General features: G+C 68.2%; 177 protein-coding genes, 3 tRNA genes, 1 pseudogene and 3 riboswitches (1 of these 184 running past the window's edge). Of the genes and pseudogenes, 120 read left to right on the forward strand and 61 right to left on the reverse strand.

The features are described from left to right. Positions 1 to 46: the 5' portion of a CBASS oligonucleotide cyclase gene (locus NQV17_RS16940; RefSeq protein ID WP_257773130.1), read on the reverse strand. The gene continues 905 nt to the left of window position 1, outside the view; the window shows 46 of its 951 coding nt (coding positions 1-46); it begins with the start codon at positions 44 to 46; its stop codon lies beyond the left edge, outside the window. A 193-nt stretch (positions 47 to 239) separates the two neighbouring features. Between NQV17_RS16940 and NQV17_RS16945 the strand changes: the two genes are divergently transcribed. Both NQV17_RS16945 and NQV17_RS16950 read left to right on the forward strand, forming a co-directional pair. Next, positions 240 to 560, forward strand: coding sequence for a helix-turn-helix domain-containing protein (locus NQV17_RS16945; RefSeq protein ID WP_124674379.1), 321 nt, complete (start codon positions 240 to 242; stop codon positions 558 to 560). 2 nt (positions 561 to 562) lie between these two features. Continuing rightward, positions 563 to 1429 carry an ImmA/IrrE family metallo-endopeptidase gene (locus NQV17_RS16950; protein ID WP_257773131.1) on the forward strand — a complete coding sequence of 289 codons (867 nt, stop codon included), beginning with the start codon at positions 563 to 565 and terminating at the stop codon, positions 1427 to 1429. 45 nt (positions 1430 to 1474) lie between these two features. Here the strand turns inward: NQV17_RS16950 and NQV17_RS16955 are convergent, their stop codons facing one another. The 5 genes from NQV17_RS16955 to NQV17_RS16975 all read right to left on the reverse strand — a co-directional run bounded on the left by NQV17_RS16955 (position 1475) and on the right by NQV17_RS16975 (position 9364). Next, entirely contained in the window at positions 1475 to 3265 is a 1791-nt protein-coding gene (locus tag NQV17_RS16955) for a phospholipase D-like domain-containing protein (protein ID WP_257773132.1), read from the reverse strand. Next, positions 3262 to 6828 carry an AAA domain-containing protein gene (locus tag NQV17_RS16960; protein ID WP_257773133.1) on the reverse strand — a complete coding sequence of 1189 codons (3567 nt, stop codon included), beginning with the start codon at positions 6826 to 6828 and terminating at the stop codon, positions 3262 to 3264. The genes NQV17_RS16955 and NQV17_RS16960 overlap by 4 nt, the downstream gene beginning before the upstream one ends. A 255-nt stretch (positions 6829 to 7083) precedes the next feature. Continuing rightward, positions 7084 to 7602, reverse strand: coding sequence for a hypothetical protein (locus NQV17_RS16965; protein ID WP_257773134.1), 519 nt, complete (start codon positions 7600 to 7602; stop codon positions 7084 to 7086). Between the two features lie 224 nt (positions 7603 to 7826). Continuing rightward, a complete protein-coding gene (locus tag NQV17_RS16970; RefSeq protein WP_257773135.1) occupies positions 7827 to 9113 on the reverse strand; it encodes an integrase arm-type DNA-binding domain-containing protein in 1287 nt (428 codons plus the stop codon). Positions 9114 to 9277: 164 nt separating this feature from the next. Next, positions 9278 to 9364: transfer RNA gene (locus tag NQV17_RS16975), tRNA-Leu, on the reverse strand. Between the two features lie 249 nt (positions 9365 to 9613). Here NQV17_RS16975 and rnr point away from each other — a divergent pair. The 6 genes from rnr to NQV17_RS17005 all read left to right on the forward strand — a co-directional run bounded on the left by rnr (position 9614) and on the right by NQV17_RS17005 (position 16844). Continuing rightward, the gene (gene rnr / locus NQV17_RS16980; RefSeq protein ID WP_044845082.1) at positions 9614 to 12076 is read left to right on the forward strand and encodes a ribonuclease R; all 2463 of its coding nucleotides are present in this window, start codon (positions 9614 to 9616) and stop codon (positions 12074 to 12076) included. A 150-nt stretch (positions 12077 to 12226) separates the two neighbouring features. Then, complete coding sequence (gene rlmB / locus NQV17_RS16985; protein WP_257773136.1) at positions 12227 to 12970, forward strand: 23S rRNA (guanosine(2251)-2'-O)-methyltransferase RlmB; 744 nt, start codon at positions 12227 to 12229, stop codon at positions 12968 to 12970. A gap of 104 nt (positions 12971 to 13074) precedes the next feature. Then, the gene (locus NQV17_RS16990) at positions 13075 to 13947 is read left to right on the forward strand and encodes an N-acetylmuramoyl-L-alanine amidase (protein WP_044845080.1); all 873 of its coding nucleotides are present in this window, start codon (positions 13075 to 13077) and stop codon (positions 13945 to 13947) included. A 115-nt stretch (positions 13948 to 14062) separates the two neighbouring features. Beyond that, complete coding sequence (gene rpiA, locus NQV17_RS16995; RefSeq protein ID WP_044845079.1) at positions 14063 to 14755, forward strand: ribose-5-phosphate isomerase RpiA; 693 nt, start codon at positions 14063 to 14065, stop codon at positions 14753 to 14755. 284 nt (positions 14756 to 15039) lie between these two features. Then, positions 15040 to 15756: a FadR/GntR family transcriptional regulator gene (locus tag NQV17_RS17000; protein WP_044845078.1), complete on the forward strand. Its 717-nt coding sequence runs from the start codon at positions 15040 to 15042 to the stop codon at positions 15754 to 15756. A gap of 101 nt (positions 15757 to 15857) precedes the next feature. Further along, positions 15858 to 16844 (forward strand): Gfo/Idh/MocA family protein, encoded by a 987-nt coding sequence (locus tag NQV17_RS17005; protein WP_257773137.1) that lies wholly within the window; start codon positions 15858 to 15860, stop codon positions 16842 to 16844. 63 nt (positions 16845 to 16907) lie between these two features. On the opposite strand, the gene NQV17_RS17010 is transcribed toward NQV17_RS17005, so the two are convergent. The 7 genes from NQV17_RS17010 to NQV17_RS17040 all read right to left on the reverse strand — a co-directional run bounded on the left by NQV17_RS17010 (position 16908) and on the right by NQV17_RS17040 (position 22272). Then, positions 16908 to 17600, reverse strand: coding sequence for an amino acid ABC transporter permease (locus tag NQV17_RS17010; RefSeq protein ID WP_044845076.1), 693 nt, complete (start codon positions 17598 to 17600; stop codon positions 16908 to 16910). 122 nt (positions 17601 to 17722) lie between these two features. Continuing rightward, positions 17723 to 18517, reverse strand: a complete 795-nt coding sequence (locus tag NQV17_RS17015; protein WP_257773138.1) for a cystine ABC transporter substrate-binding protein — start codon at positions 18515 to 18517, stop codon at positions 17723 to 17725. 102 nt (positions 18518 to 18619) lie between these two features. After that, a complete protein-coding gene (locus NQV17_RS17020) occupies positions 18620 to 19657 on the reverse strand; it encodes a quinone-dependent dihydroorotate dehydrogenase (RefSeq protein WP_044845074.1) in 1038 nt (345 codons plus the stop codon). A gap of 180 nt (positions 19658 to 19837) precedes the next feature. After that, positions 19838 to 20668, reverse strand: a complete 831-nt coding sequence (locus NQV17_RS17025) for an arginyltransferase (RefSeq protein WP_124522241.1) — start codon at positions 20666 to 20668, stop codon at positions 19838 to 19840. A gap of 33 nt (positions 20669 to 20701) precedes the next feature. After that, positions 20702 to 21466, reverse strand: coding sequence for a leucyl/phenylalanyl-tRNA--protein transferase (gene aat, locus NQV17_RS17030; RefSeq protein ID WP_044845072.1), 765 nt, complete (start codon positions 21464 to 21466; stop codon positions 20702 to 20704). 11 nt (positions 21467 to 21477) lie between these two features. Further along, positions 21478 to 22023 carry an NUDIX hydrolase gene (locus NQV17_RS17035; RefSeq protein ID WP_040144100.1) on the reverse strand — a complete coding sequence of 182 codons (546 nt, stop codon included), beginning with the start codon at positions 22021 to 22023 and terminating at the stop codon, positions 21478 to 21480. 172 nt (positions 22024 to 22195) lie between these two features. Further along, positions 22196 to 22272 (reverse strand) — tRNA-Met (locus tag NQV17_RS17040). A 214-nt stretch (positions 22273 to 22486) separates the two neighbouring features. On the opposite strand from NQV17_RS17040, the gene NQV17_RS17045 reads away from it, so the two are divergent. The 3 genes from NQV17_RS17045 to NQV17_RS17055 are packed head-to-tail and all read left to right on the forward strand — an operon-like array spanning position 22487 to position 24506. Next, the gene (locus NQV17_RS17045) at positions 22487 to 22984 is read left to right on the forward strand and encodes a heme-degrading domain-containing protein (protein WP_257773140.1); all 498 of its coding nucleotides are present in this window, start codon (positions 22487 to 22489) and stop codon (positions 22982 to 22984) included. Positions 22985 to 22987: 3 nt separating this feature from the next. Next, complete coding sequence (locus NQV17_RS17050; RefSeq protein ID WP_044845070.1) at positions 22988 to 23326, forward strand: multidrug efflux SMR transporter; 339 nt, start codon at positions 22988 to 22990, stop codon at positions 23324 to 23326. Between the two features lie 31 nt (positions 23327 to 23357). Continuing rightward, positions 23358 to 24506, forward strand: a complete 1149-nt coding sequence (locus NQV17_RS17055; RefSeq protein ID WP_257773141.1) for an enoyl-CoA hydratase/isomerase family protein — start codon at positions 23358 to 23360, stop codon at positions 24504 to 24506. 123 nt (positions 24507 to 24629) lie between these two features. On the opposite strand, the gene NQV17_RS17060 is transcribed toward NQV17_RS17055, so the two are convergent. Then, positions 24630 to 25058 (reverse strand): hypothetical protein, encoded by a 429-nt coding sequence (locus tag NQV17_RS17060; RefSeq protein WP_044845068.1) that lies wholly within the window; start codon positions 25056 to 25058, stop codon positions 24630 to 24632. 341 nt (positions 25059 to 25399) lie between these two features. Here NQV17_RS17060 and ssuD point away from each other — a divergent pair, with 341 nt between their 5' ends. From ssuD to NQV17_RS17105, 9 genes are all read left to right on the forward strand, one after another. Beyond that, positions 25400 to 26557, forward strand: coding sequence for an FMNH2-dependent alkanesulfonate monooxygenase (ssuD, locus tag NQV17_RS17065; protein WP_257773142.1), 1158 nt, complete (start codon positions 25400 to 25402; stop codon positions 26555 to 26557). A gap of 16 nt (positions 26558 to 26573) precedes the next feature. Continuing rightward, positions 26574 to 27386 (forward strand): aliphatic sulfonate ABC transporter permease SsuC, encoded by an 813-nt coding sequence (gene ssuC, locus NQV17_RS17070; protein WP_044845066.1) that lies wholly within the window; start codon positions 26574 to 26576, stop codon positions 27384 to 27386. Further along, positions 27383 to 28342, forward strand: coding sequence for an ATP-binding cassette domain-containing protein (locus tag NQV17_RS17075; protein ID WP_257773143.1), 960 nt, complete (start codon positions 27383 to 27385; stop codon positions 28340 to 28342). The genes ssuC and NQV17_RS17075 overlap by 4 nt, the downstream gene beginning before the upstream one ends. Positions 28343 to 28399: 57 nt before the next feature. After that, the gene (locus tag NQV17_RS17080; protein ID WP_006400187.1) at positions 28400 to 28615 is read left to right on the forward strand and encodes a molybdopterin-binding protein; all 216 of its coding nucleotides are present in this window, start codon (positions 28400 to 28402) and stop codon (positions 28613 to 28615) included. Between the two features lie 141 nt (positions 28616 to 28756). Then, the gene (locus NQV17_RS17085) at positions 28757 to 28954 is read left to right on the forward strand and encodes a hypothetical protein (RefSeq protein WP_257773144.1); all 198 of its coding nucleotides are present in this window, start codon (positions 28757 to 28759) and stop codon (positions 28952 to 28954) included. A gap of 55 nt (positions 28955 to 29009) precedes the next feature. Continuing rightward, positions 29010 to 29264, forward strand: coding sequence for a hypothetical protein (locus NQV17_RS17090; RefSeq protein ID WP_257773145.1), 255 nt, complete (start codon positions 29010 to 29012; stop codon positions 29262 to 29264). Between the two features lie 126 nt (positions 29265 to 29390). Next, positions 29391 to 30377, forward strand: coding sequence for a tRNA dihydrouridine(20/20a) synthase DusA (gene dusA, locus NQV17_RS17095; protein WP_257773146.1), 987 nt, complete (start codon positions 29391 to 29393; stop codon positions 30375 to 30377). Positions 30378 to 30436: 59 nt separating this feature from the next. Beyond that, positions 30437 to 30512, forward strand: a tRNA-His gene (locus NQV17_RS17100). A 567-nt stretch (positions 30513 to 31079) separates the two neighbouring features. Further along, on the forward strand, positions 31080 to 31640 hold the full coding sequence (locus NQV17_RS17105) for a GNAT family N-acetyltransferase (protein ID WP_257773147.1): 561 nt from the start codon (positions 31080 to 31082) through the stop codon (positions 31638 to 31640). A gap of 19 nt (positions 31641 to 31659) precedes the next feature. On the opposite strand, the gene NQV17_RS17110 is transcribed toward NQV17_RS17105, so the two are convergent. After that, positions 31660 to 32124 (reverse strand): hypothetical protein, encoded by a 465-nt coding sequence (locus tag NQV17_RS17110; RefSeq protein ID WP_044845051.1) that lies wholly within the window; start codon positions 32122 to 32124, stop codon positions 31660 to 31662. Between the two features lie 263 nt (positions 32125 to 32387). Between NQV17_RS17110 and NQV17_RS17115 the strand changes: the two genes are divergently transcribed. Next, complete coding sequence (locus NQV17_RS17115) at positions 32388 to 32867, forward strand: hypothetical protein (protein WP_257773148.1); 480 nt, start codon at positions 32388 to 32390, stop codon at positions 32865 to 32867. A 191-nt stretch (positions 32868 to 33058) separates the two neighbouring features. Continuing rightward, entirely contained in the window at positions 33059 to 33235 is a 177-nt protein-coding gene (locus NQV17_RS17120; protein ID WP_257773149.1) for a hypothetical protein, read from the forward strand. A 361-nt stretch (positions 33236 to 33596) separates the two neighbouring features. Here NQV17_RS17120 and NQV17_RS17125 read toward each other — a convergent pair whose 3' ends face one another. After that, a complete protein-coding gene (locus NQV17_RS17125) occupies positions 33597 to 34340 on the reverse strand; it encodes a DUF695 domain-containing protein (RefSeq protein ID WP_257773150.1) in 744 nt (247 codons plus the stop codon). Positions 34341 to 34541: 201 nt separating this feature from the next. Here NQV17_RS17125 and NQV17_RS17130 point away from each other — a divergent pair, with 201 nt between their 5' ends. The 3 genes from NQV17_RS17130 to NQV17_RS17140 all read left to right on the forward strand — a co-directional run bounded on the left by NQV17_RS17130 (position 34542) and on the right by NQV17_RS17140 (position 36238). Next, positions 34542 to 34850 carry a hypothetical protein gene (locus NQV17_RS17130; protein ID WP_044845154.1) on the forward strand — a complete coding sequence of 103 codons (309 nt, stop codon included), beginning with the start codon at positions 34542 to 34544 and terminating at the stop codon, positions 34848 to 34850. Positions 34851 to 35111: 261 nt separating this feature from the next. Further along, positions 35112 to 35585 (forward strand): VOC family protein, encoded by a 474-nt coding sequence (locus NQV17_RS17135; RefSeq protein WP_124485551.1) that lies wholly within the window; start codon positions 35112 to 35114, stop codon positions 35583 to 35585. 434 nt (positions 35586 to 36019) lie between these two features. Then, on the forward strand, positions 36020 to 36238 hold the full coding sequence (locus NQV17_RS17140; protein WP_257773151.1) for a hypothetical protein: 219 nt from the start codon (positions 36020 to 36022) through the stop codon (positions 36236 to 36238). 177 nt (positions 36239 to 36415) lie between these two features. Here the strand turns inward: NQV17_RS17140 and NQV17_RS17145 are convergent, their stop codons facing one another. After that, entirely contained in the window at positions 36416 to 37039 is a 624-nt protein-coding gene (locus NQV17_RS17145) for a phospholipase D family protein (protein ID WP_257773152.1), read from the reverse strand. A 417-nt stretch (positions 37040 to 37456) separates the two neighbouring features. Then, positions 37457 to 37939, reverse strand: a complete 483-nt coding sequence (locus NQV17_RS17150) for a helix-turn-helix domain-containing protein (RefSeq protein ID WP_257773153.1) — start codon at positions 37937 to 37939, stop codon at positions 37457 to 37459. Between the two features lie 169 nt (positions 37940 to 38108). Between NQV17_RS17150 and NQV17_RS17155 the strand changes: the two genes are divergently transcribed. Together NQV17_RS17155 and NQV17_RS17160 are read left to right on the forward strand one after the other, a co-directional pair. After that, positions 38109 to 38546 (forward strand): PaaI family thioesterase, encoded by a 438-nt coding sequence (locus NQV17_RS17155; protein ID WP_044845043.1) that lies wholly within the window; start codon positions 38109 to 38111, stop codon positions 38544 to 38546. 196 nt (positions 38547 to 38742) lie between these two features. Next, on the forward strand, positions 38743 to 39795 hold the full coding sequence (locus NQV17_RS17160; RefSeq protein WP_257773154.1) for an NADP(H)-dependent aldo-keto reductase: 1053 nt from the start codon (positions 38743 to 38745) through the stop codon (positions 39793 to 39795). A 98-nt stretch (positions 39796 to 39893) separates the two neighbouring features. Here the strand turns inward: NQV17_RS17160 and NQV17_RS17165 are convergent, their stop codons facing one another. Beyond that, entirely contained in the window at positions 39894 to 41180 is a 1287-nt protein-coding gene (locus NQV17_RS17165) for an MFS transporter (RefSeq protein WP_257773155.1), read from the reverse strand. Between the two features lie 35 nt (positions 41181 to 41215). Next, a complete protein-coding gene (locus NQV17_RS17170; RefSeq protein WP_257773156.1) occupies positions 41216 to 42637 on the reverse strand; it encodes a M20 family metallopeptidase in 1422 nt (473 codons plus the stop codon). A gap of 164 nt (positions 42638 to 42801) precedes the next feature. Between NQV17_RS17170 and NQV17_RS17175 the strand changes: the two genes are divergently transcribed. The 4 genes from NQV17_RS17175 to NQV17_RS17190 all read left to right on the forward strand — a co-directional run bounded on the left by NQV17_RS17175 (position 42802) and on the right by NQV17_RS17190 (position 46656). Next, a complete protein-coding gene (locus NQV17_RS17175; protein ID WP_257773157.1) occupies positions 42802 to 43755 on the forward strand; it encodes a LysR family transcriptional regulator in 954 nt (317 codons plus the stop codon). A 64-nt stretch (positions 43756 to 43819) separates the two neighbouring features. Next, complete coding sequence (gene mnmH / locus NQV17_RS17180) at positions 43820 to 44947, forward strand: tRNA 2-selenouridine(34) synthase MnmH (RefSeq protein WP_124485543.1); 1128 nt, start codon at positions 43820 to 43822, stop codon at positions 44945 to 44947. After that, positions 44944 to 46002 carry a permease gene (locus NQV17_RS17185; protein WP_044843616.1) on the forward strand — a complete coding sequence of 353 codons (1059 nt, stop codon included), beginning with the start codon at positions 44944 to 44946 and terminating at the stop codon, positions 46000 to 46002. The genes mnmH and NQV17_RS17185 overlap by 4 nt, the downstream gene beginning before the upstream one ends. Before the next feature lie 231 nt (positions 46003 to 46233). After that, entirely contained in the window at positions 46234 to 46656 is a 423-nt protein-coding gene (locus tag NQV17_RS17190; RefSeq protein WP_044843615.1) for a hypothetical protein, read from the forward strand. 59 nt (positions 46657 to 46715) lie between these two features. On the opposite strand, the gene NQV17_RS17195 is transcribed toward NQV17_RS17190, so the two are convergent. Together NQV17_RS17195 and nodI are read right to left on the reverse strand one after the other, a co-directional pair. Continuing rightward, positions 46716 to 47549 carry an ABC transporter permease gene (locus tag NQV17_RS17195; protein ID WP_044843614.1) on the reverse strand — a complete coding sequence of 278 codons (834 nt, stop codon included), beginning with the start codon at positions 47547 to 47549 and terminating at the stop codon, positions 46716 to 46718. Positions 47550 to 47555: 6 nt separating this feature from the next. After that, positions 47556 to 48470, reverse strand: coding sequence for a nodulation factor ABC transporter ATP-binding protein NodI (gene nodI, locus NQV17_RS17200; RefSeq protein ID WP_257773158.1), 915 nt, complete (start codon positions 48468 to 48470; stop codon positions 47556 to 47558). A gap of 321 nt (positions 48471 to 48791) precedes the next feature. Here nodI and NQV17_RS17205 point away from each other — a divergent pair, with 321 nt between their 5' ends. Further along, entirely contained in the window at positions 48792 to 49289 is a 498-nt protein-coding gene (locus NQV17_RS17205) for a universal stress protein (RefSeq protein ID WP_044843612.1), read from the forward strand. 92 nt (positions 49290 to 49381) lie between these two features. Here the strand turns inward: NQV17_RS17205 and NQV17_RS17210 are convergent, their stop codons facing one another. From NQV17_RS17210 to lexA, 3 genes are read right to left on the reverse strand one after another with little or no spacing between them, the layout of a single operon-like run. Continuing rightward, entirely contained in the window at positions 49382 to 50074 is a 693-nt protein-coding gene (locus NQV17_RS17210; protein WP_257773159.1) for a DUF2939 domain-containing protein, read from the reverse strand. Between the two features lie 29 nt (positions 50075 to 50103). After that, entirely contained in the window at positions 50104 to 50442 is a 339-nt protein-coding gene (locus NQV17_RS17215; protein WP_044843610.1) for a hypothetical protein, read from the reverse strand. 26 nt (positions 50443 to 50468) lie between these two features. Beyond that, complete coding sequence (gene lexA / locus NQV17_RS17220) at positions 50469 to 51116, reverse strand: transcriptional repressor LexA (RefSeq protein WP_006754655.1); 648 nt, start codon at positions 51114 to 51116, stop codon at positions 50469 to 50471. 264 nt (positions 51117 to 51380) lie between these two features. Here lexA and NQV17_RS17225 point away from each other — a divergent pair, with 264 nt between their 5' ends. The 18 genes from NQV17_RS17225 to NQV17_RS17310 all read left to right on the forward strand — a co-directional run bounded on the left by NQV17_RS17225 (position 51381) and on the right by NQV17_RS17310 (position 74642). Beyond that, positions 51381 to 52418, forward strand: coding sequence for a sulfate ABC transporter substrate-binding protein (locus NQV17_RS17225; protein WP_257773160.1), 1038 nt, complete (start codon positions 51381 to 51383; stop codon positions 52416 to 52418). Positions 52419 to 52552: 134 nt separating this feature from the next. Next, positions 52553 to 53452 carry a sulfate ABC transporter permease subunit CysT gene (cysT, locus tag NQV17_RS17230; protein WP_044843608.1) on the forward strand — a complete coding sequence of 300 codons (900 nt, stop codon included), beginning with the start codon at positions 52553 to 52555 and terminating at the stop codon, positions 53450 to 53452. Next, positions 53449 to 54396, forward strand: coding sequence for a sulfate ABC transporter permease subunit CysW (gene cysW, locus NQV17_RS17235; protein WP_257773161.1), 948 nt, complete (start codon positions 53449 to 53451; stop codon positions 54394 to 54396). Before cysT ends, cysW begins: the two co-directional genes overlap by 4 nt. Before the next feature lie 13 nt (positions 54397 to 54409). Beyond that, positions 54410 to 55468 carry a sulfate/molybdate ABC transporter ATP-binding protein gene (locus NQV17_RS17240; RefSeq protein ID WP_257773162.1) on the forward strand — a complete coding sequence of 353 codons (1059 nt, stop codon included), beginning with the start codon at positions 54410 to 54412 and terminating at the stop codon, positions 55466 to 55468. 80 nt (positions 55469 to 55548) lie between these two features. Beyond that, complete coding sequence (locus tag NQV17_RS17245; RefSeq protein WP_044843605.1) at positions 55549 to 56475, forward strand: CysB family HTH-type transcriptional regulator; 927 nt, start codon at positions 55549 to 55551, stop codon at positions 56473 to 56475. A 520-nt stretch (positions 56476 to 56995) separates the two neighbouring features. Continuing rightward, entirely contained in the window at positions 56996 to 57946 is a 951-nt protein-coding gene (locus NQV17_RS17250) for a sugar ABC transporter substrate-binding protein (protein ID WP_044843604.1), read from the forward strand. A gap of 145 nt (positions 57947 to 58091) precedes the next feature. Beyond that, positions 58092 to 59705, forward strand: a complete 1614-nt coding sequence (locus tag NQV17_RS17255; RefSeq protein WP_257773163.1) for a sugar ABC transporter ATP-binding protein — start codon at positions 58092 to 58094, stop codon at positions 59703 to 59705. After that, positions 59702 to 60721, forward strand: a complete 1020-nt coding sequence (locus NQV17_RS17260) for an ABC transporter permease (RefSeq protein WP_257773164.1) — start codon at positions 59702 to 59704, stop codon at positions 60719 to 60721. Before NQV17_RS17255 ends, NQV17_RS17260 begins: the two co-directional genes overlap by 4 nt. Positions 60722 to 60756: 35 nt before the next feature. Next, positions 60757 to 61788 carry a LacI family DNA-binding transcriptional regulator gene (locus NQV17_RS17265; RefSeq protein WP_044843601.1) on the forward strand — a complete coding sequence of 344 codons (1032 nt, stop codon included), beginning with the start codon at positions 60757 to 60759 and terminating at the stop codon, positions 61786 to 61788. Then, a complete protein-coding gene (gene rbsK, locus NQV17_RS17270; protein ID WP_257773165.1) occupies positions 61785 to 62714 on the forward strand; it encodes a ribokinase in 930 nt (309 codons plus the stop codon). Before NQV17_RS17265 ends, rbsK begins: the two co-directional genes overlap by 4 nt. A gap of 278 nt (positions 62715 to 62992) precedes the next feature. Beyond that, a complete protein-coding gene (locus tag NQV17_RS17275) occupies positions 62993 to 64744 on the forward strand; it encodes a methyl-accepting chemotaxis protein (protein ID WP_257773250.1) in 1752 nt (583 codons plus the stop codon). 543 nt (positions 64745 to 65287) lie between these two features. Further along, the gene (locus NQV17_RS17280) at positions 65288 to 67210 is read left to right on the forward strand and encodes a PrkA family serine protein kinase (RefSeq protein ID WP_044843599.1); all 1923 of its coding nucleotides are present in this window, start codon (positions 65288 to 65290) and stop codon (positions 67208 to 67210) included. Positions 67211 to 67335: 125 nt separating this feature from the next. Next, entirely contained in the window at positions 67336 to 68604 is a 1269-nt protein-coding gene (locus NQV17_RS17285; protein WP_044843598.1) for a YeaH/YhbH family protein, read from the forward strand. Next, positions 68601 to 70280 carry a SpoVR family protein gene (locus tag NQV17_RS17290; RefSeq protein ID WP_257773166.1) on the forward strand — a complete coding sequence of 560 codons (1680 nt, stop codon included), beginning with the start codon at positions 68601 to 68603 and terminating at the stop codon, positions 70278 to 70280. Before NQV17_RS17285 ends, NQV17_RS17290 begins: the two co-directional genes overlap by 4 nt. Before the next feature lie 235 nt (positions 70281 to 70515). Next, a complete protein-coding gene (locus NQV17_RS17295) occupies positions 70516 to 71820 on the forward strand; it encodes an MFS family transporter (protein ID WP_063549337.1) in 1305 nt (434 codons plus the stop codon). A 452-nt stretch (positions 71821 to 72272) separates the two neighbouring features. Further along, complete coding sequence (locus NQV17_RS17300; protein WP_257773167.1) at positions 72273 to 73088, forward strand: ABC transporter substrate-binding protein; 816 nt, start codon at positions 72273 to 72275, stop codon at positions 73086 to 73088. Positions 73089 to 73191: 103 nt separating this feature from the next. Continuing rightward, positions 73192 to 73914 carry an amino acid ABC transporter permease gene (locus NQV17_RS17305; RefSeq protein ID WP_257773168.1) on the forward strand — a complete coding sequence of 241 codons (723 nt, stop codon included), beginning with the start codon at positions 73192 to 73194 and terminating at the stop codon, positions 73912 to 73914. A gap of 2 nt (positions 73915 to 73916) precedes the next feature. Beyond that, positions 73917 to 74642, forward strand: a complete 726-nt coding sequence (locus tag NQV17_RS17310; protein ID WP_257773169.1) for an amino acid ABC transporter permease — start codon at positions 73917 to 73919, stop codon at positions 74640 to 74642. Between the two features lie 163 nt (positions 74643 to 74805). Here NQV17_RS17310 and NQV17_RS17315 read toward each other — a convergent pair whose 3' ends face one another. Next, positions 74806 to 76083 carry a M23 family metallopeptidase gene (locus NQV17_RS17315; RefSeq protein WP_257773170.1) on the reverse strand — a complete coding sequence of 426 codons (1278 nt, stop codon included), beginning with the start codon at positions 76081 to 76083 and terminating at the stop codon, positions 74806 to 74808. Positions 76084 to 76413: 330 nt separating this feature from the next. Continuing rightward, the gene (locus NQV17_RS17320; protein WP_124485531.1) at positions 76414 to 77061 is read right to left on the reverse strand and encodes a TetR family transcriptional regulator; all 648 of its coding nucleotides are present in this window, start codon (positions 77059 to 77061) and stop codon (positions 76414 to 76416) included. Positions 77062 to 77212: 151 nt separating this feature from the next. On the opposite strand from NQV17_RS17320, the gene NQV17_RS17325 reads away from it, so the two are divergent. The 14 genes from NQV17_RS17325 to NQV17_RS17390 all read left to right on the forward strand — a co-directional run bounded on the left by NQV17_RS17325 (position 77213) and on the right by NQV17_RS17390 (position 95907). Next, a complete protein-coding gene (locus NQV17_RS17325; RefSeq protein ID WP_257773171.1) occupies positions 77213 to 78400 on the forward strand; it encodes a MexX/AxyX family multidrug efflux RND transporter periplasmic adaptor subunit in 1188 nt (395 codons plus the stop codon). A gap of 15 nt (positions 78401 to 78415) precedes the next feature. Next, positions 78416 to 81553, forward strand: a complete 3138-nt coding sequence (locus tag NQV17_RS17330; RefSeq protein WP_257773172.1) for a multidrug efflux RND transporter permease subunit — start codon at positions 78416 to 78418, stop codon at positions 81551 to 81553. Beyond that, complete coding sequence (locus NQV17_RS17335; protein WP_257773173.1) at positions 81550 to 83016, forward strand: efflux transporter outer membrane subunit; 1467 nt, start codon at positions 81550 to 81552, stop codon at positions 83014 to 83016. The genes NQV17_RS17330 and NQV17_RS17335 overlap by 4 nt, the downstream gene beginning before the upstream one ends. A gap of 858 nt (positions 83017 to 83874) precedes the next feature. Beyond that, positions 83875 to 84387: a fimbrial protein gene (locus tag NQV17_RS17340; RefSeq protein WP_044843588.1), complete on the forward strand. Its 513-nt coding sequence runs from the start codon at positions 83875 to 83877 to the stop codon at positions 84385 to 84387. A gap of 118 nt (positions 84388 to 84505) precedes the next feature. After that, the gene (locus NQV17_RS17345; protein WP_257773251.1) at positions 84506 to 86959 is read left to right on the forward strand and encodes a fimbria/pilus outer membrane usher protein; all 2454 of its coding nucleotides are present in this window, start codon (positions 84506 to 84508) and stop codon (positions 86957 to 86959) included. A 16-nt stretch (positions 86960 to 86975) separates the two neighbouring features. Continuing rightward, positions 86976 to 87722, forward strand: coding sequence for a molecular chaperone (locus tag NQV17_RS17350; RefSeq protein WP_257773174.1), 747 nt, complete (start codon positions 86976 to 86978; stop codon positions 87720 to 87722). Then, complete coding sequence (locus NQV17_RS17355) at positions 87719 to 88741, forward strand: fimbrial protein (RefSeq protein WP_257773252.1); 1023 nt, start codon at positions 87719 to 87721, stop codon at positions 88739 to 88741. Before NQV17_RS17350 ends, NQV17_RS17355 begins: the two co-directional genes overlap by 4 nt. A gap of 300 nt (positions 88742 to 89041) precedes the next feature. Beyond that, entirely contained in the window at positions 89042 to 89710 is a 669-nt protein-coding gene (locus tag NQV17_RS17360) for an RNA polymerase factor sigma-70 (protein WP_044843584.1), read from the forward strand. A 110-nt stretch (positions 89711 to 89820) separates the two neighbouring features. Further along, entirely contained in the window at positions 89821 to 90063 is a 243-nt protein-coding gene (locus tag NQV17_RS17365; RefSeq protein ID WP_044843583.1) for an MbtH family NRPS accessory protein, read from the forward strand. A 44-nt stretch (positions 90064 to 90107) separates the two neighbouring features. Further along, positions 90108 to 91127 (forward strand): TauD/TfdA family dioxygenase, encoded by a 1020-nt coding sequence (locus NQV17_RS17370; protein WP_257773175.1) that lies wholly within the window; start codon positions 90108 to 90110, stop codon positions 91125 to 91127. Continuing rightward, entirely contained in the window at positions 91117 to 91968 is an 852-nt protein-coding gene (locus tag NQV17_RS17375) for an ABC transporter ATP-binding protein (protein ID WP_257773176.1), read from the forward strand. Before NQV17_RS17370 ends, NQV17_RS17375 begins: the two co-directional genes overlap by 11 nt. Next, on the forward strand, positions 91965 to 94067 hold the full coding sequence (gene fhuB / locus NQV17_RS17380; protein WP_257773177.1) for a Fe(3+)-hydroxamate ABC transporter permease FhuB: 2103 nt from the start codon (positions 91965 to 91967) through the stop codon (positions 94065 to 94067). The genes NQV17_RS17375 and fhuB overlap by 4 nt, the downstream gene beginning before the upstream one ends. After that, complete coding sequence (gene fhuF, locus NQV17_RS17385; RefSeq protein WP_257773178.1) at positions 94064 to 94867, forward strand: siderophore-iron reductase FhuF; 804 nt, start codon at positions 94064 to 94066, stop codon at positions 94865 to 94867. Before fhuB ends, fhuF begins: the two co-directional genes overlap by 4 nt. Next, positions 94867 to 95907: an ABC transporter substrate-binding protein gene (locus NQV17_RS17390; RefSeq protein ID WP_257773179.1), complete on the forward strand. Its 1041-nt coding sequence runs from the start codon at positions 94867 to 94869 to the stop codon at positions 95905 to 95907. The genes fhuF and NQV17_RS17390 overlap by 1 nt, the downstream gene beginning before the upstream one ends. A gap of 222 nt (positions 95908 to 96129) precedes the next feature. On the opposite strand, the gene NQV17_RS17395 is transcribed toward NQV17_RS17390, so the two are convergent. After that, entirely contained in the window at positions 96130 to 97866 is a 1737-nt protein-coding gene (locus tag NQV17_RS17395; RefSeq protein ID WP_257773180.1) for a cyclic peptide export ABC transporter, read from the reverse strand. Positions 97867 to 98138: 272 nt separating this feature from the next. On the opposite strand from NQV17_RS17395, the gene NQV17_RS17400 reads away from it, so the two are divergent. The 9 genes from NQV17_RS17400 (at position 98139) to NQV17_RS17440 (ending at position 120509) form a co-directional block, all read left to right on the forward strand. Further along, entirely contained in the window at positions 98139 to 107825 is a 9687-nt protein-coding gene (locus tag NQV17_RS17400; RefSeq protein WP_257773253.1) for a non-ribosomal peptide synthetase, read from the forward strand. A 9-nt stretch (positions 107826 to 107834) separates the two neighbouring features. After that, positions 107835 to 112859 (forward strand): non-ribosomal peptide synthetase, encoded by a 5025-nt coding sequence (locus NQV17_RS17405; RefSeq protein WP_257773181.1) that lies wholly within the window; start codon positions 107835 to 107837, stop codon positions 112857 to 112859. After that, positions 112849 to 113874, forward strand: coding sequence for a GNAT family N-acetyltransferase (locus NQV17_RS17410; protein ID WP_257773182.1), 1026 nt, complete (start codon positions 112849 to 112851; stop codon positions 113872 to 113874). The genes NQV17_RS17405 and NQV17_RS17410 overlap by 11 nt, the downstream gene beginning before the upstream one ends. Before the next feature lie 34 nt (positions 113875 to 113908). Continuing rightward, positions 113909 to 115285, forward strand: coding sequence for a lysine N(6)-hydroxylase/L-ornithine N(5)-oxygenase family protein (locus tag NQV17_RS17415; RefSeq protein ID WP_257773183.1), 1377 nt, complete (start codon positions 113909 to 113911; stop codon positions 115283 to 115285). A gap of 46 nt (positions 115286 to 115331) precedes the next feature. Beyond that, positions 115332 to 117596: a TonB-dependent siderophore receptor gene (locus tag NQV17_RS17420; RefSeq protein ID WP_257773184.1), complete on the forward strand. Its 2265-nt coding sequence runs from the start codon at positions 115332 to 115334 to the stop codon at positions 117594 to 117596. Between the two features lie 86 nt (positions 117597 to 117682). After that, entirely contained in the window at positions 117683 to 118522 is an 840-nt protein-coding gene (locus NQV17_RS17425; RefSeq protein WP_257773185.1) for a formyltransferase family protein, read from the forward strand. Next, positions 118522 to 119538, forward strand: coding sequence for a GNAT family N-acetyltransferase (locus NQV17_RS17430; protein WP_257773186.1), 1017 nt, complete (start codon positions 118522 to 118524; stop codon positions 119536 to 119538). The genes NQV17_RS17425 and NQV17_RS17430 overlap by 1 nt, the downstream gene beginning before the upstream one ends. Positions 119539 to 119823: 285 nt before the next feature. Then, positions 119824 to 120090: a type II toxin-antitoxin system VapB family antitoxin gene (gene vapB / locus NQV17_RS17435; protein WP_044843570.1), complete on the forward strand. Its 267-nt coding sequence runs from the start codon at positions 119824 to 119826 to the stop codon at positions 120088 to 120090. Further along, positions 120087 to 120509: a PIN domain-containing protein gene (locus NQV17_RS17440; RefSeq protein WP_257773187.1), complete on the forward strand. Its 423-nt coding sequence runs from the start codon at positions 120087 to 120089 to the stop codon at positions 120507 to 120509. Before vapB ends, NQV17_RS17440 begins: the two co-directional genes overlap by 4 nt. A gap of 42 nt (positions 120510 to 120551) precedes the next feature. On the opposite strand, the gene NQV17_RS17445 is transcribed toward NQV17_RS17440, so the two are convergent. Together NQV17_RS17445 and NQV17_RS17450 are read right to left on the reverse strand one after the other, a co-directional pair. After that, a complete protein-coding gene (locus tag NQV17_RS17445; protein ID WP_257773188.1) occupies positions 120552 to 121457 on the reverse strand; it encodes a nucleotidyl transferase AbiEii/AbiGii toxin family protein in 906 nt (301 codons plus the stop codon). Beyond that, on the reverse strand, positions 121426 to 122496 hold the full coding sequence (locus NQV17_RS17450; protein WP_257773254.1) for a type IV toxin-antitoxin system AbiEi family antitoxin: 1071 nt from the start codon (positions 122494 to 122496) through the stop codon (positions 121426 to 121428). Before NQV17_RS17450 ends, NQV17_RS17445 begins: the two co-directional genes overlap by 32 nt. Positions 122497 to 122850: 354 nt before the next feature. Here NQV17_RS17450 and NQV17_RS17455 point away from each other — a divergent pair, with 354 nt between their 5' ends. Beyond that, positions 122851 to 124014 carry a M20 aminoacylase family protein gene (locus NQV17_RS17455; protein ID WP_124485510.1) on the forward strand — a complete coding sequence of 388 codons (1164 nt, stop codon included), beginning with the start codon at positions 122851 to 122853 and terminating at the stop codon, positions 124012 to 124014. A gap of 167 nt (positions 124015 to 124181) precedes the next feature. Next, positions 124182 to 124721 carry an outer membrane protein assembly factor BamE gene (bamE, locus tag NQV17_RS17460; RefSeq protein ID WP_124521791.1) on the forward strand — a complete coding sequence of 180 codons (540 nt, stop codon included), beginning with the start codon at positions 124182 to 124184 and terminating at the stop codon, positions 124719 to 124721. A 35-nt stretch (positions 124722 to 124756) separates the two neighbouring features. Here bamE and NQV17_RS17465 read toward each other — a convergent pair whose 3' ends face one another. Genes NQV17_RS17465 through cobA form a run of 4 tightly spaced genes read right to left on the reverse strand, consistent with a single transcriptional unit; the run spans position 124757 to position 127825 of the window. Beyond that, complete coding sequence (locus NQV17_RS17465; RefSeq protein WP_257773189.1) at positions 124757 to 126061, reverse strand: cobyrinate a,c-diamide synthase; 1305 nt, start codon at positions 126059 to 126061, stop codon at positions 124757 to 124759. A gap of 3 nt (positions 126062 to 126064) precedes the next feature. After that, positions 126065 to 126667 (reverse strand): cob(I)yrinic acid a,c-diamide adenosyltransferase, encoded by a 603-nt coding sequence (gene cobO, locus NQV17_RS17470; protein ID WP_257773190.1) that lies wholly within the window; start codon positions 126665 to 126667, stop codon positions 126065 to 126067. A gap of 34 nt (positions 126668 to 126701) precedes the next feature. Continuing rightward, positions 126702 to 127079, reverse strand: a complete 378-nt coding sequence (locus tag NQV17_RS17475; protein WP_257773191.1) for a cobalamin biosynthesis protein — start codon at positions 127077 to 127079, stop codon at positions 126702 to 126704. After that, complete coding sequence (gene cobA, locus NQV17_RS17480; RefSeq protein WP_044843563.1) at positions 127076 to 127825, reverse strand: uroporphyrinogen-III C-methyltransferase; 750 nt, start codon at positions 127823 to 127825, stop codon at positions 127076 to 127078. Before cobA ends, NQV17_RS17475 begins: the two co-directional genes overlap by 4 nt. Positions 127826 to 127993: 168 nt before the next feature. Further along, a riboswitch (cobalamin riboswitch) is annotated at positions 127994 to 128230 on the reverse strand. Positions 128231 to 128355: 125 nt separating this feature from the next. After that, a riboswitch (cobalamin riboswitch) is annotated at positions 128356 to 128619 on the forward strand. Positions 128620 to 128803: 184 nt separating this feature from the next. Between cobA and NQV17_RS17485 the strand changes: the two genes are divergently transcribed. The 8 genes from NQV17_RS17485 to NQV17_RS17520 all read left to right on the forward strand — a co-directional run bounded on the left by NQV17_RS17485 (position 128804) and on the right by NQV17_RS17520 (position 138163). Further along, positions 128804 to 129862 (forward strand): HoxN/HupN/NixA family nickel/cobalt transporter, encoded by a 1059-nt coding sequence (locus NQV17_RS17485; RefSeq protein WP_257773192.1) that lies wholly within the window; start codon positions 128804 to 128806, stop codon positions 129860 to 129862. A 25-nt stretch (positions 129863 to 129887) separates the two neighbouring features. Continuing rightward, entirely contained in the window at positions 129888 to 130976 is a 1089-nt protein-coding gene (gene cobW, locus NQV17_RS17490) for a cobalamin biosynthesis protein CobW (RefSeq protein WP_257773193.1), read from the forward strand. Between the two features lie 6 nt (positions 130977 to 130982). Then, entirely contained in the window at positions 130983 to 134795 is a 3813-nt protein-coding gene (cobN, locus tag NQV17_RS17495) for a cobaltochelatase subunit CobN (protein ID WP_257773194.1), read from the forward strand. Then, positions 134792 to 135880, forward strand: coding sequence for an ATP-binding protein (locus NQV17_RS17500; protein ID WP_257773195.1), 1089 nt, complete (start codon positions 134792 to 134794; stop codon positions 135878 to 135880). Before cobN ends, NQV17_RS17500 begins: the two co-directional genes overlap by 4 nt. A gap of 68 nt (positions 135881 to 135948) precedes the next feature. Then, positions 135949 to 136557: a VWA domain-containing protein gene (locus NQV17_RS17505; protein WP_257773196.1), complete on the forward strand. Its 609-nt coding sequence runs from the start codon at positions 135949 to 135951 to the stop codon at positions 136555 to 136557. Between the two features lie 89 nt (positions 136558 to 136646). Beyond that, positions 136647 to 137099, forward strand: coding sequence for a YaiI/YqxD family protein (locus NQV17_RS17510; RefSeq protein WP_044843557.1), 453 nt, complete (start codon positions 136647 to 136649; stop codon positions 137097 to 137099). A gap of 128 nt (positions 137100 to 137227) precedes the next feature. Beyond that, positions 137228 to 137800, forward strand: a complete 573-nt coding sequence (locus NQV17_RS17515; protein WP_257773197.1) for a DUF1993 family protein — start codon at positions 137228 to 137230, stop codon at positions 137798 to 137800. Positions 137801 to 137836: 36 nt separating this feature from the next. After that, a complete protein-coding gene (locus tag NQV17_RS17520; RefSeq protein WP_257773198.1) occupies positions 137837 to 138163 on the forward strand; it encodes a low molecular weight protein tyrosine phosphatase family protein in 327 nt (108 codons plus the stop codon). Between the two features lie 15 nt (positions 138164 to 138178). Here the strand turns inward: NQV17_RS17520 and NQV17_RS17525 are convergent, their stop codons facing one another. Together NQV17_RS17525 and NQV17_RS17530 are read right to left on the reverse strand one after the other, a co-directional pair. Beyond that, entirely contained in the window at positions 138179 to 138607 is a 429-nt protein-coding gene (locus tag NQV17_RS17525; RefSeq protein ID WP_124520781.1) for an NUDIX hydrolase, read from the reverse strand. 145 nt (positions 138608 to 138752) lie between these two features. Continuing rightward, entirely contained in the window at positions 138753 to 138995 is a 243-nt protein-coding gene (locus NQV17_RS17530; RefSeq protein ID WP_257773199.1) for a hypothetical protein, read from the reverse strand. 271 nt (positions 138996 to 139266) lie between these two features. Between NQV17_RS17530 and NQV17_RS17535 the strand changes: the two genes are divergently transcribed. From NQV17_RS17535 to NQV17_RS17550, 4 genes are all read left to right on the forward strand, one after another. Continuing rightward, positions 139267 to 140463: a CaiB/BaiF CoA-transferase family protein gene (locus NQV17_RS17535; RefSeq protein ID WP_257773200.1), complete on the forward strand. Its 1197-nt coding sequence runs from the start codon at positions 139267 to 139269 to the stop codon at positions 140461 to 140463. A 119-nt stretch (positions 140464 to 140582) separates the two neighbouring features. Beyond that, a complete protein-coding gene (locus tag NQV17_RS17540; protein ID WP_257773201.1) occupies positions 140583 to 141884 on the forward strand; it encodes a CitMHS family transporter in 1302 nt (433 codons plus the stop codon). A 106-nt stretch (positions 141885 to 141990) separates the two neighbouring features. Beyond that, positions 141991 to 143157, forward strand: a complete 1167-nt coding sequence (locus NQV17_RS17545) for an acyl-CoA dehydrogenase family protein (protein ID WP_257773202.1) — start codon at positions 141991 to 141993, stop codon at positions 143155 to 143157. 52 nt (positions 143158 to 143209) lie between these two features. Further along, entirely contained in the window at positions 143210 to 143953 is a 744-nt protein-coding gene (locus NQV17_RS17550; RefSeq protein ID WP_257773203.1) for an IclR family transcriptional regulator, read from the forward strand. Between the two features lie 234 nt (positions 143954 to 144187). Here the strand turns inward: NQV17_RS17550 and cobJ are convergent, their stop codons facing one another. The 4 genes from cobJ to cobG are packed head-to-tail and all read right to left on the reverse strand — an operon-like array spanning position 144188 to position 148653. Then, positions 144188 to 145945, reverse strand: a complete 1758-nt coding sequence (gene cobJ / locus NQV17_RS17555) for a precorrin-3B C(17)-methyltransferase (protein WP_257773204.1) — start codon at positions 145943 to 145945, stop codon at positions 144188 to 144190. Further along, the gene (locus NQV17_RS17560) at positions 145942 to 146676 is read right to left on the reverse strand and encodes a precorrin-2 C(20)-methyltransferase (protein WP_044843548.1); all 735 of its coding nucleotides are present in this window, start codon (positions 146674 to 146676) and stop codon (positions 145942 to 145944) included. The genes cobJ and NQV17_RS17560 overlap by 4 nt, the downstream gene beginning before the upstream one ends. Then, positions 146673 to 147299, reverse strand: a complete 627-nt coding sequence (locus NQV17_RS17565; RefSeq protein WP_124570491.1) for a precorrin-8X methylmutase — start codon at positions 147297 to 147299, stop codon at positions 146673 to 146675. The genes NQV17_RS17560 and NQV17_RS17565 overlap by 4 nt, the downstream gene beginning before the upstream one ends. Next, a complete protein-coding gene (gene cobG / locus NQV17_RS17570; protein ID WP_308236589.1) occupies positions 147292 to 148653 on the reverse strand; it encodes a precorrin-3B synthase in 1362 nt (453 codons plus the stop codon). The genes NQV17_RS17565 and cobG overlap by 8 nt, the downstream gene beginning before the upstream one ends. Positions 148654 to 148759: 106 nt before the next feature. Continuing rightward, positions 148760 to 148952, reverse strand: a riboswitch (cobalamin riboswitch). A gap of 226 nt (positions 148953 to 149178) precedes the next feature. Here cobG and cbiE point away from each other — a divergent pair. From cbiE to cobM, 4 genes are read left to right on the forward strand one after another with little or no spacing between them, the layout of a single operon-like run. Further along, the gene (gene cbiE / locus NQV17_RS17575) at positions 149179 to 150414 is read left to right on the forward strand and encodes a precorrin-6y C5,15-methyltransferase (decarboxylating) subunit CbiE (protein ID WP_257773255.1); all 1236 of its coding nucleotides are present in this window, start codon (positions 149179 to 149181) and stop codon (positions 150412 to 150414) included. Further along, positions 150414 to 151502: a cobalt-precorrin-5B (C(1))-methyltransferase gene (locus tag NQV17_RS17580; protein ID WP_257773206.1), complete on the forward strand. Its 1089-nt coding sequence runs from the start codon at positions 150414 to 150416 to the stop codon at positions 151500 to 151502. Before cbiE ends, NQV17_RS17580 begins: the two co-directional genes overlap by 1 nt. Further along, positions 151499 to 152230: a cobalt-precorrin-6A reductase gene (locus tag NQV17_RS17585; RefSeq protein WP_257773207.1), complete on the forward strand. Its 732-nt coding sequence runs from the start codon at positions 151499 to 151501 to the stop codon at positions 152228 to 152230. Before NQV17_RS17580 ends, NQV17_RS17585 begins: the two co-directional genes overlap by 4 nt. A gap of 43 nt (positions 152231 to 152273) precedes the next feature. Then, on the forward strand, positions 152274 to 153002 hold the full coding sequence (gene cobM / locus NQV17_RS17590) for a precorrin-4 C(11)-methyltransferase (protein WP_124485487.1): 729 nt from the start codon (positions 152274 to 152276) through the stop codon (positions 153000 to 153002). A 50-nt stretch (positions 153003 to 153052) separates the two neighbouring features. Here the strand turns inward: cobM and NQV17_RS17595 are convergent, their stop codons facing one another. Continuing rightward, positions 153053 to 154237 carry an MFS transporter gene (locus NQV17_RS17595; protein WP_257773208.1) on the reverse strand — a complete coding sequence of 395 codons (1185 nt, stop codon included), beginning with the start codon at positions 154235 to 154237 and terminating at the stop codon, positions 153053 to 153055. Positions 154238 to 154372: 135 nt separating this feature from the next. On the opposite strand from NQV17_RS17595, the gene NQV17_RS17600 reads away from it, so the two are divergent. Beyond that, complete coding sequence (locus NQV17_RS17600) at positions 154373 to 154885, forward strand: MarR family winged helix-turn-helix transcriptional regulator (protein WP_257773209.1); 513 nt, start codon at positions 154373 to 154375, stop codon at positions 154883 to 154885. A gap of 156 nt (positions 154886 to 155041) precedes the next feature. Here the strand turns inward: NQV17_RS17600 and NQV17_RS17605 are convergent, their stop codons facing one another. The 3 genes from NQV17_RS17605 to NQV17_RS17615 all read right to left on the reverse strand — a co-directional run bounded on the left by NQV17_RS17605 (position 155042) and on the right by NQV17_RS17615 (position 160173). Next, complete coding sequence (locus NQV17_RS17605) at positions 155042 to 155746, reverse strand: glutathione S-transferase N-terminal domain-containing protein (protein ID WP_044843541.1); 705 nt, start codon at positions 155744 to 155746, stop codon at positions 155042 to 155044. Between the two features lie 322 nt (positions 155747 to 156068). Beyond that, positions 156069 to 157193: a porin gene (locus NQV17_RS17610; protein ID WP_044843540.1), complete on the reverse strand. Its 1125-nt coding sequence runs from the start codon at positions 157191 to 157193 to the stop codon at positions 156069 to 156071. Positions 157194 to 157479: 286 nt separating this feature from the next. Further along, positions 157480 to 160173, reverse strand: a complete 2694-nt coding sequence (locus NQV17_RS17615) for a LuxR C-terminal-related transcriptional regulator (protein ID WP_257773210.1) — start codon at positions 160171 to 160173, stop codon at positions 157480 to 157482. Between the two features lie 254 nt (positions 160174 to 160427). Here NQV17_RS17615 and NQV17_RS17620 point away from each other — a divergent pair, with 254 nt between their 5' ends. From NQV17_RS17620 to NQV17_RS17675, 12 genes are all read left to right on the forward strand, one after another. Continuing rightward, complete coding sequence (locus NQV17_RS17620) at positions 160428 to 161411, forward strand: universal stress protein (protein WP_257773211.1); 984 nt, start codon at positions 160428 to 160430, stop codon at positions 161409 to 161411. Between the two features lie 33 nt (positions 161412 to 161444). Then, on the forward strand, positions 161445 to 162425 hold the full coding sequence (locus tag NQV17_RS17625) for a quinone oxidoreductase (protein WP_257773212.1): 981 nt from the start codon (positions 161445 to 161447) through the stop codon (positions 162423 to 162425). A 10-nt stretch (positions 162426 to 162435) separates the two neighbouring features. Beyond that, complete coding sequence (locus NQV17_RS17630; protein ID WP_124570502.1) at positions 162436 to 163284, forward strand: TauD/TfdA family dioxygenase; 849 nt, start codon at positions 162436 to 162438, stop codon at positions 163282 to 163284. Between the two features lie 120 nt (positions 163285 to 163404). Beyond that, on the forward strand, positions 163405 to 164460 hold the full coding sequence (locus NQV17_RS17635; protein ID WP_257773213.1) for a 3-keto-5-aminohexanoate cleavage protein: 1056 nt from the start codon (positions 163405 to 163407) through the stop codon (positions 164458 to 164460). A 164-nt stretch (positions 164461 to 164624) separates the two neighbouring features. Continuing rightward, positions 164625 to 165953, forward strand: coding sequence for an MFS transporter (locus NQV17_RS17640; protein ID WP_257773214.1), 1329 nt, complete (start codon positions 164625 to 164627; stop codon positions 165951 to 165953). A gap of 22 nt (positions 165954 to 165975) precedes the next feature. Beyond that, positions 165976 to 166551 carry an alpha/beta hydrolase gene (locus NQV17_RS17645; protein ID WP_257773215.1) on the forward strand — a complete coding sequence of 192 codons (576 nt, stop codon included), beginning with the start codon at positions 165976 to 165978 and terminating at the stop codon, positions 166549 to 166551. 280 nt (positions 166552 to 166831) lie between these two features. Next, positions 166832 to 167998: an ABC transporter substrate-binding protein gene (locus NQV17_RS17650; RefSeq protein ID WP_257773216.1), complete on the forward strand. Its 1167-nt coding sequence runs from the start codon at positions 166832 to 166834 to the stop codon at positions 167996 to 167998. 49 nt (positions 167999 to 168047) lie between these two features. Further along, a complete protein-coding gene (locus NQV17_RS17655) occupies positions 168048 to 169127 on the forward strand; it encodes an ABC transporter ATP-binding protein (RefSeq protein WP_257773217.1) in 1080 nt (359 codons plus the stop codon). A gap of 145 nt (positions 169128 to 169272) precedes the next feature. Next, on the forward strand, positions 169273 to 170145 hold the full coding sequence (locus NQV17_RS17660) for an ABC transporter permease (RefSeq protein ID WP_257773218.1): 873 nt from the start codon (positions 169273 to 169275) through the stop codon (positions 170143 to 170145). Further along, on the forward strand, positions 170145 to 171068 hold the full coding sequence (locus NQV17_RS17665; protein ID WP_257773219.1) for an ABC transporter permease: 924 nt from the start codon (positions 170145 to 170147) through the stop codon (positions 171066 to 171068). Before NQV17_RS17660 ends, NQV17_RS17665 begins: the two co-directional genes overlap by 1 nt. A gap of 220 nt (positions 171069 to 171288) precedes the next feature. Further along, positions 171289 to 171726, forward strand: coding sequence for a hypothetical protein (locus NQV17_RS17670; protein ID WP_257773220.1), 438 nt, complete (start codon positions 171289 to 171291; stop codon positions 171724 to 171726). A 286-nt stretch (positions 171727 to 172012) separates the two neighbouring features. Continuing rightward, a complete protein-coding gene (locus NQV17_RS17675; protein ID WP_044843526.1) occupies positions 172013 to 172225 on the forward strand; it encodes a hypothetical protein in 213 nt (70 codons plus the stop codon). A 357-nt stretch (positions 172226 to 172582) separates the two neighbouring features. Here the strand turns inward: NQV17_RS17675 and NQV17_RS17680 are convergent, their stop codons facing one another. After that, a complete protein-coding gene (locus NQV17_RS17680) occupies positions 172583 to 173548 on the reverse strand; it encodes a D-2-hydroxyacid dehydrogenase (RefSeq protein ID WP_257773221.1) in 966 nt (321 codons plus the stop codon). 396 nt (positions 173549 to 173944) lie between these two features. On the opposite strand from NQV17_RS17680, the gene NQV17_RS17685 reads away from it, so the two are divergent. The 5 genes from NQV17_RS17685 (at position 173945) to NQV17_RS17705 (ending at position 178667) form a co-directional block, all read left to right on the forward strand. Further along, entirely contained in the window at positions 173945 to 175135 is a 1191-nt protein-coding gene (locus NQV17_RS17685) for a CaiB/BaiF CoA-transferase family protein (protein ID WP_257773222.1), read from the forward strand. A 29-nt stretch (positions 175136 to 175164) separates the two neighbouring features. Next, entirely contained in the window at positions 175165 to 176130 is a 966-nt protein-coding gene (locus NQV17_RS17690; RefSeq protein WP_257773223.1) for a hydroxymethylglutaryl-CoA lyase, read from the forward strand. 19 nt (positions 176131 to 176149) lie between these two features. Next, complete coding sequence (locus NQV17_RS17695; RefSeq protein WP_257773224.1) at positions 176150 to 176533, forward strand: VOC family protein; 384 nt, start codon at positions 176150 to 176152, stop codon at positions 176531 to 176533. A gap of 295 nt (positions 176534 to 176828) precedes the next feature. Next, positions 176829 to 177656, forward strand: coding sequence for an alpha/beta hydrolase (locus NQV17_RS17700; RefSeq protein ID WP_257773225.1), 828 nt, complete (start codon positions 176829 to 176831; stop codon positions 177654 to 177656). Positions 177657 to 177773: 117 nt separating this feature from the next. After that, positions 177774 to 178667: a LysR family transcriptional regulator gene (locus NQV17_RS17705; RefSeq protein WP_257773226.1), complete on the forward strand. Its 894-nt coding sequence runs from the start codon at positions 177774 to 177776 to the stop codon at positions 178665 to 178667. Between the two features lie 80 nt (positions 178668 to 178747). Here NQV17_RS17705 and NQV17_RS17710 read toward each other — a convergent pair whose 3' ends face one another. Continuing rightward, positions 178748 to 180205 carry an MFS transporter gene (locus tag NQV17_RS17710; RefSeq protein ID WP_257773227.1) on the reverse strand — a complete coding sequence of 486 codons (1458 nt, stop codon included), beginning with the start codon at positions 180203 to 180205 and terminating at the stop codon, positions 178748 to 178750. Between the two features lie 486 nt (positions 180206 to 180691). Continuing rightward, the gene (locus NQV17_RS17715) at positions 180692 to 181876 is read right to left on the reverse strand and encodes a hypothetical protein (protein WP_257773228.1); all 1185 of its coding nucleotides are present in this window, start codon (positions 181874 to 181876) and stop codon (positions 180692 to 180694) included. A gap of 143 nt (positions 181877 to 182019) precedes the next feature. Between NQV17_RS17715 and NQV17_RS17720 the strand changes: the two genes are divergently transcribed. The 7 genes from NQV17_RS17720 (at position 182020) to NQV17_RS17750 (ending at position 188170) form a co-directional block, all read left to right on the forward strand. Next, positions 182020 to 182946 carry a LysR family transcriptional regulator gene (locus tag NQV17_RS17720; protein WP_257773229.1) on the forward strand — a complete coding sequence of 309 codons (927 nt, stop codon included), beginning with the start codon at positions 182020 to 182022 and terminating at the stop codon, positions 182944 to 182946. A 117-nt stretch (positions 182947 to 183063) separates the two neighbouring features. After that, positions 183064 to 184266 (forward strand): MFS transporter, encoded by a 1203-nt coding sequence (locus tag NQV17_RS17725; RefSeq protein ID WP_257773230.1) that lies wholly within the window; start codon positions 183064 to 183066, stop codon positions 184264 to 184266. After that, positions 184263 to 185522 carry an MFS transporter gene (locus NQV17_RS17730; protein ID WP_257773231.1) on the forward strand — a complete coding sequence of 420 codons (1260 nt, stop codon included), beginning with the start codon at positions 184263 to 184265 and terminating at the stop codon, positions 185520 to 185522. The genes NQV17_RS17725 and NQV17_RS17730 overlap by 4 nt, the downstream gene beginning before the upstream one ends. Positions 185523 to 185807: 285 nt before the next feature. Further along, positions 185808 to 186908 carry a nitronate monooxygenase family protein gene (locus tag NQV17_RS17735; RefSeq protein ID WP_257773232.1) on the forward strand — a complete coding sequence of 367 codons (1101 nt, stop codon included), beginning with the start codon at positions 185808 to 185810 and terminating at the stop codon, positions 186906 to 186908. A 168-nt stretch (positions 186909 to 187076) separates the two neighbouring features. Next, entirely contained in the window at positions 187077 to 187448 is a 372-nt protein-coding gene (locus NQV17_RS17740; protein WP_044843515.1) for a GFA family protein, read from the forward strand. Then, the gene (locus NQV17_RS17745; protein WP_185500367.1) at positions 187445 to 187588 is read left to right on the forward strand and encodes a hypothetical protein; all 144 of its coding nucleotides are present in this window, start codon (positions 187445 to 187447) and stop codon (positions 187586 to 187588) included. Before NQV17_RS17740 ends, NQV17_RS17745 begins: the two co-directional genes overlap by 4 nt. A gap of 126 nt (positions 187589 to 187714) precedes the next feature. Further along, the gene (locus tag NQV17_RS17750) at positions 187715 to 188170 is read left to right on the forward strand and encodes a MarR family winged helix-turn-helix transcriptional regulator (RefSeq protein ID WP_257773233.1); all 456 of its coding nucleotides are present in this window, start codon (positions 187715 to 187717) and stop codon (positions 188168 to 188170) included. Positions 188171 to 188294: 124 nt separating this feature from the next. Here the strand turns inward: NQV17_RS17750 and NQV17_RS17755 are convergent, their stop codons facing one another. From NQV17_RS17755 to NQV17_RS17780, 6 genes are all read right to left on the reverse strand, one after another. Next, positions 188295 to 189038: a GNAT family N-acetyltransferase gene (locus tag NQV17_RS17755; RefSeq protein WP_257773234.1), complete on the reverse strand. Its 744-nt coding sequence runs from the start codon at positions 189036 to 189038 to the stop codon at positions 188295 to 188297. A gap of 141 nt (positions 189039 to 189179) precedes the next feature. Next, positions 189180 to 189509, reverse strand: a complete 330-nt coding sequence (locus tag NQV17_RS17760) for a DUF4148 domain-containing protein (RefSeq protein WP_257773235.1) — start codon at positions 189507 to 189509, stop codon at positions 189180 to 189182. Between the two features lie 72 nt (positions 189510 to 189581). Further along, positions 189582 to 189908, reverse strand: a complete 327-nt coding sequence (locus NQV17_RS17765) for a DUF4148 domain-containing protein (protein ID WP_257773256.1) — start codon at positions 189906 to 189908, stop codon at positions 189582 to 189584. A 90-nt stretch (positions 189909 to 189998) separates the two neighbouring features. Beyond that, positions 189999 to 190325, reverse strand: coding sequence for a DUF4148 domain-containing protein (locus NQV17_RS17770; RefSeq protein ID WP_257773257.1), 327 nt, complete (start codon positions 190323 to 190325; stop codon positions 189999 to 190001). A gap of 66 nt (positions 190326 to 190391) precedes the next feature. Beyond that, positions 190392 to 190811, reverse strand: a complete 420-nt coding sequence (locus NQV17_RS17775; protein WP_124485459.1) for an organic hydroperoxide resistance protein — start codon at positions 190809 to 190811, stop codon at positions 190392 to 190394. 271 nt (positions 190812 to 191082) lie between these two features. Further along, the gene (locus tag NQV17_RS17780; RefSeq protein ID WP_257773236.1) at positions 191083 to 191547 is read right to left on the reverse strand and encodes a RidA family protein; all 465 of its coding nucleotides are present in this window, start codon (positions 191545 to 191547) and stop codon (positions 191083 to 191085) included. A gap of 336 nt (positions 191548 to 191883) precedes the next feature. Here NQV17_RS17780 and NQV17_RS17785 point away from each other — a divergent pair, with 336 nt between their 5' ends. After that, a complete protein-coding gene (locus NQV17_RS17785; protein ID WP_257773237.1) occupies positions 191884 to 192816 on the forward strand; it encodes a LysR family transcriptional regulator in 933 nt (310 codons plus the stop codon). Between the two features lie 124 nt (positions 192817 to 192940). Here the strand turns inward: NQV17_RS17785 and NQV17_RS17790 are convergent, their stop codons facing one another. From NQV17_RS17790 to NQV17_RS17820, 7 genes are all read right to left on the reverse strand, one after another. Further along, positions 192941 to 193648, reverse strand: a complete 708-nt coding sequence (locus tag NQV17_RS17790; protein ID WP_044843508.1) for an SDR family NAD(P)-dependent oxidoreductase — start codon at positions 193646 to 193648, stop codon at positions 192941 to 192943. Positions 193649 to 194195: 547 nt separating this feature from the next. Then, positions 194196 to 194732: a DUF3331 domain-containing protein gene (locus tag NQV17_RS17795; RefSeq protein ID WP_257773238.1), complete on the reverse strand. Its 537-nt coding sequence runs from the start codon at positions 194730 to 194732 to the stop codon at positions 194196 to 194198. A 318-nt stretch (positions 194733 to 195050) separates the two neighbouring features. After that, complete coding sequence (locus tag NQV17_RS17800; protein ID WP_257773258.1) at positions 195051 to 195797, reverse strand: glucose 1-dehydrogenase; 747 nt, start codon at positions 195795 to 195797, stop codon at positions 195051 to 195053. 159 nt (positions 195798 to 195956) lie between these two features. Then, positions 195957 to 196598 (reverse strand): HD domain-containing protein, encoded by a 642-nt coding sequence (locus tag NQV17_RS17805; RefSeq protein WP_257773259.1) that lies wholly within the window; start codon positions 196596 to 196598, stop codon positions 195957 to 195959. 66 nt (positions 196599 to 196664) lie between these two features. Continuing rightward, on the reverse strand, positions 196665 to 198134 hold the full coding sequence (locus NQV17_RS17810; protein ID WP_257773239.1) for a catalase: 1470 nt from the start codon (positions 198132 to 198134) through the stop codon (positions 196665 to 196667). Positions 198135 to 198507: 373 nt separating this feature from the next. After that, the gene (locus NQV17_RS17815; protein ID WP_257773240.1) at positions 198508 to 199440 is read right to left on the reverse strand and encodes an AraC family transcriptional regulator; all 933 of its coding nucleotides are present in this window, start codon (positions 199438 to 199440) and stop codon (positions 198508 to 198510) included. Positions 199441 to 199676: 236 nt separating this feature from the next. Continuing rightward, the gene (locus tag NQV17_RS17820; RefSeq protein ID WP_257773241.1) at positions 199677 to 201143 is read right to left on the reverse strand and encodes an efflux transporter outer membrane subunit; all 1467 of its coding nucleotides are present in this window, start codon (positions 201141 to 201143) and stop codon (positions 199677 to 199679) included. Positions 201144 to 201241: 98 nt separating this feature from the next. On the opposite strand from NQV17_RS17820, the gene NQV17_RS17825 reads away from it, so the two are divergent. The 3 genes from NQV17_RS17825 (at position 201242) to NQV17_RS17835 (ending at position 206158) form a co-directional block, all read left to right on the forward strand. Beyond that, positions 201242 to 201859: a TetR/AcrR family transcriptional regulator gene (locus NQV17_RS17825; protein ID WP_044843507.1), complete on the forward strand. Its 618-nt coding sequence runs from the start codon at positions 201242 to 201244 to the stop codon at positions 201857 to 201859. 76 nt (positions 201860 to 201935) lie between these two features. Further along, entirely contained in the window at positions 201936 to 203063 is a 1128-nt protein-coding gene (locus tag NQV17_RS17830; protein WP_257773242.1) for an efflux RND transporter periplasmic adaptor subunit, read from the forward strand. After that, on the forward strand, positions 203060 to 206158 hold the full coding sequence (locus tag NQV17_RS17835; RefSeq protein ID WP_257773243.1) for an efflux RND transporter permease subunit: 3099 nt from the start codon (positions 203060 to 203062) through the stop codon (positions 206156 to 206158). The genes NQV17_RS17830 and NQV17_RS17835 overlap by 4 nt, the downstream gene beginning before the upstream one ends. Positions 206159 to 206241: 83 nt before the next feature. Here NQV17_RS17835 and NQV17_RS17840 read toward each other — a convergent pair. Beyond that, positions 206242 to 206556, reverse strand: a pseudogene (locus NQV17_RS17840) (helix-turn-helix domain-containing protein); the annotation flags it as partial. Positions 206557 to 206664: the final 108 nt, after the last annotated feature.

Below are 206664 nucleotides of genomic sequence, written 5' to 3' on the forward strand. Positions count from 1 at the left end.
ATACGGTGCTGTCGTAGTATCGGATCTCGGTATTGCTCAGTGGCATATGGTCTCCGCGGCAGTGCGAGGTTGAGCCGGATCCGGATCGACGCCGTGCCTGCCGGCGTATCGGGAAGTCCAGATCCAAAGTTCGGAGTAGCGAACTTTTGTGATCTTACATCACATATTTCGATTGTCAAACGAAAAGTTCGGTACCGTGGTATATTAAGTTGACACCTAATCTGTTGGGAGACGCGATGATGGCGACACGTCTCGGTGAGAAATTGCGGGAGCTTCGAAAGGAGCGGCAACTGACGCTGGAGAAGCTGGCCGAACTGGCAGGGATGAGCAAGAGCTATCTCTGGGAACTCGAAAACCGTGAGTCGCAAAGGCCGTCGGCCGAAAAACTGACTGCACTGGCCGATGTACTTGGGGTGGCCACGTCGTACTTCATTGAGGAGGACGTGCGCGCGCCTGAAGAGCGCCATCTCGATGAGGCATTCTTCCGCGGCTACCAGAAGCTCGATCCGGAGGCGAAGGAACAGCTTCGCAGGATACTCAACACATTCAAGAAGAATTAGTGATGGCCGAACCCTGGACGCCGCCGCGCGCCGCGACCCGCCTCGTGCGCGTCACGGAAGCCTTTGCGCTCGCCCATGGCGTCGGCCGGTTCCCGGTTGACGTGCCAACGCTGGCACTGGAAGCCGCGCGCATATTCGGATGGAGCGACCCGATTACCCAGGTGGAACCGGCCGATATCCGGGGATTCGAGGGGGCGCTTTTGCCAGATGAGGAGCGCCGGCGCTGGCTGCTTCTCTACAACGAAACGGTCTCGTCGCCCGGTCGAATACGGTTCACCCAGGCACATGAATTGGGGCACTACATTCTGCACCGGCTGAGCAGGGAATCGTTCCAGTGCAGCGACGCCGACATGCTGAACTGGTCGCAAGACGATCGTGATATCGAGGCACAGGCCGACCTGTTCGCTTCCTATCTGCTGATGCCGCTCGACGATTTTCGCGCGCAGCTTTCCTCGGGCGTTGATCTCGACGCGTTGAGCCATTGCGCAGATCGGTATGGCGTGTCACTCACGGCCGCAGTGCTGAAGTGGCTGCAGTACACGGAAGAAAAAGCCGTCCTGGTGATGTCCAACGATGGCTTCATCAACTGGGCATGGTCGAGCGAGCCGGCCTTCCGGGCGGGCGCGTTCTTCAGGACGCGCGGCAACGTCATTCCCGTGCCTGAACAGTCCCTCGCGGCCAACCCGGAAATCAGACATGACCGACGGGGCGCAGAGATTCGCGCCTCGGTCTGGTTTGAGCATGCCGATCCTCACATGTCTCTGCGGGAAATGAAGCTTCACGCCGGGCAGTACGATGCCACACTAAGTCTGCTTTGGTTGCCTCGCGGTGCGGACGTATGGCCTCCGCGGCACCGGGACGAAGCCTAGGCGGCAGCAGGCAGTCGCATCCGCAACGGGCTGCCTGCGATGGCTTTACTGCCTGGCAACGGGCCCGGCGTCCTGCGCCAGTTCAGGGAATATTTCCTCGAGATGGGTCAGCGCGTGGGCGGCAATGCCCGGCGCGCAGATGTGCACGCCGACTTCGCCGCAGGGGAAGTCGGGGTCTGCCGATGCAGATGCCCAGTTCAGGCTCGTGATGACCAGATTGTCGTCATCCCAGGCGACGAACTTCCCGTGCAAGGGGATTTTCCCGGCTTTCGCCAGAATCACGCCGTTGAGTCCTGCTTCTTCAGCGAGCGCCCTGGCGTGCCGGTTCTTCAGCGGGCCTGTCGTGCGCGTATAGAAAACGACGGTGCGCACGCCGGGGCGTTGAGCCGCCTTCTCCCCTTGCATTAACGCCCCCGGTCTTGCTGTCGAGCCCAGCCGGTGACTGCCCACGACAAACCGCGTCACCGCCGCACTGCTGGCGGCCCGTATCAGGCGGTCATGCGCGTCACCCACAACGAGGGCAATACGACCACTGCCGTCCATTGGCGGCATACGCCGCAGGTCACGGGCGAGCGTCGACATCTCGGTGGCAATATCATCGGACAGGCCACGGCGTCCCACCAGTCGCTGGATGGCCACGGCGACGTCTGCCACGGACTGTTGATCCCGAAGCACAACAGACATCTCGACAGCCTCGAAAGGGGACGATAGCCAGTTGCATGAACCGACGCCTGCGATCCAGCCGTCGTGCGCGGTATCCAGCAGGATCAGCTTGGCGTGGGATCCTGTGGTCCTCATATGGACGCGCACGCGGCCCTTCAAAACCTCGTCTTCCCGCACGAGCCGCGCGATCGCGATCGCTGCGGCAGCATGTTTTCGTTCCGTCTCATCATCCAGCTCAGCGCCCCAGAGCAGGTCAAACGTCACGCCACGCACACATGCGGTCCGTATCGCGTCCGTCAGATCCCTGAAGCGCTCGGGATCGAGGAACGTGGAATGGATGATGACGCGCCTGTGAGCGCTGGCGAGGAGCGACACAAGACATCGCCTGTGCGCCGATCCACCAATGATGAGATCGGACGGCTCGAACGGGCAGGCATGACTCGTGAGCGTGGTGTCAGGCGCGTCCGGTTCGCCCGCGTATTTCACGGTGAGGTGTTTCGTGCCAGGTGGCAACGCCGCAGCCTGGGCGACGAGATCGCGAAGCTTCACGCCTGCCGATTCAGGCAGACCCTTGGGGATTCCATCGATGACACGTAATACCAGAAACTCGTCTTCGCGCAAGGTGGCGGTCTTGCCGTCTATCGTCGCGACCTGTTCGTCCCATCCCCGGACGGCGATATCGGACAGACGGCCTATATTGGCCTCGTGTGACATCGAAGGAGCGCCACCTTCGACGTGGACACTCCGGACTTCGTATCCAGCCTGACGCTCCCGGTCGAGCCGGTGTCCCGGTATGATGCGCACCTCACGCGTCGGGAAAAAATCACCCGTCGCGGCATCAATGACAAAGCTGACGCGTCGTGAAACGCGTTTGGGCAAAAATGGCAGGGTCTCGCCGCTGGCCACGGTTCGGAATCCGTATTCGCTTGCGCGAAAGGCGACACTGTCGCCGCTCAGCGTGACCTCGACAAGGCGAAAGCGCATCAGGCGCGCGATGGATGCAATGATGACCTGGTGTGGCAGGTCAGCTTCGCGGGCGAGCATGGCGATCGACCTGGGCTCGCGCACGATCGCCCACAACACGAGTTCGTCAATGACACTCCATGACCGTCCGCGATCGATTCCGACCCTGCAACTGACCCGGAATACCGGGACTGCGATCAATACGCTCATACGTGCTCCTTTAGCGCATCAGGGCCGATCGAGCGGGCGAGTGCGACGTCATTTCGCTTCTGGCTTTCAAGCTTGCGGATCGCCTCGGCCATCAGGGCAAGAAAAGAGAGGTCGTGATCTTCCGCGTCCGGGTTGACTGCCCGGACCGCCTCGGCGAGGAAATCGAGGCTGCCGACGATGATCAGCTGGGTTTTGGCGCGACTGAGCGCGACATTCATGCGCCGTCGGTCGCGCAGGAAGCCCAGGGCATTGCGCGGATTGTTTCGTACGAGCGAGAGAATGACGACATCGGCCTCGCTACCCTGAAAAGAGTCGACCGTTCCGACCAATGCGCCGTCGCTTCGCACGGGTTTGAAATGCTTCAGGTGCTGCAGGTCGCCAGATCTCCGTGATGAGAGCCGCTCCTGGATCTTGTCGACCTGCGCCTTATAGGGCGAGAGGATGGCGAGCGTTGGCGGCTTCGCGGTTTCGCGGGCCCGCAGATGCCGCAATACGTTCATGACCGCCTCGACCTCGGCGGGGTTGTGCCAGCGAGGCTTTCCGCGTTCGATTTCTGTTGCGCGGCCGGTCGAGCTCACATGCGGGAAATTGACGACGACGATGGGGGAACACGGGAGCGCGCCAAGCTGAACGACGCGGGACGCCTGCGTCCCGGCGGCTTGCGCCCGGCTGGCAGCCGTCTGGAGTTGTCCGTCGTAAAACGCGTGGGACACGACCTCTGCGATGGCCGGATCCATCCGTCTCTGCTCGGTGAGCGTTTCCGAGATCGGCCGATGCGTCGGGTTGCCGTGGCGACGCCGTTCGTCGTTCTCGACGAAGGTGCGAAACGGTTCGAGCAGCCTCAGGGCCATGTCTGCCGATGCTTTCAGGGTGGCGGCATCCGAGGCGATCAGTTCGAGTTCGTCGAGTTCACCATCGTGCAACAGGGAGCCGACGTATTGCCCGGCGATCTGCAGGGCCTCGCTCACGAGACTCTGGTCGCGCAGAATGCGCACCAGCCGTTCCGACTCAAACGGCGGCAACTGCCGGTGGTCGCCAATCAGGAGGCGGCGGCCTGAAAGCATGAGCGGGCCAACCAGTTCAGGTCCGGTCGCCTTGGCTGCCTCTTCGACGATGACCCAGTCGAACTGCTGCCGGGCCTCGACGAGGCTTTCGATGTCGGATGAATTGGCGGTCGAGATGACGATGTTCGCCGCATCGAGTATCAGATGTGAGATCGCGCCGAGCCCGGATCGCTGCTCCCGGGTGATGGTGTCCTTCGCGCGCTCCATGCGACCGGCGGCGTCGCGCAGTTCCGCAATACGCGCGCGCAGCGGTTCCGGTGCCGTTCTCGCGAGCGCGCTTTGCGAAAGGCGCTCCAGATAGTCCAAACCCGTCCGATGGACTTCCTCACCGCTCGTCGGCCGACGTTCGGAGGTGGTCGACCGGACGAGCAGAACGTCATCCTGTCCTGCCTCGGCGAGCGTCTCCCTGATCTTTTTCTGAAGATTGTCGAGCGCGTCATGGCCCTGCGCGGTGATCAGCATGCGCGTTGAGCTATCGTCAGCAAACCGGCGTCTGACCACTTCGGTTGCCAGCCTGGTTTTGCCAACGCCAGGCGGCCCCACGACGAAAAACGACGGAAGCGTGGACCAGAGGCCGATCAGGGCTTTCTGCTTGGGCGGGTCCAGATCCAGAAAGGCTTCGTCCCGGCGTGCCTCGTCGCTGAATTCTTCGCGGCTGGATCTGCGTACGCGCCATGGATCGGCCAGCATGTCGACGAGGTCTGCACGCGTGTCGAGTGCCTTGATGTTACGCAGGCGCCGCGAAATGGCCTGCTCCGTTCCGGCATCGCGTTCCGTTCGAAGAAAGTAGGGGCCCTGGTTTTCAAGGTCTTCGTCGATCTCAAAGCGGTATGCCTGAATGCCGCGATGCTCGAGTGCTTCGACAAAGCTGGCGACCACGTCGCTGGTTCGTGTGGATCCCAGGCCGGCGGCACGACAGAGTTGCCATTTCGCTTCGGCATCGCGCCGGTCGTCCTCGAACAGCCATTTGAGTGCAACGGCGCTTTCGGTCAGGCCGATCCGTTTTGCGATACGGTCGCGCTCGTTGCCGGGCTCGGCACGCAGGAGCACAGAACGACGGCCCTTGTGTATCTCGGTAGCCAGAACCTGCACAGGATAGACCTCCAGCGCCTTGACAACCGCTTCCACGGTTTGCACGAGCAGCAGTGCATTGCGCACGGTGTCACCCTCGTCGGGCCCGATAGCGTCACGTGCCGGGCTGGCGAAGGTGCTCCAGTCGAGCGTGTCGGAGCCAAGCCGGCCACGCGTCTCGCGAGCCTCACGCGCGTTCGGCACGATTGTCACGGTCTGGAGCAGGGCATGTTCCTCGCTCTCGCCAAGACTGAAAGTGCGGTCCCTCACCTCCGCCTTTCTGCAGACCGCGATGTCCCACAGGGCGGCGCCCTCGTCACGGAAGGCAGTAAGCCTGTAGACCATGGTCGATGTCACCAGCCGGATCGTATCGGTTGCCGGATCGAAGGATCGAGGCACCAGCAGTGTTGCGCCGCCGTCGAGGTCGGCGCGGATCCAGTCGAGCTGACGCCGGTGTTCATCGACCGGAATTTCCCCGGCAGTTGCCGTGTAAACGGCATCGCTGACGTTCGGGTTCGATGGAACGCAGAGGATGAATGTCCCGGCGCGCGTCGAGGCGGACTGTGCAACGCTCGCGAGCAGATCATCAATTGCACGTCCGATGGACACGGCGTCGAGCTGATCCATTCTCGCCGGCCTCACGAGGCGCAGCAACAGCAGACGTTCGGCCGTGTTGAGCTCAATGGCGGGGTTATGTCGCCCGGCCGGCATGACATCGCCCGATTCCCTGACGGTGCAGTCCAGACAGTCTGCGATCATCAGTCCCATCGACTGCCAGTCCTGGGCGAACGAATAGCGTTCCGATCTGCGTTCAGCGGCGGCCGATCCGACCTTCGCATGTGACCGGTCCGTTGCGTCGGGAGTCAACCACAGGCTCCACTCGAAGCCCCCCAGCCGGAAATCCGCCTCGTCCGCGCCTTCCGTCATCACCGCGTCGGGGCCAACGGCACCATGCACGAGACCTTGCGCGTGGACAATCCCAAGCGCTGTGACAAGCCGCCTGACATTGCGCCAGAAGAGGATCCGGGCACGGGGCGAACGGAGATTGTTCAGCCAGTGCTGGCGTGAAGCGCGTCTGTGCGTGTCGGCAAGTGGTCGTCCTGTCCGTTCAAGGACCACACCGAAATCGGACTCGTCTTCCACGAACTCCAGAACGTCGACGATTACCTCGCGGGCACCCTCGTACGACATGACACGCTGCACCTGCCGCATCTCGTGCAGCCAGAGCTGTCGGAGATCATCATCAAGCGCCGTACCTGTCTTGCGCCAGAGCTTCAAATTGCGCTCTGCGCCGGATGCCTTTTCCTCGACCTCGAAGACAGCCGGCCGAAGGGCGGCCCGGTCTCCCGGCGCGATGGCGTCTTCGACGAACTCGAACCTGTGATCAAGTGATGCCTTGTTGCGTTTTACATTTTTTTCGCTTGGCATTCTTTCCCCGGAGCCGGATTAACACGGTAGGCATTGTTGGTTATCTTATCGCAGCCTGTCGTAGGTGCCGGTGCCTGCTTACACGGGAACCCGAGCGGCACCGATAGATTGCCGGCCCTGGCTGGACATCATCGACGCCTAGAAGGAGCATTGCACCCGGATTTATGACGTTTGAACGGGCCGCGGTGTACCGGCGGATCTTAGGGCGATGGATACATCTGCATAGGATCGAGTAAGCTGGGTAAATGTTTGACGCTACCCTAGCCGGCCATGGCGTTCAAGCATTCGCATCAGGACTCCGTTCGCCTGCATGAAATTCTCCCGCTGATCGCGAAGCTGGTAAGCCCATTTGGCACCATGAAATAGATTGTTGCGCAGCCTCCAAATGATCAGCAGCAGGCACAGAACCTTGTCGCGTGGGTCGTCATTCGCGCCCTCAAGCACAGCCTGAACGAGGTCGGGATGGTCTGAGGGGCGAAGGTTCAGGTAAGGGAAGTGATAGGTCAGGGCGCCATCGGCGAAGTAACGGTTCCGAAAGTAGGCAAGCTCCGCGTCGTAGAGACCAGCTTCAAGCGTACCGTCCGTCGCCCAGGCGTTGACTCGTTCACGGATGCGGTCGGCACGGGCGAAATTGTCCATGACCTGTGCTTCGAACAGGGTCCAAAGAAAGGCGAACTCGAAGATGGCGCGGCGATCAGGGTCGGGAAGATCCCGAAAGCCGGGCGCGCACGCTTCCAGCCACAGCTCGCTTGTGCTCTGTTCTTTGTCGTTCATGGCTCAGTCGTGTCCCATTCTGCGTTTAGCAATCAATCTTCGAGAAGTCGCCCAGCGTGTCACGGTTGAAGTGTGCTACGCGGCAGACATCTGTCTGCTGCACACTGTCCCGCATTACTGGGCGCACGGATCGCCGACAAACGGCAGCCCTTGCATTCTGTAGAAGCTCCCGTCGTTGTCATCGGATCGGGTGGATAACGTTGAAGCAACGAATCGCGGCTTCATCAGGCTGCGATTTCGTCGTTGTCGAGTGATTGCGAAGGTGTAGATGTCGATTGCACGGGTATCCGGTTGACCCGTTGGGCAAATGACTGTCGCTGGGCGGGTTGCATGCCGGTCTTCAGCACATCAAGGTAGTCGGCGTACCACTGGATCATCGCACGACGTTGCACCAGATACCTGGCGTGGTTGTAGTCGCCGGCAATGCCTTCCTCAAGATGGGCCAGCTGGGTTTCGACGTGATCTTTTACCCAACCGTGCTCGCGAAGGAGGGTACTCGCCGTATGGCGTGTTCCGTGACCGACCATGCGGCCCTTGTAGCCGATCTTCGAAAACACGAGGTTGATGGTGTTCTCGCTGATCACCTCGTGTTTCGTGCCGATGCCGGGGAAGACGTACTGGTGGCGGCCTGTCAGCTTTTTGAGTTCCCTGAGTGCCTTGACCAGTTGCGACGGGAGCGGCGTGACGTGGCTCCGCCGCATCTTCATCTTCTCGGCCGAGATCGTCCAGAGCGCTTCGTCGAGATTGACCTCGGTCCACTCGGCGTAGCGGACCATACCGGGACGGCTCGCCGTCCAGATCGTCATCCACGCAGCGACGTAGGCGATGAGACGACTCGTTGATTTCTCGAGCGCACGCAGGAAATCGGGCAGTTCCGGCTCAAGAAGGTGTGGATAGGGCTTTGCCTTCGGGGCGGGTTTTGCAATGACCTTGAGCTCTGATGCGGGATTGAATTCGCATTTGCCGCGTGCGATGGCCTGACTGAAAATCTCGCGCAGCCAGCCGCGGGCTTTCTTCGAGACGTTGAGGGCGCCGCGCTTTTCGAAGCGCTCCTGGACACGGGCGCAGTCTGCGCGCGTGATATTTACCAGCTTGATCGAACCGAGCTCGGGCAGGATGTCCTTGTCGAGGTACGTCCGGATCTTGTCCAGCGTCGAGGCGGACCGACCTGCATCCTGTTTGCTCTTGTACCAGAGTTCAGCTGCAGCCCTGAAGGTCCCGTCGTCGCTGATATCCGCCCGCTGCCGGTCGATCCGGCGTTTTGCGCGCGGATCGGCACCATCGGCGACGAGCGTGCGGTATGCCGCTGCCTGCTGCCTTGCCTTCTGGAGCGTAACGTCAGGGAAGCGTCCCAGCGAGATACGCGGTTGCTTTCCGTGCAGGCGATAGCGGAAATGCCAGAACTTGTTGCCTTCCGGGGTCACCCAGAGAACCAGACCGTCGCCGTCGGCGACACCGTAGGGCTTCGGCCGGGGGCGGGCTGCTTCGACTTCGCGAACGGTGAGAGGCATGGTGAGTACATTGCGTGATCTCGAACTTTCAATGTACTCAAAAACGTACTCGTCTGCACGTGGCTTGCCGTGTTCCGACTTGGACGGCAATAAACAAAAAACCCCGCAAATTCAATGATTTACGGGGTCTTCTGGACTTCTCTGTACTACGCTAAACAGCCTTATGGTGCCCAGGAGAGGACTCGAACCTCCACGATGTTGCCACCGCTAGGACCTGAACCTAGTGCGTCTACCAATTCCGCCACCTGGGCACGTTTTGCAGTAGCTGCTTGCTGCAAAGAAGCGAAATTATAGCGCCCCAATTAATCGTGTCAACACTTTTTTGCGATGCACCGCAAACCGGTCGCCGCGGCGCCTGCACGCGGCATTCGCGTCATTTGGCGACACAGGCGGGTGATAGAATGATCCGCCGCCGTCACTATAGAACTGTCTGACGGACACTTCTATGTTGATGCCGTGCACCATCAGTCAACGCAACGAGAACAATCATCGACAAACCCTTGAGCAAATATCCGTACCCCATTCCGAGCCGTGAAGAAATTCTCGGCGTGCTGCGTACGAGCGACGCGCCGCTGGCAGCCAACGACATTGCCGAAGCGCTGTCGATCAAGCGTCAGGAGCGCGAGGGGTTCTTCCGGCGTGTCGCCGCGATGGAGCGCGACGGCCAGATCCGCCTCGACAAGCGCGGCCACTACCAGCTCACCCATCCGTCGAACTTCGTTGCCGGCCGCGTGCAGGGCCATCGCGACGGCTACGGGTTCGTGATCCGCGACGACGGCCAGGACGACCTGTTCTTGCCGAACGGCGAAATGCAGAAGGTCATGCACAACGACCGCGTGCTCGCGCGGATCGTCGGCTACGATCGCCGCGGCCGGCCGGAAGGGCACGTCGTCGAAGTCACCGAGCGCGCGAACAAGCGCGTGATCGGCCGCCTGCTCAACGAGAACGGCGCGCTGATCGTCGCCCCCGAAGACAAGCGCATCGGCCACGACATCCTGATCACGCAGAACGTGAAGAAGGCGAAGGTCGGGCAGGTCGTCGTCGTCGAACTGACCGACTTCCCGAGCCGTCATTCGCAACCGCTCGGCCGCGTCGTCGAAGTGCTCGGCGACATCGACGATCCGGGCATGGAAATCGAGATCGCCGTGCGCAAGTACGGCGTGCCGCACGAATTCAGCCAGCCGGCGCTCGACGAAGCCGCCGCGCTGCCGGACAAGGTGCGGCCGACCGACCTGCGCTTCCGCGTCGACTTGCGCGACGTGCCGCTCGTGACGATCGACGGCGAGGATGCCCGCGACTTCGACGATGCCGTCTACTGCGAGCCGACCAAGGTCGGCCGCGGCGACGGCTTCCGCCTGATCGTCGCGATCGCCGACGTGTCGCACTACGTGCAGCCGGGCAGCGGGCTCGATGCCGACGCGCTCGAGCGCAGCACGTCGGTCTACTTCCCGCGCCGCGTGATCCCGATGCTGCCGGAGAAGCTGTCGAACGGCCTCTGTTCGCTGAACCCGCAGGTCGATCGCTGCGTGCTCGCATGCGACATGGTGATTACCGCGCGCGGCGAGATCAAGGCGTACCAGTTCTATCCGGCCGTGATCCATTCGGCCGCGCGCCTCACGTACACCGAAGTCGCGGCCGTGCTGTCGAACACGAAGGGGCCGGAGGCCGCGCGCCGCGCGGACCTGCTGCCGCACCTGCAGGATCTGTACGGCGTCTACAAGGCGCTGTTCGCCGCACGCCAGAAGCGCGGCGCGATCGACTTCGACACGACCGAGACCTACATCGTCTGCAACTCGCAAGGCAAGATCGAGCAGATCGTCCCGCGTCAGCGCAACGATGCGCACAAGCTGATCGAGGAATGCATGCTGGCCGCGAACGTGTGCGCGGCCGATTTCCTGAAGCGCCACAAGCACCCGGGCCTGTACCGCGTGCACGCGGGGCCGACGCCGGAGAAGCTCGAGAACCTGCGCGCGTTCCTGCGCGGGATGGGCCTCTCGCTCGGCGGCGGCGACAAGCCGCATGCGAGCGACTACGCGGCGCTGATGGCGCAGATCCGCGACCGGCCCGACGCGCAGATGCTGCAGCCGATGCTGCTGCGCTCGATGCAGCAGGCCGTCTACAGCCCGGACAACATCGGTCACTTCGGTCTCGCATACGAGGCGTACGCGCACTTCACGAGCCCGATCCGCCGCTATCCCGACCTGCTCACGCACCGCGCGATCTACGCGATCCTGTCCGGCAAGAAGTATGTGCCGAAGGCGCCGGACGGCTTCGAGCTGAACACAGCGCTGTCGCCGCGCGCCCGCGCGATGCAGCAGGCCGACGACGAAGCGCGCGGCCGTTCGCGCTCGAACACGGCGATCTGGGAAGAACTCGGCCTGCACTGCTCGGCGAACGAGCGCCGTGCCGACGAAGCGTCGCGCGACGTCGAGGCCTGGCTCAAGTGCTACTTCATGCGCGACAAGCTCGGCGAGGAGTACGGCGGGATGGTGAACGGCGTCACGTCGTTCGGCATCTTCGTGCAGCTCGATACGCTGTTCATCGAGGGGCTCGTGCACGTCACGGAACTCGGCTCGGACTACTTCCAGTACGACGAGATCAAGAACGAGCTGCGCGGCGAGCGCACGGGCATCCGTTATCGCCTGTCGGATCGCGTGCGCGTGCAGGTGAGCCGCGTCGATCTCGACGCGCGCAAGATCGACTTCCGCCTCGTGCGCGACACGCCGGTGAAGGCGCCGCGTCCGGCACCGGCGCCGGCTGTTGCCGGCAACGGTAACGATCGCGGCGGCCCGCGCGTGCGCGCGTTGCCGCCGGTGGAGGATGCCGCGCCGCGCCGCAAGAAGGCGGCCAGCGCACCGACCGTTGCAGTGAAGGAGGCGCGCGCCGCACGGGCTGCGAAGAAGAAGGGCGGTGCGGCGGCGAAGACGGCCGCGAAGAAGGTGCACGCCCGCAAGAAGTATTGAGCGTTCGGGGCGCGCACGCGCACGCCCTTGCAGTATCGAGAGACGCCGCGCTTGACCGGTCACCGGCCGGCAACGCGGCGCTTTCCTTTTCCATGGATCGCGGCTGCGCACGTCGCGCGGCCGCACGTTTGATCGAAGGTTGTTCCAGTCATGTCTCGTCTGAAGGTTCTTTACGGTTTTCATGCGGTGACCGCACGTTTGCGGCACGATGCGTCGACGGTTGCGGAGGTGCTGTACGACCAGACGCGCCGCGACCGCCGCATGCAGGACTTCCTGCACACCGCGAAGGAAGCGGGCGTGCGGCTGATTGCGGCCGATGAAACCCGCCTGTGGGGCCTCGCGCATACCGAGCGCCACCAGGGCGTCGTGGCGCGCGTCGAGGACGTCGCGCTCGCACAGAACCTGTCCGAGCTGCTCGACGGCATCCAGGGCCCGGCGCTGCTGCTGGTGCTCGACGGCGTCACCGATCCGCACAACCTCGGCGCATGCCTGCGTGTCGCCGATTCGGCCGGCGCGCATGCGGTGATCGCGCCGCGCGACCGCGCGGTCGGCCTGAACGCGACCGCGGCGAAGGTCGCGAGCGGCGCGGCCGACACGGTGCCGTACATCACGGTCACGAACCTCGCCCGCGCGCTGCGCGAGCTGAAGGACGCGGGCGTGTGGATCATCGGTACATCGGACGAGGCGTCGGGCACGCTGTACGACACGAAGCTCGACGGCCCCGTCGCCATCGTGATGGGTGCGGAAGGCGAAGGCATGCGCCGGCTCACGCGCGACACCTGCGACGAAGTGATGAGCATCCCGATGGCCGGCAGCGTGGAAAGCCTGAACGTGTCGGTCGCGAGCGGCGTGTGCCTGTATGAAGCGGTGCGGCAGCGGCGCGTGAAGGGCTGATACACGGGCTGACGCGCGCGGTCTAGCGCGCTGCGCGGGTCGTCACGACCCGCACGACGCGTGCCGCGACTGCGCGCGGCACGCGCCTCCCGGAACTCGCGAACATGACCCTGTTTCGCCTCGGCGCATCGTGCGCCATCCTCGGCCTGCTGGCCGCCTGCACGTCGCCGTCACTGGTCGGGCGCGGCACCTACTACGCCGACACGAGCCTGCACGCACGCGGCGCCGATTCGCGGATCCGCTTTCTCGTGATGCATTACACCGAAAGCGACGAAGCGAAATCGCTGCGCACGCTGACGGGCGATTCCGTCAGCGCGCACTACGTCGTGCCGCCGCAACCGCGCATCGAACGCGGGATGCCGGTGGTCTACCAACTCGTGCCCGAATCGGAACGCGCATGGCAGGCGGGCATCAGCGAATGGCAGGGCACGACCGAGCTCAACGCAGCGTCGATCGGCATCGAGAACGTGAATCGCGGCCCGCTCGATCCGCAAAACCGCACGTGGCAGCCGTATCCGCCCGAACAGGTCGATGCGCTGATCCGTCTGTCGAAAGATGTCGTCGCGCGCTACCGGATTCCGCCGACGCGAGTGGTCGGGCACAGCGACATCGCGCCGCAACGCAAGATCGATCCGGGGCCGCTGTTCCCGTGGCATGCGCTCGCGCAAGCCGGTGTCGGCGCGTGGCCGGACGATGCGACCGTGGCCGCCCGGCTCGGCGGCCGCGATCCGCACGCGCTCGTCGACGTGCGCGAACTGCAGCTGAAGCTCGCGCGGTACGGCTACGACGTGCCGGCCGACGGCGTGCTCGACACCCGCACGCGACGCGTATTCGCGGCGTTCCAGATGCATTTCCGGCCGGCCGACTATGCGGGCGATCCGGACGCCGAAACCGATGCGATCGCACAGGCGCTGCTCGACAAGTATTTCTCCGCCACGCCGCCGGCGGGCGACGCATCCGCCACCGGCGCGCCGTGATCGCCGGCGTGCCCGGCGCTGATCGCAGCGCCGGCACCCCACCGAAAATGCCCGGGTCGTCTCCCGAGTCCGGTAAACTGGCGGTTTTCCGCAATCCCGCTGTATTCCCACCCCCATGACTCAAGACGAACTCAAACGCCTGGTCGGCCAGGCGGCCGCCGATTATGTGATCCAGAACGTGCCGGAAGGCGCCGTGATCGGCGTCGGCACCGGCTCGACCGCCAACTGCTTCATCGACGCGCTCGCGGCCGTCAAGTCGCGCTATCGCGGCGCCGTGTCGAGCTCCATCGCGACCACCGAACGCCTGAAATCGCACGGCATCAAGGTGTTCGACCTGAACGAGGTCGAATCGCTGCAGGTGTACGTCGACGGCGCCGACGAGATCGACGCAAGCGGTGCAATGATCAAGGGCGGCGGCGGCGCATTGACGCGCGAAAAGATCGTCGCGTCGGTGGCCGATACGTTCGTCTGCATCGCGGACGGCAGCAAGCGCGTGCCGGTGCTCGGTGCATTCCCGCTGCCGATCGAGGTCGTGCCGATGGCACGCACGGCGATCGGCCGGCGCGTGACCGCGCTGGGCGGCGTGCCGGTGCTGCGCGTGACGAAGGACGGCGCGCCGTACATCACCGACAACGGCAACGAGATCATCGACGTCAAGGGGTTGCAAATCACCGATCCGCGCGGTTTCGAGGCGCAGGTCAACGCATGGCCGGGCGTCGTGACGGTCGGCCTGTTCGCCGCGCGCGGCGCGAATCTGTGCCTGCTCGGCACGGCAAACGGCGTTGAAACGATCGTTTATCCCGATTAATCGAAACTGAATGAGAAGCAGTCCGTAATGGCATCCGGATGCCGTAATGGATTGCATGTTCAAAGTTCGTGGAAAGCCCGGCCCGGCAAGCGCAGCGCGCTTTCCGGGCTTTTTTTGAAGCCTTATAAATCAACCGCATCAAAAAGAGGGATAACCCTGTCAGGTGTTTACCAGATAGCGAAATATCCCCGAACTCATCAACTTATAGATCATAAGAACAGTCGTAACCAGGGCCGGCGGAACTGCGGAGCAGGTGTTCGCAAATCGACGCACGGGGAGGTGTCATGGAGCAGGGCAAAGACCGGTCACTGGTCGCCAAAGTGATGGATGGGCTTGTCGCAGGTATCGTCGAGGACAAGTACGGCGGCATTCTGCCGCCGCAGGATGTGCTGTCGAAAGAGTTCGACGTGAGTCGCACGGTGATGCGCGAAGCATTGTCGATGTTGCTCGCGCGCGACATGCTCGACGTGCGTCCGAAAGTCGGTACGCGCGTTCGGCCGATGCGCGACTGGCGCATGATCGATGAAGACGTGGTGAGCTGGCGGTTTCGTGCGAAGCCGGATCCGCAGTTCATGCGCGACGTCATCGAATTCCGGATGCTGATCGAACCGCGCGCGACCGCGCAGGCGGCGGTCCGTGCGACGGCGGCCGACATCGCGGGCATCCGCGAGGCGTTCGAAGCGTTCAAGGTGTTGCAACCGGGCGACCCCGGTTACGACACGGCGGACGAACTGCTGCACACGCGAATCGTCCAGGCGAGCGGCAACCAGTTCTTCCAGCAGATGGCGGCGATCGTGCGCGGCGCAGTGCGGCTCGTGAATCCGCGCGTCGCGCAGAAGGACGGTGCGCACGACATTGCGGTGAAGGCGCATGCGCGCGTCGTCGATGCGATCGAACGCCGCGATCCGCGCGAAGCCGAGGCGGCGTCGCTCGCCCTGATCGATTTCAGCGCCGACGAGATCTCGCGCGATTTCTCCGTCGACGTGCCGGTGCGCGCCTGAATCGGCGCGCGTCGCTTATCCCTGTGCCGGCGAGCCGTTTATCATGACGGCCGGCCGGCAGCGTGCCGGCCACCGTCATACGACCGACACGGAAGATCCGGATGAACGAATTCGACAACCGCCCGGTGCGCTTCGGCATCGTCGGCGCAGGCAGCATCGCACGCCGTTTCGCGCAAAGCCTCGCGCACGTGCCGGGTGCCACGCTCGCCGGCGTGTGGGCGCGCCGCGCCGATGCGGCAACCGCTTTCTGCGACAACTGCGGCGGCACGCCTGCCGCCAGCCTCGACGCGCTCCTCGCGAGCGACATCGACGCGATCTATATCGCGACCCTCCACGACAGTCACGCGCACTACGCGCAAGCGGCGCTCGCCGCCGGCAAGGCCGTGCTGTGCGAAAAACCCGCGACGCTGAACGCGACGCAGCTCGATGCCGTGCTGGATGCGGCACGCACGGCCGGCCGGCTCTTCATGGAAGCGATGAAGCCGCCGTTCTTTCCGTTGTATCGTCGGTTGCGCGCGCATCTGCATGACGATCCGATCGGCGAGATCAGGCTCGTGCGCGCGGGCTGCGCGTCGTCGTCGGTGCCGGACGATCATTCCGTCTATCGGCTCGACCGCGCCGGCGGCGCGCTGCTCGACATCGGGATCTACGAAGCGTTTCTCGCGGTCGACTGGCTCGGCGCGGCAGTCGACGTGCAGACGCTCGGCCGCATCGGCGCGACGGGTGTCGACGTGTTCGCGAGCCTGAACAGCCGTCACGCGAACGGCGGCATTGCGCAGCTCTTTTGCGGGCTCGACGTGATGGGCCGCGGCGATGCGCTGATCGCAGCAGCGGGCGGGCACGTGACGATTCACGAGAAGTGGTGGAACCCCGCGCGGGCGACGATCCGCTATGCGGACGGGCGCACGGTCGAACTCGACGCGCCGGTCGACGGCGGCGGCCTGAACTACGAGACCGCGCATTTCTGCGACCTGCTGCGCGCGGGCGAACTCGAGAGCCCGATCATGACGCACGACCATTCGCGGCGCATGATCGCGATGACCGATGCGGCACGCGCGGCGCTCGGCGTGCGCTATTCGGGCGAGTAGGCGGGAAGGAAGGGAAGGCGGGGCCGGGCGCGCATCCGCGGCCCGGCGGGAGAGGCGACGTGCTCAGTGCCGCGCGGGCAGCGACAGGCGCTTTTCGTACCAGCGCTGGACCCATTCGAGGATCTGGCACAGCACCCAGTAGATCGCGGCGGCGGCCAGGTACAGCGGCAACGGCTGGTAGGTCGCCGCGATCACTTCCTGCGCGCTGCGCAGCAGTTCGGTCACGGTGATGACGGACACGAGGGACGTGTCCTTGATCAGGCTGATCAGGCTGTTCGACAGGCTCGGCACCGCGATGCGCAGCGCCTGCGGGCCGATCACGTAGCGCAGCGTCTGCCCCCACGACAGCCCGAGGCTGTAGGCGGCCAGCCATTGGCCGCGCGCGATCCCGTTGATCGCGCCGCGCATGCTTTCGGACATGTAAGCGGCGACGTTCGCGGAGAGCGCGATCACGCCGGCCGGTGTCGGGTCGAGCGAGATGCCGAGGCTCGGCAGTCCGTAATAGATGACGAAGATCTGCACGAGCAGCGGCGTGCCGCGCATCAGGCTCACGTAGGCGCGCGCGAGCCCAGCGAGCGCGTTGACCCAGATGCGTTCGAAGCCGTCGAGCGGTTCGCTTTGCCGGATGCCCATCATCGCGAGCACGACGGCGCCGAGCAGGCCGAACACCATCGACAGCACGGCGAACTTGACGGTCAGTACGGCACCCTGGGCGAGCACCGGCAGCGATTGGACGAGCAGGGACGTTGTCGACATGGAATACGAATCGAATGCGTGCGCGAAAGCGCAATCATAAACCGGACCGATAAAACAAAGGGCGGCATCGCTTCGGATGCCGCCCTTTCCGGCCCGCCGTCAGGCGGGAAGCAGAGGCGTGCTTACTTGACCGGCTTCGTCACGTCGATGCCGAACCACTTGTCCGAGATCTTCGTGAACGTGCCGTCGGCCTCGAGTTGCGCCATCGCATCGTCGATCGCCTTCTGGAACTTCGGGTTGCCCTTCTTGAACGGGATGCCCGACGGATTCGCCGAGCCGACGTTCGCGCCCGGGCGCAGCGGCAGTTGCGAGTTCTTCGTCAGGTACGCGAGCATCAGGCGGTCGTTGAGTGCCGCGTCGAGACGGCCGGCCGCGAGGTCGCGCAGGTACTCGGGCGCGCCCGGGTAGGTCTTCACGTCGATGCCGGGCACCGACTTCGCCATGTCCATGTAGTTCGTGCCGAGCGCGACGCCGAGCTTCTTGCCCTTGAGGTCGTCGAGCGACTTGAACTGGCGCGTGTCGTCCTTGCGCTGGATCAGCTGGGCGGACGAATAGGTGTACGCGGGCGAGAAGTCGAGCGTTTCCTTGCGCTTGTCGGTGATGCCGACCTGGTTGGCGATCACGTCGAACTTGCCGGCCTGCAGGCCCGCGATGATGCCGCTCCATTCGGTCGTGACGAACTCGGCCTTCACGCCGAGCTTCGCGGCGATGGCATTCGCGATGTCGACGTCGAAGCCGACGAGTTCGCCTTGCGGGTTCTTCGAGTTGAACGGCGGGAACGTGCCTTCGAGGCCGACGCGCAGCGTGCCGCGTTGTTTCACCTGGTCGAGGAGGTCGGCCGCCTGCGCGGTGGCGGCGGCGAACGACGTGCCGATCAGGCCGGCGACCAGCAGCTTCTTCAGCAGCGAAATTTTCATCGTGTGAGCTTCCTTGCCCCAGCGGGGCGCTTGATTCTGACTGTGGGGTCGATCATAGCAAAAATACAATCGACCATTAAATATTGTTTGTTTGTGGCTATATTACGCGGCGCGTTCGCGCGCGATCGCCTTCACGCACTCGGCGACGAGCGCGGGGCCGCGATAGATGAAGCCCGTGTACAGCTGGACGAGCGACGCGCCGGCCGCGAGCTTCGCGCGCGCGTCCTCGCCCGAGAAGATGCCGCCGACGCCGATGATCGGCACCGCGCTGCCGACTTCGGCATGCAGCTTGCGGATCACTTCGTTGGACGCATCGAACACCGGGCGGCCCGACAGGCCGCCGGCTTCGTCCGCGTGCGGCAGGCCCTGCACGGCCGCACGCGACAGCGTCGTGTTGGTGGCGATGACCGCCTCGATCTTGTGGCGCAGCAGCGTGTCGGCGATTTCCTTGACCTGTTCGTCGTCGAGATCGGGCGCGATCTTCAGCGCGAGCGGCACGAGCTTGCCGTGCAGGTCGGCGAGGCGTTGCTGCTTGTCCTTCAGCGCGGCGAGTAGCGCGTCGAGTTCGCCCGCGCCCTGCAGCTGGCGCAGGTTCTTCGTGTTCGGCGACGAAATGTTGATCGTCACGTAGCTTGCGAACGGATACACGCGCTCGAGGCAGTAGAGATAGTCTTCCGCGGCGCGTTCGATCGGCGTGTCGGCGTTCTTGCCGATGTTCAGGCCGAGGATGCCGCGATAGCGGGCCGCCTGGACGTTCTTCACGAACTGATCGACGCCGTGGTTGTTGAAGCCCATCCGGTTGATCAGCGCTTCCGCCTGCGGCAGGCGGAACATCCGCGGGCGCGGATTGCCCGGCTGCGGGCGCGGCGTGACCGTGCCGACCTCGATGAAGCCGAAGCCGAGCGCCGCGAGGCCGTCGATGGCCGCGCCGTCCTTGTCGAGGCCGGCGGCGAGGCCGACCGGGTTGCGGAACGTGAGCCCCATCACGGTGCGCGGCGCATCGGGCACGCGGGCCGACAGCGCGCAGGCGAGGCCCGTGCGGCCGGCCGCGCCGAGCGCGCGCAGCGTGAGGTGGTGAGCGTCTTCCGCATCCATCTTGAACAGGGATGCGCGGGCCAGCGGATAGAGGGAACTGAACACGGGAATTGGGCGGACGGCCGGAATGAATGACAACCTGCTATTTTACCGGGAGTTGCGCGGCAAGGGCGGCCTTCGCTTCGCATGCGCCGGCGGGTGTCGCTTCTCGTGCCGTGCGGCAGCGCGTGCACGGGCCCGCAAGGCGCCCCATGCAGGCGCACTGCCGCGCCGCGGGATGGCCTGTCAGCCCGACCCGGAATGTCCGCCCGGCAGCGGCGCGCGGGCGAGTGCCGCGTCGACCGGCGGCAGGTCGACGCGATCCGGATCGAGTATTTTCCAGCGGCCGTCGAGCAACCCTTCGAGCGGATGGAAGTTGGCCTTGTAGGCCATCTTCGGGCTTTCGCGGATCCAGTAGCCGAGATACACGTACGGCAGGCCGAGGCTCTTCGCCTGCTCGATCTGCCACAGGATGTTGTATGTGCCGTAGCTCGTGTGCTGCTCGTCCGGCTCGAAGAACGTATAGACCGACGACAGTCCGTCGCCGAGGATGTCGATCATGCTGACCATGCGCAGCTTGCCGGGCTCGCCGCCCGGCGCGTCGAGGTCGCGGAATTCGACGAGGCGCGAATTGATCCGGCTCTGCAGCAGGAACTGCTCGTACTGGTCGCGGCTGTCGCGATCCATGCCGCCGCCCGCGTGGCGCGCCGACTGGTAGCGCATGTAGAGCGCGTAGTGCTCCTCGTCGTAGTGCAGCGGCGAGACCGTCGCGACGAGCGCGCGGTGCCGCTTCCACATCCGGCGCTGGGTGCGCGACGGCGTGAACGCGCCGACCGGCACGCGCACCGGCACGCAGGCACGGCAGCCGTCGCAGTACGGGCGATAGGTGAACACGCCCGAGCGCCGGAAGCCGGCCTTCACGAGCTCGGTATAGATGTCGGAATTGATCAGGTGGCTCGGCGTCGCGACTTGCGAGCGCGCGACGCGGCCGTCCAGATAGCTGCACGGATAAGGCGCCGTTGCATAGAATTGCAGCGCCGAAAGCGGTGAAAGCGGCAGCTCAGTCGGGTGAGTCATGGGCAGCTCTCGATGCAGGGAGGGAGTGCCGCGCTAGCGCTCGATCCCGGAGGGGGCGGCCGGTTCGGCAGGGCTCGTCAGCATGGCGAGCACACGCTTGTCGAACTGCCACGGAATCGGCGGTTCGGCTACCGCGCGGCGCACGTGAGCGACAAAGGCCTTGCGTGCGATCTCGCGGCCGCCGAGCGACGCTAGATGCGACGTATTCTGCTGGCAGTCTATCATCTCCAGCCCCTGCTCGCGAAGGTGGGCGACGAGCGTCGCCAGCGCGATCTTCGACGCATCGGTGACATCCGCGTACATCGATTCGCCGAAAAACATCCGCCCGAACGCGACGCCGTATAGGCCGCCCACGCGTCGCCCGTCGTGCCACGCCTCGATGCTGTGCGCGTTGCCGGAACGGTAGAGCGACGAATATGCGTCGATGATCTCGGCCGTGATCCAGGTGCCGCGCTGCCCGCGGCGCGGCGCTTGCGCACATGCGCGCATCACGCCCGGAAAATCATGGTCGACGCGCACTTCCCACGCGGGGTCGCGCAGCACGCGCTTGAGCGTCTTGCGCAGCGACGGGGACACCTTGAATTCGGCCGGCGCGAGAATCATCCGCGGGTCGGGGCTCCACCACAGCACGGGCTGGCCGTCCGAATACCACGGGAAGATGCCGCGCAGGTAGGCCTCGATCAGGCGGGACGGCAGCAGGTCGGCGCTCGCGGCAAGCAGCCCCGGCGCGCCGGTCGCGGGGCCGAGCGCGCGTTCGACGGGCGGGAACGGATCGTCCGGGCCGAGCCAGGGGACCATGGGGCGCGGGCTCAGCCGTTGCGCAGCGAGCGGAAGATATCGCCGGTATGGACGCCGTAGTCGCCGGCGGCGCGATCGGCGAAGAAGAAGCGCAGCGTCTGGCTGACGGTCGGGAACGCGATCTCGTCCCACGGGATGTCGGCTTCGTCGAACAGCTTGACCTCGAGGCTTTCCTCGCCGGCCTCGTAAGCCGGATCGACGAGCCGCGCCAGATAGAACAAATGGACCTGGTGCACGTGCGGCACGTTGAGCAGCGTGAACAGGTTCTGAACCTCGACGCGTGCGCCGGCTTCCTCGAGCGTTTCGCGCGCGGCGGCCTCGGCCGTCGTCTCGCCCATTTCCATGAAGCCTGCCGGCAGCGTCCAGAAACCGTAGCGCGGTTCGATCGCGCGGCGGCACAGCAGCACCTGATCGCCCCAGACCGGCACCGTGCCGACCACGTTACGCGGATTCTGGTAATGGATCGTGCCGCAGTGATCGCAAATGAAGCGCTCGCGGTTGTCGCCCGGAGGAATGCGCGCGATGACTTCGTGACCGCAGACGGAGCAGAATTTCATGTCGAGTGGAAGGGACGAGGTGATGCGAGTGTATCACCGGGGCGGGGCATTCTCGAACGCGAGCGCATGTGCGCGGCGTGGGGCGCGAAGCACAACGTGCGAGGCGCGCAATCGCGCGCCGAAAAACAAAAAGCCCGGCGCGGAGCCGGGCTTTTTGCATGAATCGGGACGTTGGTTGCGGGGGTAGGATTTGAACCTACGACCTTCGGGTTATGAGCCCGACGAGCTGCCAGACTGCTCCACCCCGCGTCCGTCGAAGAATTGAATTATATGGACTAACCCGAATGCTTGCAAGCATTTTCTGACGATCGCGCTTCAATCGCCGGCGGGACGCCGGCAGGGCCGGTACGGCAGGCGCGTGCGCTAGAATCGAGCGGTTTGCTTGTGTCGTTCACGCCTGCAGCGGCGTCGCGCGCGATCGCGTCGGTGCCGTTGCAACACTCACTACTGCATCGACGGATTCATGGACATCGCTCACGATCTGCAATCGATCGGCGCGCAGGAACAGGCGCTCGTGTTTCCCCATTTCGACCCGGCTCGCGCCTGGGCACTCGGCAACCGGATGCATGCGCTCGCGACGTCGCGCGGCCATGCGATCGCGATCGACATCGTCACGTTCGGCCAGCCGCTGTTCTATGCGGCGCTCGCCGGCGCGACGCCCGACAACGCCGACTGGGTACGCCGCAAGCGCAACGTCGTCGCGCACTTCCGCCGCAGTTCGTATGCGATCGGCCTGCGCATGCAGCAGGCCGGCGCCACGCTCGCCGACAAGCACGGGCTTGCGATCTCCGACTATTCGCCGCACGGCGGCGCGTTTCCGCTGACCGTCGCGGGGGCTGGCGTGATCGGCTCGATCACCGCATCGGGGCTGCCGCAGCGCGCGGATCACGAGTTCGTCGTCGAAGTCCTGTGCGCCGAGCTCGGGCAGGACTATGCCGTGCTGGCACTTGCAAGGAGCTGAGCGATGCAGATTCCGGGTTACGCATGGCTCGCGATCGCGATCGTCGCGGAAGTGGTCGGCACGTCCGCGCTGCGCGCTGCGGACGGCTTCACGCGCTTCTGGCCGTCGGCGCTCGTCGTGGCCGGTTACGGCATCGCGTTCTACTGTCTGTCGCTCACGCTGCGCACGATGCCCGTCGGCATCATCTATGCGGTGTGGTCGGGGGCCGGCATCGTGCTGATCACGCTCGTCGCGATGCTGCTCTATCGCCAGGTGCCGGACCTGCCGGCCGTGATCGGCCTCGGGCTGATCGTCTCGGGCGTCGTGGTGCTGAACCTGTTCTCGAAGATGCAGGCGCACTGAGCGTGCGCTCGCGATACGCCGGATGGCTCACATGACCGATTCCACTGCCGCTTCCGCCGAAGCCGCCCAGCCCGACGTGCGCGCGTATGTCGCGAACCGCATCGGCTATCTCGAACTGAACCGGCCGAAGGCGCTGAATGCGCTGTCGGTGGGGATGATCCGACTGATGCAGCAGGCGCTCGATGCATGGCGCGACGACACGGAGGTGGCGGCCGTCGTCGTGCACAGCCCGCATCCGCGCGCGTTCTGCGCGGGCGGCGACGTGCGTTTCTTCCACGCTGCGTGGCAGCGCGGCGACCGCGATGCGGTCGACACGTTCTTCATCGAGGAATACACGCTCAACCATACGATCTTCACCTATCCGAAACCGTACATCGCGTTGATGCACGGCGTCGTGATGGGCGGCGGCATGGGCATTTCGCAGGCGGCGCGACATACGGGCGGCCTGCGTGTGGTCACCGATTCGACGAAGATGGCGATGCCCGAAACGCGCATCGGCCTGTTCCCGGACGTCGGGATGAGCTGGTTCCTCGCGCGCACGCCGGGCGCGCTCGGCCGCTATCTCGCGGTGACCGGCGCGACGCTCGACGCGGCCGGCGCACTGTATGCGCAACTCGCCGACGTGTACCTGCCCGACGCCGCGCTGCCGTCGCTGCTCGATACGCTGCACAGCGCGCGGATCGACAGCGGCGCGCAGGCCGTCGCGTGCGTGGCCGACGCGGCTGCCGCGCACAAGGTCGTGCCGACGCCCGACACGTCGGCGCTGGCCGACGCGCGCGCCGGGATCGACCGGCATTTCGCGCAGCCCGATATCGGCGCGATCCTCGCGTCGCTCGACGCCGAGCAGGATTGCGCCGCAGTCGACGGATGGGTCGAGAAGGCGACCCACGCGATGCGCAGCCAGCTGTCGCCGCTGTCGATGGCCGTGTCGCTCGAAACCGTCGAACGGGCGCGCGGTGCGACGATGGCCGATTGCCTGCGGCGCGATCTCGACCTCACGCGTTCGACGTTCGCGCACGGCGACGTGATCGAAGGCGTGCGCGCGCTGATCGTCGACAAGGATCAACAGCCGGTCTGGCGTTTCAAGTCGACGGCCGATATCAACCGGGCCGACGTGCTCGCGATGTTCGACAGCCCGTGGACGCCCGACACGCATCCGCTGCGCAACCTGAAGGACTGACGCGCGCGGTATCGAAGCGAAAAGCAAAAAGGCCGCTTGCATGTGCAGGCGGCCTTTGCGTTTGCGTTTGAGGATGCCGATCCGGCTCGGCGGCAGGGCCGGGATCTCGCCGCAAGCCGTGCGTTATTCGTCGCCGGCGTCGTCCGACATGAACGCGCGCATGAACACCAGCGCACCGAAACCCCACACCGCGTTTGCCGCGAAACCGGCGGCGAGCACCGGCATCATGTTGCCCGACGGCCAGATCCCGCGCAGCGGATCGATCGCGAACACGCGGGCGGCCGTCAGCACGATGCCGCCGAACACCAGCGCGCCGATCCACGGCGCTTCGCGCTCCGGCGACACGCGCAGCAGCCACGCCATCGGGATCGCGCAGCACGCGCTGATCAGCGCGTTCGCGACAAATTCAGGAATGCCGAGCGGCGCGAACGGTTGCGTGGAGAACCCGGCTGCGGCGATCAGGTCGGCCGTATGCAAGAGCGCGAGCGTCGCTTCGCGAAAGAAGAGGGCGGCCAGGAAGCCGGACAGGAACGGCAGGATGACTTTCTGCATCGATGAGCGTATTGCAGGCGCGGCCGGCCGGGGCCGTCCGCGCGAAGTTGTTCGGATAGGTGCGTCATTATAGGGCCCGGCCGATGCGATATTCGCTGGAGCGTCGTGCTAATCACGAAAGCGGAAAACCTAAGCTCAAAAAAATCGTTCCAAAGCCCTGCACCGATCCATAGACTGATTTCCCAGAAACAGCCGTGCAATCGCGTACTCGTCCGCGGCACGGCCTGACCGGCGAGCCATCCCGATTCGAATGCACACCATGCATGCGTCGCTGATTTGCGACGCGAGCAGGGCCCCGTTTTATCCAGATTCCGGCAAGGACAGTCAAGCAGGAGCAGCAGATGAATGTTTTCTGGTTTATTCCCACGCACGGCGACAGCCGTTATCTCGGCACCGCCGAAGGCGCGCGCGCCGCGGATTACGATTATTTCAAACAGATCGCCGTCGCGGCCGACACGCTCGGCTACGAAGGCGTGCTGCTGCCGACCGGCCGTTCCTGCGAGGACGCGTGGGTTGTTGCGTCGAGCCTGATTCCGGCGACGCAGCGTCTGAAGTTCCTGGTCGCCGTGCGTCCCGGCATCGCATCGCCCGGTCTCGCGGCGCGGATGGCCGCGACGTTCGACCGCCTGTCGGGCGGCCGCCTGCTGATCAACGTCGTGACGGGCGGCGACGCCGCCGAGCTCGAAGGCGACGGGTTTTTCGCGGATCACGATACGCGCTACGAAATCACCGACGACTTCCTGAACATCTGGCGCGGACTGCTGTCCGCCTCGCACGATAACGGCGGCTTCGACTACATCGGCAAGCACCTTCAGTCGAAGGGCGGCAAGGCGCTGTATCCGCCCGTGCAGCGCCCGCATCCGCCGCTGTGGTTCGGCGGATCGTCGCCGGCCGCGCACGCGATCGCCGCGGATCACATCGACACCTACCTGACCTGGGGCGAGCCGCCCGAGGCCGTCGCGAAGAAGATCGCCGACATCCGTGCCCGCGCCGAGGCGCGCGGCCGCAAGATCAAGTTCGGCATCCGCCTGCACGTGATCGTGCGCGAGACCGAGGACGAGGCGTGGCGCGATGCCGAGCGCCTGATCAGCCGTCTCGACGACGAGACGATCGCCCGCGCCCAGCAGGCATTCGCGAACATGGATTCGGAAGGCCAGCGCCGGATGGCCGCGCTGCACGGGGGCAAGCGCGGCGGCCGCGAGGCGCTCGAGGTGTATCCGAACCTGTGGGCCGGTGTCGGTCTCGTGCGCGGCGGCGCGGGTACCGCGCTCGTCGGCAACCCCGAGCAGGTCGCGGAACGCATGCGCGAATACGCGGATCTCGGCATCGAGACGTTCATCCTGTCCGGCTATCCGCACCTCGAGGAGTCGTACCGCTTCGCCGAGCTCGTGTTCCCGCTGATCAAGGGCAAGGGCGCGGCGCGTCCGTCCGGCCCGCTGTCGGGGCCGTTCGGCGAGATCGTCGGCAACAACTACCTGCCGAAGGCGAGCCAGAGCTGAACGAAGGAGGCCTGCGATGACAACGAAAACGTCGACGACGGGCGCCGCCGTGGCCGCCCGCGCCTGGCGCGGCATCGCGCCGTGGCTCGTGCCGCTCGCGCTGCTGGCCGCATGGGAGGTCGGCGCGCGCGTCGGCTGGCTGTCGACCCGTGTGCTGCCCGAGCCGCTGGCGGTCGTGCGTGCCGCGTGGTCGCTCGTGACGTCGGGCGAGATGTGGGCGAACGTGAAGGTCAGTACCTGGCGCGCGCTGTTCGGCTTCGCGATCGGCGGCGGCGTGGGCCTTGCGCTGGGGCTCGCGACCGGCCTGTCGAAAGCGGCGGAGGTCGCGCTCGATTCGACGATCCAGATGATCCGCAACATCCCCGCGCTCGCGATGATTCCGCTCGTGATCCTGTGGTTCGGCATCGACGAGAAGGCGAAGCTGTTCCTCGTTTCGCTCGGCGTGTTCTTCCCGGTTTACATCAACACGTATCACGGGATCCGCTCGGTCGACGCGAACCTGATCGAGATGGCGAAGAGCTATGGGGTGCGCGGCTTCGCGCTGTATCGCGACGTGATTCTGCCCGGCGCATTGCCGTCGATTCTCGTCGGCGTGCGCTTCGCGCTCGGGCTGATGTGGGTGATGCTGATCGTCGCGGAAACGATCTCCGCGCAATCGGGCATCGGCTACATGACGATGAACGCGCGTGAATTCCTGCAAACCGATGTGGTGGTGGTCGGCATCCTGCTGTATGCGGTGCTCGGCAAGCTGGCCGACGTGCTGGCGAAATGGATCGAGCGTGTGACGCTGCGCTGGCACCCCGCTTATCAATCAGGAGCAAAGGCATGAATGCGACGACTTCGGCGGCCGCCTACGGTCCGCTCGCCGGCGCAGACCTCGAGGCCGAACTGGTGCAGGCACGCGTCGCGGACGACGACGCACGCGATGCGGCGATTCTCGATCGTGACGGCGGCGCCTCGGTCGTGCCGCTCGCGCGGCGGCGTACGGGCAGCCCGGCAGTCGACGACGCGGTGACGCTGTCGGGCGTCAGCAAGCGCTTCGGCACGCGCACCGTGCTCGACAACGTCGAACTCGGCATCGCGCGCGGCAGCTTCGTCGCGATCGTCGGCCGCAGCGGCTGCGGAAAATCCACGCTGCTGCGTCTCGTCGCGGGGCTCGAGGCGCCGAGCAGCGGTGCGCTCGTGACGCGCGGCCAGGGTGGCGGCACGCTCGACACCCGGATCATGTACCAGGATGCGCGACTGCTGCCGTGGAAGACCGTGCTGCAGAACGTGATGCTGGGCCTGGGCCGCGGGGCACGCGACCAGGCGCGCGCGGTGCTCGACGAAGTCGGGCTGCTCGAGCGCGCGAATGACTGGCCCGCCCAGCTGTCGGGCGGCCAGCGGCAGCGCGTCGCGCTCGCCCGCGCGCTCGTGCACCGGCCGCAATTGCTGCTGCTCGACGAGCCGCTCGGTGCGCTCGACGCGCTGACCCGCATCGAGATGCATGCGCTGATCGAGCGCTTGTGGCGCGAGCACCGGTTCACCGCGCTGCTCGTCACGCACGACGTGCAGGAAGCCGTCGCGCTCGGCGACCGGATCCTGCTGATCGAGCAAGGGCGCGTCGCCCTCGATCAGTCCGTTCCACTCGACCGGCCGCGTGCGCGCGCGTCGGCCGCATTCGCGGCGCTGGAGGACCGTGTGCTGCAACGCGTCCTCGCCGGCGGGCCGGGCGGGGGCGAGCAGGGTGCGGTGCCTGAGGTGGAGCACGTACGACCGGTCGGGCAGATTCGCTGGGCCGTTTAAATCCGGGCGGCACCGGCCGCCCGTTCTCAGACTTTTTTCTTCGGAGCGATCAACCCGATGAGCATCACTGCAATCAACGTGCGTAACCAGTTCAAAGGCAAGGTGAAGGAGATCATTCGCGGGCCCGTGGTGTCCGAGGTCGACGTCGAGACGCCGTTCGGCATCGTCACGTCGGTGATCACGACGCGCTCGGTCGACGAACTCGAACTGAAGGTCGGCGCGGAAGTCGTCGCGCTCGTGAAATCCACCGAGGTGTCGATCGCGCGCCTTTGAGCGCGTTTCCGGTGCAGGGCGCCGCGGTCGGGCCGTCTGGCCGTCTACGGCGCCCTTGGTTCATGGTCGAGCGTTTGCCTCGGTATTCGGCGTCAGGACGAAGTGCTAGGATGGAACGACACCGACGCCGGAGGCCAACGCATGACCCCCATCCTTTCTCCCGAAGCCATCGTGGCGCTGAAGTGGATCGACCAGTTCGGCGACAGCCGGCCGGTCCCTGCCGCGTTCGACGACGTCGTCTATGCGTTGCTGAACGAAGGGCTGATCTACCAGGCGGCGGCCGGCCGTGTCGACCTGACCGCCGATGGCAAATCCGTTTTGTCCAACGAATACGATTGAGCGCACGGCGCCGGCCGCCGCGGCGGCCTGGCGCCGTGTCGCCACGGAGCGAGCGATGGAACCGAGAGGCAGCGATCTCGGCGATTTCAGCGAGCCGTACCGCGGCTACGAGATCGAGGTGAAGACCGAGCAGGTGTGGGACGGCGAGCATGCGCACTACCGCGTGCTGCAGGGCTCGGCCGTGCGGATCGACTGGCGGCTCGTGAAGGTCGACGGGATGCTGCTGACCGAACGGCGCGTGATCGAGCGCGTGCTCGACGAGGCGCGGCGGGCCGTCGACGCCGAACTGGGCGAGGGCGGGCCGGTCTAGTCAGGCTGCCGGGCCGGCCTGGTCGCGTTGCGGTAAAATGTCAGGTTGTTTCCCGCGCCGCTTGCTGCCCCGAATTCCATGTCCGTACCGTCCTCGCTTCCTCCCCGCCGCGTTTCCGTGGCGCCCATGCTCGACTGGACCGACCGTCATTGCCGGTCGTTCCATCGCACGCTGACGCGCGACACGTGGCTGTATACGGAAATGATCACGACGGGCGCGCTGCTGTTCGGCGACGCCCAGCGGCATCTCGCGTTCACGCCGAACGAATCGCCGGTCGCGCTGCAACTGGGCGGCAGCGAACGGGACGATCTCGCGCGCGCCGCGAAACTCGGCGAGCAGTGGGGCTACGACGAGATCAACCTGAATTGCGGCTGTCCGTCCGAGCGCGTGCAGCGCGGTGCGTTCGGCGCGTGCCTGATGAACGAGCCGCAACTCGTTGCCGACTGCGTGAAGGCGATGCGCGATGCGGTGTCGGTGCCGGTCACGGTCAAGCACCGGATCGGCGTCGACGCGGTCGAGGATTATGCGTTCGTGCGGGACTTCGTCGGCACGGTGGCTGAGGCGGGCTGCGAAACGTTCGTGGTGCACGCGCGCAATGCGATCCTGAAGGGGCTGTCGCCGAAGGAGAACCGCGAGATCCCGCCGCTCAAGTACGACTATGCGTATCAGCTGAAGCGCGATTTCCCGTCGCTGGAGATCGTGATCAACGGCGGGATCAAGACGCTCGACGAAGTCGCGCAGCATCTCGAGCACGTGGACGGCGTGATGCTCGGCCGCGAGGCTTATCACAACCCGTATGTGCTCGCGGGTATCGATGCGCGCTTCTACGGGTCGACTGCGGCGGTGCCGACGCGCGAGGAGGCCGAGGCGAAACTGATCGAATACTGCGCGGCGGAACTGAAGCGCGGCACGTATCTCGGCGCGATTGTGCGGCATGCTCTCGGGCTCTATCGTGGCGTCGCGGGTGCGCGCGGCTGGCGTCGTGTGCTGTCCGACAACAAGAAGCTCGCGCGCGGCGATCTGGCCGTGTTCGACGAGGCGCGCACGCATCTGAACGACGCCGAAGAAATTTTTGAAAAAAATGCTTTGCAAGACGGAAAAGTCTTCGTATAATCTTGTTCTTCGCTGCTGAACACGAAACGAAACAGCGAAGAAACAAAGCAGTATCAGTGGTGGCTGTAGCTCAGTTGGTAGAGTCCAGGATTGTGATTCCTGTTGTCGTGGGTTCGAGTCCCATCAGCCACCCCAAAATTCTCAAACAAAACAGGCGCTTCGGCGCCTGTTTTGTTTTGTGCGGAAAATTCGATGCGAGCGCATCGATTCGAGCCGCGCCATTTCCAGAGCGTTCTGCTCGCCATTCATCCATTTCGCGTCAGCCGACGAAAGCCGTTTCGATATTGAGACTGCGCGCCGAGTCACGTCACTCGCGCGTGGCCGATCCATCGAGCGGCCGCTGAGCCCGCGAAGCGAAGCGGCGACCGGCTTCGCTCATCGTCTCGCAGATTGGCGGATTAAACCAATGACTTGGCACGAGCCGCCAATGCTTAATAGTCTTACATTCATGTAATGTATCGATTCCTCGTGCCCTTAGCTTTGCAGGGCCGTTCGGTCCCGACGCCCCGGAAGGCGTCGGGACATTTTTTTGGCGGCGCTGCTGTCGAGGAATTGGAGAAAGCGGCAGGCGTCACGGTGAACTACGCGATTACCACGGCATGACGCGCACTGCCGCCCGCGATTCCCTATGCAACCCGCCGCTGAAACGTCGCGATTGCTACACTTTCCCTGTCTCCATCGCACAACGAGAGCGACCCTCGCATGCCGGAAAACCGCACCGTCACGCTGCGCAACGCGACACCACACGACGCGGAACACATCGCTCGCTTGCACACGCTGAGCTGGCAGAACGCCTATAGCCATATCCTGCCGGCGGCCTATCTCGCCGATGAGGTGCCGACGGAGCACGCGACGCGGTGGCGAAACTATTTCGACCGCGCCGAAGCGGAGTGGGGCCTCGTGCTGATCGCCGAGTCCGACGGGGCGCCGGTCGGTTTCGTCAGCGCCGAAAGACCGGTCGATCCGGCGCGCGGCGTCCTGCTCGATTGCCTTCATGTGCATCCCGCGCATCACGGAAGCGGTACCGGCAAGCGCATGATCGAAGCCGTTCGCGCATGGGCCCGCCATATCGGCGAGGACAAGGTTCATCTTTCGGTACTCGACGGCAACGTCCGCGCGATCGGCTTCTACGAGCACAACGGCTGGCGGTTGGCAGGCGTCGAAACCAGCTTCATCGGCCGCACGGAGGTCGCCGACCGGATCTACGTGATCGATGCCGGCACCGAACCCCAAGGCTGCACGCTGCACGACCGATGCCGCTGAAGATGAAGCGGCGCGTCCGCTACTCGCCGCAATACCGCACGAGCAAATCTGCCTCCGTTTCATGCACCTCGACAGGCAGGCTCGTTGCCCCTGCAAACGCCAGATAGCGCGCGCGATGCTGACCGTTCCGGAACGACGCGATGCCGACTTTCGACAGGCCCGGAAGGCCAAGCAGCGTCCGCGTTCTCGTCTCGCGAAACGTGATGAAGGGCATGTCGGGAATCCGGGCTTCGGCCGGATCGAGGAAATCGCGGATGCCGGCGGCCTTGCCGGGCGCCCAGTATTGAACCGACGGCAGCACATAGTCGGTCGTGTCGCGATCGGCGCACGCGAGCAGCTTCGCCAGGTCGACCGTCACGACGCGATGCCGCGAGTCGTCGGACGCGAACACGCGCTTGAGGTGCGTATAGGCATAGGCGGGGTGTCCCGGAAGCTGGATGATCCAGACATCGACGCCGTCATGTTGTGCCCGAGCGACTGTCATTGTTTCCTTGGGTGGGGCAAGCGTTTTTTGTGGCCGGAGTGTAGCAGCGCGGCTGCCGCCGCGGAGCAGGCGGATACCCGGAATCGACCCGGCGGAATCATGCGCGAAAGAACGCGGCGCGGAATCGATCACGCAACGGGTATCGGGTACTGGACGGGGGCGGCCATGCATTTTCAGTCGAGGTCGACAGCTTGCGAGAATATCGCGATACTGCCTGTCGGCATGCCATGCGGTCCGGAATTCACACAAGATTCACGCGGCGCGTGAAACCGGACTGGCGTGGCACATCAATAAGAACCGAGAGGGCGGATTGGCCGCAGAAAATCATGTCGCCTGAACTTGAGATCGAATATCTCGATTACCGCTTCACAGCGACGCTCGAAACCCGGGAAACGGGGCGGGTCGCCGTGGTCGAGTGGCAACTGGATTCCGTTTCCCGAAGCAAGACGCTCGCGTGGGTCGTGTTCGATCGTTTTCTGAAGCGCAACGACTTCGCCGACGAGGACGACGCGCGTGCCAGTATCGTCGACTGGCTGGAGCAGCTGGTCAGCCCGCAGGGCGCGCCGCTCGTCGAAATCCCAGCTGCGAAGGCGGTCGCAGCCGGTGCTGCCGCGGGTACCGCCAGTGCGGTCGCCAGCGATTCTTCAGTCGAAGAAACCATCAGCGACGTCGTCGTCGAAATCGCCAGCGATCTCGACTGGATCGACATGATTGCAGGATGGTTCACGGACGGCCCGGCATAGCGTCGGGTTCGCACCGTTCCATCCAGAAAGAGTGGATTAGATCGTGAAACGTCGTTTCACGAAAATCCGGAAAGAAAAGCGCGGATTCACGGAAAGCGGCATCACGCCGCTTCGACAATGCATGCGCGATACCGGAGACTGGCGCGATTTAAAAATCGCCGATATAAATCAAAAAAATCCGGACTCGAAACATGAAAAGAAGAACGCTGCTGACTGCCGGCGCGCTCGTCGCTGCCGCCAGTCTGGCAGGATGTACCGCAACGCTGTTCGAAAACGGCCGATATGAAGAGACGGTCGATCGATTCATCGTCAGCGAGGACGGCAAGAAATTCGTCGTGCTCGGCCGGGCTTTCCGGTTGAAAGGGTGAGTTGCCGCACAGACGGTTGCACGGGCCACGATGACAATCTGGCCGGTTGACCGTTCTACCCCGGCCCGGTCAACCGTTACCCCGCTCGCTCGCGCAGGAGCGGGGGCTTTTTGGCCGCACGACGCATGCAAGCCGCGTCGGCGGAACCGGACAGGCGTTCGGCAAGCGACGTTTCGCGTCCCGGCATCCGTTCGCCTGATCCGTATGAATCGCATTCCTCGTGGCCGAGCGATCGCTTGGGCCGATCGGCGGTTGCGGCCGGCGATGCCCGGGTCCCGACGGTACGCGGTCGCGCCGCCGGGATGCTTTCGGTCCCGAACCCGTCACGGTCCGATCGCGCGTCACGCGCGTGTCAGCGCAATCAGCCTGCCTGTTCGACGCTGGTTTCCCAGCCGTCGTATTCGCCGCCGAGCGAGCGCACCTCGCGATTGATCTCGAGTGTATGGTGCGTGATGTCGGCCAGCGCCGTCGTGCCTTCGTGCGCGAACCGCACGGCCGATTTGCCATCCTCGGTGGGCGCGACCGATTCGACCAGATAGCCTTTCGACTCGGCCCAGTCGGCGAACTGGTGCGCGTCGCTGGGTTCCGGGAAGTAGGCCCAGTGCATCACGCGCCGGCTCACGTCGCTCACGTCGCCTTTCTGCCGCAGCGCCTCGAGCACGCGCATGTCGCGCATCAGCTGCCAGTCGTCGTCGGTCGGGTAGAGCGTGCGCCAGTACGTTTCCTTGTCCGGATCGTCCTGATAGGCGTACTGAAGTGCGTAGGTCGTCTGTTCGGCCAGCGAGTCGACGATCTCGCCCGCGGCTGCTTGGTCGAACGGCACGTAGAACAGGAAATCCTGGTTGCCGTCGACCGTGATGCGGCCGACCTGCACGCCGTTTTTCGCGGTCACCGCGGCGTCCAGCAGATCCTCGATCTTCGTGAGATCGGCGAATTCGTCACCGCTCGGCAGGCCGTCGGGCGTCGGATGCGCAAGGGTGACGCGCACGCTGAGCAGCGACGTGCGCGGGTCGCTTTCGGCGATTTCCGCAAAGCCGTGATTGAAGCTGATGAAGGCCTGATGGTCGCCCATTCTGGCAGGGAAGGTTCCCCAGGCGTCGGTCATGTGTTTCTCCCGTGCACGATTGTCTGTTGACGGTTGCAAAGCGTCCCAATGTATCATCGAAAATCGCGTTGGCCGAAGCTGCGTGCCTCGGTGATCGCGCGTCCGGCGGGTCCGGTGGCGATCGAACGCGTGCTGTCGCGCCATCGCCGGTTTCCATCGTCGGGCGTTCGCCCGGCCGCAACCGTTTCGAAGGAGATTCCGATGTCGATGTTCGCGGTGAATGGTGTCCGAATCGATGTGCGCAGTGCGCGTGTGACGCACGTGCGCTGGGCGGCCGTCAATCCGGCGGACCGGTCGTGGGCGGCGACGCCGAGCGAGGCGTCGGTGGCGGAAGTGGCACGCGCGCTTGCCGCCGGCAACGACGTTCGCGCCGTATTTGACGAAGCGGACGGCACAGCGGTGGGGCCGCGGCTGAAACGCGTGCTGTATCGCGACGCGTCGGAGGGGATCGAACTCGACATCGATGCGACGAGCGAGTCGCGCACGTTGCGCGACCTTCCGCAGATCTGAGCGGCGATCGGCGCGTGTTCCCACGAGCCGTGCCATCGCGCACGAGGCCATGCCCGGATGTGCGATCGCCCCATTGGACGTCGCACGCTGCCTGATGCTCGCGCGTTGTCAGGCCGAACCTGCTCCGGCGCCTGTCGCGAATAAAAAAATGTCGTCCGGCGTGTCGATTTTCGTCGAGCCCGTCCGTCGTAGCATCGGAGGCGTGCGCATCGTGCGTCCGTCCCGATTTCCGACACGACACCGACTGAAGGAGCGACACCCATGACCACATCCGTCAATCCGATCCCGGAAGGGATGCGCACGCTGACGCCGCATCTGATCTGCGCCGGCGCCGCCGCAGCCATCGACTTCTACAAGCGCGCGTTCAACGCGACCGAACGGTTCCGCCTGCCGACCCCGGACGGCCGGCTCGCGCACGCATGCCTCGCCATCGGCGATTCGACGCTGATGCTTGTGGATGAAATGCCGGAGCACGGCGCACTCGGGCCGAAGACGCTGAAAGGCACGCCGGTCTGCCTGCACCTGTTCGTGCCGGACACCGATGCGGCGATCGCGCAGGCCGTCGCGGCCGGCGCGACAGTCACGATGCCGGCCGCCGACATGTTCTGGGGCGATCGCTATGGGCAAGTGGAGGATCCGTTCGGCCATCGCTGGTCGATCGCGACCCACCAGCGCGACCTGACGCCCGAGCAGATCGCGGAAGCGATGGCGAGCGCGCCGCCGTGCGGAGCCTGACCGGGCCGGGCGAATCCGGTTGAACGCGACTGAACGTGGCTCATGGCCGCGCGTATCGGCGCGCGGCTCGTCCGCGTTCAGGTGCCGGCGGCGTTGCTTCGCCGCTTGTCCGCGGATTCGTACCTGTGCCGATCGGCCGATCCGAGCCGGTCGGCGACCGCGCGATGCCGCGCGAGATCGTATGTCGTTCGGCGCTCGCGCAAGCCGGGCGGCGTGCTTCGCTTCTGTCGATACCGCAACGCTCGACGAGCGCCCGTCGAGCAGCATCACGCATTCTCCATCGTGCTGCCACCACGCGTTGTAGCCATGTCGATGCAATACGGACGCTTCACGCGTCGTGCGTTGCCGCCGGCCGTGCAATTCGATGCCCGGTGCTCAAGCTGTCCGACGTGATGCCGTAAACAGGGCAAGATCAATCGTTCGTCTATCGCACCATGGTTCGAATTCTGTACGCCGGATATCTCGCGTTGGCGCTGTATCTGCTCTATCCGATGGTCCAGAACACGTTGACCTTCAGTGCGGATTGCGTACTCGACGCGTTGCCTGACGGTACGCGCGATCGGCCGAAGCCTTCGGCAAGCGAAGCGCGTGCGCATGCCGGCCGGTGCGTCGCGGCCACGCAGGTCGCCGGGCGATCGCCCGACATCCACTGATTTCAACCGATTCCAGCGATCGCGGCGCCGTCACGCCCGGTGTGCAGGCCATTCGGCCAGGTTGATCGCCATGCGATGCGCACCGATCATTGATGACATCACGCGCGGATGTGCGACGACGACGCGCGTCGGCCGCGCTGCGCACGAAGGGCGCCTGCGATCGCGTGCGGCGAAGCGTCAGTACGACGAGCGGTACGGCGTGCCCTGGTCGAAGCGGCTTTGCCAATGCGCGAGGTAGCGCGACGCGAGTTGCGGATTGTTCCAGACCACGACGACGTTTTCGGAATTGCGGCTGGCTGCCGAAGCGCTGTAGTTGAACGAGCCCGTCTCGACATGTTCGGCATCGATCACGAGGTACTTGTCGTGGTGGATCGCATAGGCGTCGATCGTGCGCGTCGGAATGCCCGCGTTGACGAGCAGGTTCAGCGCCTGCTTGCTGCTCTTCGCGCGATTGCCCTTGTCGTCCACGACGACCGCGACATTCACGCCGCGTCGCTTCGCGGCGAGCAGCGCGCGCGTGACGGGCGGCGACGTGAACGAGTAGGCGGCCACGCGAATCGAGGTGCGCGCGGCACCGATTGCCTTCAGCACGAGCGCCTCCGCACCGCCATCGGGCGAGAACGCCGATTCGACGGACTGCGTGGCGGGCGCTTCATGGGTCGGAGTCGGCAGCAGTTGCGCGATGAAGTCGAACGCCTGCTGCAGCAGCGATTCATTGTGCGTCTTGCCGAAGGCGGCGAAGGGTGTGGCGACGAGGGAAGCAGCGAGGCAGGCGGCGGCGAGGCGTTTGCGCGACAACATCTTGGACAGCGAATCTTTTTTGAGACAGCGGGCCGTGAGTGTAACGCAGACACGGCGGCGCGGTCACGCCCGAATGCGAATGGAAGACGCTGGATGGCTGCCTGCAGCGCTCGACGCGGTGATGTTCATCATGCCGCGCGGCGCCTGCATCGGCTCGGCGGTCGTGCCGGGTGACGGAAGTCGATGCGGTGCGCGTGTGTGCGCAGACGGCACGGTCCCTGCGGGACGAACGGCTCGCACGTGCGGGCGCAGGGACAATGCGGCGTGCGATCGACGAGACGGGAACGGCAGACAGGGCGCGGCAACACGAACGATGCGCGTCGGGCGAAGACGCACGCAACACGCGCACGCATGATGGCCGCGCCGCGCTGTCATGGGCGTACCCATGTGCGTACAGCCGGCGCTCGGCGCGACGCGTCAGGCATCGCGCGTTCCGGCCACCTCGTGTGCGACCCAGCCGGGCCCGGGTTCCGGCTGCACGTGGCGCGGGTCGAGCGGCTCGCCGCACGCCGAGCACACCGCGACCGCATGCATCAGCTGGCCGCAGGTGCGATGGCGCAATTGCACCGGCGGCCCCTGGCCGTCGTCCTTCCAGCGGTCGCCCCAAGTCATCAGCGCGAGCAGGGCCGGGTACAGGTCGAGGCCTTTTTCGGTCAACCGGTATTCGAAGCGCGGCGGGCGTTCCTGATACGCGCGCCTGACCAGTACGCCTTCGTCGACGAGGCGCGCGAGCCGCTCGGCCAGTACGTGACGCGTGAGGCCCAGTTGCGTCTGGAATGCATCGAAGCGGCGACAGCCGAGAAAGGCGTTGCGCAGGATCAGCATGGTCCAGCGATCGCCGAGCACGGCAAGCGTGCGCGCGACCGAGCAGTTCAGCGTACCGATGTCATCCCATTTCATGATCGAGTCTCGTGCGACGGTTCAGCGAAGGAGCGGGTTCGATTATAGAACTGACCTTCGGTTGCACCGGGCGCCGGCTGCATTGACAAGCTCGGCGCGGTTATCAATAATCAGTTCCAATTTAGAACTTACTCGCGCGGCGACGCGCATTCAATCAGGAGACAACCCGATGAATCCGCTTTCCCTGTCCGGTCTCGAACTGCTGCGCGCGGCGGCGGCGGGCGACGTGCCGCTCGCGTCGATCTCGGAGACGATCCCGATGCGGCCGCTGGGCGTCGAGCTCGGTTACGTGAAGTTTTCCGCGCGGGCGGACGGCCGGCACCTGAATCCGCTCGGCGGCGTGCACGGCGGATTCGCCGCGACGGTGCTCGACTCGGTCACGGGCTGCGCGGTGCATTCGATGCTCGACGCGGGCGTCGGCTACGGCACGGTCGACCTGCACGTGAAGATGCTGCGTCCGGTGCCGCGCGACGTCGACCTGATCGCCGAAGGGCGCGTGATTCACCTGTCGCGTTCGCTGGGCGTCGCCGAAGGCACGCTGAAAACGCCGGACGACAAGATCGTCGCGCATGCATCGGCGACCTGCTTCATTCAGCGGCCGCAGTAATGTCGCAAATGGCGTCATGACGTCGGTTCGCGTCCGAACGACGCGCAGATGGCGGCGACGGTGCCACGCAATCCGCATTGGCGATGCGTCGCGCACGCACCGCAGAAGGCCGCCTGTAAGCGTCTGCATCGGCCATCTGAAGCATTCGCTTCAGTGTGATAGCGTTTCTGCTTTCCACTGACGCGACAGGAACAGCATGGAATACCGCACACTCGGCGATTCGGGCATCGAGGTGAGCCTGATCGGTCTCGGCACGATGACGTGGGGCGAGCAGAATTCGGAGCGCGACGCGCACGAGCAGATCGATTACGCGCTCGGGCAGGGCGTCACGCTGATCGATGCCGCGGAAATGTACCCGGTCCCACCGAAGCCCGATACCCAGGGCCGCACCGAGCAGTACATCGGCACCTGGCTCGCGCAGCATCGTGCGCAGCGCGACCGGATCGTGCTCGCGACGAAGATCGCGGGCCCGGCGCGGCAGCCGCACAATCCGCGCCATATTCGCGGCGAAGGCAACCAGTTCGACCGCAAGAACCTGACCGAGGCGCTCGACGGCAGCCTCAAGCGCCTGCAGACCGATTATGTCGACCTGTACCAGCTGCATTGGCCCGATCGCAGCACGACGACGTTCGGCCGCCCCGCGTATCCGTGGGTCGACGATGCGTATACGGTGCCGATCGAGGAAACGCTCGGCGTGCTCGCGGAATTCGTGAAGGCCGGCAAGATCCGCGCGATCGGCGTGTCGAACGAAACGCCGTGGGGCGTCGCGCAGTTCCTGCGCGCGGCCGAGAAGCTCGGGCTGCCGCGCATCGCGAGCATCCAGAATCCGTACAGCCTGCTGAACCGCACGTTCGAGAACGGCCTGTCCGAATTCACGCATCGCGACGGCGTCGGCCTGCTCGCGTATTCGCCGCTCGCGTTCGGCTGGCTGTCCGGCAAGTACGAGAACGGCGCACGTCCGGCCGGCGCGCGCATCACGCTGTTCGAGCGCTTCCAGCGTTACAGCAAGCCGCAGGCGGTCGAAGCGACATCGCGCTACGTCGCGCTCGCGCAGCGCCACGGGCTGTCGCCCGCGCAGCTCGCGCTCGCGTTCGTCAACAGCCGGCCGTTCGTGCGTAGCAACCTGGTCGGGGCGACGTCGCTCGCGCAACTGAAGGAGAACATCGGCAGCATCGGCGTGAAGCTGTCCGACGAAATCCTCGCCGAGATCGACGCGCTGCACGAGCTGCAGCCGAATCCGGCGCCGTAAACGTCACGGTAAATGGCGCGCGGCCCGTGCGGCACGGATGCCGCGACGGGCCGCGTCACGCGCGCATTGCCGCGCCGTCGTTTTGTTCGCGAGCGCGGTCAGCGCATCCCGAGCCGCGTGCGCGCGACCAGCAGGGCGATAAGACTCAACACAGCGCAACCGATCAGGTACAGCGCCGGCGACAGCCGGTTGCCGGTCGCGCTGATCAGCCACGTGATCACGAACGGCGCGAAGCCGCCGAACAGCGTGACGCCCGTGTTGTAGCTGACGGCGAGACCGGTCGCACGGGTCTGCGACGGAAACAGCTCGGCCATCAGCGCCGGCAGCGCGCCGCAGTATGTCGCCTTCAGCAGGCCGATCCAGATCAGCGCGGCGAGCATCGTCGCGAACGACGCGTGATGCGTGAGCCACGCGAACGTCGGCCAGACGGTGACGAGCATCAGCACGGCGGCTGCCGCCATCACGCGGATCCGTCCGGTGCGATCGGACAGGTGGCCGACGAGCGGCGTGACGAGCGTCAGCACGAAACCGGTCGCGAGCGTCGCCGCGAAGCCCGTCGATGCCGGCAGCCCGAGCTGCTTGATCGCATACGTCGGCATGTACAGCACCATGTAGTTGATCGCGGTCGAGATCACGAGCACGCCGATCGACAGCAGCACGCGCATCTTCTGGTCCGCGAACAGTTCGCGTACGGGCGCGGCGGAGCGCGCCTGCGTCTTGAACTCGATGCCTTCGTCGACGTAGCGGCGGATGTAGAGCCCGACCGGGCCGATCGCGAGGCCGAACAGGAACGGCACGCGCCAGCCCCAGCTTTCGAGTTGCGCGGTGCTCAGCGTCGACGTCAGCAGTGCACCGAAGCCCGATGCGAGCAGCGTCGCGAGACCCTGGCTCGCGAACTGCCAGCTCGACATGAAGCCGCGCCGCTGCGGCGCGTGTTCGACGAGGAACGCGGTCGAGCTCGCGAATTCGCCGCCGGCGGAAAAGCCCTGCATCAGCCGCGACAGCATGATCCCGAGCGGCGCGAGGATGCCGATCGACGCATAGGTCGGCATCAGCGCGATCAGCAGCGTGCCGGCCATCATCATCGCGATCGACAGCAGCAGCGACGCCTTGCGGCCCGCGCGGTCCGCGTAGGCGCCGAGCACGAAGCCGCCGATCGGCCGGATCAGGTAGGACAGCCCGAACGTGCCGAGCGTGAGCAGCAGCGAGGTCGCCTCGCTCGTCGCGGGGAAGAACAGCTTGGCGATCGTCACCGCGAAAAAGCCGTAGACGATCAGGTCGAACCATTCGAGCGCATTGCCGATCGACGCGGCGAAGATGATGCGGCGGATCTTCGCGGTGCTGGGGCGCGCGGCGTCCTGCGACGTCAGGGTGGTCGTATTCATCGTGTGAGCAGTCCCGAGAAAGGGGGCGAAGCGCGTTACAGGGCGGCGCCGGCCGCGGCGGGTGCCGCGCGGCGAACGGGCGGCGCGGCGTCGCCGAGATCCCAGAAGAGGCCGGCCATCATCTGCAGTCCTTCCCGCACGACGCTCGCGAGCAGGTGCTCGTCGGGCGCGTGCTGCGAGCACGCCGGATACGAGTGCGGCACCCACAGCGTCGGCAGCCCGAGCGTGTCGGCGAACACTTCGTTCGGCAGCGTGCCGCCAAGGTTCGGCAGGATCGCGGGCTTCTTGCCGGTCGTGCGCGCGAGCGACGCCACGGCCCAGCGGACCCACGGATCGTCCGGCGGCAGGCGCGTCGCCGGCGCGCCGCGTTCGACGTCGATCTCGACGTCGGCGAAGCCGTGCGCATCCAGATGCGCGCGCAGGTGCGCATGCAGCGCCTCCCAGTCGGTGCCGACCACGAAACGCAACTGGCAGTGCGCATACGCGACGGGTGGAATCGCATTGACCGGATGGTCGGGATTGCCGGCCTTGAACGCGAGGATCTCGAACGTATTCCAGCCGAACACGCGCTCGGCGGCGGAGAGGCCCGGCTCGCCCCAGTCGGCGTCGAGCGCCGGATCGCCGGGGCCGCCGCCGACGGACAGGTCGGCGAGCGCGGCGCGCACGGCCGCCGGGATCGGCGGCGGGCGCAGCCCCGCGACGCGGATCGCGCCGCGCGCGTCGACGAGGCTCGCGAGCGCGTTCGCGAGCACGGTCGCCGGGTTGCGCAGCAGGCCGCCCCAGTTGCCCGAGTGATGGCCGCCGTCGCGGGCGCGCAGGCTGAGCTTGAAGTTGACGGAGCCGCGCGAGCCGAGGAACACGGTGGGGCGTTCGGCGGTGACGCGTGGCCCGTCGGACGCGATCAGCACGTCGGCCGCGAGCGTGTCGCGCTCCTGGCGGCACAGTGCGTCGAGGCCCGGTGACCCGGTTTCCTCGCCCATCTCGATCAGCAGTTTCGCGTTGAAGCCGAGCCGGCCGCCGCGCGCGGCGAGCACGCTCGCCAGCGCGGCCAGGTTGATCGTGTGCTGCCCCTTGTTGTCGGCACTGCCGCGGCCGTACCAGCGATCGCCGTCGACGGTCAGCGTCCACGGCGACAGCGGCGCCCGCCATTGCGCGTCGTAGCCGCGCACGACGTCGCCGTGGCCGTAGATCAGCACGGTCGGCAGCGCGTCGTCCTCGTGGCGCGAGGCCAGCAGGAACGGGCCGCCGCCGTCGGCAGGGTTCTCGACGATCCGCGACGTGAAGCCGAGGCGCGCGGCCTCCGGTGCGATCTCGTCGGTCAGGTAGGCGCGCAGCGCGGCGCCCGAGGCGCTGTCCTGGCTTTCGGTGCGCAGGCCGACGCGGCGGCTCAGGGTCGTGAAGAATGCGCCCGATTCGAACTGGTTCAGCGCGTGCTGGATGGCGGCGGTACGGCTCAAGACGGGTCTCCTGTATCGGTTTTCAGGCGGGCGCGGCGCGCACGGCCGGGAGTGCGATCGATTCTAGGAAGCCCTTTTTTTTGTCACAATGATCGAATTTCGAACATTTCTTTGCCGAAAAGGCAAAGCGGAGCGGCCTGGGCGACGGGCCCGGGGACAGAACGATGGCGGCTTTCCTGCATGGTCTTGCGCTGCGGTATTTCGTCGAAGTGGCGCGCACCGGGTCGATCAGCGACGCATCGGCGCGGCTGCACGTGGCCGTCTCGGCGATCAGCCGGCAGATCGCGAAGCTCGAAAGCGAGCTCGGCGCGCCGCTGTTCGAGCGCCGGCCCCGCGGGATGGCGCTGTCGGAGGCCGGCGAGCGGTTGCTGGGCTTCGCGCAGCGCAGCCTGCTGGAGGCCGAGCACGTGATGAAGGAAATCGGCGGGCTGGAGGCGCTGCACGGCAGCCTGCTGAAGGTTGCCTGCTCGGAAGGGTTCGCGATCGATTTCCTGCCGGGTGCGCTCGCGGGCTTCAAGGCGCGCCACCCGGGCGTCGATTTCTCGGTGTGGGTCGTGTCGCCGGCGGAGGCGACGCGGCGCGTGCGCGACGGCGATGCCGACATCGGGCTGACGTTCAGCCTGGCGCCGGAGCAGGGCGTACGCGTCGAACACACGGAGCGCGCGCCGGTCTTCGCGCTCGTGCGGCGCGACCATCCGCTCGCGGCGCGCGACTCGGTGTCGCTCGCCGATGTCGCCCGGCACCCGCATGTGCTGCCCGAGGCCGGCACGACGGTGCGCCAGCTGATCGACATCGCGTGCGTGCTCGACGGGCTCATGCTCGAGCCGGAACTGACCAGCAACAACACCGCGGTGATGTACCGCTACGCGCAGCGTACCGGCGCGGTCATGTTCACCGGGCTGCTGTCGGTACGCGACCGCTTCGCCGCGGACGGCTTTGTCGTCGTGCCCGTCACGAACCCCCAGCTGCGCGAGCGCAGCATCCAGGTGCAGACCATGGCGGGGCGCGATCTGCCCGCGTCGGTGCGCGCGTTTCGCGACCATCTGATCGACGTGATGAGCGCCGCGTCGCCGCCCCCGGTTGCCGCGCGCGGCCCGGGACGCCCGAGCGTGAGATAATCGCGAATCCGCCTTCCGTGCCCGTGCGGCTCGCCGAGCCGCATCGCCCCTGTTCGACGCCAAATTGAAGAACCTGATTGTCACCCTCGATCGCGCCGGCGAGTTCGACGAGATCATCGACGTGCGTACGCCGCTCGAATTCGCCGAGGATCACATCCCCGGCGCGCTGAACGCGCCCGTGCTCAGCAACGAGGAGCGCGTGATCGTCGGCACGATGTACCGTCAGGTGTCGCCGTATGAAGCGACGCGCGTCGGCGCGGCGATGGTCGCACGCAACATCGCGCGCCATCTCGACACCACGTTTGCCGACCGTCCGCGCAACTGGCGGCCGCTGATCTACTGCTGGCGCGGCGGCAAGCGCTCGGGTTCGATGACGACCTGGTTCAACCTGATCGGCTGGCAGGCGCGCCAACTCGACGGCGGCTACAAGGCGTACCGCCACTCCGTGTGCGCGACGCTCGACACGCTGCCGACACGGTTTCGCTACATCGCGCTCGTCGGTCATACCGGCTGCGGCAAGACGCGGCTGCTGAACGCGCTGCGCGACGAAGGGGCGCAGACGCTCGATCTCGAAGCGCTCGCGCGCCATCGCGGCTCGCTGCTCGGCGCGCTGCCGGGCAAGCCGCAGCCGTCGCAGAAGGGCTTCGATTCGGGGCTCGTCGAGACACTCGGGCGTTTCGACCCCGAATGGCCGGTGTTCGTCGAATCGGAAAGCCGCAGAATCGGGCTCGTGCACCTGCCGATCGCGTTGATCGACGCGTTTCACGCCGGGCCGTGGGTGCAGGTCGAGGCGGCGCACGACGAACGCATCGCGTTTCTCCTTGACGACTATGCCCACCTGTTCGACGAGCCGGCCGCGTTCAAGGCGCAGCTCAATCGGCTGATCGGCCTGCACAGCCGTGACGAGGTGGCGCACTGGCATGCGCTGATCGATGCCGACGCGCGGGCCGAGCTGTTCACCGAACTGATCGACAAGCATTACGATCCCGCCTATGCGCGCACCTACCGCGCCACGTACAACAAGCCGAACCGCGCACTGACGTTCACTTTCCGGCCGAATGCGGCCGACGGGCGCGAGCAGGCGCGCGCGCTGCTCGACGCGCTCGCGCAGGCCGGGCTGCCGGCCTCGCCCGCGGCCGGCGGGGCGGCGCGAGCGGCCACCGACCACAACCCTACGACCACCGCACGATGACGACCACACGCACCCAACCCAGTCCGGCGCTCGGCTGGCTGACCTTCCTGCTGATCGCGGTCGCGGGACTGTTCTACGTGAAATGGTTCCCGTACTACAACAAGGCGTTCGTCGCCGCCGAGCATCATTCGATCGGCCAGTCGATCCTGATGGGCACGTCGGCGAGCGCGCCCGAGCCGTCGCTGAAGGCGGCGCTCGACTACGCATGGGCGTATGGCAAGGCGATCTGGCAGGCCATGGTGCTCGGCCTGCTGCTCGGTTCGGCCGTGCAGGCGCTGCTGCCCGCGCACTGGGTCGCGCGCGTGCTCGGCCGCACGGGCTTCGGCAGTGTCGCCGCGGGCGGCCTGCTGTCGCTGCCGGGCATGATGTGCACGTGCTGCGCGGCGCCGGTCGTCGCGGGCCTGCGTGCGCGGCACGCGTCGCCGGGCGGCGCGGTCGCGTTCTGGCTCGGCAACACGGTGCTGAATCCGGCCGCGCTGGTGTTCATGGGCTTCGTGCTCGGCTGGCACTGGAGCGCGTTGCGGCTCGTGCTCGGCATCGCGATGGTATTCGGGATCGGCTATCTGCTGAACCGCATCGCGCGTCCGGAGGACCGCAGTATCGACGACGCGCAACTCGCCGCGCTGGTGGCCGAACAGGCCGCCGCGGGCAATCCGTTCGTCCGCTGGATGAAGCTGCTCGCACGCATGGCCGTGCGGCTCGTGCCCGAATACATCGTGCTCGTGCTGCTGCTCGGCGCGGCGCGCGCGTGGCTGTTCCCGCACATCGGCCCGGACATCGGCAACCATCTCGGCTGGATCATCGCGTTCGCGGTCGCGGGGACGTTGTTCGTGATCCCGACGGCCGGTGAAGTGCCGATCATCCAGGCGATGCTGTCGCTCGGCATGGGCGTCGGCCCGGCCGCCGCGCTGCTGATGACGCTGCCGCCGATCAGCGTGCCGTCGCTCGCGATGCTCGCGCGGTCGTTCAAGCCTTACATGCTGGCGATCGTCACGGGCCTCGTCGTCGTGTTCGGGATCGTGAGCGGGCTGCTCGCGATCGCATTCGGGTTCTGACGGACTCGCGGACGGGACGGCGAGCGGGCGCGACGGCCGGACAAGTCCGGCTCGCGTGGCCGGTCGAGGCGCGAGGCACGACATGCCCGGCTGCCGGCGACCGGACCTGCGTTGGTGGCCGCTGCGGGCTGCGGCCCGCGCCGACCGGTCCCGTCGCATGACCGTCGTATTCATCCGGCGCCGCCGCCTCACGCGCGCGGTGCCCTTTACAAGAAGCAAACAGGAAAACGCATGACCCAACCGAAGATTCATCCTCGACTCGAAAAGGCGCTGACGCGTGGCGATCTCGCGATCCGCCAGGCCAATTCCGCGCGGGCGACTGCCGTGCTGAACGCGCTCGGCACGATGATCATCGAAGCCTCCGCCACGATTGGCGTTGAGGCCAGCATCGAGATTCCGCAAGGCGACCGCATCTACGATCCGGTGAACGGCCTGTGGCCGCAAAAGATGCTGGTGTCGTTCGACGGTCCGGTCGACGAAGCCGACGCCGAAGAATTGCGCGCGGTCTATCTGGTTGCCGACGATCCGGGTACGCAGTTCCGCGTCGAATGGCATCGCGCGGACGGCAAGCTCGGCCGCCACGAAGGCGGCCCGCTGGCGACCGTCGCATTCCTGACCGACGTCGAGATTCCGTGGAGCGACGACGACGAGTAACGCCGCCGCCGCTTCGTCGCCGCTTCGTCGCAGCGAGCCGGTGCCGTGCGCGCCGGCCGTCAGCGCATCATGCGCCGCCGGAACAGCCACGCGGAGACGATGAATCCGCCGACCGCATAACCCGCGAGCACCGCGAGATGCAGGCCGGCGTCCGTCGCCGGCCGGCCGAGCATCGCGGGCCGGATCAGTTCGACCGCGTTGGCGAGCGGCAGCACGTGCGCGGCATGCTGCGCGATCGGCGGCAACTGCGTGATCGGGAAGAACACGCCCGACAGCAGCAGCATCGGCGTCAGCACGAGCGTCTGATAGAACATGAAGAAGTCGTAGGACGGCGCGAGCGCGGTGACGATCATCGCGGTGCTCGCGAACGCGAGGCCGGCGAGCACGATCACGGGTAGCGCCGCGAGCATCGACGGAAAGCGCGCATAGCCGAGCAGGCCCGCGACGAGCATGATCGCGACGCCCGACAACAGCGCCTTGCTCGCCGCCCAGACGATCTCCCCGAGCACGATGTCGCCCAGCGCGAGCGGCGTGTGCATGATCGCTTCCCAGGTGCGCTGCACGTGCATCCGCGAGAAGCCCGAATACATCGACTCGAAGCTCGCGGACATCATCACGCTCGAACCGACCGTGCCGGCCGCGAGGAACGCGATATACGACACGCCGTCGACGTGGCCGAGCATCAGGCCGAGCCCGAATCCCAGCCCGAACAGGTAGATCATCGGATCGGCGAGATTGCCGAACAGCGACGCGAGCGCGAGCTTGCGCCACACGAGGTAGTTGCGCCGCCACACGGCGATCCAGTTGGTGGCATTCGCGGGCAGCGCGACTGCGAAGCGTGATTCGCGTGGCGGTGCGGACGGCGCGGCGGCGGAATAGTTGCGTGCGTCCATGATCGATCAGTCCTGCATTTCGCGGCCCGTGAGCCGCAGGAACACGTCTTCCAGATTGGCCGGACGATGCAGATAGCGCAATCCCGTGCGACCCTTGAGCCGGGCGCTGAGCGGCTCGGGATCGCTCACGTAGCAGAACAGCGTCTCGCCGCTGATCTCGGTGCGTGTCGCGAACGGCGTCAGCTCGTCGCGCAGCGCGACCGGGTCCGGCCCGTAGATCTCGATCACGTCGCAGCCGATCTCCGATTCGATCAGCGCGTGCGGCGCGCCTTCGGCAATCTTGCGGCCTTCCTCGATCACGCACAGCCGGTCGCACAGGCGCTCGGCTTCCTCCATGAAATGCGTGGTGATCAGGATCGTCTTGCCGCGCGCGAGCAGCGAACGCAAGCGCTCCCACATCAGGTGCCGCGCCTGCGGATCGAGCCCCGTCGTCGGCTCGTCGAGCACCAGCACGTCCGGATCGTTGACGAGTGCGCGCGCAAGCGTCAGACGGCGCTTCATCCCGCCCGACAGCTCGCCGACCTTCGCATCGGCCTTGTTTTCCAGCTTCGCGAATTCGAGCAGCGGCTGCACCAGCGCGCGTGAAGCCTGTGCCGACATCCCGAAATAGCGGCTGAACACGAGCAGGTTTTCTCGGACCGTGAAGTCGGGGTCGAGGTTGTCGAACTGCGGGACGACGCCGACGCGCTGGCGTGCATGCCGCGCGCGCGACGGAACCGGTTCGCCGCACAGTGAAATGGTGCCGGCGTCGGGATACACGAGGCCGAGCAGCATCTTCAGCGTCGTGGTCTTGCCGGCGCCGTTCGGCCCGAGCAGGCCGTAGCATTCGCCGGCCTGCACGTGGAAGGACAGGTCGTTGACGACGAGCTTGTCGCCATAGCGCTTTTCGACGTTCCGGAAATCGATCGGTGCAACGGACATGGGCAGGTTGTCGTTCTAAGCGGATGCGTTCCGCGGCCGGCCGGATGGGCATGCCGGTCGGCGAACGGATCGGGCGAATGCGTGTCACATGGGCATGACCGGGGCGAACGCACGTCGAGGACACGAACGGGCCATTCTAGTGCATCGGCTGCGTCTCTTCAGGGCGTGCACGCGCGGCGCGGTGCATGCGCGCACGGATCGTGCACCGCATCATCGCCGACGCGCCCCGCGTGGCGAATCAGCGTTTTCCATCCCTTGCGTCCGCAATTGCGGCGCACCATGATGAGTGCATAGGGCACGTTGTCGCGATAGGGAGGTCTCATGGCTAGCTACAACAAGATTCTGCTGTGCTACGACGGCACGCTCGAAGGGCGCAAGGCCTTGCGGTGCGGTGCGAATCTCGCGCTGGACCTGAAGGCGGAAACGCATTTGCTGTCGGTCGTCGACATGCGCTCGAGCATCGCGCAAAGCGCGGGGCTGCTGACCGACGTCGCCTGCGGCCGCTTCGAGGAAACCGCGCGCGAGATCCTGCAGGAAGGCGTGAACTGGCTGCGCGAGCGCGGCGTCCAGGCGGAAGGCCATTTTGCGTTCGGCTATCCGATCGACGAAATCGCGAATCTCGCGACCGAGTTGAAGGCTGACCTCGTCGTTGTCGGCCATCGCTGCCGCAGCGGATTGTCGAGATGGTGGATGGGGTCGGGCAATACGCAACTGCTCGATCGCGTGAACTGCAGCATTCTGGTCGCGTGTTCGTCGGCGGAAGAGCAAAAGGCCGAGATCGCGCGCGAACGCGAAGCGGCCACCGCGAGCGGCAAGTGACACAGTGATCGTGTGACCGGCCGGGTTGTCCTGCGACTCGCGCCGGTCGCTCGCCATGCCGCCGCAGCGGCATCGATCCCGATCGCGACCGCTCACGCGTGCAGGTCGATCGCGGACAGCTTCCAAGAAAACAGGCCGAAGCGGTGGAAGATCGCCGCATAGCGCGTGCCGTCGGCACTGCGCTGGTAGGTCACGACAAATTCATCGATATTCCGGTAGCCGGCGCTCGTTTGCTGCGGATGGCGCGTGTCGCCCGGGCCGGCTGGCGCGGATGCGGGGGCCGGCGCGGACGCGACCGAGGCATTGCTGCCCGGTACGGGGGTGCTCGCCGGATTGGCCGGCGGTGCGGCCGATGCGTTGCCAGACGCACCACTCGACGGTGGGCCCGACCATTCGGGTGGCCGCTCGCCCGGATTACCGCGCGGGGGAATGCCGCTCATCAGCGCAGCGACGCCTTCCGGTGTCGCATACGCATCGACGAGCGGGCCGATCAATGCAGAGCCGATCAGCGCGCCAATCACCGCGAACGGGTTGTCCTTCTTCACCGCGTCGATCCGGTGCATCAACTCTTCCGTGACCTGCTGCTTCAGACTGACGCGCAGCGATGGAAAATCGACATATTCGCTGACCGATTGCGCATCGCGCGCATCGATCGCCGATTTCAGGCGACCGAGCGCGACATACGGCGATGCGTACGCATAGCCGATCGCTACCAAAACGGCGACGGCCAGCACGACGATCAGCAGGGGCTTGAGCCGCCACGCGCGGCCCGAAGATCCAGTCACGATGCCTCCGGTGCGGACAGGTTCCGCAATCAGAGACCGCCGTGCGTGGCCGATCGTTCCTCGTCGATGCAGCGATCGATCATCCGGCACACGGCATCGATCGTCCCGACCATGATCAGGCGCGACCGGCCGTGATACACGCGCACGGGCGCACGGCGCGCCGGTTCCGCGTGATGCAGGCCGGCGTTCAGCGAGACCCGTGCGAAGGCGGGAAGCGCTGAGGGCAGCAGCGACGCCTGCCGTTCAACTGCGACTTCTTGGCTCACCACGGGCGCCGCGGCGGACAGCGGCGCGCAGGGCGTGCGGCCGCGCAGGTGACGCAGGCGACCGAATTGACGGAAAGGCAGCAAACGGGAAAGGCGTTCCATGATGTTCTCCTCAGCGAGACCGATTGTCAGAGTTCGCCCGAGCGGATCAGCCCGACGGCGATGCCTTCCAGCGCGAATTCCGCGCTGCCGGCCTTGACGAAGATGTTTTCGTAATCCGGGTTCTCCGCGATCAGCTCGAGGCCGCCTGGCCGGCGCATCAGGCGCTTGACCGTGACGTCGTCGCCAAGCCGCGCGACGATGATCTGGCCGTCCTTCGCTTCCGTGCGCTTCTGCACGGCGAGGAGGTCGCCGTCGAGAATGCCGGCGTCGCGCATCGACAGGCCGCGCACCTTCAGCAGGTAGTCGGGCTTGCTGGTAAACAGCGCGGGATCGCACGCGTAATGCTGCGAGATGTGCTCCTGCGCGAGGATCGGGCTACCGGCCGCCACCCGGCCGACGAGCGGCAGCGACAGTTGCATCAGGCCGGCATGCGGCAGCGTGAACTGATGGGGGGCGTCGTCGATGCCGAGCAGGCGGATGCCGCGCGACGCGCCGGCGGCCAGCTCGATCACCCCTTTGCGCGCCAGCGCCCGGAGGTGTTCCTCGGCCGCATTCGGCGAGCTGAAGCCCAGCTCTGCCGCGATCTCGGCGCGCGTGGGCGGGAAACCGGAGCGTTCGATCGCGCGGCGGATCAAGTCGAACACTTGCTGCTGACGGGCGGTGAGTTTGGTCATGGCTGAACTGTATGGATAGACAGTGAGCTGTATTTTTATACAGTACTTCGCGAATTTCAAGTGTTACTTGAGGTTCGACGCGATCGCGCCGGTTCCGACGTGATTTCGTGACGCCCGGACGCCGGTTCATCTGCCTCAACCGTCCATCCCGTCTGCGTTAGCACTTTTGAGTATTAAAAAATAAGGAACGATTATTTTTAATCATGTAACCCGTTCGCTAGACTGGCCCGACATCGCAATACCGACAACACTGGAGAACCAAGGATGGCGAAGCGCAATACGGGGCTGGTGGGCGGAGTGGGCCGCCTGATCGCAACACTCGCGCTGGGCGCGGCGGCGGCGCTGGGCGTCGCGACGCATGCCCAGGCCGATACGACGTTCCTGAACGTGTCCTACGACCCGACGCGCGAGCTGTACCAGGACTTCAACCAGGCGTTCGGCAAGGCGTGGAAGGCGCAGACGGGCGAGACGGTCAACTTCAAGCAGTCGCATGGCGGCTCGGGCGCGCAGGCGCGCTCGGTGCTCGACGGCCTCCAGGCCGACGTCGTGACGCTGGCGCTCGCCTACGACATCGACGCGATCGCCAACAAGGGGCTCGTCAACAAGGACTGGCAGAAGCGCCTGCCCGACAACGCATCGCCGTACACGTCGACGATCGTGTTCCTGGTGCGCAAGGGCAACCCGAAAGGGATCAAGGACTGGGACGACCTGACCAAGCCGGGCATCTCGATCGTCACACCGAACCCGAAGACGTCGGGCGGGGCGCGCTGGAACTACCTGGCCGCATGGGCATACGCGGTCCACAAGCCGGGCGGCAACGAGCAGAGCGCGAAGGAATTCGTGACGAAGCTCTACAAGAATGCGGGCGTGCTCGACTCGGGCGCGCGCGGTGCGACGACGAGCTTCGTGCAGCGCGGGATCGGCGACGTGCTGATCGCCTGGGAGAACGAGGCGTTCCTGTCGATCAAGGAATTCGGCACCGACAAGTTCGAGATCGTCGTGCCGTCGGTGAGCATCCTGGCCGAGCCGCCCGTTGCCGTGGTCGACAAGGTGGTCGACAAGAAGGGCACGCGCAAGCTGGCCGAGGCCTACCTGAATTTCCTGTACAGCCCGCAGGGCCAGGAAATCGCGGCACGCAACTACTACCGTCCGCGTTCGAAGAATGTGCCGGCGGAGCTGACGAAGCAGTTTCCGAAGCTGAAGCTGTACACGGTCGACGACACGTTCGGCGGCTGGACGAATGCGCAGAAGACGCATTTCGCGGACGGCGGCGTGTTCGACTCGATCTACAAGCCGCAGTAACGCCAGGCAGCAAACCATAACGACAGCGGCGCGCCACGACAGCGCGCCGCATCCCCGACGGCCCGCCGGCGCGACTCCCCGCGCCGGCGTTTGCGTCGGACCCGTGAGCAGCAACGACCCAGCAAGAGCATCCGATGACGACGTACACCTTTCGCAAGCCGAGCGCGCTGCCCGGTTTCGGCGTGACGCTCGGCATCACGGTGGCCTATTTGAGCCTCGTGGTGCTGATTCCGCTCGCCGCCACGTTCCTGAAGACCGCGACGCTGTCGTGGGACCAGTTCGTCACCGCCGTCGCGTCGCCGCGCGTACTCGCGTCGTACCGGCTGACGTTTGCCTCCGCGCTCGGCGGCGCGGTGATCAATGCCGTGTTCGGCTTTCTCGTCGCGTGGGTGCTGGTGCGCTACACGTTCCCGTTCAAGCGGCTCGTCGACGCGATCGTCGACCTGCCGTTCGCGCTGCCGACGTCGGTCGCCGGCATCTCGCTTGCCGCCGTCTACGCGACCAACGGCTGGGTCGGCCAGTATCTCGCGCCGTTCGGCATCAAGATCGCGTTCACGCCGGTCGGCGTGCTGGTGGCGCTGACCTTCATCGGGCTCCCGTTCGTCGTGCGCACCGTGCAGCCCGTGCTCGAGGATTTCGAGCGCGAGCAGGAAGAGGCCGCCGCGTGCCTCGGCGCAACGCGCTGGCTGACGTTCCGCCGCGTCGTGCTGCCGGCCGTGCTGCCCGCGCTGCTCACCGGCTTCGCGCTGGCGTTCGCGCGCGCGCTCGGCGAGTACGGGTCGGTGATCTTCATCGCCGGCAACGTGCCGATGAAATCCGAGATCACGTCGCTGCTGATCATCACGAAGCTCGAGCAGTACGACTACGCGGGCGCGACCGCGCTGGCGGTCGTGATGCTGGTCGTGTCATTCCTGATGCTGCTGCTCATCAACACGCTGCAGTGGTATCTGCAGCGCCGCACGAGCAAGGGCGCGAGCGGCCCCGCGCCCGCGACCGTCACCGTTGCCGCGACTGCCGCCGGAGGCCAGCAATGAGCCAGGAGTCCACCGCCGTGCTGAACCACCCGTCCGCCGCGCGCGCGCGCGCCGCGAAACAACCGGATCCCGTCAACGAGCCGCGCGCCGTGCGCTGGCTGCTGATCGGCGTCGCGCTGGCGTTCCTGGCGTTCTTCCTCGTCGTGCCGCTCGCCGCGGTGTTCTTCGAGGCGCTGCGCAAGGGCGTCGGCTTCTATCTCGAATCGCTCGCCGATCCCGACGCATGGTCGGCAATCAAGCTGACGCTGACCGTCGCCGTGATCGCGGTGCCGCTGAACCTCGTGTTCGGCGTGTGCGCATCGTGGGCGATCGCGAAGTTCGAATTCCGCGGCAAGGCGTTGCTGACGACGCTGATCGACCTGCCGTTCTCCGTGTCGCCGGTGATCTCGGGCCTCGTCTACGTGCTGCTGTTCGGTGCGCAGGGCTGGCTCGGGCCGTGGCTGCAGGGCCACGACGTGCAGATCATCTTCGCGGTGCCGGGCATCGTGCTCGCGACGATCTTCGTCACGTTCCCGTTCGTCGCGCGCGAACTGATCCCGCTGATGCAGGCGCAGGGCACCGACGAGGAAGAGGCCGCGCGCGTGCTGGGCGCGTCGGGCTGGCAGATCTTCCGGCGCGTGACGCTGCCGAACGTGAAGTGGGGCCTGCTGTACGGCGTGATCCTGTGCAATGCGCGCGCGATGGGCGAGTTCGGCGCGGTGTCGGTCGTGTCCGGCCACATCCGCGGCGTGACCGACACGATGCCGCTGCACGTCGAGATCCTGTACAACGAATACAACTTCGCGGCGGCGTTCGCGGTGGCGTCGGTGCTGGCGCTGCTCGCGCTCGTCACGCTCGCGCTGAAGCTGCTCGCCGAGCGTCACCTCGCCGCCGAACTGGCCGGCGCACGCGATGACGTTCCCGCTCATGCCGGCCCCGCCGCCGCCATTTCGTCGAAATCGTAAAGAGGCAACCAGAATGGGTATCACCGTCCGTCACCTTCAGAAGCGCTTCGGCGATTTCACCGCGCTCGACAACGTGTCGCTCGACTTTCCGCCGGGCGAGCTCGTCGCCCTGCTCGGGCCGTCCGGCTGCGGCAAGACCACGCTGCTGCGCGTGATCGCGGGCCTCGAGCACGCGGACGCCGGGCAGGTCGTGCTGCAGGGGCTCGACGTCGCGTCGGTCGGCGCGCGCGAGCGCCAGGTCGGTTTCGTGTTCCAGCATTACGCGCTGTTCCGCCACATGACCGTGTTCGAGAACGTCGCGTTCGGGCTGCGCGTGAAGCCGCGCCGCGAGCGGCCGTCGGAAGCCGTGATCCGCGAGAAAGTGCACGAACTGCTGAAGCTCGTGCAGCTCGACTGGCTCGCGCAGCGCTACCCGTCCGAGCTGTCGGGCGGCCAGCGTCAGCGGATCGCGCTGGCCCGCGCGCTCGCGGTCGAGCCGAAGGTGCTGCTGCTCGACGAGCCGTTCGGCGCGCTCGACGCGAAGGTGCGCAAGGAACTGCGCGGCTGGCTGCGGCGCCTGCACGACGACCTGCACATCTCGACGATCTTCGTCACGCATGACCAGGAGGAGGCGCTGGAAGTGGCCGACCGGATCGTCGTGCTGAACCGCGGTCATGTGGAGCAGGTCGGCAGCCCGCAGGACGTCTACGATCATCCGCAAAGCGCGTTCGTCTACGAATTCCTCGGTGCGGCGAACCGGCTGCCGGGCACGGTCGCCGGGCGCGGCTTCGTGGCCGAGGGGGCGGCCGCGCCGATCGCGGTCGACGCCGATTTCGCGGGCCCCGCGAACGCATACGTGCGGCCGCACGACCTGCAGCTGTGGCCGGCCGGCGACGGCCATCGCGACGGCATCGCGGTCGACGTGCGCCGCGTGATCCCGCTCGGCGGCTCGGTGCGGGTCGAACTCGAGGCGCGCACGGGCGGCGCACTCGAAGCGGAACTCGATCGCGACGCGTGGCGTGCGCTCGCGCTGCAGGTCGGCGACGGCGCGACGGCCGTGCCGCGCGCGGTCCGCGTATTTCCCGCGCACTGAGGCCCGGCCGCGGTAAAGAGAAGAGGGCGGATACCGCTCCGAATCGACATTCGAACAACGACAGCCTAAGAGGCATACCCATGAATTTTCAGCAATTGCGTTTCGTGCGCGAGGCCGTGCGCCAGAACATGAACCTGACGGAAGTCGCGAACGTGCTGTACACGTCGCAGTCGGGCGTGTCGAAGCAGATCAAGGATCTCGAGGATGAACTGGGCGTCGATATCTTCATCCGGCGCGGCAAGCGGCTCACGGGGCTCACGGAGCCCGGCAAGGCCGTGCACCAGCTGATCGAGCGGATGCTGCTGGATGCGGAAAACCTGCGCCGTGTCGCGCGCCAGTTCGCGGACCAGGACAGCGGCCACCTCGTCGTCGCGACGACCCACACGCAGGCGCGCTACGCGCTGCCGAAGGTGATCCGCCAGTTCACCGAGGTGTTTCCGAAGGTGCATCTCGCGCTGCGCCAGGGCAGCCCGCAGCAGATCGCGCAGATGATCCTGAACGGCGAAGCCGATCTCGGCATCTCGACCGAGGCGCTCGATCGCTATCCGGACATCGTCACGTTCCCGTGCTATTCGTGGCACCACACGGTCGTCGTGCCGAAGGGGCATCCGCTCGTCGGCCGCGAGAACCTGACGCTCGACGAAATCGCCGAGTACCCGATCATCACGTATGACCAGGACTTCACGGGCCGCTCGCACATCGACCAGGCATTCGCACAGGCCGGCGCCGTGCCCGACGTCGTGCTGACTGCAATCGACGCGGACGTGATCAAGACCTACGTCGAGCTCGGGATGGGGATCGGCGTCGTCGCGGCGATGGCGTTCGATCCGCAGCGCGACACCGGGCTCGTCGCGCTCGACACGCAGCACCTGTTCGAGGCGAGCACGACGCGGGTCGGGTTGCGCAAGGGCGCATTCCTGCGCGCGTATGCGTACCGGTTGATCGAGATGTTCGCGCCGCACCTGAACGAAGCGGAAATCGCGGGGCTGCTGCGCGAAGCGGTCTGACGGCGGGACGATGTTCCGGGGGCGCGGCTGGCGCCCTTCGGACGCGTTGCATCGGGCGCCGATGTTGCATCCGCCATTTCATCGCGTGCTGGCGCGTCGAACCTTCGATCGAAGCCGTCGCTGACAAGCCGGGTTGCCTTGAGCGGCGACCGTCATCTGATCGCCGACCAATAGAAAAACAAGACGGCGCATGCGCGTGCCTCGCTTCGATCATGTAACGCGCCGCAATCGGCACGTGCAACCGCGCGCTCCGAATAAACCCTTAAATATTGATCAGACGGGTTGCGCGTCGAACCGAAACGGTACAGCATAGCTTCCACTCCGCCGGGGTCCCGCCGGCGGTGGCGCGTCGACGACAGCACGCGCCAGGCAGTCGGCCGTCTGCCTCGCTTCCATTCCGTGGTACCGACAAGCAGCAACGATGGCCAATGCCCGGGAAGTGTAGCGCAAACGTTTGCTCACATTAAAACAACAGTCAAACAATAATCTGGCCCGTCGGGCCAGTCGCCAGGAGATGTGTATGAATGTCCTCTTTCGCCGTCGCTTCCTGACCGCCGCGCTTGCCGCTGTCGCGGTCGCTGCCGCACCGGCCGTCCATGCGCAGGCTGCGGCCAAGCCGAAGGTCGCGCTCGTGATGAAGTCGCTCGCCAACGAGTTCTTCCTGACGATGGAAAACGGCGCGAAGGAATACCAGAAGCACAACGCCGGCCAGTTCGACCTGATCACGAACGGCATCAAGGACGAGACCGACACCGCGAACCAGATTCGCATCGTCGAGCAGATGATCGTGTCGAAGGTCGATGCGATCGTGCTCGCGCCGGCCGATTCGAAGGCGCTCGTGCCGGTCGTGAAGAAGGCGGTCGACGCGGGCATCACCGTCGTGAACATCGACAACCGGCTCGACCCGGACGTGCTGAAGTCGAAGAACCTGAACGTGCCGTTCGTCGGCCCCGACAACCGCAAGGGCGCGCGCAAGATCGGCGACTACCTCGCGAAGCGGCTGAAGGCGGGCGACCAGGTCGGCATCCTCGAAGGCGTGTCGACGACGACCAACGCGCAGCAGCGCACGGCCGGCTTCGAGGATGCGATGAAGGCGGGCGGGATGAAGGTCGTGTCGGTGCAGTCGGGCGAATGGGAGATCGACAAGGGCAATGCGGTCGCGTCCGCGATGCTCAACGAATACCCGAACCTGCGTGCGTTGCTGTGCGGCAACGACAACATGGCGATCGGCGCCGTGTCGGCCGTGCGCGCGGCGGGCAAGCAGGGCAAGGTGTTCGTGGTCGGCTACGACAACATCAACGCGATCAGGCCGATGCTGAAGGACGGCCGCGTGCTCGCGACCGCCGACCAGTACGCGGCGAAGCAGGCCGTGTTCGGCATCGACACGGCGCTCAAGGCGATCGCCGAGCATCGCAAGCAGGCCGACATGTCCGGCGTGGTCGAGACGCCGGTCGATCTCGTGACGAAGTAACGCCGCCCCGTCGCGGCCGCCGGCCTCAAGAATCGGGGCCGGCGGCCGTTATACGGGGTGAGCGCGATCACGGCCACTGCATGCACATGCACTTGTGAGCGTCACACCCGCGCGCCGCGTGCGCGCGGCCGCAACCAGGATCGCGATGGAACCGACCTTCCAACCCTCCCGTTCAGCCGTTCCCGTGCTGTCCGTTTCCGGTGTGGGCAAGACCTACGCCGAACCGGTGCTCGCCGACGTCACGTTGACGCTCGTGCCGGGTGAAGCGCTCGCGCTGACGGGCGAGAACGGCGCCGGCAAGAGCACGCTGTCGAAGATCATCGGCGGGCTCGTCGACCCGACCGCCGGCACGATGCAACTCGGCGGCCGGGCCTACGCGCCGGCGAGCCGCACACAGGCCGAGGCGCTCGGCGTGCGCATGGTGATGCAGGAGCTGAACCTGCTGCCGACGCTGACGGTCGCCGAGAACCTGTTCCTGAACCGACTGCCGCGGCGCTTCGGCATCATCGATCGCGCGCGGCTGCGCGACGATGCGCGTGCCGCGATGGCGCAGGTCGGGCTCGACGCGGTCGACCCCGATACGCCGGTCGGTGCGCTCGGCATCGGCCACCAGCAGATGGTCGAGATCGCTCGCAACCTGATCGGCGATTGCCGTGTGCTGATCCTCGACGAACCGACCGCGATGCTGACCGCGCGCGAGGTCGAACTGCTGTTCGAGCAGATCGACCGGCTGAAGGCGCGCGGCGTGGCGATCGTCTACATCTCGCACCGGCTGGAGGAACTCGCGCGGGTCGCCGAGCGTGTCGCGGTGCTGCGCGACGGCCGGCTCGTGCACGTCGGCGACATGGCCGCGACGACGTCCGACGGGCTCGTCACGCTGATGGTCGGGCGCGAGGTCGGCGAGCACATCGATCTCGGCGCGCGCCGCATCGGCGCGCCTCGCCTCGTCGTGTCGGGCATGACGCGCGGCACGGCCGTGCAGGACGTGTCGCTCGAAGTGCGCTCGGGCGAAATCTTCGGCATCTCGGGGCTGATCGGTGCCGGGCGCACCGAATTGCTGCGGCTGATCTACGGCGCGGACACGCCGGACGCCGGGATGATCGCGGTCGGCGATCCGCTGAAGCCGGCGCGCATCGGCTCGCCCGTCGACGCGGTGAAGCACGGCATCGCGCTGATCACCGAGGACCGCAAGGGCGAAGGGCTGCTGCTGTCGCAGTCGGTCACGTCGAACGTGTCGCTCGGCCAGCTCGACCGGCTCGCGCGCGGCGGCATCGTCGATACGGCGCGCGAGACGGCGCTCGCCGAGCAGCAGATCGACGCGCTGCGGATCCGCACCCACGGCGCCGCGCAGGCGGTCGGCGAACTGTCGGGCGGCAACCAGCAGAAGGTCGTGATCGGCCGCTGGCTCGCGCGCGACATGGGCGTGCTGCTGTTCGACGAGCCGACCCGCGGGATCGACGTCGGCGCCAAATTCGAGATCTACACGCTGATGGGCGCGCTCGCGCGCGAGGGCCGGGCGCTGGTGGTCGTCTCGAGCGACCTGCGCGAGCTGATGCTGATCTGCGACCGGATCGGTGTGATGTCGGCCGGCCGCATGACCGCCGTGTTCGAACGCGGCAACTGGACCCAGGATGCGCTGCTGGCCGCGGCGTTCGCCGGCTTCGGCCGCGCAGCGCTGCCCGGCGGCGCACGCCATCCGGATGCGGAAAGCGCGCCGCGCGCGGCTTCCGCCTCTTCGACGACAGGACGACAGCAATGACCCAGCCTCCCGTATCCCCGAGCGACGCCGGCGCGCAGCAGGACGTGACCGGGCGCCGCGCGCGCACGCTGTCCGGCACGCGGCTCGGCGTGTCGAACTATCTCGGGCTCGCCGGCGCGCTCGCCGCGATGATCGCGCTGTTCTCGGCGCTGAGCTCGCATTTCCTGACCTACGATACGTTCAGCACGATCGCGAACCAGATCCCCGATCTCGTCGTGATGTCGGTCGGGATGACGTTCGTGCTGATCATCGCCGGCATCGACCTGTCGGTCGGCTCGGTGCTCGCGCTGGCCGCGTCGATGGTCAGCGTGGCCGCGCTGAAATGGCATTGGGGGCCGCTGCCCGCCGCGCTGATCGGGATCGCGGTCGCGACCGTGACCGGCTCGCTGACGGGCGCGATCACGGTGGGCTGGCGGATTCCGTCGTTCATCGTGTCGCTCGGCGTGCTCGAGGCCGCGCGCGGTGTCGCGTACCAGCTGACGAATTCGCGCACGGCCTACATCGGCGACGCGTTCGATTTCCTGTCGAACCCGATCGCGCTCGGCATCTCGCCGGCGTTCCTGATCGCGGTCGCGGTAATGATCGCGGCGCAGTTCGTGCTCACGCGCACCGTGTTCGGGCGCTATCTTGTCGGTATCGGCACGAATGAAGAAGCCGTCCGGCTTGCCGGGGTTAACCCGCGGCCGTATAAAATCCTCGTATTCGCACTGATGGGCGCGCTCGCGGGGCTCGCGTCGCTGTTCCAGATTTCGCGGCTCGAGGCCGCCGACCCGAACGCGGGCGTGGGCCTCGAACTGCAGGTGATCGCAGCCGTCGTGATCGGCGGCACGAGCCTGATGGGCGGGCGCGGCTCGGTGATCAGCACGTTCTTCGGCGTGTTGATCATCTCCGTGCTGGCCGCGGGGCTGGCGCAGATCGGCGCGAACGAGCCGACCAAACGGATCATCACCGGGGCGGTGATCGTGGTGGCGGTCGTGCTCGATACGTATCGCAGCCGGCGCGCGCGCGCCCGGTAGAACTACACAGAAAGCAGACCAGAGAGAAACGGGAAATGGCGACGATCAAGGATGTGGCGGCCATGGCGGGCGTGTCGTTTACGACCGTCTCGCACGTGGTGAACAATTCGCGGCCGGTGTCCGCGGATGTGCGTGCGAAGGTCGAAGGCGCGATCCGCGAGCTGAACTACGTGCCGTCGGCCGTGGCGCGCTCGCTGAAGGCGCGCTCGACGGCGACCATCGGCCTCGTCGTGCCGAACAGCACGAATCCGTACTTCGCGGAGCTTGCGCGCGGCATCGAGGACCAGTGCGCGGCCAACGGCTATTGCGTGTTCTTCTGCAACTCGGACGACGATCCCGTGAAGCAGCGCAACTACCTGCGCGTGCTGCAGGAAAAGCGCATCGACGGGCTGATCGTCGCGTCGGCCGGCGAGGACGCGGTGCTCGCGCAGACGCTCGCCGACGCGCATGCGCCCCTCGTCGTCGTCGACCGCAACATCGAGGGGCTCGCGGCCGACCTCGTGCAGATCGACCACGAACGCGGCGCCTATCTGGCGACGCGCCACCTGCTCGAACTCGGGCACGCGAAGATCGGCTGCATCACCGGGCCGACCGACACGGCCGTCAGCGCGATGCGCGTGCACGGCTTCATCCGCGCGATGGCCGAGCGCGGGATCGACATCGTGCCGGGCGCGATCGCGGAAAGCGACTTTTCGTGCCTGGGCGGCTATCACGCGGCATCGCGGCTGTTCGAGTCGGTGCACCCGAGCGCGATTTTCGCGGGCAACGACCTGATGGGCGTCGGCGCGCTGCGCGCGGCGGCCGAGCGCGGCATGCGCGTGCCGGACGACTGCTCGATCATCGGCTTCGACGACATCGAATTCTCCCGTTATACCTATCCGGCGCTGTCGACGGTCGGCCAGTCGGTGCGCGCCCTCGGCGAAATGGCCGCGCAGACGCTGATCGAGCGGATAGGCGGCGGCTCGACGGCCGCGCCGAGCCGTCGGCGCGTCGTGTCGCCGCGGCTCGTGCTGCGCGAATCGACGGCGGTTTACCGCGAGCCGGCCGCGCCCGGTGCTCGCCCATGACGGCGCGTGCGGCAGGTGCCGGCCGCGTGACGGTGGTCGGCAGCCTCAACATGGATCTCGTTGTACGGGCGTCGCGGCTGCCGTTGCCGGGTGAAACGCTCGCCGGTCACGCGTATGCGCAGGCCGCGGGGGGCAAGGGCGGCAACCAGGCCGTCGCGGCCGCGCGGCTCGGCGCGCAGGTCGCGATGATCGGCTGCGTCGGCGCGGATGCGCACGGCACCGCGCTGCGGGCCGGCCTCGAGACCGAAGGCATCGACTGCTCGCGGCTCGCGACGAGCAAGACGGCGTCGACCGGCGTCGCATTGATCGTCGTCGACGACGCCAGCCAGAACACGATCGTGATCGTCGCGGGCGGCAACGGCGAAGTCACGACGGATACGGTGGCGCGGCACGAGGCGGCGCTGGCCGCGACCGACGTGCTGATCTGCCAGCTCGAAACGCCGCCGGACGCCGTGTTCGCTGCGCTGTCGGCCGGGCGGCGGCTCGGCCGCACCGTGGTGCTCAATCCGGCGCCTGCCGTCGCGCCGCTGCCGGACGGCTGGCTGCCGCTGGTCGATTACCTGATTCCGAACGAAGTCGAGGCGGCCGCGCTGACCGGGCTGCCGGTGCGCAATCCGGCCGAGGCGGAAGCCGCGGCGCGTGCGTTGCGGACAACCGGCGCGCGCAACGTGCTGATCACGCTCGGCGCGCGCGGCGTGTTCGCGCTGACGGCCGACGGCGCGGCACGCCACTATCCGGCCCCCGTCGTCAAGGCGGTCGACACGACCGCGGCGGGCGACACCTTCATCGGCGGTTTCGCCGCACGGCTCGCGGCCGGCGCGGACGTCGACGCCGCCATCCGCTTCGCGCAACGCGCGGCGGCGCTGTCGGTCACGCGCGCAGGCGCGCAGCCGTCGATTCCCACGCTCGCCGAACTGGCCGAATAGGGCTGGATCGCGCATCCGGGCCGGCGCGTGCGACAGCACGCGGCCGGCCATCTTTCCCCACTTGCCTGACCTCGGATTGCTTGCCACGCGCTTTCGCGAAGGGCCGGCGATGCTTCGCCCCTATTATTCGGAAATCCGTAATGAACGGAGGAATTGCTGAAAAAATTGGCGTGAATACCATCAAGCTGCGCTACATCCGGTCGTAAATACATCAGGACGAAACACTGTTTCGAAAAACGGGCCTTGCCCGTTCACGACGACGCAATACAGGAAGAATGATGGTGATCGGAAACCTGACGATACGTGCGCGCATCGGTTTGACGATGGCGTTTCTCGCAGTACTGCTGGGCCTGCTCGGCGTGCTCGGCGTGTACGGGATGACGCGCTCGAACGACGCGACGCGCGAGATTTTCACGAACCAGATGCCGAGCGCGGTCGACGTGGCCGTCGCCGAAATGTACGCGGCGCGCGAGCGCCTGGCGCTCGATCGCGCCGCGCTGCTGGTGGGCACGCCCGACTCGGCTGCCGCCGTGGAACGCAGCCGCGCGATGCGCACGCAGTCCGACGCGTGGTGGCAAAAATACCTTGCACTGCCGCGCGGCCCGGAGGAAGACCGTCTCGCGCAGGACGTCGCCGCGAAGCGGCTGGCGCTGCAGCGCAGTTGCGACGCGTTCGGAGGCCTGGTCGCGGCGGGCGACCATGACCGGATCGGCGAGGGCGCCAAACAGCTCCAGGCGCTTTACAACGAGCTCGCGACCGCAGGCGAAGCGCTGCGCAATTTCCAGTTCAGTGCCGGGCAGACGGACTTCGACCGCGCGGAAGCGATGTACGACACGCTGCGCGTGCTGTCGATCGTCCTGCTGGCGGCCGGCCTGGTTGCCGCTGCGCTTTCCTGGCTGACGCTCAGCCGTGCGATCGGCCGTCCGCTCGCGGACGCGCTCGCGCATTTCGACGCGATCGCCGCGGGCGACCTGCGCCGCGCGATCGTCGTGCATCGGCGCGACGAAATGGGCCAGCTCCTGGACGGTCTCGCGAGGATGCAGCGCGGCCTTGTCGACACGGTGCGCACCGTGCGCGGCGGCAGCGAGTCGATCGCGACCGCGGCGCGCCAGATCGCCGCCGGCAACATCGACCTGTCGTCGCGCACGGAAGAGCAGGCGTCGGCGCTGCAGGAAACCGCATCGAGCATGGAACAGCTGACCGGTACCGTGAAGCAGAACGCCGACAATGCGCGGCAGGCAAGCTCGCTGGCCGCGAACGCGTCGGAGATTGCAAACAAGGGCAATACGGTGGTCGTCCAGGTGGTCGGCACGATGGGCGAGATCAACGACAGCTCCGCGAAGATCGCGGACATCATCGCGATCATCGAGGGAATCGCGTTCCAGACCAACATCCTGGCGCTGAACGCGGCGGTCGAAGCCGCGCGCGCCGGCGAGGAAGGCCGCGGCTTCGCGGTCGTCGCGGGCGAGGTGCGCAGTCTCGCGCAGCGTTCGTCGAGCGCGGCCAAGGAGATCAAGATGCTGATCGACGCGTCGGTGGAGCGCATCCGGACCGGCTCGGCGCTGGTCGACGAAGCCGGCCGCACGATGAGCGACGTGATCGGCGCGGTGCAGCGCGTGACCGACATCATGGGCGAGATCGCGGCGGCGTCCGAGGAACAGAGCGGCGGCATCGACCAGGTCGCGCGCGCGGTCGCGCAGATGGACGAAGTCACCCAGCAGAACGCCGCGCTTGTCGAGGAAGCGGCGGCCGCCGCGCAATCGCTCGACGAACAGGCCGCGCGCCTGCGCGAGACGGCGTCGGTGTTCCGGATCGACGACGACGCGGCGCAGCCGGCGACCGCTGCCGCCGCACGTCAGGCGCCGCGCGCGGTGCCCGCAGCGGCTGCGGTGCCGGTTGCGCCGTCCGCGCCGGCCGTGGCGCGCGACGATCGTGATGCGGCGCCGAAGCGCGTCGCGCCGGCGCGCAAGCCGGCGGCCGCTGCACCCGCGCCGGTGGCTGCCGGCGCCGACGACTGGGAAACGTTCTGATTCGCGCGTGACGCGCATCTTTTCGCGGTAACGCTCCCCGGTATCTTTCCCCGTATCTCTCCCCATTTGGCAGCACACGACGCCCGCGACATGCGGGCGTCGTCGTTTCGACCGATGGAATGTGACAACGCACGTGAACGTTCGTGCGTCACCGCGCGCTGCGTGTTCGCATCCGCACTACGGGTATCTCCGGACGATGCGAAAAAAATTTGTAACGGCGCGCGCGGCGTGTCGTCGTAAACGTCCGCTCGAACGTCTAGGGATGAAGGGGGAGTGAAGGGTGCCGCGACGACGACGGAGGTGTCCAACGCACGAGACGTTCCGATGCTCGACGAGAGGTGGCGGATGCCGTTTCCGCGACACGGGAGATCGATTGTAAAGCGTCGAAATGCGTTGTCCAAGCGGTGTTGTCGAGAATGACGAACTTCATACGAAGAGTTCGTGAAAAAAAATAAGAAAGGGTTTAGGATGAATTCGAACGCGCTTGCTTCTGCGCAGTCATAGAAGGCAGGCACGTCTTCAGACTCAGGCGAGGGAGGTAGCATGGATATTTACAGCAGCTTCGCGAACCGCTTCGAAAAAACGCGAGAGGAAGAGTTCTCGCTGGAGGAGTACCTCGCGCTCTGCAAGAACGATCCGTCAGCGTACGCCACGGCTGGCGAACGCATGCTGGCTGCAATCGGGGAACCCGAACAAATCGATACCCGCATCGACCCGCGCCTGTCGCGGATCTTCGCGAACAAGGTTATCAAGGTCTATCCCGCGTTCCGTGAATTCTACGGAATGGAGGAAGTGATCGAGCAGGTGGTCGCGTACTTCCGCCACGCTGCGCAAGGGCTCGAAGAGAAGAAGCAGATTCTCTACCTGCTCGGCCCGGTGGGCGGCGGCAAGTCGTCGATCGCCGAGCGGCTGAAGCAGCTGATGGAGCGTGTGCCGTTCTATGCGCTGAAGGGTTCGCCCGTCAACGAATCGCCGCTCGGGCTGTTCGACTACGACGAAGACGGCCCGATCCTCGAAGAGCAGTACGGCATTCCGCGCCGCTACCTGAAGAGCATCCTGAGTCCGTGGGCCGTCAAGCGCCTGCACGAATACAACGGCGACATCCGCCAGTTCCGCGTGGTACGCCGCTTTCCGTCGATCCTGCGGCAGATCGGCATCGCGAAGACGGAACCTGGCGACGAGAACAACCAGGACATCTCGTCGCTCGTCGGCAAGGTCGACATCCGCAAGCTCGAACAGTACGCGCAGGACGATGCCGATGCATACAGCTACTCGGGCGGCCTGTGCCTGGCGAACCAGGGCCTGCTCGAATTCGTCGAAATGTTCAAGGCGCCGATCAAGGTGCTGCACCCGTTGCTGACCGCGACGCAGGAAGGCAACTTCAAGGGCACCGAAGGATTCGGCGCGATTCCGTTCGACGGCGTGATCCTCGCGCACTCGAACGAGTCGGAGTGGAAGGCCTTCCGCAACAACCGCAACAACGAGGCACTGCTCGACCGGATCTTCGTCGTGAAGGTGCCGTACTGCCTGCGCGTGTCGGAAGAGATCAAGATCTACGAGAAGCTGATCCGCAACTCGTCGCTGGCCGAGGCCGTGTGCGCGCCGGGCACGCTGAAGATGATGTCGCAGTTCTCGGTGCTGTCGCGCCTGCACGAGCCGGAGAATTCCAGTCTGTTCTCGAAGATGCAGGTGTACGACGGCGAAAACCTGAAGGACACCGATCCGAAAGCGAAGTCGTACCAGGAGTATCGCGACTACGCGGGCGTGGACGAAGGGATGACCGGCGTGTCGACGCGCTTCGCGTTCAAGATCCTGTCGCGCGTGTTCAACTTCGACTCGAGCGAGGTCGCGGCCAACCCCGTGCACCTGATGTACGTGCTCGAACAGCAGATCGAACGCGAGCAGTTCCCGCCGGAGACCGAGCAGAAGTACCTGTCGTTCGTGAAGGACGTGCTCGCGTCGCGCTACGCGGAGTTCATCGGCAAGGAGATCCAGACGGCTTACCTCGAGTCGTATTCGGAGTACGGGCAGAACATCTTCGACCGCTACGTCACGTATGCGGACTTCTGGATCCAGGACCAGGAATTCCGCGATCACGACACGGGCGAGAGCTTCGACCGCGCCGCGCTGAATGCGGAACTGGAGAAGATCGAGAAGCCGGCCGGGATCAGCAATCCGAAGGATTTCCGCAACGAGATCGTGAACTTCGTGTTGCGTGCACGGGCGGCGAACGCCGGCAAGAACCCCGTGTGGACGAGCTACGAGAAGTTGCGCGTCGTGATCGAGAAGAAGATGTTCTCGAATACCGAGGAACTGTTGCCGGTCATTTCGTTCAATGCGAAGGGCTCGGCGGAGGAGCAACGCAAGCATGAGGACTTTGTGAACCGGATGGTCGCGAAGGGCTATACGCCGAAGCAGGTGAGGCTGCTTTGCGACTGGTACCTGCGCGTGCGCAAGTCGTCATGACGCGCGCGGTACCGCGCCCGTGCGGCGAGTCCGTACGGGCGCTTTCAGAGGCGCCGCCCGCATGACGGCAGACGGCATGCGCGGCGAGTGCCCCGGCAGATCGACTTTCGAGCGGGAGACCGGGAGTGCTTCATCAAATCATCGACCGCAGGCTGGCCGGCAAGAACAAGAGCATCGCCAACCGCGAACGCTTTCTGCGTCGCGTCAAGAACTACATTCGTCGTGCCGTGTCCGACGCGGTGCGCGACCGTAGCATCAAGGATATCCAGAGCACGCAAAGCATCACGATTCCGCGCAAGGACATCGCCGAGCCGAATTTCCGGCACGCGCCGGGCGGGCGTCGCGAATACGTGCACCCGGGCAACGAGGACTACGTGCGCGGCGACAAGATTCCGCGTCCGCAGGGCGGCTCGGGCGGCGGCGGCAGTCAGGCGAGCAACGAAGGCGAAGGGCAGGACGACTTCGTGTTCGAGCTGTCCCGCGACGAATTCATGCAGTATTTCTTCGACGATCTCGAACTGCCGCGCCTCGTGAAGACGCACCTGCTGACGGTGCCGAGCTGGAAGAACGTGCGCGCGGGCTGGTCGGCGGAAGGCACGCCGAACAACATCGACGTCGTGCGCTCGCTGCGCAGCGCGCTCGGGCGACGCATCGCGCTCGGTTCGCCGCTCGTCAACGAGCTGCGCGAGCTCGAAGCGCGGCTCGAGGTGATGAAGCTCGATCCGGAAGACCGTCGCGAGGATATCGCGACGCTCGAGGCCGAGATCCATCACCTGAAGGGGCGCATCTGGCGGATCCCGTTCATCGATCCGTTCGACCTGCGCTACATCAACCGCGTGAAGCAGCCGCAACCGTCGAGCCAGGCCGTGATGTTCTGCCTGATGGACGTGTCGGGCTCGATGGACGAGCAGCGCAAGGATCTCGCGAAACGCTTCTTCATCCTGCTGTACCTGTTCCTGAAGCGCAACTACGAGCGCATCGAGGTCGTGTTCATCCGTCACCACACGCGCGCCGAGGAGGTCGACGAGGACACCTTCTTCCATTCGACCGAAAGCGGCGGCACCGTCGTGTCGAGCGCGCTCGAGCTGATGCGCAAGGTGATGAACGAGCGCTACTCGCCGACCGAGTGGAACATCTACGGCGCACAGGCGTCCGACGGCGACAACTGGACTGACGATTCGCCGAAGTGTCGCAAAATCCTGGAAGAGGATATCCTCACCAAGACGCGTTACTTCGCGTATATCCAGGTCGCCCCGGAAGAGCAGAACCTGTGGCTGGAGTACGCACAGCTGGCGCTGTCGCAACCGCACCTCGCGATGAAGAAAGTCGAATCGGCTGCCGACATTTACCCGGTATTTCGCGAATTGTTCGAAAAGCAGGTGGAAATGTCATGACGACCCGCCATCTGCACAACGAGTCGCGCGGCTATGCGCCGCGCCCTTCCGGCGACGACACGACCGGGCCTGCCGCATCGCAGCAAAGCGGCCGGACCGAACCGGCGGCGCCGGCCGCCGACTTGCCCGGTGCCGGGCAGAAGGAAGCGCGTATGAACGTTGCCGAACGCAAGCCGCTGCCGTGCCCGTCCGACTGGACGTTCGAGCTGCTCGAGGAATACGACACGCACATCTCGCAGGTCGCCGAGCAGTACGAGCTCGACATCTATCCGATCCAGCTCGAGCTGATCAGCGCCGAGCAGATGATGGATGCGTATGCGTCGGTCGGGATGCCGGTCAACTATCGCCACTGGTCGTTCGGCAAGCACTTCCTCGCGACCGAGAAAAGCTATCGCCGCGGCCAGATGGGCCTCGCGTACGAAATCGTCATCAACTCGAATCCCTGCATCGCGTATCTGATGGAAGAGAACACGATGACGATGCAGGCGCTCGTCATCGCGCACGCGGCGTACGGGCACAACTCCTTCTTCAAGGGCAACTACCTGTTCCGGTTGTGGACCGACGCGCACGCGATCATCGACTATCTGGTGTACGCGAAGAACTACGTCGCCGAATGCGAGGAGCGCTACGGCCTCGATCGCGTCGAGGAACTGCTCGATTCGTGCCATGCGCTGATGAACTACGGCGTCGACCGCTACAAGCGGCCGCAGAAGCCGTCGTTGTCGAAGGAGGCCGCGCTGCGGCGCGAGCGCGAGGCGTATCTGCAGTCGCAGGTCAACGAGCTGTGGCGCACGCTGCCGGGCAAGAAGCCCGAGCAGATGGAGGAGCAGGAAGGACGCTATCCGCCTGAGCCGCAGGAGAACCTGCTGTATTTCGCGGAGAAGAACGCGCCGCTGCTCGAGCCGTGGGAGCGGGAAGTGATCCGCATCGTGCGCAAGATCGGCCAGTATTTCTATCCGCAGCGGCAGACGCAGGTGATGAACGAAGGCTGGGCGACGTTCTGGCACTACACGCTGCTGAATACGCTGTACAACCAGGGCAAGCTGGAAGACGGCTTCATGATGGAGTTCCTGCACTCGCACAGCAACGTGGTCTACCAGCCGCCCGTCACGAAGCCGTACTACAGCGGGATCAATCCGTATGCGCTCGGCTTCTCGATGATGAGCGACATCCGCCGGATCTGCGAGGCGCCGACGGAAGAGGACTACAAGTGGTTTCCGGAGATCGCGGGCACCCCGTGGCTGCCGGCGATGCACTACGCGATGCGCAACTTCAAGGACGAGAGCTTCATCGCGCAGTACCTGTCGCCGAACCTGATCCGCGAGATGCGGCTGTTCTCGGTGCTCGACGACGACATGCGCGATTCGCTCGAGGTGTCGGCAATCCACGACGAGTCCGGCTACCAGTACGTGCGGCAGGCGTTGTCGCGGCAGTACGACATCCATCACCGCGAGCCGAACATCCAGGTGTGGGCCGTGAACACGCGCGGCGACCGCAGCCTCACGCTGCGCCATTTCATGACCGACAACCGCCATCTGTCGAACGACAGCGAGGAAGTGCTCAAGCACATGGCGCGGCTCTGGCAGTTCGACGTGTTCCTGGAAAGCGTCGACGAGGCCGGGACCGTGCGCAAGCGCTACGAGTGCCGCTACGTGCCGCCGGAGGTGCGCGTCTGACGATCGCCCGAGAACAGTTTGCACCGGACGCCAGCCTGAGGGCTGGCGTTTTCATATGACGAACGCGTACCGGGAGAAAAAATTTCTACATCCGGACGAACCCGGAAAGCCCGTTACTTTACATTTCGCTAAAATCCCGTAGCGCCGTGCCGCCGGAACCGGTGCCACGTGCGACCGTACGCGGCGGCCCGCGAGCCGTCTCGCCCAGAAAGCACTAAAAGGAACAGACCAACCCATGGACGTCCAGACCGACCAAGCTGCGCTGTCCGCGCATGACACCCGGCGGCGCGTGTTCGCCATCGTCGGCGCCTCGTCGGGCAACCTCGTCGAGTGGTTCGACTTCTACATCTACTCGTTCTGCGCGCTGTACTTCGCACCGGCGTTCTTCCCGAGCGGCAACACGACCACGCAGCTGCTGAACACGGCCGGCGTGTTCGCGGCCGGCTTCCTGATGCGTCCGATCGGCGGCTGGCTGTTCGGCCGCATCGCCGACCGTCACGGCCGTCGCACGGCGATGATGATCTCGGTGTTGATGATGTGCGGCGGCTCGCTCGTGATCGCGGTGCTGCCGACCTATGCGCAGATCGGCGCGCTGGCGCCGGCGCTGCTGCTGGTCGCGCGCCTGTTCCAGGGGCTGTCGGTGGGCGGCGAATACGGGACGAGCGCAACCTACATGAGCGAGGTCGCGCTGAAGGGGCGGCGCGGCTTCTTCGCGTCGTTCCAGTACGTGACGCTGATCGGCGGCCAGCTGTGCGCGCTGCTGGTGCTCGTGATCCTGCAGCAGGCGCTGTCGAACGACGAATTGAAGGCGTGGGGCTGGCGCATTCCGTTCGTCTGCGGGGCGGCGGCCGCGCTGATCTCGCTGTACCTGCGCAAATCGCTCGACGAGACGTCGACGAGCGCATCGCGTGACAAGAAGGACGCGGGCACGATCCGCGGCGTGTGGCAGCACAAGGGCGCCTTCTTCACGGTGGTCGGCTTCACGGCCGGCGGCTCGCTGATCTTCTACACCTTCACGACGTACATGCAGAAGTACCTCGTGAACACGGCCGGCATGCATGCGAAGACGGCCAGCAACGTGATGACCGTCGCGCTGCTCGTCTACATGCTGATCCAGCCGGTGTTCGGCGCGCTGTCCGACAAGATCGGCCGCCGCACGTCGATGATCCTGTTCGGCACGTTCGCGGTGATCGGCACGGTGCCGCTGATGCACGCGCTGAAGACCGTCACGAGCCCGACGGCCGCGTTCGCGCTGATCACGATCGCGCTGGCGATCGTCAGCTTCTACACGTCGATCAGCGGCCTCATCAAGGCCGAGATGTTCCCGCCCGAAGTGCGCGCGATGGGCGTCGGCCTGTCGTATGCGGTCGCGAACGCGATCTTCGGCGGCTCGGCCGAGTACGTCGCGCTGTGGTTCAAGTCGATCGGCAGCGAGGAAACCTTCTACTGGTACGTGACGGCGCTGTGCGCGATCTCGCTGATCGTGTCGTGGCGGATGCGCGATCCGAGCAAGGAAGGGTACCTGCGTCACGAACCGTGATCGGCAGGGCAGCCCGCCGGGCTGCCCGCATCGACCGGCAACGTGCAACGGGACGGCGCTCCGCCATGCAGGCGGCGCGCCGTTTTTTATGCGCGGCGTTTTCCCATGGTCGCGTGCAAGCTCATCGCGGGGCGCACGATATCGATATCGGAATCGCTTCGTTGTCCGCAGCGGACGATGCGCTTATTCTGAACGCGTAGTTCGTGTGACACCTCCTTGACTGGGATTCGCGCCCGCTGCGTGCAGCGGGCGTTTTTTTGTGCGCATGCGCCGCATGCAGCCGCTGCAAGCCTCATCACGAAACCCGCAGAGCAAAGCACCATTTGTTGGTTCGGAATCGCCGCACGCGCTGATACGTTAGCGGCTTCGCGACGACACACAGCGTCGCGATGTTCCTCGAACCGGCCGCCGCGCGATCCGTGGCGGCCTTCATAACAAATCAGGTCGTGCTCATGAAATTCCACACTCTCGCTACGTGGCTCGTCGGGGCCGCACTCGTCACGGCCGGCACGGTCGCGCACGCGGACCGCCTCGACGACATCAGGAAGGCCGGCGTGCTGCGCGTCGCGACCTTCGACAGCAATCCGCCGTTCGGCTATGTCGACGGCAAGAGCAATCACATCGTCGGCCTCGACGTCGACTATGCGAAGGCGCTGGCCGACAAGCTCGGCGTGAAGCTGCAGCTGCAGCCGACCAATCCCGCGAACCGCATTCCGTTCCTGACCGCCGGCAAGGTCGACCTGGTGCTCGCGAATTTCACGATCACCGACGAGCGCGCGAAGCAGGTCGACTTCAGCATCCCGTATTTCTCGTCGGGCCAGCAGTTTCTCGCGAAGAAGGGCGTGCTGAAATCGGCCGACCAGCTGAACAGCTTGCGCGTCGGCGCGGACAAGGGCACGACGAACGAGATCACGCTGCGCGAGAAATTCCCGAAGGCGACGATCGTCGCGTACGACGACACGCCGTTCGCATTCGCCGCGCTGCGCGCCGGCAACGTGCAGGCGATCACGCAGGACGGGCCGAAGCTGATCGGCCTGCTCGCGAACGCGCCCGACAAGCAGAACTACGAGATCCCGGCGTTTACGATCTCGAACGACTACATGGGCGTCGGCGTGCCGAAGGGCGAGACGCGCCTGCTCGGCTTCGTGAACGACACGCTGAAGGGACTCGAGGCGAACGGCCGCGCGGGCCAGATCTACGACGCGTGGTTCGGTCCGACGACGAAGACGCCGCTCACGCGCATCTTCCGCATCGGCGACAAGACCTGAGTCGCATGCAGGACGCGCCGCGTTCCGCCATCGGTCGTGCCGGTGCGCGGGGATCGCGGCGTTTTCCGTTTCTCTCGATCGCTTGCTTCGCGCCCGCACCACGATGCTCGGCTTGGCTCCCAAATATCTGTCCTGGCTCTGGCAGGGCTTCCTGCTGACGCTCGGCCTCGCGGCCGCGTCGGCGCTCGCCGCGACCGTCGGCGGACTGCTGCTCGCCGTCATGCGGCATGCGCGCGGCACGGCGCCGCGCACGCTCGCGGCCGGCTATGTCGTCGCGTTCCGCAACACGCCCTTGCTCGTGCAGTTGCTGTTCTGGTATTTCGGCGTCGCGTCGTTGCTGCCCGACACATGGGTCGCGTGGCTGAACGCGCGCCATCAGCTGAGCGCGGGCCCGTTCACGCTCGCATGGCCGTCGTTCGAGTTCGTCGCGGGCTGGTTCGGGTTGAGCGCGTACACGGCCGCGTTCGTCGCCGAGGAATGCGAAGCCGGGCTGCGCGGCGTGCGCCGTGCGCAGCATGATGCGGCCGCGGCGCTCGGCCTCACGCCGATGCAGTCGCTGCGCTACGTCGTGCTGCCGCAGGCCGTGCGCATCGCGCTGCCGCCGTTGTTCGGCCAATACATGAATCTCGTGAAGAACTCGTCGCTCGCGATGGCGATCGGTGTCGCCGAGCTGTCGTACGCGTCGCGGCAGGTCGAGACGGAGACGTTCAAGACCTTTGCCGCCTTCGGTGTCGCGACCGTGCTGTACATCGCCGCGATGGCCGCGATCGAGGCCGGTGCCTATGCGGCCACGCAATGGCGCGACCGGCTCGGGGCGGGGCGTTGACGATGGATCTCTCGCTGCTGCTCGACAACCTGCCGTACCTGCTCGTCGGCGCATTCCCGGATGGTCCGCTCGGCGGCGCCGCGCTGTCGCTCGTGCTGGCGATCGCGTCGGCCATCGCATCGGCGGTGCTGGGCGTGGCGCTCGGCGTCGCGATGGCGCTCGCGCGCGGCCCGCTGCGCGTGCTGCTGCTCGCGTTCATCGGCTTTTTTCGCGCGATCCCGGTGCTGATGCTGATCTTCTGGACGTACTTCCTGATGCCGATGCTGCTGCACATGGACGTGCCGGGACTCGCGACGGTCGTGTGCGCGCTGGCGCTGATCGGCGGCGCGTATCTCGCGCATGCGGTGCATGCGGGCATCGTCGCGGCCGGCGACGGACAGTGGCAGGCGGGGCTGTCGCTCGGGCTCACGCGCTGGCAGACGGTGCGCTACGTGCTGCTGCCGCAGGCAATCCGGATCATGACGCCGTCGTTCGTCAACCAGTGGGTCGCGCTCGTGAAGGACACGTCGCTCGCGTATATCGTCGGCGTGCCGGAACTGTCGTTCGTCGCGACGCAGGTGAACAACCGGCTGATGGTGTATCCGGCGCCGATCTTCCTGTTCGTCGCGGCGATCTATCTGGTGCTGTGCACGTCGCTCGACGGTGCGGCGCGCTGGTTGTTGTCACGCCGCCCGCGTGCGGCGCGCATCGCGCAGGCCGAGGCTGAACGCACGGAACCCGCGCGGTGACGGCGCGCGCCGCGTGCGATGCATGCGGCGCGTTTCCGGTGATGAAGGTGAGAGCGTGCGGCTATCCGCAGCGGGCCGGGTCGTCGCCGAGCGAGCGGCGACGGGCGTGCAGGTGCTTCAGGACTTCGGTGCTTGAGAACTTCAGCGCGTTAGCGCGTCAGCGTCAGGACGCGCTGTAGTGCGTATCGAATACCGAACGCAGCGTCGACGGACCGGTCGCGAAGTCGCCCCACAGCGGGCCGTCGCTCTGCGCGAATGCGAACGGCGTCGTACTGATCGACGCGAGGCGGAAGCGCCATTGCGCCGCTTCCTGGCGAAACGCGGTGAGCTGCATGTCGGACAGCCCCGTCTGCGCGCTCGCGAGCGTGACGAGCGGATCGACCGGGTCGTTCGCGACGCGCACTTCGAAATGCAGGTGCGGACCGGTGGCCGCGCCGGTCATTCCGACCGAGCCGATGCGCTGGCCCTGCCTGACGGATTCGCCGGTCTTCAGCCCGCGCGCGAACGCGGACAAATGCGCGTAGTAGGTCGAATAACCGTCCGCGTGATCGACGATCACGTAGTGGCCGTAGCCGCCCGGATCGTTGCCGACGAACGACACGACGCCATCGGCCGCCGCGTTGACGGGCGTGCCGGACGGTGCGGCGAGGTCGACGCCGGTGTGGAATGCCATCTCCTGCGACAGCGGGTGCACGCGTTCGCCGAAGAACGAGCTGATGCGCGTCCACTTGACCGGCATCGTGAACGCGGCCGCTTCGAGCGGCGTGCCGTCGAGCGTGTAGTACGCGCCGTGGTCGGCACCCGGCGCGCGGAACCAGATCGCACCGAACGTGCGGCCCGCGACGCGCAGCTCGAGCGCGGTGAGGTGCGGCGTGCCGTTGTTGGTGTCGTACGCGATGCGGTAGTAGTCGCCGCGCTGCGCACCGGCGCGCAGCGCGACCTTGCCGGTGACGAGATCGCCGAGCTGGATGCGCACTTCGGGCGGCACGTCGAGACGGTTCAGCGTATCGGACAGCGTGAGTTCGATGTCGCCCGCACGCATTCCGTGCTGCTGCTCGGGCGGCGCGAGCTGGAACAGGCTCGTATAGCCGAGCATGTCGTTGCGGTGCGCGCTGAGCGGCGCGAACAGGCCCGGCTGCAGGTTGCGGTCGGTGCGTTCATCGCGTTCGTTGCGCTCGCCGATCGTGCGCGCGAGCTCGCTCGTCACGAAATGTTGCGCGGTGGGAAACGGCGTGTCGGACAGCACGCGCTGCGGCAGCGCGGCCGTGCCCGAATCGACGGCGCCCGGCAGTTGCGAGACGGCCGGCAGCGCGGCGGCGAGACCGAAGGCGGCGAGGGCGCCGAGCACGGCGGCCGGCACGAGCGCGCGCACGAGGCGCTGCGCGCGCCCGGGCGCGAAAGCATCAGGAGTTGCGGCAGGCTTGACCAAAGGTGTCCACATCCAGGAAAAGCGGTTCAAAGAGGTGTGGGCGGGAACCATCGGCGGCAGATCCGTCGGGTGACGACGGGGCGGGCGACGGGCGTGCAACAAAACAGGCCCCGCCAGGGGCCTGTGTCGTTTCCGTTCGACCCAACTCGCGGGCAGGCCCGCTTCGAACGGCGGCGTGACCTTTCCGGGTCGAACCCGGTTTATCACGAAGACGCTAAAGAAAGATGACAGCGTCAGTCTACCGATGTTCCGCGAAGCGTTAAAAATTTTAAAGAGGGTCGGCTCATTCGTTTCGCACTGCGGTAAATCGGGTTAAATCAGCATTTATTGCGCGGCTTTTCGTCAGACAGGAAATTTTTGCGCGCGCACGCGCAGCGCGGCGGATGTCCTGACCGCGTCAAAGCCGGCGTCGAGCATCGCTTCCGCGTCGTTCCACAGATTGCCGCGCAAGCGGTTGGTCCAGATCATCGATGCGAACACGCCTTCGAGCAGCGACACGAGATGGACGGCCGCGAGATGCACGTCGAGATCGGCGGCCAGTTCGCCGGCCGCAATCGCGCGGCGCAGCAGCGCCTTGGTGATGCGCAGCATCTGCAGTTCGAGCAGCATGCGGCGGCGCTGCAGCGCGCCGTTCTCCTCGCTCTGCTCGCATTTCGTATAGAGGATCACGAGCACGCGCTGCATCGCGCCCGGCTCGCCGCATTGCCGCAGGTAATGCGACGCCGCGCGGCGCAGCGTGGCGAACGCGGGCAGGCTGTCGACCGCGTCGAACCCTTCCGACGTACGCGCGAATGCGCGGTCGCACATCGCGAGACACACTTCCATCTTGTTGCGGTAATGGCCGTACACGGCGCCCCGCGACATTCCGGCGGCCTCGGCGAGGTCCGCCATCGCGGTTTGCGCGACGCCTTTTTCGAGCAGCACGAGCTCGGCGGCGTCGAGGATCCGGTGCTTGATGGCGAGCGATTCTTCCCGGGTCTTGCGGGCCATGTCGTGAATTTCCTTACAGTTCGCTGTCGTTTTATTGAGACAGTATGGCGGCCGGATGACGACCGCCTGTATTTAATCAGTCGTGACTGATTATAATCGGCCACCCTGAGCCGCCGCATTGTATCGGCGGCGAACGATCCGAGGTCAGCACATGAATAACAAACGCTCCCTGGGGCGCCGCCTGCGGCTGGCGTCGTACGCGCTCGCGGCCGCGCTGGCCGCGACCGGCTGCGGAAAGGGCGAACGGGACAAGGCGCCGGAGGCCATTCAGGACGCGACGGTCGTGACGGTGCGTCCGACGGCCGTACCGATGACCGTCGAATTGCCGGGCCGGCTCGACGCCTATCGGCAGGCGGAAGTGCGCGCGCGGGTCGCGGGCATCGTCACCGCGCGGACTTACGAGGAAGGCCAGGAAGTGAAGCAGGGCGCGGTGCTGTTCCGCATCGACCCCGCGCCGCTGAAGGCCGCGCGCGACGCCGCGCGAGGGGCGCTCGCGAAGGCGCAGGCCGCCGCGCTCGCGGCGAGCGACAAGCGCCGCCGTTACGACGACCTGGTGCGCGACCGCGCGGTCAGCGAGCGCGATCACACCGAGGCCGTCGCGGGCGACACGCAGGCGAAGGCCGACGTCGCGTCCGCGCAGGCCGAGCTCGCCCGCGCGCAACTGCAGCTCGACTATGCGACCGTCACCGCGCCGATTTCGGGCCGCGCCCGGCGCGCGCTCGTGACCGAAGGCGCACTCGTCGGCCAGGACCAGGCGACGCCGCTCACGACCGTCGAGCAGCTCGACCCGATCTACGTGAATTTCTCGCAGCCGGCGGCCGACGTCGACGCACTGCGCCGCGCGGTGAAGAGCGGGCGCGCGACGGGCATCGCGCAGCACGACGTCACGGTGACGCTGCTGCGCGCCGACGGCACCGCGTATCCGCTGAAGGGCAAGCTGCTGTTCAGCGATCTCGCGGTCGATCCGACCACCGATACCGTCGCGATGCGCGCGCTGTTCCCGAATCCCGAGCGCGAACTGCTGCCGGGCGCGTACGTGCGGATCGCGCTCGACGCGGCCGTCGACCAGCGCGCGATCCTCGTGCCGCGCGATGCATTGCTGCGCACGGCCGATCGCACGTCGGTGCGCGTGGTCGGCGCGAACGGCAAGGTGAAGGACGTCGAGGTCGCCGCCGACCGGATGAGCGGCCGCGACTGGCGCATCACGCGCGGCCTCGCGGGCGGCGAGCGCGTGATCGTCGACAACGCCGCGCAGTTCGCGCCGGATACCGCCGTCAAGCCCGTCGAGCAGGCCTCGCCGACGAAGGCCGCGTCACCGGCGGCCGCCCGTCAAACCTGATCGGTTCAACTAAACATGGCACGTTTCTTCATCGATCGCCCCGTCTTCGCGTGGGTGATCGCACTCTTCATCATGCTCGGCGGCGTGTTCGCGATTCGCGCGCTGCCCGTCGCGCAGTATCCGGACATCGCGCCGCCCGTCGTCAGCATCTATGCGACGTATCCGGGTGCGTCCGCGCAGGTCGTCGAGGAATCGGTGACCGCGCTGATCGAGCGCGAGATGAACGGCGCGCCAGGGCTGCTGTATACGTCCGCGACGAGCAGCGCCGGGATGGCGTCGCTCTATCTGACGTTCAAGCAGGGCGTCAATGCCGATCTCGCGGCCGTCGAAGTGCAGAACCGGCTGAAGACGGTCGAGGCGCGGCTGCCCGAACCCGTGCGGCGCGACGGCATCCAGGTCGAGAAGGCCGCGGACAACATCCAGCTCGTCGTGTCGCTGACCTCCGACGACGGCCGGATGAGCGACGTGCAGCTTGGTGAATACGCGTCGGCGAACGTCGTGCAGGCGCTGCGCCGCGTCGACGGCGTCGGCCGGGTGCAGTTCTGGGGCGCCGAATATGCGATGCGGATCTGGCCCGACCCGGTGAAGCTGGCCGGGCACGGCCTCACCGCGTCGGACATCGCGTCGGCCGTGCGCGCGCACAACGCGCGCGTGACGGTCGGCGACATCGGCCGCAGCGCGGTGCCGGACAGCGCGCCGATCGCGGCGACGGTGTTCGCCGACGCGCCGCTGAAGACGCCGGCCGACTTCGGCGCGATCGCGCTGCGCACGCAGCCGGACGGCGCCGCGCTCTACCTGCGCGACGTCGCGCGCATCGAGTTCGGCGGCAACGACTACAACTATCCGTCGTACGTGAACGGCAAGGTCGCCACGGGCATGGGCATCAAGCTCGCGCCGGGCTCGAACGCGGTGGCCACCGAGCAGCGCGTGCGCGCGGCGATGGACGCGCTGTCCGCCTACTTCCCGCCGGGCGTGAAATACCAGATCCCGTACGAGACGTCGTCGTTCGTGCGCGTGTCGATGAACAAGGTCGTCACGACGCTCGTCGAGGCCGGCGTGCTGGTGTTCCTCGTGATGTTCCTGTTCATGCAGAACCTGCGCGCGACGCTGATCCCCACGCTCGTCGTGCCGGTCGCGCTCGCGGGCACGTTCGGCGTGATGCATGCGGCCGGCTTCTCGATCAACGTGCTGACGATGTTCGGGATGGTGCTCGCGATCGGCATCCTCGTCGACGATGCGATCGTCGTCGTCGAGAACGTCGAGCGGCTGATGGTCGAGGAAGGGCTCGGCCCCTACGACGCGACCGTCAAGGCGATGCAGCAGATCAGCGGCGCGATCGTCGGCATCACGGTCGTGCTGACGTCGGTGTTCGTGCCGATGGCGTTCTTCGGCGGCGCGGTGGGCAACATCTACCGGCAGTTCGCGCTGGCGCTCGCGGTCTCGATCGGCTTCTCGGCGTTTCTCGCGCTGTCGCTGACGCCCGCGTTGTGCGCGACGCTGCTCAAGCCGGTGTCCGGCGACCATCACGAGAAGCGCGGTTTCTTCGGCGGCTTCAACCGCTTCGTCGCGCGCTCGACGCAGCGCTATGCGACGCGCGTCGGCGCGATGCTGAACAAGCCGCTGCGCTGGCTGGTCGTGTACGGTGCGCTGACCGCGGCGGCCGCGCTGATGCTCACGCAACTGCCGAGCGCGTTCCTGCCCGACGAGGACCAGGGCAACTTCATGGTGATGGTGATCCGCCCGCAAGGCACGCCGCTCGCGGAAACGATGCAGAGCGTGCGCGAGGTCGAGTCGTACATTCGTCGCGACGAGCCGGCCGCGTACACGTTCGCGCTCGGCGGCTTCAACCTGTACGGCGAGGGGCCGAACGGCGGGATGATCTTCGTCACGCTGAAGAACTGGCAGGAACGCAAGGCCGGGCGCGATCACGTGCAGGCGATCGTCGCGCGCATCAACGCGCGCTTCGCGGGCACGGCGAACACCACGGTGTTCGCGATGAACTCGCCGGCGCTGCCCGATCTCGGTTCGACGGGCGGCTTCGACTTCCGGCTGCAGAACCGCGGCGGGCTCGACCATGCGGCGTTCAGCGCCGCGCGCGAGCAGCTGCTCGCGGCGGGCGGCAAGGATCCGGCGCTCACCGACCTGATGTTCGCCGGCACGCAGGACGCGCCGCAGCTCAAGCTCGACATCGACCGCGCGAAGGCGTCGGCGCTCGGCGTGTCGATGGACGAGATCAACACGACGCTCGCGGTGATGTTCGGCTCCGACTATATCGGCGACTTCATGCACGGCACGCAGGTGCGCCGCGTGATCGTGCAGGCCGACGGGCGGCACCGGCTCGATCCGGACGACGTGCAGAAGCTGCGCGTGCGCAACGCGCGCGGCGAGATGGTGCCGCTCGCGGCGTTCGCGACGCTGCACTGGACGCTCGGGCCGCCGCAGCTCACGCGCTACAACGGCTATCCGTCGTTCACGATCAACGGCTCGGCCGCGCCGGGGCACAGCAGCGGCGAAGCGATGGCCGCGATCGAGCGGCTCTCCGCGAAACTGCCGGCAGGCATCGGCTACGCGTGGTCGGGGCAGTCGTTCGAGGAGCGGCTGTCGGGTGCACAGGCGCCGATGCTGTTCGCGCTGTCGGTGCTCGTCGTGTTTCTCGCGCTCGCGGCGCTGTACGAGAGCTGGTCGATCCCGTTCGCGGTGATGCTGGTCGTGCCGCTCGGCGTGATCGGCGCGGTGCTCGGCGTCACGCTGCGCGCGATGCCGAACGACATCTACTTCAAGGTGGGGCTGATCGCGACGATCGGGTTGTCCGCGAAGAACGCGATCCTGATCGTCGAAGTCGCGAAGGACCTGGTCGCGCAGCGCATGTCGCTCGTCGACGCGGCGCTCGAGGCCGCGCGCCTGCGGCTGCGGCCGATCGTGATGACGTCGCTCGCATTCGGCGTCGGCGTGCTGCCGCTCGCGTTCGCATCGGGCGCCGCGTCCGGCGCGCAGATGGCGATCGGCACCGGCGTGCTCGGCGGCGTGATCACGGCGACGGTGCTCGCGGTATTCCTCGTCCCGCTGTTTTTCGTGATCGTCGGCCGCCTGTTCGACGTCGGCCCGCGCCGGCGCGGCGGGTCGCGGCCGGCGACGATGGAGGGTGCGCAATGACGTTTCACCTGAATGCGCGCGCGACGTCGCGGGCCCCGGTCGCGCTGGCCGCTGCACTCGCGTTCGCGCTCGCCGGCTGCTCGCTCGCGCCGCGCTACGAGCGGCCGGCGGCGCCGGTGCCGGCCAGCTATGTGCCGGTCGACGGCGGCACGCAGCCGGCGGTCGAGGCGACTGCGTCCGTCGATGCCGCGCTGCTCGACGACTGGCGCGCGTATTTCACCGACCCGGCGCTGCAGGCCTGGATCGACGCGGCGCTCGCGAACAATCGCGACCTGCGGATCGCGGCCGGACGGCTCGACGAAGCGCGCGCGCTGTACGGCGTGCAGCGCGCGGACCTGATGCCGTCGCTCGACGCGAACCTCGGCTACGAGCGCACGCGCCAGTACGACCCGGTCGTGCGCGAGAGCGCGGTGAGCGGGCTGTATCGCGCAGGCGTGGGTATCAGCGCGTACGAGCTCGACCTGTTCGGCCGCGTGCGCAACCTGTCCGATGCGGCGCTCGCCGAGTATTTCGCGACGGCCGACGCGCAGCGCACGGTGCGCATCGGCGTGATTGCCGAAGTCGCCGGCGCGTACGTTTCCGAACGGTCGTTGCACGCGCAACTGGCGCTGGCGCAGCACACCCTCGACGCGCGCGAGCGCATTGCCGCGCTCACGCAGCGCCGCTATGCGGCCGGCACGAGCGATGCGATCGAGCTGCGCTCGGCCGAGATGCTGGTCGCGTCCGCACGTGCGTCGCAGGCCGCGCTGCAGCGCGAACACGCGCAGTCGGTGCGCGCGCTGCAATTGCTTGCCGGCGATTTCGCGCGCACGGTGCCGGCCGACGGCACCGCGCTCGACGCGCTCGCGATCGCGCCGGTGGCACCCGGCGCGCCGAGCGCGCTGCTCGAGCGGCGGCCGGACATCCGGCAGGCCGAGTCGCGGCTCAAGGCCGCGAACGCGCAGATCGGCGCCGCGCGCGCCGCATTCTTCCCGCGCATCGCGCTGACGACCGACTACGGCTCGGTCAGCGACGCGTTCTCGAGCCTGTTCGCGGGCGGCACGAGCGTGTGGACGTTCGCGCCGCGCATCACGCTGCCGATCTTCGCGGGCGGCCGCAATCGCGCGAATCTCGACGTCGCGACCGCGCGCAAGCACATCGCGGTCGCCGAATACGAGAAAACCGTGCAGACCGCGTTTCGCGAAGTGGCCGACGCGTTCGCCGCGCGCGACTGGATCGATCGCCAGCTTGCCGCGCAGCAGGATGTGTACGCGGCCGACGGCGCGCGGCTGAAGCTCGCCGAGCGTCGTTATGCGGGCGGCGTCGCGACGTATCTCGAACTGCTCGACGCGCAGCGCAGCACGTACGAGTCGGGACAGGAACTGATCCGGCTCAAGGAACTGAGGCTCGCGAATGCGATTGCGCTGTATCGCGCACTGGGCGGTGGGTGGGCGCCGGCGTCAGTCGGGGAGGCCGCCGCGTGATTCGCTAGCCGTGCGGGTGGCGATCGCTCATGTGTCGTCGCCACCCCGGCCGGTGTGGCTTCCATCGGGCCCTCGGCACGGATCGACGATGAACGCATCCGCGCGTCGTCGTCATCCACGTTGTTTCTCCCCGCGGTCGAGCTGAGGCGCGCCTTCAACCCGTCACGCATCCTGGCGACCGATCGCGTCGTCACACGGCCCCGAGCGTGCCGGACTTCCTCCTTTTTCGATTCCATCCAGGGCGCCGAAACGTCGCGTGCGCGTCGTCGCGCGGGTACGCCGGATGTCGTGACGGCGCACGGCATTACATGCGGCTTTTAATCCCGGGTTGACGATTCAATTGATTCTTGTATCGAGAATAATGACGGGTGACGAAATGTCGCGGTAAAACGTTTGTGCGGATTGCGCAATCGTTTGCGCGAGAAATCCGCAGCACCGAAAATCGACCGTTAATTTCCTCTCAGTTGAAAATCGATGAATGCATTCGTTGCGGTCGGGCAACGATGGCAGGATCGGACAGAATTTTGGCATTTTTGATTGGTAATCAGGGGAGGCCATATCCAGCAAGGAAGGGCGAGGAATAAGCGATCCATAAAATGAAATGTCTTTAATTTTCAGTCGGTTCTAGAAAATCAAAAAGGACTGCGGATGAAAATATCGGGATTGAGAATTTCAAGGAAATAGTTAGTTTGAAAGTACGCAAGGCGAAGATTGTCATTTGCGATTTAACAATGCTTTACAGAATTCTTTCATTCATATCTCGATAATGCCGCCTCGTGACGGACGGGAGCCAACCACACGCTGCCTTTTGTATCCGCCACGTCGTCCATTCCCTTTGCAATTCTCACGGAAAACGTCATGAAAAAATCCCTCCTGGCCGCTGTCGCACTCGCAGCCCTGTCCACCTCGGCCTTCGCAGCCGGCACCGGCACGATCAACTTCACGGGCGAGATCGTCGCGGGCGCGTGCGGTATCGATTCGGGTTCGGTCAACCAGACCGTGAACCTCGGCAAGGTGCCGACCCACACGTTCAAGAAGGCCGGCGACAAGTCCGAGCCGGTCAAGTTCGACATCGTCCTGACCGACTGCGACACCAGCATCTCGAAGAACGCATTCTTCACGTTCACGGGTACGTCGAATGCGGCCCAGCCGAAGCTGCTCGCCACGATCGGCTCGGCAACCAACGTCGGCATCCGCGTACAGGGCGCAACGGGCGAAGACCTCGACAACGGCGTCGAGCAGGCCGCTGCAACCCTGCTGCAGAACGGCAACAACACGGTGCGCTTCGCCGCACGCTACGAAGCGACGGCAGCCGACGTGACGCCGGGTACGGCCGACGGTGTCGCAAACTTCACGGTTCGCTACCAGTAAGCGGCCGTCACGGAGGAGGGGTGCGCGCACCCTTTCTCCGGCTTGTCTTCCTGCCCAGTTTTTCTCGGACTTCCGGTAGCGCCGCGTGCGAATCAGACATTCCTTCCTTTGCGTCTCCGTGCTGGTGGTCGGCAGCCAGAGCCATGCGACGGAATTCAATTCGTCGTTCCTCGACATCGACGGCTCGAACAACGTCGACCTGTCGCAGTTCGCGCAGGCCGACTTCACGCTGCCGGGCGAATACATGCTCGACGTGCAGGTCAACGACCTGTTCTACGGGCTGCAGGCGATCCAGTTCATCGCGCTCGACCCGTCCGGCGCGGGCAAGCCGTGCCTGCCTCCGGAACTCGTCGCGCAGTTCGGGCTGAAGCCGTCGCTCGCGAAGGACCTGCCGCGCTTCCAGGGCGGTCGCTGCGTCGATCTCGGCGCGATCGAGGGCGCCACCGTGCGTTACCTGAAGAGCGACGGTCGGCTCAAGATCACGATTCCGCAGGCCGCGCTCGAATTCACCGATTCGAACTACCTGCCGCCGGCGCGCTGGTCCGAAGGGATTCCGGGCGCGATGCTCGACTATCGCGTGATCGCGAACACGAACCGCAACTTCGGTTCGGGCGGCGAGCAGACGAATTCGATCCAGGCCTACGGAACGATCGGGGCGAACTGGGACGCGTGGCGCTTTCGCGGCGACTACCAGGCGCAGTCGAACGCGGGCAGCAGCGCGTACGCGGATCGCACGTTCCGCTTCAGCCGGCTTTACGCATTTCGTGCGCTGCCGTCGATCCAGTCGACGGTGACGTTCGGCGACGACTACCTGAGTTCGGACATTTTCGACACGTTCGCGCTGACCGGCGCGTCGATCCGCAGCGACGACCGCATGCTGCCGCCTTCGCTGCGCGGCTATGCGCCGCTGATCGCGGGCGTCGCGCGCACCAATGCGACCGTGACCGTCTCGCAGGCGGGCCGCGTGCTGTACGTGACGCGCGTGTCGCCGGGCGCATTCGCGCTGCAGAACATCAACACGAGCGTGCAGGGCACGCTCGACGTCGCAGTCGAGGAAGAGGACGGCAGCGTGCAGCGCTTCCAGGTGACGACGGCGGCCGTGCCGTTTCTCGCGCGCACCGGGCAGCTGCGCTACAAGGCGGCGGTCGGCAAGCCGCGGCAGTTCGGTGGTGCCGGCATCACGCCGTTCTTCGGTTTCGGCGAAGCGGCGTACGGCCTGCCGCTGGATTTCACCGTGTACGGCGGCTTCATCGCCGCGTCGGGCTATACGTCGATCGCGCTCGGTGTCGGCCGCGATTTCGGCACGTTCGGCGCAGTCTCGGCCGACGTCACGCATGCGCGTGCGCGCCTGTGGTGGAACGGCGCGACGCGCAACGGCAACTCGTACCGGATCAACTATTCGAAGCATTTCGACACGCTCGATGCCGACGTGCGCTTTTTCGGCTACCGCTTTTCCGAGCGCGAATACACGAACTTCGCGCAGTTCTCGGGCGACCCGACCGCATACGGCCTCGCCAATAGCAAGCAGCGCTATTCGGCGACGCTGTCGAAGCGCTTCGGCGACACGTCGACCTATTTTTCGTACGACCAGACGACTTACTGGGCACGGTCGTCCGAGCAGCGCATCGGCCTCACGCTGACGCGTGCGTTCTCGATCGGTGCGCTGCGCAACCTGAACGTCAGCCTGTCGGCGTTCCGGACGCAAAGCGCGGGCACGAGCGGCAACCAGTTCTCGGTGACCGCGACGCTGCCGATCGGCGGCCGTCACACCGTCACGTCGAACCTGACGACAGGCAACGGCAGCACGAGCGCGAACGCAGGCTATATCTACGACGATCCGGACGGCCGCACCTACCAGGTCAACGCGGGCGCGACCGACGGCCGTGCATCGGCGAACGCGAGTTTCCGCCAGCGCACGTCGACCTACCAGTTGACTGCACAGGCGTCGACGGTCGCGAACGCGTATGCGGCCGCGTCGCTCGAGGTCGACGGCTCGCTCGTCGCGACGCAGTACGGGCTGGCCGCGCACGCGAACGGCAACGCGGGCGATACGCGCCTCCTGGTCTCGACCGACGGCGTGCGCGACGTGCCGCTGTCCGGCACGCTCACGCACACCGACTCGCGCGGCTATGCGGTGCTCGACGGGATCTCGCCGTACAACGTGTACGACGCGACCGTCAACGTCGAGAAGCTGCCGCTCGAGGTGCAGGTGTCGAACCCGATCCAGCGCATGGTGCTGACCGACGGCGCGATCGGCTTCGTCAGGTTTTCGGCGGCACGCGGCAGCAACCTGTACCTGACGCTGACCGACGCGGCCGGCAAGCCGCTGCCGTTCGGCGCATCGGTGCAGGACGCGGCGAACGGCAAGGAGCTCGGCATCGTCGGCGAGGGCGGCGCCGCGTTCCTGACCCAGGTTCAGCCGAAATCGGCGCTCGCGGTGCGCGCGGGCGAACGCACGCTGTGCACGGTGGACGTGCTGCCGAACCAGCTTCAACTCGAAGGCACGCCGATTCCGGTGACGTGCCAGGCATCCGGCGAGTCGCACGCAGCGGCCGCACGGGTCGAACGATGATTTCACGGATCCAGCGATGAACCACGTTTTCTCCCTTTCCTTCCTGCGACGCGCGTCGTGCATGCTGAGCGCGGCGAGCGCGCTGCTCGCCGGTGTCGCGCACGCGGCGATCGTCCCGGACCGCACCCGCGTGATCTTCAACGAAGGCGAACAGGCCGCGATCGTCACGATCACGAACAAGAGCACGACGTATCCGTATCTCGTGCAGTCGTGGCTCGAGGACGCGAAGGGCAACAAGATCGCGTCGCCGCTGATGGTCGTGCCGCCGCTGCAGCGCATCGAGGCGAACGAGCGCAACGTGCTGCGGATCGCGAAGCTGCCCGGTGCCGCGCTGCCGGCCGATCGCGAATCGGTGTTCTACCTGAACATCCGCGAAGTGCCGCCGAAGTCCGATATACCGAACACGCTGCAGATCGCGCTGCATACGCAGATGAAGCTGTTCTACCGGCCGAAGGCCGTGCAGCCCGCGCGCGACGAGGACTGGACGCTGCCGATGACGCTGCGGGTGGACCCGGCCGCGCACACGCTCGTGTTCGACAACCCGACGCCGTACCACGTGACGGTGGTCGAGGTGACGGCAGGCGCGCAGAAGACGCCGGTGCCGATCGAGCCGGTGATGGTGAGCCCGATGAGCACGGCCGGCGTGCCGTTCAAGGCCGCGATGCCGTCGACGCTGTTCGTCACGCATATCGACGATTACGGCGGCCAGGTGGCGGTCGAATACGCGTGCGATGCCGGTGCGTGCAAGAGCGTGAAGCGATGAGCGGCGGGATGCGCGAACGGCAACGGCCGGCAGCATGGCTGCGCTGGCTCGTGCTTGCGTTGCTGGTCGCCGCGGCGCAGCCGGCGTGGGCGCTGCGATGCCTGACGAACAGCGGCGCGACCTCGCTGACCGAGCCGATCGGCGGCGTGGCGTCGTATCCGACCGACGCGCCGGACGGCTACGTGATCTGGGTGTCGCCGGTCCGCACGACGTCGGGGTATTGCTACAAGGACCTCGGCGATGCCGACAGCCTGAAAGTCGTCGACAACATTTACTTCTACGCGAATCCGAACCGCACGAACCCGGCGGCGTGGGGGCTGGAGATCGGTATCCGCTACAAGGGCGTCGACTACTTCGACAAGACGAGCAATCGCGGCGGCGGCGTGTTTACCGGCTATGCGGTGCCGCCGTGCAGCAGGGAAGACTTCGATCGCAGGCGTTGCGAGCAGACCCGCATCAGCATCGACTACCAGGTCGTCGTGCGCAAGAAGGGCAACTGGGTCCAGCCGCCGAGCGATATCTATACGGTGTTCCAGTTCGACGGCGAGTTCGGGCTGAATGCATTCGGCACGAGCTTCCAGTACCGCCTGAGCGGCCTGCGCAACCTCAAGCCGACGCCGTGCTTCGTCGACGTGCTCGTGACGCCCGAACCCGGCATCGTCAACTTCGGTCAGGTGCAGGCGGTGGGTAACGGCTTCCTGCCCGCGGTGCCGCGCAAGCCGTTCTCGTTGTCGTTGTCCAAGAAGTGCAACGTCGCGGTGCGCGTCGACGGCTATTTCGAAACGAGCTATCCGCTGCAGAACGGCCTGCTGGTGCCGGCGAAGGACAGCAATTTCGGGATCGGCATCGAGGACGGCAAGGGCAACGCGATTCCGTTCAACCAGCAGTTCACGCTCGCGCAGTTTCCGTCGAACGTGATGAATCAAAGCGTGCGGATGGACGCGGTGCTGAAGTCGTTCGGGCCGCCGAAGATCGGGCGGTTCGATGCGACCGCAACGATCCGGCTGTTCATCTACTGACGCGCGCTGTGTGCGCCATGAAAAAGCGCCGGCATGCCGGCGCGTCTTTGCGGCGCTCCCGACGCCGTGCCACACTCACCAGGCGCCGCAGGCCGTTTGCGGTGGCATGCCAATTCCTTTCGCGCGGAAAGCTTTCCCCACGCCACCGCTCCGCGACAGCCATCCCGTCCGACAAAAACTCGGATCCCGTCAATTAATCAGACAAATCCTGACGATCTGAAGGGGCATTTCGTAATCGTATTGAGAATGATTTGCGTTTACGTTAAATTGCGCTATCTCGAAATCTGACGGAGCAGATCGATGGCAATGGCGGAAGTGCTCGAACGGCCGGCAGCCGCAGCGGCGAACCCGTTCCTCGGCAGTTGTCCGGACCTCCCGTCACGTCCCGCACCGCGTGCGCATCGCGGCGCGCAGCCGCGTGCGCAGGGCGCGCTGCTCGACGTGCTGATTGCCCATCGCGCGATGCTCGTCAACGTCGCGCGCGGCTTCGTCGGTTGTGCGAGCCGGGCCGAGGACGTCGTGCACGACGTGTTCGTGAAGCTCGTCGAATTCCCGAACCAGGACGCCGTGCGCCAGCCGGTCGCGTACGTGACGCGGATGGTGCGCAACGCGTCGATCGACGCGTGCCGCCGGCAAAGCCTCGAGAACGTCTATCACACGGAAGAGGACGACGGCTTCGACGTGCCGTCGCCGGAACCGACGCCCGAGGCCGCGCTGCTGACGCGCGATACGCTGCGTCGCGTATGGGCCGCGCTCGACGACCTGCCGGCGCGCAGCCGTGCGGCGTTCGAGATGGTGCGGCTGCGCGAGGAGACGCTGCAGACCGCGGCGCGCGCGCTGAACGTGTCGCAAACCCTCGTGCATTTCATGGTGCGCGACGCGGAGCGGCACTGCGCGGAATGCCTCGACGCATGCCATCGCGGCGTCGCGTGCCCGGTGTTTCTCGGCGGCCGCGCGCGGCGACGGTAAAAAAACGCGCCGGCCAATCGTCTTCAAGACAGGAGCGGCCGATTCAACGAACCGACGTTCCGGTCACTTGCCGCTTCGCATCCTTCAACCGCTTCCCGTTTTTTTCGATCATGACGCAAGCCACGACGCCTTCCGCCGATACCGACGACCTCGTCTACACGGTCGTCATCAACGACGAAGAACAGTATTCGATCTGGCCGACGTTCCGGCCCGTGCCGGCCGGCTGGCGCGAGGTCGGCGTGCGCGGCCCGAAAGCCGACTGCCTCGCGCACATCGAGACCGTCTGGACCGACATGCGCCCCGCGAGCCTGCGCCGCGCGATGGACGGCGAGCGCGCGACGCGCACGTCGTGACCCGCCGCGCCGCGATCCGGCGCGTCACCTGAAGAGGACGTTGCATGACCCTGCTTTCGTTGCCGACGCTCGACGACCTGCGTATCGAGCCGGGGCTGCCCACCGTCGTGTCGCCGCGCAGCGCCGACGGCATTTCGATCGACGAGATCGCGCCGCTCGCGCATGCGATCGCGGCCGACACGCTCGAACGGGCGGGCGGTGTGCTGTTCACGGGCTTTCACGTGCCGTCGATCGATGCGTTCCAGCGGTTCGCGGCATCGTTCGGCGATCCGCTGATCGGCTATGAATACGCGTCGACGCCGCGCAGCCAGGTCGAGGGCGCCGTCTACACGTCGACCGAATACCCGCCGCACCGCGCGATTCCGCTGCACAACGAGCAGTCGTACACGCGCGAGTGGCCGCTGCGGATCTGGTTTCATTGCGCGCTCGCGGCGCCGAAGGGCGGGGCGACGCCGATCGCGGACAGCCGCGCCGTCTATCGCGCGCTCGATCCGGCGCTCATCGCGCGCTTCGAGCAGCGCGAGCTGCTGTACGTGCGCAATTTCGGCCAGGGGCTCGACCTGCCGTGGCAGCAATCGTTCGGCACCGAGGAGCCGGCCGAGGTCGAGCGGATGTGCGCGGCGCGCGGGATCGAATGCGCATGGCGCACCGACGACGACGGCGAACTGCTGTTGCGCACGCGCGAACGCTGCCAGGCCGTCGCGCGCCATCCGCGCACGGGCGAGCGCGTGTGGTTCAACCAGGCGAACCTGTTTCACCTGTCCGCGCTCGACGACGACATGCAGGAAGCGCTCGTCGACGCGGTCGGGCTCGAGAACGTGCCGCGCAACGTGTACTACGGCGACGGCGCGCCGCTGGAAGCCGACGCGCTCGCGGAGATCCGCGGCGTGCTCGACCGCCAGCGCATCGTGTTCCCGTGGCGGACGGGCGACGTGCTGATGCTCGACAACATGCTGACCGCGCACGCACGTGACCCGTTCGAGGGGCCGCGCAAGGTGGTCGTCGCGATGGCGCAGAGTTACACGGTCCCGCGCGCGACCGAACGGAGGACCGATGACGCGTAGTACCGCCGCGCTGGCCGCGCGCGGGCTGAGCGTGGGTTATCGCGACCATGTCGTGATCGACGGGCTGGACCTGTCGATCGCGGCCGGCCGCGTCACTGCGCTGTGCGGCCCGAACGGCTGCGGCAAGAGCACGCTGCTGCGCACGCTCGCGGGCCTGCAGCCCGCGCGTGCGGGCCAGGTCGACGTGAACGGCAAGCCGCTCGCGTCGTTTCGCCGCCGCGCGCTCGCGCGCGAGCTCACGATGCTCGCGCAGTTCAACCAGATTCCGTCGGGCCTGACGGTGCGCGAACTCGTCGCGTACGGGCGCTACGCGTACGGCGGTTTCCTGCGCGGGCTGTCGCGCGCCGATCATGCGGCGATCGACGAGGCGCTCGACACGAGCGGCCTCGCCGGCGACGCCGGGCGCGACGTCGGCGCGCTGTCGGGCGGCGAGCGGCAGCGCGCGTGGATCGCGATGGCGCTCGCGCAGCAGGCGCCGATCGTCCTGCTCGACGAGCCGACGACCTATCTCGACATCCATCACCAGCTCGACATCCTCGACGCGCTGCGCGCGCTGAACCGCGCGCGCGGGCTGACGATCGTGTGGGTCCTGCACGACCTGAACCAGGCGGCGGCGTACAGCGACGACATCGTGCTGATGCGTGCCGGCCGCCTCGTCGCGCAGGGCTCGCCCGACGCGATGCTGGAGCCGGCGCGGCTGCGCGCGGCGTTCGGCGTCGACATGCTGAAGCTCGCGCATCCGCAGACGGGCGCACCGATGTGCGTGCCGGCCTACGGGCCGCCGGCATCCGGCACGATGGACGCGTTCGATCGCGCAGTCCAGCGGGACATCGCCGTATGACGACGTTCGCGATGCGCAAGCGCCTCGCTGCGAGCGGGCAGGGCGGCCACGGTGCGGTAGCCGGCCGCCGCGCCGGCGCGCTCGCGCTCGGCCTCGTCGCGCTGATCGCCGTGCTCGCGGCGCTGCGCGTCGCACCCGACCTGCGCGTGTGGTGGAACGCCGTGCCGGGCAGCGACGCGGCCGCGCTCGCGGGCGTGTTCCTGTTCGATCTCAACCTGCCGCGCGTCGCGGCCGCGCTCGTCGCGGGCGGCTGCCTCGGCATCGCGGGCGCGCTGTTCCAGTCGCTCACGCGCAACCCGCTCGCGTCGCCCGACCTGCTCGGCGTGACGGGCGGCGCCCAGCTCGGCCTGCTCGCGGCGATGCTGGTGCCGGCGCTCGCCGGGGTCGCATCGGTGCCGCTGCTGTTCGTCTGCGGTCTGGTCGCCGCCGCGTGCGCGATCGTCGCGGCCGGCGGCTGGCGCGCGACGCCGCTGCGGCTCGTGCTCGCGGGCAGCGTCTGCATGCTGCTGTTCGCGGCGCTGTCGACGCTCGTGCTCGCGTTCTTCGAGCAGAACATCGCGGGCGCCGCGCTGTGGACCAACGGCAGTCTCTATCAGCCGGGCGCGACCGGGCTCGCGCTCGCCGCACGCTGGCTCATCGTGCCGCTGCTGGCGCTGCCGTTCGTGATCCGGCCGCTGAATCCGCTCGCGCTCGGTGACGAGGCGGCGGCCGCGGCCGGCGTGCGTGTCGACGCGACGCGGCTCGCGGCGACGATCGTCGCCGTCGCGTTCACGAGCGTGGCCGTCAGCATCGCGGGCCCGCTATCGTATGTCGGGCTGGTCGCGCCGAACCTGCTGCGCCAGGTGCGCGGCGCACGCGCGGCGCGGCTCGGCGTGCTGGTGCCGCTGTCGGCGCTCGCGGGCGGTGCGCTCGTGCTCGTCACCGACAGTGCGGTGCTCGCGTCGGGCCTCGACGCGACGCTGTCGACCGGCGTCGCGATCGCGCTCGTCGGCACGCCGCTGATGCTCGCGATGATCCGGCGCGGCGCCGCGTGGTCGGGCGTGTTGCACGCACAAACCGAACGCGCGGCCGGCGGCGGGGCGACGCGCATGGTCGGCTGGCTCGAACGGCTCGGCTGGCCGCTGCGCACCGCGCTGTTCGTCGTGGCCGGCGCGCTCGTCGTGTTCGTCGGCGTGTCGGCCGGCCCCGAATGGCTGTCGCCGGCACGCTGGTCGGCCGCGCTGTCGGGTCACGATGCCGTCGCGCGGATGCTGATCGACCTGCGCATGCCGCGGCTGCTGTGCGCGCTCCTCGCGGGTGCATTGCTGGCGGTGAGCGGGGTCGCGATGCAAAGCGTCGTGCGCAACCCGCTCGCCGGCCCCGAAGTGCTCGGCGTCACGCAGGGCGCGGGGCTCGTCACGCTGTTCGCGTTGTCGACGTGGCCGCTGATGGGGCACGTGACGCTCGCGGCGGCCGCGTTGAGCGGCGGTGCGGCGTCGCTCGCGATCACGCTCGTGCTGAATCACCGGCATCGTTACGCACCGCTCGCGGTCGCGCTGACCGGCATCGTGATCGGCGCGCTGTGGACGACGCTCGCGCAATGGCTGATCACGCAGGAAAGCGTGCAGCCCGCGCGCTTCGTCGTCTGGCTCGTCGGCGGCACCTACGGCCGCAGCTGGGGCGAGGTGTCGATGCTGCTGCCGTGGTGCGTGCTCGCGCTGCCGGTATTCGCATGGCTCGCGCGGCCGCTCGACATGCTCGCGCTCGGCGACGACCAGGCGGCCGCGCTCGGCCTGCCGGTCGCCGCGCTGCGGCCGCTCGCGCTGACGATCGCGACGCTCGCGGCCTGCGCGGCCGTCGCGGCGGTCGGGCCGGTCGGCTTCATCGGGCTGATGGCGCCGCACGTCGCGACGATGCTCGGCGCGCGCCGGCATCGCACGCGGCTGTGGCTCGCGGCCGCATGCGGCGCGCTGATCCTCGGCCTCGCCGATCTGGCCGCCCGCACGGTCGTCGCGCCGCGCGAAGTGCCGGCCGGCGTGCTGACCGCGCTGATCGGCGCGCCTTACCTGCTCGGGTTGCTGATCCTCGAGGGGCGCCGCGCCCGGCGCGCGGGGCGATGACGCCGGCGCTCGACGGCGCACGCGCCACGCGATTCTCCGCGTTCGCGCCCGAGCCGTTCGCCGCGCATCTCGACGCCGTGTGGCTCGGGATGCCCGACGACACGCACGCGCCGGGCCGGATCGTCGTGCCGGTCAGCGCGCTGCCCGAGCATCGCGATGCGGTGCTCGACGCGATGGTCCGCCACTACGGCGGCGATCCGGCGCTGCATGCGCGCGCGCTGGTGTCGCAATGGAGCAAGTACTACTTCGGCCGCGCGGCGCCCGCCGGCGTGGTCGCCGCGCTGACGCTCGGCCGGCCGCTCGACATGGCGCCGGAGCGCACCTTCGTCGCGCTCGACGACGGGATGCCGGCCGCGCTGTATGTCGCGCCGGACGCGCTCGGCGCGCCGTGCGACGAACCTGCGCCGCGCTATGCGGGGCTCGTCGCGCATCTCGGCGCGGTGATCGACCTGCTCGCGGCGATGGGCCGCGTCACGCCGCGCGTGCTGTGGAGCAATGCCGGCAACCTGCTCGACTATCTGCTCGACACGTACCGCGCGCTGCCGTGCGCGGCCGATCCCGTTCGCGATGCCGACTGGCTGTTCGGCGCGTGCTGCGTCGACGGCGAGCCGAACCCGCTGCGGCTACCGGTGCGCGACGCCGTACCGCGCTCGCCGCTGCTGCTGCCGACGCCGTTTCGCGCGCGCCGCGTGTGCTGCCTGCGCTATGAAATTCCAGGAGAAACGCAACTGTGTGGAAGCTGCCCGCTGCTATTGACGATGGACGACGCGGCGCTGGCCGGGCAGGATGCGATCCGGTGATGCCGGTACCGCATGCCGGCCGCCGCCATGCGCTCGGCGCACTGGCTGCGCTCGGCGCCACGTGCTGCGGCGCGCTGGCCGCGCCGGCCGCCGCGATCGCGGACGGCGCGCGCGGCGGGCAGGGCGGCATGCCGTCGCAACCGGGCCGCTCGCTCGCCGGCAACCCTGCCGTGTCGCAGGCGAGCGCGACGATGCCGGTGCGGCCGCAGCGCGTGGTCGCGCTCGACTTCATGTTCGCGGAAAGCGTGATCGCGCTCGACCTCGTGCCGGTCGGCATGGCCGACACCGCGTTCTATCCGGGCTGGCTCGGCTACCAGAGCGAGCGGCTCGCGCACGTGACCGACATCGGTTCGCGGCAGGAGCCGGGGCTCGAGGCGATTGCCGCGGTGAAGCCCGACCTGATCATCGGCGTCGGCTTCCGGCATGCGCCGATCTTCGCCGCGCTCGACCGGATCGCACCGACGATCCTGTTCCAGTTCAGCCCGAACGTGTCGGAAGACGGCGTGCCCGTCACGCAGCTCGACTGGATGCGCCAGATCTTCCGGACGATCGGTCGCGTGACCGGGCGCGAGGCGCGCGCGCAGGCGGTCGAAGCGCAACTCGACGCAGGGATCGCGCGCAATGCGGCGCGGCTCGCGGCCGCGGGCCGCGGCGGCGAACGCATCGCGCTGCTGCAGGATCTCGGGCTGCCCGACCGCTACTGGGCCTATACGGGCAACAGCACGTCGGCCGGCCTCGCGCGCGCGCTCGGGCTCGACCCGTGGCCGCAGAAGCCGACGCGGGAAGGCACGCTTTACGTGACGTCCGCCGATCTGCTTCGGCAACGCGATCTCGCCGTGCTGTTCGTCACCGCGACGGGGATGGACGTGCCGCTCGCGTCGAAACTCGATTCGCCGGTGTGGCGTTTCGTGCCCGCGCTGCGCGAGCGCAGGATCGCGCTCGTCGAGCGCAACATCTGGGGGTTCGGCGGGCCGATGTCGGCGCTGAAGCTGGCCGACGTGATGACCGATACGATGCTGAAGCTGCCGGCCGTGCGCTGAACGCGCGGCGGGTCGTGCGCGGGTGAGGCGGCGTGGTCGCGAATTGCATTGTCTCGCGCGTGTTGCGCGAATGCCTATTCCGCCGCATTCCGTCGGTGTCGCAAACATCTACGTACACCGAACGATACATTTCCGGTGCTTCCCGACGCTCACCATTCTTCTAACCTGAAACCGCCTGCGTGCAGCATCCGCTGCGCGCAGGCGGCAGGTGTTTGACGATACTTACGCGCTCAGCGCATCCGCACCATCGCGTGCGCGTGACCGCGCGGGCGTCGTATCACTGACGATCTGCCCGTTGTCGAGCTTCAGCAGGCGATCGGCGAGACCGAAATAGCGGTCGTCGTGCGTGATCACGATCACGGCCTTGCCGCGCGCGCGCAGCTCGGGCAGCAACTGTTCGTAGAACACCGCCTTGAACGACGGATCCTGGTCGGCCGCCCATTCGTCGAACAGGTAGAACGGCCGGTCCTCCAGGTACGCGACGACGAGCGCGAGCCGCTTGCGTTGCCCGGTCGACAGCGCGCGGTTCGAGAACGCGCCGTCGATGACCTTCACCTTGTGATCGAGCGCGAGCTTCGCGACCAGCGCGTTCGCGCGCGCATCGGCCTGCGCCCGCGCCGGATCGTCGGGATCGACGATGCCGAGCAGAGCATCGAACAGGTGGAAGTCGTTGAACACCGCGCTGAAACGCTGCCGGTACGCGGCGCGCTCGCGCCAGCCGATCGGGCGGCCATCGACCTCGATCGTGCCTTCCTCCGGCTCGTAGAGCCCCGTCAGCACCTTCGCGAGCGTCGTCTTGCCGCTGCCGTTGCCGCCGACGATGAACACGAGCTCGCCCGGCCGGATCGTCAGGTCGATCGGCCCGATGCGGAACATCCGTTCGTCGCGCTCGTGGAAATACGCGTGCGTGACGCCGCGCAGCGTGACGGCGCTTGCCGGCGGCACGTCGGGTGCGTCGCTCGCAGGCGGCACCGTCCGCAGCGCGCCGAATTCGGCCATCACGCCTTCGATGCGCCCGAGCGATACGCGCGCCGCGTTGACGGTCGGCAGGTTGTTCAGCAGACCGTCGAGCGGCACCAGCATGAACAGGAACACGACGACATAGCCGGCCGCCGTGCCCGCATCGGCATGCACGCCGAGCTGCGGCCAGAACGCGGCCGCGCCGAGGAACACGTAGAACAGGAAGATGATCCAGCCGACGCCGACCGCATACGCGCTGAACGCGCGGCGGCGGTGGTCGCGCACCTCGCCGATCGCGGCGCCGAGCTGGCCGTCGACGAACTGGCGCGCGCGCGCGTCGTGCAGCTTCAGTTCCTTCGCGCCGGAGAACAGCGAGCCGAGATAGCCGAACAGGCGGTCCTGCGCGTGGCCGGCCGCCTCGAGCGACGCGATCGCGCGGCGATCGCCGGTGTGGTAGCCGAGCGAGCCGGCGACGATCGCGGTCAGCGCGAGCACGCACACGGGCCACGACAGCCACGCGAGATAGCCGAGGCAGCCGAACACGATCGAGCCGTGCATCACCAGGTTCGGCAGCGCGAAGAACAGCATCGACACGTTGGTCGCGTCGTCGGTCAGCACCGACTGCACGGGCGCCGCGCCGATCCGCTCGATGTCGCGCAGCTCGGCCGCGCCGACGCGCCGCGCGAGATGCACGCGCAGCCGCGCCATCGTGTCCTGCGACAGCCGGGCGAACAGCGTGCCCGACACGATCCGCGTGACGAGCGCGATCACCGCGCACAGCGCGAAGCGCCACGCGAGCGCCGCGCCGGGCGTCGCGAGCGCGCGGTTCAGCGTCGCGACGAGCAGTACGCTCGCGACGCCGTTGAGCACGCAGGCGACGAGCGCCAGCGCGAGCGACGCGCGGCTTTCGCGCAGCAATGCGAGGATCAGGCGGGCCGCGGGGCGGCCGGGGGAGGCGTCGAGGGACGGCGGGGAAGAAGGCTCGTGGGCAGCGGTCATCGGCAACGTCGGTAAATGAAGGGCAGGCAAACCCTGCGGAAACGGCAAGACTGATGCGAAAGCGGCGCGCGGGGCGGGCCCGCTTGCGACTTTCCTCCCAGATAGACGAACGGGCCGCGCAAATATTTAGCCGTGGCTTCAAAAAATGCATCCGTGCCGGTTTTGCGCGCGAAACGGTAAAAAATCGGCCGCGCCGTTCGTCACACCAGTGAAGCCGCCCCATGCGGCCCCGAGACTTGGCCGAAGCGGCCGGACCGAAGGACTTCACGCACATGACGAGTTTCCCGACTGCGTTGCATCATCGAATCCGCGAACTGGCGCGCCGCGCGCCCGACGCGCCTGCGCTCGCCGCGCCTTTCCAGAACGACCTGCGCCTGTCGCGCGGCGCGCTCGACGCGCGTGCGTCGCACCTTGCCCGCCAACTGCGCACGGCCGGTGTCGGCGCGGAAGTGCGGGTGGGCGTCTGTGTCGAGCGCTCGTGCGAGCTGTTCGTCGCGCTGCTCGCCGTGCTGAAGGCGGGCGGCGTATTCGTGCCGCTCGATCCGCGCCATCCGGCCGCGCGCCTCGACTGGATCGTCCGCGATGCGCAACTGCGGCACGGCGTCGTCGATGCGGCCGGCCGCGCGGCGCTCGGCGCGTCGTTCGAACACGCGTTCGACGCAAGCTCCGCGGAGGCTGCTGCCTGCGTCGACGACGAAGACGTGCCCGTTCATCCGCGCTCGGCCGCCTACATGATCTATACGTCGGGCTCGACCGGCACGCCGAAGGCGGTGGTCGTCGAGCACGGCCCGCTCGCCGCGCATTGCGATGCGCTCGCGGACGCGCTGCCGATCGCGGGCGGCGACCGCCTGCTGCATTTCGCGTCGGTCAATTTCGATGCCGCGCACGAGTGCTGGCTCGCGCCGCTCGCGGTTGGCGCGAGCGTGACGATCGCGCCACCGCAACCGTTCGCGCCGGACGCCGCGCATGCGCTGATGGTGCGCGAAGCGGTCAGCGTCGCCGCATTTCCGCCGGCCTACCTGCGCGAATTCGCGGCCGTCGCCGCGCGCGACGGCGTGCCGCCGGCCTTGCGCGTGCTCGCGTTCGGCGGCGAAGCGCTGCCGCAACAGGCATTCGAATTCGTGCGCCGCACGTTCCCGTCGGTGCGCCTGATCAACGGCTACGGGCCGACCGAGGCCGTGATCTCGCCGATGCTGTGGCCGGTCGAGCCGGGTGAAATGCCCGCGCTGGCGGCGGACGATGCGTATGCGTCGCTGCCGATCGGTCGCGCGATCGGCCCGCGTGTCGCGCGCATCGACGGCGACGCGGCCGGCGAGCCGAATGAAGCCGGCGAGGGCGGCGAGCTGCTGCTCGGCGGCGTGTGTCTCGCGCGCGGCTATCACGGCCGCCCGGCGCTGACGGCCGAACGCTTCATTCCCGATGCGCACGGCGAGCCCGGTGCCCGCGTCTATCGCACCGGCGATCTTGCACGCCTGCGCGCCGACGGTGCGTTCGATTATCTCGGCCGCCTCGACGATCAGGTCCAGGTGCGCGGCGTGCGTGTGGAGCCCGCGGAAATCGCCGCGTGCCTGCGCACGCATCCGGCAGTGGCCGACGCGGCCGTGATCGCCGAAACCGACAACGGGCCGACGCGGCTGATCGCGTGCGTCGCGCTGCGCGCGGCCGTCGACGATGCGGCGCTGAAGGCGCACGTGGGCGCGCAATTGCCCGCCGCGTGGCAGCCGCACCGCTTCGTGCGCTGCGATGCGCTGCCGTACACGCTGAACGGCAAGCTCGACCGTGCCGCGCTGCGCGAGCGCAGCGCTGCCGCACGCGACGCCGAAGCACCCGCCGGCGCCGCGCCGCGCACGCCGACCGAAGCGCAGATCGCCGGCTTCTGGCAGACGCTGCTCGGCCTCGACGCGACGCCGTCGCGCGACGACCGCTTCTTCGCGCTGGGCGCCGATTCGCTCGCCGCGATGCAGCTGCAGGCCGCGATCCGCGCCGCGTGGCGAGTGAACCTGCGGCTCGACACGCTGTTCGCCGATCCGGCACTGGCCGAGCTGGCCGCGCACGTCGATCGCGCGGAGCGCGAAACGGGCGAGCCGCTGGCCGCGATTGCCGCACGCCATGCACCGGCCGAAGCCGCCGCATCGGGTGCCCCGCATGTCGATCGTGCCGCATCGCTCGCACAGCAACGCTTCTGGGTGCTCGCGCAAACGCGCGATGCCAGCGCCGCGTACCACATCGCCGCGCACTGGACGATCGACGGCGCGCTCGACCGCGCTGCGCTGCAGCGTGCGCTCGATCACGTGATCGGGCGGCACGACGCGTGGCGCACGACGCTCGTCGACAACGACGACGGCATCGTGATGCAGCGCATCCATGCCCGTCTGCCGGTTCCGATCGCGACGCTCGACTTGCGCGACCAGCCGCCGGCCGCTCGCGACGCGCAAGCCGCGCGTATCGCCGAGCGCGACGCGGGCGCACCGTTCGATCTGTCGAACGGGCCGCTGCTGCGCGCGACGCTCGTCGTGCTCGCCGACGATCGCCACCGGCTGCTGCTGACCGCGCACCACGCGATCACCGACGGCTGGAGCTCGCGCTGCGCATTCGACGAATTGTCGGCCGCGTACCGTGCGTATGCGGAAGGCCGCGAACCGTCGTTGCCGCCACTGCCGATCCAGTACGCGGACTATGCGGACTGGCAGCGCGACATGCTCGCCGGCGGCGAAGGCGAGCGCCAGCTCGATTACTGGCGCGACGCCTTGCGCGACGTGCCGGGCCCGCTCGCGCTACCGGTCGATCGGAAGCCAGGTGCGACGCGTACGCTGCAGGGCGCACGCGTGTCGGTTCGCCTGCCCGACACGGTTGCGGCGGACGTCCGGCGTCTCGCGCGCGACGCACAGGCCACGGTCTTCACGGTACTGCTGGCCGCGCTCGACGCATGGCTGTCGCGCCTGACCGGCGAGACCGACGTGGTCGTCGCGGTGCCGGTCGCGCATCGCCAGCGCCCGGAAACCCGCGCGCTGCTCGGCCTGTTCCTGAACACGGTCGCGTTGCGCGTGCGCGTGGCGCCGACGCTGCCGTTCCGCGCGCTGGTCGACGCGGCGCGTACGGCGGCACTCGACGCGGTCGCGCACCAGGACGTGCCGTTCGAGCGCGTCGTCGATGCGGTGAAGCCGCCCGTCAGGCGCGGCGACGAATGGCTGCGCGTGAAATTCGCGCAGCAGTTCGATGCGCGGCACGACTGCGTGCTGCCGGGCGCGACCGCCGTTGCGACGCCGGGGCCCGATCTCGCCGCGCGCTTCGACTTCGCACTGGATTTCACCGACGACGCGCACGGGATCGAACTGGTCGCCGCCTATGCGACCGACTGCATCGATGCCGACACCGCGCGCGCATGGCTCGACAGCTATGCGGCGCTCGTCGCGTCAGCCGCACATGAACCGCACTGCGCGACGGCCGCGCTGCCGTGCGATGCGTCGCCGGCATCGCGCCAGCCGCGCGACGGTCGTGTGTTGCAGCTCGAACACGCCGACATCGTCGCCGCGTTCGCGCGGCAGGCCGCCGCGTATCCGCATCGCGTCGCACTCGCCGATGCATCGGCGTCGCTGACGTTCGCCGAACTCGACGATGCGTCGAACCGTATCGCACATGCGCTGAAACTGCGCGGCGCGACGGCCGAAGCACCCGTCATCGTCTGCATCGAGCGCTCGGCCCGCTTCGTCGTCGGCCTGCTCGGCGCATTGAAGGCCGGCGCGCTGGCCGTGCTGCTCGACCCGGCCCAGCCGGCCGCGCGCCTCGTGGCCGCGGCCGCCGATTGCGGCGCACGCTGGGCGCTCGTCGCGCCGCAGCCGGACGGGGCCGCGTGGCCGGCCGGCAGCGCCGCACAGCCGCTCGACGTCGACACGCTCGCGCAGGACGCGACGCTCGCGCATGCGGCCGGCATCCGCGTCGCGCCGCATCCGGAACAGGGCGCATACCTGATCTATACGTCGGGTTCGACCGGCACGCCGAAGGGTGTCGTCGTGTCGCACGGCGCACTAGCCGACTACGTGCAGGGGATGCTCGACGAACTCGCGTTCGCACCGGACGCGTCGTTCGCGATGGTGTCGACGGTTGCCGCCGACCTCGGCCACACGACGCTGTTCGGCGCGCTGTGCGCGGGCCGCGCGCTGCACCTGCTGCCGGCCGCGTGCGCGTTCGATCCGGACCTGTTCGCCGACGAGATGCGCCGCCGCGACGTCGGCGTGCTGAAGATCGTGCCGAGCCACCTGCAGGCGCTGCTCGACGCGCGCGTGCCGGCCGACGTGCTGCCGCGCCATGCACTCGTGACCGGCGGCGAAACGCTGACGTGGGCGCTGGTCGCGCGAATCGCCACGCTCGCGCCGGCCTGCCGCGTGATCAACCATTACGGGCCGACCGAGGCGACCGTCGGCGCGATCGCGTGCGACACCGCGTCGAGCGCCGCCGATGCGCGCGACCCCGCGAGCGGCGTGCCGCTCGGCGGCCCGCTGCCGAATGCGCGCGCGCTGGTGCTCGACGCGTTCGGCGCGTGCGTGCCGGCCGGCGCGGCGGGCGAGCTGTATCTGGGCGGGCCGGGCGTGGCGCGCGGTTACCTGAACCGGCCCGCGCAGACCGCCGAGCGCTTCGTGCCCGATCCGTTCGCGGCCGGTGCGCGCCTGTATCGAACCGGCGACCGCGTGCGCCTGCGCGCGGACGGCCGTCTCGCGTTCCTCGGCCGCATCGACGACCAGGTGAAGATTCGCGGCTATCGCGTCGAGCCGGGCGAGGTGAGCGCGGCGGTACGCGCGGCCGGCCCGATCGCGCAGGCCGAGACGCTCGCGATCGAGCACGACGCCCGCCTGCGGCTCGCCACCTTCGTCGTGATGCGCGACGGCGCGGCATTCGACGAAGCGGCCGTGCGCACGGCGCTCGGCGCGACGTTGCCCGACTATATGGTGCCCGCGCAGTTCGTCGCGCTCGCGAGCCTGCCGGTGACCGCGAACGGCAAGCTCGATCGCGCGGCGCTGCGCGAACTGGCCGCATCGCCGGTGGCGGTGGCCGCCGGCGATGTGCCGCAGGGGCCCGTCGAAACGGCGCTCGCCGAAGTCTGGCAAGCGGTGCTGAAGACGCCGCACGTCGGCCGCGACGACAATTTCTTCGAACTCGGCGGCGATTCGATTCTGGTGCTGCAGGTGATCGCGCGCGCCCGCAAGCGCGGCGTGCGCTTCACGCCGAAGCAGCTGTTCGACGGCCCGACGGTCGCCGAACTCGCGCGCATCGCGAAGATCGAGGACGTTGCCGCCGCAACGACATCGACATCGACCGCGCCGGCTTGGTCCGCAACGGTTTCCGCAGCGGTCCTGACGCCTGCACAGCAGCGCTTCTTCGCGCTCGACGTGCCGCATCCGGGCCACTGGAACCAGTCGGTCGCGTTCGACGTGCGCGGTCCGTTCGACGCCGACGCATTCGCGCGTGCATTCGACGCGTTGCTCACCCATCACGACGCATTCCGCCAGCGCTTCGCGCGTGGCGCGGACGGCAAGTGGCACGCGAGCGATGCGCCGAAACCGTACGACGCGCTGCCGTTCGTCGAAGTCGCCGCGCGCGACGAAGCCGACGCACTGGCGCGCTTCGATGCGTTGCAGCGTCGCCTCGACCTCGGCCGCGGGCCGCTCGCGTGCGCATGCGCGGCGCGGCTGCCGGACGGCGCGGCGCGGCTGTATCTGGCGATTCACCACGCGATCGTCGACGGCGTGTCGTGGCGCATCCTGCTCGACGACCTCGACGCCGCGTATCGCGCCGCATGCGAGCGCACGCCCGTTCGCCTGTCGCAGCCGGGCCTGCGCGCGGATGCGTGGGCCGCGCGCCTCGCGCGTGCCGCGACGGAGCCGGCATCGCCGTTCGCGGCTGAAGCGGCTTACTGGGCCGGCATGGCACAGGGCGACGACCTGGTGCCGGATCATCCCGACGCACCGGCGACGAACGCTGACGCGGCCGTCGTCGTGCAGACCATCGACGCGGCATTGACCCGCGCCGCGCTGACCGACGCGCACGCCGCGTATCGCACGCAGACGATCGAACTGCTGGGCGCGGCGCTCGCGCTGGCGCTGGCCGGTGCCGACGGCGCCGCGTCGTGCCGCGTCGAACTCGAAGGGCATGGCCGCGAGGCGCTGTTCGACGATGCGGACGCGAGCCGCACGATCGGCTGGCTGACGAGCCACTATCCGGTCACGCTGCCGGTCGAAGCCACCGCGCGCGACACGCTGTGCGCGGTCAAGGACACGCTGCGCGCGGTGCCGCACAAGGGGCTCGGCTTCGGCGTGCTCGCGCATTACGGCGACGCGGCGACGCGGGCGGCGCTGGCCGCCGTGCCGCGTCCGCGCGTCACGTTCAACTATCTCGGCCAGTTCGACGCACCGCGCGACGCAGCGCTCGTGCCGCGCTTCGGCGGCACCGGCATCGAGCGCGATCCGCAAGGGCCGCTCGGTAATACGCTCGCGATCCATGCATACCTCGATACCGACCGCGACGGCGCACGTACGCTGAAGGTTCACTGGGTATATGGCGCGCCGCAGTTCGAGCGCGCGACGATCGATGCGCTCGCGGAACGCTATGCGGCCGCACTGCGCGCACTCGCCGACGCATGCGCATCGCGTGTCGCGCATCGCGGCGGCGGCGCGACGCCAGGCGACTTCCCGCTCGCGCAGGCCGCCGGCCTCACGCAGGCCGCGATCGAGCGCGCGCCGCTCGACTGGCGCACGATCGACGACGTGTATCCGTTGTCGCCGATGCAGCAGGGGATCCTGTTCCATGCGCTGTTCGCGCCCGGTCATGCGAGCTACGTGAACCAGCTCGTCGCGACCGCGACGGCGCTCGATGCCGACCGGCTCGCGGCCGCGTTCGCCGCATCGGTCGCACGTCACGACATCCTGCGCACCAGCGTGATGCCCGACGAGGCCGCACCGCTGCAATGCGTGCATCGCCATGCGCGGATGCCGGTCGAGCAACTCGACTGGCGTACGCGCGGCGACACGCTCGACGCCGACTTCGACGCGTGGCTCGCGGCCGACCGTGCACGCGGCTTCGACTGGCGCGAGCCGCCGCTGATGCGGCTCACGCTGATCCGCGTGACGGACGACGCGTGGCGCGTCGTGTGGACGCGCCACCATGTGCTGCTCGACGGCTGGAGCACCGCGCGGCTGCTCGCGGACGTGCTGCGCGACTATCGCGACCCCGACGCGGTGTCGCCGTTCGCGAGCCGCCCGGCGCTGCGCTATCGCGACTTCATCGCGTGGCTCGGCACGCGCGACCGCGACGCCGACGAACGCTTCTGGACCGGGCGGCTCGCGCGTCTCGACGCGCCGACGCTGATCGCCGAGCGTGTGGCCGACCGCGCGGACGCCGAGATGGTCACGTGGCGCGCGACGATCGACGCGGCCGCGACGACGCGTATCGCGCACACGGCGCGCGCGCTGAAGCTGACCGTCAACACGCTGGTGCAGGGTGCGTGGGCGCTCGCGCTGCAGCGCATGACGCACCAGCCGGCCGTCGCGTTCGGCGCGACCGTCGCGGGCCGTCCCGATGCGCTCGCGGACGTCGACACGGTGCTCGGCCTCTTCATCAACACGCTGCCGGTGATCACGGCACCCGCGCCGCAACAACGCGCGGCCGACTGGCTGCAAGGTCTGCAGCGCGAGAACGCGGCCGCCGCCGAGCATGCGCATACGCCGCTCGCCGACATCCAGCGCTGGGCGCGCGGCGCCGGCGGCGCACTGTTCGACACGCTGGTCGTGTTCGAGAACTATCCCGTCGACGACACGGCGCGCGATGCCGATCCGCGTGCGCTCGCGCTGAGCGGCGTGCGCAGCATCGAGTCGACCGATTTCGCGCTGACGCTCGTGATCGAAAGCGGCGCCGAGCTGACGATCGACTACGGCTACGACACCGCGCGCGTCGATGCGCACCAGGTCGAGACCTGGCACCGCGCGTTCGCGTGCGCGCTCGATGCGCTGGCCCGCACGCCCCACGCGCTGCTCGGCACGCTGTCGATCGCCGACGACGCGACGCGCGACGCGATGGCCCGCGCGCAGGACACCGCACGGAGCTGGCCGGACGCGCAACGGCAACCGCTGCATCTGCAATTCGCGGACGCTGCACGCGCAACGCCCGATGCGATCGCACTCGAATATGCGGATGCCCAGGGCCACGTGCAACGCGCGACCTATCGCGAACTCGACGGGAACACGACGCGTGTCGCCGCCGCCTTGCGCCGGCGCGGCGTGCAGCCCGACACGCCGGTCGCGCTGTGCGTCGAGCGTTCGTTCGACATGGTGACGGCGCTCGTCGGCGTGCTGAAGGCCGGCGCCGCGTACCTGCCGGTCGACCCCGACTATCCGGCCGAGCGCATCGCGTACCTGCTGCGCGACGCGCGGCCCGCGGTCGCGATCACGCAGGCCCATCTGCGCGCGCGAGTCGAGGCCGCGCTCGGCGACGATGCGACGACGCAGTTGCTGACGGTCGCCGATCTGCTCGCCGATGAAGCGAACGATGGCGGCGAAGCGGGCGATGCCGCCGCCGACATCGACGCCGCCCAGCTCGCATACCTGATCTACACGTCCGGCTCGACCGGCAAGCCGAAGGGCGCCGGCAACTCGCACGGCGCGCTCGCGAACCGGATCGCGTGGATGCAGCACGCGTACCGGCTGACGCGCGACGACGTCGTGCTGCACAAGACGCCGTTCGGCTTCGACGTGTCGGTGTGGGAATTCGTGTGGCCGCTCGCGAGCGGCGCGAAGCTCGCGATCGCCGCGCCCGGCGACCACCGCGATCCGGGCCGCCTCGCGGCCGCGATCCATGCGCACGGCGTGACGGTGCTGCACTTCGTGCCGTCGATGCTGGCCGCGTTCGCCGCGTATCTCGACGATTTCCAGGCCGCCGCGCAATGCGACAGCGTGCGCCTGATCGTCGCGAGCGGCGAGGCGCTCGCGCCGGAACTCGTCGCGAAGGTCGCGCGGCTGTTGCCGAACGCGACGCTCGTGAACCTGTACGGGCCGACGGAAGCCGCGATCGACGTGTCGCACTGGACCTGCGGCCCTGACGACGCCAACGCATTCGCGGTGCCGATCGGCCATCCGATCGCGAACCTGCAGCTGCACGTGCTCGACGCGGCCTGGCAGCCGGTGCCGGCTGGCGCGACCGGCGAGCTGTATCTGGCCGGCGCGGGGCTCGCGCGCGGCTATCTCGGCCGCCCGGGGCTGACCGCCGAGCGTTTCGTGCCCGACCCGTTCGTGCCGGGCGCGCGCATGTATCGCACCGGCGACCTCGCTCGACGTCGCGCCGATGGCGCGCTCGACTACCTCGGCCGCGTCGACACGCAGGTGAAGCTGCGCGGCCAGCGGATCGAGCCGAGCGAAATCGAGGCGCTGCTGCGCGCAGCGCCCGGCGTGCACGACGCGGTCGTAATCGTGCGCGACGAGCAGCTGATCGGTTATGTCGCACGCGGCGACGCGGGGCCGCTCGACCGTGCGGCCCTGCTGGATTCGCTGCGCGCGCAGTTGCCGGCCTACATGGTGCCGTCGCAGCTGATCGAACTCGACGCGCTGCCGGTCACGCCGAACGGCAAGTGCGACCGCCATGCGTTGCCCGCACCGGTGCGCGCGGCGGCCGCGGCCAGCGAACTCGCGACCGACACGGAGCGCGCGCTCGCGGCGATCTGGCAACGCGTGCTGCATGTCGACGCGATCGGCCGCGACGACGATTTCTTCCAGCTCGGCGGCCATTCGCTGCTCGCGACGCAAGCCCATGCGCAGGCGAACCTGCACTGGGGCCTCGCGCTGCCGCTGCGCACGCTGTTCGACACCCGCACGCTCGCACGCTGCGCGGACGCGATCGATGCGGCCTGCGCGGCGCGCGGCGCGACCGACGCGGCGAGCGCGATCGACGCGCTGCTCGGCGAACTGGAAACCCAATAAGGACGACGGATGACGAAGCTGCAACCCGACTGGCTCGCGCTCGCGACGCGTTTCGCGCAACTGCCCGACGCGCAGCGCGCGGTGTTCATCGACAAGCTCGGCGCGGCCGGCATCGACTTTCGCATGCTGCCGATCCCGCCGCGCACGCCGCGCGGCGACCGCGTGCCGGCATCGTTCGCGCAGACGCGACTGTGGCTGCACGCGCGGCTGATCGACGCGCCGGACGCGTATCACATCACCGAGCGGCTCGCGCTGACCGGCCCGCTCGACGCGCACGCGCTGCGGCTCGCGTGCGATGCGCTGATCGCGCGCCATGAAGCGCTGCGCACGAGCTTCGACGAAGCGGAGGACGGCGTCGCGCAGACGATCCATCCGCCGCTGCGCTGCCCGTGGCGCGAGACCGGTCTCGAAGCGCTGCCCGACGCGCAGCGCATGGCACGCGCCGAAAGCATCGCGACCGCCGACGAAGCCGCCGCGTTCGATCTCGGCGCGGCGCCGCTCATGCGCGCACACCTGATCCGTCTCGACGCGACGCATCACTGGCTCGCGCTGACCGTTCACCACATCGTGTCGGACGGCTGGTCGTCGGACGTGATGCTGTTCGAACTCGCGGCGTTCTATCGCGCGTATGCGTCGGGCGCGCCGGTGCCGCTCGCGCCGCTGCCGATCCAGTACGCGGACTATGCGCTGTGGCAACGCCGCTGGCTCGATGCCGGCGAGCGCGATCGGCAGCTGGCGTTCTGGCGCGAGCGCCTCGACCCGCAACGCGGCGTGCTGACGCTGCCCGGCGCGACCGCACGGCCCGCGCGTCGCAGCGCACGCGGCGCACGTCACGTGTTTTCCCTCGACACACACACCGGTGCGCGGCTGCGCGCGTTCGCGGCCGCGTCGGGCGCGACGCCGTTCGCGGTGCTGCTCGCGGCGCTCGACGCGCTGCTCGCGCGCGCGACCGGCGATGCGCGAATCTGCGTCGGCGTGCCGGCCGCGAACCGCGAGCGCGCGGAAACGGCCGGCCTGATCGGCTTTTTCGTCAACACGCTCGCGATCGATGTCGACGTGCCCGCGCACGGCGATTTCTCGTCGCTGGTCGCGCGCACGCAACGCGCGCTCGTCGATGCGCAGATGCACCAGGACGTGCCGTTCGAGCAGGTCGTCGACGCGCTCGGCGTGCCGCGCAGCGCCAGCCACCATCCGCTGTTCCAGGTGATGGCCGCGTACGGCGAGCGCCGCGCGCTGCCGGCGCTGGGCTCGGCATCGGCAACCTTGCTGCCGTCCGGCACGCCTTCCGCGAAATTCGACCTGACGCTTGCCGTCGAGGCGACGCCCGACGGCACGTTCGACGCCGCATTCATCTATGCGCTCGACCTGTTCGACGGCGACGCGATCGCGCGGCTGGCCGCGCGCTTCGTCACGCTGCTCGGCGATGCGCTCGCGCGCCCCGACATGCCGATCGGCGATCTCGACTGGCTGCCGGCCGACGAGCTCGCACAACTCTTCGCGTGGAATGCGCCGGCAGGCGCGGCCGAAGCCGAACCGTTCGTGCCGGTGCATGCACGGATCGCCGCGCACGCGCACGCACGGCCCGACGCACGCGGCGTCGCCGACATCGATCGCGCGCTGACGCGCGGCGAGGTCGACGCGCGCGCGGCCCGCATCGCACGCAATCTTGTCGCGGCCGGCGTGCGGCCCGAGATGCGCGTCGGCGTCGCGCTGCAGCGTTCGGTCGACCTGCTGGTCGCGCTGATCGCGGTGCTGAAGTCGGGCGCCGCGTTCGTGCCGCTCGATCCGGCGCATCCGCGCGAACGGCTCGCGCAGATCGTCGGCGACGCGGGCATCGCGCACGTGCTGACCGACGCCGCGAGCGCCGCCTCGCTGCCCGAGCTACCGGCGCTGCGCGTCTGGCGCGCGGACGAAGTCGACGCGCTCGACGAAGCGGCCGACGTCGCGCTGCCTGACGTGCTGCCCGGCCATGCGGCGTACGCGATCTACACGTCCGGCTCCACCGGCAAGCCGAAGGGCGTGGTCGTCGATCACGCGGCGTTCGCGCGGCATTGCGTGGCGATCGCCGAGCGCTACGGCGCGGGCGAGCACGACGTGTTCCTGCTGTTCCAGTCGGTCAACTTCGACGGCGCGCACGAAGGCTGGTTTTCGCAGTACCTGTCGGGTGCCGCCGTGTCGGTGACGGCCGACGTGCTGTGGCCGCCCGCGCAGACCTGCGCGATGATGGTCCGCGACGGCGTGACGATGACCTACGTGCCGCCCGGCTGCGCCGCGCAGCTCGCCGAATGGGCGCTCGTGCACGGCGCGCCGCCGACGCTGCGCTCGCTGACCGTCGGCGGCGAGGCGACGTCGCGCGAAGCGTTCGCGATGTTGCGCCGCGCGATGCCGAACGTGCGCGTGGTCAACGGCTACGGCCCGACCGAGACCGTGATCACGCCGACGCTGTGGATGTTCCGTCCCGGCGACGATCTCGCGACGCTCGGCGACGCCGCGTACCTGCCGATCGGCACGCTGGTCGGCGCGCGCACCGCGCACGTGCTCGACGCGCGGCTGCATCCGCTGCCGGTCGGCGTGACCGGCGAGCTGTACCTCGGCGGCGAGGGGATCGGCGTCGCGCGCGGCTATCTCGACCGTCCCGCGCTGACGGCCGAGCGCTTCGTGCCCGATCCGTACGGCGCGCCGGGCGCACGCCTGTATCGCACGGGCGACCTCGTGCGGCGGCGCGCGGACGGCGTATTCGACTTCATCGGCCGCGTCGATCACCAGGTGAAGCTGCGCGGGCTGCGCATCGAACTCGGCGAGATCGAGGCCCAGCTGGCCGCGCACGATGCGGTGCGCGAAGCGTGCGCGGTCGTGCACGGGCAGGGCGCGCAGGCGCAGCTCGTCGCCTACGTCGAACTGACCGCCGACGCGCAGGCGGCCGCGCAACCGGTGGAGGCCGCGACGCTCGACGCACATCTGCGCCGCACGCTGCCCGACTACATGGTGCCCGCGCAGCTGATCGTGCTCGACGCGCTGCCGCGCAACGCGAACAGCAAGGTCGATCGGGCGCGGCTGCCGGCGCCGGTGCGCGTCGAACGCGCTTACGAGGCGCCGCACGACGGCGACGAAACCGCGCTCGCGGCGATCTGGCGCGACGTGCTGAACGTCGAGCGCGTCGGCCGCGGCGATCACTTCTTCGAACTCGGCGGCCATTCGCTGGCGGCGGTGCGCGTCGCGACGCGCGTTGCCGAGCGGCTCGGCCGCGACGTGCCGGTGCGCGCGCTGTTCGAAGCGCCGGTGCTCGCGCAATACGCGCGCCAGGTGGCCGATGCGCCGCGCACCGCGCACGCCGGCGCCGCGGCGCCGGGCGTCGCGATGGTCAAACCGGATGCGCACGGCGTGTGGCCGCTGTCGCCTGCACAGCTCGGCCTGTGGTTCCTGTGGCGCGCGCAGCCGGACAGCGCCGCATACAACATTCCGGTCGCGCTGCGCGTGCGCGGCCCGCTCGACGTCGATGCGCTGCGCGCGGCATTCTCGGCGGCGGAGGCCGCGCACCCGGCGCTGCGCGCACGGCTCGTCGCGCGCGACGGCATGCTGCCGGGCCAGCGGATCGACGCCGCAGTGAGCGTCGCGCTGCCGGTCGTCGACCTGTCCGCGCAGCCCGACGCGCTCGCGCGCGCGGCGGCGCTGACCGGCGCCGATGCGCTCGCGCCGTTCGATCTCGCGGCCGACGCGCCGCTGTGGCGCGCCCGCGTGCTGCGGCTCGGCGCGGACGATCACGTGCTGTCGGTGACGATCCATCACATCGTGTCGGACGGCGAATCGATCGAGCTGTGGCTCGACGCGGTGCGCGCGCGCTATGTCGCGCTCGTGCGCGGCGAAGCGGCCCCGGGCTCTTCGGCGTCGACGACGACGACAACGACAACGACAACGACGCCAGAAAACACGCCGCTCGTGCTACCCGCGCCGTGCCATCCGGCCCGCGTCGCGTACTGGCGCGACGCGCTGGCCGACCTGCCGCCGCCCATGCTGCCGCAGCGCGCCGACGCGCCGGCCGTGCCGCAATGGCGTGCGGCGCGCATCGCGTTCGAGTTCGACGCGTCGCTGATCCGTGCCGCGCGCGATGCCGCGTCGGCGTCGCACGCGACGTTGCCGATGCTGCTGCATGCGGCGCTCAATACCGCGCTGTTCCGCGTGACCGGCGCGGCCGACCAGCCGGTCGGCGTGCTGGCATCGACGCGCGAGCTGACGGGCGACGCGGCGCGCGATGCGCTCGGTCTCTTCATCAATTCGGTGGTCGTACGCACGCGGCTCGATTCCACGGCCTGCCGCGCGGACGTGCTCGCACAGGTGCGCGACACGGCGCTCGCCGCGTACGCGCATGCCGACGTGCCGTTCGCCGACGTCGTCGCGGCGCTGCGCGCGCCGCGTGCCGCGCGGGCCAATCCGCTGTTCCAGGTGATGTTCAACTACCTGCGCCCGACCGGCGCGGCCGAACGCGACTGGGCCGGCCTGACGCTCGCCGGCTTCGACGACGTGCGTCATCGCGTCGTGTTCACGCTGGAGCTGGACGTCGTCGAGCATCCGGACGGCCGCGTGAGCGCCGCGTTCTCCTATGCGGACGAACTGCTCGACGGCCGCTTCGTCGATGCGCTCGTCGAGCTTTACCACGACGAAGTCGCGCGTTTTGCCGGTGCGGCGCAAGCGGCACTCGGCGTGCCCGATGCGCTGTTTGCCGCGCCGGCAGCGGTCGCGGTCGCACCGGCCGGTAACGCGACCCATGCCGCGGCGTCATCGCGCGCGCCGAACACGGCTGCCGCGCTCGCCGCGCTGTGGTCGGACACGTTCGCGACGGCCGCGCCCGCGGCCGATGCCGATCTGTTCGAGGCTGGCGCGACGTCGTTCGACGTCGTGCGTTTCGTCGATGCGGCGAGTCGCGCCGGTCACGCGCTGACGGTGGCCGACGTGTTCGCGTCGCCGACGCTCGCGGCGCTCGGCACGCATCTCGACGCAGTGGCGCACACGCGACTGGAGGTGCGCGATGCTGGCTGAAGTGCGCCCGGACGGATTCACGATGCTCGATACGTACCGCCTCGCGTTCGCGGGCGGCCTGTTCGCGGTGCGCGACGGCACGGAGATCCGTGTCGCACAGGGCGACGGCATCGGCGCGCAGTTGCTGCGTGCACAACTCGGCGACGACGGCGCGCTGCGCCTCGTCGCCTACAACCATCGCGCGGCGCCGGCCGACCAGCGCCGCGCGCTGCTGGCCGCGCTCGCCGCGGCGTTTTCGGACAGCGCGCGCCACGCGGCGATCCGGCTCGACCCGGCCGCGTGGCCGGCGGTCGCGCTCGATGCGCTGCGCGCGAGCGGCGTGCTGGCCGACGGCGGCCGGTGCATGCGCGAGGGCTGGGCCCAGCAGGCCGATCTGTGGCGCGTCGGCGCGCATCTGCCGTGCGCGACGCTGCCGATGCTGACCGACGGCCGGCGTCATCCGCGCCGGCCGCCCGCGCCGCGCGGCGACGTGTATGCACGCGACCTGCCGGCGCTCGGCGTGCGCTTCACGCTGCGCGGCTGGCAGCCGGGCGAGGATGCCGCGCGCCTTGCGCACTGGTTCGACGAGCCGCGCGTGCGCGACGGCTGGCCGGGCACGCAGCCCGGCGCGCACGGCACGGCGCCCGATGCCGATCCGCACGTGAGCCCGCTCGTCGGCTGCTTCGACGGCGAACCGTTCGCGTACGTCGAGGCGTACTGGCTGAAGGAAGACCCGCTCGCGCCGCACGTCGGCGCGAGCGACTACGACCGCGGGCTGCGGATGCTGGTCGGCGCATCACGCTGGCGCGGCCCGCATTGCGTGGCGGGCTGGCTGCCGTCCGTCGTGCATTACCTGTTTCTCGACGACCCGCGCACCGAAGCGGTCGGCTGCGCGGTCCCGGCCGGCCGCGCGCGGGTCGTCGATACCCTCGCGCGGCATGGCTTCGCGCGGCAGCGCCGCCTGGCGCTCGCCGACGGGCAGCCGCTGTGGATGCGCACGCTGCGCGAGACCTTCTTCTCCGGCCGTCACGTCTGACGGGCCGGTTTCACCGACAAGGGAGCTGAGAGACATGCAGAGAGAAACGGTATTCGACCTGATCGGCGTCGGCTTCGGGCCGTCGAACCTGGCGCTGGCCGTGCGCCTCGCGGAACGCCGCGGCACGCGTCCGTTCGCGCATTGCTTCGTCGAACGCCAGCCGGAATTCGGCTGGCACCGCGGCATGCTGCTCGACGACTGCCGGATGCAGATCTCGTTTCTGAAGGATCTCGTCACGATGCGCGATCCGAAGAGCCGCTACACGTTCATCAACTATCTGTTCGAACGCGGCCGGCTGAACGAATTCGTCAACCTGAAGAACTTCTATCCGACCCGCGTCGAATTCCACGACTACCTGAGCTGGGTCGCCGACGCGTTCGACGAGCACGTCCACTACAGCGAAACCGTCACGGCGATCGAGCCCGTGCGCGGCGACGGCGCGTGCGTCGACGCGCTGCGCGTGCTGTCGCGCGATGCGGCCGGCCACGAACGCCAGCGCGTGACGCGTGCGCTGTCGGTCGGCGTCGGCGGCACGCCGGCGGTGCCGGACGCATTCGCCGCGCTCGGCCGCGATCGCGTGATCCATTCGTCGTCCTACCTGACCGACATCGACCGGCTGGTCGCGTCGCCGGACGGCGAGCGCCGCCGCGTCGCGGTGATCGGCGCCGGGCAGAGCGCGGCCGAGGTGTTCATCGACCTCGCGCGCCGCTTCCCGCACGTCGACGCGAGCCTCGTGATGCGCGCGGGCGCACTGAAACCGGCCGACGACAGCCCGTTCGTCAACGAGATCTTCAGCCCGGCGTTCACCGACGTCGTCTACGCGCAGCCGCACGATGCGCGCCGCGCGCTGCTCGAGCGCTATCGCGACACCAACTACGCGGTGGTCGACCGGCCGCTGATCGAGCAGATCTACGAAATGCTGTACCTGCAGCGCATCGACGGCACGCCGCGTCACGCGCTGCGCGCGAACAGCGCGATCGAGGCCGCGGTGCGCACCGCCGACGGCCGCATCGAGCTGACGCTGCGCGACCGGATGAGCGGCGCGACGCACGTCGAACGCTTCGACGCGCTGGTGCTGGCGACCGGCTACCGGCGCGACACGCATTCGGCGCTGCTCGAAGGACTCGCGCCGGACCTGGGCGATGCGCTCACGCGCGGCGACGTCACGCGCGACTACCTGCTCGCGACGCCCGGGCACTTCGCGCCGCGCATCTACCTGCAAGGCTGCTGCGAAGACAGCCACGGCCTGTCCGACACGCTGCTGTCGGTCCTCGCTCGTCGTGCGGACGAGATCTGCGCGTCGCTCGAAGAAGGGATCGCGCCCGGCCATGACGACGGGGCGGTCCGGGCGCTGCATGAACAACGACACCAAAACGGGGCGAGCGCGGGCCGCATGGCTTTCGCTCTTTGACAAAGGCGCGGTCGGAGACCGCATCAAGAAAGTGGAGCAGAGAAAGATGGAGTGGGCAACAGGCACGCGTGTGCGTGCGATCGCAGCCGCGGCGAGCGTGGCGTTCGGGATGGCGGCAGGGCATGCATACGCCCAGACGGCGCCGGCCGTGAACGCAGGTGCCGCGGTGTCGGCCGGCAGTGCGCAGAATGGTGCGGCGGCCAGTGCGGCGGCAAGCACGTCGACCAGTGCGCAGAATGGCTCGACGTCCGGCACGCTGCCGGCGATCAACGTCAACGCGGGCTCGGAAGGCGACGGCACGGTCGGGCTCGTCGCGAAGCGCAGCCGGACCGGCACCAAGACCGATACGTCGATCAATGAAATCCCGCAGACGATCAACATCGTCACCGCGCAGCAGATCGAGATGACCGGCGCGACCGACGTGAACGCGGCGCTGCGCTACGTGCCGGGTTTCTCGTCGTACGGCTCGGACAACCGTTCCGACTGGTACGCGGCGCTGCGCGGCTTCACGCCGACTGCGTATGTGAACGGCCTGCAGGTGCCGAACACGCTGAACCTGTCGAGCTGGCGCGTCGATCCGTACATGATCGACAGCATCACCGTGCTGCGCGGGCCGACGTCGGTGCTGTACGGCGCCGGCGACCCGGGCGCGATCATCGACGTGCAGACCAAGACGGCCGACGGCGAGCGCGTGCGCGAAGCCGGCGTGCAGTTCGGCAACTATGCGCGCAAGCAGTTCATGATCGACGTCGGCGACAAGCTCGACGCGGACGGCAAGTATGCGTACCGGTTCGTCGGCGTCGCGCGCGACGGCAACGCGCTGACCGGCCCGAACAACGACCAGCGCGTCGCGCTCGCGCCGTCGTTCCGCTGGCGCCCGGACGCGGACACGTCGCTGACGCTGTCCGCCACCTACCTGCAGGACTGGGGCGACATCTCGTCGAACTTCCTGCCGGCGCAAGGCACGGTGTTGCCGAACCCGAACGGGCAGCTCAGCAAGGACGTCTACGGCGGCGATCCGGATTTCAACTACTACCGCAAGAAGCAGTGGTCGCTCGGCTACCAGTTCGAGCGGAATCTGAATTCGATGTGGACGTTCCGCCAGAACGTGCGCTGGATGCACCTGTCGCTCGACAACGGCTCGGTGTTCGGCGCGGGCTTCGCGGACGGCAGCCTGACCGACATCAACCGCTGGGCCGGCGTGTTCCAGACGAACTACAGCCGCTTCGACATCGACAACAACCTGCAGGGCCGCTTCGGCACGGGGCCGCTCGAACACACGCTGCTGCTCGGCTTCCAGTACAACCGGCAGACCGCGACCGACAGCGAATGGCTGGCCGCCGCGCCGACGCTGAACATCTACAACCCGGTCTACACGCCCGTCACGCTGTCCGTGTTCTCGCCGCCGAACACCACGTACCGCACCAACACGTACACGACGATGAACACGTTCGGGCTGTACGTGCAGGACCAGGTCAAGTGGAACCGCTGGACGCTGACGCTCGGCGGCCGCGAGGACTGGGTCAACCAGCGGATGGACGACCGCGAGGGCGGCACGCAGTCGAAGGCCGACATCAGTGCGTTCACCGGCCGCGTGGGCCTCACCTACCAGGGCGACTACGGGCTGTCGCCGTACGTCAGCTACGCGACGTCGTTCAACCCGCTGATCGGCGTGAACCTGTACGGCGGCGGCCTGCCGCAGCCGACCCGCGGCAAGCAGATCGAGGCCGGCCTGCGCTGGCAGCCGCCCGGCAAGAACCTGATGCTGAGCGCGGCGATCTACCAGATCAACCAGACCAACGTGCTCACGTCGACGCCGCTCAATCTCGATCCGTCCGGCACGACGTCGGTCCAGACGGGCGAAGTGCGCTCGCGCGGGATCGAGCTGAACGCGACCGGCAAGCTCACGCGGAACCTGTCGCTGATCGCGTCCTACGTCTACCAGGACGTGAAGAACGTGAAGGCGAACGACGCATCGCTGAACAACTGGCCGGTCGACATTCCGCGCCCGCGCCAGATGGCGTCGCTGTGGGCCGACTGGACGTGGCACACGGGGCCGCTCACGGGCTTCGGCCTGGGCGGCGGCGTGCGTTACCAGAGCGCGTCGGCCGGTGCGGCCGACAACTCGCTGACGGTCGCGAGCTACACGCTGTTCGACGCGGGCGTGCACTACGACACGCGCAACTGGCGCTTCGCCGTGAACGGGACGAACCTGTTCAACCGCCACTACATCAGCGGTTGCCAGTCGACCAGCGTCTGCATTTTCGGGACCGACCGCACGGTGCTCGCCACCGCGAAATACAACTGGTGACGCCGCGCGCCGCGGCGCGCCGACCGGCCTTCGGGCCGGCGCGGGCGGGCCGCGGCGCCGTCGTCCGTTTTTTCCACGACGCCTCCATGCCGAAGAAAAATCTCGTCTACATCCAGTCGCTGCGCAACGGCGCGGCCGATCGCGCCGGCCAGCCGGTCGCCTACCGGGGCGGCACGCGCTACATGAAAGCGCCGCTCGAATTCCTCGTCGAGCGCCTGAACGACTCGCCGCTCGGCGAACGCTATGCGCTCAAGGGCGTGATCGTCGACGACGACGCAGGCTCGCCGGCCGACCGCGCGAAGGTCGCCGACTACGGCTTCGCGCGCACGCCGGGCCGCCCGTGGATCCTGCCCGACGGGCTGACGGTGCAGGGCCGGCCGGTCGACGAACTGTTCTGCACGATTGCATCGACGTACCGCCGGCTGCCGCGCGACGCGCGCGAGCGCGTGACGGGCAAGCACGCGTTCGAGCGCCGCCTGCTCGAACGCCTGCTCGAACTCGACGCCGACGTGGTCGTGCTCGACGGGCTGCTCGTGATCCTCGACGAGCTCGTGCGTCCCGGCGCACGCTTTCACCGCCGCATCGCGAACATCCATCCCGGCATTACGGCCGACGCTTCGCCGTACCAGCGGCGCGGTGCGTGGGCGACGCTCGACGCGCTGCACGGCGCGCGCGGCGAACGGGTCGACTGGGCGAGCGGCACGACCTCGCGCGTCGAACCGGTGACGATGACGGGCGCATCGTTCCACTACGTCGACAACGGCATCGATTCCGGCGAGGTGATTTGCGACGTGCTCGACACGCCGATCGCGCCGGGCGACACGATTCTCGAACTGCGCTGGAACAACTTCCAGCGCAGCCTGTTTCCGGCGCTCGAGCGGGGGCTGCACATCCTCGCCGACCGCCACGACGCGGGAGCACTGTGATGGAAGACACGCTGACGAAGCCGGCCAACGCGGCAGACGCGGTCGAAGGCGAGGTGGCCGCGGCACTCGACGGCGCCGCGCACGGGCAGGAACCGCCCGCCGTCGAGCGCACGCTCGACGCGTGGCGGCCCGGCGATCCGCCGGCGGCGCTGCTCGCGGAATTCGTCGCGCTGTTCAACACGGACACGCGGCACGACGCGGCGACGGTGTCGGTGCCGCTCGGCGGCGCCGATCCGGCGGCCGTCGCGTCGTACGTCGCGCGCGCGGTGCGCGAAGGCGTGATCGACGGCGCGCGGATCGCCGGCGACCGGCTGCGCGTCACCGCATCGCGCGCGACGTTCTGGCAGAACCCGCAGCCGTGGCTGAAGGCCCCCGCGTCGGGCGGGATGCCGCTGCGCTATACGATCACGAACGGCCACCGGCACCCGGTGCGGCCGCCGTCGCCGGCCGGCGAGATCTATGCGCGCTACATGCCGCAGGTCGGGATGACGTTCAGCCTGCGCACCGTCGACATCGCTGCGCATGCGCAGCTGTTCAGCGACTGGATGAACCTCGATCGCGTCGCGCATTTCTGGGATCAGCGCGGCACGCTCGACGAGCACGCCGCGTATCTCGCGGAGCGGCTCGCCGATCCGCACATGCATCCGATGATCGGCTATTTCGACGACACGCCGTTCGGCTATTTCGAGTTCTACTGGGCGAAGGAGGACCGCCTCGCGCCGTTCTACGACGCGCACGACTACGATCGCGGGCTGCACCTGCTGATCGGCGACTCGCGCTTCCAGAGCGCGGGCAAGCTGCATGCATGGTGGAGCGGGGTGCTGCACTACATGTTCGTCGACGAACCGCGCACGCAGCGGCTCGTCGGCGAGCCGCGCGTCGATCACGTGCGGCATATCGCGTACATGCACCGGCTCGGGTTCCATACGTTGAAGGAGTTCGATTTCCCGCACAAGCGCGCGGCGCTTACCGTGATGGAGCGCGAAACATTCTTCGACACTTTCCGGTTGCCGTGACGGGGACGGGGGCGCGAAGTGTCGAGGCGTCGATTCGTCGAAACGTCGATTCGCAAGCGTCGACGTTTCGCGCGGCTTGCAGGGGGCGCGCATCGGCCGTTCGGGATATGGATCGGGTGGGCGGCATGAGGAAGAATGGTCGCTCCCTCATCGCAGACAGGTCGTGACGACATGGCAAGCACACCCGCGACAGCATCAGGCGCGATCCCGCATCCGCGCCGCCCGATATTGACATATGCCAGCATATGCCTAGAATGGACGCATCGTACTCCCTTGGAGTGGCTCATGCGCACCGTTTCCATTTTCAAGAACGCCCGTAACCAGGCAATCCGCATCCCGAAGGACATGGAATTCGAGGGGGTGACGGAACTCGAGATCCGCCGCGAGGGCGACACGCTGCTGCTGCGGCCGGTGCGGCCGACGTGGCTGTCGCTCGCGAGTGAACCGCTGGCCGATGCCGACTTCCTCGTCGAGCGCCCGGCCGTCGTCGAATCCGGCCGTTTCGACTTGTCCGGCGCCGATGACGCCGCACCGACGGAGTCGGGCCGGTGACCACGCTCTACATGCTCGATACGAACATCTGTTCGTTCATCATGCGCGAGCGCCCACCGGTGGTGTTGTCCCGACTGCAGTCGTGCGTCAATGCGCAGCACCGGATCGTCGTGTCGGCGATTACCTATGCCGAAATGCGGTTCGGCGCGGTCGGCAGAAAGGCATCGCCGAAGCATGCGGAACTCGTGACGGCCTTTGTCGCTCGGCTGGACGGCGTGCTGTCGTGGGATACCGCGGCGGTCGATGCAACGGCGGCGATTCGCGCCGACCTCGCCGCGCGCGGCACACCGATCGGCGCAAACGATGCGTCGATTGCCGGTCACGCGATCGCGGCCGGTGCCGTGCTCGTCACGAACAATCGTCGCGAGTTCGGCCGCGTCGCGGGGTTGTCGCTCGAAGACTGGGCGGCCTCGGCCTGAGCTTGTGAATGCGCGACGGCGTTGCGCTCGCGCGGTCGCACGTCATGCGCGAGGAACAGGCGGATCCGCGAGGAAGGCGCTGCGGAACGCGTCGAGATACCGATCGGCGTCCGCGCTGAATTCCCCCGGCAGCAGCGCGAACGCGCGGGCCTGCAGATCCTGCCCGAGCGTCGCGTAGATTGCTTCGTCGGACAACAGCGCGCGGATCGCATCGTATGTCTGCGGCGAAGCGATCCGCTGCGCATCGCGCGCCAGCAGCGCAGCCGCCGCCACCTCAGGCTGGAAACCGTGCTGCTCGAGCAGGTCGGGCGCCACGTCCCAGATGCGTTCGCGATTGCCTGCGTCGTGGAAATGCGTGAGCAGGAACAACAGGTCGTACGCGTCGCTGTTCTGGCGCGCGCGCCGGTCCTTCCACGCGAGCAACTTCAACAGCGCAAGGGCCGGCAGGCTCGCCACCGGCACCGCGACGTCGGCCGCGATCGACACGACCAGCGCCGTATCGATCGCCTCCTGAAAGCCCAGCACATTCAACACGAAATCGCCGCCAGGCGGCCACGCGATTTCGCCGGGCGGCGTTTCGAGCGGCCCGAACGGCACGAGATCGAGTTCCGTGCGAAAGCCTTGCGTCCCGCTGTCGAACAGCAGTTTCTGCTGATGCTTCGGCGCACGCGCGAATCGCCCGGTCGCGACGAGCGCATCGACGAGCCGTTCGTGAAACGGCCAGCTCACCGCGCACACCGCGACGTCGACGTCCCGCGTCGCCCGCACCGGGCGGATGCCGTGGACATGCCACATCAGGATGTCGCGCGCGGTCGCACCGGCGACGACGAATGCCGCGTCGAGCTGCGCGCAGGCCGCGCGGACCGCCTGCAGCAGCGCAACCGCCGTCGGCTCGAGCGGCCGGCGCGCGTCGACTTCAAGCGGGCGGGCGGGCGAGGTATCGGTCATGGATGTGTTCGGCGGCGGCGAGATTGCGGCTGTCCTCGGACGAGACGAGATCCGCGTAGATCAGCAGCGGCGGCACGAGCGGCACGTCCTGCTCGCGCCAGTCGAGCGCCGGCGACGGCGGCCAGAAGGCTTCGAGCAACTCGACGTCGCCGCGCTCGTCCGGGCGCAGGCGCGCCTGGAGCAGCAGGCGGTTCGACACGGCGCCATGCGTATAGACGGTGATCGCGGCTGGCTTCAGGTCGTGCGTCAGCAAGTCGGCCGCGGGTTCGCCGCCCAGCCGCGCGTCGAATGCCGCGAAATCGAAGCCGCGCCACCAGTCGGGCGCGAGCGCGGCAAACCGCCGGGCCGGCAGTTTCGCGCGCAGGCGGCTCGGATACAGCGCGACCCATTCCTGCATGAAGCGCGGCCAGTCGGGCATCAGCCGTTCGCCGTTGCGCCGCTGCGCGACAAGGCCGCGCGCGAGCAGGTCGTCCATCGCGAGATTGACCGTGCCGAGCGCGACGCCCGACGCGGCAGCGATCGCCCGGTACGGTTGCGCGACGAGGCCCGGCTGCGTCGCGAGCGCGAACATCACGGCCAGCCCCTTGGGCGTCGTCGCGCGCGATGCCCGCCGGCGCGGCGTGCGGGCGGGTTTCGGCCGGCCGGAAATCATCACGGTCGCTTCCGGCTGGATCAGGCACGCATTGCCGGCCGTATCGAGAAACGGGATGCCTTGATCGGTCAGGCGGGCGGCCAGCTCGACCGATACGTACGGCGCAACCAGCAGCAGCGGCCGCTCGCCGGGCAGCGGGGCGCCGCCGCGCCGGCGCAGCGCCGCGCGTGCGTCCTGCACCGACTCGACCCCGACGCTCACCGCCGCCGGCATCTCGAAGGCCTGCCCGGCAATGGCGAAACGGATCATCGCGTCGGCATGCGCGTCATAGGCGGCCGGCACGCGCACGGGCCGCGCACGGAAGCGCCGGGTCGCGCGTTCGAACGCGGCGCAGGCTTCGTCGAGCACGTGCTGTTCCGCTATCGGCAGGGTGGCGTTCTCGGGCATCGGGGTGGATCGCTTGTTCACTTTTCTGCCAGCGTACACAAAAAATGTACAACCGTCAAAAAATGAACAAGAACGCTCAACCCTTTGATGTGACGGGATTATTCCGGAATGGAGAACGGAACTCAACGTGCACTCCCACCTGAGAAATCAAGACGAACTCGCAGTCTCGCGCATCACGATCGTGGCGGGCAGTCGCCCGAATGGCCGGTTTCCTCCCGCCGTGCGATTCGTCGTGTGCCGGAGGACAGGACGGCAACTCCAGGTTGTCGCCACGACGACTTTCTGGCTGCCCGGTTGCCGCTCAACCGACTATCCTTGCCTGCACATTCCCCACGGAACCCAGGAGACGACACCGTGACGCACAGCGTGATCCCCGCAGGCCTCGCCGACGAAATGATCGAGATCCGGCACCGCATTCATGCCCACCCCGAACTGGGCTTCGAGGAATTCGCGACGAGCGATCTCGTCGCCGGGCAGTTGCAGGCGTGGGGCTACACGGTGCAGCGCGGGCTCGGCGGCACGGGCGTCGTCGCGCAGCTGAAGGTGGGCAATGGCACGCAGCGCCTCGGCCTGCGTGCCGACATGGACGCGCTGCCGATCCACGAGTCGACCGGCCTGCCGTACCAGAGCACGATCCCCGGCAAGATGCACGCGTGCGGTCACGACGGCCACACGGCAATGCTGCTCGCGGCCGCGAAGCACCTGGCGCGCGAGCGCCGCTTTTCCGGCACGCTGAACCTGATTTTCCAGCCGGCCGAGGAAGGGCTTGGCGGCGCGAAGAAAATGCTCGACGACGGGCTGTTCGAGCAGTTCCCGTGCGACGCGATCTTCGCGATGCACAACATGCCGGGCTTCCCGACCGGCAAGTTCGGCTTCCTGCCGGGGCCGTTCATGGCGTCGTCCGATACCGTGACCATCGACGTGCAGGGGCGCGGCGGCCACGGCGCGGTGCCGCACAAGGCGATCGACCCGGTCGTCGTGTGCGCGCAGATCGTCATCGCGCTGCAGACGATCGTCTCGCGCAACGTATCGCCGCTCGACATGGCGATCGTCACGGTCGGTGCGATCCACGCGGGCGAGGCGCCGAACGTGATTCCCGACCGTGCGCAGATGCGCCTGTCCGTGCGCGCGCTGAAGCCCGAAGTGCGCGACCTGCTCGAGACACGCATCAAGGAAGTCGTTCATGCGCAGGCGGCCGTGTTCGGCGCGACCGCGACGATCGACTACCAGCGTCGCTATCCGGTGCTCGTCAACGATGCGGAGATGACCGCGTTCGCACGCGGCGTCGCGCGCGGGTGGGTCGGCGAAGCGAACCTGATCGACGGGATGGTGCCGCTCACCGGCAGCGAGGATTTCGCGTTCCTGCTCGAGAAGCGGCCGGGCTGCTACCTGATCATCGGCAACGGCGACGGGGAGGGCGGCTGCATGGTGCACAACCCCGGCTACGACTTCAACGACGCGGCGCTGCCGATCGGCGCATCGTACTGGGTCAAGCTGGCGGAGACCTTCCTGGTGTGACGCCGCGTCGCATCGACGTGGGCACCGCCGCCCGCTGCGCGCCTGCGCGACCGTGAAGCCGCGGCGCGGGCTACGCGAATTTGACGCTCCTTGACATCGACGGTACGGGCCGCGTGCTACGCTGCGCGCGACGCCGGATCGGCTCGATGAATACAGGTGTGGAAGACATGCGAAAACAGTTTCTGACCGTGCTGACGGCTTGCGCGGTCGGCGTTCTGGCGGCCGGATGTGACGACCAGAAGGTGGCTGACGCGGTGAATGCGATCAAGCCCGATCCGATGGCGTTCGGCAATCTGCAGCCGGGCGTCTCGACGACCGAGGACGTGCTGCGCCAGGCGGGCAAGCCCGAGATGGTCCGGCAGGGCGACGACGGCTCGCAGCGCTTCGAGTATCCGCGCGGCCCGTACGGCACGCGCACGTACATGCTCGATTTCGGGCCCGACGGCCGGCTCGTGTCGATCACGCAGGCGCTGACGGCGGCGAACATCGCGAAGGTCGTGCCGGGGATGTCGAAGGACGACGTACGGCAACTGCTCGGCAAGCCGACCGAGGTCGCGCAATACGCGTTGAGCCATGAGGAAGTGTGGAGCTGGCACTGGGCCGAGGGCGGCGTATCGGGCGACGCGATGTTCAACGCGCATTTCTCCCCCGACGGCACCGTGATCCGGACTTCGCGCTCGGAAGCGCCGGGCCGCGAAAAACCCTGACCGCGCAGCCGCGCGGTGTCCCGGGGTATTTTTCGTCAGAATGCCGTGCCGCCGAACAGCGCGGCCGCTATCTCCGGATTCGACGGCCAGTACATGTGCATGTAGGTCGCGACGATCGGGCCCGCGCGATACACGGCTTCGCCGCTTCCGGGCGCGCCGTCGGGCCGCGCCGCCGTCGCCGCCGGCGCCAGCGGCGTATCGAGCCGCGAATAATGAAACGTATGACCGCGCATCGGCCCGGTGCGCGTGTCCAGCTGCTGCATCCCGAGCGCCGCGAACCGGCGCTGCATCGTCGCATGGCCTGACAACAGTCCGAGCATCGGCGTCGTCGCGCCGTCCACGTCGGTCAGCGATTCGCACAGATACACCATCCCTCCGCATTCCGCGACGATCGGCAGGCCGGCCGCCGCATGCGCGCGAATCGTCCGCGCGGTCACGGCATTCGCCGCGAGCGTCGCCGCGTGCAGTTCCGGATAGCCGCCCGGCAGGAACAGCGCATCGCAATCGTCGGGAACGGGTTCGTCCGCAAGCGGCGAAAAGAACCGCAGCTGCGCACCGAGCGCCTCGAGCAGCGCGAGATTGGACGGATAGATGAACGAGAACGCGGCATCGCGCGCGATCGCGATCCGCTTGCCGGCGAGCGCGCGCGGCAGCGCGGCGGCGGCGTCCGGTTCCGCGAACGCGACGGCAGGCGGCAATTCGGCGAGCGCCGTCTGCGCGAGCACGTCGGCCGCACGCTCGAGCCGCGCGTCGAGATCGTCGATGTCGGCCGGCTGGTGCAGGCCGAGATGCCGTTCCGGCAGCGCGATGCCCGCATCGGCCGGCACGTGCCCGAGCCAGCGCAGGTCGTCCGGCAGCGCCTGCCGCAGCAGTTCCGCGTGTCGCGGCGACCCGACACGATTGCCCAGCACGCCGTGAAACGGCACCTCCGGCCGGAACCGCGCGAGCCCGAACGCGATCGCCGCGAACGTCTGCGCCATCGACTTCGCGGCAATCACCGCGACGACCGGCACGCCGAACGCGACCGCGAGATCGGCGCTGCTCGGCGTGCCGTCGAACAACCCCATCACGCCTTCGATCAGGATCAGGTCCGCGTCGCGCGCCGCATCGGCGAGCAGCGCGCGGCAGCCGGCTTCGCCGACCATGCCGAGGTCGAGCGCATGCACGGGCGCGCCGCTCGCGCGTTCGAGCAGCATCGGATCGAGAAAATCCGGCCCGGTCTTGAACACGCGCACGCGCCGGCCGAGCCGCCGGTGCAGCCGCGCGAGGCCGGCCGTCACCGACGTCTTGCCCTGGCCGGACGCGGGCGCGCTGACGAACAGCGCGGGGCAGGCCGGCATCGCTCAGAACTCCACGCCGGGCTGCGCCTTCACGCCTTGGTCCTTGTACGGATGCTTGACGAGCCGCATTTCGGTGACGAGGTCGGCCGCATCGATCAGCGCATCGGGCGCATGCCGCCCGGTGACGACGACGTGCACCGATTCCGGGCGCGCGACGAGCGTCGCGAGCACTTCGTCGAGCGGCAGGTATTCGTACTTCAGCACGGTGTTCAGCTCGTCGAGGATCACCATCCGGTACTCGCCGCTTTCGATCATCCGGCGCGCCTCGTCCCAGCCCTTGCGGGCGGTTGCGATGTCGGCGTCGCGGTTCTGCGTGTTCCACGTATAGCCGTCGCCCATCGTCACGAAGTCGCATTGCGCGACCGCGGCGAGGAAGTCGCGCTCGGACGTGTGCAGCGCGCCCTTGATGAACTGCACGACGCCGAGCCGCATGCCATGGCCGAGCACGCGCACGGCCATGCCGAACGCGGCCGTGCTCTTGCCCTTGCCGTTGCCGGTATTGACGATCAGCAGGCCCTTTTCCTGGGTAGCGGCAGCCTGCTTCTTTTCATGGCCGGCGCGGCGGCGTTCGGTCATCCGCTGATGGGATTCGGCATCGGTCTTCATCGGGAATCGTCCTGTCGAAAGCGAAACAAAAGGTTCAGAGCGGGCCGGCGAGCGCGACCGTCACGCCGCCCAGGATGGATTTGGGGCCGAGCAGCCGGCCGTCGGGCGCCGCGAGCCGCGCGCACGGCTCGGCCACGCCCGCGACGCCGAAACGCGCGAGCGCCGCAGCCGACGGGCCGCTCAAGGCCGGTTCGGGGCACCGCGCGAGCTGCGCCGCGTCGAATGCGACGAGCGGCCAGCCGCGGCGTGCGCACAGCGTGCGCAGCGGCCGGGCACGCGCCTTGTCGGCGAGCGTCGCGACGACGGCCGGTTCGGCGCCCGGGTAGCGCGCCAGCGCCGCGCGGATCGCGGCATCGAGTTGCGCGGCCGTCACGCCCGCGCGGAAACCGACGCCGAGCGCGACGCGCATCATGCGCGGCCGCCGAGCGCCGCGCGCACCGCCGGATCGTCGGCGAGCGCCGCGACGCGGCCGATCACGACGATCGCGGGCGAGCCGATACCGGCGGCGCCGATGCGTTCGACGACCGTGTCGAGCGTCGCGAGCGCGTGCCGCTGCCCGTCGCGCGTCGCGTTCTCGATCGCCGCGCACGGCATGTCGCCGGGCACGCCGCCGTCACGCAGCGCGGCCACGATCGTGTCGAGCCGGCGTATGCCCATGTAGATCACGATCGTCATCCGCGTCGCGGCCAGCGCGCGCCAGTCGGGCTCGTCGGCGCCCGCGCCGTGGCCCGTGACGAAGATCACGCCCTGCGCGTCGCCGCGATGCGTGACCGGAATGCCGAGTGCGGCCGGGGCCGCGATACCGGCCGTGATGCCGTTTACGACCTCGACCGGGAAACCCGCCGCGCCGAGCGCGAGCAGCTCCTCGCCGCCGCGGCCGAACACGAACGGATCGCCGCCCTTGAGCCGCGCGACGCTGCGGCCCGCGCGCAGGTGCGCGAGCATCGCGGCGACGATCGTTTCCTGCGGCGTCGACGCGTGGCCGCCGCGCTTGCCGACGTGCTCGATGCGCGCGTCGGCGCGCGCGTGGCGCAATACATCGGGGTTCACGAGATCGTCGACGAGCAGCACGTCGGCCGCGGCGATCGCGCGCACGGCCTTCAGCGTCAGCAGATCGGCGTCGCCGGGGCCGGCGCCGACGAGCCAGGCGCGGCTCATCGGACGCGGCACGGCGCACACCGTGTCGTGGCAGTGGAAAGGGGACAGCGAGCGGCACATCGGCGGCCGGCGGACAGGCAAGGCATGACGGATCGGGCGAAGCCCGCGCGAACGCGGGCGGAAAGCGCACCCCATCCGTCCCCCGCGGATCGGGCGTTCGGCGAGCAGCGGCTCGCCCCTTGCGTCGGCCGGTATCCGGGCTGGCCGCTTGCCAGGCCGCAGCCTTCCCGCCCGCTGAAGGGCAGTGGCATCGCGGGCGGCCTGGGCGCGTGCGGGGGGAACCGCGGCGCGCGGGCGGCGTACCGTTGCGGGGACAGCACAGGCCGGGCGGACTTCCGCCTCCTGTTTCCCGTTTAACTGCGTGCGCGGAATGCGCATGCGAGCACCGAACGCGGCGCATACGATAGCACAGCGGTCGGCCCGCGCGAACCCGCCGCGCGGGCGCCGCAAGCGCCCCCGGCGCGCTGCCGCCACCACGCCGGACGCGCCGCGGCGGGCCGTTCCGCCTTGACGCTCCCTGCACCGCCGCCTACACTCGCACGCGTTTCGGTGCTCGCGCGCGCTCCTCCGGCGCGCGCAGTTAAACGGGAAACAGGGAGCCTGCCTGCGCCGCAGTCGGGCCAACCTGTGCTGCCCCCGCAACGGTAAGCGAACGCGTCGCGCCCAGCGCGATGCAGCGCCGCTTCGCCGCATGCCTGCCGCATGCGGACGACCGCCACTGGATGCCGCGCATCCGGGAAGGCGAAGCGGCGTGTTCGTCAGCCCGGATACCGGCCGAGACGTTGGGGTTCAGCGCCGCGGGGAGGCGGCGCATCGTCCACGGCCGCAGTTCGCCGGACGCCCGGGCGTTGCCCTTCCTTCGCCGATCCGTCAGCCGCTGCACGCGTGCGGGCCGGGGCGAAGAACGGCCAGCGCCGCGGGCAGGCCGACGACGGCCGTGTTGGCATACATCATGTCGACCGTTCGCAAAGGAGCATCATGCTCGACTCGTTCTTCCGCCTGTTCAACGACAGCCCGTCCGGGCTGCGCGGCAAAATCGTCGCGATCTATTCATTGCTCGTCGCATTCAACGTCGGCGCGTGGATCTGGGCCTTCATCGCGTTTCGCGACCAGCCCGTGCTGCTGGGTACCGCGCTGCTCGCCTACGTGTTCGGGCTGCGCCACGCGGTCGACGCCGATCATATCGCCGCGATCGACAACGTCACGCGCAAGCTGATGCAGGAGGGCCGCAGCCCGCTCGGCGCGGGCCTGTTCTTCTCGCTCGGCCATTCGACGGTGGTGATCGTGATGTCGGTCGCGGTCGCGCTGACCGCGGCGTCGCTCGCGCGCTTCGAGAGCATGAGGACCTGGGGCGGCGTGATCAGCACGAGCGTGTCGGCGTTCTTCCTGCTGGTGCTCGCGGCCGCGAACCTGCTGATCCTGATCTCCGTGTACCGGACGTTTCGCGCGGCCCGCCGCGGCGAGCCGATCGTCGACGCCGACCTCGACATGCTGATGAACCAGCGCGGCGTGCTGGCCCGCCTGTTCCGGCCGTTGTTCCGCCTCGTGTCGCGCAGCTGGCACCTGTATCCGGTCGGCTTCCTGTTCGGCTTCGGCTTCGATACCGCGACCGAGATCGCGCTGTTCGGCATTTCGGCCACGCAGGTGCAGGGCGGCCTGTCGTTCTGGTCGGTGATGGTGCTGCCGGTGCTGTTCACCGCGGGCATGACGCTCGTCGACACGACCGACGGCATCCTGATGATGGGCGCGTACCGCTGGGCGTACGTGCGGCCGATCCGCAAGATTTACTACAACATGACGATCACGTTCGTGTCGGTGCTGGTTGCCGCGCTGATCGGCGGCATCGAGGTGCTCGCGCTGCTCGCGGACAAACTCTCGCTGCAGGGCCCGGTATGGGATTTCGCGACGATGGTCGCATCGCATTTCGGCATGCTCGGCTACGTCGTGATCGGCCTGTTCGTCGCATGCTGGATCGTATCGGCCGCGATCTACCGCCTCAAACGCTACGACGAGATCGACGTGACGCTCTCGGCCTGACTCCCTTTTAGACACAGGACCCACCATGACCCTACGCAAGCTTCCCGTCACGATCGTCACGGGCTTTCTCGGCAGCGGCAAGACCACGCTGATGCGCCACATCCTGCAGCATGCAGAAGGCCGCCGCATCGCGGTGATCGTCAACGAATTCGGCGAGCTCGGCATCGACGGCGAAATCCTCAAGGGCTGCGGGATCGGCTGCGAGGATGCCGAGGGCGCCCGCAGCGAAGCGTCGGGCCAGCTGTACGAACTCGCGAACGGCTGCCTGTGCTGCACCGTGCAGGAGGAGTTCTATCCGGTGATGGAAGCGCTCGTCGAGCGCCGCGCCGACATCGATCACGTGCTGATCGAGACGTCGGGCCTCGCGCTGCCGAAGCCGCTCGTGCAGGCCTTCAACTGGCCGACGATCCGCAACAGCTTCACGGTCGACGCGGTCGTGACTGTCGTCGACGGGCCGGCCGCCGCGAGCGGCCAGTTCGCCGAGAACCCGCAGGCCGTCGACGCGCAGCGCCGCGCCGATCCGAACCTCGACCACGAATCGCCGCTGCATGAACTGTTCGCCGACCAGCTGTCGTCCGCCGATCTCGTGATCGTGAACAAGGCCGACCTCGTCGCCGACGCGCAGTTCGCCGCGGTCGAAGCCGCGATTCGCGAGGAGATCCCGCCGCAGGTGAAGATCGTGCGCGCGACGCGCGGCGAGCTCGACCTCGCGATGCTGCTCGGCCTCGAATCGGCATCGGAGGAAACGATCCACCTGCGGCACGACCATCACGGCTCGGCCGACGACGGCGATCACGACCATCACCACGACGAATTCGATTCGGTGGTGGTGTCGGGCGACGCGGGCTCGCGCGAGGCGACGATCGCCGCGCTGCAGCGTGTCGTCGAGACGCACACGATCTACCGCGCGAAAGGCTTCGCGGCGCTGCCCGATGCGCCGATGCGGCTCGTGATCCAGGGCGTCGGCCGCCGCTTCGACAGCTATTTCGACCGTCGCTGGCAGGACGGCGAACCGCGTGCGAGCCGCTTCGTGCTGATCGGCGAGGATCTCGACGCGGCCGCGCTGCAGCGCGCGTTCGAGGTCGCGTGCGCGGCCGAGCCGCAACAGGCGTAACGCACGATGCATCTGCTGCGCACCACGCCGGGCGGCTTCGTCGACGATACGCAGGGTGTCGTTCGGATCGACCAGCAGCCGGCCGACATCGTGATCCTGAGCTCGGCCGACACGACGCTGTCGCTGCTGGCCAGCGTCGTGCCGAAGCTGCCGGCCGGCTTTCCGAGCGTGCGGCTCGCGAACGTCACGTTCCTGCGGCAGCCGGCGTCGGTCGATTTCTATGTCGACGACGTGCTGCGTCACGCGAAGACGGTCGTGATCGATCATCTGGGCGGCGAAGCGTACTGGCCGTACGGGATCGAACAGGCCGTGTCGCTCGCGTCGAAACGCAGGCAGCAGCTCGCGATGTTCTCGGGCGACCTGCAGGAAGATCCGAACCTCGTCGCGAAGAGCACAGTCGCGCCGGACCTGTGCCGGTTGTGGTGGCGCTATCTGCGCGAAGGCGGGATGCACAACGCCGAAGCGTTGCTGCGCAGCATCGCGTTCCATACGCTCGGGGTCGGCGACGAACCCGAGCTGCCGCGCCCGCTGCCGGCCGCCGCGCTGTATCACCCGGCGCGCGACCCGGCGAGCGTCGACGACTGGCGTCCGCGCTGGACGCCCGGCGCGCCCGTCGTCGCGATCCTGTTCTATCGCGCGCACTGGCAGGCCGCGAACACCGCCGTGTTCGACGCGCTGGCCGATGCGCTCGTGCGCGAAGGGCTCAATCCGCTGCCGATCGCCGTCACGTCATTGAAGGATGCCGTGAGCCGCGAGGTCATCACGCGGCTGTGCGACACGCACGGTGTCGCGCTCGTGCTGAACACCACGGCCTTCGCGGCCGGCGCGATCGACAGCCCCGAGCCCGACGTGCTCGCCGGCGACGCGCCGGTGCTGCAGGTGATCCTGTCCGGCGGCAACCGCGACGCGTGGGTGGCCGACAACCAGGGCCTGCATGCGCGCGACATCGCGATGCACATCGCGTTGCCCGAGGTCGACGGGCGCATCGTCACCCGCGCGGTGAGCTTCAAGGGGCTGGCATATCGTTGTCCGCACACCGAAGTCGACGTCGTGCGCTACCAGCCGGACGCCGAACGGATCGCGTTCGTCGCGGCGCTCGCGCGCGGCTGGTGCCGGCTGCGCACGCTCGACCCTGCCGACAAGCGCATCGCGCTGATCCTCGCGAACTATCCGCAAAGCGAAGGGCGGATCGGCAACGGCGTCGGGCTCGACACGCCGGCGTCCGCGCTGCGCGTGCTGGCGGCGCTGCGCGATGCGGGCTATAGCGTGGCCGACCTGCCGGCCGACGGCGACGCGCTGATCGCGCGGCTCACCGAAGGCGTGACCAACGACCCGGCCGTGCGCGCATTGCGCCCGGCGTTCCAGAGTTTCGCGCTGGCCGATTACATTGCGCGTTTCGCGCGGCTGCCGGCCGCCGTGCGCGACGCGCTGAACGCACGCTGGGGCCCGCCCGAAGCCGATCCGACGCTGCGGCAGGGACGGCTCACGATCGCCGGCTGGCGCGCGGGCAACGTGTTCGTCGGCATCCAGCCGTCGCGTTCGCGCGGCGAGAACGACTATGCGAGCTACCACGATGCGGATCTCGTGCCGCCGCACGCGTACCTCGCGTTCTATTTCTGGCTGCGCGATGCGTTCGGCATCGACGCGGTCATCCACCTCGGCAAGCACGGCAACCTCGAATGGCTGCCGGGCAAGAGCGTCGCGCTGTCCGACGCGTGCTGGCCCGACCTGACGCTCGGGCCGCTGCCGCACCTGTATCCGTTCATCGTCAACGATCCGGGCGAGGGCAGCCAGGCGAAGCGCCGCGCGCAGGCGGTGATCATCGATCACCTGATGCCGCCGCTCACGCGCGCGGAAAACTACGGCCCGCTGCAGGATCTCGAACGGCAGGTCGACGAATACTACGAGGCGCTGATGGTCGATGCGCGGCGCGCGAAGCTGCTGCGCAAGACGATCCTCGCGACGATCGCCGAACACCGGCTGCACGACGAACTGAGCGTGTCGCCGCCGCGCGATGCGGGCGACGAAGATGCGCTGCTGACGCGCGTCGACGCGTGGCTGTGCGAATTGAAGGAAGCGCAGATTCGCGACGGGCTGCATGTGTTCGGCGCGTCGCCGGCCGACCGTCAGCGCCGCGACACGCTGCTCGCGCTCGCGCGCTTTCCGGTCGGCGACGGCAAGGGCGAACGTGCGGGGCTGATCGGCGCGCTCGCGCGCGATCTCGCGCTCGGCGACGATTTCGATCCGCTCGCGGCCGACTGGGCCGCGCCGTGGACGGGCCCGCGGCCGGCCGTGCTGCAGGCGCTCGACACATCGCCGTGGCGCCATGCGGGCGACACGCGCGAGCGGCTCGAACGGCTCGCGCAGCAGTGGCTCGACGGCGTGTGCGCGGCCGGCAGGTCCGGCGCTTCCGGGATCGGCACGACGCCGCCCGGCGACTGGCCGCACACGCTCGCCGTCATCGAACGCGTGCGCGCGACGCTGACGCCCGCGCTCGACGCGTGCGGCGGCGAGGAAATGCGCCAGCTGCTGCGCGGGCTCGACGGCCGCTTCGTGCCGCCGGGGCCGAGCGGCTCGCCGTCGCGCGGCCGCCCCGACGTGCTGCCGACGGGCCGCAACTTCTATTCGGTCGATACGCGCGCGGTGCCGACGCAGGCCGCGTGGTCGCTCGGGCTGAAATCCGCGCAGCAGCTGATCGAACGCCATCTGCAGGATCACGGCGACTATCCGCGCGCGATCGGGCTGTCGGTCTGGGGGACGGCCACGATGCGCACCGGCGGCGACGACATCGCGCAGGCGTTCGCGCTCATCGGCGTGCGGCCGAAATGGGCGCACGGCAGCCATCGCGTGACCGACTTCGAGATCCTGCCGATCGAGATCTTCGACCGGCCGCGCATCGACGTGACGCTGCGCGTGTCCGGCTTCTTCCGCGACGCGTTCCCGAACCTGATGCACCTGTTCGACGCAGCCGTGCAGGCCGTCGCCGCGCTCGACGAGCCGGAGGCTCTGAACCCGATCCGCGCGCGCGTCGAGCGCGAACGCGCAACGTGGATCGAGCGGGGCGTGGCGCCGGACGAAGCGCGGCGCCGTGCCGGCTGGCGCGTGTTCGGCGCGCGGCCGGGCAGCTACGGCGCCGGCCTGCAGGACCTGATCGACCAGCGCCGCTGGCAGAGCGATGCCGATCTCGCCGATGCGTACCGCCAGTGGGGCGGCCACGCATACGCGCAGAACAGCGCGGGCGAGCCCGCGCCCGACGTGTTCGGCGAGCGGCTCGCGACGATCGACGTGGTCGTGCAGAACCAGGACAGCCGCGAACACGACATCCTCGATTCGAACGACTACTACCAGTTCCAGGGCGGGATGACGGCGGCCGTGCGGCACCTGTCCGGGCAGCAGCCGAGCATCTATCACGGCGACCATGCGAACCCGGCCGCGCCGAAGATGCGCACGCTGCGCGAGGAAATCGCGCGCGTGATCCGCTCGCGCGTCGTCAATCCGAAATGGCTCGACGGCGTGAAGCGCCACGGCTACAAGGGCGCGGCCGAGATGGCCGCGACCGTCGACTACCTGTACGGCTACGACGCGACCGCGCGCGTGCTGTCGGACCACCAGTACGCGCTCGTCGCCGACGCGTACCTGTTCGACGACGACACGCGCGCATTCCTCGAACGCCACAACCCGAAGGCGCTGCACGGCATCTGCGAACGCTTCGTCGAAGCGATGCAGCGCGGGCTGTGGCAGCAGCCGGGCGACTATCGCGAGCGGATCGAAGCGGTCTGGCTCGACAGCGAACAACTTCAGGAAGGAGGACGGCGATGACCGATCCGACGACGCAGCACGCACGCGCGGTGTTCCCGTTCGCGGCGCTGGTCGCGCAGCAACCGCTGCAGCAGGCGCTGCTGCTCGCGGCGATCGACCCGTCGCTCGGCGGCGTGCTCGTCAGCGGGCCGCGCGGCACCGCGAAATCGACCGCCGCACGCGCGCTCGCCGAACTGCTGCCCGAAGGGGCATTCGTCACGCTGCCGTTGTCGGCGAGCGACGAGCAGGTCACGGGCACGCTCGATCTCGCGCATGCGCTCGCCGAAAACGGCGTGCGCTTCCGGCCGGGCCTGCTCGCGCGCGCGCATCGCGGCGTGCTGTACGTCGACGAGGTGAACCTGCTCGCCGACGGGCTCGTCGATACGCTGCTCGACGTCGCCGCGAGCGGCGTGAACGTGGTCGAGCGCGATGGCGTGTCGCATGCGCACGACGCGCGCTTCGTGCTGGTCGGCACGATGAACCCCGAGGAAGGCGAACTGCGCCCGCAATTGCTCGACCGCTTCGGGCTGATGGTCGAACTCGCGAACTGCTTCGACGCCGCGCAGCGCGAGCAGATCGTGAAGGCGCGCCTCGCGTTCGATCTCGATCCGGATGCGTTTCGTGCACGTCACGCGGCCGCGCAACGCGAACTCGGCGACCGGATCCACGCGGCGCGGGCAAAATTGTCGACGCTGGATTTCGACGATGCGGTTCACGCGCGCGTCAGCGCGCTGTGCATCGACGCGGCCGTCGACGGCCTGCGCGCCGACCTCGTGATGCTGCGCGCCGCGCGCGCGCTCGCGGCGCTGGAACAGGCCGACGCGGTGACGGTGTCACATGTCGAACGCGTGGCCGACGCGGTGCTGCGGCATCGGCGTCATGCGGGTGCGCCGCCGTCGTCGGGCGCGTCTCGCACGAATGCAGAGGGCAGCGGCGACCGTGACGACCCTGCGCCGCCGGACCTGCGCCGGCAGCCCGATCATCGACCGGGCGCGGCACGAAACGATGCAACGGCGTCGCAAGGCGACTGGGGCTACCTGCCGCCCGAGCCCGCCGGACTGCGCGACGTGAAAGGCGTGGTGCCGCTGCCGCTAAAAAAACGCTGAGCCATCGAGCCGACGCCGCCGCGAACACCGTTCGCGGTCCTCGATGGCAGCCAGGCGCTGCCGCGCGCGTGCCGGGTACGGTGCGTGCCGGCACGGCCGTTGCATGGCCGGCGACGCTCGCCGCGAAGCGCGGCGACCCGCTGCACGCCGACCACTTGCGTTTTCGCAAGCAGGCTGGCACGCCGCGCGCACTCCATTGCTTCGTGCTCGACTGTTCGGCGTCGATGCTGTCGCACGAACGGCTCGCGCTCGCGAAAGGGCTGATCGTCGCGTACTTCGACCGGGCCGCGCGCGACCGCGTGGCAACCGCGCTGATCTGCTTCGGCGGCAACGGCGCCGCGCGGCGCTTCGGCCCGGCCGTGCCGCGCTGGTGGAATGCGCGCTGGCTCGAGCCGGTGGACGGCGGCGGCGGCACGCCGCTTGCGGACGGCATCGCGGCCGCCGCGCACTTGCTCGCCCGCGCCGCGCGGCGCACGCCGGACCAGCAGCGCTGGCTGTGGGTGCTATCCGACGGGCGCACGCGCGAGACGCCGCCGAAACCGGCGGCCGCCGATCACGTCGTGTTCGTCGATTTCGACGATGCAGCCGTGCGGATCGGGCAGGGCAGGCGGCTCGCCGATGCATGGGGGGCGCAATGGATGACGGCCGCGTCGCTGTGCCCAGGGCTGGCCGGCTGATCCGGTGATCTGATCTGGCGCGCGGGCCGGGCCGGCCGATCGCCGGCGCTGCGCTATGATCGCCGTTTCTACTCACCGGAATGCCTGCCATGCAAGTACTCGTCGATGCCGACGCGTGTCCCGCCGTCATCAAGGACATGCTGTTTCGCGCCGCGCGTCGTGCCGAGATCTGCGTGACGCTGGTCGCGAACCAGTTCCTGCGCACGCCGCCGTCGCCGTTCATCAAGGCGCTGCAGGTGCCGGCCGGCTTCGACGTGGCCGATGCGCGGATCGTCGAGCTCGCGGCAGCCGGCGATCTCGTGATCACCGCCGACATCCCGCTGGCCGCCGCCGTCCTCGACAAGGGCGCGCATGCGCTCGACCCGCGCGGCAACTGGTTCAGCCGCGAGAACATCGAGGAGCGCCTGTCGACGCGCGCGATGATGGATCAGCTGCGCAGCGCGGGCATCGACACGGGCGGGCCGGCTCCGTTCAGCGCACGCGACGGCAAGGCGTTCGCGTCGCAGCTCGACCGGTTCCTGGCACGCCACGGCAAGCCGTGACCCGTCAGGCCCCGCGCATCGGTCGTGCGATACGTCACCGGTTTCGCGTCGAACCGTCCGCTGCGGCAGAATACGGATGCTGCCCCGGCATCGATGTCGTGGCGCGAACGACCCACCGGAGGGCATGGATGTCACCGACTCAACTTCTCGTTCCAACGTTCACCCAGATGCTGCGCGCGCAATCCGCGTGGCTCGACAAGGCCGTGGCGCACCGGCAGGCCGCCGGCGACGCGCCCGATGCGGTGCTGACGCTGAAGCTCGCACCCGACATGTATCCGCTTGCGGCGCAGGTGCGGTTCTCGTGTTTCCAGGCGATGGAACCCGTCTACCGGCTGCGCGGCGAACCGCTGCCGGACGCGCTGCTGGCGTTGCGGGAAGCCGGCTGGCATGCCGATGCGCAGCCCGGCACGCTGGACGACGCGCAGGGCATCCTCGCCGGCACGATCGCGTTCCTCGGCGAACTCGCGCCCGATGCACTCGACGGCGGCGCCACGCTGCCGGTCGCGCTCGCACTGCCGAACGGCATCGCGTTCGACATGACGGGCGAGCAGTACGTGCGCGACTGGGCGCTGCCGCAGTTCTATTTTCATTCGATCGCTGCGTACGCGATCCTGCGCCATCACGGCGTCGAGCTCGGCAAGGCCGACTACGTGCCGCACATGCTGGCCTACGTGCGGCCCGGCACGATTCCGCAGGGTTGAACGGTCGAGCGGACGATCCCGCCGCCGCGCACCGGCATGACACGCGCCCTGTTCATCTGCAGCCGCAATCGGCTGCGCAGCCCGACGGCCGAGGCGGTGTTCGCCGCGTGGCCGGGCGTCGAAACCGACTCCGCGGGCCTCGCGCCCGACGCGGAAACGCGTCTGTCCGCGGAACAGCTCGAGTGGGCCGAAATCGTGTTCGTGATGGAACGCGCGCACCAGGCGAAGCTGTCCGCCCGATTCGGCGGCCGGCTGAAGCACAAGAAGATCGTCTGTCTCGACATCCCCGACCGCTACGCATACATGCAGCCGGAACTGGTCGCGCTGCTCGAGCGCAAGGCCGGGCCATTGCTGCGCGCGTGAGCCGCGCGGGCCGGTTCAGCGCGAGCGAAGCGGCCCGTCCGCGAGCGCGGAAAAGCGGTCGAGGTGCAGCAGCTCGATGATCTTGCGGGTCGGCACGCTCGCACGCAGCGTCTCCAGCCGCTCGACGTCGAACCACTTGCAGCGCGCGATCTCGTTGCTCGCGCGCGGCGTCAGGTGTTTCGGCACGTCGGCCACGAACACGTGATGGAGCTTCGTGAGGCCGCCGAACTGCACCGCGTAGTCGAGCGCGAGCCCCTCCAGCCGCGTTTCCTCCGCCAGTTCCCGCTGCGCGGCCTCCAGCGGCGTCTCGCCGCGCCGGATCGTGCCGCCCGGCAGCGACCAGCGCGCCGCGGTACGGGCGACCAGCAGCACGCTGCTGCGCTGGCGGCACACGATCGTGGCGCGTTCCTTGATGCTGACGACGGTATCCGGCCCGGTATTCATGTTCGGCAAAACAAAACTGGTGCTCAATCGTGAAGGGAAATGCACGTCGGCCGATCGCCGGGCACGACGGCATGCAAGCCGCCGCGCCGATCATACCGGCCGTTCGTGACAGTTCCGTGCGTTGCCGCGCGCAACGCGGATCACCTCACGCGTGCGTGTCGATCCCCGGGCGCGGCGGCTTTCCGGACCGCCCGAGGCGCGGCTTGTGGACGGTACGCCGGTGGCGATGCGGCGGCGTCACATGCGGGCGCACCGGCGCGGGTCGTGCCACCGGCGCGGCGGCCCGCGGCTGTAATTGTCCCTCGCCAAAATGGAAGGTCTGGGTTTGCGCGCGCGCGACGCCCAGCGTCGACGCCAGCAGGATGGCCGCGAGCAGCATGCGTTTCATGAAATCTCCGTCTTTCTTCAGTTGAGCACCGTCCGCCAGCTTAGCGAATCGCGTCCCGGCGCGGCAACCGGCCGGCGTTCGGTGTCGCCCCACTTGCGGCCGGCCGCGTTCTCGGCGCGGCCGCCGGGGCATCTCCGGCTTGACAACGAAATTCGTGAGTGTGAATATAAATTCACGCACAAGAATTATTCTTCGAGTCCGGACAACCGTGCCGCTGCTGTCGGCACGGCGGAACCGGCGGTCCGATCAACCGGAAGCAGGAGCGAGACGCATGGCGGAACTGAAGCAGCAGGGCGCGTTGGCGGGGTTGCGCATCATCGATCTGTCGCGGGTGCTGGGCGGCCCGTACGCGACGCAGATCCTCGCTGACCACGGCGCGGAGGTGATCAAGGTCGAACCGCCGTCGGGCGACGAGACGCGCACCTGGGGGCCGCCGTTCGACGGCGACACCGCGTCGTATTTCCTCGGCGTGAACCGCAACAAGCTCGGCATCGCGCTCGACCTGACGCAGCCGGCGGATCGCGAGCGGCTGCTCGGCCTGCTCGAGCACGCCGATGCGCTGGTCGAGAACTTCAAGATCGGCACGATGGAGCGCTGGGGCCTCGGCTTCGACACGCTGCACGCGCGCTTTCCGCGCCTCGTCCATTGCCGCGTGTCGGGCTTCGGCGCGGACGGCCCGCTCGGCGGACTGCCCGGCTACGACGCGGCCGTGCAGGCGCTGGCCGGGCTGATGAGCGTGAACGGCGAGGCGGGCGGCGCGCCGCTGCGCGTCGGCGTGCCGATCGTCGATCTCGTCACCGGGCTGAACGCGGCGCTCGGCGTGCTGATGGCGCTGCGCGAACGCGATGCGAGCGGGCGCGGCCAGTTCGTCGAAGCGACGCTGTTCGACTGCGCGCTGTCGATCCTGCATCCTCATACGCCGAATTTCTTCCATTCCGGGAAGGCGCCGGCGCGCACCGGCAACGCGCATCCGAACATCACGCCGTACGACAGCTTTCCGACCGCGAGCGTCGACATCTTTCTCGCGGTCGGCAACAACGGGCAGTTCGCCGCGCTGTGCGACGTGCTCGGCACGCGCGACTGGCCCGCCGATCCGCGCTTCGCCGACAACCGCGCGCGCAGCGCGAACCGCGCCGCGTTGCGCGCGCTGCTCGAAACGGCGCTGGCCGCGCACGACGGCGCGGCACTCGCCGAGCAGCTGATGCGCCGCGGCGTGCCGTGCGCGCCCGTGCTCGGGCTCGATGCGGCGCTCGACCATCCGCATGTCGCGCATCGGCAGATGAAGGTCGAACTGGGCCGGCATCGCGGCATCGCGTCGCCGATCAAGCTCGGCCGCACACCGGCCACGTACCGGCGGCCGCCGCCGGCGCTGAACGAACACGCGGCTCAGGTGTTTGCCGAGGATGCATGCGACGCCGGCCACGGCAACGACGCCAACGACAACGCCGGCCGCACGCGCCGCAACTGACACGCCTGGCGGCCGGCGGCCGTGCGAAGGCGCCCCCGACGCCGCCGCACGCCCGCACGCCGCTTCGGACATCGCGCCGCACCGCGCCCGACGCGCGCCGGCGCAACAGGAGACACATCATGCTCGCATGGATCGGCGCGATCGCGATCGTCGCGCTGTTCGGCCTGATCATCACGAAGCGGCTGTCGCCGCTCGTCGCACTGATCGTCGTGCCGGTGGCCGCGTCGCTCGCGGCCGGCTTTGGACTCTCGACCGGCACGTTCATCGTGCGCGGCGTGCAGAACATCGGCCCGATCGCCGGGATGTTCGTTTTTGCGATTCTATTTTTCGGAATCCTCACCGATGCGGGGATGCTCGACCCGATCATCGCGGGCGTGCTGCGCGTGATCGGCTGCCATCCGCCGCGCATCGTGACGGGCTCGGCGCTGCTCGCGCTGCTGATCCACCTGGACGGCTCGGGCGCCGTCACGTTTCTCGTCACGCTGCCCGCGATGATGCCGCTCTATACGCGGCTCGGCATGGACCGGCGGATTCTCGCGTGCGTCGCGTCGATGGCGGCCGGAGTCAACTTCCTGCCGTGGGTCGGGCCGATGCTGCGTGCGTCGGCGGCCTTGCACATTCCCGGCTCGGCGATCTTCATGCCGATGATCCCGGTGCAGATCGTCGGGCTCGCGTTCGTGTTCGGCACCGCCTACGTGCTCGGCGTGCGCGAGGCCAAGCGGCTCGGGCTCGATCGCGCCGGCGCGGCGTCGCTCGCGGTCGCGCCGCGCGAGCTGACCGACGCCGAGCGCGCGTTGCGCCGGCCCGGCCGCTTCCGGATCAACCTGGCGCTGACGCTCGTCGTGCTCGGCACGCTGGTGTCGGGCATCGTCGACCCGATGGTGATGTTCATGCTCGGCACGGTCGCCGCGCTCGTCATCAACTATCCGGACGTGCAGGCGCAGCGCGAGCGGATCGACGCGCACGCGAAGGCCGCGCTGATGATGGCGAGCGTGCTGCTCGCGGCCGGCGCGTTCACCGGGATCATGTCCGGCACCGGGATGCTGAAGGCGATGGCCGAGGTCGTCGTCGCGCACGTGCCGGTCGAGCATGCGCGCCACATGCCGTTCGTGCTCGGCCTGCTGTCGATGCCGCTCAGCCTGCTGTTCGATCCCGACTCGTTCTACTTCGGCGTGCTGCCGGTGCTCGCGGAAAGCGCGAAGCTGCTCGGCGTACCGCCGATCCAGATGGCGCAGGCCGCGCTGCTCGGCCAGATGACCACCGGGTTCCCGGTCAGTCCGCTCACGCCCGCGACGTTCCTGATCGTCGGCCTGACCGGTGTCGAGCTGGCCGAGCACCAGAAGTTCACGATCCCGTTCCTGTTCGCCGCCACCGTGCTGATGGTCTTCGCCGCGGTCGTGGCGGGCGTGTTTCCGTTGTGAGCGTCCGCCTGCCTGTCGCGCCGCGCCGGCCGCGACCGACACCCCTCGAAGGCCGACATCGTCTTGAGCGCGGCGCGGCCGTTCACGTTTTCCTGGAGAGCAATCCATGCAGTTCGACCTGACCGACGACCAGCGCGCGATCGAAAGCGCGATCGAGAAAATCTGCGCACGCTTCGGCGACGACTACTGGCTCGAGCGCGATCGCGCGGGCGGATTTCCGTCCGACTTTCACGCGGCGCTCGCCGAGGCCGGCTGGCTCGGCATCGCGATGGATCCGGCCCATGGCGGCGCCGGGCTCGGGATGACCGAGGCCGCGCTGATGATGCGCGCGATCAGCGCGTCGGGCGCCGGCCTGTCGGGTGCCTCGGCCGTCCACATGAACATCTTCGGGCTGAACCCGGTGCAGGTGTTCGGCAACGACGCGCAGAAGGCGCGCTTCCTGCCGCCGCTGATCGCCGGGCGCGACAAGGCCTGCTTCGCGGTGACCGAGCCCGACGCCGGCCTCGACACGACGCACCTGAGCACGCAGGCGCGCCGCGACGGCGACCACTACGTACTGAGCGGACGCAAGATCTGGATCTCGACCGCGCAGGTCGCGAACAAGATGCTGATCATCGCGCGCACGACGCCGCTCGACCAGGTCGCGAAGCCGACCGACGGCTTGAGCCTGTTCTACACCGACCTCGACCGTTCGCGCGTCGAGGTGCGCGAGATCGAGAAAATGGGCCGCAAGGCCGTCGATTCGAACATGCTGTTCATCGACAACCTGCGCGTGCCGCGCGACGATCTGATCGGCAACGAAGGCGACGGCTTCCGCTACCTGCTGCACGGGCTGAACCCCGAGCGGATCCTGATCGCCGCCGAGGCGATCGGCCTCGGTCAGGCCGCGCTGCGACGCGCGACGCAGTATGCGTGCGAGCGCGTCGTGTTCGGCCGGCCGATCGGGCAGAACCAGTCGATCCAGCATCCGCTCGCGCAGGCGTGGATGCAGCTCGAGGCCGCGTGGCTGATGGTGATGAAGGCCGCGACGCGCTACGACGCGGGGCAGCCGTGCGGCGCGGAGGCGAACGCCGCGAAGTACCTCGGCGCGGAAGCCGCGTTCCAGGCGTGCCAGACGGCGATCGCGACGCACGGCGGGATGGGCTATGCGAAGGAATACCATGTCGAGCGCTACCTGCGCGAGTGTATGATTCCGAGGCTCGCGCCCGTGAGTCCGCAACTGATCCTGTGCTACATCGCGGAGAAGGTGCTCGGGCTGCCGAGGTCGTACTGACACGCGGCGGCTCGCCCGGCGCGCGTTTCCCGTTCCGAATCAAGCGCTCGTCATGGACGTCAAACTCGTTGCCCGCACGCTCGATCTCTTCGAGCTGTTCGCCGCCGAACGGCGGCCGCTGCCGCTCACCGAACTCGCGCGCCTGCTCAACGTGCCGGCGTCGAGCTGCCTGGCGATGGCGCGCACGCTCGTGAGCCGCGGCTATCTGTACGAGGTGCGCAAGCGCGGCGGCTACTATCCGACGCGGCGCCTGCAGACGATCGCCGCCGCGATCGACGCGACCGATCCCGTCGTCGACATCGTGCATCCGCATCTCGTCGCGCTGCGCGACGCGAGCCGCGAGACGGCCGTGCTCGGCAAGATCCAGGGCGCATCGGTCACGTATCTCGACGTCGTCGAGTCGGAGCAGGCGATCCGCTATACGCGCCAGCCGGGCGAGTTGCGCCCGCTGCATGCGAACTCGATCGGCAAGGCGATCTTCGCGGAACTCGCGAGCGATGCGCAGCAGGCGCTCGGCGCGCAGTTGTCGTTCGAGCGCTTCACCGATGCGACGGTGGCCGACCTGCCGACGCTCGTCGCGCAAACCGCGCGGTTTCGCGAACTCGGCTGGGCCGAGAACTTCGGCGAGAGCGCGCCCGAGCTGTCGGCGATCGCGGTCGCGCTGACGCTCGACGGCGACTGGTACGGGCTGTCGGTCGTCGGGCCGACCGAGCGGATCCGCCAGCATCGCGACACGCATGCAGCGCTGCTGGTCGATGCGAAGGCGCGGCTGCTGGCCGAGCAGGGGCGCGGCTAGCAAAGGCCGCGAAGCGGGGCGGGGCGCCTGCTTCGCTTCGCGTCCGTTCGCCGCGATGGCGGATGCCGGATAGCGACCGGGAAAGGCCACATCGCATCACGTGCCGGTACGCCACTTCCCGACGGTCGCTGCGAACGCGTACGGCTGCTGCGCGATATCCGAGCGGCTCGGCGCCCGAACCACGCCATCGCCCCGGCCAGCAACGCGGGACTGTCGCCCCATCCGCATGAGCGTTCAGCGATACCAGCGCGGCGTATACACCCACTCACGCCCGTCGCCGATCGCGAAACGCCGTGTCGTCGACGAACCGACGATCACCATCGTGCGCATGTCGACCTGATCGCTGCGCAGCGCGCCGAGCGTCGTCGTCGCGAGCGTCGCGCCGGGCCGGCCGATGTCGCGGCCGAGCACGACGACCGTGTCGGCCGCGCGGTGCGCGCGCACCGCATCGAGCGCACGATCGAGCTGCCACGGCCGAGCACGCGAGATCGGGTTGTAGAACGCCATCACGAGATCGGCTTGCGCCGCGTGCCGCAGGCGCATCTCGATCACGTCCCACGGCTTCAGGTTGTCCGACAGCGAGATCGCGCAGAAATCGTGGCCGAGCGGCGCGCCGGCCTGCGCGGCGGTCGCGAGCGATGCCGATACGCCGGGTTCGATGCGCAGTTCGACCGCGGCCCAGCGCGGATCGCGCGCTTCGTCGAGTGCTTCGAGCACGGCCGCGGCCATCGCGAACACGCCCGGATCGCCCGACGACACGACCGCGACGCGCCGGCCCTCGGCCGCCAGTTCGAACGCATGGCGCGCACGCTGCATTTCCTCGCGATTGTCGGTGCCGTGCACGCGCTGCTCCGCGCGGAACGGGCCGGCCATCGTCACGTAAGTCGTATAGCCGAGGATATCGGTGGCGTCCGCGAGCGCGCTGCGCGCCGCGGGCGTGAGCCATGCAGCGTCGCCCGGGCCGAGGCCGAGCACCGTCAGGCGGCCGCGTGCACGGCCGAGCGAGGCGGGGTCGACGGGCTCGGCAGCGACCGCGCACGCGAGGCCATCGGTCGCTGCGCGCAGCGTATGCGCAACGCGCAACGTGCGGGCGAGCAGGGCGGCGGCAGCGGTGTTGCCAACGCGGGCCTTATCGCCATCGACATCGCCTTCGCTATCACCATCGCCTTCGACATCGGCAAAGCGCAGCGGCACGTCCAGCGCCCGTGCGGCCGCTTCGACCCGTGCATCGCCGAGCAACGTCGCCGGTGCGACGAGCGCGGCAAGCGCCAGCCGCGCGAGGCCGTGCGTGTCGAGCAGCGCGTCGATGCGTTCGGCAAGCGACGGCGCCGCATCGGCCCGCACGCCGCGCGCATCGACGCCGACCACCACGCTGCGCGGATGGATCACGAGTTCGTCGCGCGCGCCGCGCCACGCATCGGGCGTCACGCGGATCGCATGCGCGGCCGCGTCGTCGCGCGGCAGCGCGACGTCGTCGAGCCACGGCGCCGCGCCGTCGACGCGCGTGGTCGCGCCCGCGAGCAGGTCGGACACGAAGCGCTTGCCTTGCTGGAGATCGGCGAGCGCATAGCCGTCGGGCGGATTGAGCACGCACGCGCCGAAGCGCAGCTCGCCGCTCGTGGTGATCGCCGCCGCCACGCCGAGGCATGCGGCGATTTCGCGCGCGATCACGTTGACGCCCGTCAGCCCGCCGAGCAGCGGCACGACGGCCGACCCGTCTTCCGCGACCGCGAGCACCGGCGGCTCGACACCCTTGTCGGCGAGTGCCGGCGCGACGCAACGGATCACGATGCCGGCCGCGCAGAGCGCGACGATCGGCACGCCGCGCGCGTAGAGTTCACGCAGGTGCGCGCCGAGTTCGTCGAACGGCACGTCGGCCTCGACGCGCGACGCGAGCCCGTGCACGGCGGCGCCCGGATAACGCGCCTGGATGCGCCGCGCGGTATCGAGCGCGCCCGCGCCGAGAATCACGATCGCGGGCGGAGTCGTCATCCTTGCCATTTTTCCCCCGGGACGACGAGCAGCGAGAAATACGGCGACGCCATCGGATCGACTTCGTCGAGCGGCACGATGCGCTGCGCCGCCATCGTCGCGCGCTCGACGTACAGCGCGCGCTTCGCGAGCCCCAGTTCGTCGAGCACGCGCCGCACCTTGTCGAAGTTGCGGCCGAGCTTCATCACGACGGCCGCGTCGGCCTGCGCGAGCCGCGCGCGCAATTCGTCCTCGGGCAGCACGCCGGACAGCACCGACAGGCTCTGGTTGCGATAGACGAGCGGCTGGCCGAGCACGGCCGTGCCGCCGAGCATCGCGCACACGCCCGGGATCACTTCGGTGTCGTAGCGCGGCGCGAGGCGATCGTGCAGGTACATGTACGACCCGTAGAAGAACGGGTCGCCTTCGCAGATCACCGCGACGTCGCGCCCGGCATCGAGATGCGACGCGACGATCTCGGCCGCCGTGTCGTAGAAGTCGGCGATCACGGTCTCGTAGCAAAGCGGCGGCGCCAGCGCCTCGGTCGTCACCGGATAGACGAGCGGCAATTGCGTCTGCGCGTCGCGCAGGTGCGCCTCGACGATTCCGTACGCATTGCCCTTCTTGCCCTTCGCGACGAAATACGCGACCACCGGCGCGGCCTGCAGCACGCGCAGCGCCTTGATCGTCATCAGTTCAGGATCGCCGGGGCCGACGCCGACCCCGAACAGGCGTCCGCGCGGGGCCGTCATTCGGCCTCCGTCGCGAGTGCGTTGACCGCGGCGGCCGCCATCGCGCTGCCGCCGCGCCGGCCGAGCAGCGCGACGTACGGCACGCCGCGGCTGTCGGCGTCGAGCGCCGCCTTCGATTCGGCCGCGCCGATGAAGCCGACCGGAAAGCCGAGGATCAGCGCGGGGCGCGGCGCACCGGCGTCGATCATGTCGAGCAGGTGGAACAGCGCGGTCGGCGCATTGCCGATCACGACGACGCTGCCGGCCAGATGCGGGCGCCACAGTTCGAGCGCCGCGGCCGAGCGTGTGTTGCCGAGATGCCGCGCGAGGTCGGGCACTTCCGGTTCGCCGAGCGTGCAGATCACGCGATTGCCGGCCGGCAGCCGCGCGCGCGTGATGCCTTCGGCAACCATCTTCGCGTCGCACAGGATCGGCGCGCCGGCCGCGAGCGCCGTACGGCCCGCCGTGCCGGCGCCGGCCGAGAAGCGCAGGTCGTAGGTGACATCGACCATCCCGCACGCGTGGATCACGCGCACCGCGAGTTTCTCGAGATCGGGCGGAACCTGCGACAGGTCGGCCTCGGCGCGGATCGTCGCGAACGACTGGCGGTAGATTTCCTGCCCGTCGCGAATGTAGTCAAGCATCGGTGGTGTCCTGGCTGTGGCGCGCGCCCGTCAGTCGGGCCGCGGCCTGGTCAATCGTCAGATGGCGCGCGAGCGGGGCGCCGAGGCCCGCGGCGGCGTCGCGCCGGTAAAGGTCGTAGCGCGCGGGCGCGACCGCGACCAGCGTATGCGTCGCGGGGTGCGGCAGCGCACAGTGGCGCTCGCAGCCTGTCAGGTGCACGTCGACCGGATGGCCGACGCGCGCGGCCAGCGCGAGCGCATCGCGTTTCGTATCGGCGCGCGACTTCGCGCAGCCCGCGCTGCCGGTGCAGGCGACCAGCGCCGCCAGGGGGTCGGATGTCGTGCACACGAGCCCGAGCGACGCGAGCGCGTCGAGCACGGCCGGCGCACGTTCGTGCCGCACGCCGTGCACGAACACGCCTTGCCACGGCGTCATCGACAGCGTGCCGTCGCCGTCGGCGTCGGCCAGTGCCGCGAGCCGTTCCAGTTGCGACGCGTCGAGCCGGCCGAGCACGAACTGCGCGCCGACGCTGCAGCGATCCGCGTCGCGCGACGGCCGTGCACCGAAACGCAGCGCGGCATCCGCTTGCGTGCGCCGCCAGCCGGCCAGTGCCGGATCGGCTTCGAGCGGGAACGGTACGTAATGCTGCGCACGCTCGCGCAACGCGCGTGCGCCGCCGGTCGCGAGCCACGCACGCATCCGCGTGACGTCGGCCGGCGCGAGATCGAGAAAGGCCAGCAGCAACGCGCGCACGAGCGCGACGGCCTGGTCGGGCGCCACGTCGAACGCAGCGGGCGGATCGCCGGGCGCGACCGGCAGACAGCCGGCCAGGCCCGCGGCGATGCGGACCGCGCCGTCGCCGCGACGCCACGCGGCGAGCCAGATGTCGTGCGGATGATCGAGCGCCGCGACCGATTCGCCGCCGTCGAGCTGGATCGAGAATTTCGGCGACAGTTCGCCGCGGCGCGGCTCGTGCGTCAGCATGTCGAGCAGCGCAAGCGCGAGTGCGCGGCTGTCGAGCAGCGCGTCGGGATCGCGCCCCGCAAGCGGGCTGAGCATCAGGTTGCGGACGTCGTCGCTTGCGGCGAGCGCGGCGCGGTCGTCAGCGGCATCGCCGGCGTTGATGCGTGGGCCCAGGCCCGCGTCGAGCAACGCGTCGACCAGCGTATCGGCCGTGCCGTCGCGAATGCCGCGCAATTGGAGATTCGCGCGATTGGTCGCGTCGATCGCGCCGGAGCCGCAGGCACGCGCGACGGCGGCGATCGCGCGCGCCTGCCGCGCGTCGAGCCGGCCGCCCGGCAGCTTGATCCGGCACAGCCCGCCGTCGGCGGCCGCGACGACGCGCACGAGCCCCGGGCAAGCCGAAGGGCGCACGACGGGCGAAGCAGGATTCGAATCGGGGGCGGATCTCAACGGGATACCGGGACAGTGTCGCGCCGCGGCCAACGCATCGGTACACCCCGCCCGACGCCGACTGGCACGCACGCACTTTCAGGCCGGCAGGTCTCCTGGCTGACAGGTCGGCGCCGGCTCCCGGCCTTCCCGGTGAAACCAGTGGCATGAGGGGGGAGATCGGCTCGCTGTCTACAGTTGCGGGGGCAGCCACAGCGGCGCGCGGCGCGCCCTGTGTTCCCTCTTCGGCCCCGAAGGGCACCGGCGAACGAACGGCCGTAGGATACCCGATTTCACCGGCATTTCGGGACCCCCAGGCGACCGTCGGGCGACCGTCGGGCAGGCGCCGTGGCCGACGCGAAACGCGGCCCGGCGTCGGCGGTGCCGCAGATGAAACGCGCGATGGAACACGGTACCATGCCGACTTTCGCAATGCGGACGGCCGCACCGGCGCCTTCACGGCCGCCGTGCGGCGACTCGATGGAATCGGACGAAGGGGAAGGGTGCATGACGGCGTGGCTGACGGTAGTGGGCATCGGCGACGACGGCTACGCGGGGCTCGGGCGCGGCGCGCGGCGCGCGCTGCTCAAAGCGAAGCGGGTCGTCGGCGCGAAGCGGCACCTCGACATGCTGCCCGCGCGGCTGCCGGCCGAACGCGCCGCATGGCCGTCGCCGTTCGACCTGTCGGGCCTGCTCGCGCAGCGCGGTTCACCCGTCTGCGTGCTGGCGAGCGGCGACCCGATGCTGTTCGGCGTCGGCGCGACGCTCGCGCGCGAACTGTCCCCCGACGAATGGCGCGTGCTGCCCGCACCGTCGTCGCTGTCGCTGGCGGCCTCGCGGCTCGGCTGGGCGTTGCAGGACGTCGGCGCGGTGTCGCTCGTCGGCCGGCCGCTCGCGACGCTCGCGCGTCACCTGCTGCCGGGCCGGCGCCTGTTCGTGCTGAGCGCCGACGGCCGCACGCCGGCCACGGTCGCCGCCGAACTCGCCGCGCGCGGCTTCGGCCCGACGCGCATCAGCGTGTTCGAGCACCTCGGCGGCCCGCTCGAGCGGCGCATCGACGGGCTCGCGCAAGACTGGCACATCGACGAAACCGCCGCGCTCAATCTCGTCGCGCTCGACTGCCAGGCCGGCCCCGATGCGCCGCGCCGCGCACTCACGCCCGGCCTGCCCGACGACGCGTACCGCCACGACGGCCAGCTCACCAAGCGTGACATGCGCGCACTGACGCTCGGACGCCTCGCGCCCGCCCCCGGCGAACTGTTGTGGGACGTCGGCGCGGGCAGCGGCTCGATCGGCATCGAGTGGATGCGCGCGCATCCGTCGTGCCAGGCGATCGCGATCGAGTCGCATGCGGAGCGGCAGCGCTACATCGAGCACAACCGCGACGCGCTCGGCGTACCGGGCCTGCAACTCGTGGCCGGGCGCGCGCCCGATGCGCTCGCGGGGCTCGCCGCGCCCGACGCGATCTTCATCGGCGGCGGCGCGACCGCGCCCGGCGTGCTCGACGCGTGCTGGTCGGCACTGAAGCCGGGCGGCCGGCTCGTCGCGAACGCGGTCACGCTGCAAGGCGAGCTGGCGCTCGCCGCGTGGCGCGACGCGCACGGCGGCACGCTCACGCGCGTATCGCTCGCGCACGCCGAGCCGCTCGGCCGCTTCGATACGTGGCGGCAGCCGTTGCCCGTCACGCTGTACGACGTGCGCAAGCCCGCTTCCACGGCGACCGACCTCGCGGACCCTGCCTGATGCGCGACGAAACCCCCGAACAACCGGCACCGCTGCGGTTCGGCTATACGACCGGCAGCTGCGCGACCGCGACGTCGCTCGCCGCCGCCCGCGTGCTGCTCGCGGGCCGCGCGGACGATGCGGTCGAGATCGTGTTGCCGAAGGGGCAGCGCGTGATGATGCGGCTCGCGTTCTGCCGGGCCACGGCCGACGGCGCGGAAGCCGGCACGATCAAGGATGCCGGCGACGATCCGGACGTCACGCACGGCGCGCTGGTCTTCGCGCGGATCGCGCTCGCCGCTGCGCCCGGCGTGCGTTTTCACGCGGGGCCGGGGGTCGGCACCGTCACGCGCGCGGGGCTCACGCTGCCGGTCGGCGAACCGGCGATCAATCCGGTACCGCGCCAGATGATGACCGCGCACCTCGGCGCGCTCGCGGCCGAATACGGCTACACGGGCGGCTTCGACGTGACGATCGGTGTCGAGGGCGGCGAGGCGCTCGCGCTGAAGACGATGAACCCGCGGCTGGGCATCGTCGGCGGCTTGTCGATTCTCGGCACGACCGGCATCGTGCGGCCGTTCTCGTGCTCGGCGTACATCGCGTCGATCCATCAGGGCATCGACGTCGCGCGCGCGAACGGGATCGCGCACATCGCCGCGTGCACCGGCAACGCGAGCGAGGATGCGATGCGCGCGCACTACGGCCTGCCCGACATGGCACTGATCGAAATGGGCGATTTCGCCGGCGCGGTGCTCAAGCACCTGCGCCGCGCGCCGGTCGCGCGCCTGTCGATGTGCGGCGGCTTCGGCAAGCTCAGCAAGCTCGCGGCCGGCCATCTCGACCTGCACAGCCGCCATTCGAGCATCGACCTGCCGCTGCTCGCGCAGTGGGCGGCCGAGGCGGGCGCGAACGACGCGCTGCAGGCCGCGATGCGCGCGGCGAACACCAGCCAGGAAGCACTGAAGCTCGCGCAGGCCGAAGGCGTGCCGCTCGGCGACCTCGTCTGCGCGCACGCGCTGCGGGTCGCGCGCGACATCGTGCCGCCATCGGTCGCCGTCGAGATGTTCGCGATCGACCGGCAGGGCCGCTTCGTCGGGATCGCACGATGAGCGCGCGCATCCTGCTGCTCGGCGGCACCGGCGACGCGCTGAAGATCGCACGCGCGCTCGGTCCGCGGCACGTCTATAGCCTCGCGGGTCTCGGCAAGGTGCCCGACGACTTGCGCTGCGACGTGCGCGTCGGCGGCTTCGGCGGGGCGGCCGGGCTCGCCGCCTATCTGCGCGGTGCCGGCATCGGCCTCGTGATCGACGCGACGCATCCATATGCCGCGCAAATCAGCGCGAACGCGGCGGCCGCCGCGCGCGACGCGGGCGTGCCGCTGTGGGCGCTGCGCCGCGCGCCGTGGGCGCCGCAACCCGGCGACGACTGGCGGATGGTCGACGACTGGGCCGGCATCGAGGCCGCGCTCGCGCCGTTCCGGCGGCCGCTGTTCACGCTCGGCCGCGAACCGCTCGCGCATCTCGACGCGATCCCGCCGCACCAGTTTTGGCTGGTGCGCTGCCTCGGTGCGCATCCCGGCAACGCGCGCGCGCAGATCGTCGCCGCGCGCGGGCCGTTCACGCTCGAGAATGAACGCGCGCTGTTCGCGCTCGCGGGCATCGACGTCGTCGTCAGCAAGAACAGCGGCGGCGCCGCGACCGAAGCCAAGCTCGACGTCGCGCGCGAACGCCGGCTGCCGGTCGTGATGCTGCGCCGGCCGCCGCTGCCCGACGCCGACCGCGCGTTCGACTCGACCGCCGCGCTGCTCGATGCGCTCGACCCGGCCGCGCGTGCTTGATGCGGCGCGACCGGCTGCCCCATGAATTGACGGAGATTTTTCGATGACGGTGTATTTCATCGGCGCGGGTCCAGGCGACCCGGAGCTGATCACGGTAAAGGGCCAGCGCCTCGTGCGCACGTGCCCGGTGATCCTGTATGCAGGGTCGCTCGTGCCGCCGGCCGTGCTTGACGGCCATCGCGCGGAACGGGTCGTCAATACCGCCGAGCTCGACCTCGACGCGATCGTCGCGCTGCTCGCCGACGCGCATGCGAAAGGGCAGGACGTCGCGCGCGTGCATTCGGGCGATCCGTCGCTGTACGGTGCGATCGGCGAACAGATCCGCCGGCTGAAAGCGCTCGGGATTCCCTATGAAATCGTGCCGGGCGTGACGGCCACGGCCGCCTGCGCGGCGACGCTCGGCGTCGAGCTGACGCTGCCCGGTGTCGCACAGACGGTGATCCTCACGCGCTTCGCGGGCAAGACGACGATGCCGGAAGGCGAAGCGCTCGGCGCGCTCGCCGCGCATCGCGCGACGCTCGCGATTCACCTCGGCGTGCGGCATCTCGCGCGGATCGTCGACGAAGTGCTGCCGCATTACGGGCCCGCGTGCCCGGTCGCGGTGATCTACCGCGCGAGCTGGCCCGACGAGGAACGCGTGACCGGCACGCTGGCCGACATCGTCGGCAAGGTGCAGGGCACGCAGATCGAACGCACCGCGCTGATCCTGATCGGACGCGTGCTCGACGCGGAAGGGTTCGCGGATTCGACGCTGTACGCGAGCGGGGGGTGATGCCGGCCACGAACCGGGGCGACGCCTTCACGCGCCGCGTCTGACCGGCGCTACGCACGCGCGACACGCCGCGCAAACTGCGGCGCGAAGCCGGCCGCCAGCGCGAACAGCACGACGCACAGGCATGCCATCGCGATCCATGCCGGCGTCAGATCCGCGAGATGCTGGCGCACGATGCCGGCCGCGAACGGAAACAACCCGGCGACCAGATAGCCGACGCCCTGCACGAACCCCGTCAGCGATGCCGCATCGGCCGGCGTCGCCGCATGATCGACCGTGACGATCAGCGACAGCGGAAACAGCGCGCCGATCCCCGCGCCAAGCAGCAGCGCGGCCGGCATCGCGAGCGCGTCGGGCGCGGCCAGTATCACCAGCAATCCGGCGAACAGCGACGCGATCGCCGCGTGCAGCGCGGGCCGGCGATCGGGCAGGCGGTCGATCGTCGCCGAGATCGCCAGCCCCGCGACGACTTCCGCGAGCGTCACGCCGCCGAGCAGGCTGCCGGCCGCGGTCGGCGACCAGCCGAGCCGCATGTAGTACGGCGGCAGCCATGCGAGCACGAGGGTGTAGGCACCCGTCGCGATCCCGAAGAACATCGCGAGCCGCCAGGCTCGCGGCGAGCGCGACGGCCGCGCCTGCATCGGCGGCGCGGCCGTCGGCCCGGACGCCGGTGCGTCGCCGCCACGACTGGCCAGCGGCCACGCGAGCGCCGCGACCGCGGCCGGCAGCGCCCAGCCCGCGAGCGCGACCAGCCAGCCCCAGCGGGCCGCGGCGAACGGCGCGACGACGCTCGCGAGCACCGCTCCGCCCATGATCGACGTCGAATAGACGCCCATCGCGCCGCCGATGCGCGTCGCGAAATGCGCCTTCACGAACCCCGGCAGCAGCGCCTGCACCATCGCGATCCCGATGCCCGCGCAACCTGCGCTCGCGAGCAGCAGCCACGCGTGCTGCGCGCCGAAGCGCGACGCGCACGCGAGCCCGATCAGCACGACGCCGAGCCACACGCCGCCGGCGATCCCCGTCACGCGCTGCAGCCGCCGCGCGCCGAGCGCGCCCAGGCCCATCAGCAGGATCGGGATCGTGGTCAGCAGGCTCGCCGCGCCGTCGCCGATGCCGGTCGCACGCTGGATCATGTCGAGCAGCGGACCGATCGCGGCCAGCGCGGGCCGCAGGTTCAACCCGACCAGTACGATGGCGGCCAGCCGCCAGCCGGGGGAAGTGAAGCGATTCATGATGGAGTGGCCCTCGATATCGGTGCACGACAGCTCCGTCAGGCGCGCCGTGCATTTTCATGTAAAGTATCTCGACATCAAGATAAATGCGTATTTATCTCGACGTCAAGATAACTGGCGAGCCGAGGAGGGTTAATGGATCGAGCCGCGCATGCGCTCGCGCAATGGCGCGTCGAGCGTCCGGATCTGGATGCGTCGTCGATGCTCGTGATGGGACGGCTGCAGGAGGCCGCGCTCGTGATCGCGCACGACGGTCTCAATCCGCTGTTCGCGCGCTACGGGATGCAGCCGGGCGAGTTCGACGTGCTGGCGACGCTGCGGCGCAGCGGCGCGCCGTTCGCGCTGACACCGACCGCGCTGTACGACGCGCTGATGATGTCGTCGGGCGGGATGACCGCGCGCATCGACCGGCTGCAGAAGGCCGGCTGGGTCGAGCGCCGGCCGAACCCGGCCGATGGCCGCGGCACGCTCGTCGCGCTGACCGACGCGGGCCGCGCGCTGATCGACGATGCGGTGGTCGCGCACGTCGACAATCAGCGTGCGATGCTGGCCGCGCTGTCGGAGGCGGAGCAGGCGCAACTTGCGGCGTTGCTCGAAAAGCTGCTGGCGGGATTGGGAGGAGAAGCGTCGGCGTCGGCCGATAGGTAGCGCCGCCGCATCGTCACGTCGAACGAGCGCGACGAGCGGGAAATGGAAACGCCGACAGGAAACGCGCAAAAGGAAGGCAGCGCGTGAACCGCCCGCCGCGCGCCGCCGGCGGGCCGGACAAACGGCGGGCCGCACCGCGTGCGCCCGCCGCGCGGCTCAGCCGCGTGCCGGGATGTTGAGCCCGCGCGCGACGGCCGGACGCGCGACGAACGCGTCGAGCGCCCGCGCGACATGCTTGAATTCGCCGAAGCCGACCAGGTCGCCCGCTTCATAGAAGCCGACGAGGTTGCGCACCCACGGGAAGATCGCGATGTCGGCGATCGTGTATGTATCGCCCATCACCCACTTGCGGTTCGCGAGATGCGCGTCGAGCACGCCGAGCAGGCGCTTCGATTCGGCGACGTAGCGGTCGCGCGGACGCTTGTCCTCGTAGTCGCGGCCCGCGAACTTGTGGAAGAAGCCGACCTGCCCGAACATCGGGCCGATGCCGCCCATCTGGAACATCACCCACTGGATCGTCTCGTAGCGGCCCGCCGGATCCTTCGGGATCAGCTGGCCCGTCTTGTCCGCGAGATAGATCAGGATCGCGCCCGATTCGAACAGCGCCAGCGGCCGGCCGTCGGGGCCGTTCGGATCGATGATCGCCGGGATCTTGTTGTTCGGGTTCAGCGACAGGAATTCGGGCGACAACTGGTCGTTCGTGTCGAAGCGCACGAGGTGCGGCTCGTACGGCAGGCCGGTTTCCTCGAGCATGATCGACACCTTGACGCCGTTCGGCGTCGGCAGCGAGTACAGCTGGAGACGGTCGGGATGCTGGGCCGGCCATTTTTTCGTGATCGGGAAGGCGGACAGATCGGGCATGGGGGTTCGTTCGTCAACGTTGAGGATCCGCGCCCCGCCGGCCTGCTACGCGTCGCCGGCAGCCGCTGACACGGCGGCAGGAACGGGACGAACGCATCGACCGGCGGGCGGGGCGCGCCGAAGACGCCCACTGTAGCCGATCCCCGCGATCGCTGCAGACGGCGGCCGCGCGTCGTGTCCGTGCGCCGCCGCGCGCAGCGCGCCTGCCTGTTTCGGTCAGCCGCCTCAACAGACGACGCATCGACGTGTCGCGAACGGATGCCTGCGGACATCGCGCCAGGCCCTGCGCGCTGCGGCACCCGTGCCACACCGCACTGCATCGTCAGAAGTTGTGCCGCAGCCCGACCATCGCCGCGGTCGTGCCGACCCCGGGCGCGACCGGCTGCCCGTACACGAGCATCTGGTTCATCGTGCCGCGGTTGTTCACGTGGCCGACCTGCGCATAGACCATCGACCGCTTCGACAGGCTGTAGTCGGCCGTGAGCACGACGGCCGTCGAGCGGTTTTCCGACCGGTTGCGGTCCTTCAGGTAATACACCGCCGACGTCACCTGCAACGCGGGCGTGAACCGATAGCCGACGCCGGCCGACAGCATGTCGAGGTTCACCTTGTCCGCATGCGACGGATTCCTGCCGTTGCCGTACGACGCCGACACCGAGAAATCGCGGATCGTGTATTTCGCGCCGACATAGATGAAGCGGTTGTTGTCGACGCCGGTCGGCGCGACACCCGGCGCCGGATTCGTGTCGTGGCCGTTGTAGTAGACGGCCGACGCGTTGAGCCCGTAGTTCGAATACCGCAGCACGACCGATTCGCGCGTGCCGCCCTGGAACTGCCCGGCGACGCCGCCGGGCGCGTATTCGAGCGCGATCGACGCGCCCGCGAAGGTCGGCGACTGATAGACGAGCGCATTGCTGTCGTACAGCGCGCCGATCGCGCCGTTGGTGCTCGTCCCCGGCCAGCCGGCCGCGGTGTTCAGGCCGAGCCACGCGGTCAGCACGCTGCCGAAGAACTGCGCGTTGCGCACGTCGGTGTCGGCCATCGCGTAGATCATCGGCACGATCTGCCGGCCGGCCGTGAAGGTGCCGAACGGCCCGGACACGCCGAGCGACGCAACCTGGTTGAAGATCGCGACGGCGCCCGGCGTGTCGCTCAGCTGCATCCTGCCGGTGCCGCTGTCGAACGAGCCCTGCAGCTTGAAGTTGACCTTGTAGCCGCCGCCGATGTCCTCGCTGCCCTTGATGCCCCAGAAGCTCGAATAGATGCCGCCGTCCTTCATGCGGAACACCTTGCCGGTGTTCGGCGCGTTCGGGCCGAACGACGCGGCCGACGTGCTCTGGTACAGCAGGCCCGTGTCGACCACCCCGTACAGCGTGACGGAGGATTGCGCGTGCGCGAGCGCCGCACTGCCGGCAAGCGCCGCGAGCGCGGCCAGTTTCGTCTTCATCGAAGTCTCCAGGATCGTAATGGACCGCCCGGGATCGAGCCCGGGCGGGTGCAGCGGGGGAAGCATCGAGGCAGGCGGGAGGGCGCCGGGTGCGACGCCGGTGCGAGCCGTGCGGAAAGACTACGCAACGGCGCGCGGCCGCTCCCCCCCATGCGCGGGGGGCAGGGTTGCGGAGAATCGGGGAACCCGGGCAACGCGGTTGTCATCAACGGCCGGGCAAGGCCGATCGAGGCGGATCAAGGCCAGTTAAGTCGCTTCGGACGTGCGCAGGCGGGCAACGCGCGCGTCAAGGCGCGCTTTCGAGCAACCCGAGCACCAGCGCGCGGCGCACCGCGTGCTTGCGCGAGCTGGCGTCGAGCTTGCCGAACAGGTTCTTCAGGTGCCACTTCACGGTTTCCTCGCCGACGGCGAGCGCCACCGCGATCTCCTTGTTCGACAGGTTGCGCGCGAGCAGCTCGAGGATCGCGCGCTCCTTGGGCGTCAGCACGACGCTCGGCACCGCGCGCGGGCTGGCCGTGCTGCGCGGCGCGGGCGGCACGATGCGCGGCTGCGGCTGCGCGGGCCGGGCGGGTCCGTCGCCCGCGACCGTCTCGTCGCCGATGCGGCGCGCCCAGTCGGCGACGGCCGGATGCGCGTCGGCGAGCGTGCGCGTGAGGCCGAACATGTCCGCGAGGTTCATCGCCTCGTCGAGCAGCGCGCGGCCGCCGTGCCCGGACTGTTCGAGCGCGAACGCGCTGAGCGCCATGATCTCGATGCGCTCGCGTCCCATGCTCATTTCGCGGGCCAGCACCGCGGCTTCGTCGAGCGCCGCGCACGCATCGTCCCAGCGGCGCGCGGCAAGCGCGGCGCCCGCGTGCGCCATCGCCTGCAACAGCACGACGGGGCGCCGCCACAGCGGCCCGTGCGACGGAAACTCGGCCGCGGCGATCGCATCGATCCGCTCGACCAGCGCATGGCAGGTCGCCTCGCGATAGCGCGCCGCGTGAATGCGCACCTGCTCGGCGAGGCTCGCGACCGACAGGCGCGGCAGCCGGCGCGCGACGCCCATCGCGTCGAGCGCCTCGAGCAGGTCGATCGCGCGATGCTCGACGCCGCGCAGCAGCGCGATGCGCGCGGCCGTCCGGTAGCCGAGCAGCACGGTGTCGGGCGTGCCCGCGTGCTCGAGCACGTCGAGCCGGTTCGCGAGCAGCGCGGCGGCCTGGTCGACGCGATCGGCCTCGTACGCGATCGCCGCGCACATCGCCGCAAGCATGCAGGTCAGCGGATGGCGACGGCCGAGGTCCGCTTCCGCGCGCGCGAGCGCCGGCGACAACGCGTCGTCCGCGAGCCGGATCTGGCCCTCGCGCAGGTAGCTCAGGCCGGTGATCAGCTCGCCCCAGCGCGCGACGTAGCCGAACCCGGCCGCGGTCGCGCCGCGCGGCGCGGCCTGCTGGAAGCGGCGCGCCTGCGCCGGTTCGCCGACGATGATCGCGCGCGCCGACAGGCGGTTCGCATGCATCTGCGCGAGCCAGGTCGCCCTGGGCGGCGTGAAGTCGGCCCATGGTTCGAACAGCTCGACGAAATGGTCGATTTCGTCCGCGTAGTAGGCCGCCGCACTGAGGATCAGCGCGCATTCGTAGCGCATCGCGGCCGGCGTGCCGGGGTCGGCGAGGATGCCGGCGATCTGGCGCCGCGCCTCGACATGGCGCTCGCCGAGCGCCAGCGCCCACGCGACCGCGATCCGCAGCGTCGGGCGCTTGTCGAGTTCCGCATCGGGCAGCAGCGCGAGCCAGTCGAGCACGTCGTTGATGCGGCCCTGCTTGATCGCGTCCTCGAGGCAGCGCTGCGCGAGCGCGTATGCCGTCTCGAACTGGCCGGCCGCATACGCGTGGCGCGCCGCTTCCTCCGTCATCCCGTGCGCGTCGAGCCACGCGGCCGCGCGTGCGTGCAGCGCGCTGCGGTCCGCTTCGGCGCTCGTCGTCAGACGGTCGCGCAGCGTATCGCGCACGAGCGGATGCAGCCGGCACCAGTCGGAAGCGTCGGACGCGATGAACAGCGGCGTGTCGCGCGCGAGCCGTGCGAGCCGGTCGGGGGCGGCCGCGTCGTCGAGCAGCGCGGCGCACAGCGACGGATGCAGGCGGTCGGCGACGCTCGTGCGGGTCAGGAACGCGGTGTCGTCGGCCGACAAATTCGCGAGCAGCAGTTCGACGAGCCGGTCGCGCGTGCCGTCCATGCGCGCGGCGAGCGCATCGACGGCCTGGCGCGGATCGGCCGAGCGCGCCATCGCGGCCATCGCGAGCTGCAGCCCGAGCGGCCAGCCGTCGACGCGCTCGAACAGCCGCGCGCACGCGTCGGCGTCGACCCGCTGCGCAAAGCGCGCGCCGACCAGCGCGATCGTCTCGTCGAGCGTGAAGCGCAGCCAGTCGGGGCCCGCGAGCGTGCATTGCCCGCCGGCGAGCAGGTCGCCGGCCGCGTGATCGAGCCCGCGCCGGGCCGCGACGACCACCCGCAGGTTCTGCGGCGCGTTGTGCAGCACGTAGGTCAGCGCGTCGAGGCCGGCGGCGGGCAGCCGCTCCGCATCGTCGACGATCAGCAGCGCGTCGATCGACAGTTGCGCGACTTCGGCCAGCCACGCGGTGAGCCCCTCCAGCGCGCGGGCCGCGCCGTCCGGAATCAGGCGCCCGAACGCGGGCCGCGCGCAACCGGTGCGCACCGCCTGCACGAGCCCCTGCAGCAGGCGCGGCGCGTCGTCGCGCTCGTCGGCGGACAGCCACACGACCGCGCGGCCGAGCGCGAGCGATTCGCGTCGCCATTGCGCGAGCAGCGAGGTCTTGCCGTAGCCGGCCGGCGCCTGCACGAGCGTGACGGGCCGGGCGTCGAACGCCGCCGCGGCGAGGCTCAGCCGCGCGCGCACGAGCAACTGCGCCGGCACGCGCGGCGCGGTCGTCTTCAGCACGAGTTCGGTGGGGGGCGCGTCGGCGCGATCGGGTGGGTGGGCCATCGGGGCAGCAGTCGGAATCCGGCGCTGCCGTGCAGGCCGGCGTCCGGGGTGGGCGTGGGGGGAAGGATCGGCCGAACCGCGTTCGCGCGTCAATCCCCCCCGCGGCGAGTGGGGCCGCGCCGCCGCCCGGCCGATAGCATGGGTTCCGAGGCGTGACGAACGCGATTGACGAATGCAACGGGGAGGGACCATGAACATCGTATCGACCGGCGCGCGCCGCAGCGCGCCGAGCGCCGGATAAACGGAGCGGCACGATGTATCGCCATCTGCTCGTGACGGTCGACGGCGTGCCCGGCGGCATCGACGCGATCGGCCATGCGCTCGAACTGGCGCATGCGGTCGGCGCGCGGGTCACGTTCGTGCTGTCCGGAGCGGCGCCGCAATCGCCCGGCTCCGCCTCGCGTTTATCCGGAGCGCGGATGCCGGAACACGGTGCGAAAGTGGAAGCCGCCGCACGGGCGCAGGGCCTGTCCCATGCGATCGCGGCGGCCGGCGATCCGGCGGCCGGCGATCCGGGGGCCGGCCACCCGGCGGCCGGCGGCACGTCGCCCGCCACGCTCGCCGGCGAGCTCGGCTGCGACCTGATCGGCGTCGCGGCGCTGCCGCACGATGCCGATGCCGGCGCGGCCGCACAACGGCGGTTGCTGCTCGCGACGAGCGGCGTGCCGGTGCTCGTGTGCCCGGCGCGGCGTGCGCCGGCAGAGGCGCGCGTGATGGCCCGCTGTCTCGCCGCGCATCGCGCGCTCGGCGCGCAGTTGCAGGCGCTGACGCAGTTGCAGGCGCCGACGCTGGCGAGCGAAGACCCGGCCACGACAACGCGGCCGGCCGCCGACGCAGACCGCACGATGGCGGTGCGTGCCGCGTTGGCGTCGCTCGCGGCGCTGCAGGACGCGCGTTTCGGCACGTCCGCCGAAGCACGCCTGTGCGTGGCATTGCGCAGGCGGACGGAGAGCACCGCGGCCGAACTCGACGAGCTCGACCGCCAGCGGCGCCGCGATGCGCACGCGCTCGAAGCGCTGACTCGGCTCGCCGCCGACGGCTTGCCGTCGGCCGCGTTCGATGCCGCGCTCGCCGTCTACGCGCGCGGCGCGTTCGAGCAGATGGGGCGCATGGAAGGCGTGATTTTCCCGGCCGCGCGGCGCTATTTGAGCGACGCCGACTGGACCGAACTGGACGCGCCTCCGGCGAGCGGCTCAGCCGCGACGACGCCGGGCGCGGACGAACCCGACGATGCGTGACGCGCATCCGACTGAAATCCTACGGAGAACCAGATGGCACATGCAGTGCGATTCCACGAAACCGGCGGCCCCGACGTGCTGCGCTGGGAAGCGGTCGAAGTCGGCGACCCGGGCGCGGGGCAGGTCCGCCTGCGGCACGAGGCCGTCGGCCTGAACTTCGCCGACACGTATTTCCGCAGCGGCCTGTATCCGGTGCCGCTGCCGGCCGGCATCGGCGTCGAGGCCGCCGGCGTGGTCGAGGCCGTCGGCCCCGGCGTGACGAACGTCGCCGCCGGCGACCGGGTGACCTACACCGGCTTCCTGAACACGCTCGGCGCGTACAGCACCGAACGGCTGATCGCCGCCGCGCCGCTCGTGAAGCTGCCGGCCGGGATCGCCTGCGAAACGGCCGCGGCGATGACGATGCGCGGCCTGACGTCGGCGTACCTGTTGCGCCGCATCCACGCGTTCGCGCCGGGCGACACGATCCTGCTGCACGCGGCCGCGGGCGGCGTCGGGCTGATCGTGTCGCAATGGGCGAAGCTGCTCGGGCTCACGGTGATCGGCACCGTGTCGAACGAACGCAAGGCCGCGATCGCCCGCGCACACGGCTGCGACCATACGATCGACTACAGCCGCGAGGACGTCGCGAAGCGCGTGCGCGAACTGACGGACGGCGCCGGCGTCGACGTCGTGTTCGACAGCGTCGGCAAGGACACCTTCGAGGGCTCGCTCGATTCGCTGAAGCGGCGCGGGCTGATGGTCTGCGTCGGCACCGCGTCGGGCCCGATCCCGCCGTTCGACCCGCAGCGCCTCGCGATGAAGGGCTCGCTGTACCTGACGCGCCCGGCGCTGGCCGACTACATCGCCGATCCGGCCGAGAAGAACGACCTGGCCGGCGAGCTGTTCGCGCACGTCGCGGCCGGCCGCATCCGGATCGAGATCAACCAGCGTTATGCGCTGCAGGACGCGGCGCAGGCGCACCGCGATCTCGAGTCGCGCAAGACGACCGGCTCGTCGGTATTCATCGTCTGAGGAGACGCGCATGCGAGTCGAACCCCTGACCTGCGCGATCGGCGCGGAACTGCTGGATGTGAGCCTCGCCGACGCCGTGCACGACGACGGCCTGTTCGCCGAAATCCGCACGCAGCTGCTGCGCCATCGCGTGCTGTTCCTGCGCGACCAGGACATCACGCGCGCCGAGCACGTCGCGTTCGCACGGCGCTTCGGCGAGCTCGAGGATCATCCGGTCGCCGGCAGCGATCCCGAGCACCCGGGGCTCGTGCGGATCTATAAGTCGCCCGACCAGCCGAACGACCGCTACGAGAATGCGTGGCACAGCGATGCGAGCTGGCGCGTGGCACCGCCGCTCGGCTGTGTGCTGCGCTGCATCGAGGGTCCGCCGGTTGGCGGCGACACGATGTGGGCGAACATGGTGCTCGCGTACGAGAACCTGCCGGAACACGTGAAGCAGCAGATCGAAGACTTGCGCGCGCGTCACAGCATCGAGGCGAGCTTCGGCGCGGCGATGCCGGTCGACAAGCGTCTCGCGCTGAAGGCGCAGTATCCGGACGCCGAGCATCCGGTCGTGCGCACGCACCCCGAAACGGGCGAGAAGGTGCTGTACGTGAACGCGTTCACGACGCACTTCACGAACTTCCATACGCCCGGGCGCGTGCGCGTCGGGCAGGACGCGAATCCGGGCGCCGGCCAGCTGCTGCAATACCTGATCAGCCAGGCTTACATCCCCGAATACCAGGTGCGCTGGCGCTGGAAGAAGAACAGCGTCGCGATCTGGGACAACCGCAGCACCCAGCATTACGCGGTGATGGACTACCCGCCGTGCGTGCGCAGGATGGAGCGTGCGGGCATCGTCGGCGACGTGCCGTTCTGAACGCGCCCGCACCTTAACCGACTCGCAACCCTGTACACGACGCGCCAGGCCAGCCGCCCGGCGCGGCGGGATACGCACGCCCGTACGCCTGCACTAAAACGATTCCCACTGGAGGACGACATGCAATTTCTCGACGATTCGCTGCACCCGGAAAACCAGGACAAGGTAGTCATCACGGTCGCGCCGTACGGCCCCGAATGGATGCCCGCCGACTTTCCGGAAGACATTCCGGTGACGATGGACGAGCACGTGCAGAAGGCCGTCGACTGCTACAACGCGGGCGCGACGGTGCTGCACCTGCACGTGCGCGAGCTCGACGGCAAGGGCAGCAAGCGGCTGTCGAAATTCAACGAGCTGCTCGGCCGGCTGCGCGAGGCGGTGCCCGACATGATCCTGCAGGTCGGCGGCTCGATCTCGTTCGCGCCGGAAGGCGACGGCGCCGAGGCCAAATGGCTGTCCGACGACACGCGTCACATGCTCGCCGAGCTGACGCCGAAGCCCGACCAGGTGACGGTCGCGATCAACACCGTGCAGATGAACATCACCGAGCTGATGAACCGCAAGGACATCGCCGGCACCTCGCTGAACGAGGCCACGCTGTGGGACGCGTACCGCGAGATGACCGTGCCGGCCGGCCCCGGCTGGGTCGACGAGCACCTGCGCCGGCTGCAGGCGGCCGGCATCCAGCCGCATTTCCAGCTCACCGGCATGCACGCGCTCGAGACGCTCGAGCGGATCATCCGCCGCGGCGTCTATCGCGGGCCGCTGAACGTCACGTGGGTCGGCATCGGCGGCGGCTTCGACGGCCCGAATCCGTACAACTTCATGGAATTCGTGCGGCGCTGCCCGGACGGCGCGTGCATCACGCTCGAATCGCTGATGAAGAACGTGCTGCCGATCAACACGGTCGCGATGGCGCTCGGCCTGCATCCGCGCTGCGGGATCGAGGACACGATCATCGACCAGAAGGGCAACCGGATGACGTCGGTGCAGCAGGTCGAGCAGTGCGCGCGGATCGCGCGCGAACTCGGGCGCGAGATCGCCACCGGCAAGGAAGCCAAGGCGATCTACCGGATCGGCGTGCAGTACGACGGCGTCGACGAGACGCTCGCGCAACTCGGGATGGCGCCGAACCGCCGACCGGGCCAGCTGAGCGTGCCGCTGCGCGCGGCCTGACGCATCGGGCAACCGTGCAACCGGGCGGCCCGCGAGCGCCGCCCGCCGATCGATGTGGCGCGGCACCCACCCTCGCGTCGTGCGCGAGGCAAGCTCCGACGAACGGAGCGGGGCCGCGCAAGCCGCGCCGGCGCGTTGCCGCACCGGTGCCGGAGGAGACACGCATGCTGATTCATCACGTCGAGCCGTCGCTGCAGGACGTGGCGGCCACCGGGCGGCGCGCGCCGGCCTATGCCTGGCTCGTGTTCGGGCTGACCGTCGGCCTGCTGCTATCGGACTACATGTCGCGGCAGGTGCTCAATGCCGTGTTTCCGCTGCTCAAGCACGCGTGGGGACTGTCGGACACGCAGCTCGGCTCGCTGTCCGGCGTCGTCGCGCTGCTGGTCGGCCTGCTGACGTTTCCGCTGTCGGTGCTCGCCGACCGCTTCGGCCGCGTGCGCAGCATCGTGCTGATGGCCGCGCTGTGGAGCGTCGCGACACTCGGCTGCGCGCTGTCGACCAACTACGCCGAAATGCTGGTTGCGCGCGGCCTCGTCGGGCTCGGCGAAGCCGCGTACGGCAGCGTCGGCGTCGCACTGATCCTCAGCATCTTTCCGGCGCGCCTGCGCGCGACGCTGACCGGCGCGTTCATGGCCGGCGGCGCGTTCGGCTCGGTGTTCGGGATGGCGCTCGGCGGCCTCGTCGGCGCGCATCTTGGCTGGCGCTGGTCGTTCGGCGTGATGGCCGCGCTCGGCATCGTGCTGCTCGTCGCGTACCGCGGCGTGGTCACCGAACGGCGGCTCGCGGCCTGCCGCGCCGAACCGTGCCGGCCCCATGCCGACGCGCCGCGCGACCTGCGCGGCAGCGTGCGCGCGCTGATGTCGGGGCTGTTCGCATCGCGTTCGGTGATCTGCGCGTATGTCGGCAGCGGGCTGCACCTGTTCGTGCCCGGCGCGCTGTTCGCGTGGCTGCCGAGCTACCTGAACCGTTATTACGCGATGGCGCCGGACCGCGCCGCGGTGCTCGCGGCCGGCTTCGTGCTGCTGTCGGGCGTCGGGATGGTCGGCTGCGGGATCGTGACCGACCGCGTCGGCAAGACCGACGGCAAGCGCAAGTGGCTGACCGCGATCGCGTATTGCGTGCTGACCGGCGTGTGCCTCGCGATCGCGTTCCGGCTGCCGCCCGGGCCGCTGCAACTCGCGCTGATCTGCGCGGGCATGCTGGTCGGCGCGGGCGCGTCCGGCGCATCGGGCGCGATGGTCGCGAACCTGACGCCCGCCGCGATCCACGCATCGGCATTCGCGACGCTCACGCTCGCCAACAACCTGCTCGGCATGGCGCCGGGCCCGCTGCTGACGGGGTGGGTCGCCGATCGCGCCGGCCTCGTCGGCGCACTGCAATGGATTCCCGTCGTGCCGCTCGCGGCCGCCGTGCTGTTCGCGATCGGACGCGCGAGCTACGCGGCCGATCTCGCGCGCGTCGAACGCGAACGGCGCACGTCCCACCTTTCCTGAACCGAACCCTCCCGGAGGCTGCATGACCCTGGCGACCGCGCCCACCATCCTGATCGTGCCCGGCTTGCGCGATCACGTCGAAGACCATTGGCAGACGCATCTGCAACGACGCCTGCCGAACGCACGGTCCGTCGCGCCGCTTGAAGCCGACAAGCTGAGCCGCGCCGCGCGCGTCGCGGCACTCGATGCGGCGCTCGCCGCGATCGACGGCCCCGTGATTCTGGTCGCGCACAGCGCGGGCGTGATGATCACGGTGCACTGGGCACGGCAGGCCACGCGCAAGATCCACGGCGCGCTGCTCGCGGCGCCGGCCGATCTCGATACGCCGATGCCCGCCGGTTATCCGGCGCCCGACGCGATCGCCGCGAACGGCTGGACGCCGGTACCGACCGGGCGGCTGCCGTTTCCGAGCGTCGTGGCCGCGAGCCGCAACGATCCGCTCGCGCGCTTCGAACGCGTCGAAGTGCTGGCGGCCGGGTGGGGCAGCAAGCTCGTCGATCTCGGCGAGGTGGGGCACCTGAACCCGGCGTCCGGGTACGGCGAGTGGCGGGATGCGGAGCGGCTGATCGGGGAGGTGATCGCGCTCGGTGCGGCCTGAGCGCCATCGGCAACGCGCCGCGCATGAATTCCCTGCCGGCGCGTCAATGTGAACCGATTCCATTTGAGCGGCCAGCGACATACGACGTCCTAACACGCCACGTGCCCGTCGCCGTGTCGCACCGCGAAATCGTTCAATCTACAAATCCTCGGGAAACGGAAGGTCTCTGTTAGGGAAATTCCCGCCCCGCGTCAGTCGGTTTTTTGTTGACCGACATCGTATAACGCCGTCATGATTTCCTGAAAAGAAAGGTCCCATCCACCGACCGAAGTGAGGAGACATGAACGCCACCCCGATCGCTCGCCGTGTCCGCCGGATCGCACTCGCGCTGGGTTTCACGCTGTCGGCCGCGGCAGCCGTTGCCGCACCCGTATCGCTGAACGTCGTCGACGTCGCGGGCAACCTGCAGCTCACGCAGAAGGCCATCGAGGCGTTCAAGGAGAAAAACCCGAATCTCGTCGCGAACGTCACGTTCACGAACGCGCCCGCGCCGCAGCTGCCGGGCAAGATCAAGGCGATGCAGGCGGCGGGGCGCGCCGACATCGATCTCGTGCTGACCGGCACCGACGCGCTGGCCGCCGGCATCGAGCAGAACCTGTGGCTGAAGCTGCTGCCCGACAACGCGGGCGCGTTCCCCGGCGTGCTCGACCGGTACGCGCCCGGCCCGCGCAAGATGCAGGATGTCGCGCAGGGCTTCGGCCTCGAAGTGACCTACATGCCGGCCGGCCCGCTGCTCGAATACAACCCGGCGAAGGTCGGCGACCCGCCGAAGACGCCCGAACAGCTGCTCGCGTGGTGCAAGGCGCATCCGAACAAGCTGATCTACGCGCGCCCGGCGAACTCGGGCCCCGGCCGCACGTTCCTGATGGGGCTGCCGTACGTGCTGGGCGACAAGAACCCGCAGGATCCGATCAACGGCTGGGACAAGACCTGGGCGTTCCTGAAGCAGCTCAACGACTGCGTGCCGTACTACCCGGGCGGCACGTCGGCCGTGATGAAGGAGCTCGGCGAAGGCACGCGCGACATGACCGTGACCGTCACCGGCTGGGACCTCAACCCGCGCGCGCTCGGCATCGTGCCGGCCGACTTCCGGATCCAGGCGTTCGACAACATGACGTGGGTCAACGACGCGCACTACATGGTGATTCCGAAGGGCGTGGCGAAGGACAAGCTCGGCGTGCTGTTCAAGCTGATGAACTTCCTGCTCGAACCGGCGCAGCAGGCGATGACCTACGACGACGGCTACTTCTATCCGGGCCCGGCGGTGAAGGGCGTGACGCTCGAGATGGCGCCCGCGCACAGCCACGAAGTGATCAGGAAGTTCGGCCGCCCCGAGTACGCGAAGCTGCTCGCGGAGCGTCCGCACGTGCAGCCGCTCAACGCGCAGGCGATGGTCGCCGCGTTCCAGAAGTGGGACCGCGAGATCGGGTCGCAGAAGTCGAAATGACGGATGAACCCGCGGGCGCCGCGGCGCCCGCGCCGACGGAGTTCGCGTAATGAAGCACAGTTTCGAACGGTTGCGGCTCGACGGCGTGTGCCGCAGCTTCACCAATGCGGAGGGCGCGCAGGTCGCAGCACTGAACGGGCTCGATCTCGACATCCGGCGCGGCGAGTTCGTCGCGCTGCTCGGCCCGTCGGGCTGCGGCAAGTCGACCGCGCTGAACTGCATCGCCGGGCTGCAGCCGCTCACGAGCGGCGGCATCTGGCTCGACGACACGCGCATCGACGTGCTGCCGCCCGAGCGCCGCGGCTTCGGCATGGTGTTCCAGAACTACGCGCTGTTTCCGCACATGTCGGTGCTCGAGAACGTCGGCTTCGGGCTGAAGATGCGCGGCGTGCCGAAGCAGGAAACGCGGCGGCGCGCGCAGCAGGCGCTCGAACTCGTGCAGCTCGTCGGCCACGAGGGCAAGCTGCCCGGGCAGCTGTCGGGCGGGCAGCAGCAGCGCGTCGCGATCGCGCGCGCGATCGTCATCGAGCCGCCGCTGGTGCTGATGGACGAGCCGCTGTCGAACCTCGACACCAAGCTGCGCATCGAGATGCGCGCCGAGATCCGCCGCATCCACACGCAACTCGAACGCGCGACGATCTACGTGACGCACGACCAGGACGAGGCGCTGTCGATGGCCGACCGGATCGTCGTGATGAAGGAGGGCGTCGTGCAGCAGGTCGCGTCGCCGAAGGACGTGTACACGCGCCCGCACAACCTGCACGTCGCGCGCTTCATGGGCTATCGCAACGTGCTGCCGTTCACGCTCGAAGGCATGGCCGGCGATTACGTGAACGTCGCCGCCGCCGGCGTGCGCGTCACCGGCGTGCCGATGGCCGGCTTCGACGGCAGGGACGTCGTGGTCGCGCTGCGCCCCGACGACGTCGAGCGCGCGGACGAAGGCGCCGACAACGCCTTCGACGCGACAGTCGAAACGGTCGAATACGGCGGCCGCGACTCGCTCATTCGCGCGATCACGCCGTTCGGCCCGATCTGGGCGCGCATCGCCGGCGAATTCGCGCAGGGCGAACGGCTGCGGCTGCGCGTGAGCCCGGCGCGCACGCTCGTCTATGCGGGAGACGCGCGATGAACGGCCGCGGCGCCGCATGCGCGGCAGCGCGCCCCCGGGAGGCCAGCATGAAAACCATCCCCCATCGCCGCCGGACGCACATTCCTGCGCAACGGAATGCTTCTGTCGGGCACTGTCGAAACAGCACCTGCAAAGGCAGGGCCGCATGAGCACGCTCGCGACCGGCGGCGCGGTGCGCGACGCGAAGGCGTGGCTCGTCACGCCCGCGCTCGCGTTCATCGTCGCGCTGTTCATCTATCCGTTCGCGTACGGCCTCGTGCTGTCGTTCCAGCCGACGAACGGCGGCGGCGTGCTCGCGAACTACGTGCAGTTCTTCACCGACACCGCGATGTGGCCGACCGTGCTCGTCACGCTGAAGCTCGCGGTGCCGGCGACGCTGATCAACGTCGGCATTGCGGTGCCCGTCGCGTTCGCGCTGCGCCGCAACTCGCCGTACCAGAAGTTCGTCACGACGCTGCTCGTGATTCCCGTCACGCTCGGCACGGTGCTCGTCGCCGACGGGATGCTCACGTACTTCGGCCCGAACGGCTGGTTCCCGCAGGCGCTGCAGGGGCTGCACCTGTACACCGACGAGGTACGTCTCACGCACAACTACTGGGGCGTGCTGCTGTCGCTGATCGTGTCGGGCTTTCCGTTCGCGTTCCTGCTGATGCTGTCGTACATCAGCGGCATCGACCCGACGCTCGCGCGCGCCGCGGCCACGCTCGGCGCGAACCCGTGGCAGCAGTTCCGGCGGATCTACCTGCCGCTGCTCGTGCCGGGGCTCACGATGGCCGCGTGCCTGTCGTTCGTGCAGGCGTTCTCGGTGTTCCCGTCGGCCGTGCTGCTCGGCGCGCCGGCCGGGCCGACGCGAGTGATCTCGATCGCGGCCGCCGAAGCCGCGTTCGAGAGCTACGACTATTCGCTCGCGTCGGCGATCGCGATCGTGATGGGCTTCGTGCAGCTGCTGGTGGTCGCGTCGATGCTCGGCGCGCGCCGCTTCTTCTATACCGGTCCGGTCACGGGAGGCAAGGGCTGATGGCGACCGACAATCATGCCGCGCCGGCGTGGCCCCCGAAGCACAGCCCGCCCGGCGCGCAGCCGGTCAACGCGATGAAGCCGCGCAAACTGCGCGGCAGCCTCGCCGGCCGAGCATGGAAGGCGCTCGTGTGGGCGCTGATGGCGTTCTTCCTGCTGAACGTGATGCTGCTGATCGCGACCGTCGCGGTGAACTCGGTCGCGACGCGCTGGTTCGGCACGCCGCTGCCGCAGGGCTTCACGCTGCACTGGTATGCCAAGGCGTGGGAAGACTTCCAGCTCGCGAGCGTGCTGTGGGTGACGGTCGAAGTGGTCGGCGCGGTGGTGCTGCTGTCGGTCGCGCTCGGCGTGCCGGCCGCCTATGCGCTCGCGCGCGTGCAGTTTCGCGGCAAGCGCTTCGCGCTGCTGGTGTTCCTGCTGCCGCTGATGGTGCCGCCCGTCACGTACGGGATCCCGATGGCGACCGTGATGTACAAGGTCGGGCTCGCGGGCACGCTGCCGGGCGTGATCCTCGCGAACCTCGTGCCGGCGCTGCCGTTCGTGATCCTCGTGATGACGCCGTTCATCGAGCAGATCGATCCGAATCTCGAAGCCGCCGCGCGCATCTTCGGCGCGAACACGTGGCGCTATTTCCGCTACGTGCTGCTGCCGCTGCTGGTGCCCGGCATGCTCGCGGCAGGGCTGCTCGTGCTGGTGCGCACGATCGGGATGTTCGAGCTGACCTTCTTCACCGCGGGCCCGAGCACGCAGACGCTCGTCGTCGCGCTGTATTACGCGGTGTTCTCGACCGGCGTGCGCGCGCCGCAGTCGATCGACGCGATGGCGATGATCTACATGGCCATCACGCTCGTGTGGGTCGTGATCGCACTGCAGTTCGTGAGCCCGACGCAGCTCGTGAGTCGCGTGAAGCAGGAGCGGCAATAGGCGTCCACGTGCGGTGGCGTAACGTGACTCAACGCGAAGGACGGCGGCGCAGCGATGCAGGCGGTCCGTCGATGCTTGCGCGCGTCATCCGTGCAATTGGTTACAAATGGATACCGCGAACCGTGCACGGACGTTGCAGACTACGCAGCGTACCGGCCCGGCGATACGTTCGCTCGCATCGCCGCATACCGCCCGACGTTCACCCGATTCGCGGAGTTCCATGAAGTTTCCCACGCTGCTCACGCTCGGCTGTGCGGCCACGCTGCTTGCCGCCTGCAACCTGATCCACGACGGCCCCGGATCGAGCGACGTCGATGCCGCGGTGCGCCGCGCGCTCGAAGCGGAAAACCACGGCGGCCTGAACGCGCTGTTCGGCCAGCCGCTGCCCGTGTCGGCCGACGTGATCTCCGCGAAACCCGACGGCGACTGCAGGAAGGTCGGCGAACGGACCTACACGTGCGACGTCGTGGTCACGTGGCGCAACCACGATTACGCGCCGTCGCGCGCGAACCTGACCTTCGTCAAGGCCGCCGACGGTTCGTGGCAGACCTCGGGCGTCGACGCGGCCATCGCGACCGGCGCCGCCAAATCGCTGATCGACAGGATCGGCAAGGCGTGGCCGGGCAACGCGGCGAGCGGCGCATCCGCGCCGCAGTGACGCGGCCGGCGACGGGCTTCGTCGCGCTTTCTTCAGAGGACGCTCCCGGCGAGCGGAGCCGTACCGTTCTCCACGGACCGCTGGCGGACTGCGCGAACGGCCCGGCGGGTGCCGCGACCGCGGCGGCGCCCCATCTTGTTCGACCTGCGCTCGAGCCCGAATTAGCGGAGAAAAGGGGCGCAAACGCGACCGGGTATCGGTCGAACCCATCCTCGGTATGCGGATCGGTATATAGGGAAAACCCTTAATTCGAGCTATAATCACGGCCTAGAAGAAAGGTCGAACCATGCCCGAACGTCTCCAATCCCTTGAAAAATTTGTGTTTTCCCTGGTCGTGATGTCCGCGGTCTTCTGCTCCGCGTTCCTCGCGTACGAGCGTCACCCCGAAATCAAGATCGCGCTGCACGAAGGCGAAGCGCTGATGCGCGAAAGCGCCAAGTATTCGGTCATCTGCTCGCCGTCCAAGGTCGATCCTTGCGTCGAGATGTCCGCTTACTGATCGATCTTCGCGTCGAGGCTCGCGCGCCGGTCGGCGCGCGGCAGCGAACGGCGTCCTGGGCACCGTTTCATCAGTTTCGGACTCGCCCTACAGATTTGGCGGCCTGAATTCCTTGAAGTAGCGCCCATCAGGAATTCGGAAACCGGCCGCAAGACAGGGCGGATGCACGAACCCGTAACGTGCCGAGTCGCTGGCGTAAGCAGCCCCCGTTCCGTCGGCCCCGCCTCGAGCAATCGAGCGGGGCCGCTCCATTTGCGCGGGCCATTTGCACGGTCCATCTGCGCGCCCCATTTACACGGCCCTGACTGCACGCCCCGAATTCGCGCGGTCCGCAGGTTCGGTCCGCAGCGACCGGCGTCACACCACCTGCCGAGGTTCGCCGCGCGCAAACGCGGCAACGTTGTCGACGAGCTGGTCGGCGAGTGCCCGCATCGCCTCGTCGCTCGCCCACGCGACATGCGGCGTCAGGATGAACGCCGGATGCGACAGGATCGCGTGGAACGGATGCGCGGCCGGCAGCGGCTCCTGCGTGACCACGTCGAAGCCGGCGCCCGAAATCTGCCCCGACTGCAGCGCGTCGACGAGTGCACCTTCATCCACGAGCCCGCCGCGCGCGGTGTTGATCAGCAGCGGCCGGCGCGCCATCCGCGCGAACGCGGCCGCGTCGATCAGGCCGCGGGTCGCCGGCGTGAGCGGGCAGTGCAGCGTGATCACGTCGCTGTCGCGCAGCAGCGTGTCGAGCGGCACATGCCCGGCGCCCCGCGCAGCGCCGTGCGCGGCGAACAGCACGCGCATGCCGAGCGCGCGGGCGATGCCGGCCACCGCACGGCCGAGCACGCCGTCGCCGACGATCCCGAGCGTCGCGCCGGCCAGGTCGCGGATCGGATGATCGAAGAAGCAGAACTGTCCGCTGTCGAGCCAGCGCCCCGCGCGCACCGCGTCGCGATACGCGACGAGGCTGCGCCGCAGCGCGAAGATCAGCGCGAACGTGTGCTCGGGCACCGTGCGCACCGCATACCCGCGGATGTTGCTGACGACGATGCCGCGCGCGGCGCACGCATCGAGATCGACGATGTCGGTACCCGTCGCGGCGATCGCGATCATTTTCAGGTGCGGCGCACGGTCGAGCGCCGTCGCGTCGAGCCGGACCTTGTTGGTCACGACGATGTCCGCGTCGCCGATACGCGCGGCCACTTCGTCCGTTGTCGTCCGTTCGAAGGTCCGCAGCGCGTGCGGAAACGGAAACGGCTTCAGCACGGTCTGCGGCGACAGTGTCGCGCGGTCGAGAAACACGATCTGCGCGGGAGAGGAACTGGAAAACATGGCGGGCCTCGCTGACGGGCGCCCGGCGGGCGCGCAACGGCAACGATTCTGCCAACGGCGCACGCGATCGGGCTTGCGCATTGCGCGAGCGCGCTTTCCCGCGCGGAAAAGGTCGGTGTCATCCGTGCAAGGCCGGCCCGACGCCTTCCGGTTCGCTGTTCCGTCGCACGGGCCGCTGTGGCGGCGCCCCGTCGTGCTGCAGCAGGCGATGGCGCACGCGGGCGCCGCTGGGACGATGCGTGCGCGGCGCTCGACGAAGCCGCCGTGCTGGCCCGCGAAATGAGCCACGCGCCCCTTTCCGTCCGGGAAAGGCTGGTTGAGCATCGATCGATTTTCGCCGGATGCGAACGCCGTCAAGATGGCCGTCATCGACAACACGATTTTCAGGAGACAGTCATGACGCGCCCCCTGGACGGTATCCGCGTGCTGGAACTCGGCCAACTGATCGCCGGGCCGTTCGCGGGCCGGATGCTCGCCGAATTCGGCGCGGACGTGATCAAGGTGGAGCCGCCGGGCGTCGGCGACCCGCTGCGCAAATGGCGGCTGCTGCACGACGGCACGTCGGTCTGGTGGGCCGCGCAGTCGCGCAACAAGCGCTCGCTCGCGCTCGACCTGCGCACGCCCGAAGGGCAGGACGTCGTGCGCCGCCTCGTCGCCGGGACCGACGTGCTGATCGAGAACTTCCGGCCCGGCACGCTGGAAGGCTGGGGGCTCGACTGGGAGACGCTGTCCGCGATCAACCCGCGGCTCGTGATGCTGCGCGTATCGGGCTTCGGCCAGACCGGCCCGTATCGCGACCGGCCCGGCTTCGGCGTGATCGCCGAAGCGATGGGCGGCCTGCGCCACCTGACCGGCGAGCCCGGCCGCACGCCGGTGCGCGTCGGCGTGTCGCTCGGCGATTCGCTGTCGGCGCTGCACGGCGTGATCGGCATCCTGCTCGCGCTGCGCCATCGCGAACAGCAGGGCGGCAAGGGGCAGGTCGTCGACGTCGCGCTGTACGAATCCGTCTTCAACATGATGGAAAGCCTGCTGCCCGAATACTCGGCGTTCGGCGCGGTGCGCGAGCCGGCCGGCAGCAGCCTGCCGGGCATCGCGCCGACCAACGCGTACCGCTGCCGCGACGGCAGGTACGCGCTGATCGCCGGCAACGGCGACAGCATCTTCCGGCGCCTGATGGCGTTGATTGGGCGCCCCGATCTCGGCGACGATCCCGCGCTCGCGCACAACGACGGGCGCGTCGCGCAGGTCGCGCGCATCGACGCGGCGATCGGCGAATGGAGCGCGCGGCACGATCTCGACGACGTGCTCGCCGCGCTGCACGACGCACGCATCCCGTCCGGGCGCATCTACGACGTCGCGGACATCGCGGCCGATCCGCATTACCGCGCACGCGACATGATCGTCGACGCCGCGCTGCCCGACGGCACGCCCGTGCTCGTGCCGGGCATCGTGCCGAAACTCGGCGCGACGCCGGGATGCATCGAGCGTCCGGCGCCCGCGCTCGGCGCCGATACCGACGCGGTGCTCGAATCGATCGGCATCGATGCCGCGACGCGCGACGACTGGCGCACGCGCGGCGTGATCTGAAGCGACCAACCTGCCACCGGGACGACGACATGAACCAGCCCCATCCCCAACGACTTTATATTCAAGAAGTCGCGACACGCGACGGTTTCCAGAATGAAGCGGCGTTCGTCGACACCGACGACAAGATCGCGCTCGTCGACGCGTTGAGCGCGTGCGGCTACGCGAAGATCGAGGTCACGTCGTTCACGTCGCCGAAGGCGATCCCGGCGCTGCGCGACGCGGAGGCCGTGATGCACGGCATCGTGCGCGCGCCGGGCGTCGTCTATACGGTGCTCGTGCCGAACGTGCGCGGCGCGGAACGCGCGCTGTCGTGCGGCGTCGACGAGGTGAACCTCGTGATGTCGACGAGCGAGAGCCACAACCGCACGAACCTGCGGATGACCCGCGAGCAGTCGTTCGCGCAACTGCGCGACGTGATCGACGCGGTGCGCGGCACGGGCGTCGCGCTCAACGTGTCGCTGTCGACCGCGATGGGCTGCCCGATGGAAGGCGACGTGCGCGCGGAAACCGTGCTCGCGTGGATGCAGCGCTTCGCGGATCTCGGCGTGCACGGCTTCACGCTGTGCGACACGACCGGCATGGCGTATCCGTCCCAGGTGCGCGATCTGGCCGAACGCGCGCGCGAACGCTTCGGCGCGCTGCAGCTCACGCTGCACTTTCACAACACGCGCGGGATGGCGCTCGCGAACACGCTCGCCGCGCTCGACGCCGGCATCGACCGCTTCGACGCATCGCTCGGCGGCCTCGGCGGCTGTCCGTACGCGCCGGGCGCGACCGGCAACGCGTGCACCGAGGAACTCGTGCACATGCTCGCGCTCGACGGCTACGATACGGGCGTCGACTTGGCGGGCGTACTCGCCGCGGCCGCGCGGCTGCCCGCGCTGATCGGGCATGACGTGCCGAGCCAGATCCTGAAGGCCGGGCGCCGCTCGGACCTGCATCCGCCGCCGCGCGCCGAAGCCGGCCACATGCCGGCGCAGCGGGCTTTCTCGTAACCGAACCGGAGCGAATCACATGGCACTGATTGACCACCTCGACCACCTCGTGCTGACTTGCGTCGATCCGGAGCGGACGAAGCATTTCTATACCGAAGTGCTGCAGATGCAGCTCGAAACCTTCGGCGCGGGCCGGCTCGCGTTCCGCTTCGGCAACCAGAAGATCAACCTGCACGTGCGCGGCGCGGAGTTCGATCCGAAGGCGCACGTGCCGGTGCCCGGCGCGCTCGACCTGTGCTTCATCGCGTCGGTGCCGCTCGACGACGTGATCGCGCATCTGCACCGCGTCGAATGGCCGATCGTCGAAGGGCCCGTCGAGCGCACCGGTGCGACGCAGAAGATCCGGTCGGTGTACGTGCGCGACCCGGACCTGAACCTGATCGAGATCTCCGAGCTGATCTGAGTTGCGTTGAATTGAATTGCACGGGCGCGCGCGGCGGTCATGCCGAGCTGTCGTGCGGCGTGGGCGCAGCATCGCGTCCGTTCTGCCGGTTCCGCATGCGCCGGCGCGATGCGCCCGCCACGCAGCAATCCGCCGCCGAAAGCGGACAGGCGCGTACCGCACCCGCCGATTCCGGATAGGCGCGCCGCGTTGTACTGCGGATAATGGCGTGCATCGGCGCCGGTCCGTCCGCCGCCTTCGCAGCGGGCGCGACGCGCGTCCCGCGGATCCGCAATCCGACCCACGCACATTCCGAATGACGATCCTCTATCGCGGCATGGACCGCGCGGCGCTCGACGCCGCTTACCTGAACACGAAGGCCATTCCCGACTTCCCCGCGGTACTCGCGTCCTGCCAGGCACGCAGTGCCGCGCTTTACGCCGCGACGCCCGCGCAGCGCGACCTGCGTTACGGGTCGCGCCCCGCGCAGCGCTTCGACTGGCTGCGCTGCGGCCGGCCCGGCGCGCCGCTGTTCGTGTTCATTCACGGCGGCTACTGGCAGCACTGCGCGAAGGAAGATTTCGCGTACGCGGCCGCCGGGCCGCTCGCACGCGGGTTCGATGTCGTGCTCGCCGAATACACGCTCGCACCGGCTGCATCGATGACCGACATCGTCGGCGAGATCGGCGCGCTGCTCGACCATCTCGCGGCCGATCCCGATCGCATCGGCACCGGCGGCCGGCCGATCCACCTGAGCGGCCACTCGGCAGGCGGTCACCTGAGCGCCGTGTATCGCGCGCATCCGGCGGTCGTGTCGGCGCTTGCGATCAGCCCGCTCGTCGATCTCGAGCCGATCTCGCTGTGCGTGCTCGGCGAGAAGCTTCGACTCACCGCGCAGGAAATCGCCGCCTACAGCCCGCTGCGTCATGTCGGCCCCGGTGCGCCGACCGTCGTCGCGGTCGGCGCGGCCGAGTTGCCGGAGCTCGTGCGCCATGCACATGAATACGCGCACGCATGCGAGGCGGCCGGCGAACCGGTTGCGCGCGCGTGGCTGCCGGGCATGCAGCACTTCACGGTACTCGACGATCTCGCGCGACCGGACAGCGCGATGCTCGCCGCACTGCAGGCGATCGCGCCGCGCTGAGCGCGCCGTCCTGCATCGTTTCGCGCGCTTTCGCCGCGTGCATGGCCGGGCGTATGATCGGCATCAAGCCGGTCGGGCGCTCGCATGCGCCGCATGGCACACCTCAGGATCTTCGTCATGGTGAACCCGCTTCATTTCGATCTGCAGTCGCTGCGCGTGTTCGCGCTCGTCGCCGAGCACGGCAGCCTGACCAAGGCGGCCGAACACGGTCAGCTCACGTTGTCCGCGGTCAGCAAGCGGATCGCCGAACTCGAGAGCGTGACCGGCAGCGCGCTGTTCGTCCGGCATGCGCGCGGCGTCGAGCTGACGCCCGCGGGCCGCGCACTGCTCGAACATGCGGCGAAGGTGAACGAGCAGGTGAACCGGATGGCGCACGAGATGAGCGATTACGTCGCCGGCGTGCGCGGCCACATTCACGTGTGGACCAATACGTCGGCGATCGTCCAGTTCCTGCCGGCCGATCTCGCCGCGTTCCTGACCGACAACCCGGGCATCAAGGTCAGTCTCGAGGAGAGGCTGAGTCACGAGATCGTCGATGCGCTCGGGTCCGGCAAGGCCGATCTCGGCGTGTTCGCGGACAACGTGCCGGCGCCCGGCATCGAACGCCGGCTGTACCGGCGCGACGAGCTCGTGCTGCTCGTGCCGCGCGGGCATCGCTTCGCCGCGCGCGACAGCATCCGCTTCGCGGAGACGCTCGATGAAGACTACGTCGGCCTGAGCGACGGCAGTTCGCTGCTCGCGCGGATGACCGACGCCGCGTTCGCGGCCGAGCGCTCGCTGAAGCTGCGCATCCAGGTATCGAATTTCGACGGCGTGAGCCGGATGATCGAGGCCGGGCTCGGGATCGGCGTGCTGCCGCGCGATGCGGTGACGGGCGAGCGCGCGGCGCGGCTCGGCGTCGTGACGCTCGACGACGCGTGGGCGACGCGCACGCTGTGGGTCGGCGTGAAGGCCGGCACCGTGCTGACCACGGACATCGCGAAGCTGTTCGATTTCATGTCGGCGCGCTGAATGCGAGGAATGCGCGACCTGCGTTCAACGCGCGCCAGGCGCGACGCACCGGGCACGCATGCCCCGTGCCGCATACCGTGTCATACCGGGTTGATGTCGTCCTGGCTGCGCCGCGTGGTCAGCGGCCCGAGCATGCGCAGCGTGACCGCGACGATGCCGAGCGCGACCGAGATCACGCCGAACATCGCTCCGGCGCCGTGCTCGGCCAGCACCGGCAGCAGCACGAACGGCAGCGCGCCGCTGACGATGCGCGACAGCGAGTAGGTGCTGCCGATCGCGGTCGAACGCACGCGCGCCGGGAAGATCTCCGCCTGATACACGTGATACGCGTTGCTGAACACGTTCGACGCGCAGGTCGTCAGGAACCCGAAACAGACGATCAGCGCCGTGTTGCCCGAATACGCGAAGCACAGCCCGAACGCGGCGATCGACAGGATCGACACGATCACGAGCGTGCGGCGCTCGATCCAGTTCAGCAGCGGAATCGACAGCAGCGAGCCGATCGGATAACCGATGAACGACAGTGCGATGAACAGCGTGCTGTCGGTGACGTCGAACCCGCGGCTCTTGACGACCGTGCTCGCGAGCGTGCCGAAGCCGTAATAGCCGAAGCCCTGGAACAGGTGGAACACCGCGAGCATCAGGTAGCGCGCGCCGTAGGGCCGGCGGCGCAGCAGCGCGATGCGCTCGCCGACGCGCAGCGGCCGCTGCGGTTCGGCCGATGCCGCGAACTGGTCGGGCACGCGCACGCCGGCGCTGTCCGCGAAGCGCCGTGCAGCGGCATGCGCCTCCGCAGCGCGGCCCTGCGCGAGCAGCCAGCGCGGGCTTTCCGGCAGACGATGCTGGACCAGCAGCACGTACACGGCGCCGAGGCTGCCGATCGCGAGGATGATGCGCCAGCCGGCCACGCCCGCGACGTGCAGCGGATTCAGCCACAGCGCGAGGAAGCCGACCAGCGGCACGGCGACGTACGAAGTCGTATAGGCCCATGCGGCAAGCCGTCCGCGCTTGTCCTTCGGCAGGATTTCGGACAGGAAGCTGTCGGCGACCGGGTAGATCGCGCCGACGCCGATGCCCGTGAGAAAGCGGCATGCGACGAGCATGTCGGCGTTCACCGAGAACGCGCCGATCAGCGAGAACGCGCTGTACCAGACGAGCGTCATCAGGAACGCCTTGCGCCGGCCGATGCGGTCGGCGAGGCTGCCGAGACACAGCGCGCCGACGAACATTCCGATGAATGCCGACGCGAGCAACAGCTTGAAATCGGCGCTTTGCCGGCTGAGCCCGTATTCGTGCTGCAGCGCGGAGCCGATCGTGCTGACGAGGAAGATCTCGTACATGTCGAAGAACAGCCCGATGCCGATCACCCAGACGACGAACCGGTGCAGCGCACCGACCGGCAAGTCGTCCATGAATTCGCCGAGCGTGATGCCGCGGGCGGGCAGGGCCGTCGCATCGGCGCCGGCCCGGGCCGCGGACGATGCGGCGGACGCGGGGCCGCCCGCGGTGCCGCCAAGGTCGAGGGATTGGCTGTTCATCGTGTCTCCTGATTATCGATTTGCCGTGGCGCGATGCCCGGCCGTTCGCGGCTATTCGCGGCCGGCATCACGGGCCCGGTCGCGCGACGCGGCGCACGTGCCCGCAAGGCCGGCGAAAGGCCGGATGCGCGGGATCGCGCCGATCGTCCGAAACATGGTCGGCGAATTTGCGCGACGCGATAATTGCGGATGCTTCAAGCATCCTTTCCCGCGCAGAAAGGCCGGGAAACGCCCGCGGGGCGGACGTCGGACGGAAGGCGAGCCGAGGCGAGAGGGTCAGGGCAGGGAAAACGATAGGCCGCGCTGCGCGGATTCGGCGGCCGGTGACGGTGATGGCGTACCGCACGGTTCGGTATCCTCGGTCAATCCGCCGGCGCCGCGCGACGGAAAGGCAGAGCGACGCCGCGGGACCTTGCATTCGTCAGCGTTCATCGATCGCTGCGACGCACCGAATGTGCAGCGCCGCCGCTCGTCTGCCCATCCGGCTCATGGCGACGCGCACGGATCGGACCGTTCATCCGTCGCCGCCGCGCCGGCATCGGTGCCGGTCCCGACCCCGACGTCGGCCCGTTCATGCCGCACCGTCTCCGACGCAACCGCCTGCAGCTTCACCGCCAGCTCCGGCGCGATGCCGAGCTGCGCGGCTGCTTGCTCCCGCGCGCCCAGGGTGCGCACGTCGACGCCGGCGATCTGCTGGAACAGCACGAGCGCGCTGAGGTAAGCGCCCGTCACGCCCGGATGCTGATAGTCGAGCCGCGAGATCGGCGGGTCGTTGTGCGCGCGCATGCCGTACCACAGCAGCGGGGCGCCCGACGGCGCATACGGATCGGGATCGGCGACGCCCGCCGTCCATGCGCGCTGCCATGCGCGGCCGACCGGCGCGACGGCCACGATCGACGGATCGGTGCGGCGGGCGAGTTCGAATGCATCGCGATACGCGGCGACGAGTTCGGCGAGACGCTCGACGTAGCGCGCGTGAAAGCCGGCGCTGCCCGGCTCGCCCGCCAGCGCCTTCGCGAGATCGGCGCCCGGCCAGGTTTCGTACAGATAGACGCGCGCTTGCGGTGCGGCAGCGCGAATGCCGCGCGCGATCTTCGCGACGCTCGCGCAGAAGGCGGCCGGATCGCTGGCACGGCTATGCGTGAGCACGAACGGCAGCGGCTTCGCGCTCAACTCCTGCAGCACGACCGCGTCCCAGACAGGCCGGTCGATCACGTCCGATGCAACGCGGTCGTGTTTGGCGAGACTCGTCGCCGACATCGCTTCGAGATGGACGTCATAGTCGAGCCCGGCTTCGACGGCAAACCGCGCGAAGATGCCCGGAATCCCGCCCCACGGGCCCGGCTCGCGTTCCGCGCGGGCGCCGGTCTGCCCGAAGTTCTCGTCGATCACCCGCGCCGCGGTCGCGGCCGCGGGCTGGCGGGCGGCATGCATCGCGCCGTACGAACGCACGGGCGTGTAACGGCCATGCGTGAGGCTGTCGCCGACGAACAGGATGCGTTGCGGCGTGCGGATTGCGGGCGCCGGCAACCCGGGCGGCGACACGGCCGACGAGCCGGCCATCGCCGGCCCGGCGACCAGCCACGCGACGACGCACGCCGACGCGCAACGCATGACGACGCAACGCATGACGACGCAACGCAACGCGGGCACGGCAGGCAAGTCGGTCATCTCGAAGTTCCGCAAGGACGCGTGGCCGAAGTATTTCACGAAGCGGCGCGACCGCGCTGCCCCCGCGTTGCGCAACGCGTACGGTAGACTGCTCGCTGGCTTTTCCCGCCCACGACACGCCCCCACGCGCCCCCTCACACGACATGGACCGAATCGATGCGATGAAGGTGTTCGTCGCCACGCTCGACGAGGGCAGCCTCGCGGGCGCGAGCCGCCGCCTGGGCCGCTCGCCGGCGGCCGTCAGCCGCGCGCTCGCGTTTCTCGAGGAACACACGGGCACCGCGCTGCTGTACCGGACCACCCGGACGATCCGCTTGAGCGAAGCCGGTGAACGTTACGCGGCAGCGTGCCGCCGCATCCTCGCGGATCTCGAGGAAGCCGACATGCTGATCGCCGACGAACGCTCGGCGCCGCGCGGCCTGCTGACGATCACCGCACCGGTCGCCGCGGGCGAAGACGTGCTGCGTGCGCTCATCGACGAATTCATCGACCGCCATCCGGCCGTGTCGATTCGCCTGCAACTGCTCGACCGTCCCGTCAGCCTGATCGACGAGGGCATCGACGTCGCGCTGCGCATCGCGCACCTGAGCGATTCGACGCTCGTCGCGATGCCGGTCGGTGCGGTGCGGCGTGTCGTCGTCGCGTCGCCGGACTACCTTGCGAACCATCCGCCGATTACCGCGCCGGCCGATCTCGCCCGGCACCGGATCATCTCGATGACGCACTTCGGGCTCGATTCGTGGAGCTTTCCGCCGTCCACGCCGTCGGCGCTGCCGCAGGTGGTCCAGTTCGCACCGCGCTTCATCGTCAACACGATCCGCGGTGCGCTCGCGTCGGCGCTCGCCGGCCACGGCGTCACGCGGCTGTTCTCGTATCACGTCGCGGAGCCGGTGCGGGACGGCGCGCTGCGCATCGTGCTGCGCGACAGCGAGCACGCGCCGCTGCCGATTCATCTGGTCACGCCATACGGACGCCTGTCGGTGCCGAAGGTGCGGACGTTCGTCGATTTCGCCGCGCCGCGATTGCGCGAGCATTTCGCGCAGCTGGCGGCCATCACCGATGGAGATTGAATCGCATTGCGGAAGAATGGCTTCCGTGCCGCATGGATTCTCCCGATACTCGGTTCAATCTAGACTTCCTTCAACCGGCGGATGCGCGTGCATCCGCCCAGCGAATGGGAGGTCTCCATGCAACAAGCGCTTCTCGACCGGCCGCACGCCCCCGCGTTCAACGTGTGGCGCGGCACGGTGTCCGGCGCCAGTGCGAGCCTGATCGGCATCGGCCTGGCGCGCTTTGCGTACACGCCGCTCTTGCCGGCGATCATCGGTGCGCACTGGTTTCCGGCGTCCACCGCCGCGTATCTCGGGGCGGCCAACCTCGGCGGCTATCTGGCCGGCGCGCTGGTCGCCGGCACGCTCGCGCGCCGCGCCGGCTCGACCGCCGTGCTGCGCGCGATGATGCTGCTCGCGACGCTCGCATTCGTCGCGTGCGCGGCGCCCGTGTCGTTCCTGTGGTTCTTCGTGTGGCGGTTCGCGTCCGGCCTGTCGGGCGGGGCGCTGATGGTGCTCGCGGCGCCGGCGATCCTCACGCACGTGCCGCCGTCGCGGCGCGGTTTCGCGAGCGGCGGCATCTTCACCGGGATCGGGCTCGGCATCGCGGCATCGGGCACGATCGTGCCGATCCTGCTGCGGCAGGGGCTCACCGTCACGTGGCTCGGGCTCGCGATCGTGTCGCTGCTGCTGACCGCCGTCGCGTGGCGCGGCTGGCCGGCCGACGACGCACAGCCCGCAGCCGCCGCGGCGCATGCCGCGCACGCGCGCAACCTGCCGGCCGGCAGCCTGCGCGCGCTGTACGTCGAATACGGGCTCAACGCGGTCGGGCTCGTCCCGCACATGATCTTCCTCGTCGACTACGTCGCGCGCGGACTCGGCAAGGGCGTCGACGCGGGCGCGCAGTACTGGGTGCTGTACGGCCTCGGCGCGATCGTCGGGCCGCTCGCGTGCGGGCATCTGGCCGACCGTGCGGGCTTCGGCCGCGCACTGCGGATCGCATTCGCGATCGAAGCCGTCGCGGTCGCGCTGCCGCTGCTCGGCCTGGGCCCGGCCGCGCTGATCGTGTCGAGCCTGCTCGTCGGCGCGTTCACGCCCGGCATCGTGCCGCTCGCGCTGGGCCGCGTGAGCGAGCTGCTCGCGCATCATCCGTCGGTCGCGAAGCGCGCATGGCGCAGCGCGACGACCAGCTTCGCGATCATGCAGGCGGTCGCCGCCTACGGTCTGTCGTACCTGTTCGCATCGAGCGGCGGCCGTTACGAAGCGCTGTTCGGCGTCGGCACCGCCGCGCTGTTGCTGGCGCTCGCGGTCGACGTGATCTCCTCGGCGAGGGCGCGATGAGCACGACCGCCCACGCACCGGCCGCCGCACACGCCGGCCGCCCGAGCGCCGGCTACGCCGAACGCAATGCGCGCTACTGGCGCCGCAATCTCGCCGTGTGCGTGTTCGGGTCGTTCACGACGCTCGTGAGTCTCAGCATGCTGCTGCCGTTCCTGCCGCTGTACGTGCGGCAGCTCGGCGTCGACGCGCAGTCGGCCGTGATCCAGTGGTCGGGTGTCGCGTTCGGCGCGACGTTTCTCGGCACGGCCGTCACCGCACCGCTGTGGGGCCGCCTCGCGGATCGCTTCGGCCGCAAGCCGATGCTCGTGCGCGCGGCGCTCGGGATGGCCGTCGTGATGTCGCTGATCGGCGTCGCGCACAACGTGGTGGAACTCGTGGCATTGCGGCTGATCGCCGGGCTCGTCGGCGGCTATGCGTCCGCGTCGACCGTGATGGTCGGCACCCAGGCGCCGCGCGAACGCGCGGGCTGGGCGCTCGGCATCCTGTCGACCGGCGCGCTCGCGGGCAATCTCGTCGGGCCGCTGGTCGGCGGCCTGCTGCCGGGCTGGCTCGGCATTCGCGGCACGTTTTTCGCGGGTGGCGCGATGATCGCCGTCGCCGCGCTGCTGACGATCGTCGTCGTGAAGGAGGACTTCGATCCGGCCACCGACGCGCACGCGCGGCACGCGCGCGCAACGTCGGCGAACCCGGCCCGGCGCACCGATCACGTGGCGGTCGCCGCGCTGCTCGTGACGGCGATGATGGTGCTGCTCGCGAACATGTCGATCGAGCCGATCATCACGGTCTATATCGGCGGGCTCGGCGTGGACGGCAGTCATCTGGCGCGCGTCGCCGGCGTCGTGATGGCCGGCTCCGCACTCGGCAGCATGCTGACCGCCGCGCGGCTCGGCGCGCTCGCCGACCGGATCGGCAGCTGGAACGTGATCGTCGGCTGCCTGCTGCTGACCGCGCTCGCGATGCTGCCGCAGGCGTTCGTCACGCACTGGTGGCAGCTCGCCGCGCTGCGCGTGCTGATGGGGATGACGCTCGCCGGGTTGCTGCCGTCGATCGGCAAGCTGGTCCGGCAGTCGGTCGACGAGCGCGCGACGGGCCAGATGCTCGGCTACCTGCAGTCCGCGCAGTTCGGCGGGCAGGTGATCGGCCCGGTGATCGGCGGCCAGATCGGCGTCGCGCTCGGCCTGCATTCGGTGTTCTTCGTGACGGCCGCGCTGCTGGCGGCCTGCGCGGCGCTCGCATATCGGGTGCGCAGCCGGTAGAAGCGCTGCGCGCTGACCCGCGGGCGGCGCTCTGGCGTAGCATGGGCGCAGTTGCGGGGCGGCCGGTTCGCACGCCGTGCGGAGGCGACGCCGCAACCACGCGTCGCGACGGCCGCGTCGTCGTTTGGTCAGCCGCCGTACCCGGCACCGCTTTCGCATTCGCATTCGCATGACAGGGTCCACGCGACGCACCGCGCACCCGCGACGTCGCCGGACCCACCCAAGCCGCTTCGGCCGGCAGCCGGCCCGAGCCTTCCGATCCCGGACGTTGCAGGAGGCAACGACATGAATCGACCGACCGACAACCGGACGCTGCTGCGCACGCTCGGCGTCCGCACTCCGATCATCCAGGCGCCGATGGCCGGCGTCAGCACGCCCGCGCTGGCGGCTGCCGTGTCGAACGGGGGCGGGCTCGGCTCGCTCGGCGTCGGCGCGACGAACGCCGACGGCGCGCGCAAGATGATCCGCGACACGCGCGCGCTCACCGACCGGCCGTTCAACATCAACCTGTTCTGCCACCAGCCGGCGCGGGCCGATGCCGCCGTCGAACGCGCGTGGCTCGAGTGGCTCGCGCCGGTGTTCCGCGAATACGGCGCGACGCCGCCGGCGGCGCTGTCGGAGATCTACACGAGCTTCGTCGCGGACGATGCGATGCTCGCGATGTTGCTCGAGGAAAAACCGGCGGTCGTCAGCTTTCATTTCGGGTTGCCGTCCGACGAGGCGATCGCGATGTTGAAGCGCGCCGGCATCACGCTGTTCGCGTCCGCGACGCATCCCGACGAAGCCCGGCAGATCGCCGCGGCCGGCATCGATGCGATCGTCGCGCAGGGCATCGAGGCCGGCGGGCATCGCGGCGTATTCGACTCGACGGCCCACGACGACCGGCTCGGCACGTTCGCGCTGACGCGACTGCTCGTGCGCGAATGCGCGCTGCCGGTGATCGCCGCCGGCGGCATCATGGACGGCGACGGCATCGCCGCGGCGCTCGCGCTCGGTGCGCAGGCCGCGCAACTCGGCACGGCGTTCGTCGCGTGTCCGGAAACGTCGATCGACGACGGTTATCGTCGCGCGATCCTCGGCAATGCGGCGCGCCGCACGACCTTCACGACCGCGATCTCCGGCCGCGTCGCACGCGGCATCGCGAACCGGCTGACCGCGCTCGGCGACGATCCGCACGCACCGGCGACGCCCGCCTATCCGATCGCGTACGACGCCGGCAAGGCGCTGCATGCGGCCGCGAAGGCGGAGGGCGAGTTCGGCTACGGCGCGCAGTGGGCAGGGCAGGCGGCGCCGCTCGTGCGGTCGCTGCCGGCGGCGGAACTGTTCGCGACGCTCGAGCGCGAGACGCGGGCGGCCATCGCGCGGCTGCAGCACGCGCTGGACTGAGTGCCGGATCACGCGGCGCGCGGCTGACGTGCCGGAAGGCGCTGAAATCCGCACCGTTCGCGACAAAATTGCAATGCTCTGTGTCTGCGCACCGCGCGGATACAGAGCGATACAACGCGTCCGCCCGGGTTCGTTATAAAGCAGACATCACCTCTCGAGGAGCACGACATGTCTGCTACATGGTTCAACGGATCCTGCCATTGCGGCGCCGTGAAATTCCAGGTCCGGACCGCGCTTGCGCCGGCCGTTCGCTGCAACTGCAGCCTTTGCCGCCGTCGCGGCGCGCTGATGAGCCCGATGTTCCCCGCCGCCGACCTGAAGATCGTCGCAGGCGAGGACGCGCTGACGACCTACCGTTTCAACACGCGCACGGCCCGTCACTTTTTCTGCAGCCGGTGCGGCGTCTACCCGTTTCATCAGACGCGCAAGGATCCCGCGTGCTGGCGCGTCAATCTCGGCTGCCTCGAAGGCGTCGATCCGTATGCGCTCGATGCGACCGTCGCCGACGGCGCGAGCCTGTCCGTCGTGGAGGATGCATGAAACGCTGGCTGACGATCCTGCTGTTCGCCGCAGGCGGCCTCGCGACCGAAATCGCGCATCCGGTGCAGTGTTCGCTGCTGTCGATCAGCCGGCAACGGCACGGCGAGCGCCGGGGCCGGAACGACGGCGATCGAGCCTGAGCGTGAGCGGGCATCGCACGCGTCGCATGCCGTCGATCGGAAGCGATAATCAAGCTTCCGATAAGATCGCATGCGATATATAATGCATTCATCTGCGACACGCTCCCGTGTCGATGGAGGATGCTCATGAAACCGACCGAAACCCAATCGCCCGCCACGCCGAAGCTGTCCGAGTTCCTGTGCTTTGCGATCTACTCGACGAACCTCGCGTTCGGCAAGGCCTACAAGCCGATCCTCGAGGAGCTCGGCCTCACGTACACGCAATACATCACGATCATTGCGCTGTGGGAGGAGGGCGACCAGACGGTCGGGCAGCTCGGCGAAAAGCTGTTCCTCGAATCGAACACGCTGACGCCGATCCTGAAGAAGCTCGAGGTGATGGGTTATCTGGAACGGCACCGCGATCCGTCGGACGAGCGCCAGGTGGTCGTGAGCCTGACGAAAAGCGGTCGCCGCGTGCGCGAGAAGGGGCTCGACATGAATCTCGTCGAAGCCACCGGGCTCAAACCCGACGAATTCGCGAAGATGCAGAAGGCGATCGTCACGCTGCGCGGCAACCTGATCGATTCGATCGACGAGTAAACCACGAATAGCCTGGCCGCCGGCTCGATGTCGAGCCGGCGATGCGATTGCAGCCGGCTTCCTCCACGATGTCCATGCTTTTCCGGCCGTCCGGACCGACTTTTGCAATGCTGCGCTCGGTTGCTTACGGGTGACGCTCGGGCTGGCCCGTCCCGGTATCCTCACGCCCCAACACCAGCAATTGCATGTCGCGACGGATCGCGAAACCGAGTGCCAGATAGCGCTCGATTGCGACGCGATTCGACGACAGCACATGCAGAAACGGCGTTTCCGCCCGCGCGCGAATCCGCGCGATCAATGCGCGGATCAGTCCGGCCGCGAGGCCCTGGCCGCGAAAGGCGGGATCCACGCACACGGCGCTGATCTCCGTATGGCCGCCGGCAGTCAGTCGCTGACCGGCCATCGCCACGAGCCGTCCTTCTCTCCGTACACCGAGATAGCCGCCGAATTCGATCGTGCGCGGGCCGAACGGACCCGGCTCCGTCGCCGCGATCAGCTCGAGCATGGCCGGTACGTCGACTTCGGTCAGCCGGACATGCTCCAGCGGCTGCGCATCGTCAGGCGTTCCCTGCCAGATCATCTGATGCAGCACCGCGCGCCGGACCACGGAACATCCGGCCGGCGTCGGGATCTCGTCAGGCGTGACCAGTGCCGCGGGCCCGTGCGTGTCGATCAATGCGCGCAACGCGTCGAAAGCGGCGGGGCTGCGCTCGGCGAGGCCGACAAACGGCGCGAGTTCGGGAGGAAAGCGCCGCGCGCGCTCGTCGCCGAGCGCAAAACGCTGCTGCTCGCCGGCGAGCGCATGCCACACGGCGTTGTCGAGCGGATGCGCTCCGCTTCCTTCGTTCCCCGTCGTTGCTTGCCGCATTGCCTGCTCCCTGATTGAAGGTCGTTCGTCGCACAGCATAGACGCGATCGTCCATTCAGGTCTCAGACGAACAAAAAGCGCATGCGATTATATCGCATACGCTTTATTTGATGGATGACGTCGTCGATTGCGGCGCGGTGCTCAATGACCGAAGTAGATCGAGCGCTCGGCCGTGCGAACGACGTTCCGGCTGCCGGCTTGAGTCGCGCCGTCCGCGTCGCTGCCGAAACCGGATGCATCGGTATCGGCAGCTGTCGCGGCGTTGTCGCGAACCCGCTTCAGCGCGGTCTGCAGATTCTCCGGATAGTTCGGATCGTTCGGGCGATTCGGCAGGTAGCCGGCCTTCTGGAGCGCGGCCAGTTCCGCCCGCACCTGCGCGCGCGTGACGGTGCTTTCGGTCGCGAATGCCGGTGCGGCAGCGGAAACGGACACGGCGACGAGCAGGGCAGCAATCAGTTGGGTCTTCATCATTTACCTCGACAGAAAAGAGTGATCGGAGTGTGGGCGTCGCACGCCGGCAATCGGCGCCGATCGCGGTTTCATTCAATGGCCGAAGTAGATCGAGCGCTCGGCGACACGCGTGACGAGACGGCTGCCCGACTGCGTGCCGGCTGCCGCGTCGCTGCCGTAACCGGACGTCGCCGTATCGGCTGCGGCTGTGTCGTTCGCATGGATACGCGTCAGCGCGGCCTGCAGGTCGTCCGGATAGTGCGGATCGTTCGCGCGGCTCGGCACATAGCCGGCTTGCTGCAGCTGGGCGAGCTCGGCACGCACTTGCGCACGCGTCACGACGGCTTCATTGGCAAAGGCGGGTGCGGCAACGGCGGCGGATACGGCAACGAGCAGGGCGGCGATCACTTGGGTTTTCATCATTTACCTCGACAGATTCAATGGAAAGAAACGGGGCGTTCAGGCGTGTGCGGCATGTCGGCGCGATTCGTCCGGAATCGCGGATCGCGCTCAACGACCGAAATAGATCGAACGCTCGGCCATCTGCACGACCACGCGTCGGCCCGACTGCGTCGACGCGACTGCGTCGCCGCCGTAGCCCGCGTTCGACGGTGCGTTGGCCACCGCGTCGTCCGCATGGATCTGCGTCAGCGCGGCCTGCAGGTTGTCCGGGTAGGTCGCGTCGCTGGCGCGGTTCAGCGGGTAGCCGGTCCGTTCGAGCTGCACGAGTTCGGCGCGCACTTGCGCACGCGTCACGACGGCGTCACTGGCGAAGGCCGGCGCGGCAACGGCAGCGGACACGGCGACGAGCAGGGCGGCGATCAGTTGGGTCTTCATCATTTACCTCGACAAGAAAATGGCAGGAGATTCGGGAGGGCGGCCCCTGGCCGCCCGATTCAACGTTCAGACGATGCGGATTTCGACGTCGATGTTGCCGCGCGTCGCTTTCGAGTACGGGCAGGTCTGATGCGCGGTGTCGACGATGTGCTGCACGACGTCACGATCGAGCCCCGGCGCGCTCACGTTCAGGCGGGCCTGCAGGAAGTACGCGTTGCCGCCCATGCCCAGGTCCACTTCCGCGTCGACCGCGAGATCGGCCGGCAGCGTCACCTTCGCCGCACGTGCCGCGAGCTGCATCGCGCCGATGAAGCAGGCCGACCAGCCGGCCGCGAACAGTTGTTCCGGATTCGTGCCGGTTCCGGCGGTGCCCGGCGACGACAACTGGATGTCGAGGCGACCGTCGGAACTGCGCGCCGCGCCGTCGCGGCCGCCGGAAGTCGTATGCGTCTTGCCCGTGTACAGCACTTTTTCGATCTTGCTCATCGTTCACTCCGTCAGGTTGGAAGGTTCTATCTAATGCGATTCGATCGCATGCGATGCAGTTTGGTCGAGACGCCGGCCCTCGTCAAGCGGATTCGATTAAATCGCATGCGATATTTTGTATTTCAATGTATCTGGATCGTGTACGGCCTTGCCAGGCAAGGATGTGCGGTGTTCCATCCCTTATATCGAAAAGATCGCGTCGCGCGACATTCCGGGTGCGGACAGGGCGGCCGCCGTCGGAACGGCGGCTGCCCGCGCAACCGCAACGCGGCTACGCCGGCCGGATTTCGGCGATCGCGACCAAAATCACGGCTGCGTCGGCCGGCAACTGGCGCTGGGAAAACGCCGAGCGCGCATGCCCGGCCTTGTCGCCCAGCACGGCGGCGAACAGGTCGGATGCACCGTCGATAACGGCCGGCTGGCCGAAAAAGCCGTCCGCCGACGCAACGTGCCCCTCGACACGCACGATGTGATGCAGGCGGTCGAACCCGCCGAGGTGCTTGCGGATCTGCGCAAGCACGTTCAGCGCCGCGAGTTGCGCCGCATGCCGCCCGTCGTCGACGCTCAGCCGTTCGCCGACGCGGCCTGTATAGGCAACCTTGCCGTCGACGAGCGGCAGTTGTCCGGAGATGAACAACAGGTTGCCGGCTTCGCTGACGGCCGTGTAGCTGCCGAGCGGTTGCGGCGGTTCGGGTAACGTGAGGCCGAGTTCGGCCAGCTTCTGTTCGATCGTCATCGCTTGCTCCTTCGCGGAAGATTGTGTGGCGCCCAGGCTCGGAAGATTCACTCGCATGGGTCTCTGGCAGTCACTCTAGTAATGCGGTCGACGCCGGTAAATATCGTTCGCGCAATTGAATCGACACGTGATGTAACGAATCGCGCGCGGCGCAATGTGGCGCGAACGGTTGCCGGCGACGGTCGTCGGTACGCTGGTTTCCCGGCCGGGATTCATGCACACTCGCTGCTTCAGCGTCACGCGACGAAACGGCGCGCGCCGGCTCGCCGCGAGCGCGATTCCGTGATGCCTACGTTCGCGTTGCCCACGCCACGCACGAAGCAGCAGGAGCGCCCCATGCAGAGAAAATTCGACGACCTGCTGCTCGGCAGCATCGAGCTGTTCTGCCTGGCCGCGGAACTCGGCAGCTTCACGCTCGCGGCGACGGCTGCGAGCGTCACGCCGGCCGCGGTCAGCCGGTCGGTCGCGCGCCTCGAGGAGCGTCTCGGCGTACGCCTGTTCGTACGGACGACACGGCAGATCCGCCTGACCGATTCCGGCCGGCGCTATTTCGAGCAATGCCGTGATGCGCTATCGCAGCTCGTCGACGCGGAGCGCGAAGCGACGGGCCAGCAGGCCACGCCGGCCGGCGTGCTGCGCATCAGCATGCCGACGCCGTACGGACACTATCGCGTGCTGCCGCTGTTACCCGCGTTTCGCGAGCGATATCCGGACGTGCGCGTCGAAACGCATCTGAGCAACCGCAACATCGACTTCGCCGAGGAGGGTTTCGATCTTGCGATCCGCGGCCGCGCGCCGGCGGATTCGAGCCTGGTCGCGCGCAAGCTGGAGGATGCGGAACTCGTTGTCGTCGCAACGCCCGGCTACCTGAAACGCGCCGGCGTGCCGCGCGCCGTCGACGATCTGCACGCGCACGAATGCATCCAGTTCGAGCTGCCGAGCAGCGGCCGGCCGATTCCATGGTTGTTCAACGACGGCTCGGCGGAAATCGACGTCGCGACGACCGGCGGCTACGGCACGTCGGGCGACGTCCTCGCCGGCGTCACGCTCGCGCGCAGCGGTGCGGGCCTGTTCCAGACCTATCGCTTCATCGTCGACCAGGATCTGCGCGAGGGCACGCTCACGGAGGTGCTGTCCGGCCAGGGCGGCCGGTCGCGGCCGTTCATGCTGCTGTATCCCCACGCGCGCTATCTGTCTTCGCGCGTGCGCGTGTTCGTCGACTTTCTCGTCGAACATCTGCAACAGGCGCCCGGCAAGCGGGCGCGCTAGGCGCGTCCGGGGAGAATGCCGGCAACGGGGCAGAGCGGGGCGCGAATGGCGCGGCAGCGCCGTTGCCGGACCGCCGCTCACCATTTGCCCCCTTTGCCCCGGCGCAGTCTCCCATCGTCGCCGCTCAATGCCCGGCGCTCTGGCCGCCATCCACGTGCAGGATCTCGCCGGTAACGAACGGCGCCGAATCGAGATACAGGATCGCGCCGACGATGTCGCTCATCTCGCCCATCCGGCCGACCGGATGCAGCGAGGCGAGCGTCGCGTGCGTGTCGGGCGCATGCATCGGCGACTTGATGATGCCGGGGGACACGGCGTTCACGCGGATGCCGGCCTTCGCGTACTCGATTGCGAGCGACTTCGTCGCCGCGTTGAGTCCGCCTTTCGTCAGCGATGCAAGCACCGACGGCACGTTGCTGTTCGCGTGGTCGACGAGGCTCGTCGTGATGCTGACCACGTGTCCGCCGCCGTTGCGCTGCATCGCCGCGATCGCGCGCTGCGTGACGTGGAAGAACCCGTCCAGGTTCACGCGGGTGATGGTCGCATAGTCGTCCGCGGTGTATTGCGTGAACGGCTTCGCGATGAACACGCCGGCGTTGTTGACGAGCGTGTCGACCCGGCCGAAGCGCTCGAGTGCGGTATCGACCACCCGCCGCGCGACAGCCGGGTCGCCGATGTCGCCCGCGACGGTGACCAGATCGGGATCGTCCGACGCGCCGATCGAACGGGACGTCGCGACTACCCGATGACCGTGGGCGCGGAATGCGTTGACCGTCTCCGCGCCGATGCCTTGCGATGCGCCGGTGACGATGATGACTTTGGATGTGCTCATGATATGCCTCGACAGGTGACTGGTTTTCGGCGTTGGTGCCGACCGGATCGATGAATCCGATGGACCAGACTTTAGGCGCGTCGGGCCGGAGTTCGAACACCCGCCGTGGACCAACAGTCTTGCGTCGCGGGAACAAATGCGGGAAAGAACGGGGCGGCCGCGACGGCGATCGTTGCGGCGGAAGGGGAATCGACGCGGCTGCGAACGAAGCTTCGAGCGAGGCTGCAATCGTGGGCGACACCGCGCGTCGAATCGCTGTGAAATCCGGGATTCGTGCGAGGAAGTGCTGTCAATGCCGCGCGATGGTGTGCTCGGACACGTCGGGTACTTCGATGGTTTATCAGATCTATCCGGATAACTTTTCTTATCACAATAGCATCGATATGAATCGAAACCGGCGAGTACGAAAACGCGTCTGACCTGACCTGCATACGCTTCCTGTGCCTTCCGCGGCTCAGGCTTGCTCATCTGCTGGCGCATCGAATGGAACTGCAATCACGGCAACGGTCCGTACGTCTCCGTTTTCTCGCTTACGTCGGCCGCCGACTCAAGCCTCGGAGAACAGTCGGGCAAGGTGCGGTTCGAGATCGGAGAGAGCATCTGCGTGCCGATCTCCGAGCCGGTCTGGCGTCGAGGGCTTGGGTTCCGCGACCAACCTGGCCGATGTCTGACCGACCCGATACCGCGGCAGATCGATGGACGACGCCTTGATCATCGCCATCGAGTTGCTGCACATCGCATTCCGTGTGCGCTTTGGACGAAAGACCGAATCCCCCCGGGCAATCGAGTCGCCCGTCAGAATGCAAACCCCGTCCTCTCGGGCAATCACTCTCCGCCAGGTCTGTTCGCCATATCGACACGCCGTCGAGCTGCTCCACGAGATGAGAACGGTGTCGGTTGACGGGCGCTCGAGAATCACAATGCGGACGGCCCCCAGGTTTGAGTGGCTCATGCACGCACGCTCAGCCACTCCCGGAAAGGGCAGTGCGGCCGGAGGCGATCGCAGGGCGTCGAGAATCCTGTCCCAGCGATGCCGGTCGCTGATGCCGTTCGTGACATCGTCGGTACCTGGAGTGTTTTCCATAGCTTCATGATCGCCATTGGATAAGCGTCAAAGGCGACGTCGGCGTGAACCCGGCGTGTGCGATCGTGCTGACGCCGATCCCCGGCCACGCACCGTTCAACGAACGAAAAACGCGTGAAAAGCGGGAGAGGGAGGTGACCCGCGAATGCGGGTCACACTTGCAAAGTACGGGCGTCGACGTTTCGTGTCGGTGACTTCGGTCGTCACGCTTCAACTGGACGTGAGGACACACTGAAGCGTGAGAAATCCAGAACGACCGTCACGCTTGTTTCGTCGATTTTGAGGCCGACCGTGCGTGCGCGGTTTCGCGAACCTGCGTCATCGCATGCCGCCACTGGCGACGATATGCTCGCCCGTCAGCCACTTTGCGTCGTCGGACGCGAGGAAAACCGCAATCGACGCAACGTCGTCCGGTCTGCCCACGCGCCCGAGCGGCGTCTGGCTGACCGCCGAACTCTCGAACTCCGATCCGATCACCCCGGCGCTTTGTGCGCCTTCGGTCACGATCACGCCGGGATTGATCGTATTCACGCGAATGCCTCGCGGCCCGAGTTCACGTGCGAGCGCGCCCGTGATGGAATCCACCGCGCCTTTCGTGCCGCTGTAGACGGCAGTCGTCGCCGGTGTGAGCGTCGAGACGACCGAACTGACATTGATGATGCTGGCGCCTTCGCCCAGGTGCTGGACAGCGGCCTGTGTGGTGAGCAGGACGCCGAGCACGTTGATGTCGAACTGCCTGCGGTATTGCGCTTCCGTGAACGCCTCGATCGGGGCGAACTCGTAGACGCCCGAGTTGTTGACAAGGATGTCGAGGCGGCCATACGTTTCGATCGCCGCATCGACGATGCCTTTCGCATCGGCGGCCTTCGACACGTCACCTCCGACGGCAACCGCTTTTCCTCCGGCCGTGGTGATGGCAGACACGACGTCGTCCGCGCCCGTCTTGCTGCTTGCGTAGTTCACTACGACCGACGCGCCCTCTGCTGCGAGCGCCTTGGCGATGGCGGCACCGATACCCTTCGACGCACCGGTTACGACGGCCACTTTCCCTGCAAGCTTGCCCATGATGTTCACCTCAGTGTGAATGATTCCGTTGATGGACACCGGCATGCCGTCTCGCCCAATGCGATCGCCGGTGTTTTCTGCCTATGCGGACCTGCGTACGATCGCGATCGAGTGGCGCGGCGCGACTGGCCGGGCATCGATGCGCGGGACACGGCATCTTCAACCCGGCCATGCCGAATTACGGATGACGGAACAGAAATTCCCCCGATGGAAATGAGGCTCCTTGTCGACGATCACGTCGGCTTTCACGTTGCCGAACGTGGTTTCCGGCTTGTGCCTGATGCCGTCGTAGAACGCCTGAATGATCTCTTCCTTGAAGTGCGGCGGGCGCGGATGCGCATGCGTCACGGCTTCGCGTTCCTCGTGCGTGAACGCGTGGTACGACAGTCCGAGCACATCCATCTCGACCCCGGCGGTCACCAGCGCGACGACCGGATGCATATGGCGCGGAATGCCGGGCGTGGTGTGCAGCGCAATCGCCGTCCAGACGAGATCGATGTCGGCCGCGTTGATGCCCCGGCCCGAGAGAAAGTCGCGGGCCGCATTGGCCCCGTCGACTTCGAAGCGTTCGGTGGCGCTGCTGTACGCTCCGGTGAGGCCGACGTCATGAAACATGGCACCGGCGTACAACAGTTCCGGATCGAATTTCAGGCCGCGGCGCACGCCCTCGAGCGCGCCGAACAAATATACGCGGCTCGAATGATGAAAGAGCAGCGGGGTGGACGTGTCGCGCACGAACTCGGTAATTTCCCGTGCAAGCTGACTGTCGGGCACCGCGACATCCTGAATGAACTCTGGCATGACGGTCCTCCATCGAAATGTGAGCGGACGCCGGCGTCGTCGCGGACGCCGCACGCGAATGGCTGGCTACTTCGCTGCAGTCGTCGCCCCGATTTTCGCCAGGGCCTCGCGAACACCCGCGCCGTAGTTGGAGTCGGCCTTCGTGCAATTGAGGATGTGGCGTTCCTGGATATGCGCCTGAACCGAGGCCATCTGGCGGGCGGTGTTGTCGAACAGCAATTGTTGCTGCGCCTGACTCATCAGGCGAAACAGGTTTCCTGGCTGCGCGAAGTGATCGACGTCCACGCGGTGGTCCCAATGCGCAGCGTCGCCTTCGATTCGCAGCGGCGGCTCGTGAAGATCGGGCCGCACTTCCCACTCGCCGGAACTGTTCGGATAGTAAGAAGGCGTGCCGCCGAGGTTGTCGTCGGTGCGCATGGCGCCGTCGCGGTGGTAGCTGTGGAAGGGGCACTTCGGCGCATTGACGGGAATGTGATTGAAGTTCACACCCAGCCGATACCGTTGCGTGTCGCCGTAAGAGAACAGACGTGCCTGCAGCATCTTGTCCGGCGAAAAGCCGATGCCGGGCACGACGTTCGCGGGCGAGAAGGCCGCCTGCTCAACCTCGGCGAAATAATTGCCCGGGTTGCGGTTCAATTCGAGTACGCCGACCTCGATCAACGGGAAATCGCTTTTCGGCCAGACCTTGGTCAGGTCGAACGGATTGAACGGCAGAGACCTGGCCTCGTCGTCGTTCATCACCTGAATGAAGAGCGTCCAGCGCGGGAAGTCGCCGCGCTCGATGCTTTCGTAAAGATCGCGGCCATGCGTTTCGCGGTCCTTGCCCACGAGCTGTTCGGCTTCGCCGTCCGTCAGATTCGCGATGCCTTGCTGCGTACGGAAGTGAAACTTTACCCACGTCCGCCGATTGTCGGCATCGACCAGGCTGAACGTATGGCTGCCGAAACCATGCATGTGGCGATAGCTGCGCGGAATGCCCCTGTCGCTCATGACGATCGTGACCTGGTGAAGCGCCTCCGGCAAAAGCGTCCAGAAATCCCAGTTGCTGTTTGCGCTGCGCAGTCCCGTGCGCGGGTCGCGCTTGATCGCGTGGTTGAGATCGGGAAAACGCAGCGGATCACGGAAAAAGAACACGGGCGTGTTATTGCCCACGATGTCCCAGTTTCCTTCTTCCGTATAGAACTTCACCGCGAAGCCGCGGATGTCGCGCTCGGCATCGGCGGCGCCGCGCTCGCCGGCGACCGTCGAAAATCGCATGAATACAGGCGTTGCCTTGCCGATTTCCGAAAAGAGTTTGGCCTTGGTGTAGCGCGTGATGTCGTGCGTTACCGTGAATACGCCGTGCGCGCCCGATCCTTTGGCGTGCATGCGTCGTTCGGGAATCACCTCGCGGTCGAAGTGCGCGAGTTTCTCGATCAGCCAGATATCCTGCAGCAGCGCGGGGCCGCGCGGGCCGGCCGTTTCGATGTTCAGATTGTCGGCAACGGGCGCGCCCGTTGCGTGATCAAGACGCGTAGACGTATCGCGGTTTTTCATGCCTCGACTCCAGGAGGGTTGGGCGGACCGGCGCAGCGCCATACCGTTCAAGGCTGGCGGCCGCGCGAAACTTTACGGGCAAATCAGCGTGCTATCCCGGCGGGTGCGGTGAAAAGAAACGGCCATACCGCGACGGCCACCCGCTCGATCCGTGACGAGCCGCGCAGGCATCGACGAGTCGATGTGAGACAAGCGTACCTGTCGGGTGCCAGAACGATCTTGTATAAAACAACGATTCGATGGACGAATCGCGGACGGCCGTCGGACACCGGGGCAGTGGTTGAACTCGGATCAGAGGCGGTGGTGCGTCGCGCGTCGACGCATATCGAGCGGGCGTGCAAGCGCCGATAACGACGTTCGCACCTGTCCGGCGCTATCGGTTCCGCTGCGCCCAGTCTTTCGGCCCGCACCCTTCGAGGCGCGAGAACACGCGCGAAAAATGACTCTGGTCGAAAAATCCGCAGTCCGATGCGATGCTGGCCAGGCTCGCATCTGTTTCCCGCAACAGCGATTTCGCGCGCTCGATGCGGCGCTTGAGCAGCCACTGATGGGGTGTGCTGCCGGTCGTCTGCTTGAAGGCTTCACCGAAATAGCTGGTGGAGAGATTGCACTCGCGCGCGAGATCGGCAATCGAAGGATTGTCGTGCAGGTGGGACGCGAAATAATCTTCGATGCGCCGCATCTGCCACGGAGCGAGGCCGGAGCGGCGCGGCCGGAGCGCCGGACCGGCTCGGCCATATCGTGTGACGACGTGTTCGCAAAACGCCAGCGCGAGATAATCGATGAACAGCGCACTCGTCAGGTCGGGCTGCTGCAGGACCGCCTGCAGCGTATGCGAAAGACTGAACAGCACCGGGTCGCTGGCGCCGAGATGCGGCTGCACGAGTCCGCCTATGCGCCGGCGCCGCTTTTGATCGGTGAATTCCTCGATCGCGCTCTGGGCCAGATAGAGCCGCATGGTATCGAACGGCATGTCGAGACGGCGCGTCGGGCTCGAGCGCAGGTCGAGCAGAAAGCAACTGCCGGGACTGCACGACGCGGAAGCATCGAGGTTACCGCCTGAATAACGGAGGCCGGGATCGGGGCTCAGTATCAGCGGCATCTGAAAGACAAAGGCTTCCTCCGGTTGCGGCGTGAGCGAGCGCCCCGGTTGAGGCCGGGGGTTGGTCAGCCGTGTGAACGAGATAGGCTGCCCGTGGGAGAAAACGCCGGCCCGCACGGTGGGCGCATCTCGCAGTAGAAACCGTTTGGCGAGGGCGTCGTCTGCAACGGGTTGCCCGAAATCGACGTGATTCCTATCGTTCATTCATCGCGCCTTGGAGTGCGCCCGTACAGGCGTCGTGTGCCTTTACCCGACGGCGGGTTCAAATGAAAACAGGCCCAATTTAGCGCAATTCGATGACTGGCGCGCGACTGGTGTCGTGACGCGCGAGACGCTCTCCGATCGCGGGCGCGACGCGCACGTCAATGGTGCGGTGCGCGATTGCGCGAACCAGGAACGTGCGCAGGCGCCATTGCGCGCGCCAGTGCAGGGCGGCGGCGTCAGCGTGAGCTCAGCGTCGTCTGCGCATCGTGCGATGCCGGGTCCCAGCCGCCGCCGAGCGCCTTGAACGTCGAGATCGCTGCACGAGCGGATTCCGTCTGTGCCTGTGCACGCGCGTCGGCGGCCTGGAGCAGGGTCTCGTTGGCGTGCAATACGTCGATGAAACTCGCCGCACCGCTGCGGTACGCGGTCATCGAGGAATCCTTGGCGCGGGAAAACGACGACTCGGCATGCGACAGCGTGGCAGCCTGCGCCTCTCGATTCACCAATGACGAGAGCGAGTTTTCGACGTCCTCGGAGGCGCGGAGCACGGCCTGCCGATATGCTGCGAGCGCCTGCGCGTCGGCGCCTTTCGCCGCGTCGACATCGGCACCGATGCGCGCGAAATCGAACAGTCGCCAGCGCAGCCCGACGAGGCCGGCCGCCTGGTTGGCGCCGCCCGAGAACAACGTACCGGCGGCGGCCGAGGTCGCGCTGCCGAGGAAGGCGTTCAGCGAGACCGTCGGGTAGTACTCGCCGATCGCAGCGCCGATGCGCGCATTGGCGGCGGCGAGGTGACGTTCGGCGGCGATCAGATCGGGACGTCTTTGCAGCAGATCGGCTGGCGTGCCCATTTCCGCGAGCGCCGGCGCGACGGGGATCGGGGAAGGCGAGCCCAGCTCTGCGCGGTGCGTGCCAGGAGGTGTACCGAGCATCACGTCGAGGGCGTTCGACGCCGCATCAAGCGCCGCGAGGAGGACGGGCACGCTGGCCTGCACCTGGTCGAGCGCACCTTGCGCCTGCTGAACCTGATAGTCGGCTGCCGCGCCCTTCGAATACAGGAGTTTCACGTCTGCGAGAAGCGCCTGCTGCGTCTGCACCTGCCGGGTCGCGATATCCAGACGGGCCTGGAGGCCTCGGATCGTGACGTAGATATCGGCAGTCTGGGCCGCGACGGCAAGCCGGGTAGCAACTGCCGCCGCCTGCGTTGCCGAGTAATCGGCGAGCGCGGCTTCACGCTGCCGGCGCAGACCGCCAAAAATGTCGATCTCCCAACCGGCCTCCAGGTTGGTTTCGTACGCGGTGCCCCAGCGCTCGTACCCCGGCGTGGCATTGAGCACTCGCCCCAACGGCGTATCGACAGACTGATAGGCTCGTGCCGCCGACGCGGAAACCGAGGCCGACGGCAGGAGCGCCGCGTTGGCCGTGCCGAGGCGCGCGCGCGCCTGAGTGATTTGCGCGACGGCCTGGGCCAGGTCCAGGTTCTGGGCCAGCGCCAGCGAAACGTAATGCGCGAGCAGCGGGTCGTCGAAGCTTTTCCACCATGCGGACAGGTCGGCAACCGGCGCCTTTGCCGCGCGGGCGGGCGGCTGGGTCATGTAGTGCTGCGCCAGCGGCGCATCCGGGCGGTGGTAGTCGGGACCCACGGCGCACGCCGAAAGGGCGGCGACGCTAGTCAGGAGAACAAGTGGACGGCGCAAGGGCATGATCATCTCGGGAGCGACAACGGGAGAGGAAATATAGTGACCAATATACAATATGGTCACACGTTGTCAACTGACGAGCGTGGGACTAAGCTTGACGCATGAACAAACCGACTCCCTCCACCTCTTCGTCCCGTGGCCCCTCGGACCACGAAGTTCGCGCCCAGATCGTCGACGCCGCAACGGAATACTTCAGCCGCTACGGCTACGAAAAAACCACGGTCTCCGACCTCGCGAAGGAAATCGGGTTTTCAAAAGCCTATATTTACAAGTTTTTCGACTCCAAACAGGCGATCGGTCAGGTCATCTGCGCCAATCGGCTCGCCGCGATCGTGGCCGCAGTCAGCGAAAATGTCGACGGCGCGCACGGTGCAACCGAGAAATTTCGCCGTATGTTCAAGACCTTGCTTGCGTCTGGAAGCCAGCTTTTCTTCCAGGATCGCAAGCTCTACGATATCGCCGCCGAGGCGGCCGCATCGCCCTGGCCCTCCGTCAAAGGCTACGAGGACCAGATCCGGCAACTCATCGCCGATATCCTGCGACTCGGACGCGAAACCGGCGAATTCGAACGCAAGACGCCGCCGGACGAGGCGGTGAATGCGATCTTTCTGGTGATGAAGCCTTACTTCAATCCGTTGATGCTCCAGTACAACCTCGATGGTGCGGAAGAGGCGACGGCCCAACTCGCGAACCTCGTCCTCAGAAGTCTCGCTCCATGAATCGCGCAGTGACTATTGACTGATTTGGTCACTGGTATCAGAATGAGGTCTCCTGTTCTTTGCGAGAGGGGACCTCATGTTCCGGCGCCATCGTCTTGTCTACACATTGGGCCTGGCTTCGCTTGCGCTCGCAGCATGCGGCGAGCATCCGGCTGCTGATCCGCGTACCGAAGCGCCACTTGTGCGTACAAGCGCCGTTCACGGCGCGGCGGGTACGAGCCGGTCGTTTTCGGGTGTCGTGGGCGCCCGCGTTCAGAGCGATCTCGGTTTCCGCGTTCAGGGTAAAGTCATCGAGCGACTGGTCGACGCGGGCCAAACGGTCAAGCGCGGCCAGCCGCTGATGCGCATCGATCCAATCGATCTGGGGCTGCAGGCCCGTGCGCAGCAGAAACTCGTGGACGCTGCGCAGGCGCGCGCGACGCAGACGGCTGCCGACGAGGCGCGGTATCGGGATCTCGTCGGGGCGGGCGCGGTGTCGGCATCGACCTACGACCAGCTCAAGGCGGCCGCCGATTCCGCCAGGGCCCAGCTCGTCGCAGCGCAGGCGCAGGCCGTGCTCGCCAACAATGCTTCCGGATACGCCGTCGTCATGGCGGACGCCGACGGCGTGGTGGTCGAGACGCTGGCGGAGCCGGGCCAGGTCGTTGCGCCGGGACAAATCGTCGTGCGGCTCGCGCATGCCGGCCCCCGCGAGGCCGTCGTCCAGCTTCCCGAGACGCTGCGTCCTGCCTCCGGCTCGATTGCCGCGGCGACGCTTTACGGCGCGGACCAGAAGCCCGTTCCCGCCGTCCTGCGCCAGCTCTCCGATTCTGCCGATCGGCTGACACGGACCTACGAGGCCAGATACGTCCTCGAGGGCGCGCTCTCGAATGCACCGCTCGGCGCGACCGTGACCATCGATCTCGCCGGCGATGCCGGCCAGACACAGGCCGGCATGGTGGTGCCGGTCGGCGCCTTGTTCGATCCGGGCACGGGCACCGGCACCGGCGTCTGGACCGTCGATCGATCTCAATCGCGTGTGACCTGGCACAAGGTTCGTGTCACCGCATTGAGCGACGACAGTGCGACGGTGACTGGCGATCTTCGCGAAGGCGACCAGGTCGTCGCGCTCGGTGCCCAGTTGTTGCACGACGGAGAGCGCGTGCGTCTCGCCAACGACAAGCTGGCCGCGGCATCCGTCTCCACGCAAGGAGCAGCGCAATGAGCGGCTTCAATTTGTCGGCTCTTGCGGTGCGGGAGCGCTCGGTCACGCTGTTTCTGATCATCCTGATTTCGATCGCCGGCGTGATTGCCTTCCTGAAACTGGGGCGGGCCGAAGATCCGCCATTCACCGTCAAGTCGATGACGGTCATTACGGCATGGCCCGGCGCGACCGCGCAGGAAATGCAGGACCAGGTGGCCGAGCCGCTCGAAAAGCGCATGCAGGAGCTGCGCTGGTACGACCGGACCGAGACCTATACGCGTCCGGGGCTGGCCTTCACCACCGTGACCTTGCTCGACAGTACGCCGCCCGCGGACGTGCCCGAGGAGTTCTATCAGGCGCGCAAGAAGCTGCACGACGAAGCGGGCAACCTGCCGCCCGGCGTGATCGGCCCGCTCGTCAATGATGAGTACTCCGACGTAACGTTCGCGCTGTTCGCGCTCAAGGCGAAAGGGGAGCCGCAACGCTCGCTGGTGCGCGACGCCGAGGGGTTACGCCAGCGGCTTCTTCATGTGCCGGGCGTCAAGAAGGTGAACATCATCGGCGAGCAGGCGGAACGGATCTACGTGTCGTTTTCGCACGACCGGCTCGCGACGCTCGGCGTGACCCCGCAGGAGATCTTTGCCGCGCTGAACAACCAGAACGTTCTGACGCCGGCTGGTTCGATCGATACGGCGGGCGCGCAGGTCTTCGTTCGTGTCGAAGGCGCCTTCGACAAGCTGCAGACCATCCGTGACACGCCGATCGTCGTTCAGGGCCGCACACTGAAGCTCTCCGATGTGGCGACCGTCGAACGCGGTTACGAAGACCCGGCCACGTTCCAGATTCGCAACAAAGGCGAACCGGCGTTGCTCCTCGGCGTCGTGATGCGGGACGGCTGGAACGGGCTCAACCTCGGCAAGGCGCTCGACGCGGAAGTCGCATCGATCAATGCCGGGCTGCCGCTGGGCGTGAGCCTCACGAAGGTGACCGACCAGGCCGTCAACATCCATTCGGCCATCGACGAATTCATGGTGAAGTTCTTTGTCGCGCTGCTCGTTGTGATGGTCGTGAGCTTCGCGAGCATGGGATGGCGCGTCGGCATCGTCGTGTCGGCGGCGGTGCCGCTGACACTCGCGGGCGTCTTCGTCGTCATGGCCGCAACGGGCAAGAGCTTCGACCGCATCACGCTCGGTTCGCTGATCCTCGCGCTCGGCCTGCTCGTCGACGACGCGATCATCGCCATCGAAATGATGGTCGTGAAAATGGAGGAGGGCTATAGCCGCGTCCAGGCGTCAGCGTACGCCTGGAGCCACACGGCCGCACCGATGCTGTCGGGCACGCTGGTCACGGCGGTCGGCTTCATGCCGAATGGCTTTGCGCGCTCGACGGCCGGCGAATACACCAGCAACATGTTCTGGATCGTCGGCATCGCGCTGGTCACCTCGTGGATCGTGGCCGTCGTCTTCACACCGTATCTCGGCGTCAAGCTGTTACCCGACATTGCCGTGATCGAAGGCGGCCACGAGGCGATCTACAACACGCCGAACTACCGGCGCTTTCGCCGCTTCCTCGGGCGCGTGGTCGCGCGCAAGTGGATGGTCGCCGGGATCGTGGTCGGATCGTTCGTGGTCGCCGTGATGGGCATGGGGCTCGTGAAGAAGCAATTCTTCCCGACTTCCGATCGCCCGGAAGTGCTCGTCGAAGTGCAGATGCCCTATGGGACTTCGATCGAGCAGACCGCGTCGGCAACGGAAAAAGTCGAGGCATGGCTCGCGAAGCAGCCGGAAGCAAAGATCGTGACCTCGTACATCGGGCAGGGCGCTCCGCGCTTCTATCTGGCCATGTCTCCGGAGTTGCCGGATTCGTCCTTCTCGAAGATCGTGATCCGCACGAATGACGAGCGACAACGGGAAGCGCTCAAATTCCGTTTGCGCAAGGTCATCGCGGAAGGGTTGGTGCCCGGGGCGCAGGTTCGCGTCACGCAGCTGGTGTTCGGCCCTTACTCGCCTTACCCCGTTGCGTTCAGGGTCATGGGCCCGGACGCCCAGACGTTGCGCACCATCGCCGCACAGGTCGAACGGACCATGAACGCCAGCCCGATGATGCGAACGGTGAACGCCGACTGGGGGCCGCGCGTTCCCACCGTGCATTTCACGCTCGATCAAAATCGTCTCGGGGCGTTTGGACTGACGTCCAGCTCGGTCGCGCAACAACTGCAATTCCTGCTGACCGGCATTCCCGTCACGCACGTGCGCGAGGACATTCGTTCGGTGGAGCTTGTCGCGCGTTCGGCGGGCGACATCCGGCTCGACCCGCAACGGATCGACGGATTCACGCTGATCGGCACCGCAGGGCAGCGGGTGCCGCTCTCGCAGGTCGGCAAAGTCGACATCCGCATGGAGGATCCGATCCTGCGCCGGCGCGATCGAACGCCGACGATCACCGTGCGCGGCGATATCGCCGAAGGGTTGCAACCGCCCGATGTGTCGACCGCGATGCTCGCGCAGCTTCAGCCCATCATCGCGAAGCTGCCGGGCGGCTACCGGATCGAGGAGGCCGGCTCCATCGAGGAGGCCAACAAGGCGACAACTGCGCTCGCGCCGCTGTTCCCGATCATGATCGCGCTGACGCTGCTCATCATCATTTTTCAGACGCGCTCGATTTCCGCCACGATGATGGTGTTCGCGACCAGTCCGCTGGGATTGATCGGTGTGGTGCCAACACTCCTGCTGTTCAATCAGGCCTTCGGCATCAACGCATTGGTGGGACTCATTGCGCTCTCCGGCATCCTGATGCGCAACACGCTGATCCTGATCGGCCAGATCGAAGAGAACGCGCGCGCGGGCATGACGCCGTTCGATGCGGTGGTGGAGGCCACGCTGCAGCGCTCGCGGCCCGTGATCCTGACTGCGGTCGCCGCGATGCTTGCGTTCATTCCGCTTACCCATTCCGTGTTCTGGGGCACGCTGGCTTATACGCTTATCGGAGGAACATTCGCCGGAACGATCCTGACGTTGGTGTTTCTGCCAGCTATGTACTCGATCTGGTTCAAGATCCGTCCCGGGGCAGGGGAAAACAATCCTGCGCTCGAACCCAGTGCCAGCGTGACGACGTAGGCATGTGCGCCCCGGGCGATGACGGTCTCGCCCGGGGCGTCGATGTGAACCGGCAACGACGCGTCCGGACGGAAGGCAACTCCGCCGTGGCATTCCGGGAGCTTCTCGCAGGCCAGCGTCGGGTCAAAATCGGCGTAGCGATCACGGATGATCGACAGTGCCCGGTCAGCCGTCGTGCTGTCCAATCGATTGTTGCCGGGCTTCGCGCGTCGTTGAGACACGAGACCTTGCGGCCCGTGCTCACGCAATCGGCCGACCAGTCGCCGAATCTGCCGCGTTGTCAGCCCGAGTCGCTCGACCGCGCGCCACGGCTTGAGCTTGCCGTCCGCCACGTCCTGAATGACCTTGAATCGGTCCAGCTCGCGCATCGTCATCGTGATCCGCTCCGTTGCAGTCATCGCAGCCTCCGACGCCGGACACCCGGCGGCCGGACAGCTTACGCGCCCCGAAAGCGGACATTTCTATGTAGCCAAAAGCGGACATTTCAATCTAGCCACCACAACCAA

The organism is Burkholderia sp. SCN-KJ (assembly GCF_024656005.1).
Lineage (GTDB): Bacteria > Pseudomonadota > Gammaproteobacteria > Burkholderiales > Burkholderiaceae > Burkholderia.

Coding starts and splice junctions, on each gene's coding strand:
- NQV17_RS16950 (WP_257773131.1), top strand. CDS start 563: ATGGCCGAACCCTGGACGCCGCCGCGCGCCGCGACCCGCCTCGTGCGC.
- NQV17_RS17325 (WP_257773171.1), top strand. CDS start 77,213: ATGAATAACAAACGCTCCCTGGGGCGCCGCCTGCGGCTGGCGTCGTAC.
- NQV17_RS17685 (WP_257773222.1), top strand. CDS start 173,945: ATGACGCGCCCCCTGGACGGTATCCGCGTGCTGGAACTCGGCCAACTG.
- NQV17_RS17645 (WP_257773215.1), top strand. CDS start 165,976: ATGACCCTGGCGACCGCGCCCACCATCCTGATCGTGCCCGGCTTGCGC.
- NQV17_RS17780 (WP_257773236.1), bottom strand. CDS start 191,547: ATGACGATCGAACAGAAGCTGGCCGAACTCGGCCTCACGTTACCCGAA.
- NQV17_RS17005 (WP_257773137.1), top strand. CDS start 15,858: ATGAACGAATTCGACAACCGCCCGGTGCGCTTCGGCATCGTCGGCGCA.
- NQV17_RS17215 (WP_044843610.1), bottom strand. CDS start 50,442: ATGGAACGCCTTTCCCGTTTGCTGCCTTTCCGTCAATTCGGTCGCCTG.
- NQV17_RS17665 (WP_257773219.1), top strand. CDS start 170,145: ATGGCGACCGACAATCATGCCGCGCCGGCGTGGCCCCCGAAGCACAGC.
- NQV17_RS17630 (WP_124570502.1), top strand. CDS start 162,436: ATGCGAGTCGAACCCCTGACCTGCGCGATCGGCGCGGAACTGCTGGAT.
- NQV17_RS17545 (WP_257773202.1), top strand. CDS start 141,991: ATGCAGTTCGACCTGACCGACGACCAGCGCGCGATCGAAAGCGCGATC.
- NQV17_RS17650 (WP_257773216.1), top strand. CDS start 166,832: ATGAACGCCACCCCGATCGCTCGCCGTGTCCGCCGGATCGCACTCGCG.
- NQV17_RS17675 (WP_044843526.1), top strand. CDS start 172,013: ATGCCCGAACGTCTCCAATCCCTTGAAAAATTTGTGTTTTCCCTGGTC.
- NQV17_RS17185 (WP_044843616.1), top strand. CDS start 44,944: ATGACGACCACACGCACCCAACCCAGTCCGGCGCTCGGCTGGCTGACC.
- NQV17_RS17310 (WP_257773169.1), top strand. CDS start 73,917: ATGGATCTCTCGCTGCTGCTCGACAACCTGCCGTACCTGCTCGTCGGC.
- NQV17_RS17655 (WP_257773217.1), top strand. CDS start 168,048: ATGAAGCACAGTTTCGAACGGTTGCGGCTCGACGGCGTGTGCCGCAGC.
- NQV17_RS17560 (WP_044843548.1), bottom strand. CDS start 146,676: ATGACGGCCCCGCGCGGACGCCTGTTCGGGGTCGGCGTCGGCCCCGGC.
- NQV17_RS17775 (WP_124485459.1), bottom strand. CDS start 190,811: ATGAGCAAGATCGAAAAAGTGCTGTACACGGGCAAGACGCATACGACT.
- NQV17_RS17420 (WP_257773184.1), top strand. CDS start 115,332: ATGGAGTGGGCAACAGGCACGCGTGTGCGTGCGATCGCAGCCGCGGCG.
- NQV17_RS17720 (WP_257773229.1), top strand. CDS start 182,020: ATGGACCGAATCGATGCGATGAAGGTGTTCGTCGCCACGCTCGACGAG.
- NQV17_RS17340 (WP_044843588.1), top strand. CDS start 83,875: ATGAAAAAATCCCTCCTGGCCGCTGTCGCACTCGCAGCCCTGTCCACC.
- NQV17_RS17155 (WP_044845043.1), top strand. CDS start 38,109: ATGAATCCGCTTTCCCTGTCCGGTCTCGAACTGCTGCGCGCGGCGGCG.
- NQV17_RS17330 (WP_257773172.1), top strand. CDS start 78,416: ATGGCACGTTTCTTCATCGATCGCCCCGTCTTCGCGTGGGTGATCGCA.
- NQV17_RS17660 (WP_257773218.1), top strand. CDS start 169,273: ATGAGCACGCTCGCGACCGGCGGCGCGGTGCGCGACGCGAAGGCGTGG.
- NQV17_RS17770 (WP_257773257.1), bottom strand. CDS start 190,325: ATGAAGACCCAACTGATCGCCGCCCTGCTCGTCGCCGTGTCCGCTGCC.
- NQV17_RS17825 (WP_044843507.1), top strand. CDS start 201,242: ATGAACAAACCGACTCCCTCCACCTCTTCGTCCCGTGGCCCCTCGGAC.
- NQV17_RS17390 (WP_257773179.1), top strand. CDS start 94,867: ATGCCGGTACCGCATGCCGGCCGCCGCCATGCGCTCGGCGCACTGGCT.
- NQV17_RS17060 (WP_044845068.1), bottom strand. CDS start 25,058: ATGCAGAAAGTCATCCTGCCGTTCCTGTCCGGCTTCCTGGCCGCCCTC.
- NQV17_RS17080 (WP_006400187.1), top strand. CDS start 28,400: ATGAGCATCACTGCAATCAACGTGCGTAACCAGTTCAAAGGCAAGGTG.
- NQV17_RS17255 (WP_257773163.1), top strand. CDS start 58,092: ATGGAACCGACCTTCCAACCCTCCCGTTCAGCCGTTCCCGTGCTGTCC.
- fhuF (WP_257773178.1), top strand. CDS start 94,064: ATGACGCCGGCGCTCGACGGCGCACGCGCCACGCGATTCTCCGCGTTC.
- cobM (WP_124485487.1), top strand. CDS start 152,274: ATGACGGTGTATTTCATCGGCGCGGGTCCAGGCGACCCGGAGCTGATC.
- NQV17_RS17445 (WP_257773188.1), bottom strand. CDS start 121,457: ATGACCGATACCTCGCCCGCCCGCCCGCTTGAAGTCGACGCGCGCCGG.
- NQV17_RS17585 (WP_257773207.1), top strand. CDS start 151,499: ATGAGCGCGCGCATCCTGCTGCTCGGCGGCACCGGCGACGCGCTGAAG.
- NQV17_RS17135 (WP_124485551.1), top strand. CDS start 35,112: ATGACCACATCCGTCAATCCGATCCCGGAAGGGATGCGCACGCTGACG.
- NQV17_RS17400 (WP_257773253.1), top strand. CDS start 98,139: ATGACGAGTTTCCCGACTGCGTTGCATCATCGAATCCGCGAACTGGCG.
- NQV17_RS17315 (WP_257773170.1), bottom strand. CDS start 76,083: ATGTGGACACCTTTGGTCAAGCCTGCCGCAACTCCTGATGCTTTCGCG.
- NQV17_RS17370 (WP_257773175.1), top strand. CDS start 90,108: ATGACCCTGCTTTCGTTGCCGACGCTCGACGACCTGCGTATCGAGCCG.
- NQV17_RS17820 (WP_257773241.1), bottom strand. CDS start 201,143: ATGCCCTTGCGCCGTCCACTTGTTCTCCTGACTAGCGTCGCCGCCCTT.
- NQV17_RS17760 (WP_257773235.1), bottom strand. CDS start 189,509: ATGATGAAGACCCAACTGATTGCTGCCCTGCTCGTCGCCGTGTCCGTT.
- NQV17_RS17815 (WP_257773240.1), bottom strand. CDS start 199,440: ATGAACGATAGGAATCACGTCGATTTCGGGCAACCCGTTGCAGACGAC.
- NQV17_RS17430 (WP_257773186.1), top strand. CDS start 118,522: ATGGAAGACACGCTGACGAAGCCGGCCAACGCGGCAGACGCGGTCGAA.
- NQV17_RS17765 (WP_257773256.1), bottom strand. CDS start 189,908: ATGAAAACCCAAGTGATCGCCGCCCTGCTCGTTGCCGTATCCGCCGCC.
- NQV17_RS16970 (WP_257773135.1), bottom strand. CDS start 9,113: ATGCCTCTCACCGTTCGCGAAGTCGAAGCAGCCCGCCCCCGGCCGAAG.
- NQV17_RS17295 (WP_063549337.1), top strand. CDS start 70,516: ATGGACGTCCAGACCGACCAAGCTGCGCTGTCCGCGCATGACACCCGG.
- NQV17_RS17485 (WP_257773192.1), top strand. CDS start 128,804: ATGCTCGACTCGTTCTTCCGCCTGTTCAACGACAGCCCGTCCGGGCTG.
- NQV17_RS17695 (WP_257773224.1), top strand. CDS start 176,150: ATGGCACTGATTGACCACCTCGACCACCTCGTGCTGACTTGCGTCGAT.
- NQV17_RS17540 (WP_257773201.1), top strand. CDS start 140,583: ATGCTCGCATGGATCGGCGCGATCGCGATCGTCGCGCTGTTCGGCCTG.
- NQV17_RS17530 (WP_257773199.1), bottom strand. CDS start 138,995: ATGAAACGCATGCTGCTCGCGGCCATCCTGCTGGCGTCGACGCTGGGC.
- NQV17_RS17615 (WP_257773210.1), bottom strand. CDS start 160,173: ATGGCCCACCCACCCGATCGCGCCGACGCGCCCCCCACCGAACTCGTG.
- NQV17_RS17205 (WP_044843612.1), top strand. CDS start 48,792: ATGGCTAGCTACAACAAGATTCTGCTGTGCTACGACGGCACGCTCGAA.
- NQV17_RS17140 (WP_257773151.1), top strand. CDS start 36,020: ATGGTTCGAATTCTGTACGCCGGATATCTCGCGTTGGCGCTGTATCTG.
- NQV17_RS16945 (WP_124674379.1), top strand. CDS start 240: ATGGCGACACGTCTCGGTGAGAAATTGCGGGAGCTTCGAAAGGAGCGG.
- lexA (WP_006754655.1), bottom strand. CDS start 51,116: ATGACCAAACTCACCGCCCGTCAGCAGCAAGTGTTCGACTTGATCCGC.
- NQV17_RS17150 (WP_257773153.1), bottom strand. CDS start 37,939: ATGAAATGGGATGACATCGGTACGCTGAACTGCTCGGTCGCGCGCACG.
- NQV17_RS17800 (WP_257773258.1), bottom strand. CDS start 195,797: ATGGGCAAGCTTGCAGGGAAAGTGGCCGTCGTAACCGGTGCGTCGAAG.
- NQV17_RS17290 (WP_257773166.1), top strand. CDS start 68,601: ATGACGACCCGCCATCTGCACAACGAGTCGCGCGGCTATGCGCCGCGC.
- NQV17_RS17605 (WP_044843541.1), bottom strand. CDS start 155,746: ATGCCCGATCTGTCCGCCTTCCCGATCACGAAAAAATGGCCGGCCCAG.
- NQV17_RS17245 (WP_044843605.1), top strand. CDS start 55,549: ATGAATTTTCAGCAATTGCGTTTCGTGCGCGAGGCCGTGCGCCAGAAC.
- NQV17_RS17395 (WP_257773180.1), bottom strand. CDS start 97,866: ATGACCGCTGCCCACGAGCCTTCTTCCCCGCCGTCCCTCGACGCCTCC.
- NQV17_RS16960 (WP_257773133.1), bottom strand. CDS start 6,828: ATGCCAAGCGAAAAAAATGTAAAACGCAACAAGGCATCACTTGATCAC.
- NQV17_RS17500 (WP_257773195.1), top strand. CDS start 134,792: ATGACCGATCCGACGACGCAGCACGCACGCGCGGTGTTCCCGTTCGCG.
- NQV17_RS17805 (WP_257773259.1), bottom strand. CDS start 196,598: ATGCCAGAGTTCATTCAGGATGTCGCGGTGCCCGACAGTCAGCTTGCA.
- NQV17_RS17265 (WP_044843601.1), top strand. CDS start 60,757: ATGGCGACGATCAAGGATGTGGCGGCCATGGCGGGCGTGTCGTTTACG.
- NQV17_RS17670 (WP_257773220.1), top strand. CDS start 171,289: ATGAAGTTTCCCACGCTGCTCACGCTCGGCTGTGCGGCCACGCTGCTT.
- NQV17_RS17425 (WP_257773185.1), top strand. CDS start 117,683: ATGCCGAAGAAAAATCTCGTCTACATCCAGTCGCTGCGCAACGGCGCG.
- NQV17_RS17710 (WP_257773227.1), bottom strand. CDS start 180,205: ATGAACAGCCAATCCCTCGACCTTGGCGGCACCGCGGGCGGCCCCGCG.
- NQV17_RS17240 (WP_257773162.1), top strand. CDS start 54,410: ATGGGTATCACCGTCCGTCACCTTCAGAAGCGCTTCGGCGATTTCACC.
- NQV17_RS16990 (WP_044845080.1), top strand. CDS start 13,075: ATGACCCTGTTTCGCCTCGGCGCATCGTGCGCCATCCTCGGCCTGCTG.
- NQV17_RS17705 (WP_257773226.1), top strand. CDS start 177,774: ATGGTGAACCCGCTTCATTTCGATCTGCAGTCGCTGCGCGTGTTCGCG.
- NQV17_RS17735 (WP_257773232.1), top strand. CDS start 185,808: ATGAATCGACCGACCGACAACCGGACGCTGCTGCGCACGCTCGGCGTC.
- NQV17_RS17275 (WP_257773250.1), top strand. CDS start 62,993: ATGGTGATCGGAAACCTGACGATACGTGCGCGCATCGGTTTGACGATG.
- NQV17_RS17750 (WP_257773233.1), top strand. CDS start 187,715: ATGAAACCGACCGAAACCCAATCGCCCGCCACGCCGAAGCTGTCCGAG.
- NQV17_RS17795 (WP_257773238.1), bottom strand. CDS start 194,732: ATGGAAAACACTCCAGGTACCGACGATGTCACGAACGGCATCAGCGAC.
- NQV17_RS17105 (WP_257773147.1), top strand. CDS start 31,080: ATGCCGGAAAACCGCACCGTCACGCTGCGCAACGCGACACCACACGAC.
- NQV17_RS17730 (WP_257773231.1), top strand. CDS start 184,263: ATGAGCACGACCGCCCACGCACCGGCCGCCGCACACGCCGGCCGCCCG.
- NQV17_RS17035 (WP_040144100.1), bottom strand. CDS start 22,023: ATGAAATTCTGCTCCGTCTGCGGTCACGAAGTCATCGCGCGCATTCCT.
- NQV17_RS17110 (WP_044845051.1), bottom strand. CDS start 32,124: ATGACAGTCGCTCGGGCACAACATGACGGCGTCGATGTCTGGATCATC.
- NQV17_RS17785 (WP_257773237.1), top strand. CDS start 191,884: ATGCAGAGAAAATTCGACGACCTGCTGCTCGGCAGCATCGAGCTGTTC.
- rbsK (WP_257773165.1), top strand. CDS start 61,785: ATGACGGCGCGTGCGGCAGGTGCCGGCCGCGTGACGGTGGTCGGCAGC.
- NQV17_RS17625 (WP_257773212.1), top strand. CDS start 161,445: ATGGCACATGCAGTGCGATTCCACGAAACCGGCGGCCCCGACGTGCTG.
- dusA (WP_257773146.1), top strand. CDS start 29,391: ATGCTCGACTGGACCGACCGTCATTGCCGGTCGTTCCATCGCACGCTG.
- NQV17_RS17300 (WP_257773167.1), top strand. CDS start 72,273: ATGAAATTCCACACTCTCGCTACGTGGCTCGTCGGGGCCGCACTCGTC.
- NQV17_RS17740 (WP_044843515.1), top strand. CDS start 187,077: ATGTCTGCTACATGGTTCAACGGATCCTGCCATTGCGGCGCCGTGAAA.
- NQV17_RS17175 (WP_257773157.1), top strand. CDS start 42,802: ATGGCGGCTTTCCTGCATGGTCTTGCGCTGCGGTATTTCGTCGAAGTG.
- NQV17_RS17165 (WP_257773155.1), bottom strand. CDS start 41,180: ATGAATACGACCACCCTGACGTCGCAGGACGCCGCGCGCCCCAGCACC.
- NQV17_RS17810 (WP_257773239.1), bottom strand. CDS start 198,134: ATGAAAAACCGCGATACGTCTACGCGTCTTGATCACGCAACGGGCGCG.
- NQV17_RS17700 (WP_257773225.1), top strand. CDS start 176,829: ATGACGATCCTCTATCGCGGCATGGACCGCGCGGCGCTCGACGCCGCT.
- NQV17_RS17250 (WP_044843604.1), top strand. CDS start 56,996: ATGAATGTCCTCTTTCGCCGTCGCTTCCTGACCGCCGCGCTTGCCGCT.
- cysT (WP_044843608.1), top strand. CDS start 52,553: ATGACGACGTACACCTTTCGCAAGCCGAGCGCGCTGCCCGGTTTCGGC.
- NQV17_RS17535 (WP_257773200.1), top strand. CDS start 139,267: ATGGCGGAACTGAAGCAGCAGGGCGCGTTGGCGGGGTTGCGCATCATC.
- NQV17_RS17010 (WP_044845076.1), bottom strand. CDS start 17,600: ATGTCGACAACGTCCCTGCTCGTCCAATCGCTGCCGGTGCTCGCCCAG.
- NQV17_RS17280 (WP_044843599.1), top strand. CDS start 65,288: ATGGATATTTACAGCAGCTTCGCGAACCGCTTCGAAAAAACGCGAGAG.
- NQV17_RS17410 (WP_257773182.1), top strand. CDS start 112,849: ATGCTGGCTGAAGTGCGCCCGGACGGATTCACGATGCTCGATACGTAC.
- cysW (WP_257773161.1), top strand. CDS start 53,449: ATGAGCCAGGAGTCCACCGCCGTGCTGAACCACCCGTCCGCCGCGCGC.
- NQV17_RS17635 (WP_257773213.1), top strand. CDS start 163,405: ATGCAATTTCTCGACGATTCGCTGCACCCGGAAAACCAGGACAAGGTA.
- cbiE (WP_257773255.1), top strand. CDS start 149,179: ATGACGGCGTGGCTGACGGTAGTGGGCATCGGCGACGACGGCTACGCG.
- NQV17_RS17520 (WP_257773198.1), top strand. CDS start 137,837: ATGACACGCGCCCTGTTCATCTGCAGCCGCAATCGGCTGCGCAGCCCG.
- NQV17_RS17405 (WP_257773181.1), top strand. CDS start 107,835: ATGACGAAGCTGCAACCCGACTGGCTCGCGCTCGCGACGCGTTTCGCG.
- NQV17_RS17745 (WP_185500367.1), top strand. CDS start 187,445: ATGAAACGCTGGCTGACGATCCTGCTGTTCGCCGCAGGCGGCCTCGCG.
- NQV17_RS17600 (WP_257773209.1), top strand. CDS start 154,373: ATGGATCGAGCCGCGCATGCGCTCGCGCAATGGCGCGTCGAGCGTCCG.
- NQV17_RS17145 (WP_257773152.1), bottom strand. CDS start 37,039: ATGTTGTCGCGCAAACGCCTCGCCGCCGCCTGCCTCGCTGCTTCCCTC.
- NQV17_RS17355 (WP_257773252.1), top strand. CDS start 87,719: ATGAGCGGCGGGATGCGCGAACGGCAACGGCCGGCAGCATGGCTGCGC.
- NQV17_RS17640 (WP_257773214.1), top strand. CDS start 164,625: ATGCTGATTCATCACGTCGAGCCGTCGCTGCAGGACGTGGCGGCCACC.
- NQV17_RS17015 (WP_257773138.1), bottom strand. CDS start 18,517: ATGAAAATTTCGCTGCTGAAGAAGCTGCTGGTCGCCGGCCTGATCGGC.
- NQV17_RS17195 (WP_044843614.1), bottom strand. CDS start 47,549: ATGGACGCACGCAACTATTCCGCCGCCGCGCCGTCCGCACCGCCACGC.
- NQV17_RS17610 (WP_044843540.1), bottom strand. CDS start 157,193: ATGAAGACGAAACTGGCCGCGCTCGCGGCGCTTGCCGGCAGTGCGGCG.
- NQV17_RS17130 (WP_044845154.1), top strand. CDS start 34,542: ATGTCGATGTTCGCGGTGAATGGTGTCCGAATCGATGTGCGCAGTGCG.
- NQV17_RS17075 (WP_257773143.1), top strand. CDS start 27,383: ATGAATGCGACGACTTCGGCGGCCGCCTACGGTCCGCTCGCCGGCGCA.
- NQV17_RS17465 (WP_257773189.1), bottom strand. CDS start 126,061: ATGCCGGCCTGCCCCGCGCTGTTCGTCAGCGCGCCCGCGTCCGGCCAG.
- NQV17_RS17120 (WP_257773149.1), top strand. CDS start 33,059: ATGAAAAGAAGAACGCTGCTGACTGCCGGCGCGCTCGTCGCTGCCGCC.
- NQV17_RS17755 (WP_257773234.1), bottom strand. CDS start 189,038: ATGCGGCAAGCAACGACGGGGAACGAAGGAAGCGGAGCGCATCCGCTC.
- NQV17_RS17725 (WP_257773230.1), top strand. CDS start 183,064: ATGCAACAAGCGCTTCTCGACCGGCCGCACGCCCCCGCGTTCAACGTG.
- NQV17_RS17190 (WP_044843615.1), top strand. CDS start 46,234: ATGACCCAACCGAAGATTCATCCTCGACTCGAAAAGGCGCTGACGCGT.
- NQV17_RS16955 (WP_257773132.1), bottom strand. CDS start 3,265: ATGAGCGTATTGATCGCAGTCCCGGTATTCCGGGTCAGTTGCAGGGTC.
- NQV17_RS17125 (WP_257773150.1), bottom strand. CDS start 34,340: ATGACCGACGCCTGGGGAACCTTCCCTGCCAGAATGGGCGACCATCAG.
- NQV17_RS17045 (WP_257773140.1), top strand. CDS start 22,487: ATGGACATCGCTCACGATCTGCAATCGATCGGCGCGCAGGAACAGGCG.
- NQV17_RS17565 (WP_124570491.1), bottom strand. CDS start 147,299: ATGCTTGACTACATTCGCGACGGGCAGGAAATCTACCGCCAGTCGTTC.
- nodI (WP_257773158.1), bottom strand. CDS start 48,470: ATGTCCGTTGCACCGATCGATTTCCGGAACGTCGAAAAGCGCTATGGC.
- cobO (WP_257773190.1), bottom strand. CDS start 126,667: ATGAAGACCGATGCCGAATCCCATCAGCGGATGACCGAACGCCGCCGC.
- NQV17_RS17550 (WP_257773203.1), top strand. CDS start 143,210: ATGGACGTCAAACTCGTTGCCCGCACGCTCGATCTCTTCGAGCTGTTC.
- NQV17_RS17790 (WP_044843508.1), bottom strand. CDS start 193,648: ATGAGCACATCCAAAGTCATCATCGTCACCGGCGCATCGCAAGGCATC.
- NQV17_RS17690 (WP_257773223.1), top strand. CDS start 175,165: ATGAACCAGCCCCATCCCCAACGACTTTATATTCAAGAAGTCGCGACA.
- NQV17_RS17350 (WP_257773174.1), top strand. CDS start 86,976: ATGAACCACGTTTTCTCCCTTTCCTTCCTGCGACGCGCGTCGTGCATG.
- cobW (WP_257773193.1), top strand. CDS start 129,888: ATGACCCTACGCAAGCTTCCCGTCACGATCGTCACGGGCTTTCTCGGC.
- NQV17_RS17000 (WP_044845078.1), top strand. CDS start 15,040: ATGGAGCAGGGCAAAGACCGGTCACTGGTCGCCAAAGTGATGGATGGG.
- NQV17_RS16965 (WP_257773134.1), bottom strand. CDS start 7,602: ATGAACGACAAAGAACAGAGCACAAGCGAGCTGTGGCTGGAAGCGTGC.
- NQV17_RS17580 (WP_257773206.1), top strand. CDS start 150,414: ATGCGCGACGAAACCCCCGAACAACCGGCACCGCTGCGGTTCGGCTAT.
- NQV17_RS17335 (WP_257773173.1), top strand. CDS start 81,550: ATGACGTTTCACCTGAATGCGCGCGCGACGTCGCGGGCCCCGGTCGCG.
- NQV17_RS17375 (WP_257773176.1), top strand. CDS start 91,117: ATGACGCGTAGTACCGCCGCGCTGGCCGCGCGCGGGCTGAGCGTGGGT.
- rpiA (WP_044845079.1), top strand. CDS start 14,063: ATGACTCAAGACGAACTCAAACGCCTGGTCGGCCAGGCGGCCGCCGAT.
- NQV17_RS17090 (WP_257773145.1), top strand. CDS start 29,010: ATGGAACCGAGAGGCAGCGATCTCGGCGATTTCAGCGAGCCGTACCGC.
- NQV17_RS17360 (WP_044843584.1), top strand. CDS start 89,042: ATGGCAATGGCGGAAGTGCTCGAACGGCCGGCAGCCGCAGCGGCGAAC.
- NQV17_RS17050 (WP_044845070.1), top strand. CDS start 22,988: ATGCAGATTCCGGGTTACGCATGGCTCGCGATCGCGATCGTCGCGGAA.
- cobA (WP_044843563.1), bottom strand. CDS start 127,825: ATGAGCCGCGCCTGGCTCGTCGGCGCCGGCCCCGGCGACGCCGATCTG.
- bamE (WP_124521791.1), top strand. CDS start 124,182: ATGCGAAAACAGTTTCTGACCGTGCTGACGGCTTGCGCGGTCGGCGTT.
- NQV17_RS17475 (WP_257773191.1), bottom strand. CDS start 127,079: ATGATGCGCGTCGCGCTCGGCGTCGGTTTCCGCGCGGGCGTGACGGCC.
- NQV17_RS17510 (WP_044843557.1), top strand. CDS start 136,647: ATGCAAGTACTCGTCGATGCCGACGCGTGTCCCGCCGTCATCAAGGAC.
- aat (WP_044845072.1), bottom strand. CDS start 21,466: ATGGTCCCCTGGCTCGGCCCGGACGATCCGTTCCCGCCCGTCGAACGC.
- NQV17_RS17225 (WP_257773160.1), top strand. CDS start 51,381: ATGGCGAAGCGCAATACGGGGCTGGTGGGCGGAGTGGGCCGCCTGATC.
- NQV17_RS17365 (WP_044843583.1), top strand. CDS start 89,821: ATGACGCAAGCCACGACGCCTTCCGCCGATACCGACGACCTCGTCTAC.
- fhuB (WP_257773177.1), top strand. CDS start 91,965: ATGACGACGTTCGCGATGCGCAAGCGCCTCGCTGCGAGCGGGCAGGGC.
- ssuC (WP_044845066.1), top strand. CDS start 26,574: ATGACAACGAAAACGTCGACGACGGGCGCCGCCGTGGCCGCCCGCGCC.
- NQV17_RS17415 (WP_257773183.1), top strand. CDS start 113,909: ATGCAGAGAGAAACGGTATTCGACCTGATCGGCGTCGGCTTCGGGCCG.
- NQV17_RS17305 (WP_257773168.1), top strand. CDS start 73,192: ATGCTCGGCTTGGCTCCCAAATATCTGTCCTGGCTCTGGCAGGGCTTC.
- NQV17_RS17085 (WP_257773144.1), top strand. CDS start 28,757: ATGACCCCCATCCTTTCTCCCGAAGCCATCGTGGCGCTGAAGTGGATC.
- NQV17_RS17515 (WP_257773197.1), top strand. CDS start 137,228: ATGTCACCGACTCAACTTCTCGTTCCAACGTTCACCCAGATGCTGCGC.
- NQV17_RS17055 (WP_257773141.1), top strand. CDS start 23,358: ATGACCGATTCCACTGCCGCTTCCGCCGAAGCCGCCCAGCCCGACGTG.
- NQV17_RS17525 (WP_124520781.1), bottom strand. CDS start 138,607: ATGAATACCGGGCCGGATACCGTCGTCAGCATCAAGGAACGCGCCACG.
- NQV17_RS17320 (WP_124485531.1), bottom strand. CDS start 77,061: ATGGCCCGCAAGACCCGGGAAGAATCGCTCGCCATCAAGCACCGGATC.
- NQV17_RS17835 (WP_257773243.1), top strand. CDS start 203,060: ATGAGCGGCTTCAATTTGTCGGCTCTTGCGGTGCGGGAGCGCTCGGTC.
- NQV17_RS17595 (WP_257773208.1), bottom strand. CDS start 154,237: ATGAATCGCTTCACTTCCCCCGGCTGGCGGCTGGCCGCCATCGTACTG.
- cobN (WP_257773194.1), top strand. CDS start 130,983: ATGCATCTGCTGCGCACCACGCCGGGCGGCTTCGTCGACGATACGCAG.
- NQV17_RS17025 (WP_124522241.1), bottom strand. CDS start 20,668: ATGACTCACCCGACTGAGCTGCCGCTTTCACCGCTTTCGGCGCTGCAA.
- ssuD (WP_257773142.1), top strand. CDS start 25,400: ATGAATGTTTTCTGGTTTATTCCCACGCACGGCGACAGCCGTTATCTC.
- vapB (WP_044843570.1), top strand. CDS start 119,824: ATGCGCACCGTTTCCATTTTCAAGAACGCCCGTAACCAGGCAATCCGC.
- NQV17_RS17830 (WP_257773242.1), top strand. CDS start 201,936: ATGTTCCGGCGCCATCGTCTTGTCTACACATTGGGCCTGGCTTCGCTT.
- NQV17_RS17620 (WP_257773211.1), top strand. CDS start 160,428: ATGTATCGCCATCTGCTCGTGACGGTCGACGGCGTGCCCGGCGGCATC.
- NQV17_RS17450 (WP_257773254.1), bottom strand. CDS start 122,496: ATGCCCGAGAACGCCACCCTGCCGATAGCGGAACAGCACGTGCTCGAC.
- NQV17_RS17260 (WP_257773164.1), top strand. CDS start 59,702: ATGACCCAGCCTCCCGTATCCCCGAGCGACGCCGGCGCGCAGCAGGAC.
- cobJ (WP_257773204.1), bottom strand. CDS start 145,945: ATGACGACTCCGCCCGCGATCGTGATTCTCGGCGCGGGCGCGCTCGAT.
- NQV17_RS17680 (WP_257773221.1), bottom strand. CDS start 173,548: ATGTTTTCCAGTTCCTCTCCCGCGCAGATCGTGTTTCTCGACCGCGCG.
- NQV17_RS17160 (WP_257773154.1), top strand. CDS start 38,743: ATGGAATACCGCACACTCGGCGATTCGGGCATCGAGGTGAGCCTGATC.
- NQV17_RS17715 (WP_257773228.1), bottom strand. CDS start 181,876: ATGACCGACTTGCCTGCCGTGCCCGCGTTGCGTTGCGTCGTCATGCGT.
- rlmB (WP_257773136.1), top strand. CDS start 12,227: ATGTCTCGTCTGAAGGTTCTTTACGGTTTTCATGCGGTGACCGCACGT.